The sequence below is a fragment of the Streptomyces sp. NPDC039609 genome, from assembly GCF_055596705.1.
The window spans coordinates 47843-276921 of the sequence record NZ_JBVIUJ010000002.1 but is presented as its reverse complement, the minus strand read 5'-3'; the positions used below and the strand labels follow the sequence as shown (position 1 = coordinate 276921).

The following is a 229079-nucleotide window of genomic DNA, read 5'->3' as shown; positions in this document are numbered from 1 at the left end:
GCGGTGAGCTGCTGATGACGGCGGGCGTGCAGCTCGCCGATCCGGCGCGCTATGTCGAGCGGATGGTGGAGGCGGGCGCCGCGGCGCTCGGCTTCGGGGTCGCGCCGGTGTACGACACGGTCCCGGCGGAGCTCGTCGCGGCCTGCGAGCGCCATGGGCTGCCGCTGCTCGAAGTGCCCCCGCAGACGCCGTTCACGGCGGTGGCCCGGGCGGTGTGGCGGCTGATGGCGGAGGCCCGCCTCCGCGAGCTGCGCCGGGTGACCGAGGCGCAGCAGTCGCTGGCCACGGCGGCCGCCCGGCCGGCACCGGTCCCGGCGGTCCTCGGCGCGCTGGCGTCCCGGCTCGGCGGGCGGGCGGTGCTGTACGCGGCGGACGGCACGGCGTACGCGGCGGCCGGCCGGGCGATCGGTGCGCAGGCGGAGGCCGCGCTGCGCCACCTGGCGGAGGTGGTGGGGCCGCGCCCCGGAGGACCGGCGTCCGCGAGCGGGGACGGCGGCGGGATGGTGCTCGCGGCCTACGCGCTGGGCGGCGGCGACGGGCTCGCGCTGGGTGTGGCGGCCGAGCGGCGGGAGACCGCGGACCACACGATCGCCGGGGTGGCGGTCGTCCTGCTCTCCCTGCTGACCGCCCCGCACCGCGGCGCGGACGTCTCCGCCCGGGACGCGGCCCTGGTCCGCCTGCTGCTCGGCACTCCCCCCGCCGACGCCGCTGCCGCCCTGGGCCCGGGTCCCTGGACGGTGGTCCACGCCCAGGGCGGCGACGGCACCCCGTTCGCCGCGTCGACCCTGGCCTCCGCCCTGGGCACTCCGCTGCTCGACACGGGCGGGCCGGAGGAAGGCGTGGTCCGGCTCCTCCTGCCCGCCTCCTCCCCCGCCACCGCGCAGCCCGGGTGGACCCTCGGGGTCAGCTCCCCCGTCGATGCCCGGGACCTCGCCGTCGGCGACACTCAGGCCGGGCGGGCGCTGCGACGGGCGGAGGCGACCCGCGCGGCGCTCGTACGCCATCGGCCCGCCGGATTCGGCGGGCTGATGGACCCCGCGGAGGCGTCCGCGTACGCCCGGAGCGTGCTCGCGCCGATCGGCGAGCCGCTGACCGAGACACTCCGCACCTGGCTCTCGCTGCACGGCAACTGGGACCGCACGGCCGTCGCCATGGACATCCACCGCAACACCGTCCGCCAGCGCATCGCCCGCTGCGCCACGCTCCTGGACATGGACCTGGACGACGCGGACGTACGGATGGAGCTGTGGTTCGCCCTCGGCCGGGTGTCCCGGCCTCCCGGCGCCGCGGCCACTCCCCCCCGGGTGACCGCGGCGCCGGGCGCTCCGGCCCCGGGTCAGTAGAGCTTGTTGACGGCGGTCTTCGTCGTCGTGCGGAAGGCGGTCAGCGGGGCGTCCTTGAAGTCGCCCATCTGACCCCAGCGGACGAGGGTGACGGTGCGGCCGTCGCGGCCGACGGAGAAGAGGTGGATGTCGGTGACGCCGATCTGCGGGTCGGCGGTGTCCAGGCTGTAGACCCAGGCACCCTCCTCGACGGCGAGCTTGCCGTGGGAGGCGCTGACGGCGTGCAGGCCCGGGTTCTGCCGCTCCAGCAGGGGCCCGCAGCCGGCGAGGGCCTTGCGGAGGGTGTCGACCAGCTTCACGGCGTCGGCCTCGGTGCGGGCGACGGTGGTGATCTGGACGCCGTTGGTGTCGAGCTCGGTGTTGAACTCGCGGTAGCGGGTGTTCTGCGCCGGGATCTTGTACGGGGCGCAGAGGGCGCCGCCGTTCTCCGGGATGCCCGTGAAGACCTGGGTGGCGGTCCACGGCGTCGACGACGGCGGCATCTGGGAGGCGGCGAGGAAGGCGGGCTGGGCAGCGGCCTGCGCCGGGGCCGTGGCGAGGGCCGCGAGGCCCAGGGCGGCAGCGGCGGCGGTGGCGAGTGCGGTACGGAGCTTGTTCATGGTGGTGGATCCCCCGTCGGGTCGTTCGGTCAGTGCTCGACCAGCGTCGGGCCGACGCCCGCCGCCTGCAACGGTGACGCGCCCTCCACCCGTCCCGGAACCATCCCACCCCCGCTGACGTGCAAGGACATGAAGCATGGGACGCAGGGTCGAGGGGGATGGAATGCCGAAGGACGCCGCCGTCGAGGAGTTCGCGCGGCTCGTGCGCGCGCTGAAGGCGCGGGACGGGCGCAGTTACGAGGCGCTGGGCCGGCGCCTGAACGTCAGCGCGTCCACCCTCCACCGCTACTGCTCGGGCGCGACCGTCCCGGAGGAGTTCGCCGTGGTCGAACGCCTCGCCCTGCTGTGCGGGGCGGACGAGGAGGAGCGGCGGGCCCTGGAGGTGGTCTGGAGCCGCGCGGACCGCACCCGTCGCCCTCCGGTGCCGGAGCCCGACACGGAGCCCGAGCCCGGCCCGGAACCGGAGCCGGCGCCGGAGCCCGAGCCGGCCCCGGAGCCTGCGTCCGAGCCCGAGCCCGAGCTGGAACCCGTGCACGCGCGCGTGCCGGGCCTCCGGTCCGAGCGGCGGAGGCTCCGGTGGCGGTGGATGGGCGTGGTCGTCGGGGCGCTGGCGGTCGTGGGGACGGTGACGCTCGGAGCCGTACTCCTGCCCGGGAAGACCCGGGAGCGGGCCGCCGAACCACCGGTGCCGCTGACATGGACGGTCGCCTCGCACATCTGGAAGAACGGGTGCGGGCACACCTACCTCGTGGAGCGGACGCCCTCTCCCCCGCCGGAGGCGGCCGACGCGCGGAGCTGGGCGGCGGCGCAGGGGGCCGTGGACGGCGGGGAGACGCTGGTGCGGGTGTCGGTGCAGGGGAAGGGCGCGGCGGCGGTGGTGCTCCAGGCGCTGCACGTGCGGGTGGTGGAGCGGGGCGCGCCGCTGCCGTGGGCGGCGTACCGGATGGACGACGGGTGCGGCGGGGCGGTGACGCCGCGCCGTTTCGAGGTGGACCTGGACCGGCCGCGGCCGGTGGCGCGGGCGCTGGACGGGTACGACGCCTCCGGGGAGGTGGGCCGGTCGCTCCCGGCGGTCTCCTTCCCGTACGCGGTCAGCGCCGCCGAGCCGGAGGAGCTGCTGGTCTCGGCGGGGGCGGCGGGGTGCGACTGCCGTTGGTACCTGGAGCTGGAGTGGAGCAGCGAGGGCCGCTCCGGCACGGTCCGGATCACCGACGACGGCCGGCCGTTCCGCACCAGCGGCTTCGAGGGACGTCCGGTGTTCGAGTACGACACCCTCGACGGCCGCTGGGTCACCGGCGAGGCGCCTCGGTCCTGACCGGACGTGATATGGGCAACGCCGGGGGTTCAGATCTGGACAGCGGCGCGAACCGATGGGTAACTTGACTGAGCAAGCGCTTAGGCATGCTGCGTCAGGTACCCAGGACTCCGAAGGAGGCGGCTCGTGCGCCGTACGGTATTCAACGAGGACCACGAGGCGTTCCGGGAGACCATCCGGGCCTTCATCGAGGCCGAGGTCGTCCCCGTCTACGACGAGTGGTTCGCCGCGGGCCAGGCGCCGCGCGAGTTCTACGGCAAGCTCGGCGAGCTGGGCATCTTCGGTATCAACGTCCCCGAGGAGTTCGGCGGCGCGGGCCTGGACACCCACAAGTTCGAGGCCGTCCTCTACGAGGAGACCTCGCGCGCGGGCGTCCAGTTCGGCGGCTCCGGCGTGCACGTGCTGCTTGCCCTGCCCTACATCAAGATGCTCGCCACCGACGAGCAGAAGAAGCGCTACCTCCCGAACTTCGTCTCCGGTGACGAGATGTGGGCGCTGGCGATGACCGAGCCGGGCACCGGCTCCGACGTCGCGGGCATGAAGACCACGGCCAAGCTCTCCGAGGACGGCACGCACTACGTCCTCAACGGCGCCAAGACCTTCATCACCGGTGGCGTCCACGCCGACCGCGTGATCGTCTGCGCCCGTACCGCCGCCCCGACGGCCGATGACCGCCGCCACGGCATCTCCCTCTTCGCCGTGGACACCAAGTCCGAGGGCTACTCCATAGGCCGCAAGCTGGACAAGCTCGGCCTGCGCACCTCCGACACCGCCGAGCTGGCGTTCGTCGACGTGAAGGTGCCGGTCGAGGACCTGCTCGGCGAGGAGAACAAGGGCTTCTACTACCTCGGCCACAACCTGGCCTCCGAGCGCTGGGGCATCGCCTTCGGCGCCTACGCGCAGGCCAAGGCCGCCGTCCGCTTCGCCCAGCAGTACGTGCAGGAGCGCACCGTCTTCGGCAAGCCGGTCGCGCACTTCCAGAACACCAAGTTCGAGCTGGCCGCCTGCCAGGCCGAGGTGGACGCCGCCGAGGCGGTCGCCGACCGCGCCCTGGAGGCCCTGGACGCCGGCGAGCTGACCCCGGCCGAGGCCGCGAGCGCCAAGCTCTTCTGCACCGAGGTCGCGCACCGCGTCATCGACCGCTGCCTCCAGCTGCACGGCGGCTACGGCTACATGAACGAGTACCCGATCGCGCGTCTGTACGCCGACAACCGCGTCAACCGCATCTACGGCGGCACCAGCGAGATCATGAAGTCGATCATCGCCAAGTCGATGGGTCTGTAAGTGCCCGAGGCTCTCGACGCCCTGCTCGATCTGCTCGACCTCGAGCAGATCGAGCAGAACATCTTCCGGGGACAGTCCCGCTCCGCCGTCGTCCCCCGCGTCTTCGGCGGCCAGGTGGCCGCCCAGGCGCTGGTGGCGGCGGGCCGGACCGTCCCCGGCGTTCCCCAAGCTCTCGGCTCCGCTCGAGCAGGGGAGGCCCCAAGGCTCGTCCACTCCCTGCACGCGTACTTCCTGCGCGCCGGGGACCCGGGTGCGCCGATCGTCTACACGGTCGACCGCATCCGCGACGGCCGCTCCTTCACCACCCGCCGGGTCGTCGCCGTCCAGCACGGGCAGCCGATCTTCCACTTCTCCGCGTCCTTCCAGACGTACGAGGAGGGGCTGGAGCACCAGTACGACATGCCGGCCGCGCCGGACCCGGAGTCCCTGCCGACGGCGGCCGAGATGCTGCCCCGGCACCTGCCGGGGCACGTCGCGCAGCGGCTGGTCGAGGCACGGGCGGCGGTGGATCTGCGGTACGCCGAGATTCCGCCGTGGGGCTCCGTCGGGGAGCCGCGCGAGCCGCGCTCGCAGGTCTGGTTCCGTACGAACGGCAAGCTGGCCGACGATCCGCTGCTGCACGTCTGCCTGGCGACCTACGTCTCCGACATGACGCTGCTCGACTCGGTGCTGCTCGCCCACGGGCGCGGCGGCTGGGCGGTCGGGGATGTCGTCGGGGCGTCGCTGGACCACGCGATGTGGTTCCACCGGCCGTTCCGTGCCGACGAGTGGCTGCTGTACGACCAGGAGTCGCCGTCCGCGTCGGGCGGGCGGGGCCTCGGCCAGGCGCGGATCTACACGCAGGACGGAAAGCTGGCGATCTCCGTCATCCAGGAGGGCGTCGTCCGCGTCCCGCGCTGAGGCGTCGAACATTCGCGGAATCATCCCCGGCCGGGCATCTGGCCGGGGATGATCTGTTCCGTCCAGATGACCTTGCCCTCGGCGGTGTACCGGGTTCCCCAGCGCTCGGCGAACTGGGCCACGAGGAAGAGACCCCGGCCGCCCTCGTCCGAGTCCGACGCCCGGCGCAGGTGCGGGGCGGTGCTGCTGCCGTCGGAGACCTCGCAGATCAGGACACGGTCGAAGATCAGCCGTACCCGGATCGGGCCGGTGCCGTAACGGATCGCGTTCGTGACCAGCTCGCTCAGGATCAGCTCGGTGACGAACGCCTCCTCGTGCAGGCCCCAGCGCTCCAGCGTCCGGGTGGCCTCGGCGCGCACCGGAGCCACGGCGGAGGGGGCGGAGCGCACCTCCCACGCGGCGGTGCGGTCGGCGTCCAGGACGCGGGTCCTGGCGACCAGCACGGCGACGTCGTCGCGCGGGCGGCCGGGCAGCAGACACTCCAGGGCGGCGCGGCAGGTCTCCTCCGGGGAGCGGCCGGGGTGGGCGACCGCGCGGCGGAGCAGTTCGAGACCCTCGTCGATGTCACGGCCGCGGTCCTCGACGAGGCCGTCGGTGTAGAGCACGAGGGTGCTGCCCTCGGGGAGCTCCAGCTCGACCGTCTCGAAGGGCAGGCCGCCCAGGCCCAGCGGTGGGCCACCCGGGATCTGGAGGAACTCGGCGCTGCCGTCGGGCCGCACGAGGACGGGGCCGAGATGCCCGGCGCGGGCCAGGGTGCAGAGCCGGGAGCCCGGGTCGTAGATCGCGTAGAGGCAGGTGGCGCCGGTGACCTGCGCGACCGCACCGCCGTCGCCGCCGGCCCCGCTCCCGTCCTCGTACTCGCTCCCGTCCTCGCCCTCGCCCTCGTGCTCGCCCTCGTCCTCGTCGATCCGGGCGACCAGCTCGTCCAGGTGCCAGAGCAGCTCGTCCGGGGGCAGATCCAGGTTCGCGAAGTTGTGGACGGCGGTCCGCAGCCGTCCCATGGTGGCGGCGGCGTGCAGGCCGTGCCCGACGACATCCCCCACGACGAGGGCGACCCGGGCGCCCGGCAGAGGGATGACGTCGAACCAGTCCCCGCCGACACCGCCCACCCCGCCGGCCCCGGCCTGTGCCGGCAGATAGCGGTGGGCGACCTCCACCGCGGTCTGCTGGGGAAGTGCCCGGGGCAGCAGGCTGCGCTGCAGGGTCACCGCCATGGTGTGCTCGCGCGTGTAGCGGCGGGCGTTGTCCACGCTCACCGCGGCGCGGGCGACCAGTTCCTCGGCGAGCGACTGGTCGTCCTCCTCGAAGGGCTCGGGCTTCTCGGCACGCCAGAACGTGGCCACGCCCATGACGACGCCCCTGGCCCGCAGCGGGGCCGCGATCATCGAGTGGATCCCGTACGAGAGGAGCCTGCGGGCGTTCGCCGGATCCTGCTGCTGCCAGCCGGAGAGCGCGGCCATGTCCGCCTCCATGACCACCTTCCCCGTTCCGAAGCCGGCCGCCTGGGGCGTGGACGGCACGAAGCTGATCAGGCTGCCGGTCGGGTAGAGCGGGCTGTCGTCCCGGATGCCGCGGAAGGCCACACGGCGCATGTCCGCGCCCCGCCCCGCCGGCTCCTCCCCCAGCACGACCGGGTCGGCGAGGTCGACGGTGACGAAGTCGGCGAACCGGGGGACGGCGAAGTCCGCCAGCTCCTGGGCGGTCCGCGCGACGTCCAGCGTGGTCCCGATGCGCATTCCGGCGTCGTACAACAGCCGCAGCCGCTCCCGCGCGATGTCGACCCTGCCGGTGAGCGCCTGCAGTTCGGTGGTGTCCCGCAGGGTGACGACGGTGCCGGGCGGACCGCCGTCACGGTCGGTGGGCCGCTGGTTGACCGCCAGCAGGCGGTCGCCGGCCACATGCACCTCGTCGGCGGCCGGCCGGCCCGAGTCCAGCAGCCGGGCCATGTCCGGGTCGATCCCGAGGTCCAGCGCCGCGCGGCCCGGTGCGTCGGGGGCGAGATCGAGAAGTCGGCGCGCCTCGTCGTTGGCCAGGACCAGTCGCTGCTCGCCGTCGAGGATGAGCACGCCCTCGCGCACGGAGTGCAGCACCGCGTCGTGGTGGTCGTACATCCGTGTCATCTCGGCGGGCCCCAGACCGTGGGTCTGGCGCATCAGCCGCCTGCTGACCAGCGCGGTTCCACCGGTGGTGAGGGCGAGAGCGCCGGCCGCGGTGCCGAACAGCAGGGGCAGCTGGGCCTCGACGATCCCGCTCACCTGGTCGCTGGTCACTCCGGCGGCCACCAGGGCGATGACCTCGCCGTTCTGTCCGACGACGGGCACGACGGCGCGGATGGAGGGGCCGAGGGTTCCGGTGACGGTCTCCCTGACTATTCCGCCCGCCGCCGCCGGGGCGATGGTGCCGATGTACCGCCGCCCGATCTGATCGGGGTCGGGATGGGTGTAGCGCACCCCGTCGGGTGTCATCACCACGATGAACGCCACCTCGGATCCGGCGCGCGCCCGTTCGGCCCTGGGCTGCAGGATCGCCGAGGGATCGGAGCCGGCGAGGGCCTCTTCGAGGCCGGGCGCACTGGCGAAGGTCTGCGCCACCGCGAGGGACCGGGTGCGGGCCTCCCGCTCGCTGTCGTTACGGGACTGCAGGACGAGCGCCACCATGGCCGCGACGACCAGGAGCACCACGATCGCCACCTGGAGGAGGAAGACCTGACGGGCGACGGTGCGTGCGCTCAGCATCGAGCGCATGTGGCCGATGAAACCAGCCATGCCTCATTTCTAGCACCGTCGTTCAGGAGCGGTGGTGTCGTTCGTCCTCCGCGCCGACGCCCGGACATACCGTCCGGTCCATGGCGGAACAGGGCGAGAGCGTGTTCACGGTGATCGTGGCGGCGGTGGCGAACCTCGGGATCGCCGCAGCCAAGGCGGTGGCGGGGCTGATCAGCGGATCGAGCGCGATGCTCTCCGAGGCGGCCCATTCGGTGGCCGACACGGTCACCGAGGTCATGCTGCTCACCGCGCTCAAGCGGAGCGAGAAGCCCGCGGACGAGGACCATCCGCTCGGGTACGCCGGCGAGCGCTACGTCTGGGCGCTGCTCGCCGCCGTCGCCACGTTCGTCGGCGGCGCGGTCTTCTCCGTCTACGACGGCATCCACACCCTCGTCCACGGCGAGGAGTTGGGCGACCCGCTCGTGTCGTACATCGTGCTCGGCGTCGCCTTCGCGCTCGAGAGCCTCTCCCTGCGGACCGCCGTCCGTCAGGTCAGGGGCGAGGCGGAGCGGATGAAGGCTCCCTTCGGCCGCTATCTGCGGCTCACCCCCGACACCACCGTCAAGGCCGTGGTGATGGAGGACTCGGCCGCCCTGGCCGGCCTGCTCCTGGCGGCGGGCGGCCTGCTCGGCGTCGAGATCAGCGGCTCGGCCGTGTGGGACGGCGTCGCCTCGATCCTCATCGGGGCGCTGCTCGTGTACGTGGCCTGGGTGCTCGGCCGCTCCAACGCGGAGCTGCTGATCGGCCGTCCGCTGCCGCGCCCGATGCGGGAGGCGGTCCGTGAGGAGCTGCTCACGGTTCCGCACATCATCGACGTACTGGAGCTGACGACGCTGATCCAGGGCCCGGACGAGGTCATGATCGCCGCGAAGGTCGACTTCCGTGACGTGTCCTCGGCCGAGCAGGTCGAGTGGGCCTGCGAGGAGGCGGAGGAGCAGCTGCGGGAGCGCTTCCCCGCCGTCCGTCGGGTCTATCTGGACCCGACACCGGCGGTCGCCCCGGGTCAGAGCAGACCGGACGCGTCGAGCACGTAGTCGGTGAGCGGCTCGTAGGAGCGGGGGTCCAGGACGTGGTCGTCAAGGGGGATCGTGACCTGCATGGTGCCCTCGGCCTCGCCGATGAAGAGGGCCGGGTCGTTGCAGTCGGCGTAGCCGACGGAGTCGATGCCCCGCTGGCCCGCGCGCCCGGCCCAGCCGTGGTCGGCGACGACGAGATCCGGTCGGCCGTCCTCGCCGAGGGCGTCCAGGATCGCGTTCATGGGTTCCGGCGAATGGGTGTGCCAGAGGGTGGCGCCACGCTCGAAGACGGCGACGTCGGCGAACTGCACGACGTACCCCTCGTCCGCGATGAGCCCGCCGGGGATCCGTACGATGTCGCAGCCCTTGGCCCGCAGGGCGGCGGCGACCCGGCTGTGGGCGTCGATCAGCGCGCCGGGGTGCCCGGTCGCGAACAGCACCCGCTCCTTGCCCGCGGCGGCCTTGCGCAGCCGGGCGGCCATCCGGTCGAGGCCGTCGACGGTCAGGTCGGGGTCGATGGTGTCCTGCCCGGTGCGGTGGGCGGGGTCGTCGTTGACCCCGCACCGCTCGGCCATGACGGCGAGCACGTCCTGCTCGTCGGTCCACCGGTCGCCGAGCTCGAGGCCGAGCCAGTAGTGCCGGTCGCCGTTGGCGAGCTTGCGGTAGTGGGAGAGGTTGTTGTCGCGCGGGGTGGCGACATCACCTGCGATCCGGGTCCGTACAAGGTGCTCGACGAGGGCGGGGCGACTGAGTATCGGCATGGGCCTCATTCTGCTGGACCGGGCCCTGTTGTGGGCAATCATTCCGCCCTGCGGGACCCGCGAGGGCGGCGCCTACGCGTCGGCCAGGGCCCCGAACGCCCCGTGCGCGAGGCGCCTCAGGAGCGCTTCCATCGACGTCCTGCCCAGCGCGGCGAGGTGCGGCGTCGAGTTCAGGAGCCCGAAGACGGCGTGGACCGCCGCCCGCGCCTCGCTCTCGGAGGACGCCGGGTACAGCTCCCGTACGACCGCCACCCACAGCTCCACGTACTGCCGCTGGAGCTGTCGCACACGCTTGCGGTCCTCGTCCTTCAGCCGGTCCAGCTCCCGGTCGTGGAGGGTGATCAGCGGCCGGTCGTCGAGTGCGAAGTCGATGTGGCTGTCGATGAGTGAGCCGAGCAGCGCCCGCGGGTCGCTCTCCCCCTCGCCCACGCGCAGCCGCCCGCCGTCGAGGAGCCGTTCGCTGATGCCGACGAGCAGCTCGGCCAGCATCGCGTCCTTGCCCGCGAAGTGCCGGTAGAGCCCGGGGCCGCTGATGCCGACGGCGGCTCCTATCTCGTCGACGCCGACGCCGTGGAACCCACGCTCGGCGAAGAGGCGAGCGGCCTCCTTGAGGATCTGCTCGCGGCGCGTGGGGGCGTCGGTCCTGGCGGTGGTGGTCATGGAATCGATTCTAGACAATGGGGTTAGCGGTCGTTAACCTGAAAGCCATACGTTAACGCTCATTAACCGAGCAAGGGAGCTCAGTCGATGCAGCAGGCACCTGTGCTGACGAGCGCGGCGGACCCCGCGTCGCCGGCCTGGCAGGCCAACGAGGCGGCCCATCACGAGCTGGCCGCCACGCTGCGCGCCAAACTCGCCGCGGCCGCGCTCGGCGGTGGCGAGAAGGCCCGCGCCCGGCACACCGCGCGCGGCAAACTGCTGCCGCGCGACCGCGTGGACACCGTCCTGGACCCGGGGTCGCCCTTCCTGGAGCTCGCCCCGCTGGCCGCGAACGGCATGTACGGCGACCAGGCACCGGCCGCCGGAGTCATCGCCGGCATCGGCCGGGTCTCGGGCCGCGAGTGCGTGATCGTCGCCAACGACGCGACCGTCAAGGGCGGCACGTACTACCCGATGACGGTGAAGAAGCATCTGCGGGCCCAGGAGGTGGCGCTGGAGAATCGTCTCCCCTGCCTCTACCTCGTGGACTCCGGCGGCGCGTTCCTGCCCATGCAGGACGAGGTCTTCCCGGACCGCGAGCACTTCGGCCGGATCTTCTACAACCAGGCCCGGATGTCCGGCGCCGGCATCCCGCAGATCGCTGCGGTCCTCGGCTCCTGCACGGCCGGTGGCGCGTACGTCCCGGCGATGAGCGACGAGGCCGTGATCGTACGGAACCAGGGCACGATCTTCCTCGGCGGTCCGCCGCTGGTGAAGGCCGCGACCGGCGAGGTCGTCACGGCGGAGGAGCTGGGCGGCGGCGAGGTCCACTCCCGTACGTCCGGTGTCACCGACCACCTCGCGGAGGACGACGCCCACGCGCTGCGCATCGTCCGCAACATCGTCGCCACCCTCCCCGCGCGCGGCGAGCTGCCCTGGTCGGTCGCGCCGGTCGAGGAGCCGAAGGTGGACCCGGCGGGTCTCTACGGCGCGGTGCCGGTGGACTCCCGTACCCCGTACGACGTCCGCGAGGTCATCGCGCGGATCGTGGACGCCTCCCGCTTCCAGGAGTTCAAGGCGGAGTACGGGCAGACGCTGGTCACCGGCTTCGCCCGGATCCACGGACACCCGGTCGGGATCGTCGCCAACAACGGCATCCTCTTCTCCGAGTCGGCCCAGAAGGGCGCGCACTTCATCGAGCTGTGCGACCAGCGCGGCATCCCGCTGCTCTTCCTGCAGAACATCTCGGGCTTCATGGTCGGCAAGGACTACGAGGCGGGCGGCATCGCCAAGCACGGCGCCAAGATGGTGACGGCCGTGGCGTGCACGCGCGTGCCGAAGCTGACCGTGGTCGTCGGCGGCTCGTACGGCGCGGGCAACTACTCGATGTGCGGCCGGGCGTACTCGCCGCGCTTCCTGTGGATGTGGCCCAACGCCAAGATCTCGGTCATGGGCGGCGAGCAGGCCGCGTCCGTCCTCGCGACGGTCAAGCGGGACCAGCTCGGCGACGAGTGGAGCGCGGAGGAGGAGGACGCCTTCAAGGCCCCGATCCGCGAGCAGTACGAGACCCAGGGCAATGCCTACTACGCGACGGCGCGGCTCTGGGACGACGGGGTCATCGACCCGATGGAGACCCGACAGGTGGTGGGCCTCGCCCTCACGGCCTGCGCCAACGCGCCCCTGGGTGACCCCCAGTTCGGCGTCTTCCGGATGTGAGGGGACCTCAGAAGATGTTCGACACAGTCCTTGTGGCCAACCGGGGCGAGATCGCGGTCCGGGTCATCCGCACCCTGCGGGCGCTCGGCGTCCGCTCGGTGGCGGTGTACAGCGACGCGGACGCCGAGGCCCGTCATGTACGGGAGGCGGACACGGCGGTACGGATCGGTCCGCCGGCGGCCTCCGAGTCGTACCTCTCGGTCGAGGCGCTCCTCGACGCGGCCCGGCGGACGGGCGCGCAGGCGGTCCACCCCGGCTACGGCTTCCTCGCGGAGAACGCCGGGTTCGCGCAGGCGTGCGCGGAGGCGGGCCTGGTCTTCATCGGCCCGCCGGCCTCCGCGATCTCCCTGATGGGCGACAAGATCCGGGCGAAGGATACGGTGAAGGCGGCGGGCGTCCCGGTGGTTCCGGGCGCGGCCGATCCGGAACTGGAGGCGGCTGCGCGCGAGCTGGGCGCCCCCGTACTGCTGAAGCCCTCGGCGGGCGGCGGCGGCAAGGGAATGCGGCTCGTACGCGACCTGTCGACGCTGACCGACGAGATCGCGGCGGCGCGGCGCGAGGCGCGGTCGTCCTTCGGCGACGACACGCTGCTCGTGGAGCGGTGGATCGACCGACCCCGGCACATCGAGATCCAGGTCCTCGCGGACGGGCACGGCAATGTCGTGCACCTCGGTGAGCGCGAGTGCTCGCTGCAGCGGCGCCACCAGAAGATCATCGAGGAGGCGCCGAGCGTCCTGCTGACTCCGGAGATCCGGGAGCAGATGGGCGCGGCGGCGGTCGAGGCAGCCCGCTCGTGCGGCTATGTCGGCGCGGGCACGGTCGAGTTCATCGTGCCGGGCGTGGACCCGTCCTCGTACTACTTCATGGAGATGAACACCCGGCTCCAGGTGGAGCACCCGGTGACGGAACTGATCACCGGGATCGACCTGGTGGAGTGGCAGCTGCGGGTCGCGGCCGGCGAGAAGCTGGCCTTCGCCCAGTCCGACATCCGCCTGGACGGCTGGGCGATCGAGGCTCGCATCTGCGCGGAGGACCCCGCGCGCGGCTTCCTCCCCTCGGGCGGCACGGTCCTCTCGCTCCACGAGCCGCAGGGCGACGGAGTCCGCACGGACTCGGGCCTGAGCGAGGGAACGGAGGTGGGCAGCCTCTACGACCCGATGCTGTCGAAGGTCATCGTCCACGCGCCGGACCGCCCCACCGCCCTCCGCCGCCTCCGCGCGGCCCTGGCGGACACGACGACCCTGGGCGTCCCGACGAACGCGGGCTTCCTCCGCCGTCTGCTGTCCCACCCGGACGTCATGACCGGCGACCTGGACACGGGCCTGGTGGAACGGGACGCGGAGAGCCTGGTCCCGACGGGCGTCCCCGACGAGGTGTACGCGGCGGCGGCGCTGCTGCGTCAGTTCCCCACGGCTCCCCCGGCCGAGGGCTGGACGGACCCGTTCGACGCCCCCACCGGCTGGCGCCTGGGCGGTACGCCCGCCCGGACCCCGCACCACTTCCGCGTCCCGGGCCACGACCCGGTGTCCGTCCGCGTCCGCGGTACGGCGAACTCCGCGGAGCTGCTGCTCGGCGACCCGGAGGTGCCGGCCGACACGGTCACCGCCACGCTCGTCGGCTCCCCGGCGGCCACCGGGGAGCGGGAGCTCACCCTCTCTCTCGACGGCGTCACCCACCGGTTCCGCCTCGCCCGTTCCCCCGAGGGGATCTGGCTCGGGCGGGACGGGGACTCCTGGCACGTCCTGGATCACGACCCCGTCGCCGCCGCCCTCACCGGCGCCCGGCACGGTGGGGCCGACACGCTCGCCGCGCCCATGCCCGGGACCGTCACCGTCGTGAAGGTCGGGGTCGGGGACGAGGTCGAGGCCGGGCAGAGTCTGCTCGTCGTCGAGGCCATGAAGATGGAGCACGTCATCTCCGCCCCGCACGCCGGCACCGTCACCGAGCTGGACGTCACCCCCGGCTCCACCGTCGCCATGGACCAGATCCTCGCCGTGGTGACCCCCAGGGAGGAATCATGACCACGGGCCTGCCCATGACCGTGCCCGCCCAGGGGCTCCCCGCCCGCGTGCGGATCCACGAGGTCGGCCCTCGCGACGGGCTCCAGAACGAGAAGACCGTCGTCCCGACGGCCACGAAGGCCGAGTTCGTCCGGCGCCTCGCCGCCGCCGGGCTCGACACCGTCGAGGCGACCAGCTTCGTCCACCCCAAGTGGGTGCCCCAGCTGGCGGACGCCGAGGAGCTGTTCCCGCTCCTCAAGGACGTTCCGGCCCGGCTCCCGGTCCTCGTGCCCAACGAGCGCGGGCTCGACCGCGCCATGGCCCTCGGCGCCCGCGAGATCGCCGTCTTCGCCTCCGCCACCGAGTCCTTCGCCAAGGCCAACCTCAACCGCACCGTCGACGAGGCCCTGGCCATGTTCGAGCCCGTCGTCACCCGCGCCATAGAGCAGGGCCTCCGTATCCGCGGCTACCTCTCGATGTGCTTCGGCGACCCCTGGGAGGGCGCCGTCCCCGTCGAGCAGGTCGTCCGCGTCACCAAGGCCCTCGCCGAGATGGGCTGCGACGAGCTGAGCCTCGGCGACACCATCGGCGTCGCCACCCCCGGCCATGTGGAGGCCCTGCTCCAGGGACTCAACGAGGCCGGTGTCCCCACGTCCCGTATCGCCGTGCACTTCCACGACACGTACGGGCAGGCCCTCTCCAACACACTCGCCGCACTCCGGCACGGCGTGACCACCGTCGACGCCTCCGCCGGTGGCCTCGGCGGCTGCCCGTACGCGAAGAGCGCCACGGGCAACCTCGCCACCGAGGACCTCGTATGGATGCTCGAGGGCCTCGGTATCGAGACCGGGGTCAATCTGGCCGCCCTCACCAGCACCAGCGTGTGGATGGCCGACCAACTGGGCCGACCGAGCCCTTCCCGAACCGTTCGCGCGCTCTCCCACAAGGAGTCCTAGCCATGTCCCTCGACCACCGGCTCTCCGAAGAGCACGAGGAACTCCGTCGCACTGTGGAGGAGTTCGCCCACGACGTCGTCGCGCCGAAGATCGGCGACTACTACGAGCGTCATGAGTTCCCGTACGAGATCGTCCGCGAGATGGGCCGTATGGGCCTGTTCGGCCTGCCCTTCCCTGAGGAGTACGGCGGGATGGGCGGTGACTACCTCGCCCTCGGCATCGCGCTGGAGGAGCTCGCCCGCGTCGACTCCTCCGTCGCCATCACCCTGGAGGCGGGGGTCTCGCTCGGCGCGATGCCGGTCTACCGCTTCGGCACCGAGGAGCAGAAGCAGGAGTGGCTGCCCCGGATGTGCTCGGGCGAGATCCTGGGCGCCTTCGGCCTGACCGAGCCCGGCGCGGGCAGCGACGCCGGCGGCACCCGCACCACCGCCGTCCGCGACGGCGACGACTGGGTCATCAACGGCTCGAAGTGCTTCATCACCAACTCCGGTACGGACATCACCGGTCTGGTCACGGTCACGGCGGTCACCGGCCGCAAGCCCGACGGCCGCCCGCTGATCTCCTCGATCATCGTCCCGTCCGGCACCCCGGGCTTCACCGTCGCCGCCCCGTACTCCAAGGTCGGCTGGAACGCCTCGGACACCCGTGAGCTGTCCTTCGACAACGTCCGTGTGCCCGCCGCGAATCTGCTCGGCGAAGAGGGCCGCGGCTACGCGCAGTTCCTGCGGATCCTGGACGAGGGCCGGATCGCGATCTCGGCGCTGGCGACCGGGCTCGCGCAAGGCTGTGTCGACGAGTCGGTGAAGTACGCGAAGGAACGTCACGCCTTCGGCCGGCCGATCGGCGACAACCAGGCGATCCAGTTCAAGATCGCGGACATGGAGACGAAGGCGCACATGGCCCGCATCGGCTGGCGGGACGCGGCGTCCCGGCTGGTGCTCGGCGAGTCCTTCAAGAAGGAGGCGGCGATCGCGAAGCTGTACTCCTCGACGGTGGCCGTGGACAACGCCCGCGAGGCGACCCAGATCCACGGCGGCTACGGCTTCATGAACGAGTACCCGGTCGCGCGGATGTGGCGCGACTCCAAGATCCTGGAGATCGGCGAGGGCACCAGCGAGGTCCAGCGGATGCTGATCGCACGGGAGTTGGGCCTCTCCACCTGACGGGGGCCGGCGACAGCCGGCCGACCCTGCGAACGTGCCCGGCCTCCCTCGGATCCCGAGGGAGGCCGGGCACGTTCGGGATGGCCGTAAGAGAGAGTGAGGCCATGACCACCTACGAGACGATGGCGTACCACTTGGAGACCGAGCGGCTGATACTGCGGCCGTGGGCCGAGTCGGACGCCGAGGAGTTCTGCGGCCTGCTCGCCGAGCGCCGCAAGGGCAAGCCCCCTGTGGAGCGCATCCGGTCGTCCATCGCGGAGCTGCTCGCCGCGACGGAGAACACGGGAATCGCCCTGCTGCCCATCCAGCGCCGCGACGAGGGCGACTTCATCGGCTACTGCGGGTTGATCATCGGCCGCACCACCCTGGAGGAGCCCGAGATCGCCTACGAGCTGTTCCAGCGCGTGCACGGGCGTGGCTACGCCACCGAGGCGGCGGCAGCGGTACTCGACGCCGCGATCGCGACGGGACGGGAACGGCTCTGGTCGACCGTCGGCACGTGGAACACGCCGTCGCTCCGTGTCCTCGAGAAGCTCGGGTTCGAGCGGGTTCGCGTCTCCACGGAGGACAGCGGCGAAGTGGCATGGCTCACGCGCGCGTTGCCATGACGCTCACCCCGGGTCCCGGCTGCCCTTACTCCCTTTCCCGGGCAGGGCCCGGCTTCCGGTGACGGGGAAGCAGATGACGCGCAGCGGGATGCCGAGGGGCGGCCGGCTGAAAGCATCCCGATCGCCACTCGTGCCCGCATGGTGGCACCAGGCAGGGGCCACCGGCTGAGCACGGGTAACTATCCCGGTCTGAGTATGGGAAGGGTTGCCCGCCGCGAGCGGGGCAGGAAGGGTGGACGCATGCGCCGACTGCTGCTGCTCGCCCCCGTGTTGCTCCTCACCGCCGGTTGCGGGGTGATGCAGAACTCCGCGAGCGAGGCGACGGACGAGGCACGGGAAGTGGCCAGGAAAGCGGGCGAGCGGCTCTACGGCCAGCGTCCGCGCACGGCGGAGGACGTCGGGCGATCCGCTTCCGGCATCGACGGCGTGGAAGTCCTCCAGCTGACGGGCACCTCGACACACGACGGGGACGGCGTCCACGTGGTCGTCCGCACGTCCGGCTCGGCGTACAACGGATTGTTCGACCCTCAGGAGATCGTCGTACAACGGTGCTTCGAGGTGGGGGTGTCGCCCAAGTCGGAGTGGCGCGAGGAGCCCCGCGACGTGGACTGCCCGGACGTACCCCGGATGATCTTCGCCCCGCCACCCGAACCGCTCCGGCTGCCGCACGGGGAACTCAGCGCGAAGCTTCCCCGGGTGCCGGAGGGCGGCCGGGCGGACGAGGCGGAGGTACGCCGCACACTCGCCGCCCTGGACATGGATCCCGCGATCCGTACCGAGGTGAAGGCGGACGGCGGCCGGGTCGGCGTCCTCCTGTCGGTGAAGGGCAACGGCTTCGACCCGCAGGACTGCCTTTTGGCCCGTGTCGCCCCCGGCTCCACCGAGGTGTGGGTGCCGCCCCGGATCCAGCGGATGCCCGGCGAGGGTGGTTGCTCCGTCGCCAACGCCCTGGACCCGGTGCCGCCACCGCACTGAGTCCGCCGCGGCGGTCAGCCGAGGAGACCCTCGCGGGCCGCCGCCACGAAGGCGGTGAACGCGGCGGGAGTCGCCAGGAAGGCGGGACCTTCGGGGTTCTTGGAATCCCGGACGGCGACGTGGGCGGTGAGATCGGCGACCTCGACGCAGTCGCCGCCGGTGTCGCCGCTGTGGGAGGACTTGCGCCAGGCGGCGGGGCCGAGGGGGGCGCATTCGATGCACTCGCCGCCGTCGGAGCCGCTGTACGACGACTTACGCCAGCGCAGTTCCTGGCTCGTGCGCATACCGTTCCTCCATCACGCGGGCGATCAGCGCTGCCGAGTCCTCCCGGGAGAGGGCAGTGGCCTGGAGCCGAGCGTAACCGACGGAACGTTCCCTGATCAGTTGCGGATTGGCTGTCACATGCCCCCCTCCGTAGACCGGCGCGTAGAAGAGATCCGGGTCGCCCTCGAACCGAAGCAGAGTGAACGATCCCATCATCCCGGCATGCTGTCCGGCCGAGAGCGGCAGCACCTGGACATGGACCCATGGGTGGTTCATGTAACCCAACAACCGCCGGAGTTGCTTTTGCATGACCTCCCGGCCGCCGATCTCCAGAAGCAACGAAGCTTCGTCCAGAACCACGCACATCACGGGCGGATGCTCCCGCTCCAGGATCCGCTGGCGCTCCATCCGGGCCGCCACCATCTCGTCGAGCCTGTCGGGATGGTCCACGCCCAGAACCGCCCGCGCGTACCCCTCCGTCTGCAGCAGGCCGTAGACGAGCTGCGCCTGATACGTCGAGATGTACGTCGCCCGCGCCTCCATCTCCGCGTACGCCTGGAACCACGTCGGCAACTGGCTCTTCAGCACCAGCCCCACCAGCCGGGTGAACAACCCGCCTGTCATCAGCGCCGCGTCGAGCCGTTCCGAGAACTCCCGTGTCGGGACCTTCTTCGTCGTCTCGATCTGGCCGATCAGCGACGCCGTGCAGTAGACGATGTCGCCCAACTGCTGCTGGCCGAGGCCCGCCTGCTCCCTCAGCCGACGGAGTTCCGAGCCGTAGTAATCGAGCGGCGAGGCGCTCGGATCGAGACTGCGGATGTTGACCACGTCGAGGTTCACCCCCCAAACCCACGCGTCACCGCGTTCGTTTCGGTCCGTAGCCGAGCGTAACCAGATCGCCTCACCCTGGTGGCATGAATCACGCAACTGACCTCTATCCGGCGGAACTTCGGAACAGCTACCGCATGGGCTTCACCGTCGGTGAGCACTCCGCCGGTCACATGCGCCGCATCCTGCGCATGTCCCTCGGCCGTTGGGGGCTCGACCGGCTCGCCGACTCCGCCGGGCTCGCGCTCACGGAGCTCGTCGCCAATGTCGTACGGCACGTGCCCGGGCGGCGGTGCACCGTCCTGATCCTGCGGGAACCGCACGGGCTGCGGGTGGAGGTCGCAGACGCACTCTCCGGGCCGCCGCTCCACGCCAAGGCGGCCGAGCCGCTCGCTGAGGCCGGGCGGGGGCTCATGCTCGTCGAGGCCGTGATCGACCGCTGGGGCGTGGAGCCGTCCGCAGACGGCAAGACGGTGTGGTTCGAGTGCGACGCGCAGGAGCCCCGGGAGCAGGGGACATGACGGGCTTTCCGCCCTTCCCGCTCCCACCATGCCTCTGGCATGTGACACAGGCCCCAGCCCCTACTTCTACTGATCCACGTGAGGTTAGGCTAACCTTCCCCCGAATTGCCCAGGCGCCGACTCCGGCACGTACCGAAAGCGACATCGCCATGCCCAGCAACGCCCGAGCCACCCATCTCACCCGCCGCGGTCTGCTCGCAGCGGGCGGCGCCCTCGGGCTCGGCGCCGCGCTCGCCGCCTGTGGCACCAAGACCCAGGACGGCGCCTCCTCCGGGGCCTCCGAGAAGGCCGGCCCGTGGAAGTTCACGGACGACCGCGGCACGGCCGTCGAGACGAAGTCCACCCCGAAGAACATCGTCGCCTTCACCGGTATGGCAGCCGCGCTCAAGGACTTCGGCATCGAGGTCAAGGGCGTCTTCGGCCCGACCTACGTCGAGGACCCGAAGACCAAGGAGAAGAAGCCGGACGTCCAGGCCGGCGACCTCGACATCGCCAAGGTCAAGGTCATCGGCAACGTCTGGGGCGAGTTCAAGATCGAGGAGTACCTCAAGCTCAACCCCGATGTCCTCATCACGGACATGTGGGAGAAGAACGACCTCTGGTACGTCCCGGCGGAGCAGAAGGACAAGATCCTCAAGGTGGCCCCGAGCGTCGCCCTGTGGGCCTCCGACAAGTCCATGCCGACCGTCCTCCAGCGCCACGCCGACCTCGCCGCCTCGCTGGGCGCCGATGTGAAGACCAAGCAGATCCTGGACGACAAGGCCCGCTTCGAGGCCGCCGCCGAGCGCGTCCGCCAGGCAGCCAAGGGCAAGAAGGACATCAAGGTCCTGATCGGCTCCGGCTCCCCCGACCTGTTCTACGTCTCCACCCCGGTCCGGCCGACCGACACGCTCTACTTCCAGGAGCTGGGCCTCAACATCATCGTTCCCGACAAGCTGGACCAGGGCGGCTGGTTCGAGGGTCTGAGCTGGGAGAACGTCGACAAGTACAAGGCCGACGTCATCCTGCTCGACAACCGCACCTCGGCCCTGCAGCCGGAGGCCCTCAAGGCCAAGCCGACCTGGGCCGCGCTGCCCGCCGTCAAGGCCGGCCAGGTCTTCCCGCGCGTGACCGAGCCCATCTACTCCTACGCCAAGTGCGCCCCGCTCCTCGAGGACCTGGCGAAGGCGCTGGAGAACGCGAAGAAGGTGGCCTGACCCCATGACGAGCGCCGAGACCGCCCCGTTCCAGTTCTTCAACCTCCAGGTCGACCGGACGCGGCGGCTCGGCCCGTCCCTGGTCCGGGTCACCTTCACGGGAGAGGACCTCACGTCCTTCGCCTCCGGCGGACGCGACCAGTCGCTCTCCCTCTTCCTGCCGCATCCCGGCCAGCAGGCCCCCGCCCTGCCCCCGCTGGACAACCCCGACATGTACGCGATCCTCGGCGCCTGGCGCGCGATGCCGGACGACGAACGGGCCGTCATGCGCTCGTACACCGTCCGGGAGCAGCGCACGGAGCCGCGGAACGAGGTCGACATCGACTTCGCGCTGCACGAGGACGGCGGCCCCGCCTGTCGCTGGGCACAACGTGCCGAGCCGGGCGACCGGGTGGTCGTCCTCGGTCCCGCGATCGCGGCGAACACCGCCGTCCGTTTCCAACTGCCGGATGACGCCGACTCCGTACTCATCTGGGCGGACGAGACGGCGCTTCCGGCCGCCGCGGCGATCCTGGAGTGGCTGCCGGCCGAAACCCGCGCCCACGTCTATCTCGAAGTCCCCTACTCCGGCGACCGCCTGGAGCTGGCGACACAGGCCGACGCCACCGTCACCTGGCTGATTCGTGAGGAGGGCGCGCCCTCCGGAGTGGACGCGGTGCGCGCCGCCGAGCTGCCGGGCGAGGCTCCGTACGTCTGGATCGCGGGCGAGTCCGGTGCGGTGAAGGCGCTGCGCCGTCACTTCGTGCGGGAGCGTGAACTGGACCGCCGACGTGTGACGTTCGTCGGCTACTGGCGCAAGGGGCTGTCCGAGGATGCCCTGCGCGAGGTGCCGGACGAGACGCAGGACGACGCGTAGCCGGACCGCCGGGCGGCGCCTCGTCACCCCGAACGTTCACCGATAACCCCCCATCCAGCCAAGGGTGGGGGGTTATTTTGCGCCAAACTTAGGTTAGGCTAACCTTACTTCGAATTGATCGCGTCCCCGTCCCCGGGAGGACCCCCCTCATGCGCTCGCACCTGCTCAATGACGCCACGGCGGAGAGCTACCGGCGCTCCGTCACCGAAGGAGTCGAGCGGGTGGCGGCCAAACTCGCCACGACGCGTCGCCCGTTCACCGGCGTGACCCCCGCCGAGCTGGCTCCCACCGTCGACGCCGTCGACCTCGACAAGCCGCTCGGCGACTCGTCCGCCGCTCTGGACGAGCTGGAGAGCGTCTACCTCCGGGACGCCGTCTACTTCCACCACCCGCGCTACCTGGGCCACCTCAACTGCCCGGTCGTGATCCCAGCCGTCCTCGGCGAGGCCGTCCTCTCGGCGGTCAACTCCTCGCTCGACACCTGGGACCAGAGCGCCGGCGGCACCCTCATCGAGCGCAAGCTCATCGACTGGACCTGCGGCCGTATCGGCCTCGGCCCCGCCGCCGACGGCGTGTTCACCAGCGGCGGTACGCAGTCCAACCTCCAGGCGCTCCTGCTCGCCCGCGAGGAGGCCAAGACGAAGGACCTGGCGAAACTCCGCATCTTCTCCTCCGAGTGCAGCCACTTCAGCGTCCAGAAGTCGGCCACCCTCCTCGGTCTCGGCGCCGACGCCGTCATCTCCATCCCGGTCGACCGCACCAAGCGGATGCAGTCCGTCGTCCTCGCCGCCGAGCTGGAGGCCTGCCGCGCCGAGGGGCTGACCCCGATGGCGATCGTCGCCACCGCCGGCACCACCGACTTCGGCTCCATCGACCCGCTGCCCGAGATCGCCGCCCTGGCGGACGAGTACGGCGCCTGGATGCACGTCGACGCCGCCTACGGCTGCGGACTCCTCGCCTCGCCCACCCGCCGCCACCTCCTGGACGGCATCGAGCACGCGGACTCCGTCACCGTCGACTTCCACAAGTCCTTCTTCCAGCCGGTGAGCTCCTCCGCCGTCCTGGTCAGGGACGGAGCGACGCTGCGCCACGCCACGTACCACGCGGACTACCTCAACCCGCTCCCCCAAGCTCTCGGCTCCGCTCGAGCAGGGGGGACCCCCACCACGATCGCGGAGCAGATCCCCAACCAGGTCGACAAGTCCCTGCAGACCACCCGCCGCTTCGACGCGCTCAAGCTGTGGATGACCCTGCGCGTGATGGGCGCCGACGGCATCGGAGAGCTCTTCGACGAGGTCTGCGACCTGGCCGCGGCCGGCTTCGAGCTGCTCGCCGCCGACCCGCGCTACGACGTGGTGGTCCAGCCGCAGCTGTCCACGCTCGTCTACCGCTACATCCCCGAGGCCGTCACCTCGCCCGCGGACATCGACCGCGCCAACCTCTACGCCCGCAAGGCGCTCTTCGCCTCCGGCGAGGCCGTCGTGGCCGGGACCAAGGTCGACGGCCGCCAGTACCTGAAGTTCACCCTGCTCAACCCCGAGACGACCCTGGCGGACATCGCCGCCGTCCTCGATCTGATAGCCGGCCACGCCGAGCAGTACCTGGGAGAGACCCTTGTCCACGCCTGATACCCCCGACACGTACGACTTCATCGGCATCGGGCTCGGTCCGTTCAACCTCGGCCTCGCCTGCCTGACCGAGCCCATCGACGAGCTGAACGGCCTCTTCCTGGAGTCCAAGCCGGACTTCGAGTGGCACTCGGGGATGTTCCTCGAAGGCGCCCACCTCCAGACCCCGTTCATGTCGGACCTGGTCACGATGGCCGACCCCACGTCGCCGTACTCCTTCCTGAACTATCTGAAGGAGAAGGGCCGGCTCTACTCCTTCTACATCCGCGAGAACTTCTACCCGCTGCGCACCGAGTACAACGACTACTGCCGCTGGGCCGCCGCGAAGCTCTCCTCCATCCGCTTCTCCACCACCGTCACCTCCGTCTCGTACGACGAGGCCGGCGAGGAGTACGTGGTGGCGACCGAGGCCGGAGAGACGTTCCGCGCCCGCCGGATCGTGCTCGGCACCGGCACCCCGCCGTACGTCCCCGACTCCTGCCAGGGCCTCGGTGGCGACCTGATCCACAACTCGCGCTACCTCCAGAACAAGGAGGAGCTCCAGAAGAAGAAGTCGATCACCCTGGTCGGCAGCGGCCAGAGCGCGGCGGAGATCTACTACGACCTCCTCTCCGAGATCGACGTCCACGGCTACAAGCTCAACTGGGTGACCCGCTCCCCGCGCTTCTTCCCGCTGGAGTACACCAAGCTCACGCTGGAGATGACCTCGCCGGAGTACGTGGACTACTTCCACGCGCTGCCCGAGCGGACCCGGTACCGCCTGGAGACCCAGCAGAAGAACCTGTTCAAGGGCATCGACGGCGAGCTGATCGACGCGATCTTCGACCTGCTCTACCAGAAGAACCTGGCCGGCCCGGTCCCCACGCGCCTGCTGACCAACTCGGCGCTGCACTCCGCCGCGTACGACGACACCAGCGGCACGTACACGCTCGGCTTCCACCAGGAGGAGCAGGAGAAGGACTTCACGGTCGAGACCGAGGGCCTGATCCTCGCCACCGGCTACAAGTACGCCGTCCCCGCCTTCCTCGAGCCGGTCAAGGACCGCCTCACGTGGGACGGACAGGGCCGCTTCGACGTGGCCCGCAACTACTCGATCGACACGACGGGCCGCGGCGTCTTCCTGCAGAACGCCGCCGTGCACACGCACTCCATCACCTCGCCCGACCTGGGCATGGGGGCGTACCGCAACGCGTACATCATCGGCGCCATGCTGGGCTCCGACTACTACCCCGTCGAGAAGACCATCGCTTTCCAGGAGTTCGCGGTATGACCGTTCGCATCCGTCCCTACGATCCGCTCAGGGACGCCGAGCTGATCCACCCCTGGGTCACCCACCACAAAGCCGCCTTCTGGATGATGCAGGACGCGAAGCTCGAGGACGTCGAGCGTGAGTACATGGCGATAGCCGCCCACCCGCACCACGACGCCTTCATCGGCCTGGTGGACGAGAAGCCCGTCTTCCTCATGGAGCGGTACGACCCCCGGTACGTCGAACTGGTCGGCCTGTACGAGCCGCTCCCGGGCGACGTCGGGATGCACTTCCTCGTCGCGCCCACCGACACCCCCGTGCGCGGCTTCACCCGGACGGTCATCACCGCCGTGATGGCCGAGCTCTTCGCCGACCCGGCGACCGAGCGGGTCGTCGTCGAGCCGGACGTCCGCAACACCGCCGTCCACGCGCTCAACGAGGCCGTCGGCTTCGTGCCGGAGCGGGAGATCCAGAAGCCGGAGAAGCAGGCCCTGCTGAGCTTCTGCACCCGCGCGCAGTTCGAGACCGCCGTGGGAGTCAGCGAATTCCCGGGGGACGATCCCCGGACCCCCGGCGAGAAGGATGACCGGTCGAGCCTGACGAGCTCGCTCGTTGGAGGTGGGTCCGAGTGAACCCCGTGGCCCACCTGACCCCGGCCCGCTGGGCGGACGCCAACCGCGCGCTGATCCGCAAGGGTCTCGCCGAGTTCGCCCACGAGCGTCTGCTCAACCCGCAGGAGCTGGGGGAGAGCCGCTACAAGGTCCTCAGCGACGACGGCGCGATCGAGTACCGCTTCACCGCGGACCGGTTCGCGCTCGACCACTGGCACGTCTACCCGGAGTCCATCAGCCGCCACCGCGGCGAGGAGCAGCTCCCCCTCGACGCCCTGATGTTCATCACCGAGCTGCGTGGCTCGCTGGGCCTGAGCGACGAGATCCTGCCGGTCTACCTGGAGGAGATCTCCTCCACCCTGGCCGGTACGGCGTACAAGTCGACCAAGCCGCAGGTCACCGCCGCCGAGCTGGCGCGCGCGGACTTCCAGGCGATCGAGACCGGGATGACCGAGGGTCACCCCTGCTTCGTCGCCAACAACGGCCGGCTCGGCTTCGGCGTGGACGAGTACCGCGCCTACGCCCCCGAGGCCGCCAGTGAGATCCACCTGATCTGGCTGGCCGCCCGCCGCGACCGCACCACCTTCACGGCCGGCGCGGGCATCGAGTACGACGCGTTCATCCGCGCGGAGCTGGGCGACAGGACCGTCGACGGGTTCGCCGAGATCCTCGCCGAGCGCGGCCTGGACCTGGCGGACTACCTGCTGATGCCGGCCCACCCCTGGCAGTGGTGGAACAAGCTGTCGGTCACCTTCGCCGCCGAGGTCGCGCAGGAGCGCCTCGTCTATCTGGGCGAGGGCGACGACGGCTACCTGGCCCAGCAGTCGATCCGTACCTTCTTCAACTCCTCCGACCCGGCGAAGCACTACGTCAAGACGGCGCTGTCGGTCCTCAACATGGGCTTCATGCGCGGGCTCTCGGCCGCGTACATGGAGGCGACCCCGGCGATCAACGACTGGCTGGCGGGGCTGATCGAGGCCGACTCCGTCCTCCAGGCGGCCCGCTTCTCGATCATCCGCGAGCGGGCGGCCGTCGGCTACCGGCACCTGGAGTACGAGGCCGCCACCGACCGCTACTCGCCGTACCGCAAGATGCTCGCCGCGCTCTGGCGCGAGTCGCCGGTGGCCTCTCTGGCACCGGGCGAGCGGCTCGCGACGATGGCCTCGCTGCTCCACGTCGACCACGCGGGAGCGTCGTTCGCCGGGGCCCTCGTCAAGGACTCGGGCCTGGCGCCGACGGAGTGGCTGCGCGGCTACCTGGACGCGTACCTGCTGCCGGTGCTGCACAGCTTCTACGCGTACGACCTGGTCTACATGCCGCACGGCGAGAACGTGATCCTGGCCCTCGACGAGCGCGGCGCGGTCTCCCGCGCGATCTTCAAGGACATCGCGGAGGAGATCTGCGTGATGGACCCGGCCGCGGTCCTGCCGCCCGCGGTGGAGCGGGTCCGCGCCGAGGTCCCCGAGGACATGAAGCTGCTGTCGCTCTTCACGGACGTCTTCGACTGCTTCTTCCGCTTCCTCGCGTCGACGCTGGCGGCGGAGGGCGTGCTCGACGAGGACGAGTTCTGGCGGACCGTCGCGGAGTGCGTGCGCGGCTACCAGGAGTCGAAGCCGGAGCTGGCGGAGAAGTTCGCGCAGTACGACATGTTCGCGGAGACCTTCGCGCTCTCCGCCCTCAACCGCCTCCAGCTGCGCAACAACAAGCAGATGGTGGACCTGGCGGACCCGTCGGCGGCGCTCCAGCTCGTCGGCGATCTGGTGAACCCGATCGCGCGGTTCGCCCGTTGAGACCGGCGCGGGCCCGGCGGAGTACGGTCCTCCGCCGGGCCCGCGCTTCGTTCTACTCGGCCGCGGGCCAGGGAACCTGCGGCGAGCGGTAGTAGTCGATGCCCAGGGCCTCGAACCGCGGACCCTGCTCCGCGAGCCGCTCCTTGTACTGCTCCCAGTCGTGCGTCGCCGCCGGGGACCAGCCCAGCTCCGCCACGCCCGGCAGGCGCGGGAACGCCATCTGGTCGATGTGGGCGTCGGTGGAGATGGTCTCCGTCCACAGCGGCGCCTCGACGCCCTTCACGGCCGCCTCCGGCGCGCCCGGCAGATAGGCCGCCGGGTTCCAGTCGTAGGACCGCTGCACCTCGACGTAGCCGGCCCAGGCCAGGCCCAGCTTGGTGTCCTTCGTGTACTTCATGTCGAGGTAGACCCGGTCGGCGGGCGAGAGGATCAGCCCGGTGCCGTTCCGCGCCGCCGCCGCGACCTGCTCCTTCTCCGCGGCACTGGTGCGGTCGAGTCCCCAGTACTGCGCGAGCGCGCCCTCGGCCGGCGTGGCGCCGGTCAGCTGATGCCAGCCGATGACGGTCTTGCCGTACCTGGCGACGACCGGCTGGACCCTGTCCATGAAGGCGACGTAGTCCGCGTGGGGCGTGGAGTGCGCCTCGTCGCCCCCGATGTGGAGGTACTTCCCCGGGGTCAGCGCGGCGAGCTCGCGGATCACGTCGTCCACGAAGTCGTACGTGACCTCCTTCGGCACGCACAGGGAGCTGAAGCCCACGTTGGTGCCGGTGTAGAGCGGCGGGGCGACGCCGTTGCAGTTCAGCTCGGCGTACGAGGCGAGTGCGGCGTTGGTGTGTCCGGGCAGGTCGATCTCGGGGACGACCTCCTGGTGGCGGGAGGCCGCGTAGCGGACGATCTCCTTGTAGTCGTCCTTGGTGTAGTAGCCGCCGGAGCCGCCGCCGACCTGGGTGGAGCCGCCGTAGGTGGCGAGCCGGGGCCAGGAGTCGATGGCGATGCGCCAGCCCTGGTCGTCGGAGAGATGCAGATGCAGCTTGTTGATCTTGTAGAGGGCGAGCTGGTCGATGTAACGCTTGACCTGTTCGACCGTGAAGAAGTGACGGGAGACGTCGAGCATCGCGCCCCGGTAGGCGTAGCGCGGGGTGTCGGTGATGGTGCCGCCCGCGACCTGCCAGGGCCCGGGCTGCACCGTGCGCTTCTCCACGGCCGCCGGGAGCTGCTGGCGCAGGGTCTGGACGCCCCGGAAGAGGCCGGTGGGGCGGTGGGCCGTGAGAGTGATGCCGCTGCGGCCCGATTGCAGCCGGTAGCCCTCGTCGCCGAGCGCGGCGTCCTTGGTGAGGCGGAGCCGGATGCCGCCCGCCGCCGCGTTCTCGTCGACGACGGGCAGCGCGTGACCGGTCGAGGGGCGGAGGAGCCCGGCGAGGTAGTCGGCGACGGCGCGGGACTCGCGGGAGCCCTTGTCGACGCGGATTCGGGTGGCGGCGTTGATCGTGTACGGCTGTCCGCCGGGCGCCACGGAGGCGGGGGCCGGGACGACCCTGCCGAGCGGCCGCAGCACGGAATCGGCGGCGGAGTGGGCGGTGGGGGCGGCTCCGACGCAGGAGATGCCGGCCGCCGCAAGGAGCAGCAGGGCGCCGAGCACGCGGGGAAGCGTTCTGCGCTGTCTCACAGACATGGTCCCTTTCGATGGACTTCGAGGCTGTGGATATGCGTATCCGAACAGTCACCATGCGTACCGTGGACCACTTGCGCGGTCAAGGTGTAGACCAATTTGGCCACCCAGGACAGCGATCATGGAGGGCTCTGCCCGATTTCGGGCAGGATTCTTGCGAAGTTGCCGGTGTACCCCTCAGTATTCACGGGTGCTCGAACGCCGCCCGTCGCATGACGACCTCATCGACCACCTGGTGCGCAGCACCGCGCTGCAGCGCGGTGAGGCCGCCCGGGTGGTTCTCGACGTGCTGGCGTACTTCGACGAGTCGACCGAGGACTTCGTCCGCCGCCGCCACCGCGAACTGCAGTCCGGTGGCGCCGTGAACGCCGAGATCTTCGAGCGCATCGCGGCCGAACTGCCGCACCGCGCCGTGGCGCCGCCGGAGCTCTCGCTCCGGCAACTGCGCCGCATCGTCTACGGCTGAGCACGCCCACTACCTTGGAGGGGTTACACCTTTATGTGCGGAATCGTCGGTTACATCGGAAAGCGTGACGTGGCCCCGCTGCTGCTGGAAGGCCTGCAGCGGCTGGAGTACCGGGGGTACGACTCCGCCGGCATCGTGATCACCAGCCCGAAGGCCTCCGGCCTGAAGATGGTGAAGGCCAAGGGTCGCGTCCGCGACCTCGAGGCCCGCGTCCCCAAGCGCTTCACCGGCACCACCGGCATCGCCCACACCCGCTGGGCCACCCACGGCGCGCCGAGCGACATCAACTCGCACCCGCACCTGGACCCCGAGAACAAGGTCGCGGTCGTCCACAACGGCATCGTCGACAACGCGCAGGAGCTGCGCGCCAAGCTCGAGGCGGACGGCGTCGTCTTCGCCTCCGAGACCGACACCGAGGTCATCACCCACCTGATCGCCCGCTCCCAGGCCACCACCCTGGAGGAGAAGGTCCGCGAGGCGCTCAAGGTCATCGAGGGCACCTACGGCATCGCCGTCATGCACGCCGACTTCAACGACCGCATCGTGGTGGCCCGCAACGGCTCCCCGGTCGTCCTCGGCATCGGCGAGAAGGAGATGTTCGTCGCCTCCGACGTCGCCGCCCTGATCGCCCACACCCGCCAGGTCGTCACCCTCGACGACGGCGAGATGGCCACCCTCAAGGCCGACGACTTCCGCACGTACACGACCTCGGGCGCCTCCACGACGGCCACCCCGGAGACCGTGGAGTGGGAGGCCGCCTCCTACGACATGGGCGGCCACGACACGTACATGCACAAGGAGATCTCCGAGCAGCCCGACGCGGTCGACCGCGTGCTGCGCGGCCGGATCGACGACCGCTTCTCCACGGTCCACCTGGGCGGCCTGAACCTCGACGCCCGCGAGGCCCGCTCCATCCGCCGCATCAAGATCCTCGGCTGCGGCACCTCGTACCACGCCGGCCTCATCGGCGCCGGGCTCATCGAGTCCATGGCCCGCATCCCCGCCGACGCCGAGCCGGCCTCGGAGTTCCGCTACCGCAACCCGGTCGTGGACCCCGACACCCTCTACATCGCCGTCTCCCAGTCCGGTGAGACGTACGACGTGCTGGCCGCCGTCCAGGAGCTGAAGCGCAAGGGCGCCCGCGTCCTCGGCGTCGTCAACGTCGTCGGCTCGGCGATCGCCCGCGAGGCCGACGGCGGCGTGTACGTGCACGCCGGCCCGGAGGTCTGTGTCGTCTCCACCAAGTGCTTCACCAACACGGTCACGGCCTTCGCACTGCTCGCCCTGCACCTCGGCCGCATCCGCGACCTGTCGGTGACCGACGGCAAGCGGATCATCGAGGGCCTGCGCAAGCTGCCCGCGCAGATCAGCGAGATCCTCGAGACCGAGGACGAGATCAAGAAGATCGCCGCGGAGTACGCGGGCGCCCAGTCGATGATGTTCATCGGCCGCGTGCGGGGCTACCCGGTCGCCCTGGAGGCCTCCCTGAAGCTCAAGGAGATCTCCTACATCCACGCCGAGGCGTACCCGGCCTCCGAGCTGAAGCACGGCCCGCTCGCCCTGATCGAGCCGGCCCTGCCGACGGTCGCGATCGTCCCCGACGACGACCTGCTGGAGAAGAACCGCGCCGCCCTGGAGGAGATCAAGGCCCGCAGCGGCCGCATCCTCGCGGTCGCGCACCAGCCGCAGGCGAAGGCCGACCACACCATCGTCGTCCCGAAGAACGAGGACGAGCTGGACCCGATCCTGATGGGCATCCCGCTCCAGCTCCTCGCGTACCACACGGCGCTCGCCATGGGCCGCGACATCGACAAGCCGCGCAACCTGGCCAAGTCCGTCACGGTCGAGTAGCAGCGTTCCGGGCCTGTCACCCGGAGCTCTCGACCACGGCCGGGAAAGCCCGTCCGCCCACGTTCCGGACCTGTCCCCGGAGGGCCGGACGCCCGGCCGGACACGCAGCGGTCCCTGTGCACGCCACCTGTGCACAGGGACCGCTGCTTTCATCGAGGGCTCGGTCCGCCTCCGGGGCGCTTGTGCGTCTGTCGACGGTCGACCGTGCTCGGCGGCTCGTTCCTCACCGCCTGCGCGCTCTCCCTTTCGACAGCCGCGCGCCCCTTCGGCTCTCTCGCCCCTGGCCCGCGCCCCACCCCGAGCGGGGCGCGGGCCCCTCGTGGCCACGTCAGCCGGCGGCCGTCACACCCCGGCCCGCGGCACTCTTCAGTGAGGTCGGCCAGTTGGCCACCGCCGCCGTCGCGCCGTACCAGGCCGCGAGTCCGGCGACCGCGGCGACCCAGCCGCCCGCCTTGCCAAGACCACCGTTGTCGGCGAGGGCGCCGATGCCGAGCAGCAGCAGCGCGACGAACAGCAGCCCGTACACGCCCTGTCCGAACAGTCCGCTGCCCGAGGACGCCATGGTCAGAGTGAGCGCGAGCAGCGCCCACAGCAGGAGGAAGAGCCCGGTCGCCTCGGCCGAGGCGTCGCCGCCCACTCCGGTCCCCCAGGTGAACCAGAAGGCGCCGAGCGCCGAATAGGCCGTGCCCGTACCGCCGTCGCCTGCGCGCAGGGCGAGCAGACCGACGAGGAAGAGCGCCACGCCGCCGACCCAGGTGGCGAGGGCTGCGGCGTCGGACGCCGCGACGTTGTCTATGACGCCCGTGCTGCCGATGCCGAAGGCCAGCAAGGTCAGTCCGAGCGCGAGGTGGCCGAGAGTGGAGGTGGTGTTTCCCGCGGCGACTTCGTTGTCCACGGCGGGCTCCCTTCAAGTGGGCAGTTGTGCTGCGTGAGCTGCTTGTTCCGGTGACCTTTAAGTACCCTTCACAAGCGCACAAATCACCTGTCGAAGGCGAAAATTATCGCCGCACCAAGGGAGTTGACGAAGCGTCGAGAAGATGAAGCCGTCGAGATCGAGCCGTCGCGTCGTACGACTCAGGGGATGACGATCACGGGACGCTGCGCGCGCTTCGCGAGGCGTCCGGCCACCGAGCCGAAGATCCGGCCGACGATGCCGTGCGTGGAGCCGACCACGATCGCGTCGGCCGAGTACTCCCGGCCGACCTCCTCCAGTTCGTGGCAGATGTCGCCACCACGCTCGACGAGGATCCACGGGACCTCGGCGAGGTAGTCGGCGCAGGCGAGCTCGAGGCCGAGCACCTCGGTGCGGTGGTCCGGCACGTCGACGAAGACCGGCGGCTCGCAGCCGGCCCAGACGGTCGTGGGCAGCCTGTTGGCGACATGCACGATGATCAGGCCGGAGCCGGAGCGCTTGGCCATGCCGATGGCGTACGCGAGGGCCCGCTCACTTGAGGTCGAGCCGTCGAAGCCGACGACCACTCCGTGCCTGAAGGCGGGATCACAGGAGTGACGTGGCTGTTCGACCGCGAGGGGGTCGACCGTGGAGTCGGCGACGCGCTTGCGGTCCGCGGGTTCGGAGAATTCGTGACCGGCCATCGGTGTCTCGGCGAAGAAGTCCTGTTGGGAGGGGACGATGGAGAACGTCGTACGAACAACGGTTGGCGGCGGAGCTGTGTCCGGGAATCATCTTCCCAAGCCCATACCCCCAAGGGTACGGCGACACTCCTCTCCTGCCCAGAGCCGCCGTGACCACACACAGCGATCGCACGGCGTCCCAGGGAGCATGCACGAGCCCGTCCCGATATGGCAATGCCGGTTGTGTCCTACAGGTGTCCGTACGGGGCACGAACGGCGGCCACGCGCAGTGACCGGAACGTTCCGCTCCTCGTTGCCACAGGTCCAGTCACCGTCGCAGGGAGCCCCGCCCGTGCCCGCACCATCGGCCGCCGCCACCTCCACCGCCACGTCCCCTTTCACCGCCGCCCACTCGCCCACGCCCACCCCCGGGCCGGCACTCCCCCCACCCCCCTCACCGACACCCGGCCGACGCCGGCTCCCGGACCCCTCGGCGAGGAGTGGAAGCGCGGGGAGCGCCGGGAGCACAGGGAGCGCGGAGGGCGGCGCGGGGAGCGCGGCGACCGAGTCGGCGGGCGACGTCGTCCGCTGGGGGGTCTTCTGTTGCGTCCTGGTCCCGGTCGTCCTCGTCGCCTACGGCACCTCGCTCGGCGGTGCGGCCGGGACGGCGCTGGGGCTCGTCGCGGTGACGGCGGTCTGCCGGGTCCTGCTGCGCCGGGCGGAACGCGGTCTGCGCGCCGAGGCCGCGCGGCCGCGATCCCGGCGCTCCCAGGGCGGCCGAAACCCCCGACGGATCTGACGAACCCCCCGTAGAGCTGACAGGTTCGTACACCCACACCCGTATGTTTTCAGCCAACTTCCAGTTGTCGGCGAGTCCTTGCCGGAATGCCCCCTCAACCCCCTGGCCACCAGGCATGAAAGCCCCGCGGTCGGCGCGCACACCCTACGGGGACGGGCCATGCGCGCACGACGCACTTCCCTGCGCGGCCTGCGAGTGGAACGCTTCGTGATCGAATGCTTCGCGCCAAGTTGCCTTGTCGACAATGTGCCGGATGGAGAACTTGTCACGCCGGCGCCACGGAACACAGTAGATTCGATCATGGGTATCGAAGACTGGGGTCTCGTGCAAAACCGAGGGGAAACGTGCAGGAGCGACAGGACCAGGGAGACGCGAACACCGAGGGGGGCTTAGCGTCATGAGCCAGGACTCCGCCGTACCGGAGGCCGCACGGAAGCTTTCCGGGCGCCGCCGTCGCGAAGTCGTCGCGGTGCTGCTGTTCAGCGGCGGCCCCATCTTCGAGAGCTCCATCCCGCTCTCCGTGTTCGGAATCGACCGGCAGGACGCCGGAGTGCCGCGCTACCGGCTGCTCGTGTGCGCCGGCGAGGAAGGCCCGCTGCGGACCACAGGGGGCCTCGAACTGACCGCGCCGTACGGCCTGGACGCGATCAGCCGGGCCGGCACCGTCGTCGTACCGGCCTGGCGGTCGATCACCTCGCCGCCACCGCCGGAGGCGCTCGAAGCGCTGCGCCGGGCACACGAAGAGGGCGCGCGGATCGTCGGGCTGTGCACCGGCGCGTTCGTGCTCGCCGCGGCCGGACTGCTCGACGGCCGGCCGGCGACCACGCACTGGATGTACGCGCCGACGCTCGCCAAGCGCTATCCGTCGGTCCACGTGGATCCGCGGGAGCTCTTCGTCGACGACGGGGACGTACTGACATCGGCCGGCACCGCGGCCGGAATCGACCTGTGTCTGCACATCGTGCGGACCGACCACGGCACGGAGGCCGCGGGCGCCCTGGCGCGCCGCCTGGTCGTCCCGCCGCGGCGCAGCGGCGGCCAGGAGCGCTACCTCGACAGGTCTTTACCAGAGGAGATCGGCGCCGACCCGCTCGCGGAGGTCGTCGCCTGGGCCCTGGAGCACCTCCACGAGCAGTTCGACGTGGAGACGCTCGCGGCCCGCGCGTACATGTCACGGCGGACGTTCGACCGCAGGTTCCGCTCGCTCACCGGCAGCGCTCCCCTGCAGTGGCTGATCACCCAGCGGGTGCTGCAGGCGCAGCGGCTGCTCGAGACCTCCGACTACTCGGTCGACGAGGTCGCGGGTCGCTGCGGCTTCCGCTCCCCGGTGGCGCTGCGCGGTCACTTCCGCCGCCAGCTCGGCTCCTCGCCGGCCGCGTACCGCGCGGCCTACCGGGCCCGGCGCCCGCAGGCCGAGACGGCGACGACGGTGCTGGACCCGATGGTGCCCTCGCAGGTGTCGCCGGTCACCCGGCGTCCCGGCGGACCGCTGGAGCCGGGCAAGCCGCCGTCCGAACTGTACGCGTCGGGCCGCCCGGCACTGCCGGGCCAGCGCAGCGCCCCATAAGGGCGAACCGCACAGCGCGAACCGACGGGCGCCCGGGGACACCTCCCCGCGGCGCCCGTCGTCGCGAGCAGGGAGTACGACGCCGCAAGCAGGGCCCGATCCCCTGGGCACCCCCTAAGGTAGGACGCATGAACGATCGCATGGTGTGGATCGACTGCGAGATGACCGGGCTCTCGCTGACGGACGACGCACTCATCGAGGTGGCCGCGCTGGTCACCGACTCGGAACTGAACGTGCTCGGCGACGGAGTGGACATCGTGATCCGCCCGCCGGACGCGGCGCTGGAGACCATGCCCGAGATCGTGCGCCAGATGCACACGTCCTCCGGCCTCCTCGACGCCCTGCCCGGCGGAACCACCCTCGCCGACGCCGAGGCGCAGGTCCTCGCCTACGTACGCGAGCACGTCAAGGAGCCGGGCAAGGCACCCCTGTGCGGGAACTCGGTCTCCACCGACCGCGGGTTCCTGTCGCGGGACATGCCGGCGCTGGAGAACCACCTGCACTACCGGATCGTCGATGTCTCCTCGGTCAAGGAGCTGGCCCGCCGCTGGTACCCGAGGGCGTACTTCAACAGTCCGGAGAAGAGCGGCAACCACCGCGCGCTGGCCGACATCCGCGAGTCCATCGCGGAGCTGCGCTACTACCGCGAGGCGATCTTCGTCCCGCAGCCCGGACCGGACTCGGACACGGCGAAGCAGATCGCCGCACGCCACGTCCTGCCCGGCGAGTGAGTCCCGGCACCGTGTGAGCCCCTGCTCGCGCCCCCGACGCCCCTGACGTCACCCTGACGCCACCCCGGCGGAATGCGGGCGCGAGCACCCGCTCGGACCCTGTAGACTTCTTCTCGGCCGGTCGGGGAAACCTTCGGGAAAACCGCCGGTCGTGGTGGGTATAGCTCAGCTGGTAGAGCACCTGGTTGTGGTCCAGGATGTCGCGGGTTCGAGTCCCGTTACTCACCCTGAAGGTCGAGGCCCCGGTTCATACGAACCGGGGCCTCGGTCGTTCCCGGGCAACCGATCCCCGCGCGGCGACGACTGTGAGGTACGCAACGGCTCTCTTCCCCCCAGGAGGATTCGTGCAGTACCCGCAGGCATCTCGCTCCCTGCTCGCCACCCTGTGCGCCGGTGTCGTCGCCGTCGCCTCACTCACCCTCACCACCGGGACCGCGTCCGGCGCCACCGCGCGGCAGGCCGAGCGGCTCGACCGGGGCGTGGTCAGCGTCCACACCGGGACCGGCAATCTGGTGAGCTGGCGCTGGCTCGGCACCGACCCGGACAGCGTCGCCTTCAATGTGTACCGGGCCGGAACGAAGGTGAACGCCACCCCCGTCACCGCCTCCACCAACTACTTCCACGCCGGAGCTCCCAGCCACGCCGACTACACCGTCCGCGCGGTCGTCGGCGGCGTGGAGCAGGGCGACTCGGTGCACGCCGTCCAGTTCCGCACCGGCTACAAGGACGTGCCGCTCACTCCCCCCGCGGGCGGCACCACCCCGGACGGGGTGGCGTACACCTACGAGGCCAACGACGCGTCCGTCGGCGACCTCGACGGGGACGGCGCGCTGGACTTCGTACTGAAGTGGCAGCCGACCAACGCCAAGGACAACTCGCAGTCCGGCTACACCGGGAACACGATCGTCGACGGCATCCGGCCCGACGGGACGCGCCTGTGGCGGATCGACCTCGGCCGCAACATCCGCTCCGGGGCGCACTACACGCAGTTCCAGGTGTACGACTACGACGGCGACGGCCGGGCCGAGGTCGCCATGAAGACCGCCGACGGGACCGTCGACGGGCGCGGCACGGTCATCGGGAGCGCGTCCGCCGACCACCGCAACAGCAGCGGATACGTCCTGGCCGGATCCGAGTACCTGACCATGTTCGACGGGCTCACCGGCGCCGCGATGGGCACGACCGGCTACGTGCCGGCCCGCGGCACCGTCTCCTCGTGGGGCGACAGCTACGGCAACCGGGTCGACCGCTTCCTCGCCGGGACCGCGTACCTGGACGGCGCCCGGCCCTCGCTCATCATGGCGCGGGGCTACTACACCCGGTCCGTGATCGTGGCCTGGGACTGGCGCGGTGGGCAGTTCACCCGGCGCTGGACCTTCGACAGCGGTTCCTCCACCAACACCGGCAAGGGGTACGACGGGCAGGGGTCGCACAGCCTCTCCGTCGGCGACGTGGACGGCGACGGCAAGGACGAGATCGTCTACGGGTCGATGGCAGTCGACGACAACGGCCACGGCCTCTGGACGACCAGGACCGGACACGGCGACGCCCAGCACCTCGGCGACCTCGACCCGGGGACGGCGGGCCTGGAGTACTTCAAGGTCTCCGAGTCGTCGTCCCAGCCGTCCGAGCTGTACATCGACCCGGCGAACGGCAGCATCCGCTGGCAGCTCGACGCCTGCTGCGACAACGGGCGCGGGGTCGCCGGCGACATCCACGCCGGGAACGCCGGCGCCGAAGTGTGGTCGGCATCCGACACCTCGATACGGGACGAGGGCGGGGCCGCCAAGGGTCGCGAGCCCTCGTCCGCGAACTTCCTGAGCTGGTGGGACGGTGACACCACCCGCGAGCTCCTGGACGGCACTCGCATCGACAAGTACGGGACGTCCGGCGAGACCCGGCTGCTCACCGGCGCCTCGGTCGCCTCCAACAACGGCACGAAGGCGACCCCGGCGCTCTCCGGTGACATCCTCGGCGACTGGCGCGAGGAGGTGGTGTGGCGCACGGCCGACAACCGCGCGCTGCGGATCTACTCGACCCCGTACGAGACGGGCACGAAGATCACCACGCTGTTGCACGACACGATGTACCGCACGGGTCTCGCCTGGCAGAACACCGCCTACAACCAGCCCCCGCACCCGAGCTTCCACCTGGGCGGTGGCATGGGGACCGCACCGCGGCCCCTCGTCACGACGCCGTAGCGCAGGTCGGGCCGGTCGGGGGCGGATTCGCCCGGACCGCCCCGCGAGCCGAATCGAAGACGCTCGAAAGAGTGAACCCTTTTCTGTAGCGGTCGCTATGAAATCTGATGTACGGTCATTTCATAACGTCCACTACAGATTTGGGGGACCTGCCATGACGACCTCTCGCGCGCTCCTGCTCACCCACGGCTCCGGCGGGGGCATCGAGTCCAACTACGGCCCGATCCGGGGGGCGCTGGCCTCCGGCGGGCGGCGCGTCGTCGGCTTCGACCTGCCGGGTACGGGCGGAGCGCCCCGCGCCACGGATCCGCTCGAACTGGACGCGCTGGCCGACGGATTGGTGGCCAAGGCCGACGCCGCGGGGGTGGAGCGATTCGCCGTCTCCGGGTACTCCCTGGGGACGACGGTCGCGATCCGGGCCGCGACCCGCCACCCGGAGCGGGTGACGGGCCTGGTGCTGACCGCCCCGTTCGCCTACGCGGACCATGCGCTGCGGCAGGCGTCCCTGCTGTGGCGGGACCTCGCGGACAGCGGGCAACACGAGTTGGTGGCGCGCCTTCTGGTGCCGCTGGTCTTCAGCCCCGCGATGCTCGACCCGATGACACCGGAGGTCGTCGAGGGCGTCGTCCGGCTCACCGGCGAGTCGATCCCGGAGGGTACGCCGGAGCACGCGGACCTGGTGGCGCGGGCGGACGTCCGGGAGGACCTGGCCAGGGTGGGCGTGCCGACCCTGGTCATATCGACGACCGAGGACCGACTGGTGGCGCCGGCGCTGCACCGGTCGGTCGCGGCCGGCATCCGCGGTGCGCGGCTCACCGAACTGGCCACGGGACATGCTCCGTTCGCCGAGAACCCGGCCGTGTGGGGGAAGCTGATCACCGAGTTCCTGAGCGAGGTGGGGCAGGCCTGATCCGGGCGGGAGCGCAAGAAAGCGCGCTCCGGCCGGCGGTGGGGGTGGCTCCGGCCGGAGCGCGCGGTGTGGGGGGCTCAGTGGCTCACTTGTAGGCGGCGAACGCCTTGGTGAAGGCCAGCGGCTGCTGGAGGATCGAGGAGCACGTGGCGTCCGCGTGGTTGACCGCGCCCGCCGCGCACTGCTTGTCGCGGGTCGAGGACCACATCGACAGCCAGCCGATGCCCTTGGACTTCGCGAAGTCGACCAGCTGGGTGGCGTCGTCGACCTTGAAGATCTCGGTGGTGACGTCGTTGACGCCGATCATCGGGGTGACGGCGACGGCCTTCCAGGCGGCCGCGTCGCTCAGCCCGAGGACACCCTTGATCTGGGCCTGGGTCGCGGTCGCGGCCTGGATCGCGTACTGGCCCATGTCTCCGCTGTAGGCCGGCCCGTAGTCCATCGCCATGATGTTGACGGCGTCGACGCGGACACCGTTCCTCTTGGCGTCGGCGAGGAGGTCCACACCGGGCTGGGTCAGACCCTCGGGCATGACCGGCAGGGTGAAGGAGACGTTCAGGCCCGGGTGGGACTTCTGGAGCTGGGCGATGGCCTGGGAGCGCCGGGTGTTCGCGGCGGTGTCCGGCAGGGCCGCGCCCTCGATGTCGAAGTCGACCTTGGTGAGCTTGTACTGGTCGACGACCTTGCCGTAGGCGGCCGCGAGGTCGGCGGAGGTGGAGCAGTTGAGGGCCAGTTCGTGGCCGGCGGCGCCGCCGAAGGAGACCCGGACGTCACCGCCCTTGGCCCGCAGGGCCCCTATCTGGGAGGCCACCTTGTCGTTCGCGAGGTCGGTGACACCGCCCCACAGCGGGGCGCAGGAGCCGCCGGAGGTGATGAAGGCGAGGTTGAACTCCTTCACACCGGTGGCATCGGCGGTCGCGAGCATGTCGTACGACGGGTAGAGGGAGGTGTCGATGTAGGGCGCGTACTTCGCGACGGCGCCCGGGGTGCTGGTGGAGGTCGCCGTCGGCGTGGGCGTCGGGGCCGTCGTGGCGGTCTGGCTCGGTGTGGCCGTCGCCGTGGCGGTGGGGGTCGCCGAGGCGGTCGGGGCCACGGTGGCGGTGGGCTGCTCGGTGGGCCGGCCGCTGGGCGTCGGGGTCGCGCCGCCGACGGAGCAGGTGGCCTTGTTGATCAGGCAGTTGGCGGGGTCGCCGGCCTCGCCTGCGGCCGAGGTCACGAAGCCGACGGTGACGGACTGGCCGGGGGCGAGCTCCTTGTTCCAGCTCGCGGGCTTCACGGTGACGTGCTGCCCCGAGACGGTGTGCTCACCGTTCCACAGGGAGCCGATCGTGGTGCCGGCCGGCAGGTCGAACTCCAGCGTCCAGCCCCCCGACTGGACGCTGGAGGTCTGGTTGGTCACGACGTACTGGCCGGTGTAGCCGCCGGTCCAGGTGCTGGTCCTGGTGTACGCGGCGCCGACGGCCGCGGCCTGGGCGGTGCCCGTGAGCGCGAACGCGGCGCCCCCGATCACCGCCGCGGCGACGACCGCGCCGATGACCTTGGTCTTGCCGCTCGCCCTGCGCCGGTGCGAACTGGTGCCCATCGCGTGCCTGCCTCTGTGTGCCGGGGGTGGGGGTGGGGTGCGGGCAGCACGCTAGCGAGTGGGAAACGGACAAATATGTACGAGGGAGCTCGGGTTGAGGATTCTTAGGCTCCGCTTAAGGAAGCCATCGGAACGACGAAAGGTTCAGACGTCCGCGGCACGCCGGGAGCCCTGGCCGCTCCGCTTGCGGCGGCCCACCCGGTTGGCGCGGCGGCCGGCCTCACTGCCGGAGCGACGCCCGTCCAGCCCGATCCAGATGCGGACCTCGGTTCCGCCGAGCACCGAGTGCCCGATGCGGACGTCACCGCCCGTGGCCTCGGCCATCTGGCGCACGATGTCGAGGCCGAGGCCGGTGGAGCCGGCGCGGTGGCCGCTGTTGCCCCGGGTCAGGGCGGCGGCCGGGTCGGCGATGCCGGGACCGGCGTCGGAGACCAGGACGATGACGGCGTCGTCGCCGTTGTGGACGTCGACGGAAAAGGCCGTCCCCTCGGGGGTGTGGCGGAAGACGTTGCCGAGCAGCGCGTCGAGCGCGGCGACGAGCTCGGGCCGGGCGACCGGGATGCGTACGGGGCGGTCGACGCCCGCCACGCGTACCTTGCGGCCCTCGTCCTCGGCGAGCGCGGACCAGAAGTCCATCCTCTCCCGGACGACCTCGGAGGCGTCGCAGCCGGCGCCCGGGCCGGTGGCCTGGGTCTGCGGCTTGGCCTCCCGGGCCGTACGGATGATGGTGTCGACCTCGCGCTCCAGCTGCTCGACCGCGACCCGGGTCTGCTCGGCCGCCGGACCGGAGCCGAGCGAGGCCGTGTTGAGCCGGAGCACGGTCAGCGGGGTCCGGAGCCGGTGGGAGAGGTCGGCGGCCAGCTCACGCTCGTTGGCGAGGAGCTGGACGACCTGGTCGGCCATCGAGTTGAAGGCGATCGCCGCCGACTTGAGCTCCGGCGGGCCCTCTTCGGGGACGCGCGCACCGAGCTTGCCCTCGCCCAGGTCGTGGGCGGCACCTGCAAGCCGCTGGGCGGGCCGGACCATCCGGACGCCGAGCCGGTCGGCGACAGCGACGGAGCCGATGATCAGGGCGATGCCGACGCCGGCCAGGACCAGCCAGGCGGTGGCGACGCCGTTGGTGACCTCACCCTCGGGGACGAAGAGTTCGACGACGGCGACCTGCCCGGAGCTGAGCGCCGTGGGCTGGAGCAGGACGGAGCCGCCCTCCACCTCGGCGATGGTGGCCCGTCCCAACTGCCGGGTGGTCCGCAGATCGTTCTCGCCGGCCCGGCGGGTGCCGATCTCCAGGGCCTTGCCGCCCGCTTCGTCGGCGGCGGGGACATGGACGGCCATCCGCCCGGCGGCCCCGTCCTCGGTGGTGGCGACAGCCCGGTCGAGTTCCTCGCGGTCGGTGGTGATCGCGAGCACGGGTGCGAGTCCGGCGGCGCGGCGCTCGGCGTTGGAGAAGGCCCGGTCGCTCGCCATCTCCTTGACGACGAGGCCGAGCGGTACGGCGAAGGCGACGACGACCATGGCGGTGACGGCCAGCGACACCTTGACGAGTGCCCATCTCACGGCTGCGGCTCCCGCGGCGGCTCCAGCTTCACGCCCACCCCGCGCAGGGTGTGCAGATAGCGGGGACGGGCGGCCGTTTCACCCAACTTCCGCCGTAGCCATGACAAATGTACGTCGATGGTCTGGTCATCCCCGTAGGACTGCTGCCACACCTCGGCGAGCAGCTCCTTGCGCGGCACGACCACCCCCGGTCGCCCGGCGAGGAAGGCCAGCAGGTCGAACTCCCGGCGGGTCAGGTCGAGCCCGGTCCCGTCGAGCTCCGCCTGCCGCCGCAACGGGTCGATCGACAGACCGCCGACCTGGATCACCCGCGACGGAGGCGCCTCGCCCGCCGCGGCCCGTGAGCGGCGCAGCACGGCGGCCATCCGCGCCGAAAGGTGTTCCACGGAGAAGGGCTTGGTGAGGTAGTCGTCCGCGCCGTCGTTGAGGAGCCGGACGATCTCCGTCTCGTCGTCCCGCGCGGTCGCGATGATCACCGGTACGTCGGTGATGCCGCGCAGCATCTTCAGCGCCTCGGACCCGTCCAGATCGGGCAGTCCGAGGTCCAGGATGACCACGTCGAAACGGAAATGGGCGACCTCGCGCAGCGCCTCCAGGGCCGTGCCGACGCTCCGTACGGTGTGGGAGGCCTCGGTCAGATGCCGGATGAGGGCCGAGCGCACGAACTGGTCGTCCTCGACCACGAGCACACTTGCCATGGCCCGCACCGTACGCCATACGGGGGACGACGAGGGAAGGTCCACCCTGCGGGACGCCCGGGGGTGCCGTGGTGCAGGATGGCCCGGATGCGTAGAGGACTTGTTCACGCCATGGCGTGGTCGCTCGCCACGGGCGCGGCGGTCACGCTCTCGTGGTGGGGTGTGCACACGGTGCTGGCCGGCACGGTCTACGACCCGCCGCGCGCCCTGCCCATCCCGGCCGGCACCACCGACGGGCCGGCCGGCGAGATCGGCGATCCGCTGTCGTCCTCCACGCAGCGGCCGAAGGCCCCCTCGTCCACGCCGACCACCGGCCCGGGCGCGAGCGGCGCCCCGACGGCCTCGCCCTCGACGACGCCTCCGCGCAAGCCCTCGGCGACGTCCACGGGGCAGCCGCAGAGCGGGGGCAACGTCAAGAGCTATGGCGTGGACGGCGGCCGGGTCGTGTTCGACCTCGGCGAGACGTCGGCGGAGCTGGTCTCGGCGACGCCGTCCTCGGGCTGGCAGATGCAGGTCTGGAAGCAGCCGACCTGGATCCGGGTCACGTTCACCCAGGACGGCCGGGAGCTGTCGGTCTTCTGCGTCTGGCACGACACCGCGCCCCGGGTCGAGATCGACGACCGCTGACGGGTCCGTGCGCCGGGGCCGTCAGCGGAACACGGACGCCGGCGGTACGGGCGAGGGCTTGGCGCTGGCGTCGGTGACCGGTGCCGCTCCCCCGGTGAAGTCGGCGAGCGCCCGGCCGTGCTCCACCCGCCCGGCGTGCGGGTCGGTCGCCACCCGGCGGGTCAGCTCGGCGACGGGAAGCTCCCGGTCGGAGGCGAGCAGCACGGCGTTGCCGAAGCGGCGGCCGCGCAGCACGGTCGGGTCGGCCGTCAGCGCCAGCTCCGGAAAGACGGTGGCGGCGGTCGCGATCTGGCCGCGGAGATGGGTCAGCGGGGGCCCGTCGGCCAGGTTGGCGGCGTAGAACCCGCCGGGCTTCAGTACGCGGCGGACCTCGGCGAGGAACTCGGTGCTGGTGAGGTGCGCGGGCGTACGGGCCCCGCTGAACACATCGGCGATGATCAGGTCCGCCCAGCCGTCCTGGACCTTGGAGAGTCCGGCGCGGGCGTCGTTGGACCGGACGCGGATGCGGGCGGCCGTGTCGAGGGGCAGCTCGCGGCGGACGAGCTGGACCAGGGACCCGTCGAGTTCCACGATCTGCTGGGTGGAGCGGGGTCGGGTGGCGGCGATGTAGCGGGCCAGCGTGAAGGCTCCGCCGCCGAGATGGACGACCTGGAGGGGCCGGTTCGGCGGGGCGACGAGGTCGGCGATGTGGCCGAGGCGTCGCTGGTACTCGAAGGAGAGATGGCCCGGGTCGTCGAGGTCCACGTGCGACTGCGGGGCGCCGTCGATCAGCAGCGTCCAGCCGCGGGGCCGCTCCCGGTCGGGTATGAGCTCCGCGAGTCCGCCGTCGACGGTCTCGACGACGGCGACGGCTGCTGCCGCCCTCTCACGCGTTCTGTTCCTGGCCACGAGCCCCATTATCGGCGCTCGCGGTGGTGCCCCGCCCGCTCAGCGGCAGCCGTCGGCCGCCTCGATCAGACGGGCCGCCTGACCCAGGGCCTCGCGCAGCACCGCCGGGTCGGTGACCTGCCCGTTGTCGCCGGGCGGCAGGAGCCAGCCGGCGGGGCGGGGCGTGTCACCCGCCGGCTCGGGGAGCTCCGGCAGTTCGGGGATGTGCAGGCCGCGCCCCAGGGTCTGCGTACAGGCGCTGCCCGGCATGTCCCAGCCTTCGGCCGTGCCGGGCGGGACCAGGAAGCCGAGGGTGTCGCAGGCCCCGTCGTGCAGCACGGGGCCGACCGCGGGGGCCCCGCCGCGGCGCAGGATGTCCACGGCCTCCAGGCCCTGGCGGACCGGCACGGTCACCAGGTCGCAGGGGGTCTCGTGCGGGGCGCTGGCGTCCGGGGTGGGTACGTGGCGTGCGGTCGACTGCGATCCGATCTCCAACAAGGGACCCTCCTCGCTCTTGAGAAGACACGTTCCGTCTCTCCGCATGGTTCAACGCCCGTGCGCGTCAACGGCTACGGCGGCACGCCGCCGCAAAGGATGGCAGTTCATGGCAGATCGCGCGCGAGATATCCGATTTGTAGCCAAACTCTGCGTACGTGGCCGGTCACAGCAGGTACGTTCTTGCTCCGCCGGAACACCGGCAGCACCAGGAGAGGGCTCGGCCATGGCGATGTCACGGGCAGTTCCCAATCTCGCCTTCCGCCGGCTCCGCGGACAGCACTCGCCGGCGGAGTTCGCCGCGGCGGTCCGCCGGGCGGCGCGGGAGATCGGCGAGCAGGTCGCCTGCGACGCCCGCTACATCGGACGCGTGGAGGCGGGCGAGATCCGCTGTCCCAACTACGCGTACGAGCGGGTGTTCCTGCACATGTTCCCCGGTCTCGGCCTGGCGGACCTGGGCTTCTCGGCGCGGGAGGCGGTGCGCGGCCGACGGCCGGCCGCCTCGGCCGGGGCACCGCCCCCACCCGCCGTCACGACCCGGAACGATGAGGAGAGCGACGTGCTGCGTCGCGCATTCATGACGAGCGGTACCGCCACTGTGGCGGCCGCCTCGCTGGGACTCGGCGGCACCGCCGCAGCGATCCCGTCCCCTCGGGGAGCCCACAGGATCGGCGAGGACGAGGTCCGGGCCGTCGAGGAAGCCGTACGACAGATCCGGCTGCTCGACGACCGGCACGGCGCCGACGGTCTGTACAAGGTGGCCGCCCAGCCGCTGCGGGCGGCGTACGCGCTGCTCGACGCGGGCACCGCGGCCCGGCGCTCCACCGAGGACCGGCTGCACGCCGGCGCGGGCGAACTCGCCATCTCCGTCGGCTGGCTGGCCCATGACTCCGGCCGCTTCGACGACGCCCGCTCGCACTACGCGGAGGCCCTCGCCACCGCGCGCGTGTCCGGGGACGCGGCCCTGGAGGCGCACGCCTTCTGCAACACGTCGTTCCTGGCCAGGGACGCGGGGCGGTACCGGGAGGCGGTCCGGGCGGCCCAGGCGGGCCTGCGGGCGGCGCAGCCGCTCTCCTCCGCCCGGCTGCTCTCCCTCCTCTCCCTACGGGAGGCGGGGGCCTGGGCCGGGCTCGGCGACCGGGCCGCCTGCGAGCAGTCCCTGGGCCGCGCGCACACCCACTTCGCCCGGGGCCAGGCCGACGGCGATCCGGAGTGGATGTCCTTCTTCGGGGAGCCGGAGTTGGAGGCCCTGGAGGCTCACTGCTGGTCGTCGCTGGGCGACTGGAGCCGCGCGGCCCGCCACGCACACCGTGCGACGGTCCTCCAAAACCCGCATTTCGCCCGCAACCTCGCCCTCTACCGCGCCCAGCTGGCGAGCAACCTGGCTCATGCGGGGCGCCAGGACGAGGCTGCGGCGGAGGCCCGCCGGGTGGTGGACTCGCTGGACGGCGTCCAGTCCTCCCGTATCCGGACCATCCTGACGGAGACCGGCCGGGTCCTCGCGGCAGCCCGCTGATACCCGCCCGGGGCGGCGAGGGCGGGACCGGGACGCCTACTCCAGGTGCCCGGTGTCGTTCCAGCGTGCGAGGGCCGGCTCGCCGTACATCCAGCCCAGCACCGACAGGCTCGTCGGGTCGAGGCCGATGCGGGCGCCGAAGGAGACCTCCTCGCCCAGCCAACGCGCCGCGATCGTCCGCAGGATGTGGCCGTGCGCGAAGACCAGCACGTCACGGTCCGCCGAGCGCGCCCACTCCACGACCTCGTCGGCCCGCGCCGCGACCTGCGCCAGGCTCTCTCCCTCCGGCACGGCGTCGCGCCACAGCAGCCAGCCGGGCTGAAGGGCCTGGATCTGGGGCGGGGTCAGCCCCTCATACGCCCCGTAGTCCCACTCCATCAGCGCGTCCCACTCCTGCGCCCGCTCGCCGAAGCCGGCGAGCTCGCAGGTCTCACGCGCGCGTACCAGCGGGCTGGTGCGGATCTCCAGGTCCGGCAGCCCGTTCCACGGCGCCCGGTGCAGCCGCTCGCCGAGCAGCTTGGCGCCGCGCCGACCCTCGTCCAGCAGCGGGATGTCCGTCCTGCCGGTGTGGCGGCCGAGCAGCGACCATTCGGTCTGACCGTGCCGGGCGAGCAGGATGCGCGGTGGCATGAAGGCTCCCTGTTTCTTCAACGGGGCGACGTTTCGCAGTGCACATCCATCATCGCTCACGTGAATTCGCGGCGACGCCCGGGCAACCCGCGCGCCCCTGCCGACGTCCCTCTCCTCGGCCGAAACGAGAGGGATCCGAGGAATGCGCAGACCACGCTGGTGGGCGGAACTGATACTCATCGGCGTCGTGTACGCCGCGTACTCCTGCGGACGGCTGCTCGCCCGCGGCGATGTGCAGAGCGCCGTCGACCACGGCCTGGCCATCCTCGACCTGGAGAAGGCCCTCCATCTGAACGCCGAGCACCCGCTGAACCGGCTCTTCACCGAGACCCCGGCCCTGGGGATCCCCGCCGACTTCGCGTACGCCTCCCTGCACTACGTCGTCACCCCGGCCGTCCTGATCTGGCTCTTCCGCCGCCGCCCCGGCCACTACCGGGCCGCCCGCACCTGGCTGATGGTCTCCACCCTCCTCGGTCTGATCGGCTTCACCCTGCTGCCCACCTGCCCGCCCCGGCTCCTCGACGCCCACCACGGCTTCGTCGACACGATGGCCCAGTTCAGCTCGTACGGCTGGTGGGGCGCCGAGGCCAGCGCACCGCGCGGGATGGGCGCGATGACGAACCAGTACGCGGCGATGCCGAGCCTGCACGTCGGCTGGGCGCTGTGGTGCGGGGTGATGCTGTGGCGGTACGGCCGTACGCCGCTGCTGAAGGTCCTCGGCGTCGCCTATCCGCTGCTCACCACGGTGATCGTCATGGGCACGGCGAACCACTACTTCCTCGACGCGGTCGCCGGGGCGGCGGTGATGGGGCTCGGGCTCCTGCTCACCGCGCCCGCGCTGCGCCTCGCGGACCGGGTCCGCGGCACCCTCGGGAGCACCGTCGGGCGGGAGGACCGGCCGATTGTCAGTGGCGGATGGGAGACTTCCGCGGGTGAGCGAATCCCTGGGCAGCGGAGCTCCTCGACCTCCGCAGACGACACTCCGGCAGCAGCTCGCTGAGCTGCGCGGACCGGCCGTGGCGCCGCATCCGCTGGACGCGCGGGCGCTGGCGGCGCTGGCCGCCAACCCCGGCTGCCGGCGACGCGCGCTGCTCGACGGCGCCGCGGTGGACAAGGCCGCGCTCGCCTCGAAGCTGGGCTCGCCGGCGGCGTTCGGACAGTCCCAGTTCGCCTTCATGCGGGGCAACGCCTTCGAGGCGAAGGTCAAGGCCGACGGCGGCCGCGAGCTGCTGCGCCTGCTCGGCATCGAGGAGCCCGGGGCGGTACGGCTCCCGGATCTGGCCGCGGTCGGGCCCGAGGGCCGCGCGGCCCGCACGGCCCTCGCGCTGCGCGAGGCCACAGCCGCCGGGGAGTGGGGGCTGCTCGACCATCCGATGCTGGCCCTGGACGTGGCGGGCTCCCCCGCCTTTCTCGAGCCCGACGTGGTGGTCGTGCACCCCGACGGCCGGTGGACTGTCGTGGAGATCAAGTCGTTCCCGATGATCGACGGTTCGGCGGACGCCTCCAAGGTCGGCGCGGCGGCCCGACAGGCGGCGGTGTACGTCCTGGCCCTGGAGCGGCTGGCGGCGCTGACGGAGGGTGCGGCGGTGGCGCACTCGGTGCTCCTCGTCTGCCCGAAGGACTTCTCCAACCTGCCGACGGCCTCGGTCGTCGACGTGCGCAAGCAGCTGTCCGTGACCCGCCGGCAGCTGGCCCGGCTGACCCGGATCGAGGACATCGCGGACGCGCTGCCCGACGGCGTCACCTTCGACGTGGAGACCTGCTCCCCGGAAGAGCTGGCGTCGGCGGTGGAGTCGGTTCCGTACGCGTACGCGCCGGAGTGTCTGGCCGCCTGCGAGCTGGCCTTCCACTGCCGGGAGCGCGCGAGACTCGCCGGTGCGGTGGAGGCGCTCGGTCGTTCGGTACGGGGCGAGCTCGGCGGGCTGACCACGATAGGCGCCGTTCTGGCGGCGGCGCGCGGCGAGGAGGGCGACGCGGAGGACCCGACGGTCGACGCGCTGCGCCGGGCGCGGGCGCTGCGCGAGGAGGCACTGGCGGCCGCGCCCGCGCGGACCCTGAGGGAGATCGTCGAATGTCCTTGCTGAGCACGAGGCGGGCTGACGGGACAGGGCGGGCCCGCATGCCGGGCCGACGCCCCGAGCCGACGCGGCACGACGGCCACCCGGCAGGGGGCGTCCGCACCGGCCACCCCGCGCAGGCCGTCCACACGCGGCACCTGCCGCAGGGGCCGCGCGTTCGGACCGCGGACCGCCCCGGCACGGAACGTCCCCGCGGAGGCTCCTCATGTCGCTGATCTCCACCCTCGCCCGGCTGGAGGCCGTCGAGTCCGGGCGGGCGCAGCCGCTGGCCACGGTGCGGCACCGGCATCTGTCGGACCGGCCGCTCGTCCTCGTACCGCTGACCACGGCCGGCGAGGCGGGCGCGCCGCTCGGCGCGCTGGTCGGTACCGATCCCGAGGAGCCGCGGCTCCTGGTCGTCGCGCAGCCGCGCGACCGGGACCTGCGGTTCGCGTTCCTCGCCGACCTGGCCGAGGAGGTCCTGCCGTACATCGACTCGTTCGCCGACGTGGTCGAGGCGGCGGAGAAGAACGAAACCGACCCGGAGACCGGCAAGAAGGTCAAGGTCGAGGTCGAACTGTGCGCGGACGCCCCGCAGTTGATCACGCCGAGCCGGGCGGGCATCGAGTACGTACGGCTCCTCGGGCGGTCGATGCGGTTCCGCCGGACGGCGGAGCAGGACCCGGAGACGCCGTTCCCGGCGCCGCCGCGCGTGCCGCTGCTCGGCCGGTGGCTGACGCACTTCGGCGAGCGGGCCCGCGTGCCGGGTTCCTCGTTGCTGCTGTCGGCGACCGAGCTGCTGAACCGGCACTGGGCGACGGGCCAGTCCTCCCTGGAGGACCAGCACCTGGGCGCGTTGCTGGCCTGGGTCGATCCCCCGGAGGGGGATTCCGGTGCGGAGGCGGCGCTGCGGGCCGAGCTCGGCCGGGACCGTGACGGGCAGCTGCTGTGCCCGCCCGCCGGTCCCGCGACCGACCCGGCCTTCGACAACCGGCTGCTCGCGCCCGCGATCGAGCGCTTCGACCGGGCCCGGCAGGCCCTGGCCGCGGCCGAGGACGGCGAGAGCGCCGACGAGCGACTCGGCGAACTGCACCGCGCCCAGAGGGAGATCCGCCGGCTGATCGTCTCGCAGCTCAAGCCGACCTGGGACGCGGTGTGGCGCTCCCTCGATCTGCTGCGGGAGCTGCCCGAGGGGGCCAGGGTGACGGACCGCTGGACCCGCGACCGCTGGTCGTTCACCGGCCACCGCGACCGGGTCGTGGCCGGCGAACCGCCGCAGCCGCGCCGCGACGACGCGGTGACGGCCGCCCAGAAGCTGGCTGCGCGGGAGTCCGCGCAAGGCCAGCTCGACGCCCAGGAGGCCCTCGACGATCCGCTGGTGCTCGCGGGGCGGCGGCTCGCCGGAGAGGCGTTCGAGACGGAGGTGGTGGACGTGACGATGGCCTGGTCGGAGTCGAAGCGGCCCTCGCCGCGCCCGCTGCTCACGGTCCGCACCGACGACCGGCCGCACCTGTCCGAGCGGGTGAAGGTGTACCGCTCGCTCGAAGGCAAGCCGCAGACGGCCGAGTTCGTGCGGTACGAGGACGACGGCTCGCTCGTGCTGCGGGTCACCGACCGGATGGGCCGCTCCAAGGAGCCCGCCGAGGGCTCGGTGCCGGAGAAGGGCGAGCGGATCGCCTGGACGCTGTTCGAGCACGACCAGCGCGTGGGTGCCAAGCTGCCGGACCCGGAGGAGACACCCTGGACGCATGGCGGACCTCCGCGCTCCGAGGTCGCCGAACTGCCCGATGCCGTCACCACGGAGGACCTGCTGTGACCGCCGACGACTTCGACCCCTCGGCGGCGGCCGCACGGGCGACGGACGACATCCTGCGGGACACCCTGCGCGGGAGCGCCCGGGGCGTCGTCGTCGACTCCCCGCCGGGCGCGGGCAAGTCGACGCTCGTTGTCCGGGCCGCGCTCGAACTGGCCTCGGCGGGACGGCCCCTGATGGTCGTCGCGCAGACGAACGCACAGGTCGACGACCTGGTGCTGCGACTCGCCGAGAAGGAGCCGGACCTGCCGGTGGGCCGGCTGCACTCCAACGACAGCGATCCGTACGACAAGGCGCTCGACGATCTGGAGAACGTACGGAAGTCCTCGAAGGCGGGGGACCTGGCGGGGCTTCCGGTGACGATCTCGACGGCCGCGAAGTGGGCGCACGTGAAGAACGTAGAGCCGTGGGCGCACGCGATCGTGGACGAGGCGTACCAGATGCGCTCGGACTCGCTGCTCGCCGTGGCCGGGCTCTTCGAGCGGGCGCTCTTCGTGGGCGACCCGGGGCAGTTGGACCCGTTCTCGGTGGTCGGTGCCGAGCAGTGGGCGGGACTCTCGTACGACCCGTCGGCGAGCGCGGTCTCGACGCTGCTCGCCCACAATCCGGATCTGCCGCAGCACCGACTGCCCGTCTCCTGGCGGCTGCCGGCCTCGGCCGCGCCGCTGGTGTCCGACGCGTTCTATCCGTACACCCGCTTCCGCAGCGGCACCGACCACGGTGACCGGCGGCTGGCCTTCGGGGTGCCGTCGGACGGTTCGGGCCCGGATCGCGTCCTGGACGAGGCCGCGGAGTCGGGCTGGGGCCTGCTGGAACTCCCCGCCCGGCACACCCCGCGTACGGATCCCGAGGCGGTCCGGGCGGTGGCTCTGGTGGTGCGCCGGCTCCTGGACCGGGGCGGCGCGGCCGTATCGGAGCGTTCGCCCGACCCGGTCCCGCTGACCCCCGATCGGATCGCGGTCGGCACGGCCCACCGCGACCAGGCGGCGGCGGTCCGCGCGGCGCTCGCGGAACTGGGCGTCTCGGGCGTGACGGTGGACACCGCGAACCGGCTGCAGGGCCGTGAGTACGACGTGACGGTGGTCCTCCACCCCCTCTCGGGCCGCCCGGACGCCACGGCCTTCCACCTGGAGACGGGCCGCCTCTGCGTCCTGACCTCCCGCCACCGCCACGCCTGCATCGTGGTCTGCCGCGCGGGTGTGTCGGACCTCCTGGACGACCACCCGTCGACGGAACCGGTCCAGTTGGGAGTGACGGTCAAGTTCCCGGACGGCTGGGAGGCGATGATGAGCACGTGGGACTTCTGGTCCGGCCATCGCGTCCCGTGGCGTCCGTAGGGCCGTCTGTGGGGCCCGCACCCGCGGGCACCGGGGAAGCGGCTGGGGCAGATCCGCGACGAGCCCTGCGAACCGCCCCCGAGCGGTCGCGTCAGCCTGTCGTCGGGGTGAGGCCGTCCAGTCGGGACGCCGCCGCGTGGGCGAGGAGTTCGTCGACCGGCCATTGGTCGTCGAGGTGTTCGCCGTACTTCGCGGCGACGATGCGGCCATCGGTGCCGATCAGGAAGTCGCCCGGCAGACCGAGCCGGCCGCCCTGCGGGCTGCGTACCGGCGGGCGGGCGCGGCCGCGCAGCATCTCCCAGGTGCCGACGGTCACGGCCCGGACCACCGGCCCCCACGCCCGGGGGCCGAGCAGCGCCCGGGGCGAGGACTCGACGCCGAACGCGGTGTAGAGCCCCTTGCCCGGGTCGGCGACGACCGGGAACGGCAGGCCTTCCAGGTGCGGGGTCAACTCCTCGGCCGGTGAGTGGAAGACGACGACCTCACGGATGCCGGCCGCCTCGATCTCCTCGTGCCGTCGCACCACGGACCGCAGGTGCAGATGGCAGACGGGGCAGCCGGCGAAGCGCCGGAACTGCAGATGGACGAGTCGTCCGGGGTCCGGGACCGCGACCGGGGGGCCGAGGAGCGGTTCAAGGGTGCGGACGGGGACCGTCGAGCCGGGTCGCAGCCGCTTTGCGGGCAGGGCCATGGAACACCTCCACGTAGGCGTACGGTGTACTCCTATTCAGCGTAGGCGTATGCCGTACGCTGTCAACCCATGCCGCGCCCCCGCTCCCTCACCCAGGACCGATTGGCCGCCGCCGCCCTCGCCGTCATCGACCGCGACGGACTCGACGGCCTGTCGATGCGCACCGTCGCCAAGGAACTCGGCATGAGCACGATGGGGCTCTACCGGTACGTGGCCGACCGCGACGAGCTGGAGGGGCTGGTCGTCGAGCGCGTCCTGAGCACCGTCGACCCCACCCCGCCCACCGTCGACACGCCGTGGCGGGACCGGATCGAGGCCATGGTCCGCCGACTCCGCGACAGCGTGGGCGAACACCCCGCCGCCGTCCCGCTCACCGTCACCCACCGGCACCGACTGCCCGGACTGCTGCGCTGGTCGGAGTCGGTGCTCGGGATCCTGGCCGAGGCGGGCATCGAGGGCGAACAGCGGGTCGTCGCCCTGCGCGGCCTGATCGGTTACATCGTCGGGGCGATCCAGCTCGAACACCTCGGGTCCCTCGCCGGCGCGGGCACGGCCACCATCGCCGAGCTGCCGGAGGACCACTTCCCGTACATGACGGAGGCCGCCCGGCACGCCCCCGGCATCGACGCCGAGCGGGAGTTCTTCGGCGGGCTCGCGGTCTATCTGCGCGGACTCGGCGACTGAGGATCGCGGTCCGGCACCCCACCCCCTTGCGCGAGGCGGGACAATGGAAGACGGCGGCCCGGGTGTCCGGGCCGTGTGCGTGCGAGGAGGAGAAGAACGATGGCGGAATCCGCGGAGCGGAACGGGCAGCGGCGACTCCGACCCGCGCCGCTGATCTTCGAGCCTGCCGAAGCGACCGCCGACCCGGAGCACTTCTTCGACCTGGAGTCGATCGAGGATCCCCGCGAGCTGCTGGCCCGCGCGACCGAGCTGACGCTCGCCTTCCGGGCGGCGACCGACCGGGCGATCGAGTTCCAGGCGATCGCGGCGGCCCAGCTCGCCGATCCCCGCCGGTTCGACCGGCTGACGCCCGGGGACGTCGCCGAGCGGGCGGAGTGGACCGAGGACTATGCGCGCCGGATGATCGAGTTCGGCCGCGACCTGATCCGTACGGGCGGCACGTCCCAGGACGACTGAGTCCCGGAGGACCGCCGAGCGCCGGCCCGGAGCAGGGCCGCGCTCACCCCTTCAGCCCTCTCCGCCACCACCATCTGGCATATGCCGGGGCGAAAGATACTCCCCTCGCACCCGCCCTGTCCGGCTTTCCGGCAACCCTCGGAAACAAACCGGTCACTCCCGGTAGATCTTGCTCCATGAGCGCATGGCTGCGAGACGAGACCCCCCTGAGCCCGGCCCAGAGCGACACCGACGAGCGGCGCACGGACCGGCCCGACATCTTCCGGTTCCTGCGGCAGGGGGACGAAGGGCGGCATCACACCGCGCACGTCACCTGCGCCGGTGCCGACTGGCTCGCCTCCGCCGCCGCGTTCCCGCGCTCCACGCTCGCGCTCTGGGAGGCCCGGCCGACCGCCCCCGCCGTACTCCCCTGCGGCACGGTCTTCGACGTCGTGAACGTGGACATGCTGTTCGGGCGCCGGATGCTCGACCGGCTCTGGTCGGAGGGGCCGGGCACCGGGCCCGTCGCCGTGTACCGGGGCCGGATGCTGCTGTTCGCCGCGCCCGGCACCGCCCAGCGGTTACCGGCCCTGCTCCACTGGGAGGAGTGGGGTGACGCCGTCCCGCCGCCGCTCTGCCACGGCACCGGCGACGCCGTGACCATCCCTCCGCTGACACCGCTCGAGCCCGCAGGCCCCCGCTGGGTCGTCGCGCCCGACACCCGGCACCCCTGGTTGCCGGGGCCCGAGGTCATGCTCTGGGCCTGCGTCCGGGCGGTCCGGGCAGCGTCCGCCGCCGACGTGCGGATATCGATTTTTCCTCCCGCCGATCAGGATGCTAAGGTCTACGACGTCAGCAGGCGCCGCTAGCTCAGTTGGTTAGAGCAGCTGACTCTTAATCAGCGGGTCCGGGGTTCGAGTCCCTGGCGGCGCACAGACGGAGGAAGCCCCTCGCGGAAGCGAGGGGCTTCTTCGTGTTCCAGGTCCGGCGCCTCAGGTGTTCTCCGGCAGCGTCACCTTCACCGTCCACGCACCCGCCGGCGTCCGGTCCACCACCTCCACCCGAGCCTCCTCCCCCGGCACCGTGAACGATTCCCCGACCGCCAGCGGCGCGTCCGCCAGCGGCGGATACACCGAGCGGTCCCAGCAGGCCTCGCTCTTCGGATGGGTGTCCACGACCTCGACCGGGCCGTCCCCGGACGCCGCCTCGTTCCGTACGCGGTAGATCAGCACACCCTCCGTGCAGGTGTCCTGGTCGTTGCCGGTCGAGCCGCGCGCCTCGATCGCGAGCGCGCTGCCCATCCCCGTCCGTACGACCGCGAGCCGCTTGCCGACCGTGCCGCCGACCACCGGAGCCGCCGCCAGCGACTCCAGGGTGAGCAGCCGGGTGCCCGGCTGCTGGACGCAGATCACATTGCTCCGGTCCAGCCAGCCCAGCTTCCACTTGTGCCAGCCGAAGAGGTCCGGGGCGAGGCCGAACTGGCTGCCCATGACGTCCCAGTCCCCCACATGGGTGTCCCAGTCGCCCTTGCCGTCCATGGGCCGGTGGTAGAGGTCGGGCAGGTCGAAGACATGGCCCGTCTCGTGGGCCAGCACATTGCGGTCCGGCGGGTGCCGCTCGAAGACGGTGACGACCCGCTTGATCTCCGTGCCGTCCACGGTGAGCGGGGACTCCAGGTTGACGACCTTCGTGGCGTCGGAGTCCACGCCGGGCGCGTCCGGGTCGGCGACCAGATAGACGATGTCGTACCGCGAGAAGTCGACCTGGTCGTCAGCCGCCGCGAGGGCGTCCCGCAGATAGGCCGTGCGTTTCCCCGCCTCCCAGTCGCGCTGTATGGCGTACGCCGTGGACGCCTGCGGCATCGGGGTCCAGTCGCGCCGGGTGTCGGGGTGAAGGGCGAAGCGGCCGTACGAGGCGCGCCGGAAGAAGTCGCCCGTGCTGGGGAAGTGGTCGGCTGCCAGCTCGTCGGTGCTGGTCAGCGGGGTGGAGTCGGGGAAGGACAGGAAGATCATGACCGCGTCCAGGGAGCGGACGGGCTGTGGGTAGGAGCCGTTCCAGGTGTCGAGACCCAGGGAATGGTGGGCGGCGGTACGCGGCAGGGCACAGGGACCGGCCGCGGGCGCGCCCACGGCGGGGCCCGCCACCAGCCCGGTTGCGGCGAGCGCCACGAGAGAGGTGAAGGCCGCCGCGGAGGCACGCAGCCGCGGCCGTTCCACTCCCTCGGGTGTCTGCTGACCCCTCACGTGGACCTCCGGCTCCTCATTGGGGGATACCCCACCCACCTTGTGACGGTTTGAGCCGTTTCGCACTTTTCCGCTGCCCCAGTCGGGTGAGCGCACGACACGGCGTCGACGCGACACGCGCCCTCAACGGCTCACGGAACGTCACAATCGGTCAGGCCCCCGCCGTCCCGCGTCAGACCCGCGCAGAAACGATCGGCCAGGGGTGCGCGGCGACGAGACTCACCCCCCGGTCGGGCGGGACGGGGTCCACGGAGCTGGAATAGCCCCCGGGGCTGCCCCTATGATCGGCACACTTTCCTTGGCCGACCCCATCCCGACCACGCCTGTACGGCCCAACTGCACTACGGGAGCGAGCGGTGAGCGGAACCCCCGAAGGACCGGTGCACACCCAGCTCTCGCCCGCACGAGAGCCCGCGCCCTCGATCACGGAGCGTCATCACGCGCTCCCGGTCGACGCCGAACTCCACGACTACCGAGCCGCCTTCCGGGCGGCCCAGCTCGCGATGGCCGTGGTCGACCAGAACGGCCTCGTCGTTGCCGCCAACGACGCGCTCGGCGCCCTCCTCGGCACCGAGGCCGACACGCTCACCGAGCAGGCCGCCGCCGACCTCGTCGACCTCGCCGCGGACGGCCGCACCTGGCACGCGTACCGCGAGGTGCTGCGCGGCCGCCGCTCCCGCTTCCGCTGCACGCGCCGGCTGAAGCACCCCGACGGACGCTCGCTCTGGGCCGAGGTCACCGTCTCCCCCGTGGCCGACACCCGCCGCGTCCTGCTCTCCATCGCGGACATCAGCGACCGGCGCGAACTGCAGGCGCGGCTGCGCCACCTCCAGATGCACGACCCGGTGACCCGGCTCCCCAACCGCACGCTGTTCTTCGAGCGGCTCTCGGCGGCCCTGGAGGCGGCCTCCCAGGAGGACGAGCTCCCGGACATCCGATCGTCACACCTGTCGCACGAGTCGTACTCGTCGTACGGGCATGGCGGAACAGGGCGGATCGGTCTCATCTACCTCGATCTCGACGGCTTCAAAGCGGTCAACGACACCATGGGGCACCGGATCGGGGACCGGCTGCTCGCCGCCGTCGCCGCCCGCCTGACGGAGTGCGCGGACAACGACGGGTACACCAGGAGCGGTGGCCATCTGGTGGCGCGGCTCGGTGGCGACGAGTTCGCGATCCTCGTCGAGGACTCCACGGGGACCGAACAGCTCGCGGATCTGGCGCAGTCCGTGCTCTGCGCGCTTCAGCAGCCCTTCGATCTGGCCGGACAGCGGCTCTCGGTCTCGGCCTCGATCGGGGTGGTGGAGCGGGGCGCCCGCGGGACGACCGCGACGGGGCTGATGCAGGCCGCGGACACCACGCTGTACTGGGCGAAGGCCGACGGCAAGGCCCGCTGGACCCTCTTCGACCCCGAGCGCAACGCGCACCGGATGACTCGGCAGGCGCTCTCCTCCACTCTCCGACCGGCCGTGGAGCGCGGGGAGTTCGGACTGGAGTACCAGCCACTGGTGGGTCTCGCCGACGGCGCGGTGCACGGGGTGGAGGCGCTGGTGCGCTGGAATCACCCGCAGTTCGGCACGCTTCCGCCGAATCGGTTCGTCGGGATCGCCGAGGAGGACGGCTCGATCGTCGAGCTGGGGCGGTGGGTGCTGCGCACGGCATGCACACAGGCCCGACAGTGGCAGAAGGACCATCCGCGCGAGCGGCCGCTGTTCGTGAGCGTCAACGTCGCCGTCCGCCAGGTCTGGGACTCCGACCTGGTGGCGGACGTGGCGGGGATCCTGGCGGAGACCGGGCTCGCGCCGCATCTGCTCCAGTTGGAGCTGACCGAATCCGCGGTGATGGGGTCGGCGGGGCGGCCGCTCCAGGCGCTGCAGGCGCTGAGCGACATGGGGGTGCGGATCGCGATCGACGACTTCGGCACCGGCTACTCGAACCTGGCGTATCTGAGCCGGCTGCCCGTCTCGGTGCTCAAGCTGGACGGCTCGTTCGTCCGCGGCTTCCAGGACGAGGCGCACGCCAACCCGGCGGACGAGCTGATCGTGGAGGCACTGGTGCAACTCGCCCACCGGCTGGGTCTGACGGTCACCGCCGAGTGCGTGGAGACCTCGGGGCAGGCGACCCGGCTGCGGCGCATCGGCTGTGACACGGGGCAGGGCTGGCTCTATTCGCGCGCGGTGGCCCCGGACCGTATCGCGGAGCTGATCGGATCCACCACGCTGTCGGCCTGAGCGGCCCGCCGTCGGCATGAACCGCCGGCTGCCGGTGCGCTCCGCCGGAGCCGCCCGGGCACGGGCATGGAACTGCCCCCGGCCGGAGGGACATTCCGGGCGGGGGCAGCGGTCATGTGGTGCTCAGCGGGGAGCTAGCAGGCGCCCTGGTCCTTCCAGACGCCCCACTCGCCGGTCGTGCCCGGCGTCTCGTTCTGGGTCCACCACTGGGCCAGCCACTTGCGGCCGTTGTGGGAGACCACGCTGCCGCCGGTGTAGACGGTGCCGGCCACGTAGGCCGGGACGGAGCCGCAGCCGGTCGGAGGCGTCGTCGGCGGGGTCGTGGGCGGAGTGGTCGGAGGCGTCGTGGGCGGGGTCGTGGGCGGAGTGGTCGGCGGGACGGTCGTACCGCCGAGCGCGTCGCTGATCTGGTTCAGCAGGGTGATGTTGTTGTCCAGGCCGAGGAGCGAGTACATCATCGCCCCGGCCAGGCCGCGCTGCTTGCCGTAGTCCACCCGGGCCTGGATGGACCGCTGGTCGAGGCCGGTGAAGAACTCGCCGTCCTTGTAGAAGTACGAGGACTTGGCCTGGTCGTCCCAGAAGCTGGTCGCCGAGTTGTCGACGATGCCGCCGAGCTCCTTGTAGTGGGCGATGCCGGCCTGCTGGCTGAGCGGGCGGGCGTTCGAGCCGCCGGTCGCGCTCTGGGCGAGGCCGTTGGCGGAGCCCGCCGGGACGCCCTTCCAGCCGCGGTAGTAGAACTCGTAGCCGAGCGTCAGCTTGTTGGCCGGGAAGCCGCCGGCGATGCCGTAGGCCGGCTTGCCGTCGATCCAGGAGTCGATCGCGTTGTCGATCGAGTACTTCTCGGTGCCCGGCGCGATGGGGTCGGTCGGGTCGTTCGAGCCGGAGTACAGCGGGGACTGGTGGTACGTCGGCCCGTCGCCGTCCCAGGCGCCGTGCATGTCGTACGTCATGATGTTCGCGTAGTCGAGGTACGCGCCGATCTTGTCCGTCTCGATGTACTTGATCTTGTCCTGGCCGGCCGGGAGTGCCGCGGTCAGCATGTACTTCTTGCCGCCGTTGGCCGTGCCGTACGCGTCGAGCTGCTTACGGAACTCGGCGAGGAGAAGGGTGAAGTTCTGCTTGTCCTCGGGGCCGTAGTGGTTGCCGAGGTGGCCGCCGGAGGAGCCGGGGTACTCCCAGTCGATGTCGATGCCGTCGAAGATGCCGGCCGCGGTGCCGGGGCCGCCGAATCCGCCCTCGACCGGGAGGTTGCCCTTGAGGTACTGGTCGATGCAGGAGGAGACCAGCTTCTTTCGGCTGGCGTCGGTCTTGGCCGCGTCGTGGAAGAACTTGGAGTAGGTCCAGCCGCCGAGCGAGATGTTGATCTTCAGGTGGGGGTACTTCGCCTTCAGCTCCTTGAACTGGTTGAAGACGCCCACGATCGGCTGGTTCCAGGTGTCGGCCACGCCGTCGACGCTGTCGGCCGCGCTGAAGGACTTCTGGTAGTCGGCGTAGGAGTCGCCCGCACCGTCGCCCGCGTTGGGGTTGTTGTCGTCACCCGCGGCCTTGTTGGCCTCGAAACATGTGAGTTCGGTGGGGTGGATGTTGCCGAACGAGTAGTTGATGATGTCCAGCTTGCTCGCGATGCCCCGGGTGTCGAGGTGCTTGGGGTAGAAGGCGTTCCCGTACACGCTCCACTGGTCGTAGTACGCGATGCGGACGTTGCCGTCGGCGGCCGCCGCGGCGGTGGCGGTGCCGGCTGCCGAGGCGGAGCCGATTCCGACGGTCGCGGCGAGCGCGCCTGCGGCGAGGGCCGTGCTCACGAGCGCGGCGATCAAGGGCTTACGGGGGTGCACGTTCGGCCTCCGAGGGGGTGACGCGAGACGGGAGTTGGTGAAGTGATAGCCCCTGGGTGAACAGCACGTCAATGGTCTGAACCAGATTGAGGACTAGACCAATTGACAGGAGAAAGGCCTTGTCAGAGCGGTGCAGCACAGAAAGGAACCGCCCGCCACCACAGGTGACGAGCGGTTTAAGGTTCACTTAGGGGTATCGGAGGCAGCCCTTCCGGACCGAACCAACCTCCACGAATCTCAGCCGAGTTCCGGCATCCCGTACGCGTCCGCGATCAACTCGTAGCTCCGCAGCCGGACATCGCCGCCATGGGCGTTGGCCGTGATCATCAGCTCGTCGGCGCCGGTCCGCTTGCGCAGATCGTCCAGACCTGTGCGCACCTCGTCCGGTGTACCGAAGACGATGTTCGCCAGCCAGCTGTCCACGAAATCCCGCTCCGTCGGACTGAAGGGGTACGCCTCCGCCTCCTCCGGGGTCGGGATCAGACCCGGCCGGCCGGTACGCAGACGCAGCATCGACAGCGCGCCGGTGAGGACCTGGCGGCGGGCCTCCTTCGGGTCCTCGTGGGCGAGGGCGGCGACGCCGATGAGGGCGTAGGGGGCGTCGAGGACCTGCGAGGGGCGGAAGGAGTCCCGGTAGAGGTCGAGCGCGGGAATGGTGTTCTGGGCCGAGAAGTGGTGGGCGAAGGCGAACGGCAGGCCGAGCATCCCGGCGAGGCGGGCGCTGAAGCCGGAGGAGCCGAGCAGCCAGATCGGCGGCCTGCCCGAACTCCCCTGCACCGGACCGGGCACGGCATGGATCCGTGCGTACGGGTGGCCGTCCGGGAAGTCGTCGTCCAGGAAACGGGTCAGCTCCGCGAGCTGCTGCGGGAAGTCGTCCGCGCCCTCGTTCAGGGTCTGGGTCCGGCGCAGGGCGGCGGCCGTGGCGCCGTCCGTGCCGGGCGCGCGGCCGAGCCCGAGGTCGACCCGGCCCGGGGCGAACGCCTCCAGCGTGCCGAACTGCTCGGCGATCACCAGCGGGGCGTGGTTGGGGAGCATGACACCGCCCGAGCCGAGCCGGATGCGGTGGGTGTGGGCGGCGAGATGAGCCAGGATCACGGCCGGCGAGGAGGAGGCGACGCCAGGCATGGAGTGGTGCTCGGCGATCCAGTGGCGGTGGTAGCCGCGCCGCTCGGCGAGCTTGCTGATCTCGACGCTGGTGGCCAGCGCCTGGCTCGCGGTCCGGCCGCTGCCGACGGTCACCAGGTCCAGTACGGACAGCGGTACGGGAGAGTCCCCGTGTGCCGTGCCCCGAATCGCGTCGCTCACCGTTGACGACCCTTCTGCCAGTAGTACGTACGGAGAGAGAACAGGAGGCTGTCTCCGGTTATTCCGCGGGCCGGCAGGAATGACCTGTTCAGCTTCGGGTAGCCGCGCGCCCATGCCTCGAACAACGCAACAGATACGGCGGCGGACGATGCTGTGGGGAACGGCAGCCGCGGCGGCGGTCGGCGCGGCCGGCTGCGTCCGCGTCGCCTCGGGAGACACGCTCGGCCGGCTCAGATCCCAGGACACGGTCCGCCTCGGCATCGCGGGCGAGGTCCCGTACGGCTACGTCGACGAGCAGGGCGCCTTCACCGGCGAGGCGCCCGAGCTCGCCCGGGTGATCTTCGGCAGGCTCGGCATCACCCGCGTCCAGCCGGTGGCCACCGACTTCGCCTCGCTCATACCCGGGCTCAACTCCCAGCAGTTCGACGTCGTCTCGGCCGGGATGTACATCAACAAGGAGCGCTGCGCCCAAGTCCTCTTCGCCGACCCCGAGTACCAGATGCTCGATTCCTTCATCGTCCGCAAGGGCAACCCGAAGAACCTCCGCTCGTACGAGGACGTGGTGCGCGCCAAGGCCCGCTTCGCGACCGGCAGCGGATACGCCGAGATCGGCTACGCCGTGGCCGCCGGGTACCCGGAGAAGGACATCGTGATCCTCCAGGACCAGGTCGCCGGGTTGAACGCGGTCGAGTCCGGCCGCGTCGACGTCTTCGCCGGCACCGCGCTGACCGCCCGCTCGGTCGTCCGCAAGTCCTCGAAGGCCGAGGCCACCGAGCCCTTCGCCGCCGTCGTCGACGGCGAGAAGAAGATCGACGGCGGCGGCTTCGCCTTCCGCCCCACCGACACCGCGCTGCGGGACGCCTTCAACACCGAGCTGCACCGGATGAAGAAGAGCGGCGAGCTCTTCCGGATCCTGCGGCGCTTCGGCTTCACCGAGGCCGAGATGACCACGATGACCGCCGAGGAGCTGTGCCGATGACCGCGGGACTCTGGCAGAACTGGGTCCTGCCCGGCATCTGGATCACCTTCCAGCTCCTGATCGCCTCCGCCGCGCTCGCCGCCGCGGTCGCCTTCACCGTCGGCACCGCCCGTACCCACCGCTCCCGGGCCGTCCGTTTTCTGGCCGGGTTCTACACCGAGGTCTTCCGCGGTACCTCCGCGCTGATCCTGATGTTCTGGCTCTTCTTCGTCCTGCCGCCGCTGGTCGGCTGGCAGCTCGTCCCGATGTGGGCGGCGATCCTCGCGCTCGGCCTGTCCTACGGTGCTTATGGCGCCGAGATCGTGCGCGGCGCCCTGAACGCCGTACCGAAGGCGCAGCGCGAGGCGGGCGTCGCGCTCAGCCTCACGCCCTGGCAGCGACTGCGGCTCGTGCTCCTCCCGCAGGCCGTGCCCGAGATGATCCCGTCCTTCTGCAATCTGCTGGTCGAGCTGCTCAAGGGCACCGCCCTGGTCTCGCTGCTCGGTGTCGGGGACGTCTCCTTCGCCGCGTATCTGGTGCGGCTCGCGACCCAGGAGAGCGGCGGGATCTACACCGTGACCCTGGTCGTGTACTTCGTGATCGCGCTGGTGATCACCCGCTCGATGAAGGCGCTGGAGCGACGCGGCAAGGCGAACCTGGGGGTGATGGCCAAGTGAACTGGGACTGGTCCGCGGTGGCGGACTTCATGCCGCGTTTCTGGGACGGCCTGCTCGTCACGCTTCAGGTGCTGGTGCTCGGCTCGCTGATCTCGTTCTCGCTGGGCCTGGTGTGGGCGCTGGGTTTCCGGGCCCGCAGCCGGCTCGTGCGCTGGCCGGTGCACGCCGTCACCGAGTTCGTCCGCACCACCCCGCTGCTCGTGCAGCTCTTCTTCCTCTTCTTCGTGCTGCCGGAATGGGGCGTGCAGTTCTCCGCCCTGACCACCGGCACGCTCGCGATCGGGCTGCACTACTCGACGTACACCGCACAGGTCTACCGGGCCGGCATCGACGCCGTACCGGCTGGGCAGTGGGAGGCGGCGAAGGCGCTCAGCCTGCCGCGCCACCGGACCTGGCTGACGGTGATCCTGCCGCAGGCCCTGCGCCGGATCGCGCCCGCGCTCGGCAACTACGTCATCGCGATGCTGAAGGACACCCCGCTGCTGGCCGGTATCAGCGTGCTGGAGCTCCTCCAGCAATCCCGGCTGGAATCGGCGGCCACCTTCCAGTACACCGAGCCGCTCACGGTGATCGGTGTGGCCTTTGTCCTGGTCGCGTACCCCGCTTCCCTTCTCGTCCGCACTCTGGAGCGCCGTCTTGTCCACTGATTCCGAGAATGCCCTCATTCGTTTCGAGAACGTCACCAAGCGCTTCGGCGATCAGACGGTCCTCGACGATCTCAATTTCTCCGTCCGCCCCGGCAGGCACGTCACGCTGATCGGACCCTCCGGTTCCGGAAAGACGACGATCCTGCGCCTCCTGATGACCCTGGAGAAACCCGACAAGGGCACCATTCGGGTCAACGGAGGAACGCTGTACCCGGCCGACGAGAAGCACCGCCGCGAGGCGCGGAAGAAGATCGGAATGGTTTTCCAGCACTTCAACCTCTTCCCCCACATGGACGTTCTGCGCAACATCACCGAGGCGCCCGTCCGGGTCCTCGGGAAGAGCCGCGAGGAGGCGGAGGCGCGCGGGCGCGAACTGCTCGACATGGTCGGCCTGACCGACAAGTGCGAGGCCAAGCCCGCGCAGCTGTCCGGCGGCCAGCAGCAGCGGGTCGCCATCGCACGGGCGTTGGCGATGGAGCCGAAGGTGCTGCTGCTCGACGAGGTGACCTCGGCGCTCGATCCGGAGCTGGTGGCGGGAGTGCTGGATCTGCTCCGGGAGATCGCCGAGACGACCGACATCACCATGATCTGTGTGACGCACGAGATGAACTTTGCCCGGGACATCTCGGACGAGGTCCTGATGTTCGACGCGGGAAGGGTGATCGAGTCCGGTTCTCCGGAAAAAATCTTCTCGGAACCTGAGCATCCGCGTACTCGCGAGTTTCTCGGCGCGGTGCTCTGACCTCAGCCTCTGCGATTCAGCTTTGACCCTGGCATATGCCAGGGTGGTGCGCCCCAGCGTATGACGCTGGGGCGCCGCACTTATCTCGCCAACAGCCGCCCCGAAAAGGGGCCTTGGCGGCTATCGTGGTACGGAAGCTTGCGGTCACAACCTGGTAGGGGGAAACCGTGGCGCTGAAGCCCGAGCCCACCGCGCCGTTCCACTCGGTGCAATACGCCCTGCGCGTCCTTGAGACGGTCTCACGGCACGGTGGCGGGGTGACGGACGTCCAGATCGCTCGTGAGACCGGTCTGCCCGTCGCCCATCTGTCCTCCCTGCTGCTGATGCTCCGCCGTGAGGGGTACGTCGAGCAGGTCGCCGACGGCGCCTATGTGATCGGCGATTCGCTGGTCCTCCTCGGCTCCGGTCTCACCCGACGCGAGGCACTGGAGGGCAAGCTCCAGGAGACGCTGACCGAACTCCGCGACTCCGTCGGCGCCGCGGTCTACATCAGCAGGTACATCGACGGCGAGGTGAAGATCACCCAGTTCGCCGCCGGCCCACGCACACCCGCGGTCAACGAGTGGGTGGACTTCCGCTCGGCCGCCCACGCGAGCGCCGTCGGCAAGTGCCTGCTGACCCAGCTGGACCAGAACGGCCGCCGCGACCACCTCTCCCGCCACAAGATCGCCCGGCTCACCTCCCGGACGATCACCAACGAGAAGGTGCTCTTCTCCAAGCTGGACAGCCAGCCGCCGACGGTCCCGGTGCTCGACCTCCAGGAGTACGCCGTCGGCACGGTCTGCGCGGCGGTTCCGCTGACGGCCGGAGCGGCCGTGGGCTGCCTGGCGCTCTCCCTTCCGATCGAGCACGCCCACCGCCTGCGCTCGGCGGCGGACACGCTGAACCGCAGGGCTGCGCCCGTGGTGCTCTCGCTGGCGATCTGAGACACGTGACCTGGTCCTCGGAGGGGTGGTCGGAACCACCCCCGAGGACCAGGTAGTATTTTCTCTGTCAGCAGGCGCCGCTAGCTCAGTTGGTTAGAGCAGCTGACTCTTAATCAGCGGGTCCGGGGTTCGAGTCCCTGGCGGCGCACAGACGGAAGAAGCCCCTCGCGCAAGCGGGGGGCTTCTTCGTGCATGCCGCGGGCTACGCCCGCAGGTAGGTGAGGACGGCGAGCACCCGGCGATGGGTGTCCTCGGCGGGCGGCAGGTCCAGCTTCCCCAGGATGTTGCCGATGTGCTTGCCGACGGCCGCATCGGTGACGACGAGCCGACGGGCGATCTCCCCGTTCGAGTGCCCCTCGGCGACCAGCGCCAGGACCTCGCGCTCGCGCGGGGTCAGCGCCGCCAGCGGGTCGCGGTGGCGGCGCAGCAGCTGCCGTACGACCTCGGGGTCCACGACCGTGCCACCGTCCGCGACCCGGGTGAGGGCGTCCAGGAACTCCTCGACCTGGCCGACCCTGTCCTTCAGGAGGTAGCCGACGCCGGTGCCGTCGCCCGCGTCCAGGAGGTCGGCGGCGTAGGTCCGCTGCACGTACTGGCTCAGGACGAGGACGGGCAGACGGGGGCGGTCGGCCCGCAGGGCGACCGCGGCGCGCAGCCCCTCGTCCTGGAATCCGGGCGGCATCCGGACGTCGGTGACGACGATGTCCGGGTCGTGCTCGGTCACGGCCGCGTGCAGTCCCTCGGCGTCGCCGACCGCGGCGACGACCTCGTGGCCGAAGCGGGCGAGCAGCCCGATCAGCCCTTCGCGGAGGAGGACGCTGTCCTCGGCGAGGACGACACGGAGCGATCGGACAGTGCGGGACAAGGGATCTCCACTCGCAGGAGGGTCGGGCCGCCGGCCGGGCTGATGATCGTCAGTGTGCCATCGAGGACGGCGAGCCGGTCGGCGAGACCGGTGAGGCCGCTCCCCCGATCCGGGTCCGCCCCTCCCCGTCCGTCGTCCTCGATGTCGATACGGAGTTGCCGGGACGCGTGGCGCGCGGTGATCCGGGCCGAGGTGGCGCCGCTGTGCTTGCCGATGTTGGCGAGGGCCTCACAGACGGCGAAGTAGCCGGCGCTCTCCACGGCGGTGGACAGCCGGGGCAGGTCGATGTCGGTGTCGACGGGGACGACGGAGCGGTCGGCCGCGTCGGTGAGGGCCGCGCCGAGGCCGTAGTCGGCGAGCACCTGCGGGTGGATGCCGTGGATGAGTTCGCGCAGTTCGGTGAGGACCCGGCCGGCCTCCGCGTGGGCCTGGGTGAGCTGGTCGGCGAGCGGTCCCGGCGGGGCGTCGAGGCGGGCGAGGCCCAGGGTCATGGTGAGGGCGACCAGGCGTTGCTGCGCGCCGTCGTGGAGATCGCGCTCGATCCGGCGCCGCTCGGCCTCGAAGGCGTCGACGAGCCGGGCCCGGGAGGCGGTGACCTCGCCGATCCGGTCCCTCAGCTCGGCCTCGCGGGGGGCGAGCAGGGCGCGGCTCAGGGCGGCGCGGGCGCCGGCGAGGGCGGCGAGCGGATAGAGGAGGGCGACGAGGAGCACCGCTCCGAGGAGGGCTGCGACGAACGCCTGCGGATAGGAGGTGACCAGGTACGCCTTGACGACCTTGGCCTCCTGGCCGTCGGCGGCGAGCTGGAGGGGGGTGCTGATCAGGGCGGCGGGCAGTCCGAGGGCGACGGCCAGGACGATCAGGTCGAGCGGCCACAGGACGGTGGCGTGCAGGACGGCGTACGCGAGCTCCCGCCAGGTGGCCTGTTCCCGGACCCGTACGCGAAGCCAGGCCGCGAGGCCGGGGGTGTCGGGGATCCGATGCGGATCGGCGGCCGGGTCGAGGTCGACGAGCCGGAGCCGGCGGCGCTCGATGCCGCCGAGGGCGACGCCGGCGAGGAGGAGGAGCGGGAGCCCGACGAGCACGAAGGAGAAGACGACGAGGAGGAGCAGGACCAGGAGGGCGGCCGCGCCGGTGATCACCCCGGTGGCGAGATAGCCGGCTGACCGCCAGGGCCAGTCGCCGCGCGGGAATCGGGGCCGGGTGAGGGCCTGCCAGGGGGTTCGGGGCTCCATGGCCCCCACGGTAGGGGCCGGCCGGCGGGCGGGACCATCGGTCTGGTGGGTGTACGGGGGTAGGCCTGGCCCTACCCCGGGGCGCCGGGGCCACGCGGTGAGCGGCCGTGGGCGGCGTACGCGCTGTGCAGGGCGGTGACCGCCTCCGGCGTGAGGGGCTCGTACGGGCTCCCCGCCTCCGGGCGCCACCAGACCGGGTCCTCGCAGAGGAAGGCCTCCCGGCGCAGGGCCACGCGGTGGATCTTGTTCGTGGCGGTCAGGGGCAGTGCGGGGACGAGGCGTACGAACCGTGGCGGCATCTTGGTGCCCAGGTCCGGCTGGGCGGCGAGGAACTCCTGGAACGCGGTCGGGTCGAAGGCGGCGTCGTCGCACAGGGCGATCGCGGTCATCACCTGGTCCCCCGCGACCGGATCGGGTATCGCGTAGACGGCGACGCCGGCGGCGCGGTCCCAGCGGGAGAGGATCTGCTCGATCACGGCCGCGGCGAGGTTCTCGCTGTCGACCCGCAGCCGGTCGTCCGTCCGCCCCGCGAAGTACAGGAAGCCGTCGGTGTCCCGGTAGAAGAGGTCGCCGGTCCAGTACCAGCCCCCGCGCAGCCGGGCCGACTGCGCCTCGGGGTTGCGCCAGTAGCCCTCGAAGGGGTTCCGGCCGCGGTTGACCAGTTCACCGATCGCCGCGGAGGCGTTGAGGAGCCGGCCCTCGGGCGAGAGGACGGCGGGCTCGCACTCCGCGCCGGTCGCCGCGTCCACCACCGCCAGGTCGTCCCCCGGCGCCGCCCGGCCGATGGCTCCGGTCGGGGTGTCGGGGGTCCGCTGGATCGCCGCGCCGCCCTCGGAGGAGCCGTACCCCTCGACGAGCCGGGCCCCGAACCGCTCCTCGAAGCGGGCCGCGTCCACCGCCCCCGCCTCCGTCCCGAAGCCGAGGCGCAGCCGGTGCTCGCGGTCGTCGGGACGCGGCGGTGTGGCGAGCAGGTACTGCACGGCCCGCCCCACATAGGTGAAGTACGTGGCGCCGAACTCCTGGACGTCCGGCAGGAAGCGGGAGGCCGAGAACCGGGCCCGCAGCGCCACGCCCGCTCCGGCGGCGAGCGCGGGGGCCCAGTCCGCGATGACCGCGTTGCCGTGGAACATCGGCATGCAGATGTAGTGCACGTCCTCGGGCCGCAACCCGAAGTGGGAGACGAGCGCCCCACCCGCGGCCGCGAGGCGGCCCTGGCTGCAGATCGCCGCCTTGGGGGCGCCGGTCGAGCCGGAGGTGAAGTAGAGGAGCAGCCGGCTGTCGGGGCGCACCGGGCGGGCCACGGCCTCGCCCGGCTTGGCGCCCTCGAAGGGGGTGAGGAGTGCGCGGTACGCGTCCGTGTCGGTCACCAGCACCCGTACGCCCGGCAGGGGAAGTCCGTCGAGCAGGGGAAGGTACGCGCGCTGGGTGACCAGGACACGGCAGTCGGTGTGGACGATGTCGCGGGCCAGTTCGGCGCCCCGGCGGGTGGGGTTGATGCCGGCGACGGCGGCCCCGGCGAGGGCCGCCGCGCTGAGCCAGAGCGGGAATTCCGGCGTGTTGTCGAGGAGCACCCCGAGGTGCGGCTCGGCACCTCGGGGCAGCAGATCGACGAGCAGTGCGGCCCGCGCGGCGGCGCCCGCGGCGACCTGGTGATGGGTGAGGACCGCCTCGTGGCTCCTCAGTCCGACCCTGTGATCGCCCCATTGACGCTGCACGAGCTCCGCCACGGTCATACGCCGGACGATAACTGACTACCTGTCAGAACTGAACATCCGAGCAGGCGTAGAAGGCGTTCGCGGTGTCCGCGATCGTCCACACCGCCAGGATCACATGCCTGCCGGTCTTGCCCGCCGGGATGGTCCCGGAGTGCGAGAGCGTGGCCGGGGGCTGCTGGTTGTTGTACGGGACGGTGAGGAAGGGCTGCGGGTCGAGCGCGGCCCGCGTGAGCTTCTGGGTGCCGTTCCAGCCGTTCTTCGTGATGTAGTACTTGAAGTCGGTGGTGCTGTGACGGGCGGTGAACTGCCAGCGGAAGCTGTAGCTCTGACCCGCCGTGACCCTCGTGGTGGGCCAGGCGCCACCACGCGGGTCGTCGAGCTGGGCGAACTGTGTGAGACCGGCGGAACAGATCTTTCCGTCGGCGGGTCCGGCGGCGGGGAAGCCCTTGGGGCCCTCGACGGACTGCGGCTCCCACTGGATGGATCCGCAGTTCGTCACGGTGCCGTTGGCGCAGAGCTTCTGGCGGCTGATCGGGGAGTCGGTGTAGCCGTGGCCACTGGCGCTGCTCGTGGCGAAGAGGGAGGCGCCGGCGACGCCGAGCGCCACCGCCGCCACGCCTATCTTTTTGCGCATGTGTCACTCCAGGTGAACGTGGGGGAGTTCGGTGACCCGTGGTGCACGCGTGCGGTTGCTTCGATGGTGCTGTTCGGGCGGTGCTGTTCGAGTGGTGCGGTGGAAGCTATTCCGGTCTAGACCAAGTACCAAGGTATTGACGGAAGTTGAACATGTCCATACCAATCACGGGCCTTCCACCGGACCGGTACGGCCGGTGTAGAACGCCACCGTCAGGTCCTTGACCAGCGCATTGCGCTCGTAGTCGTCCAGCTCGACCAGACCACGCGTGGTCAGCCGGTGGACCACGTCGTCCACCGCCTCCACGACGGAGGTCAGCACGCTGTCCCGGTGCTTGGCGTCGATCGCCGCGATCCGACGGCGCTGCATCGCGGCCGCGATCTCGGGTGCGTACTCGATACGGGTCGGCTGCGCCGAGAACACGTCGATCCCCACCGGGGCGCACTCGGCGGAGAGCATCCGGGTCAGGGCCTCGCCGACGGCCTCCGCGTCCCGAAGAGTCGGGGCGTCCTCGTGGAAGGCGTCCGCCGGAAGCTGGGACAGGACCCTGGCCATCGCCGCCTCGACCTGCTTGCGCAGGTACTCCTCGTGACCGTCGACCCCGAGGGCGGCGCGGACGGTGTCACGGACGCGCCAGACGACGAGGACGACGACCCGCAGGGCCGTGCCCTTGGCGTCCACCGCGGAGAGCGGCTCACTGCGCCAGTGGCGAAGGCGGACGTCGACGCGGCGGCGCAGGAGGAGGGGACTGACCCAGACGAGACCGGTACGGCGGACGCTGCCCCGATAGTCGCCGAAGAGCGTGAGGACCCAGGCGTAGCCGACGCGGCCGCGGCCGAGACCGCCGAGGGTGAAGAGGACGGCCAGCACCCCGAGGGCGAGCAGGGCCCACTGCCCGAGGTGGATGCCGTGGTACGGACGCGGGGTCACCCGGAGCATCCGGGCCAGCTCCCCGGGCACGGCCCCGGCCGACCACAGGACGGCCGCGCACCCGGCGAGTGCGAGGAGGCCGCCGAAGACCCCGATCCACCCGGGGAGGACGGAGCCGGCGCGCTCGACGAGCTTGGGGTCGGCGGTCGGGGCGGGGCGGGAGGGCTCGGGGCGGGTGGGGGCGGGGATGACGGCCTTGGCCACGACGGGGGGTGCCATGGCGATGGTGGCGGGCCCGCCGTCGTCGTCCGGCTCGGGCTCGTCGCGGAAGAGCAGGTGCACGGGGATCGACCCGGTGGTCTCGGTCCCGATCACGGTCTTCCGCCGCGCCCCGGTCCGGGGCGCCTTGGCCGTCACCGCCGCCGGCGCCTCGGCGGCGACGGGCACGGCGATGACGCCGACTTCGGCCCCGATGATCCGCCGCATGTCGTCCCCGGGCCCGGCTGCGCCACGGCGGCCGCCGGGCGTCACCCCCGGGCCATCCGCCGCGGCCGACGGGACGGTGGGCGAACCGGGCCGGCTGCCCCGGCCCGTACCGGAGGCGCCGGGGTTCGGACGCGGGCCACCCGCCGCGGTCGGCGCGCCCGACTTGGTCGCCGACGCGGCAGGCGAACCGGGCCGGTGGTCCGGGCCCGTCCCGGCCGAGCCGCCGGGTGTCGTCGACAGGCCGGGCCGGTGGGCGCCGGAGGACGCCCGCGGTCCGCCCGACGGGGTCACCGAACCCGCCGAAGGCCACGGCGAACCGGGCCAATCGGTAGGCACGTCGGGCCGGACCTCCGGCCCACCCCGCACATCCGAGCCGGCCGCTCTGGCCGACGCCCCGAGCGCCGAGCCTGCCGAGCCGACGGGAGAACCGGGCCGGTCGTCCGGACCGACCGCGGCCTCACCACCGGCAGCTGCCGATGCGGCAGAGCGCGTACCCGAGCCACCCGCCGTCGCCGGCGCGCCCGAGGGGTTCGCCGAAGCGGCGGGAGAGCCGGGCCGGTTGCCCGGGCCCGCCCCGGCCACACCACCGGCGGCAGCCGGCGCGCTGGAGCTCGCGTCCAAGCCACCCGCCGTCGTCGGCCCCTCGGACGAGGTCGTCGAAGCCGCAGACGGACCCGGCCTCTTGTCCGCGCCGGAGGACGTGTGCGGGGCACCCGCCAGGGCGGCGGGAGCGCCGGGCCGGTTGCCCAGGCCCGCCCCGGCCACACCACCGGCGGCAGCCGGCGCGCTGGAGCTCGCGTCCAAGCCACCCGCCGTAGTCGACGCGCCGGACGAGGTCGGCGAAGCCGCAGACGGACCCGGCCTCTTGTCCGCGCCGGACGACGTAAGCGGGGCACCCGCCAGGGCCTGGGGAGAGCCGGGCCGGTTGCCCGGGCCGACCCCGGGCATACCGCCGGCGTCAACCGACCCGCCGGAACTCGCGTCCAAACCACCCGCCGTCGTCGGCGCCGCAGACGAACCGAGCCCGCTGTCCGCGCCGGACGATGCGCGCGAGGAACCCGCCAGGGCCTGGGGAGCGTCGGACCGGCTGTCCGGGCCGACCCCCGCCACACCACCACCGGCACCCGCCAGGGCGGCGGGAGCGTCGGACCGGCTGTCCGGGCCGACCCCCGCCACACCACCACCGACAGCCGACCCGCCGGAGCTCGCCTCCAAGCCACCCGCCACCGATGGCGCACCAGACGAGGTCGCCGACGACGCAGACGGACCCGACCTCTTGTCCGCGCCGGACGACGTGAGCGGGGCACCCGCCAAGGCGGCGGGAGCGCCGGGCCGGTCGCCCTGGCCGACTCCCGCCACACCACCACCGACAGCCGACCCGCCGGAGCTCGCCTCCAGGCCACCCGCCGTCGTCGGCGCGCCCGAGAGAGCTACCGAAGCCGCACGCGAACCGAGCCGACTGTCCGGGCCGGAGCCCGCCTCCAGACCGCCCGCCGCGTTCGGCCCCCCGGACGAGGTCGCCGAAGACGCAGACGAACCGAGCCGGCCGTCCGCGGCGGAGGACGTGAGCGGGGCACCCGCTGGGGCGGCAGCAGCGCCCGGCCGGTCGCCCTGGCCGACCTCAGCCACACCACCACCGGCAGCCGACCCTCCGGACCTCGCGCCCAAACCACCCGCCGTCGTCGGCCCGCCCGGCGAACCCGGACGGTTGTCCGGGGCCGTCGGCGACACCTTCGGGGCCCCGGCCCCCGCGGTCCCGTTCTCCGAACCCTCGGGGTCACCGATCCGGGTCACGGATGCGGCCGTCGGCACCGGGCCGGCGTTCGTCCGTTCCTCGCCGGCGACGCCGTCCAGGCGCCCCGCCGAGGCCAGGGCGACGGAGCCGCCCCCGCCCGGCGCCGCGGCCGAACCGTCACCGCCCCCGCCCGCCCCCGGCGTCGGGCCGTTGCGGGAGGCGTCCACCGGGCGCCGTCTCGGTGGGCGCGTCTCGTCCGTCAGGCGGATCGCCGACCGGGCCGCGTCGCGGCTCGCCGCCGCGCCCGAGTCGGGGTTTGGGGTCGAACGGGTCATGGGATCCACCTCATGTTCTCGGGGTCATCGAAACAGGCGCCGCCAGGTCTCCGGGCCCGGGTGGCCGTCGGCCGCGCCGCCGCGCCATCCCTGTGCCCGCTGGAACGCCTCGACACTGCGACGGTCCTCCTCGCCCCAGCGCGGACCGGGACCCGACAGGTAGTGCTTGCCGTAGCCCCGCTTCACCAGCTGCTTGCCCAGCTTCTCCACATATGCGTTGGATTGGCCCGGACGGAAGTAGCCACGCCCGGGGAACCCCTGCGCATCTGCGCTCGGACCGCCCGAACCACTCGAACCGCCGATGCTCCGGCCCTGGCCCGACACCAGCAGTCGCCACGTCCGTGGCCCCGGCAGCCCGTCCGTCTCCTCGCCCTTCCAGCCCTGCGCCCGCTGGAACGCCTGGGTCGCCCGGCGGTCCGCCTCGCCCCAGCGCGGTCCGGGACCCTGGCCGTAGTACTGCTTGGCGCCCCGCGTGATCAGCAGCCGTCCGAGCTGGGTGACATACGCGTTGTTCGCTCCGACGCCGAACATCGCCGCGCCCGGATACGGGACCGCGGTCGCGGCGCCGCCGCCGGCCGCCCGGGGCGTCGCGGTCGTGGGCACGCCACCGCCGACGCCCACGCCGCTGGCGCCACCAGGGCTGACGCCACCGACCACGGCCTTGTAGCGGTACGCCACATAGCGGTCCGCGTTGACCCAGTACGCGAGCGGCGTGGCCTGCCGGCGTGTGCGCGGCTTGGTCTGCTCGTACGCGATGTACGACGTGTGGGTGTAGTCCGTCCACCCGCCGAAGAGGGTGACGTGCGAGCCCTTGGTCGGGTCGGCCGGGTTGTGGAAGAGGAGGATGTCGCCGGGCTGGAGGTCCGCACGGTCGACCCGCTCGGCGATGCCGTCCAGGCTGCCGGTCCACTCGTTGGCGCGCAGGTTCCACGCCATTGAGATGTAGCCGGAGCAGTCCTGGCGGTAGCCGTCGGACCAGTACTTCTCCATCGAGTACGGGACCTGCGCGCTCACCCACCGCTTGGCGCGGTTGATGATCTCGGCGCGGGTGACCGTCCGCAGGGACTGGGCGGAGGTCTGATCCGTCGTCGGGGTGGTGCCGGACGGGGGCTGCGGACCGGGGCCGGGGCGGGAGCCAGGACCCGGCCCGTGAGCTCCGCCGTGCAGCGGGCCCGCATCACCCTGGGGCGTGTCGGGCCCCGGCACCGACGCCCTGTCCGCCGCGAGACCCACCCGCCCGTCCGTTGTATCCACCACAAGCCCCACCGCCCCCGCCTCCGTCGCCTGCGCGCCCCCTCCCCCCAGGACCACGCCCGCCGCCGTCATCAGGACCAGCGCGCGGCGCGCCCCGTGCGCCGCCGGGTGGCCGCCTGCCCGTACGGGCAGACCACGGGCACGATCGCGCCGTTGCCGGGCGCAGCCCGCGCAGCCGCAGCCGGCCGCGGGCTCGAACTCCTCGAAGACCGGAAGGCTCATGCGATTCCCCTCCACACTCGTCAAGATCTTTTGGCGCTGATGTTCGGGCGCCGGTTTCTCAACTGTCCGGACAAATCACATTTTGACGGATCGAAGGCCTGATACGACCATCCGACAGGCCGGGAGCGACCGGTAATGGTCGGAAGCACCTCCGGACGTCGGGTAGAGTTACGCAGGTCAGCAGGCGCCGCTAGCTCAGTTGGTTAGAGCAGCTGACTCTTAATCAGCGGGTCCGGGGTTCGAGTCCCTGGCGGCGCACGCAGAATCGAGGCCCCCTCACCATCGGTGAGGGGGCCTCGGTCGTCCCATGAGCCCGCAGCATCCCATTCGTCACAGCAGAACCAGAGCGCCCGGCTTTGGGCGGTAAACAGCTCGTTTCGCCCTTGCGATCAAGAAGCGGGGTCATGGACTCTGGCTTGGTCCCTGGGGGGTTGGGGGCGACGCATGGTCGCGTCGAGTGCGGGGTGGGGGCCCCGCCCGCGGCCGCGCACGGGGGGATGGACTCATGACGTCTGCATGGACGCCCGCCGGGGGTACTCGGCTCCGTTCCGTGACGACACTGCCACGCTACGACTACGAGCACTACAGCCGGCTCGCCGGGCCATTGACCGAGCCCGATCCGGGCGAGCCCTACCGGGTGCGCTACCGCTCCCTGCTCTCCCAGGAGCCGCACCGGCTGCGCGCCGCGCTCCTGCTCGGCGCCGCGCCGCTCGTCTCGCTGGGCCTGTTCGTCTGGCTGATGCAGCCTCAGCACTGGACCGAGCGGGATCCGAACCTCGACAACGACCTGCTCCGCGCCCTCGACATCGTGATGCTGGTCTCGATCGGCCTGATCGAGCTCTTCCGCACCATGAACGTCCTGTCGAACGCGCACGCGACCCTGGTCGCCCGCGACCCGGTCCCGGTGGTCCCGGAGGCGGGCACGCGGGTCGCCTTCCTCACCTCCTTCGTCCCGGGCAAGGAACCGCTCGCCATGGTGACGAAGACCCTCCGGGCGGCCGTGAAGATCCGCCACCGCGGGCCCATGCACGTCTGGCTGCTCGACGAGGGCGACGACCCCGAGGTCAAGGCGGTCTGCGCCCGGCTCGGCGTCCGCCACTTCTCCCGCAAGGGCGTCCCCGCCTGGAACCAGTCCGAGGGGCCGCACCGCGCGAAGACCAAGCACGGCAACTACAACGCCTGGCTGCAGGCGCACGGCGACGACTACGACTTCTTCGCCTCCGTGGACACCGACCACGTCCCGCTCCCCAACTACCTGGAGCGGATGCTGGGCTGGTTCCGCGACCCGGACGTCGGCTTCGTCATCGGACCGCAGGTCTACGGCAACTACGACACCTTCGTCACCAAGGCCGCCGAGTCCCAGCAGTTCCTCTTCCACGCCCTGATCCAGCGCGCGGGCAACCGCTACGGCGCACCGATGTTCGTCGGCACCTCCAACGCCGTACGGATCCGGGCACTCAAGCAGATCGGCGGGCTGTACGACTCGATCACCGAGGACATGGCGACCGGCTTCGAGATGCACCGGCACCGCAACCCCGCCACGGGCCGCAAGTGGCGCTCGGTGTACACGCCCGACGTGCTCGCCGTCGGGGAGGGGCCGACCGCCTGGACCGACTTCTTCACCCAGCAGCTGCGCTGGTCCCGTGGCACGTACGAGACGATCCTCAAGCAGTACTGGAAGGGCTTCGGGACGCTGCCGCCCGGCAAGCTCTTCAACTACACGATGATGATCATCTTCTATCCGATGTCGGCGCTGAACTGGATCCTGGCCGCGCTGAGCTGCGCGCTCTTCCTCGGCATGGGCGCCTCGGGCGTCCAGATCGACCCGGCGATGTGGATGATGCTGTACGGCAACGCCTCCGCGCTCCAGATCGGGCTGTACATCTGGAACCGGCGCCACAACGTCTCACCCCACGAGCCCGAGGGGTCCGGCGGCCTGGCCGGGATGGCGATGTCCGCGCTCTCCGCACCGATCTACGCCCGCTCGCTGATGGACGCGGTGCTGCGGCGCAAGAGTTCGTTCGTCGTGACGCCCAAGGGCGACTCCTCCAGCCCCGACACCCTCTTCGGCACCTTCCGGATCCATCTCTTCTTCATCGTCGTCTTCGGGGGTTCGCTCGCCTCCTCGTTCTTCTTCGGGCACGACCACCCCGCGATGATCACCTGGGCCTCGCTGGCGCTGCTGATCACGGCCGCGCCGATCCTCCTCTGGCGGTACGGCATCCGCGTCGAGCGGCGGCGTCGCGCCGAGGCGCCGGCCGCACCCGTCCACGTACCGGCGCAGCGGCCACGCTGGGCCGAGGCCCCGCAGCAGCCCATGGAGAGTGCGCTGGGAGGGCGTAACGAATGATCGCCAACGCGCGTCGCAACCGGTTCCGGCGGGTCGCGATCGGGGCCGCCGTGGTCGTCGCGGTCGCCGGGATGAACGGACCGGCGCTGTGGCGCTTCGGCTCGGAGCGCTACCACGAGTACGCGATCAACCGGCCCGAGTACAAGGCTTCGAGCGGGCACTGGGCCTTTCTCGACGTGCCCGCCGACTTCCGGGTCAACGCGATCCACGCGGCCCTGCTGCACACCGGGAAAGTGCTGCTGATCGCGGGCTCGGGGAACAACCAGAAGAACTTCGACGCGAAGAAGTTCGAGTCGGTGTTGTGGGATCCGAAGACCGGGAACTTCAAGAAGATCCCGACCCCGAAGGACATGTTCTGCGCCGGGCACACCCAACTCCCGGACGGGAAACTGCTGGTGGCGGGCGGCACCAAGCGGTACGAGAAGCTGGAGGGGGATGTCACCAAGGCCGGCGGCCTGATGATCGTCCACAACGAGGACCCCGACAAGCCGATCACCCTGCCCGCCGGCACCCGCTTCACCGGGAAGGCGAACGGCAAGACCTTCGTCTCCAAGGACCCCGTCCTGGTCGAGCGGGCCACCAAGGTCTTCGACCGGAACACCGGGCGATTCCTCCACAACACCCCCGGCCTCGGCCGGATCTACGTCGAGGCCGAGCGGTCCGGGAAGGCGTACGAGACCGGCACCGAGGACAACTACCGGGTGGCCGGCATGAAGGGCTCCGACGCCCGCAACGTGTACGGCATCGCGCAGAAACTCGCCCTGGACAAGAAGGACTTCCAGGGAATCAGGGAGGCCTACGAGTTCGATCCGGTCGCCGAGAAGTACGTGACCGTCGACCCGATGAACGAGGCCCGCTGGTACCCCACGCTGACCACGCTGAAGGACGGCCGGGTCCTCGCCCTCTCCGGACTCGACGAGATCGGGCAGATCGTGCCCGGCAAGGACGAGATCTACGACCCGAGGACGAAGAAGTGGACGTACACCGGGATCGAGCGGCGCTTCCCGACCTACCCGGCGATCTTCCTGATGTCGAACGGGAAGCTCTTCTACTCGGGTTCGAACGCCGGCTACGGACCCGCCGACGTCGGGCGCGACCCCGGGATCTGGGATCTGGGCACCAACACCTTCACCAAGGTTCCCGGGCTGAGCGACCCCGACCGCATGGAGACCTCCGCGACCGTGATGCTGCCGCCCGCCCAGGACCAGCGGTTCATGGTCATCGGTGGCGGCGGGGTCGGTGAGTCCGACAAGGCCAGTGCGAAGACCCGGCTCGTCGACCTCAAGGCCGCCGACCCGCGCTTCCGTGACGGCGCCGCCCTGGAGAAGGGCACCCGCTACCCCAGCGCCTCTCTGCTCCCGGACGACACCGTGTTCGTCACGGGCGGCTCGGAGGACTACCGGGGGCGCGGCGGCTCCGACATCCTCCAGGCGCGGACGTACGACCCGAGAACCGGTACGTACAAGCGCGTCGCCGACCCAAGGGTGGGCCGCAACTACCACTCGGGCTCGCTGCTGCTCCCCGACGGACGGGTCATGATCTTCGGCTCGGACTCGCTCTTCTCCGACGCGGCGAACACCCGGCCCGGCGTCTTCGAGCAGCGCATCGAGCTCTGGACCCCGCCCTATCTCCACCGGAACGGTGGCAGGCCCGAACTCGGCGAAGGGCCCCGCAGGATCGCCCGCGGGACCACAGGGGTGTTCCGTACGCAGCAGTCCGCGGCGATCACCTCCGCGAAGCTGATCCGGCCGAGCGCCGTCACCCATGTCACCGACGTCGACCAGCGCACGATCGCCCTGACGCTCAAGAAGACGGCCGGCCGGGTCGAGCTCGGCGTGCCGAAGAACCGCTCGCTGGTCCCGTCCGGCTGGTACATGCTCTTCGTGACCGACGCGCGGGGCACCCCCTCCGAAGCCCGCTGGGTGGAAGTGCCCTGACCGGTCCCGACCTGCCCGACCGGTCCTACTCGGCGCCGCGGGCCAGGTCGAGTGCGTACTGCTCGAACCACTCCCCCGCCTTCGGACCGCCCTTGCAGTCACCGTCCGACTCTCCCGGCCGCTTGATCCACAGATACGCCTTGACCAGCGGATCGGCGGTGCGGACGGTCGGAGGCTCACCGAGCGCGCGGCCGGGTGGGTTGCACCAGTTCTCCCGCGGATCGCCCTCGGTGTAGGGGCCGTTGCCGTTGCGGCTGGTGTCGACGACGAAGGGCTTGCCGCCGATCCGGTCCGACAGCTGCTTGCCGTAGGCCGTACTGGCCTCGGTGGTCTGGAAGTTGGAGACGTTGACCGCGAAGCCGTCGGCGTCCGTGACGCCCGCGCGCCGCAGCGGCTCGAAGATCTCCTCCGGCCTGCCCCAGCCGGCGTTGCCCGCGTCCAGGTACACGGTGACGCCGGGTTGGCGCTTCAGCCGCTGGACGGCGCCCTTCAGGAGCTCGTACCGCTCCTCGTGGTACTGCTGCTCGGTGCAGCCGTCGACCATGTGCATCACCGCGTCCGGCTCCAGGACGACGGTGGCGCGCCGCTCCCCGATGCCCCGGGCGACCTTCTCGACCCAGTCGCGGTAGGCACCGGCGTCTGCCGCGCCGCCCGCGGAGTGCTGGCCGCAGTCGCGGTGCGGGATGTTGTAGAGGACGAGCAGTGCCTCCCGGTCGGCCTTGTGGGCGGCCTCGGTCAGCGCCCTGGCCTCGGCCTCGGGCCGCTCCGTGCCGACCCACTCGCCGGCCGGCTGGGAGGCGATCTTCTCGACGAGTTCGGCGTCCGCGGCGCGGCCCGCCTTCGTGTACGCGGCGAGCTGCCTGGCCGCCTTGCCCTGCGGGTTGACCCAGAAGGGGTCCGTCTCCTTCGGCTGCTGGGTGCCTGACGACGGTGCGGCGCCCCTGTCCCCGTCCCCCGAGCCTCCGCCGGACGACGTGCACGCCGACAGCAGCAGAGCCGCGGCCAGCGGCGCGGCGCACGCCAGGCGGGCACGTCCGGTGCGATGTGCGTACATCCACTCCCCCTTGGGTGTACGGAACCGTACGGAACCGGTCAGGACAATCGTGGCACAAAGGAGGTCTGGGCCGGGACCGTAAGCCCGTTCTACAGTTGCGGAACCCGAACCTCCCGCGGCGGCGCCGGGCTTCTCCCGCAGCCCGTGCGCCCGTGGTCGAGGACCGGCCCGGCCGTCGGGCGCGCGGGACGTGGCCCGCCGGCCGGGCCTGGCGGCGGCCGCTCCGCTTCCAGCGGCGTGCCCGGGCGCCGAGCCCCGCCCATGTGCCAGGTCCTGCCCGCGCGTCAGGCCTTGCCCGTGCCGGTGAGGTACGCGGAGACGACGACGTTCGCCGTGTACGCGCCGGCCTTGCGGTCGAAGGTGCCGCCGCAGGTGATCAGACGCAGTTCGGCCCGGTCGGCCTGGCGCTGCCCGTACACCTTCCGGGCGTCGAAGCGCTCCCGGGGGAAGACCTGGATGTCGTCGATGGTGAACTCTGCGACCGTGCCGTCGGTCCGGGTCACGTTGACGGTCTCACCGGGGCGGGCCGAGCTCAGGCCGTAGAAGACGGCGGGCTTGGTCGCGGTGTCGACATGGCCGACGAGGAGCGCCGCGCCCTCGGCGCCCGGCCGGGTGCCGGTGCGGAACCAGCCGACCGAGTGCGGCATCTCGAACGGCGGCGGGTCCACCGCGCCCGTGGCGTCCAGGCCGCGTCCGACGACCGGCGCGGCGATGCCGAGGGAGGGGATCTCGACCCGGCGCGGCTCGGCAGGGCTCAGAGGGCGGTGTGCCGGGGGCAGCGGGGCGCCGAGCGGGCGGCCGACCGCGGCCATGTCACCGGTGGTCGGGGCCGAGGTGCCGCCCGGCCCTTCGGTGATCTCGCGGCCCCAGAGCCAGAGGCCCAGGAGCAGAAGGGCCCAGGCCACGCCGGTCAGCATCCGACCGGTGCCGGCCGGGCGGCTCGCATCGGACACGGTCAGTCCGCGCCCGGCGTCGTGCCCGTGCGGCGGCGGCGCGCACTGCGCAAGGCGACGGCCACGGCGGCGATCGCGGCCATACCGAGGCCGACGAGGGTGTAGGGGGTTCCGAGGCCGCTCTCGGTCGTGGTCTGCGCGACTCCGGGCGCCGCGGGCACCGGAACTGCCAGGGCCGCGCCTCCGCCGCCGGCCCGGACCGGGGCAACGGGGCTCGGGTGGTACGTCGGCCGGTGGATCGGCTCGAGCGTGGCCGTGTGGGTCGGCTCCGGCCGGTGCTTCTCGACGTCGACCACGCCGACGTCACGGTGTTCCCTGCCGTCGCAGGTGACGCTGATCTTGTACGCGCCCTTCTGGAGACCCGACTTGATCGTGGTGTCGCCGAAGAGGGCGTACGCGCCCCCGTCACCGCCGGTGAGCTCGGCGTCGGCGACGAACGCGTGGGACCTCGCGGTGCCGGTGGTGCCCTTGCAGCCCTGGACACGGACGTCGACGTCGGCGCCGGGCTTGGCGGTGGACGGGGTGACGGTGGCCTTGACACCGTCACCGGCGATGGCGGTACCGGCCGTGGGTGCCAGTACCAGGATGGCGGCCGCCCCTGCGGCACGGAGAGCAATAGGACCTGAACGCATCGTGACCTCCTGGTAGAGGAAGGGTCACCCGGTTCCGGCAGTTGCGCATCCGCAGGGGCCCGACCGGGGCACGCCCCGGGGCCGACCGGCGACTACACGCGTTCCACGAGGTCGGCGATCGAGTCGACGATCTTGGAGGGGCGGTAGGGGAAGCGGTCGATCTCCGCGTGCGTCGTCAGACCGGTCAGGACCAGGAAGGTCTGCATCCCCGCCTCCAGTCCGGCCAGGATGTCGGTGTCCATCCGGTCGCCGATCATGGCGCTGGACTCGGAGTGGGCACCGATCGCGTTGAGGCCGGTGCGCATCATGAGCGGGTTGGGCTTGCCCGCGAAGTACGGGTCCTTGCCGGTGGCCTTGGTGATCAGCGCGGCGACCGAGCCGGTGGCGGGCAGCGGGCCTTCGAGCGAGGGGCCGGTCTCGTCGGGGTTGGTGCAGATGAACCGGGCGCCCGCGTTGATGAGCCGGACGGCCTTGGTCATGGCCTCGAAGGAGTACGTCCGGGTCTCGCCGAGGACCACGTAGTCGGGGTCGTGGTCGGTGAGGACGTAGCCGATGTCGTGCAGCGCGGTGGTCAGGCCGGCCTCGCCGATGACGTAGGCGGTGCCGCCGGGGCGCTGGTCGTCGAGGAACCGGGCGGTGGCGAGCGCCGAGGTCCAGATGTTCTCCACGGGCACGTCCAGGCCCATGCGGGCGAGACGGGCGTGCAGGTCGCGGGCGGTGTAGATCGAGTTGTTCGTGAGGACCAGGAAGGGCTTCCCGGTCTCCCGCAGCTTCTTGATGAACGCGTCCGCGCCGGGGATCGGAACGCCCTCGTGAATGAGGACGCCGTCCATGTCCGTGAGCCAGGATTCGATCGGCTTGCGCTCTGCCATGTGCGGGGACTCCTGCCGTACAGAAATCGTGCGGTGTGCTGGGGGCGCCGCGACAGCGCTGTGGCGACGCCCCCAGACTAATCAGGAAGTGGCGATCTTGACCCTGTCGATCACCCAGTACCAGTCGTTGGCACCGGTGTAGCGGAAGCGGAAGCTCACGCTGGACGACCCGGTGGGGACGTTCACGGTGAGCGACTGCGGCTGGGAGATCACGTCGGAGGTGTAGCTCTTGACGACGGTCGGCGTGCCGCCGTTGAAGGAGGCCAGGACCTGCGCGGTCTGGCTGCCCTCCTGGCGGTAGAAGGTGGTGAAGTCCAGCGTGACGCGGCTCGCTCCGGAGACGCTGTACGCGGGGGTGACGAGCGTCGAGTCGTACGTACCGGAGAAGGTCTTGTCCGCCCACTCGTCGGAGTCGGCGACGGCGAAGACACCCCGGGAGCGGACGTTGAGCTCGCGGGACTGGTCGCGCTGGGTGCGGGACCAGAACTCGTCGGTGGCGAAGGCCCAGCCGCGCCACTCGGTCATGCCGCCGGTGCCCATGGCGTTGTTGATGACGGACCAGCCGCTGGGTGCGGCGTGGGTGAAGCCGAGGACGCCGGCGGGGATGCCTGTCTCGTCGACGCGGCCGGTGAGGGAGGAGTGCAGCGCGTCGAAGGGGTCGGTGGAGCGCTGCTGGATCGGCTTGCCGTCCAGGCCCCAGGAGGCGTCGGGCGCGATGCCCAGCTGGTGGAAGACGGTGGCGGCGACGTCGACGAGGCGGGTGTCGATGGGGCGGGCGCCGGCGGCGATGCCGGGCCCTTGCGCGAGGACGAAGGTGCGGCGCTCCTCGACGGAGGAGCCGCCGTGCCCGCCGGCGTCGGTGTGGCCGTGGTCGGTGGTGACGATGACCGTCCAGCGCTCGGTGGCGTACGACGGGCGGGCCTTGATCGCGGCGAGGAGCCGGCCGAGGTAGCCGTCCTGGACGTCGATGGCGTCGAGGTACTTGGCGCTCTTCGCACCGTAGGTGTGGGCGATCTCGTCGGTCTCGCCGAAGTAGACGAAGACGACGTCCGGGTTCTGGTTCCGGAGGATGTCCTCGGTGGTGTCGGTGATCACCTTGTCGTTGACGACGTAGTTGTTGTCGTACACGAGCTTGGCGTCGGCGCCGGGGGTGACCGTGCCGTGGGTGTCGAGCTCGGGCCAGTCGACGGCCGCGAAGAGCGAGAGTTCGGGGCGGACCTGATTCAACCGGGCCAGGAAGCCGGGGTACTTGGCGTAGTTCTTCCCGGCGAAGGTGTTGTCCTTCACGCCGTGCTTGTCGGGCCAGACACCGGTGGAGATGGTCGACCAGCCCGGGCCGGAGGAGGTGGCGGCCATCGGGTTGGCGTAGAGCAGCGACAGGCCGTACGTGCCGTTCGCCATCAGCGACTTGAGGGTCGGGGCCTTGGCCGCGTCGATCCTGTCGTACCGCAGGCCGTCCATGCCGACGACGAGCACCTTGTCCTTGCTGGTGCCGTTCGGGAGCGTGGGGGCGGCGGCGTGGGCGGCGGGCGCGGTGGCCACGCCCGTGGCGGCGACGGCCGCCGTGGCGCCGGCAGCGGCGAGCACGGTACGGCGGGAGACTCCGGTGGACAGGGCCGTGGACATGCCGGTGATCGGCATCTGGATCCTCCGTGGAAGGGGTGAGGAGGGGGCGAGGACACGCCAACGCCCCCGATTCCTCGGGGGCGTTGGTCCGTACCCGTTATCTTTCCGCTACATGCGGAGGGATTCCAGGGGCTGTGCGGTGAACTCTTGGAAGCCCGCGGTTAGCTTCCGGTGGCCGTCTTCCAGGCGTCGACGTAGGCGGTCAGGTTCTTGTCGATGTCGGCCCAGTCGGGCTCGAAGATCTCGACGCCCTCCATCAGCTTCGCGAGCTCGATGGCGTTGGCGTCGGTGGCCTTGACGTCCTTGCGGGCCGGGAAACCACCGCCGATCGCGCTGACCTCGCGCTGGGCCTGCTCGCTCAGCATGAAGTCGAGCAGCTTCTTGCCGTTCTCGCTGTGCGGGGCCTTGCTCACCAGACCCGCGGCGTACGGCAGGGCGAAGCTGGTGGGCCGGCCGCCGTCCTTGGCCGGGAACCAGATGCCGAGGTTCGGCATGGACCTGGACTGGGCGAAGTTCATCTGGACATCGCCGTTGGCGACGAGGATCTCGCCCTTGTCGACCTTCGGGGCCAGCTTGGAGGTCGAGGAGGAGGGGCCGACATTGTTGGTCTGGAGCTTCTTCAGGTACTCCATCGCCGGCTCCCGGCCGCCGAAGTCGTGCATCGCCTTGATGACCACGGCCGTGCCGTCACCGGCGACACCCGGAGTGGAGTACTGCAGCTTGTTCTTGTACTTCGCGTCGAGGAGCTCCTCCCACGTCTTGGGGGCCTCCTTCAGCTGCTGCTTGTTGTGGATGAAGCCGAAGTAGTTGTTGACGACGGAGATCCACGTGCCGTCGGCCGCCTTGTTCCCGCCGTCGACCTGCTCGGCGCCCTTCGGGGTGTACGCCTGGAGCAGCCCCTTGGAGTCGGCCTGCTGGATGAAGGGCGGCAGGGTCACGATGACATCGGCCTGCGTGTTGTTCTTCTCGCGGACGGCACGCTGCACCATCTCGCCGGAACCGCCCTCGACGTACTTGACCCTGATGCCGGTCTGCTTCTCGAAGTCGGCGAAGACCTTGTCGTACCAGCCGTCGCCCTTCTCCCCCTTGAGGCCGTCGGCGCTGTAGACCGTGACGACCTTCTCGTCGGAGGCGGCGGAGGAGCCACCGCAGGCGGTGAGGCCGGCGGCGAGGGCGAGGCTGCCGACGACGGCGGCGATCGGCTTGACGAGCTTGGACGAGGTAAGCATGACGTCGTTCTCTCCTGAGGACGTGGCTGATCTATCGGTAGGACGCTTTGGTACGGATACGGGAGACGGCGAGCAGGACGAGCAGGGTCGCGGCCATGAGGACCACGGCGAGCGCCGAACCGGTGAAGAGGGAGCCGCGGTCGGTGGCCGTGAAGATCAGCACCGGGAGCGGCAGCCAGTCCGGCGGGTAGAGCATCATCGTGGCGCTCAACTCGCCCATGGACAGGGCGAAACAGAGCCCGGCGGCCGCGTTGAGCGACGGCAGCAGGAGCGGCAGCTTCACCCGGAGCAGCACGTAGGACGGGCGGGCGCCGAGGCTGGACGCCGCCTGCTCATACATCGGGTCGAGGCGGAGGATGGCCGCCGATACCGACTGATGGGCGAACGCCGTGACAAGGATGGTGTGCGCGAGGATCACGATCCAGCGCGTGCCGTTCAGGAGCACGGGCGGCTGCGAGAAGGCGACGAGCACGGCGAGGCCGACGACGACCGAGGGCACGGCGACGGGCAGCATGAACAGCGCGTCGAGGAACCGACGGCCGTTCTTCCGCAGGGAGTTGGCCACCAGGGCCGCCCAGGTGCCGATGGTCAGCGCGAGCAGGCTCGCGGTGACGGCGGTGACCAGGCTGGTGGTCAGCGCCTGCAGGGACTCACCGCGCACGGCGGCCGTGTAGTGCTCCGCGGTCGGCCCGGAGGGGAAGGCCCCGGACCAGTGGGTGGAGAACGAGGCGGCGAGGATCACCAGGAGCGGGAGAGCGAAGAGCGGGACGAAGAGGACCGCGAAGACGGCCCAGGTCGTCGCCCTGCCCGTACGGCTATGCACCAACACGACGGCTCACCACCCGGTAGAGGCCGTAGAGGCCAACGGAGATCGCGACGTTGACGACGGCGACGACACAGGCGGCGGCGTAGTCGGACTCGAGGATGGCCTTGCCGTAGACGAGCATCGGGAGGGTCGTGACGCCCTTGGCGCCGGTGAAGAGGACGATCCCGAACTCGTTCAGACACATGACCAGGACAAGGCTCCCGCCGGCGGCGAGCGCGGGCAGCGCCTCGGGCAGGATCACCCGCCTGATGATCCGCAGCGGCCGCGCTCCGAGGGAGGAGGCGACCTCCAGCTGGGCGGTCTCCATCTGCGAGAACGCGGCGAGGAGCGGGCGCATCACGAAGGGCGTGAAGTACGTGATCTCGGCGAGGAGGACACCCCACGGCGTGGTCAGGAACCGGAAGGGCCCCGACGGGGCGCCCGTGACGTCCGTCCACAGGCCGTTGGCCATGCCGACCGTGCCATAGAGGAAGAGGAGCGCGAGGGTGATGAGGAAGGAGGGGAAGGAGAGAAAGACGTCGATGAACTTCGACACCGCCTTCCCCCCGGGAAACGGCACGAACGCGATGACGAGCGCGAGCACGAACCCGAGGGCAAGACACCCGACGGTGGCCCCGACAGCAAGCCACACGGTGGTGACCAGCGCCTCCTGGAAGGCCTCGGACCCGAAGACATCGGCGTAGGCACCGGGGGCGAGGGATTCCTGGACGACGAGGGCGAGGGGGTAGAGGAAGACGAGCGCGAGCGCGAGGACGGGAGGGAGGGCCCAGAGCCACGGCGGGACGCCGCGCGCGCCGCGATGCGGGCCTCGCGGCGAATCGCCGCGCTCCGCGCCGGCGGCTGCCGCGGGCGCCGGATCGCTTCCCACCCGTTGTGGGCGTTCGTCCCGCTGGGGGTCCCCCCGGCGAAGCCAGGGGGAGGGACGGGTGGGCACAACGCCACGTGAGCGCTCAGCCTTCATGACCGGCTCCGCGGGACCAGCCATCGGACACCCCGGCCCCCAGCAGCACCCCGTCCTCGGCCGCGAAGTGGAGGACCACCTCGTCACCGAGGGCGGGAGTCTCGCGGAGTTCCCGAACGTCCGCCTTCACACGGTGCCCGTCGACGTCGACGTACAGGCGATGCGTGGACCCACGCCACTGCACCTCCGCGATCCGCCCCCGCAGCGCGTTCGGTCCCTCCCCGAGGCCGATGAGGTGCGGTCGTACGCACAGCGTCGCGGCCGCGCCCGGGGCGGCGTCGTCCGTCGCGACCTGGAGTTCGGCGCCGCCGAAGGACACTCCGCCCACACCCACCGTCACCGGCAGCAGGTTCGCGTTGCCGACGAACGACGCCGTGAATTCCGTACGCGGACGTCGGTACAGCTCCTGCGGCGTGCCGCAGTCCTGGAGCCGGGCCCGGTCCATGACGGCGATCCGGTCGGCGAGGGTCAGCGCCTCGACCTGGTCGTGGGTGACGTACAGGACCGAGACGTCCGGCAACTCCCGGTGGAGTCGCGCCAGTTCGGCCAGCATCCCGGAGCGCAACTGCGCGTCGAGCGCGGACAGCGGCTCGTCGAGGAGCAGGACGTTCGGCCGGATGGCCAGCGCCCGCGCGATGGCGACGCGCTGCTGCTGTCCGCCGGACAGCTCGCGCGGATAGCGCTTGGCATAGGCCGCCATCCCGGTCATCTCCAGGGCCTCGGCGACCCGCCCGGGGATCTCGGCCTTCGGCACCTTCTGCGCCTTCAGGCCGAAGGCCACGTTGTCCTCGACCCGCATGTGCGGGAAGAGGGCGTACTGCTGGACGACCATCCCGATCCCCCGCCGGTACGGCGGGAGGTCGGTGACGTCGCGGTCGCCGATGAACACCCGCCCGGAGACCGGCCGCACGAACCCGGCGACGGCACGCAGGGCGGTGGTCTTGCCGGAGCCGGAGGGCCCGAGGAGGGCCATGACCTCGCCGGGTTCGACGGTCAGGTCGAGCGAGTCGAGAACGGTGTGGTGCCCGTACGCGACGGAGACGGAGTCGAAGCGGATGCCGCTACGGGCACCGGCCGCGTGGGTCGTCGCGCGCATGGTGTGCGCCACGGCGGTCCCGGCGGTCGCGGCGGTCGCAGCGGTCCCGGCGTTCCCGGCGGTCGCGGGCGCGGTCACCGGTCCGCCTCCGCCCGCGCTGTCGCCCCCGGCAGATCCGCGACCGAGGTCAGTACGTGCGTCGCGCCGTGCTCCTTGAGCGCGCCCGCGTCGTGCGCGCCGGTCAGGACGCCCGCGACGATCCCGGCACCCGAGCGGACCCCGCTGAGCATGTCGTACGAGGTGTCGCCCGCGACCACGATCTGCCGGACGTCGTCGACGACTCCCGTACGGAGGAAGGCCGCGAGGACCATGTCCGGGTACGGGCGCCCCCGACCGCCCGCGTCAGCCGGGCAGAGGGTCAGCTCGACCAGGTCGCGCCAGCCGAGCGCGTCGAGGATGGCGTCCTGGGTGACCCGGGCGAATCCCGTGGTCAGGACCACCGTCCGGCCCTGGCCCTGCAGTTCGGCGATCGCCTCGGCCGCGCCGGGTATCGGGGCGATCCGGCCGCCGGAGACCAGCTCCCCGTACGCCGCCTCAAAGGCGAGGTTGGCCTGCTGGGCACGGGTCTCGTCGCCGCCGAAGAGGTGGCGGAAGACGGAGATCTTGGACTCGCCCATGGTGGCGCGGACGTAGTCGATCATCGTGGCCGGGTCTTCGCCGAGTCGCTCGGCGGCGGCCGTGAAGGCCTGCTCGACGAGGCCGCCGTCGGCGACCGTGGTGCCGGCCATGTCGAGTACGACGAGGTTGTGCTTGCGGTTCTCGGTCACGGTGTTCACCAGCCCAGTTCGTTCGCGGTCGTCTCGGCGATGGCGGGCGAGCAGGTCATGCCGCGTCCGCCGGGTCCGGTCACCAGCCACACGCCTTCGCGGACCTTCTGGCGGTGCACGACCCGGCCGGTGTCGGTGCACTGCGCGTACACGCCCGCCCAACGCCGCCGGATCTTCGGCAGCGGGCGTCCGAGGAAGGACTCCACGACGCGGGTGAGGTGCTCGTAGGGGTCTTCGAGGGTGTCGAAGGCGAACGGGTGCTCGTACTCGTGGGTGTCGCCGATGGTCAGTCCGCCATCGACGCGCTGCACCATCAGGAGCTGCATCTTGTGCGCGGCGGCGGTCGGGTCCTGTGCCTGTCCCGCGTTGAGCGCGTCCAGAGCGTCGGACTTGTACGCCGGGTAGTAGCGGAAGGAGTCGGCGTCGGCGACGGAGGTGGTGAGCGGCTCGCCGAGCGGGTCGGTCTGCATCATCTGCAGCCGGACCCGGCGGACCGGGATGTCGCCGGCGATCTCGCGGACGAGGCCGGTGAGCGCGGCGCCGGTGCAGAGGACGACGACGTCGCCGGTGTGGACCTCACCGCGGTCGTCTCGGACGGCATGCCCACCGACGACGTCCCGCACCTCGCGGTCGGGCAGGAAGGTGTACTTCCCGGTGGCCAGGAGGGCTTCGCGCAGGGCGAGTTGGGCGGTGCGCGGCTCGACCGCGGCGTCCCGCTCGCACCACAGGGCGGCCTCGAACGCTCCGCGCAGGGCGGGGTTGACGGCACGGGCCTCGTCGGCGGTCAGCAGCTTGTAGCCGCGCGCCGCCGCGTCGGGCCGGGCCAGGGCGGCCTCGGCGACGGCCCGTTCCAGCTCGGTGCGCACGGGGGTGAGCGAGCCAATGGCCCGGAAGCCGAGTCCGGGGACGTGGGCACCGATGCCCTCCCACAGTTCGCGGGCGCGCAGCGCGGTCTCCAGCTCCTCGCCGCCCGCGCGGCCGCTCACCCATATCTGGCCGAAGTTGCGGAGGGAGGCCCCGCGCGCCTCGGCCTCGCGCTCGATGTGTACGACCTCATGGCCGCGTTCCACTGCCTGCCAGGCGTGCATGGTTCCCACCACGCCGGCTCCTACGACGATCACCTTCATGCCGTTCACCGTCCTGGCGACGGGTGACCCGGACGGATCCGATGGGCAACGGGACGGTGAACTGCCCGACAAGGTTGGCCTAGACCCGTTATCTTTTTGTTATCGACGTGCGTCGATCGGTACCTCGCGGCATGCGCTCAGCCCTGATGCCCCAGGTGGGCGGTGAAGCTGAAGCGGTCACCGCGGTAGAGGGTCCGGACGCGCTCCAGGGGCCGACCGGAGGTGTCCCGGGAGATCCGGTGGATCAGCAGCATCGGGAGCGCGGGCGGGGTGCCGATCAGCAGGGCCTCGCGCGGCGTGGCGAGGACGGTCTCGATGCGCTCGTCGGCGTCACCGAACGTGATGCCGAGCTTCTCACGGAGATAGGCGTAGAAGGAGGAGTCGGGATCGAAGTCGGTGCCGAGGCGCGGGGCGCGTGCCTCGGAGACGTACGTGCTCTCCAGGCCGACCCGCTCGTCGTCGGCGAGCAGCACGCGCTCCATGTGCCAGACGGGCTCGCCGCGTTGGACGCCGATCTCGGGTGCGAGGGCGTCAGGGCAGGGGAAGCGGTCGAGGGAGATGAGCGTACGGCCGGGGCGGCGCCCTTGCCGTCGTACTCCCTCGGTGTAGCTCGCCAGCGAGAGCGGCTGTTCCAGCTTGGGCCCGGCGACGACGGTCCCCCGCCCCTGGCGGCGCAGCCGCCCTTCGAGGAGCAGCTCGCGCAGGGCCTGACGGACGGTCTCCCGGGAGACCTCGTAACGGAGGGCGAGATCCCGCTCGGTGGGCAGGAGTCCCCCTTCGCCCAACTCATCTATCAGCGAGGCGACTTTGGCCTTCACCGCGTAGTACTTGGGGATACGGCCGTGCTCGGGGATGCCGGAGCGGATGGGGGCGCCAGGTGCCTGGTCGTTCGGGTAGTCCACTGGGGGATGCTCGCAGATGGGAATGAACGGGAGGGTGTACGGAGAGCGACCGGAGGGTTCTACGCCCGGCGGCGACCGCGGCGGGCGGCGGCGACCAGTGCCGCGCCCGAGAGGAGCAACGCGCCGGAAGCGGGAGCGAGGGCGGTGGTCGACTCGGGGCCCGTGAGGGCGAGTTCGGGCCGGAAGGGGGCGGTTGGACTGGTGGTGTCGCCGGCCGAAGCCGAGGGGACGGGGCTCGGGTTTGTGCTCGGGTTTGTGCTCGGGTTTGTGCTCGGGTTTGTGCTCGGGCTCGGGCTCGGGCTCGTCTCCGCCTCCGTCCCTGTCTCCGTGTCCGTGTCCGTGTCCGTGCCGGTCGTCCCCTCCGGCGCGATGGTCAGGCGGTAGTCGTCGGACTCGCCGACCCAGTCCCCGTCGTCCCCCCGACGCTGCACGATCGCCGCGTTGGCGACGACCTCGTTGGGTGCGGTGTCCTCGCGGAACGCGAGGCGGACGCCGACGGTGACCGTGCGGCCCGCGGGGACGGCGAAGCCGGGAAACCCGTTGAACACCCCGATGTTCTCGTCCTCGTCGGTCTCCTCGAACCGCACCGGCAGCCAGCGGCTCATTGCGGAGTCGTAGAAGTCGAGCCGGATCTGGTCGGGCCGGAGAACCCGGTCACGGTCGGCGAGGACCAGGACCGGGTGGATGCTGTGACAGGGCTCGGCGGTGGTGTTGGTGAGCTCGACCTCGAAGGCCCGGAAGGCGCTGCCCGGGACGAAGGTGCCGGGGCCGCCCTTGATCCGGGTGTCGAGGGGGAAGACGGGGTCGGTGGCCTTGCCGCACGTGGGGGGCTTGGTCTGGGCCTCGGTTGCGGGGTCGGGGGTGGGCGCGGGGCGAGGGTTGGGCTCGGCGCGAAGGCCGGGGGCGGAATCGGGGCCTAGGCGCTCGCTTCCGATGCCTGAGCTCTCGGTCCCGAGGCCGCGCTCGGTCCCGACGTCGTGCTCGGTCCCAACGTCGCGCTCGGTCCCACGGCCTGATCCGTGGCTCAAGCCGGCTCCGAGGCCAGGGTGTTCGGTTCCGGGGTCGAGTCGCTCGGCTCGGGAGCCGACGTGCTCGGTTCCGGAGCCGAGGTGCTCGGCTCGGGAGCCGAGGTGCTCGGTTCCCGGGGCGGCGCGCTCGGTTCCGGAGTCCGTGCCGGAGCCGGAGCCCGGGCCGGGGGCGGGTTCTGCCGAGGACGGGGCGACGGCGAGCGCGAGGACGGCGGTTCCGGTCGTCGCCGCGGTCACACCGAGGGCGAGGGCGTTGCGCAGTCGCATGGGCGGGTGCCTTTGCTGCTCGCGGGCGTACGGGACGGCCGCGACGCTGCCACCCGGGCACGGCGGTGCCGGGGAGCGACGCGGCGCGTGCCCCCGGACGGCCCGACCATTCCGCCCGATCAGCCTATTTTCCGAAGATAGGACTGAGGATCAGTTGCGCCGCGCCCTCGGCGACGGCGTACGGCGTGACCGTGCCCGCGACCGGGGTACCCAGGCCCGCCCCGGCAAGGACCGCGCCCACGCCCTGCGCGAAGACCTCCGGCGCCGCGGTCACGGCCCGGCCCCCGAGGACGACGCGGTCGATGTCCAGGAGCCGTACGAGGTTCATGGCGCCGGTGCCGAGGATCCTGGCCGCCTCGGGGAGGTCACCGCGGGCCACGGCCGCGAGGCACAGGACCTCCAGGCACCCGTGCCCGCCGCAGTCGCAGGGCGGGCCGTCGAGCTGGACGGTCTGGTGCCCGAACTCCCCCGCGCCGGTCCGCGCGCCCCGATGGAGCGCGCCGCCCAGGACAAGGCCGGAGCCGAGCCCCGTACCGAGATGGAGGTACGCGAACGAGTCGGCGACCGGGGCGCGGAGGGCGAGCCCCAGGGCAGCGGCGTTGGTGTCCTTGTCGAGCTCGACGGGCAGCGCGAGCCGCCGCGCGAGCTCGTCCCGCAGCGGGACGCCCTCCCACTCCGGGTACCCGGTGACCCGCCCCGGGGTCCCGGTGAGGTGATCGAGCGGCCCGGGCATGGCGACCCCGACACCGAGGAGGGCGGGGGTGTGGGGGGTAACGGGGTCCGGGGCCTCAGAGCCGTGGTGCTCAGGGCCGTGAGCCCCAGAGCCGCGGGCCTCAGAGCCTTGAGCCTCAAAGCCGGGGGCCTCAGAGCCGTGGACCCCAGAGCCGTAGACCCCAGAGCCGCGGGCCTCAGAGCCGCCGGCCCCATGGCCTTGGGCCTCGGAGGAGGCGGGGCCGAGCGCCCCGAGACCCGCCACCTCCCGCTCCACCACCTCGAACACCGCGTCCACGCCCGCACCGAGGTCCAGCGGTGCCCGGCGCTCGGCCACGCGTACCCCGGCAAGGTCCACCAGAACGGCCGTCAGCTCGTCGCGGTCCAGGTGGACCCCGACCGCGTACGCCGCCGAGGGGACCAGCCGCAGGACGGTACGGGGTTTGCCGCCGGTCGAGGCGCGGTGGCCGGCCTCCCGTGCCAGGCCCTCCGTCCGCAGCCGCGCCGTGATCTTGCTGACGGCCTGCGGGGTGAGCCCGGTCCGTTCCGCCAGCTCCAGGCGACTGATCCCGGCCTCTCCCGCCGTACGCAGCAGATCGAGCACCAACGCGGCGTTGTGGCTGCGCAGCGCCGGCAGATTCACGCCCGCCGCGGCAACCGGACCAGCCCCGCCGACCGCACCGACCGCGCCGCCCCTGACACCCCTGACACTCCTGTTCACCACCCCATTCTCCCCCTCGCTTGCACTTTGGCAACAGCGTTGCTTAAGTGGGTTCCATGACTGGCACCGACACCGCCTCCCTCCGCGTCGGACTCGTCGGCTACGGCCTCGCGGGCTCCGTCTTCCACGCCCCGCTGATCGCCGCCACCGAGGGCCTCGTCCTCGACACGGTCACGACCGGCAATCCGGAGCGCCAGGCGCAGGCGCGCGCCGCGCACCCCGGCGTACGGGTCGCGGACTCCCCCGACGAGCTGTGGGCGCGGGCGGACGAGCTCGATCTGATCGTCGTCGCCTCCCCCAACAAGACGCATGTCCCGATCGCCACCGCCGCGCTCGAAGCGGGGCTCCCGGTCGTCGTGGACAAGCCGGTCGCCGGCACCGCCGCCGAGGCGCGCGGGCTCGCCTCGCTCGCCGACGAGCGGGGCCTGCTGCTCTCGGTCTTCCAGAACCGCCGGTGGGACAACGACTTCCTCACCCTGCGCGCGCTCCTCGCCGACGGCGCGCTCGGTGACGTGCTGCGCTTCGAGTCGCGGTTCGAGCGCTGGCGTCCCCAGCTCAAGGGCGGCTGGCGCGAGTCCGGCGCGCCGGAGGAGATCGGCGGGCTGCTGTACGACCTCGGCAGCCATGTCGTCGACCAGGCCCTGGTCCTGTTCGGTCCGGCCGTGCGCGTCTACGCGGAAGCGGATGTCCGTCGTCCGGGCGCCGAGACCGACGACGACACGTTCATCGCGATCACGCACGCGAACGGTGTCCGCTCCCACCTGTACGCGAGCGCCACCACCGCCCAGCTCGGCCCGCGCTTCCGGGTCCTCGGGTCCGGCGCCGGCTTCGTGAAGTACGGACTCGACCCGCAGGAGGCCGCCCTGCGCGAGGGTCTGCTGCCGGCGCCCGGCACTCCGTGGGGCGTGGAGCCGGAGGCGATGTGGGGCACCCTCGGAGCCGGGGAGTCCCCGCTGACCGGCGGCGGCACCCCGGTCGAGACACTGCCGGGCGACTACCCGGCGTACTACGCGGCCGTCGCCGCCGCCCTCCGCGGAACCGGTGCGAACCCGGTCACCGCCCTGGAGGCCGCGGCGACCCTGGACGTCCTGGAGGCGGCGAAGCGCTCCGCCCGCGAGGGAATCGCGGTGACGCTGTGAGCGCCGCCCCGGAGATCCCCGAACTGGAGGCCCAGGAAGCCCGTCTGGCCCTCCCCCACTTCACGTACGACGACGCCTGGGCGCTCGGCTCGCTCCTCGTCGGCCTGGCGCGCGAGCGCCGGGCGCCCGTCGCGATCGACATCCGGCGCGGCGCGCAGCAGCTCTTCCACTGCGCGCTGCCGGGGTCGAGCGCGGACAACGACGCCTGGATCGACCGCAAGAGGCGGGTCGTCGAGCGGTACGGCGAGAGCTCGTTCCTCGTCGGTGCCCGTTTCCGGGCCAAGGGGACGACGTTCGAGCAGTCCTCGCGCCTCGACCCCGACCGGTACGCCGCCCATGGCGGTTCGTTCCCGATCGTGGTCGAGGGCGCGGGGGTGATCGGCTCGGTCACCGTGTCGGGGCTGCCCCAGGCCGAGGACCACGCGATGGTGGTCGAGGCGCTGGGCCGCCTGCTCGACGGCTTCGACGGCTTCGGCGGTTGAGCCCTCGCCGGGGTACGGCCGCTACGCGTCCTTGAGCTCCTGGCGCTGGCGGCCGAGCCCGTCGATCTCCAGCTCCACCACGTCACCGGCCCGCAGGTACGGCTTCGGCTCCGGCTGCCCCATCGCGACGCCCGCCGGGGTGCCGGTGTTGATGATGTCGCCGGGGTACAGGGTCATGAACTGGCTGACGTACCGTACGACCTCCGCGACCGGGAAGATCTGGTCCGAGGTGTTGCCGTCCTGCTTCAGCTCACCGTTGACCCAGAGCTTGAGCGCCAGGGCCTGCGGGTCCGGCACCTCGTCGGCGGTGACCAGCCAGGGGCCGAGCGGGTTGAAGGTCTCGCAGTTCTTGCCCTTGTCCCAGGTGCCGCCGCGCTCGATCTGGAACTCGCGCTCCGAGACGTCGTGGGCCACCGCGTAACCGGCGACGTGCGCGAGTGCCTCCTCGTCGGTCTCCAGGTAGCGGGCGGTACGGCCGACGACGATCGCCAGCTCGACCTCCCAGTCCGTCTTGGTGCTGCGGCGGGGTACGAGCACGGTGTCGTCGGGGCCCACGACCGTGTCGGCGGACTTGAGGAAGACCACCGGCTCGGCGGGGGTCGCCGCGCCGGTCTCCGCCGCGTGCCCGTGGTAGTTCAGCCCGATGCACACGACCTTGCCGATCCGGCCGACCGGCGGCCCGATCCGCAGCCCGGTCGCGTCGAGCGCGGGCAGTACTCCGGCCCCGACGGCCGCCCGGATCCGGTCGAGCGCGGACGCGTCGGCGAGCAGGCTGCCGTCGACGTCGTCGACCAGGGCCGACAGGTCGCGCAGCGTCCCGTCCTGGTCGAGCAGGGCAGGACGCTCGGCACCCGCCGGGCCGACTCGCAGCAGCTTCATGGTCTTCTCCCTGTGGTCGAGGTGGGCCCGGGGTCGGGCCCTACAGATCCCCGGCCGATGGGTTGCGGCCATCGGAGGTTGGTCGATCCTCCAAGAGTTTCGACCACTCGGCAAGACCCCGTTCACGGACTGGACCCTTACGCCTGAGTAGCAAGGGCCTCCGTGGGGCGCTGGTCCCGGAAGAGGACGGCCCGCTCGAAGACGGTCCACGTGGTGCTGGTGACGACGTAGAGCGCGGCGGCGAGCGGGACGACGGCGACGGTGATCAGGGTGGCGAAGGAGAGCAGCGGCATCACCTTGTTGATCGTGTCGGCACCCGGCGTCGCCGGGAGTCCGGTGTCCAGGGGCTGTGCGGCGAGCTGCCGCTTGGTACGGCGGTAGTTGAAGGTCGCCACGGCGGCGACGATCGCGAAGAGCACGAGGTAGACCTGACCGGCCGGGCCGAAGGCGCCGCCGTGGCCGAGGGCGTCGGCCCAGTGGTCGCCGAGCGGGGCGGCGAAGAGGGTGTGGCCGGCCATGCGATCGCCGGAGAACAGGTGGTACATGAGGAGGAACGCGGGCGCCTGGAGGAGGCTCGGCAGACAGCCGGCGAAGGGCGAGACCTTCTCCTTCGCGTGCAGCTCCATGACCGCCTTCTTGAGCCGCTCGGGGTCCTTGGCGTGCTTGGCGCGGAGCTCGGCGAGCTGCGGGGCGATGCGGGTACGGGCCTTCTGTCCGCGGGCGGCCGCCCGCGAGAGGGGGTGGATCGCGAGCCGGACGACCATTGTGAACAGGACGATCGCGGCGGCGGTCGCGGTGGTGGCGAAGAGCGGCTGGAGCAGGTCGGCGAGCTGCTCGACCAGGGAAGCGAAAACGGACATGGGAGCCCTCCGAAGGGTCTCGTCGTGCCGGAAGAAGGACGTCTCGGCATGACGGATCCGCGCAGGGTCTTGCTGTGTTCTGTGCGCCTACGCGGCCGTCGGGAGGGGACGGCCGGGTGCCCGGGGCCTGCGGCGGCCGGAGGCGTCGGGGTCGCGTTGCGGCAGGAACGCGGTGCGCCGCTCACGATCGCGCAGGGCGGTGCGTACCCGGGTCGGGGGTACGGACGCGGGTGCGGGGGCGCCGATGAGGGCGCAGACGACGGTGGTCGCGGCGAGCGCGACGGCGGCGGAGAGGCTCGAACCGTCGGAGAGGAGGAGATCGGCGAGCGCGAGCAGGAAGAAGAGGGGAGCGAGCACGCGCAGGAGCAGGTTACCGATCACCGCACTTCCCTCCCTGGCCGTCGCCCATCGTGTCCTCTGTCAGCCGTTATACACGATCGGCTTCGAGAGGGACGAGGAGTCGTCGCGGCCGGAGCAGGGCACGGTCGACCGGTTCACCGGGCTCCGGATCGAGCTGGTGGGCGCGGCCGTCACCGTACGAGCTTCGCCCAGACGACGAGCCGGTACGCGGAGCTGAACTCGGGCGTGCAGGTGGTCAGCGTGAGGTAGGAGCCGGGGGCGGAGTACCCGTAGGAGGGCTTGACGAGGGAGCGGGGCACGGGCTGGATGACACCGGTGTCGCGGGGAGCGGTCTGCGCGAGCACCTGGTCGACGACGTACTCGTACTCCCGCTCCCGGGTCTGCACCCGGATCCGGTCGCCCGGCCGGAGCCGGTTGATGTAGCGGAAGGGCTCGCCGTGGGTGTTGCGGTGCCCGGCAAGGGCGAAGTTGCCGGGGCGCCCGGGCGAGGCGGTGCCGGGGTACTGCCCGACGTACCCGCGGTCGAGAACGGATCTCTTGCCGACGCCACGGGCGACGGGGGCGGTGAGGCCGATGCGGGGGATACGGAGGATGGCGTAGGCGGAGGAGAGACGAGGGGCGCTGGAGGGAGCGGCCTCGGGCCGGGCCTCCGAGGGCCCCGCGGCGGACTCGACGGGCGCCGGGGTGTCGACCACGGAGGGCGATTCACCGACCGATGGCACCCCCTCCACCGGAGGTGATCCCTCCCACTCCCGCTCGAGCGCGTGGACCTGCTGGGTGGCCTGGGCGCGGGCCTGCTGATTGGTCCACCAGAGCTGGTGGACGACGAGGAGCAGCAGGACAACCCCGCAGGTGACGACGGCCTCGGCGCCGACCCACAGCACGCGGGCGGGTGTGCTCCGCACCCCGCGTGTCTGGACGACGACCGGCACCCTGTCCCGCACGCGGGGCACGATAAGCGCTGACGCGCCAACTCTCCAGGGCCGTACAGCAGTACGGTGGTCGACATGCGCCCCGACACGCCTGCCGCCCACGCCACCGAAGCCGAGCGTCTGCTGCGCACCGCCGCGCGGTACCCCGAGGATCAGGAACCGCTGTTCCTCCAGGCAGCGGCGCATCTGGAACTGGCGGGCGAGCGGCCGCAGGCGACGGCGCTGTACGACACCCTCCTGTCCTCATCACCCGCCTCCCCCCACCTGATCAGGGCGCTGAAGGCGGCGAACCTGTGGGAGTACGGCCACGAGGCGGAGGCGCGCGCGATCATCGAGGGCGTCCGTGCGTCGGCGCCGGCGGACGCGGGGCCGTGGGAGATCGTCGTGGAGACGCTCGAATCCCATGACGAACTGGAGCTGTCGGAGACGCTCGCGACGGAGGCGGCGCGCCTGCTGGTACCGGAGTCGGCGCCGACGGACCTCCCGCACCCCACGCGCTCCCTGCTCGCCACCCGTCACCGGGTCCGCCGGATGCTGGCCCTGCCCCACGACGACTGGGACACTCTGGCGGACACACTGCACACGGGCGACGTCCCCCTGGACGAACTGCACGACCCGAAGCGCCTGTGGTCGCTCGGCTCCTCGGACCCGGCGGAACTCCAGGCCGAGATCATCCGCCTCCGCAGCGAACTGGGCTCCTACCGCACGGCCCTCTCCCGCCCCTTCCCGGTGGCGGTCCTCCACTGGCCGGAAGCGGAACTGGACGAGCTCCTCGCCTCGTACCCGGAACTGGAGGCGGAGTACCCCACCTACCGCGCCCACCTCACGGACATCGAAGCCTCACTCCGAGAACTCGCGGCGGCGGGCACCCCCAACCTGGGCATCGTCCCGGCAACGGTCCCGTCGTACGAGGCCTTCGCCGCCTCGGAATCCACCTCCCCCGCGAACGCGTCGCTGCTACCGCAATACGCCACCACCCTGGCGGCTCGCGGCAGGGCGACGGCGTGGCCGCCGGCGCGGGGCGAGGGGTGCTGGTGCGGGTCGGGGCGGGGGTATGGGGAGTGCCACGCCTCGGAGTGACCACCGGTCCGGCAGCGGACCATTCAGACGTTCCCAACCAACCGGGACCGCTCCCATGGTGGAATTGATGCAGGAGCCGTGGCGCAAACGGCTCGATCGAGCGCGCTGATTATGATCGGCTTTCGCCTGGCGACCCAGTGGCGCGATCGACTCGAGCTGTGACGACTCGGCGATCGACAGAACCGACCGAGCCACGATCGTGAAAAACCACGCCTTGAGCACGATGAAGCCGCTCTCACCTGCTGTCTCGGCACGGATGAGCCGACAGGCCAGCAAGGACACAGCTTGCGAGCTCGCGGTCCGGCGTCTCCTCCACGCAGCTGGGCTGCGCTACCGCGTCGAGTACCCCGTGCCGGGAATGGCCCGACGCCGGATCGACGTGGCCTTCACCTCGGTCAAGGTGGCCATCCTGATCGACGGCTGTTTCTGGCACGGCTGCCCGCAGCACGCTACGCAGCCGAAGTCGAACGCCGAGTGGTGGCGGCAGAAGCTCGACCGCAACATGGCCCGCGATGCGGAGACGACCGAGCACCTGACCTCGGCGGGGTGGGAAGTGCTGCGCTTCTGGGAGCATGAGACGCCGGAGGATGTGGTGCTGCGCGTCACGACTGCAGTCGAACAGCGGAAGGCCCAACGCGGGCGGGGGAGGAATGGTTGAGCAGGCTGACATTTATCGACGTGTTCTCCGGGGCGGGTGGGCTCGCTCTGGGGTTGGAGCGGGCCGGCCTCGAACCGCGCCTGCTGCTGGACGACGACAGGGACGCCGTCACCACTCTCCGGACCAACCGGCCGCAATGGAACGTGCTGCACACCGACCTGCTGGACTTCGACCCGACCGAGCACCCCGTGAGCCACGACGTGGACCTCCTCGCGGCGAGTCCGCCACGGGTGAAGTCCAATGCGACCGTCAAACGGACGGATTCGGGCGCGGAAGAGCGGCTGCTGGAAGCCACTGTCTATCTCGTCCATGCGATCAGACCTCGGGCGGTACTCATCGAGAACGTTCCTGGGCTCGCTCACGCGGACGAGTACCAGCGGTTTCGTGATTTCACCCGAGCCGAACTTGCCCACTTGGGGTACGAGTTCACCTGGTTCGTCATGAACGCAGTCGACTTCGGGGTACCGCAGAACCGTAAGCAGAGCGTCCTGTTGGCAGTCGAACGGCAGTGGGCTGCGGCGTTCCGACCGCCGACCCCCACCGTACAAGCGCCTATGACGGTCGGTGCCGCGCTGCGGTCCTCCATGGCTTCACGAGGTTGGCAGGACGCCGCCCGCTGGGCTGCCCAGGCCGATCAACCGGCTCCGACTCTGGTCGGCGGCTCGAAGAACCGAGGCGGCGCCGACCTCGGCCCAACCGGGGCCAAGCGGAAGTGGGCGACCATGGGCGTCAACGCTCACACCGTGGGCGACCAGGTACCCGGCCCGGACTTCGTATGGGACGCCGAACTCGGCAGGGACCACATGGTGAAGATCACGGTCGAGCAGGCGGCGCTGCTGCAGGGCTTCCCCGAGGCGTGGGAGATCTCCGGGCGCAAGACCGCCCGTTACCGCCAGGTCGGGCACGCGACGCCGCCGCCTGTCGGGGAGGCACTGGGGCGAGCTGTCGCCGAAGCACTGATCGGGGATCCAGCGATCTTCGTTGCCGGCTACAATTCCGCCACATGACCAGCACGGCGTCCTATAAGCCCATCCTCGACAAACCCTTTGTCCTGGACCTCTTCGCCGGGCCCGGAGGGTTGGACGTCGCCGGGCGCGCGCTCGGCATCCCGAGTCTCGGCATCGAGTGGGACAGAAGCGCGTGCCTGACGCGCTACGCGGCCGGGCTGGACACCCTCCACGCCGATGTGAGCGCGGTGCGCAGAGACGCCTTCGAGTCGCTGCCGCCGGAGATCAACGTGCTGGCCGGGGGACCTCCGTGCCAGACGTACTCGGTGGCCGGGAAGGGTGCGGGCCGCAAGGCGCTGGAAGAGGTCAAGGGCTACATCAAACTCCTGATGGCGGGCGAGAAGATCGACAAGGCGCTGCAGTCCCTCAGCGATCCGCGCACGGCGATGGTCCTCGAGCCTCTCCGGTACGCGATTCAGGCGACCAGGAGTCCGAACCGGGAGAATCGCCCGTACGACGTCATCGTCCTGGAACAGGTCCCCGCGGTCGAGGCACTGTGGGACCACTACGCCGAAGTACTGGAGGAGACCGGCCTTCCGGACGGCACCAAGTACAAGGTCGTCGTCGACGTGCTCGACACCGAGACCTACGGGGTGCCGCAGACGCGTTCCCGCGCCGTGCTGATCGCTCGGCGTGAAGGGCTCGGTGAGCCCTCGCTTCCCAAGGCGACCCACCGTGCCTACGACCCCAAGGAATGGAATCGCAGGCAGGACGAGGACGCGGCCCAGCCTCATCAGCCGACCCTCTACGACGAAGCCGGGCCGGAGCCCGAGGCGCACGCGGAAGTGGAGGACGACTTCCAGTCCTGGAGGTCGATGGGTGATGTGCTCGTCTCTCGTGCGGGCACCCACCGAGGTCGCAGCACTCCCTTCCTGGTCCGCTCGAACTATGGCAGCTCCGGACACCCCGGGCGGCGCGGGGTGCGTACCGACCGACAACCCGCCGCCACGGTCACCGGCCGCATCTCCCGTTTCGTGGTCTTCGAGCACCTGGACGAGAACATCGTCTACGAGGGTGACCGGTTCAGCATGAACGAGGCGGGGATGCTGCAGAGCTTCCCGCCGGACTATCCGTGGTCCGGTACGGCGCAGTCCCAGCAGGTGGGCAATGCAGTACCGCCCCTGTTCGGTGCGCACCTGCTGAGCGCCGCGCTCGGTCTTCCCGCGCCGGACCCGGATGCGCTTAGCGAGCCCTGGGTTCCGGCCACCGAGGAAGAGCAGGCCAAGCTCCGGAGCCACGGCTGCGGGGACGCGTACGCCTGCACGGCCCGGTGTCCCCGGCCCGAGGATCAGACGCCGGCCCGCTCCACCTCGTCGCCCAGGAAGAAGTCCGCGAAGTAGTCACCGGGTCAATCGGTGCTCTTCCTGCCCCTGACCGGCGCGGTCTCGAACAGGTCTGCGAAGTAGCTGGTGAGCGCAGCCACGGACTCCTCGGAGACAGGGTCCTCATCTGGCCCTGTGGGAAGTTCGTGCCGGGCTACCGGTGGTGCCGATCCCGTCGCCGCGATCGCGATCCAGTCCCGCAGGCGGGTGGGATCCTTGGGCTCGTCCTGTGCGAGGACGTCGTAGACCAGGGTCGCTCCGGCAGCATTGATTGCGGTGCTGAGCCCGTTGACCTCTCGTCCATTGGAGACGAGGCCGCTCTTCAGGAGGCAGACCACGGCCTGGGCGGTAGGACGGTGGTCGATCAGGTCCATCCGCAGAACGTTGTGGATGATGTCCTGGACTCCGCAAGCAGCCTCGACGGGCTCGTAATCCGGCCCATTCCGAAAAGTCTCAGCCGCCCACCACAGACGTGAGAAGCACTGACGGTCCGCAGGCCCCCTGAACCGCTCCGCGTTGATGCGTCTTTCCGCCCCGTCCGCCTTCGGCTCCGACAGGTGGCGCCAAGCAACGTAGTCGGGAGCCACCGCCAAGGCGATGTGGTTCCACAGACGCTTGTCCGCCGCCTCTCGCCGCGTCAGACGCAGCGTGGCATGGAGGCGTGGCGCGAGCCACGCATCGGCTCGTCGAGGGTTCTCCCGGAACTCGAACATGGCGTCTTCCACCAGGCTCCGGATCGGCTCGACCGACCACCTGGCGTCTTCCTCGGGAAGCTGCTCGGCTACCTTGGCCAGATCGATGCCACCGTGCACCTGTTCGCCTTTGAGCAGTTCCTCGGTGAGGAACGGGTCGACGGCAGATGTAGCGAGCAGCGCCAGGCGCTCCGGTACGTGTTTCGGTGCGGTGATCACGACTCACTCTCCCGGTTCGCCTGTTCCAGACCGCGGATGACATAGGTGAGCGCCCTGGTGGCATCGGTGCGCCGGACCGCCGCGTAGTGGATGCGGGTCTGGAGTTCCACCCAGCCCGACTCTCCTGTGCGTCGGCGATGCACCTGCCGTAGGGCCTCCTCGACATGCACGCCGGGAATCACGTCAGGGAGCATCTCCCGCAGCACCTCGCCCTGCCAGTCGGTCGGAAAGACCGGGCCGCCGTCGGGTTCCACCTCCAGGTCGCCGATGGCGCCGTGGAAGACCGCGGTCCAGACGTCGGTGGCCATCTGGGCGACCAGCAGGTCGCGCACCTTGCTGTCGACACCGGAGCCATTGCTGTCCAGCAGCCCCATGACCCCTTCGGTGTCGGTGTTCACGAACACCGTGGGGACCCGTGCCGAGGCATCCACGATCCAGGGCGCGTCGGCGCAGGCCTGCAACAGGTCCCGAGAGCTCTTCTTGAACGAGGCTTTCTGGACGTCCAGTTGGAGTCCACGGACCGGCTCGTCGGAAACCGTGTCGACGATCCAGCTCCGGTCGGTCTCGGCGATCGACCGTCCTTTCACACCGTCCACCGTTCCGACGGCGTGCACGGCGAGGGAGGCCCGCCCCAGGTGGTCGTCGCGGAACACCACCAGGGAGCCGGACCAGTCCCGTCCGTCCTCCTTGTCGCGCATGAGGTCCACGGAGGTGCGAACGTTCGTCTCGCCGTCCGTCAGCACGGCGAGGACGCGCAGGTCGGACCAGGCCGCGTCCGGCGCGTTCGCCCCCGGCGGAAGCGTCGCGGAGAGACCGATCGTGGCGCTCACCCAGTCGGTGTGACCCGCGATGCCGAGTGCGACGGCCTGATCCTGGGTCGAGTACGCGGCGGTCTCCAACTGGTCGCGGATGCCGTCCGGGAGGCGGAGGGAGACCGAGGTCACCCTGAGCGTGATCGGCCGGTTGACTCGCTTGTACGGGTAGATCTTCACTCGTCACTCCCCCTTGCCGGCACGGAGTTCGACGACGAGGCGAGTGAGCGTGGTCCTGACCGGGTGGCTTGTGACATCGGTGGAGCCTCTGAACATCGCGCGGCGAGCGCCGGGGGTGAAGCGCAGGGTCCCGTCCTCCACCTCACAGCCTTCGACGGCCACGAGTTCCGCCCAGTCCAGCTTCGGGCGGCCTCCGGAGCGGACGTCCAGCTGGGCGACCGGCACCATCGGGACGATCTCGTCGCCGCGCGGGATGCTCACCTCGGCGGTGATCCGCCACTCCCCGCCGTCGCCGATCGTCGCGTCGAGCCCGTCCAGTACCGGAACCACCGGCCCGGAGGGCATCTTGGCCTTCGGTCTCGTCTTCACCGTCAACGCCTTGCGCAGCGCCTCCCCTCCCTCGCGGTTGCCGCGCTTCGGCCGCACCACAAGTTCCCTGACCGCGTTGTTGACTTCGGTGGTGAGCGCGCTGATCCGCCGGTAGGCGGAGGGCGACCAGCGCAGGGTCAGCTCCTCCGTCTGCCCCCAGCGGTCGTGCTCGGGCGGTTCCGCCGCACGCAGGAATTCCTCCGCGTCATTCGCGAAAGGAACGGATTCCCCGGCCGCCTCGCCGACCAGGAGAACGGCCTGGAACGGGTTGGTCCCCAGCGGCAGGTTCGGCACCCGCGACTTCTTGACGGTCATACGGTTGCCGCGCAGGAAGTGAACCTGGTTCTTCACCCCGTCCTTCTTCGCTCTGTCGTCGTCCACGACGTCGGTGACCAGCAGGACCGCCTGATGCGTCCCGAGGGTCCCCCCCGGAGCACCTCCGAGCAGAGGCAGCTTCAGCGGCACGTTGCGGGCCGCCACCTGCCCGGCTTCGGTGAGCCGATCCACGGTGGCACCCTCGTAGTACGCCCGCAGCGCACGGGTCCGGGAGGGCTGCTCGACCGATGGGTCCACCAGTTCTTCCGCTACGACCTCTTCGACCACTTCACCGTCGCTGCGCACAGCGCGGACCGAGATCTCCAGGCGGGGCAGTCTGCCGCCCCCACCGGTCATCGCGGCCCAGAAGTCACGGCCCAGAGCCTTGACCAGACGCCGGTGCATCCTGCGGATGTCACGCGTGTCCTCAGCACCCTCGTCGTCCACATCCGTGGCTTCGTCGTCGGCGTCGGACGACTTCTCGTCGAGGCTGGCCACATCGTGCGCGCCGACGATGAGGAAGGAGGTGCCGGGTTCGCCATTCTCCCGAGTCAGGTACAGACGGGCAGCGGTGTCTTCGTCCGCCCACCAGGAGCGTGCGACCTCGGCGTTGGGCGAATCGGGATCAGGGCGCCCGAACCAGGCGGGACCGGCGAACGACTCACCGTTGACCTCCCGCCATGGCAGTTCGAGACGGCCGATGAGCCGACGCTCCTTACGCCCCTCGTGCGACTCGGACAGAGTGGAGTTGATGAGCACGAGCCCGAGGGCGCTGGTGGCCCACAGCGTCGCCTTGCCCAGACCGTACGAACCGCCCGCGCTGTGCCCGGACTTGAGGCTCTCCAGCTGGCGTCTGACCACGGCGGCGAACTTTCCGTCCGCGTAGTCGTCGCCGATGAGCCCGGAAGCGTTGTAGTCGTCAACGCGCAGCAGGACCAGGCGGCCCTTCTCGTACATGTCGCGCACTCCGGCGTCCACGACCCGACCGACCTTCTGGTTACCGGCGATCTCCGAGACTGCGGAGTAGTGCGGGAAGAGATCGTTCCAGAGAATCGCCTCTCGGAAGTCGTCCAGCGCCTTGCCGGTCAGCTCGTGCAGCGTGTAACGGACCCGGACCGGGCGGCCGTTGTCCAGTCGCTCGTCGAGACTGTTCTGGCAGGTCTCACGCGCGAGGACCTGCACGTCGGCGTCGAAGGCGAAGGCGGCGGCATTGCCCAGGTCACGGCCACGGTCGGGGTAGCCGCGCCGGTGGTACCAGGTGACCGGGAGGCCGGCCTGGGTGTCGGTGGTGCGGGTGTGCACCGTACCGAGGTCCGTGCCCAGCGCCTTGGCGATGTCGATCATGACGGTCGGGCGGGGAGTCGACCTTCCCGTGATCCACGCGGAGACGGCGGCTCGGGTCAGCCCGAGCTCCTTGGCCAGTTCGACCTGCGTCTTCCCTGACAGCTTGAGCTGACGGACCAGCCAAGGTCCGAACTCCTCGCCTGTCTCCACGCGCCACCCGCCCTTCCCTCGGAGTCGCATGCGTATCGCATGCTCCGGACCAGGAGGCTAATTTGACGCACTCGAAGACGTCAACCAAAAGTTGATCGGGGCGAACAGCTTCGGTCACCACTGATCGATGCCCGACTTGTTCGGATCGCACGACTTGCCCCGACTTAACCCCACCCTCCTTAAGCGGAGCACTCATCTCCCCACATTTGAAGGTCAGTTCGGGATTGCATGCTTGAGTGACTGCCGATAGCTTGAGTGACGGTGGTGAATCCCATCTCGCTCGCGAAACCCGAAATCGGGGAGGCTGGGCGGCCGAGGGGAATTATGTCCAAAACCATCTCCAAGCCTCGCACAGAAATATTTCTCCAAAACGACTGGCAATATGAGAGCTTCACCCGGTAGCGTCTTATCGGGACAAGAATCTCACGCAAGATCGGCTGTTTCTTTCACGGGGGACGTGTATCCAAATACCCCCTGCGCAATTTTCAGAAAACGATGTGACAGGGGTGGGTAATTTCATGGATGGACAGGGCTGTGGCGACTTCTTATGGTCGTCGCGGGATTTGAGTACGTTTGAGCTTGAAATTCGGATGACGAAGAGCAAGGTCGAGGTGATGGAGATTCTTTGCGGACACAGCCTGAGTGAAGAGGGTTTCAACGCTGGATTCCCTGACTTGGCCAAGATGATTCAGGACCTGCCGGACGAGACCTCCCCCGCGGCCTGACCGACCGCCGCGAACCACCGAGTCTCTCGTCAAGAGCGCACCGCAAACACGGGCCGGCTGCACGAAGCCAGCAGCCGGCCCGCCCCTCACTTTCGTCCGGACCTTGATACCCCAGGAGCGCAGAAGCAGTGTCGTCTTCGTCCACTCCGGTGATCCAAACCGTCCTCGAACAGTCCTCCCGCGTCCTGCAGACTTACGCCGTGGACCCTGGCCTCGTGGCCGAGCATGCCAATGGCGAGCGCCGTATCACGCAAGGCGGATATGGTGATCGTCAACTCTTCGAGCTCGTACAGAACGCGGCCGACGAAATCGCCGACGAACCGGGCGGACGAGTCCACGTCGTCCTGACGGAGACCCATCTGTACTGCGCGAACGAAGGAAATCCGGTGACTCCGGAGGGCGCCGAGACAATTCTCCGGATGGGCATGTCGAGGAAGCGCGGAGGCCAGATCGGACGATTCGGTGTCGGCGTGAAATCAGTGCTCGTGGTGACCAATGCACCGGAATTCTTCAGTCGCACCGGAAGTTTCGGATTCGACCGCGCCTGGTCCTACAAGCAGATCAAGGCCGTGCCCGGTGTGGCGGCCCGCTACGGCCCGGAGTTCGACGCCCCTGTCCTGCGTATGGCCCGCCCGCTCGACATACAGGCCGAGCACGCTTCGGACTCTGTCCTGAACGAGCTGCTGACCTGGGCGACCACTGTCGTCCGCCTCCCTCTGCTCCCGAAGGCCGACGACCGGCTGGGGCGGGACATGCACGGTGGCCGCGCCAAGGACCACGGCGAGCCTCGTGAGGAGTTCCCGGTCGGCTTCCAGCTCTTCTCGCCGCATGTCGCGAAGGTCGTGCTGGAGGACCGCCGCCCCCGGCCCGTGGCCCGTCGGACGCTGACCACCGAACAGGCCGGCGACCTGCACACCGTGGTGGAGGAGCGGACCGGGAAGGCGGTAGCCACCGACCGGTGGCGGGTGTTCACGACCGCTCACGAGCCCGGTCCCGCGGCCCGCGACGACGCCGGTGAGCTCCACGACCGGCTCTCGCTCGACCTCTCCTGGGGCGTCCCGGCCCTGGAGAAGGATGCGGAGAGCGGCCTGTACGTCAGCCCGCGCTCGCGCGGTCGCGGCAGGTTCTGGTCCTTCTTCCCGACCAAGTACGAGATGTCGCTGAGCGGCATCCTCAACGGAGCCTGGAAGACGAACGAGGACCGGCAGAACCTTCTCGACTCCTCCCCCTTCAACCAGGAGATGATCCGGGTGGCGGCGCAGCTCGTCGTCGACTCCCTCTCCTCCTTGGCGCCCGCCGACGATCCGGCCGCCTATCTCCCCCTGCTGCCCGGTCGCGTCAAGGAAGCAATCAGTTGGGCGGACGAGTTCCTGACCGACGAGATCTGGACGCGCGCCGCGGTCCACCCGTCGCTTCCCGACCAGAACGGCGTGTTGCGCGTTCCGACCGAGCTGCGGGTACACCCTCGCCCCAAGGACCCGAAGACTGAGTCGAAGTCCCTTGCCCGTTGGCTGCGGTTGTGGCACGAGTGCCCGGACCGTCCGTCGAACTGGCTGCACCCGAGCGTCGAAGCGGATTCGCTGCGCTCCGGCAAGGTCGTGCACATCCTTGGTGCGGCCAAGCACCAACGAGCGGATGTCCGCGAATGGTTGGAGGCTCTCGTCGAGAGCGGCACCGCTGAGGCGTCCGCGACAGCGATCCGCATCCTGGCCGACATGATCGAGGTCGACTCCCCGTTCGTCGAGGAGGCCCGCAAGGCCCACATCATCCTCACCGAGGAGCACGGTCTCGTCGCCCCTGTGCACGGCAAGGTGTACCGCCGCGCCGAGGAGGGTGGACTGCGCGAGTCCCTGGTGTACGTGGTCGACAAGCTCGCCCAGGACCCTTCGCTGGCGCACGCGCTCGACGTGCTGGGCATCCGGGAGGCCGACGTCGAGGGCCGGTTCGACAGCGTCCTGGACCAGGGCTTCGACCGATACAGCGAGTCGGACTGGGAGCGGTTCTGGGAGCTGTTCCGCCAGGCCGGTGTACGACGACTCGCCCACAAGGTTCTGCAGCGAGTGCCCGATCCACGCTCGACGCTCCGGGTACGTACCGCAGACCGACGGTTCCGGCCGGTCGAGAACTGCATGCTGCCGGGGGTCGTGGTCGACGCGAGGCGTGACCCGAGCATCGCCGTCGACATGACGTTCCACTCCGACGACATGCCCTTCTTCTCCCAGGTCGGCCTGCGGGAGCGGCCGACCGCCGGCGTGCAGCCCACGACGGACGAGGCCTGGTTCGAGGAGTACCGAGCGGCTATCCACGCCGCCCATCTGCGCACCCTGGACAGCCGTGCTCCCCGACCTTCACTGAACCGGATGAAGATCGAGGGCGCCGCGATCGGTGGCCCACTCCACCTCTTCCGTGCCCTCTCCGAGGAGTCCCGAGCCGCTTTCCTGAAGGTGCTGCCCGACGACGCCGTCGTGGACAACTGGACGCGCCAGGTCGGATCGCAGACCAACACCCGGCAGCCGGTCGCCTCGCCGATCCGGTGGATGCTGAGGAAGTACGGCACGGTCGCCACGTCCCAGGGAATCAAGCCACTGACCGAGGCCGTCGGTCCTCAGCTCGGCGCCTACCGCGACGTCCTGCCGGTCGCCGACATCTCCCCCGAGAAGGCCCGCAAGCTACGGCTCCCGACCACCGTCGACGAGGTTCCCGCCGATCGCTGGGACGCGCTCCACGACGAGGTGTCCCGCAGCGAGGACGACTCCTTCGTCGGCGCCACCTATGTGATGCTGACCCGGCTCGACGCGGAATTCCCCGAGGACTCCCTGACCCGTTGCCGGATCGGCGACGCGTGGGACACCCGCCCCGACGACGAGATCACGCTCGCCGTCGGCGCAGCGGAGTACCGGGCGCTCCGCGCCGAGCAGCTGCCGGCGCTCCTCGTCCCGACCGCCGAGGACGCCGAGTTGATGGTCGAGAAGTGGGGGATGCTCCGCTACGCCGACGTCATCAGCCGGGAGACCCGAGAAGTGCCGGAGGGCGACCCCGTACCGCTGGTCGAGTTGTTCCCCGCCCTGCGGCAGCGCCTGAACAGCGGGAACAGAAGCAGCACGGTGCAGCGGTGCACCGAGCTTGAGGCGGTCACCCGCACGCCCAACGGCACGCACGCCTCTCCCCTGGACGCCGTGCGCCAGGACGGCACCGTCAAGGTCCGTGTGCCTCTGGACCCCGAGCCGATGCTGCGGCTCGTCGACCGCGAACTCGGTCTCGGCCTCGGAGCGGCCGGCTGCCGCGCGGTGCTGGAGCACCAGGACCGCATGACCCGGGACAGCGAGCTGAAGGCGGCGCAGACGGCGGTGCGCGAGGCAGAGGACGTGGTGGCCAAGATCGAGCTGCTGGTCGGTGCGGACGCTCTCAGGGCCGGGCTCCCGGAAGGGCTGATGGAGGCCGAGCTGCAGGCGGCCGACGGTGTGGAGCCGTCCGGGCGTCGGATCGCGCAGATGGCGTTCAACGCGCACGGCGACGGTGTGCTCCAGCAGCACGCCCGGGACATCCAGGCACGCTTCCCCAACGCGCCGGTAGGGTACGGGGGTTCGTCGGCTGCCATCGCATTCGTCTCGGATCTGAGACTGCCCGTCGGGTTCGCCGGTTCGAGGACTCCGTCCCCGCCTCCGTTCGAGACCGTCGAGGGCCCTCGGGACTTCCCGAGCCTCCACGACTACCAGGAGGACCTGGTCCGGAACATCTCCACCATGCTCGACCGGCTGGCCCCCCAACGCGGCATGCTGTCCCTGCCCACCGGCGCCGGCAAGACCCGGGTCACCGCCGAGGCCGTGATCCGCTGGGTCAAGCGCGTCGGCGACCTCAAGGGACCCGTGCTGTGGATCGCGCAGACCGAGGAGCTGTGCGAACAGGCCGTGCAGAGCTGGAAGTTCGTCTGGAGCAAGGTCGGCGCGGAGCGCCCGCTGACCATCAGCCGACTCTGGAGCGGCAACGAGGTCGGGAACGTCGTCGACCACCCCCACCTGGTGGTCGCCACCGACGCCAAGCTGGAGCGGTGCCTGGGCATCGACCAGTACGCCTGGCTGCGGCAGGCCGCACTGGTGATCGTGGACGAGGCGCACACCGCCATCTCCAAGCGGTACACCGAGATCCTGGGCCAGTTGGGGCTCACCCAGTACGAGACCGGTCGGCATCTGCTCGGCCTGACCGCCACCCCGTTCCGCAACACCAACGAGGACGAGACCCGTCGCCTGGCCAACCGCTTCGGCAACAAGCGGCTCGACCAAGGAGTCTTCCCGTCGGGCGACCCGTATCACGACCTCCAGGACTGGGGCATGCTCGCCCAGGTCGAGCACCGCACCCTGGAGGGCGGTAGGATCGAACTGACTCGGGACGAGAAGACACAGGCCGATCGCATGGCGATGCTCTCCCGCTCCGCCGAGCAGCGTCTCGCCGACGACCACGCGCGCAGTCGGCGCATCGTGGACTCGGTGCTCGAACTGTCGGACGACTGGCCGACGTTGCTGTTCGCCACCTCCGTCGACCACGCCAAGTACCTGGCGGCGATGCTCAACGACCAGGGGATTCCGTCCGCCGCCGTGGACTCGACGACCAGCGCACAGGACCGTCGCACCCGCATCGAGAAGTTCCGAAACGGACGCATTCGCGTGCTCACCAACTACGGTGTCCTCACCCAGGGATTCGACGCGCCGGCCACTCGTGCCGTGGTCGTGGCCAGGCCGGTCTACAGCACCAACGTGTACCAGCAGATGATCGGTCGCGGACTGCGCGGGCCGCGGAACGGCGGCAAGGACAGCTGCCTGATCCTCAACGTCAGCGACAACATCGAGAACTTCGACACCCAGCTCGCCTTCACCCAGTTCGAGCACCTCTGGAGCCGTCCGTGACCGATGTCTACCTCGACAGCCCTCCGCTCACTGACGAGCAGCGGGCCGTGGTCGAGCAGCGTTGGGACGCCCGCGTCCTGGTCACGGCCGGTGCCGGGGCAGGCAAGACGCACACGCTGGTGCGCCGACTCGACGCACTCTGCGGTCACGAGGACCCCGACGAGGCCCTGGAGGCCGCCGAGATCCTGGTGCTCACCTTCTCCCGGGCCGCCGCCAGGGAGTTGCGCGATCGCATCGCCCGCCATGGGGAGCGGGCCCGCCGGGTGCGCGCCCAGACCTTCGACGCCTGGGCGTACGGGGTGCTCGTCCAGGCGTACCCGGACGGCGAGTGGGGCGCGGTCGGCTTCGACGAACGGATCCGTGCCGCGGCCGATGCCGTCGAGAAGGGTGCGCTGGAGGCCGGAGATGCCCTCCCGCCCGCCCACGTCGTGATCGACGAAGTACAGGATCTGTTGGGCGGGCGCCGAGAGCTGGTGGAGGCGCTGCTCGACCGGTACCAGGACAGCTGCGGCTTCACGGTCGTCGGCGACGCGGCCCAGTCCGTCTACGGCTTCCAGATCGACGACCCGGCGGAACGTGCCGACGAGACGGGTCGATTCTTCGACTGGCTGCGCTGCTCGTACCCCGACGAGCTGGTGGAGCTGCGTCTCACTCGAAACTTCCGGGCCACCACCGCCGAGGCCCGGATCGCGCTGACGCACGGTCCCCGGCTCCAGCAGCTCGGCGACACGGACGAGGCTGCCACTCTCTACGAGGAGCTGCGCGACCTTCTCCTGGATCCGGCGAACGGGATGGGTGACCTCACCGACCCGTTCACTCTGGACGGCCTGCGGAACCTCGCCGACACCTGTGCGATCCTCACCCGCGACAACGGGCAGGCCCTGGTGGTCTCCGGCCTGCTCCACGAGCACGGTGTCGACCACCGGCTGCGCCGCCCCCTCGAAGAGCGGCCGGTGCCGTACTGGGTGGCCGAGCTGCTGCGCCGCACCGAGGCGACCGGCCTCAGCGAGGACCGGTTCCACTCGCTGCTCGCGGAGATCCCGCTGCCGTACGAGCCCAATGCGAGCGCCCTGTGGACGGTGCTGCGTCGGGCCACGCGCACGACCGGACGCAATGTGCTCGACCTGGAGCGGCTGCGGCGACTGGTCGCCGACGGCAGGTTCCCCGACGAGGCGGCCGACCCGGAGACCATGCGGATCACCGTCTCCACCGTGCACCGGGCGAAGGGGCTCGAGTTCGACCGGGTGATCATCCTGACCCCACCGACCGTCGCGGAGCTCCACAAGCGGTACAAGGACGAGCTGGATCTCCCCGCGGAGGCCCGAGCCTTGTACGTGGCGATGACGCGCGTCCGCCAGGACCTGTACCACGCGACGTGCTCCGAGCTGCCGATTCTCAAGAGGGCGGGCGGACGAAGGAGCGGTCGCCGCTACGTCGGCGGGTGGCGGTCCTACGACAGGTTCGGTGTCGTCGCGGAGGCGGGCGATGTCTGCCGGGACAACCCGCCCGGCACCGCCCCCGACGCTGCGACGATCCAGGCGTACCTCCTGGACCAGGTCGGTCCAGGGCATGAGGTGGTCCTCCGCAAGCGCCATGACCTGCCCATGGGCGAGTACCAGAGCCCGCCGTACGCCCTGATGCACCAGGGGCGGGAGATCGGGGAGGCGTCGGAGCGATTCCGCGAGGAGCTGTTCCACGTGCAGAAGGTGAACCGGACCTGGGAGCCGTGGTGGCCCGACGAGATCCACGGCATTCGCGTCGACACGTTGGAGACCGTGACGGGCAGTACCGCTGCGGGCGCCAATGCAGGCCTCGGCGACCGAGGTGTGTGGATCGTGCCCCGGATCACCAGCATCGGAAAGTTCCGACGGGCTGACAGCAACGAGGAGCAGAGCGCATGACGCAGGGAGCAGGCCGGCACTCCGAGCACTACCGGGTCCGGGACGAGGAACTCCTGGTGGGACTCCGCCGTGAGCTCTTCGGTCCCGCTCCGGACGCCGTGTCGGAGGACCGGGACGAGGTCCTGACCCAGGACGCACCGATCGATCGATACCTGGCCGGCGTCCTCTACCCGCGCGCGGCGAACGCGGCCGCCGAGGAGCAGCTCCGCTCGGACGACGACGAGCACAGGGGTCTGGACATCGCCCCGCAGCGCACCCGTGACAACGTCGAGGAGTCCGGCACCGCACAGGAAGTGGGCGCGGCGGGATCCCGTCGCCCCTCGTCGATGGGCCTGACTTTCGCGGTCGATCCCGCCACAAGCGAGGCGATCGTGGTCTCGGCGCGCGCCGCCGTCTACGAGCCCACCGACGCGGACGGCAAGCCGATCCCCGCGCGTCGGGCCGAGGCCCGCACCACTTCCGACCAGCGGGAGCAGTGGCGACGCAGGGAACTCGTTCTTGCGGAGCAGCGGATCGACGTGACCACGCCCGACCCCAAGTGGCAAGAGGACCTCGCTCCGGGAGTCGCGCTGCGCGCCAACATCCGGCGCCCCGACCTGAACACCGGCACTGTCACGATCACGGTCACGCTGGTCAACACCCACCGTGTCGGCGAGCGGGAACTGCAGGACGCGTTCTCCCTGTTCCAGTGCGGTCTCACGGTCCGCGCCGCCGACGGCTCGACGGCCTTCGTGGAGCGCCCCGCCCCGGCCTCCGCCCATGACCCCGAAGTCGCCACCAGCCGCCTGTTGCACCGCCACGCCCCGACGTTCGCCGTCGGGCACGGCTGCGCCGCCGAGTGGGACTGGACGCCGCCGCCGATCGGCATGACCGACACCCGCTTGGCCGCTGTCACCGAGGTGCGGAGCGAGTTCGTACCCACCGTGGAGGTGCTGCTCACCGACTCCAACCCTGAGATCGACAGCTCCGCCCTGTCCATGCTCGGCCTGGCCACCGGCTCCGACGCCGAGGTCCTCGCCGCCTTGCGAGCGCTCGCCGACGGCTACGAGCGCTGGATCGACCGCAAGGAGATTGAGGCGGACGCTCTGGCCGGCGACATGCACGAAAAGCCCGCGCGGGACCAGGTGAGTGCCTGTGGTGAGGCGCTCGGCCGGATCCGCGCAGGCATCGACCTTCTGGAGTCCAAGCCCGACTTGATGCGGGCGTTCCGACTCGCCAACCGCGCCATGGCCGACCAGCGCGCCCGCAGTGTGTGGGTGAAGAACGGTCGGATCGGCTCCCCCGACCCGGCCGCGGGCCGCTGGCACCCCTTCCAGATCGCGTTCCTGCTTCTCTGCCTGTCCGGCATCGACGACCCCGGCCACCGCGACCGGGGCGTGTCCGATCTCCTGTGGTTCCCCACCGGTGGTGGCAAGACAGAGGCGTACCTCGGTCTGATCGCTCTCACCTCGTTCCTGCGTCGTATCCGGAAGGGCCCGAACGGCGCCGGTGTCACCGTGCTCATGCGCTACACGCTGCGGCTGCTCACGCTCCAGCAGTTCGAGCGGGCGGCGATCCTGATCTGCGCCATGGAGCACATGCGCGAGAACGCACCCGAGTTGGGCGACGAGAAGTTCTCCATCGGCATGTGGGTAGGCCGTTCGGCCACCCCAAACAAGCTGGCGGAGGCCGAGAAGAAGCTGACGGAACTCCGTGGGGACCTCGACAAGCGCCTCGCCACCGAGAACCCGGTCCAGCTGCACGCCTGCCCCTGGTGCGGCACTCGCCTCGACGCCCGTGACTACGAGGTCGACGAGGAAGCCAAGCGGATGCACGTCCGCTGCCCCGGGACCGACTGCGAGTTCGCCGACGGCCTGCCGGTCCACCTGATCGACGAGGCGGTCTACGACGCCCGACCGACACTGGTTATCGCCACGGTCGACAAGTTCGCCTCGATGCCGTGGCGTCCGGACACCGCCGCGCTCTTCAACCGCGACGACCCGAACGACCGCACCCCACCCCCGGAACTGATCGTCCAGGACGAACTCCATCTGATCTCGGGCCCCTTGGGAACTCTCACTGGTCTCTACGAGACCGCGGTGGACGCGCTCGCCGACCGCCCCAAGGTGATCGCCTCCACGGCCACCATCCGCCGCGCCGCAGACCAGGGACTTCATCTCTTCGCCCGTGATGTTCGCCAGTTCCCGCCCGCCGGCCTGGACTCCCGCGACTCCTGGTTCGCCGTGGAGACCCCGCGCGAGGAGAAGGCGAGCCGCCGATACGTCGGGCTCCTGGCCCCAGGGACCAGTCAGTCCACCCTCCTGATCCGTACGTACGCCACTCTGCTGCACCGGGCCAAGCACGCCCGGACCCAGGACGAGGTGCGTGACGCCTACGTGAGTCTCGTCGGCTACTTCAACAGCCTCCGGCTCCTGTCGGCGGCCGAACTCCAGGTCCACGACGATGTGGTGGCGTATCTGGAAATGCTCGCCGAACGTGAAGGCGTGGACGTCCGCTCGGTCGCCAACTACTCGGAGCTGACGAGTCGGATCGACGCCAGCGAGATCCCCACCCGCCTCAAGGGCATCGAGAAGAAGCTCCCGGACGAGGACACCGTGGACGTCCTCCTCGCCACGAACATGATCGCGGTGGGTGTCGACGTGGATCGGCTCGGCCTGATGGCCGTCATGGGCCAGCCGCAGACCACCGCCGAGTACATCCAGGCCACCAGCCGTGTCGGCCGTGCCCACCCCGGACTGGTCGCCGTCATGCTCAACGCGACCCGCCCCCGGGACCGTTCGCACTACGAGAACTTCCTGCACTTCCATTCCGCGCTGTACCGGGAGGTCGAGTCGACCTCGGTCACCCCCTTCTCCGCCCGCGCCCGAGAGCGGGGTCTGCATGCGGTGATCGTGGCCCTGGCCCGCATCCTCATTCCGGCCGCACGCCCCAACGACGCGGCGGGCCGGGTCGAGTCCTACGAGCACCTGCTCCGCGAGGAGATCAGGCCGATCCTCCTCAACCGCGTCCAAGACGTCACTCGTGAGGAGACCGACGCGGTGGCTCGCGCCTTCGACGAGTTCGTCGACTGGTGGTGCGACGAGGCCGACACGCACGGCGGTCTCCTCTTCGAGCCCGTCAGGAACAGCCGCACCCCATCGCTCCTGAAGTCGTACGACGACGAAGCCGAGGACGCGGAGGCATGGCCCACCTTGTGGAGCCTGCGCGACGTAGACGCCGAGTCCGCCCTGTTCATGGAGGCAACCCGATGACCCCGCCCCCCGCACGCCGCCGCCGGACCGGCACGGACGGCGCGGCGCCCGCCCGCAACCTGCCGCGTCGTGGGGCGGTTCGTCGCGCCCAGGCGATCACCACGTACGGTGTCGGCTCGCTCGTGGCCATCGACCAGGAGTCCTTCATCGTCTCCGGCCTGGACGGAGCCGACGAGCACTGGAACGGCGACGAGTCGCCCCGGATCCACGAGCGGCGCCTCGCCAATCTCCTGGACGTCGGCTATTTCCGGTTGCCGCCGGCGTCGGACGACACGAGCAGGGACGGGATCCGGGTCCGCCGCTTCCCTCTCATGCATTCCTGCCCGGAGTGCGACGACCTGCGCCGGCACCGCGACTTCAACCCTCCGGCAGGCCGCAGCATCTGCGGCATGTGCGAAGCCGACCTCGTGCCCTCCCGTTTCGTGATCGCCTGCGAGGCCGGGCACCTCAACGAGTTCCCGTACTGGCAGTGGGTCCATCGAGCCTCCGGCAAGGGCGCCACGCCCGCCGGACAGTGCGGAGGAACGCTCAAGATGCGTACTTCAGGCCGTAGTTCCTCACTCCGTTCGATCGTCGTGTCCTGCACGTGCGGGGTGCCCGAGGTCTCGATGGAGGGCTCCTTCCGCAAGAGTGCTCTCAAGGACCTGGGCCTTCGCTGTCGTGGCACCCGCCCCTGGCTCGGCTCGTCCGCTCCCGCCCAAGCCTGCGGCATGACCCCGCGCACGCTCCAGCGCGGTTCCTCCGCCGTATGGCAGCCGGTGCTGAAGTCGGCGCTCTCCATCCCGCCGTGGAGCGACGGCCGCGCCGATCCGCTGGCCGAGCACTGGGGCAGACTCCGCGGCCTCAACAGCCGCGAGGAGATTGCGGGCGCCCTCAAGTTCCTCTTCGACGGCGAAAGTCCGGTCCCGATCGACGAGGTGATGGCACTCCTCGACGCGGAACGCGAGGAGGACCCTAGCGGCGAGGACGCCCCCACGTTCGACCACCGCTACCGCGCGCTGCGCAACAAGGAGTACGACCGGCTGCGTGCGGGCAACGACGAACGCGAGCGCTCCCGGGACGAACAGTTCATCTGCGAGCCCCCGCTGGGCGACACGAGCGTTCTCCACCCGCTCGGCGTCACGGGCCCGATGCTGGTGAAGAAGCTCCGCGAGGTACGTGCCCTGAAGGCGTTCACAAGGCTCGCCGACCCCGACTCGACGACCGAGCCGAACGAGGTCCCGCTCTCCGACTCCCCTTTGCGCTGGCTCCCCGCGATGGAGGTGCGTGGCGAGGGGGTCTTCCTCCGCCTGGACGAGGACCGACTCGCTTCCTGGGAGGACGCCCTCGCCGTGGCCGCCCGGGTCGAGCGGATGCGTACGGCCCACCAGAGGGTGATGGAGCAGCGGGCGACGGATCCGAGTCGGGTCCCCCCGTCTCCGGCGACGCCCCGCATGGTGCTGCTGCACACGCTGGCCCATGTCCTCATCAATGAATGGAGTCTGGAAGCCGGCTATCCGGCCGCCGCCCTGCGGGAGCGTCTGTACGCGGCTGACGACATGGCGGGTGTGCTCGTCTACACGGCGACGAGCGACTCGGCGGGCAGCCTCGGCGGGCTCGTCGCCCAGGGCGAACCGGAGCTCCTTGACCGGACGATCCGTTCGGCTGTGCGCCGCGCCGAGTGGTGCTCCTCCGATCCGCTCTGCCTCGAGTCCGAGGCGTCCGGCGCAGGTGGAACGAACCTCGCCGCCTGCCACGCCTGTGTGATGCTCCCGGAGACGAGCTGCGAGCACAACAACATCCTGCTCGATCGCGCGCTGCTGATCGGCACTCCGGACGATCCTCGGTTGGGATTCTTCGCGCACGTGCTCGACTGACGCGCGGTCGAGAATGGGCACCGGCGGAAGTCCCTGATGTCAGGTGTCCGTCAAAGCGAATCAAGCCCGACGGTCGTCTGCCCCTCACATGCTTAACTGAGAGACCCTTTATGAGTGAGGGCCTTCCGAGTTCGGTGTGGATTGTGACATCTGCACCGACCAGAAAGGCCCGTCGCCTGGCGTCTCGCATGACTAGGTCAGGGAAGGGTGGGGATTCAGCCCCGGTCTGACTGGGCCGCGTCCTCTTCGCGCTGCAGCGTCTACGCTGCGGAGCATGATTCGTGCGGTGGTGTTCGACGTGGGTGAGTGTCTTGTCGACGAGACCCGGGAGTACGGGACCTGGGCGGACTGGCTGGGGGTGCCGCGGCATACGTTCGCGGCGATGTTCGGCGCGGTCATCGCGCAGGGGCGGGACTACCGTGAGACGTTCCAGGAGTTCCGGCCGGGGTTCGATCTGACCGAAGAGCGCGAGAAGCGCGCGGCGGCCGGGAAGCCGGAATGGTTCGGCGAGGACGACCTCTACTCCGATGTGCGACCCACGCTGGCCGCGCTGCGAGAGGCCGGCCTGTGGGTGGGCATCGCGGGAAACCAGACCGTGCGTGCGGGCGGCCTGCTGCGCGGGCTGGACCTTCCGTCCGACCTGATCGCCACCAGTGATGACTGGGGAGCGTCGAAGCCGGACGTGAAGTTCTTCGAGCACGTCATCGAGGCGACGCCTGCCGAGCCGGGCGAGATCCTGTACGTCGGCGACCGGCTCGACAACGACATCCGCCCGGCCGTGCAGGCCGGGCTTCTGACAGCTCTGATCCGGCGTGGGCCCTGGGGCACGATTCAGCAGCGTGACCCGGATGCGGACTCGATCACCACGATGCGCATCGACTCGCTCGCGGAGCTGCCCGAGAAGATCGCCAAGTTCAACGCTGGAGAGCGCTGACAGTCGTTCCCCAGTCGTAGAGACGATCGTCGAGGTCTCGGACGCACTGCTCGTTCTGCCATGGGGCGAGCGTGCGTCGAACCTCGCGGATACGTTCCATACCCGTGGCGTACCAGGTGATGGCGAGCTGGTCGAGGGCTTGCACGGCGTACTGGCATGCCGCCGCCGGGTGGCCGTCCGCGGCTTCGACCGCGGCGAGATCACCGAGGACGACCGTGCGCTGCTTGTCCGACTCGGGAGGCAGGTCGTCGAGAACCTCCTGAAGAGTCTGGCGGGCTTGTGGCAGATGGCCGGCCTTCACCTGCGTGTTCCCTTTGAACGCGGACAGGCGCACGGGGCTGAACCAGTCCAGCCACTCAGGGGTGGGGTGCTCGGAGCCCGAGGAAAGGGCGTCCTCGGCGTGTCCGATCAGGCGGAGCGCGGCGCGAGGGTCGCCGCATCGGGTCTCGCATTCCGCCTCGACTGCATCCAGCCAGGCCCAGAGCTCCGCGGGGGCGTCTCCGCGTCGAGCGTAGGTGCGGGCGGCCATCATGCGCTCGATCGCCGCTTCTCGGTCATCGGTCCAGCCGGGGATAAACGCCATGTGCGCGAGGATGGCCGATCCCAGGAGGGGGTCGTCGGCTTCGCCCGCCGCTTGCAGGGCACGCAAGAGGGTTTCCGAGGCTTGGTCGGGCTGGCGTATGTCGAAGAACTCGATGCGCCCGGCCAGTAGATAGGACTCGGCAAGGGCGCCAGCCAGGGTCTGGCGAGCAGGGTTCGCCGTCTCCGGCAGGAGAGCGCATCCCAGACGGGCGTGCTCCAGCACGGCGGGGTGCAGCACGGCGGGCGCTACGGACCAGTAGAGGTGCCGGTGAGAACGAGTGACGGCCTCGAAGTCCTTGCCCACTGTGACTGGTTGCGTTGCGGTGCCGGCCTGGGCGGGGACGTTAGCCAGCCGCGCTCCCTTCAGAGGCGGATGCGGGGAGTTGCGGACCGTCGAGCCCGCGTGGCGGCTCTCATTTCCCCAGGGTGGGGTGAATCCCAAGTCCTCCATGCTCTGGCCCAGGAGGTGGGTCAGAACTCGGTGGACGTCAGGCTGTGGCCAGGGCGGTGTGGCGGACTCCCAGCGTCGGATCTGACGCACGCCGACAGCGAGCCCCCTGATGCCCAGCTTGGGTGCCGTCTTGGTGATGGCGTCGGCCAGAGCCTGTTGTGAGTTGTATCCGGCCGCCAGGCGGGCGGACTTGAGTCGGGTGTTGCCTGCGGGACGGGACATGGATCTCCTCCGGGGACGAGTTCTCGTCAGAGAGTGACATGCGATGTCCCCGCCGCGGCGCAAAATCATCCACCGGAGCCCAAAGAAGCCCTATGGAAGTCCTTTTGATGACCTGTCAGAGCCCTCGAATAGGACCTGTAGGGCCAGCAAGATGGCATCCACGGACCGAGGACATCGGCCTCGTCGCCACACACGGCACTTACCGCTCGTCCAGGCGTTCTGCGCCTGCGCTCATCCCCTTCTGTCCACCCTGAACGGGAGTTCGTGATGCTTCGCACGAGCACGACCATCGACAACAGCCACCTGGTCATCGAGACGGGCGGGTCCGCCCCGGACGTCACGACCATCGTGGAGCGCAAGGGCCTCGGCCATCCGGACACCCTCGCCGATCAGCTGGCCGAGCGACTGTCCCGCGCGTACAGCGCCCACACCGTGCAGAACTTCGGCGCGGTCCTGCACCACAACTTCGACAAGCTCGCCCTCTTGGGCGGAGCGAGTGAGGTCCGGTACGGCGCGGGCCGCATGACCGCCCCGGTCCGGGTGCTCGTCAACGGCCGTGCCGCTCCCATGTGCGGCGGCGAGCGGATCCCCGTCGAGGAGATCGTTGAGGCGGAGGTGCAGGCGTTCTTCGCCCGCCGGCTCCCCGAGGTCTCCGACCACCTCGACATCACCTTCAACATCACCAGCAACTCCAGCCCCGGTGCCGTCCTCACGGGCGACGAGGTGCCCGACCGGACGCGATGGTTCAACCCGCGGTCGATCCACGATCTGCGGGAGCGGCGGGTGCGGCTGTCCAACGACACGTCGCTGGGCACGGGCTGGGCGCCGGAGAACGTCTTCGAGTCCTTCGCGCGGGATCTGGTCGACCACTTCTCCGGGGAGAGCGACTTCACCCTCTCCCACGCCTGGTGTGGGTCGGACGTGAAGCTCATGGGCTACTGGGACGGGGAGCGGGCGGATGTCGTGCTCTGTGTGCCGCAGAAGTCGCGGCTCGTCGCGAGCCGTGCGGAGTACGTCCAGAACACCGAGAGCGTCCTGGCCGAGTGCTACCGGCTCGCCGGCCTCCACCTGCCCGGCGCCGAGGCGAGCTTCCGGCTCAACGCGCGCGACGTGCCGGAGAAGGACGAGCTGTACCTCACCTACACCGGGAGCTCGATCGAGTCCGGTGACGAGGGCGTCGTCGGCCGCGGCAACCGTGTCAACGGCCTCATCACGCCCCTGCGGCCGATGAACCTGGAGGGCGCCAACGGCAAGAACCCCGTCTACCACGTGGGCAAGCTCTACAACATCGCCGCACGAAGGCTCGCCCAGCGGCTCCACGAGGCGACGGGAGGGCACGCCGAGGTCCACCTCGTGAGCACCACCGGGCAGCGCCTCGACCAGCCGTGGCGAGTCCTCGTCCGTCTGTCGTCCCCGGACGCCGAGGTGGACAAGGTGCAGGCGCTGGTGGCGGAGGCGCTGGGCGAGTTCCCGGCGCTCACCGACGAGCTGGTCTCCGACGGGATCGTGCTGAGCTGATGAAGAAGCGGACGCTCGGAGAGGTCTCCCCGGAATGTCGGCGCAGGCTGATCACTCACTACGGCCCCGAAGTCTCCGGGTGGCTCGATGCTGTGCCCACCTTGCTGGAGGAGGTTGCGGAGCGCTGGAAGCTCACGCTCGGGGCTTATCACGACGCCGGGCATGCCTCCGTGGTCGTCACGGCTGGAACCCTCGATGGTCGTCCGCTGCTTCTCAAGGCGTGGGCCGATCCCACCCGGTTCCGCAACGAGGTCACCGCTTTACGTCTGTGGGCGGGCGGGCCGACGGCAGGGGTCGTCGAGGCGGCGGACGACCTGGCCGCGGCGGCCCTGGAGATGATCGGGGGCTGCCCGGGTGGCTGCGAGCTGCCGCCTCGGGAGATGCAGACCGTGGCCGCCGCCCTCCAGGGCCTCCACACCATCGGCCGGCGCCAGCGCCGACCGCGTGAGCTTCCTTCCCTGACCTCGTACCTGCATCAGGAGGTACGTCCCAGGGTGCGCCGCCGTCTGGAATCGGTCGATGCCGGCCAGTGGCAGGAGCTCGTCAACGCGGCCGTCCCGGCCCTGGCGGCCCTGGAGGCGGACGGCGGTCGGACGACGGTCCTGCACGCTGATCTCTACCGCGAGAACGTGCTCTTCGACTGGTTGGGCCACCCCCGCCTGATCGACCCCCTCCCGATGGTGGGCGATGCGGCCTTCGACTGGGCCTTCTGGACCGTGTACTACGACCTTGGACACGGCACGGACGCCCGCCTGGCCACTGCCGCACGGAGCTCCCGTATCCCCGTACCCGTCCTGGCGCCGTGGTGTCGAGCCCTGGCCCTGGATGGCCTGCTCTTCTACCTCGAATCCGGTGATCCGCGCGCAGCGAGGATGGCCGACGTCCTCGCGTGGCTATCGGCGCCAACCCCAAGGAACCGATCATGACGACCTACGTCCTCCGTCACGGGCAGACGAATTACAGCCGGCGCTACCTCGTCAACGGCGACCCGACCAAGCCCATCCGCTTGAGCGAGGACGGCCGTCGGTCGCTGAGCAAGGGCTGGAGCAGCGTTCCCCTCCACAGCGTGAAGACGTGGCTGGCCAGCGAGTTTCCCCGCGCCCAGCAGACCGCCAACCTGCTGATGGGAGTCCCCGAACCGGAACTGATCACCGATCCGCGGCTGAACGAACTCGACTACGGGGAATTCGAGGGAAACCCATTCCTGGAATACGCCGTCTGGCTCGACGGGCACGGCGCCCACGAGCGTCCGCCCGGTGGCAGCGAGTCGCAACGCGAGGGCATCCGCAGGATGCTCACCGGGGTGCTCGCCGCCCTGGAGCACCCCGGCCCCCGCGTCCTGGTGGCCCACGGCCTGCTGGTCTCCGTGCTCCTCTGGCACCGCGACCGGGCTCCTGGCGGGGCGATGCCCCTGTTCTTCCCGGAAGCCCCGTACATCGAGCCAGTCGCCATCCCCGATGACGAGCTGCCGGTGTTCATCGAGGCCCTGATCAACGATCTTGAAACTGGCGTTCTCGATCGCGCCGTCGGCTCCGGCGACAGGGAGGTAATGCGGATCGGCGAAGGGGCCTCGGTTGCTACCGTCGATCCCGTATCCCACCACTCGCCGGATCAGAAGGATCTTCCTCATGCATGATGCCCGCGCCCTGATTGAAATGGGTGCCGAAGCGGTTCGTCGGCTCGCTCGTCGCGGTTACTCCCTGGACCTGTCCGAGCTGGAGTCCCTCCAGTCTCGTCGCAACCAGAACATCCGCTCGGCCGACGAGCTGCGGGCCGAGTCCAAGCGGGTGGCGAGTGAGGTACAGCAGACGGCCAAGCAGGGCGGCGACATCAGCAAGCTGAAGGAGCGCGCCCGCGAGATCAAGGAGCAGGTCCGCGACATCGAAGCCGGGCAGGAAGAGATCGAGGCCCAGCTCCGTGACCTGCTCCTGAGCATCCCGAACCTGCCGGACGACTCCGCGCCTGATGGCGACTCCGAGGAGTTCGCCATCGAGATCCGGCGCGTCGGCACGCCTCCCGCGTTCCCGTTCGAGCCGAAGGACCATGTCGATCTCGGAGAGGCTACGGGCATCCTCGACTTCGCCCGCGCGACGAAGCTGTCCGGCCCGCGCTTCGCGGTCTCCCGCGGCGCCGGCGCCGCCCTGGAGCGGGCGCTGGCCACGCTCTTCCTCGACCTCCACACCCGCCGCCACGGGTACACCGAGTACGCGGTCCCCTACCTGGTCAGCCGCAAGACCATGACCGGTACCGGACAGCTCCCGAAGTTCGAGGAGGACCTGTTCAAGACCGGCGTCGCCGACCGCGAGCTCTTCCTCATCCCGACGGCCGAGGTCCCGCTGACCAACCTCTACGCCGACGAGATCATCCCGCCGGCCGAGCTGCCGCTGGCCATGACCGCCCACACCCCGTGCTTCCGCTCGGAGGCCGGCTCGTACGGCCGGGACACCCGCGGTCTCATCCGCCAGCACCAGTTCGCCAAGGTCGAGATGGTCAAGATCGTCGCCCCGGAGACCGCAGACGCCGAGCTGGAGACGATGGTCGGCCACGCCGAGGCGTGCCTCAAGGAGCTCGGCCTCGCCTACCGGGTCATCAAGCTGCCCGCCGGCGACACGGGCTTCTCGGCCCAGCTCACGTACGACATCGAGGTCTGGATCCCGAGCCAGAACACGTACCGCGAGATCTCCTCGGTCTCCAACTTCGGCACCTTCCAGGCCCGTCGGGCGAACATCCGGACCCGAGGTGAGAACGGCAAGCCCAAGCTCGTCGCCACCCTCAACGGTTCCGGTCTGCCCGTCGGCCGCACCCTGGCCGCGCTCCTGGAACAGTGCCAGCAGCAGGACGGCTCGATCGTCCTTCCCGAATCTCTCTTCCCGTACCTCGGCTTCCGCCGTATCTCGGCGGACGGAACACCGGAGGCATAACGTGCTCGTCGGCGTCTGCGACTTCCCTGGTAGCTACGCCTTTCCGCCCGCCGGTTACGGCGGGATCGAACGATGGCTGTGGGCGGTCGCCGTAGGCGCCCGTGCCGCAGGCGCCGACGTACACCTCCTCGGGCCGGGCTGGCTCACGGACCTGGAACACGACTGGGTCCGCAAGCCGGTCCGCCTGGAGGACCTCACCCCCGGCTCGCTCGCCGAGGGCGACCTGCGCGACAGCGGGTACGACCTCCTGGTCGTCGGCCACGAATACCCGTCGCTTCCTGCCTGGACGCGTACCTGGGGCGAGTTGGACTGTGACGTGGCCACCTTCCAGCACTCGCCGGTCTTCAAGCACAGCCCCACCGCCTTCGATGGCCGGCGGTCGCGCCTGTACTGCTACTCGCCCGAGATGATAGAGCGCTACGCCGAGCACCAGCCGATCCCAGAGCTCGCCGTCCACCTCGGCCTCCACGAGGAGGAGCCACCGGCCACCGCGGGCACGGACCTCGTCTGGCTCGGCCGGATCGATGAGGAGAAGGCGCCGCACATCGCCGTACGCGCCGCGCAGATCCTCGGCCGTCGCATCCGGATCGTCGGCCCCGTCTTTGACGAGGAGTACGTGCGCCGGCACGAACGGCTCTTCAGCGCCGACCACGTGAAGTGGATCGGCGAACTCGGTGGCGCCGACAAGTCCGCCGCCATCGCCGATGCCTCAGTGCTCGTCTACACCTACGCCCGTACGTACGTGGAAGCCGGCGCGGCGGTCTTCGGCGAATCCCTCCGCGCAGGCACTCCCATGGCCGCCCTCACTTGGCGGGAGGGAACCTGCGCGCAGGCAGCCCTATGCGAGCAGACGGGGTCGATCGCGGTGGTCTACCCCGGCGAGGATGACGAGACGGCGGCACGACGATTGGCTGTCGCGATCGAGCAGTCTGGGGACCTAGATCACGAGGCAGTTCAAGCGATGGGGGTGCAACGCTTCGATCCTGCACATCACTTCGAAGCGATGGCAGCGCGTCCATGCTGACGAACGGACCAGTGGTCGGCGCCTCGGCTCCGCCAATGGAGGTTGCGGGTCGCCTACCCGGCATTCTCCGGCAAGCGCTTGGCCCTAATTGGGAGTTCACTATCTCCGACGGGCGCCTCGCCATCGCGCATGCACACCGAGGCTCACCTTACCGCCCGCCCCGACGGGCGCCCTCGTGGGCGGAGCTGCTGGACGGCCTGACGGCGGGCTTCGCCGCCCAGGGCGTTCCGCGAGCCGCCTGCCTGCCACTTCGATGGGGCCGCGAGACCGAACTGACGATCTCAGCAGTCCAGGCGCTTGACCCACTTCTGAAGGACGGGCATACCTGTACCTACCGAAGCGGCTTCTTACCGCAGCCGGTCGTCCGCTTCACCGGCAAACGTGATGCCGCGGGCAACCTCCTGGACGGCTTCCTTACGTCCTTCGTCAACGTCTCCCGCGTCCAACCGATCCAACACATCGACGACTACGGCGGGATATTGGACGGCTGGGTCAGCGTCCTGTCGGCACTCGGCTTCCACGCCCGGCACCTCAGCATCCACGGCCAACTGGCGACATGGACCCGCCGCCAAGTCGAAGGCACTACCCTCCGCTTCGATTATTTCGGCTTGCCGCTCGGTGACATCGTTCTTCTCTGGAACGCGGACAACCCAACGCGCATGGCCGTGGACCTCGGCACAGGGCTGGAACGCCTGGCCTGGGCACGCACGCAGATGGACTGGCACGACCTCGTCTTCGGCAGGTTCGCAGCTCTGGCACCACCACAGACCTTGGACGCTCTCCGCACAGCCACCCTGCTTCTTGCTCACGGCATCCACCCAGCCGCGCGCGGAGCAGGAGGATGCACCCGCAGAGTCATCGCAGCGATCGACCCTCTCCGGGCACACCTCGGCGTCAGCTCCCTGGTCCGCGCCTCGTACGACTATTGGCGACTGTTCAGTGAGCCGACTGTCCCGTGGCCCTCCGTCGTTGTGTCGATCGAGAGTGAGTTGGCCGTAGCGCCGTGACTCTCGCGACCAGAGCACGTCTGCCCCGGTGCCTGCCGAGATCGACTGCCCAAGCCCCCGGCAGCCCAGCCACCCTCCGAAGCGAGCTGGCATCCACAGGCCGGCAGAGGGCGTCAGAGGCAGAGAGGGGTGATCTTCACCTGAAGTTCACGAATCCGCCACACCATGCGCTCAGTCGTGGCAGCATCGGTGCCTTCTCCGTAACCGGAATGCCGTGGGGGTTCGTTGTGCGTACGGGAAACATGCGCCGGGGTCGTAGAGCACTGATCGCGTCGGCCGTGGCCGTCGTAGCCCTCGCGGGGTGCGGCGGTGGGGGTGGAGGCAGCCGTGCTGAGGATGCCAAGGAGGTTGAGGCCGTGGCGACGAGTGCTACGCCGAAGCCGGGGGTCACGCTGACGTTGGTCGACGACGAGGAGAGCGCTGAGGCCTCCCCACTCACCATCGCCGTACTCGCCAACGACACGGCGACCGAAGCCACAGGCAGCGGGCAGAAGCCGTTGACCAGCGTCCTGGGCGGGAGCGAGTACGAGCTGACCGTCGACTCGCAGCCGGGTCACGGCACGGCCGTCGTCGATGGCGTCTCCATCACCTACACGCCCGCAGCCGGGTACAGCGGAGAGGACGAGTTCACCTACCGGGTGAAGCCGAACTCCCCTGACGTAACTGGCGGGACCGCCGTCGTCCGCATCACGGTCGACGCCCCCGTGCCGTCCCCGACCCCCACTCCTACACCCAAGCCGAAGCCGACCCGTACACAGAAAGCGGAACCCTCGACGGTCTACTACCGGAACTGTGACGCCGCGCGTGCCGCAGGCGCGGCACCGGTCCGTCGCGGTGACCCCGGGTATGCGAGTCATCTCGATCGAGACGGGGACGGCGTGGGGTGCGAGCCGTACTCCGGAGGGTCTGGAGGTTCCAGCGGGTCGGTCACTGGGGGAAGCAGCAGTGGCGGAAGCGGTGGCAGCACGTACTACGAGAACTGCAGCGCCGCCCGCGCCGCCGGGGCCGCTCCCGTGCGCCGTGGCGATCCCGGGTACGGGCGTCACCTCGACCGGGATGGGGACGGCGTCGGCTGCGAGAGCTGAAGTTAGGCTCGTAGGCCGAGACTGTCACCCGTGAGAGAGGCCTCCGCCATGCCCCGCATCCCCTCCCCCGCCATAGCCGCCGCCGGGCTCGTCGGTGGGTACGCCGTCGCTCGGTGGACCAAGAAGCGGCCCCTCGGAGGCGTTGTGCTTGCCGGTGCCGGGGCCCTTGCCGCGCGGGAGTGGCAGCAGGTGGCGGGTGGGAAGGCCGCTGCCGCGCTGACCGGGGCCTATGTCGCCGCGTTCGCCGGGTCGCATCCGCTGGCCAAGAAGGTCGGGGCCTGGCCCGCCGTGTTCGGAGTGGCCGGGGCCATGGCCGGCGCCTCGTGGGCCGTCACCCGTAGCAAGGGCTGAAGTTCCGGGTCACGCGCTGAACGGCCCCGCCGTTCCGTACGTACTACCCAGTGCCCTCCCCATGAGCGCTGGGCGGGCAGGTTCCCCTACCCCCTTGCCCGCCCAGCGCACCCCTACGAGGCCCAGAAGCCCTGTCCCGGCCCCTGGGCCCAACCACCCGGCCCAATCACCCGACCAGCGCACCCCTACAGAAGCACTGTCCAGGCCCCGCCCAGCCCCCGCCTTCAAGCGCAGCGCCCCGCCCTCATCCCCCCACCGCGTGGCTCACCGTATAGATCAGCAGGCCCGCCAAAGCGCCCACCACCGTGCCGTTGATGCGGATGAACTGAAGGTCCCGGCCGATGTTCGCCTCGATCTTCTTCGACGTCTGGTCCGCGTCCCAGCTCGCCACCGTGTCGCTGATCAGCGACGTGATCTCCGCGCGGTACGTCGTGACCACATAGGCCGCCGCGTCCTCCGCCCAGCCCTCCACCTTCGCCTGCAGGCGGCCGTCCGTCACCAGCCTGCCGCCCAGGGAGATCAGGGACGCCCGCGCGCGCAGGCGCAGCTGGCTGCGGTCGTCCTCCGCCGCCGCGATGATCAGGTTCCGCACCGACGACCAGGCCGAGGCGATGATGTCCTGGACCTCCGGGCGTGCCAGCAGTTCCGCCTTCAGGCGCTCCACGCGCGCCCGGGTGTCGGTGTCCGCCTGGAGGTCCGCCGCGAAGTCCGTCAGGAAGCGGTCGATCGCGCCGCGCGCCGGGTGCTCCGGCATGTCCCGCATCTCCGTGACGAAGCGCAGCAGCTCCTTGTAGACCCGCTCGCCCACACGACGGTCCACGAACCTCGGCGTCCAGCCCGGCGCGCCGCCCTGGACCGCGTCCATCACCGAGTCCCCGTGGAACACCAGCCAGTCGTGGGCCCGCGCGCACACCAGGTCCACGGCCCGCCGGTGCGCCCCGTCGGAGACGATCTTCTCCAGCGTCTTGCCTATCCCCGGCGCGATCTCCGCTGCCTCCGCACGCCGGGTGATCGCCTCGCCGACCACCGCCTGGACGTCCGAGTCCCGCAGGACCGTCAGGGCGCCCCGGAGAGCCGTCGCCAGTTCGCGCGTCACCCTGTCCGCGTGGTCCGGCTCCGCGAGCCACGCCCCGAGGCGGCCGGCGATGCCCAGCGCGTGCAGCCTGCCCCGTACGACATCCGCCGACAGGAAGTTCTCACCGACGAAGGAGCCCAGCGTGGTCCCCAGCTGGTCCTTCTTCGTCGGGATGATCGCCGTGTGCGGGATCGGCAGCCCGAGCGGGCGCCGGAACAGCGCCGTCACCGCGAACCAGTCCGCCAGCGCGCCCACCATGCCGGCCTCCGCCGCGGCCGCCACATAGCCGGCCCAGGCTCCCCATCCCGCGTTCTCCGCCCACGTCGCCAGGGCGTAGATCACCGCCACCACGAGGAGCAGACCCGTGGCCAGGGCCTTCATCCGGCGCACCCCGCGGTGCCGCTCCGCGTCCGCCGCCGTGTACGCGAACGCCACCAACGGCCGCCGCGCCTCGCCCGACGGCCTGCCAGGCGTCTCGCCGAGGCCCTCCCCCCGCGCGCCGCCCCGGGCCCCGCTCCTCGTGTCGCTCATCACCCCACCTCCCTACATCAGGGACTTCCCGGACGCACCTCAAGTTCCCGTTCCCCGTACATCTTCGCGATCACTGCCTCGATGTCCGGTTCCCGCACCGACAGGTCCACCAGCGGATACGCCTCCGCCACCGCCGCCACGAGCGGCGCCGCGGACGCCGAGGCGGGGAAGGCGAGCACCTGCCGCGGGCCCTCCGACCGTACGAATCGCGCCCCCGGCAGCTCGATCGGCGGCAGCTCGCGCTCCAGGTCGACCACCAGCTGACGCTCGCCGGCCCCCACCTCGTGCAGTCCCGCCAGCTCCCCGTCGTACATCAGCCGGCCGTGGTCGATCACCATCACCCGCTTGCAGAGCTGCTCGATGTCCGTCAGGTCGTGCGTGGTGAGCAGGACCGTCGTGCCCTGCGTCGCGTTGAGCTCGCGCAGGAACTCCCGTACCCGCGCCTTCGACACCACGTCGAGGCCGATCGTCGGCTCGTCCAGGTAGAGCACGTCCGGGTCGTGCAGCAGCGCCGCCGCGATGTCGCCGCGCATCCGCTGGCCCAGCGACAGCTGCCGTACGGGTACGTCGAGCAGCTCGCCCAGTTCGAGGAGTTCCACGCAGCGGGCCAGATTGGCGGCGAAGCGCTCGTCCGGGATCCGGTACATCCGGTGCATCAGCCGGTACGAGTCCTTCAGCGGCAGGTCCCACCAGAGCGTCGTCCGCTGCCCGAACACCACCCCGATCCGCTGCGCGAGCCGCGTCCGCTCCCGTGACGGGTCGATGCCCGCGACCCGCAGGCGGCCCCCGCTCGGGGTGAGGATGCCCGTCAGCATCTTGATGGTGGTCGACTTGCCCGCGCCGTTCGGGCCGATGTAGCCGACCATCTCGCCGCGCTCCACGCCGAAGCCGATCCCGTCGACCGCCCGCACCTCACGCTTCTCCCGGCGCAGCAGCCCCGCCCTCCGCCGCACCGTGAAGACCTTCTCCACGTCTTCCAGCTCGATGAAGGCCATGCCTCAGCTCCCTGTGCTTCGGTACGAACGAAGTCCCGCGCGCCACGCCACACCCGCGAGGGCGCAGCACACCAGCGCCACCAGCGGCGACGCGAACGCCATCCAGGACGGCACCCCGGCCGGCGCGGGCCGCCCCAGGATGTACAGCGCCGGCAGCCAGTTCACGAACGCCAGCGGGACGACGTACACCACCCCACGCACCAGATCCTGCGCGAAGATCGCCGGCGGGTACTGCAGCAGCGTGTTCCCGCCGTACGTGAACGAGCTGGTCACCTCGGCCGCGTCCTGCGCCCAGAACAGCACCGACGCGCCCACGACCATCACCGCCGAGAAGATCAGCGTGCCGCAGAGCAGCATCACCGGCAGCAGCAGCACCTTCACCGCCGTCCACTCCACGTCCAGGAGCAGCAGCGCCCAGACGAGTACGAACAGCCCCTGGGCCACCCGGCCGAGCCGCCGAAGCGCGAACTTGTCCGCCGCCACCTGCGCGAGCACCGGCGCGGGCCGCAGCAGGAACATGTCGAACGAGCCGTCCCGGACCCGCTTGCCCATCCGCTGGAGCGAGCCCATCGTCAGGTCCGCGAGGCCGAAGGACGTGCCGGTCGCCCCGTACAGGAACGCGACCTCGGCGAAGGCGAAGCCGCCGAGACCCTCCACCTGACCGAACATCAGCAGGATCACGACGAAGTCGAAGAAGGTGACGGCGAAGGAGGTGACCAGCGTCAGAGCGAAGGACGTGCGGTACGTCATCGTCGAACGGATCCACATGCCGGCGACCATCCGGTACGTCCGCCAGGACTCCGCGAGCCGGGACGACGCGAGGACCACCGCCGCGGGCGCCGTACCACCGGCCGGCCCGGGCGCCACACCGCCCTCAGGCCCGCCCGCCGCACCGCCGTACGCCCCGCACACCGCCCCCGGCTCCCCCAGCACAGGCGTCTCACCCACCCTGCACCACCACCTTCCGCGTCGCCAGCGACTGCGCCAGCCGCCCCGCCACCAGCAGCACGGCCGCCCAACCGATCTGGAAGGCGTAAGCCCCCAGCAGGCCCCAGCCCGTGTACTTCTCCAGGTACACATCCGCCGGGATCTGCAGCATCGACGCCCACGGCAGCACCCGCGCCACCTCGCCCAGCACACCCGGGAAGACGTTCAGCGGCAGCAGCATCCCGGAGAAGAACAACCCGCCCAGCCACGCCACCTGCACCACGCCCTGACCGTCCATCAGCCAGAACGCGCTCATCGCCACCAGGTACCAGATCGCGAAGCTCACCGTCGCGCCCAGCGCGATCGCCAGCAGGAACGCGAGCCAGGTCGACGCCCGCTCGGGCAGCGTGAAGTCGAAGACGAGCGCGCCGACCACCATCGGGGCCACTCCACGCCCGAGCAGCTGATACGCGCTCCGCCCCGCGTTGGCCGCGAACCACCACGCCTGCAGATCGGCCGGCCGGTACAGGTCGACGGCGATGTCGCCCGTCCTGATCCGTTCGATCAGCTCTTCCTCGAACCCGCCGCCCATCAGCCCGCAGACGGTGATCAGCCCCTGGCCGATCCACACATAGGCGAGCGCGTCGGCCATGTCGTACCCGCCGAGCTGCGGTCGCTCGTCCCACAGGGCGATATAGGTGTACGACAGGATGAAGCCGAAGACACTGTTGGTGAACACCCCCGCCGCCGTGGCCATCCGGTACGTGGCATAGCGGCGGAAACCACCCGCGGCCACCGTCGCGTACAGCAGCCGCATCCCGCTTCCTCCCGTGCCGTCTCCTCCGTGCCCCGACGGCACCAAAGCGCACGACCCTAGTACCCCGCGTGCCGCCAACGCGAGCGCTTTTCGAGTCGTATTACTCGGGTTCTGTCCTGGTGCGTGCAGTATGGGGGATCCATCCGCCTTCACCCGGTACGGGAGCTCCACCATGAGCGACGACCAGCCACACCGGCCCGGCTGGGCGCCCAGGGACCCCACTGTCCCCACCCCGCCCCCCAAGCGCCCACGCCGTTCCCTCCCCCGGCGCATCCTGCGGGCGCTCCTGGGCACCTTCCTCTTCACCACACTGCTGCTCCTCGGCGGCCTCGTCGCCGGCTACCTGCTCGTGGACATCCCGCCCGCCAACTCCGCCGCCATCGCGCAGTCCAACGTGTACCTCTACAAGGACGGCACCCAGATCGCCCGCGACGGCGAGGTGAACCGCGAGAACGTACGGCTCATGCACGTCCCGGCGACCGTCCGGCACGCCGTACTCGCCGCGGAGGACCGCGACTTCTACACCGACCGAGCCGTCGTCGACCCGAAGGCCATGGTCCGCGCCGCCTGGAACACTCTCACCGGCAAGGGAAGGCAGTCCGGCTCCACCATCACCCAGCAGTACGTCAAGAACTACTACCTGGGCCAGGAGCAGACCGTCACCCGCAAGGTGAAGGAGTTCTTCATCGCCATCAAGCTCAACCGCGAGAAGAGCAAGGACGAGATCTTCGAGGGCTATCTGAACACCAGTTACTTCGGCCGCAACGCGTACGGCATCCAGGCCGCCGCCCGCGCCTACTACGGCAAGGACGCCGGGCACCTCGACACCGCCGAGGGCGCGTACCTCGCCTCCCTGCTCAAGGCGCCCAGCGCCTACGACCTCACCACCCACCCCGAGAACCGGACCAAGGCGCTCGGCCGTTGGAGCTACGTCCTGGACGGCATGGTCAAGGAGAAGTGGCTCTCCCCCGCGGAACGGACCGACACCGCCTTCCCGTCCCCGCAGACCGCCCGCCCCGCCACCGGCCTCTCCGGGCAGCGCGGCTACCTCGTCCAGGCGGTCGAGGAGTACCTGACCGGCAACGACATCGTCGACGAGAAGACCCTGGCCGGCGGCGGCTTCCGGATCACCACCACCCTGGAGAAGGAGAAGCAGGCCGCCTTCGTCACGGCCGTCGAGGACCAGGTCATGTCCAAGCTCGACCCCGCGCGGAACCCCACCGACCGCTTCGTCCGGGTCGGAGGCGCCGCGATCGACCCGGCGACCGGGCGGGTCCTCGCCCTGTACGGCGGCATCGACTACACCAGGCAGTACGTCAACAACGCCACGCGCCGCGACTACCAGGTCGGCTCCACCTTCAAGCCCTTCGTCCTCACCGCGGCGCTCCAGCACGGATCGCTCACCCAGGAGGGCGAGCGGATCACCCCCAACACGTACTACGACGGCACCGACAAGCGCCCCGTCCAGGGCTGGGACGGCGACTACTACGCCCCGGGCAACGAGGACGACGAGTCGTTCGGCGACATCACCGTACGATCCGCCACCGACAGCTCGGTCAACGCCGTGTACGCGCAGATGGCGGTGGACGTCGGGCCCGCGCGGGTGAGGGAGACGGCCGTCGCCCTCGGCGTGCCGAAGAGCACCCCCGACCTCAAGGCCTCCCCCTCCATCGCGCTGGGCCCCGCCACCGCGAGCGTCCTCGACATGGCGGAGGCGTACGCCACGCTCGCCAACCACGGCCGGCACGGCACGTACAGCCTCGTCGAGCGGGTCACCAAGGACGGCCAGGATCTGGAGCTGCCGGCCACCGGGAGCCGGCAGGCGGTGAGCCGGGAGGCCGCGGACACGACGACCTCGGTGCTCAGGAGCGTGGTCGAGTTCGGTTCGGGAACGGCGGCCCTGGCCGCCGGCCGGCCTGCGGCGGGCAAGACAGGCACGGCGGAGGACGACAAGGCCGCCTGGTTCGCGGGCTACACCCCGGACCTGGCGACCGTGGTCACGATGATGGGCCAGGACCCGGAGACGGGCGAACAGAAGTCGCTGTACGGGGCGCTCGGCCTGCCCCGGATCAACGGGGGCGGGCCGCCCGCGGCGATCTGGGGCCAGTTCACACGGGACGCACTGGCGGGGACGGAGCCGCGGGAGTTCGAGCTCGAGCTCGGGGAGGGCGCGGAGGAGTCGTGGGACCCGACGGAACCGCTGCGGCCGGACGGATCGGACGCGCCGGAGGAGTGGGAGGAGTCGGAGGAGGCGACGGACGGGCCGCAGCGGACGCAGGAACATCCGCAGACACCCCCGGAATCACTGGCGCCCCTCACACCCCAGGCACCTCAGACAGCTCACACACCTCAGCGGCCCGCTCGCCCCGAGCCCCGGCCGGAGCCGGAGCGCCCGGAAACACCGGAAGGGACGGACGGCGGCGGCGATACGGAGACGGACACAGACCGGGGCGGGGACGGGACACCTCCCCTCACCGCTCCCGCGACGCCCCCCGAGGCGGCTCCCGCACCGCCGCCGCTGTCGCCACAGGCCTCGCCGAACTGAAGCCCTGGCCGGGTCAGTGGCCCCGGCGAACCGATGGCGTCGCCCAGCCACTGGCCTCGCAGGCCCTAGTGGCCCGAGGTCGCCTTCAGACCCACCACCGCGACCAGGAGCAGACAGACGAAGAAGATCCGGGCGGCGGTCGCCGGCTCACCGAGCACCACCATGCCGAGCACCGCCGCACCGGCCGCGCCGATGCCGACCCAGACGCCGTACGCCGTACCGATGGGCAGCGTCTTGGCGGCGTGCGACAGCAACAGCATGGAGGCGACGATCCCGGCACCCGTGAAGACACTGGGCCAGAGGCGGGTGAACCCGTCGGTGTACTTCATGCCGATCGACCAGCCGACCTCGAGCAGACCGGCGACGATGAGAAGAACCCAGGCCATGACGACGAACACCTCCGCGAGACGGAACAACAGGGGTGCGTCGTCTTTGCGTACTGCGGTGCAGTGGGCCCGGTACGGCGCGTCTCGTCGGGTGGCTCCACAGTAGCAAAAACCATACGAAAGGCCTGGTGACACCGGTCACCAGGCCCTCGATCCGGAACGTTCCGGATGCCGTTCTACAGATACAGCCCGGTGGTGTCCGTGGACCCCTCGAACCGGTCCGCGGCCACGGCGTGCAGATCGCGCTCCCGCATCAGGACGTACGCGACGCCCCGCACCTCGACCTCGGCGCGGTCCTCGGGGTCGTACAGCACGCGGTCGCCGGTCTCGACCGTACGGACGTTCTGGCCGACCGCGACGACCTCCGCCCAGGCCAGCCTGCGGCCGACGGCGGCGGTGGCCGGGATGAGAATGCCGCCGCCCGAGCGCCGCTCCCCCTCGGGGGAGTCGGTCCGGACCAGCACTCGGTCGTGGAGCATCCGGATGGGCAGCTTGTCGTGGGTGTTGTCGCTCACGACTCGAACCTACCTGTCCGGGCCTGTCGGCCGTACTCGGGAGCGGTCATCCCTTGCGCTTGCGCGTGGAGACCGCGATCAGCCCGACGAGGGCCACGGCGACCAGCGCCACCGGAACCACCCGCTCCAGGCGCGGCGCGCCGTCGTCGTGGGTGAACCGGGCCTTCACGTCGGAGAAGGTCCTGTTGACGGCGACAGCCGCTCGTCCGACGGTGTGGTCGACCGTGGAGACGACCTTCGCCTTCGCGTCGCCGACGATCGTCTTCGGGTGCATCCGAATGCCGATCTCGTCGAGAGTGACGGCGAGCTGCTCGCGCCGGCGGACGATGTCCGCCTCGATCTGCGCAGGGGTCCTGGCCTCCGACACCGCGCTGCCTCCGTAGTCGTAATCGGTCGTTGACGGACAGTCTCTCAGTTTCTCCGTCCGAGGTCTGTCTCAGGCCCCCATTAGGCTCGGTCGTGTACGCCCAGACATACCGAGGAGAGCCATGAGCGAGCGACTTCAGCCCGGCGACACCGCCCCCGCCTTCACCCTTCCCGACGCGGACGGCAACGAGATCTCGCTCGCTGACCACAAGGGCCGCAAGGTCATCGTCTACTTCTACCCGGCGGCGCTGACAACCGGCTGCACGAAGCAGGCCTGCGACTTCACGGACAACCTGGAGCTGCTGGCGGGCGCGGGCTACGACGTCATCGGCGTGTCGCCGGACAAGCCGGAGAAGCTGGCGAAGTTCCGCGAGCAGGAGCACCTGAAGGTGACGCTGGTGAGCGACCCGTCGAAGGAGACCCTGGAGGCGTACGGCGCGTTCGGCGAGAAGAAGCTGTACGGCAAGACGGTGACGGGCGTGATCCGCTCGACGGTGGTCGTCGACGAGGACGGCAAGGTCGAGCGGGCCCTGTACAACGTGAAGGCGACGGGCCATGTCGCCAAGATCATCAAGGATCTCGGCATCTGACGCCTGGCGCCACGGAACGGCCTGCACGCTCCTTGAAGCGGTGCGGGCCGTTCCGCATTTCGGACACCCGATGACGTGACCGTCCGATATTCGGCTCGTTACTCCGTACGAGACCACGAACAGGTGGCCGGGCGGAGGGGAATCGGATGCCGGAAAGTCCGTACACGCGGGAGCGGCTGGCTGATGCGGCAGGGGCGTCGAAGACGCTGTCGGAAGCGCTGGAGCGGTTGGGGGTCGATCCGACGAGCTCGACGCGGGCTTACGTGGCGACAAGGATTCGGAAGCTCGGGGTGGACACCTCCCACTTCGAACGGGAGGGCATCCGCTGGACGCGGGAGGTACTGGAGAAGGCGGTGGCAGACTCCACGAACATGTGGGACGTTCTCCGTCGGCTCGGCGTCGAGCTGGTCGGCGGGCAGCACACGCACATCACCCGCCGTGTCCGTGCATACGGGATCGACACCTCGCACTTCACACCGCCTGCCCGGACCGAGCGGATGAGGTACAACCAGCGCCGCCGGACACCGGACGAGATCCTCGTCGAGGACACCTCTGCCCACCCCAGGCGCGTGCGCAGCAGCCGACTCAAGACCGCGCTCTTGGAGGACGGCGTGGAGGAGCGGTGCGCGATGTGTGGGATCGAGGCCATGTGGCAGGGCGAACCGCTGCCGCTGGAGGTCGACCACGTCAACGGCAACTGGCGCGACAACAGGCGCGAGAACCTGAGGTTGCTGTGCCCCAACTGTCATTCCACGACGGACACGTACCGAGGCCGCGCGAAAAGGCGTCCCGCATGACACGCGGCGTGCGCTTTACGCGCGAGCGGCTGACCAAAGCCGCCAAACACTGCTCTGACATCAACGAGGCCATAGCTTTCCTGGGCGCCGAGCCATATAGCGCCCTTCCGCGTTACCTCTTGAAGCGGTTCACCCACTTCGGCATCGACGTCTCGCACTTCCCGCCGTTCGGTAGACGCGACCGACCGAGCCGATGCGAGTTGCGGGAGGCGGTCGCCGCATCGCTGTCCCTCAGGGAGACCCTGATCCGGCTGAAGCGCGCCGATAACGGGGCGCAGCGCGCCAACCTACGGCGATGGATCACCGACGACGGACTGTCGATCGCGCACTTCCTGGGGCAGGCCCACCAGCGGGGGAAACCGAGCCCGACCGCCAAGCGCCCCGAAGAGGTACTCGTACGGCACGACGGCAAGCACCGGACGGCCGCCACACGGCTCCGTCGCGCCCTGCGCGAGGTAGGCGTACCCGAGCAATGCGCCCGGTGCGGAACCGAGCCAGAGTGGCATGGAAAGCCCATGACACTGGAGGTCGACCACATCAACGGCGACTGGCGCGACAACCGGCAAGAGAATCTGCGGGTGCTGTGCCCCAACTGCCATGCGATCACCAGCACCTGGTGTCGGGGAGGCCGCAGGTAGCGCCCGGGTGGCCGGTAAGGTATACGCGGCGGGCCCGTATCCCAGCTGGTTAGAGGACGCCGTTTTAGAGGCGGTGCGTCGTGGGTTCGAGTCCCACCGGGCCTACACGGAAGGGCGCGCCCCCGACAGGGGGCGCGCCCTTGGTCGTACGAGACTCAGCCCAGCAGCTCCCGCACCACCGGTACCAGCGCCCTGAACGCCTTCCCCCGGTGGCTGATCGCGTTCTTCTCCTCCGGGGTCAGCTGCGCGCACGTCACCTCGTAGCCCTCCGGCTGGAGGATCGGGTCGTAGCCGAAGCCGTTCGTGCCCACCGGGGTGTGGCGGAGGGTGCCCGGCATGCGGCCCTCCACCACGCGTTCGCGGCCGTCCGGGAGGGCGAGCGCCGCCGCGCAGGCGAAGTGGGCGCCCCGGTGGGTGTCGTCGATGTCTCCGAGTTGGGCCAGGAGGAGGTCCAGGTTCGCGCGGTCGTTGCCGTGGGTGCCGGACCAGCGGGCCGAGAAGATGCCGGGGGCGCCGTTCAGGACGTCGACGCAGAGGCCGGAGTCGTCGGCGACGGCCGGCAGGCCGGTGGCCTGGGCCAGGGCGTGTGCCTTGAGGAGGGCGTTCTCGGCGAAGGTGACGCCGGTTTCCTTGACGTCGGGGATCTCCGGGTACGCGTCCGCGCCGACGAGTTCGTGGGTGAGGCCTGCGTCGGCGAGGATCGCGTGGAGTTCGGTGATCTTTCCGGCGTTGCGGGTGGCGAGGATCAGACGGGTCATGGTCCCGATTATCCCGGGGTGCAGACCTTGCCGATCTCGGTGGCCGCGTCGGTGATGGGCTTGATGTCCGGGGTGGTGTCGCCGTTGTTGACGGAGGTCTTGACGGACTCGACGCCCTTGGTGAGGTCGTCGACGGCCTTGGAGAGGTCGGCGTTGTCCGTCGTGTCCTTGAGCTTGCCGAGTTCGGTGGAGATCTCGTTCAGGGACTCGTTGAGCTGTGTCGGGTCGTTGGAGGCGCTGGAGGCCGCCTGCTCGAGCTTGCTGACGCTGGTGGCTATCGCGTCGGCGGTCGCGACACAGTCCATCGCCTTGTCGAGTGCTCCGCAGCCGACGAGGGTGGTGGTGAGTACGGCTGCCGAGGCCACGGTGAGTGCGAGACGGCGCTTCAAGACGGTTCCTCCCCAGGGGATATGGATGTACGGGCGTACGGCGCTTCGGCCGTACGCCCGTGTTCATGGAGACGCGGTGGCGCCTCAGAGAGTTCCTTCGAGCGCCTTGCGCTGGATCTCGGCGAGGTCTGCGCAGCCGCCGGAGGCGAGGTCGAGGAGGGCGTTGAGCTCCTTGCGGTCGAAGGGCTCGGCCTCGGCGGTGCCCTGGACCTCGACGAAGCGGCCGTCGCCGGTGCAGACGACGTTCATGTCGGTCTCGGCGCGTACGTCCTCCTCGTAGCAGAGGTCGAGGAGGGGGGTGCCGTCGACGATGCCGACGGAGACGGCGGCGACGGTGCCGGTGAGGGGCTTGCGGCCGGCCTTGACGAGCTTCTTGCCCTGGGCCCAGGCGATGGCGTCGGCGAGGGCGACGTAGGCGCCGGTGATGGCGGCGGTGCGGGTGCCGCCGTCGGCCTGGAGGACGTCGCAGTCGAGGACGATGGTGTTCTCGCCGAGCGCCTTGTAGTCGATGACGGCGCGCAGGGAGCGGCCGATGAGGCGGGAGATCTCGTGCGTACGGCCGCCGATCTTGCCGCGGACGGATTCGCGGTCGCCGCGGGTGTTGGTGGCGCGCGGCAGCATCGAGTACTCGCCGGTGACCCAGCCCTCGCCGCTGCCCTTGCGCCAGCGCGGGACGCCTTCGGTGACGGAGGCGGTGCAGAAGACCTTGGTGTCGCCGAAGGAGATGAGGACGGAGCCCTCGGCGTGCTTGCTCCAACCGCGTTCGATGGTGACGGGTCGGAGCTGTTCGGGGGTACGGCCGTCGATACGAGACATGGCACGAGCGTAGCCGTACATGACGAGGGGCCCGTTCCCCTGCCGGAACGGGCCCCTCGGCCGATGGGGCTGGTTACATCATGTCTTCGATGTCGGCGGCGATGGGGTCGGCGTCGGTGCCGATGACGACCTGGATCGCGGTGCCCATCTTGACGACGCCGTGGGCGCCGGCGGCCTTGAGGGCGGCTTCGTCGACCTTGGAGGGGTCCACGACCTCGGTGCGGAGGCGGGTGATGCAGCCCTCGACCTCTTCGATGTTGTCGATGCCGCCGAGGCCGGCGACGATCTTCTCAGCCTTGCTGGCCATGTTCTCTCCCTGTCCGTTCCGTCTTAAGAAACGTGAGTCTCGGCGCACCGACGGTCCGCTTTGTCACGGTAACCCACGGTTGGCCCAACTTCGCGAGCGGGTGCCCTCGTTCTGTCGAATGATGACGATCACCGGCAACCTGCCCTCAGCGGGCTCCGGGAGCCTATCGCAACTGGTCTACACCAGTGTGCAACGCGAGTCGGGCCCGGCTTGTTCCGGGTCAGGGAGGACGCCGATGAGCACGGAAAGCGCCGCCGCCCCGCCGAAGAAGTCGAGGTGGGGCGGCCTCTTCCAGGGCCTTCAGAAGATGGGCCGCAGCCTCCAGCTGCCCATCGCCGTACTCCCGGCGGCCGGCATCATCACCCGGCTCGGGCAGCCGGACGTCTTCGGAGCGGACGGACTCGGCTGGGACAACGTCGCGAAGGTGATGGCGGGGGCCGGCGGCGCGCTGCTCGACGGCAGCCTCGGCCTGCCTCTGCTGTTCTGCATCGGTGTCGCGATCGGCATGGCGAAGAAGGCGGACGGCTCGACGGCTCTCGCTGCGGTGGTCGGCTTCCTCGTGTACTACACGGTGCTCCGTCAGTTCCCGAAGGGCTGTCCCGAGGACACGAAGGACATCAGCGGCGGCTGCCTGGGGCCCGACGACACCTTCGCCGGCTACACGTACGAGAACCCCGGCGTCTTCGGCGGCATCGTCATGGGCCTGCTGGCGGCCTGGTTCTGGCAGCGCTACCACCGGAAGAAGCTCGTCGACTGGCTGGGCTTCTTCAACGGCCGCCGCCTGGTGCCGATCATCATGACGTTCGTGGGGATCGCCTTCGCCGCGCTCTGCCTGTGGATCTGGCCGCCGATCGGTGACGGTCTGGAGAACTTCAGCGACTGGCTGGTCGGGCTCGGCGCGTGGGGCTCGGGCATCTTCGGCGTCGCGAACCGGGCCCTGCTGGTCATCGGCCTGCACCAGTTCCTGAACGTGCCCATCTGGTTCCAGTTCGGCACGTACGAGAAGCCGGACGGTACGACGGTCCACGGCGACATCCCCATGTTCCTCGCGGGCGACCCGGACGCCGGCCAGTTCCTGACGGGCTTCTTCCCGATCATGATGTTCGCCCTCCCGGCGGCCGCGCTGGCGATCACCCACTGCGCGAAGCCGCACCGGCGCAAGGAGGTGGGCGGCATGATGCTGTCGGTCGCGCTGACCTCGTTCGTCACCGGCATCACGGAGCCGATCGAGTACTCGTTCCTCTTCATCGCCCCCGCGCTCTACGCGATCCACGCCGTGCTCACGGGTGTGTCGATGACGGTGACCTGGGCGCTCGGGGTGAAGGACGGCTTCAGCTTCTCGGCGGGTCTGATCGACTACGTCATCAACTGGAACCTCGCGACGAAGCCGTGGCTGATCATTCCGATCGGCCTGGGCTTCGCGCTCGTCTACTACGTGATCTTCCGGTTCGCGATCACCAGGTTCGATCTCCCGACGCCGGGGCGGGAGCCGGACGAGCTGGGCGAGGAGATGGATCGGGACGTCACGAAGGCGTAGCCGATCCGGGGCCTTTCGGCCCGGCGCGCGGAGCCCCTCAGGGCCCTCGGACCTCATGGTCCGGGGGCCCTTCGTCGTTCACTCCCCGCTATGGCGCGGCCACACAGAATTCGCAGGTTCCTTATCTAAGTCTCACGTGCTAAAACAGGTCTACACCACTCATTGGTGTAGACCACGCGGTCCAGACCACCGCGTTCCACGAGACGTCGCCGTCCCCCGTAACACCAGTCCCCTGGCGGCGCCTTGCCTACTGGAGGAAGTTGTGTCTACGGCCAGTGCCGCCCCCGCGGCCGAGAAGAAGAAGGGCTCCGGCCCGATGGCTGTCATGCAGCGCATCGGTCGCAGCCTCATGCTGCCGGTCGCGGTACTGCCCGCCGCCGCGCTCCTTGTGCGGTTCGGCCAGCCCGACATGCTCGGCAAGGAGTCGTTCCCGGACTTCATCAACAAGCTCGCCGGCTACATGGCGGCCGGTGGCGGGGCCATCCTCGACAACATGGCCCTGCTGTTCGCCGTGGGTATCGCGATCGGCTTCGCCAAGAAGTCGGACGGCTCCACCGCGCTCGCGGCGGTGACCGGCTACCTGGTCTTCCAGAAGGTGCTCGCGACCTTCACCGACAAGAACCTGCCGCAGGTCGCCTCCGTCGCCGACGGCAAGATCGTCATGAGCGACGCCCCGGTCAACGCCGGTGTCCTCGGCGGTGTCGTGATGGGCATCGTCGTCGCCCTGCTGTACCAGAAGTTCTACCGGACCAAGCTGCCCGACTGGGCCGGCTTCTTCGGTGGCCGCCGCCTGGTCCCGATCCTCTCCGCCTTCGCCGGGCTGGTCGTCGGCATCGTCTTCGGTGTGATCTGGCCGGTCCTCGGCACGGGTCTGCACAACCTCAGCGAGTGGCTCGTCGGCTCCGGTGCCGTCGGCGCGGGCATCTTCGGTGTCGCCAACCGTGCGCTGATCCCGATCGGCATGCACCACCTGCTGAACTCCTTCCCCTGGTTCCAGGCCGGTGAGTTCGAGGGCAAGCACGGTGACATCGCCCGCTTCCTCGCCGGCGACCCGTCCGCCGGACAGTTCATGACCGGCTTCTTCCCGATCATGATGTTCGCCCTCCCGGCGGCCTGCCTCGCGATCGTCCACTGCGCCCGCCCCGAGCGCCGCAAGGTCGTCGGCGGCATGATGTTCTCCCTCGCGCTCACCTCCTTCGTCACCGGTGTGACCGAGCCGATCGAGTTCACCTTCATGTTCATCGCTCCGGTGCTGTACGCGATCCACGCGGTCCTGACCGGTGTCTCGATGGCCCTGACCTGGGCGCTCGGGATGAAGGACGGCTTCGGCTTCTCCGCCGGTGCGGTCGACTTCCTGCTGAACCTCGGTATCGCGAGCAACCCGTGGGGCCTGGCCCTGGTCGGCCTCTGCTTCGCGGCGGTCTACTACGTGATCTTCCGCTTCGCGATCACCAAGTTCAATCTCCCGACGCCGGGCCGCGAGTCCGACGAGGAGCTCGCCGAGCTGCTGAAGGCCGAGGCGAAGTAAGCCCCGAGCCCGTACGCGGTACACGGAAGGGCCCCGGAACCGAAAGGTTCCGGGGCCCTTCCCGTCTGTCTCAGACCTCGTACACCGCGCCCGCGTACGCCAGCTCCGACGGCCCGTCGTACACCGCCCGCGCGTCCTCCAGGTTCTGGGCGCCGTCCGTCCACGGCGGGATGTGGGTCAGCACCAGCCGGCCCACCGAGGAGCGGGCCGCCTCCGCGCCCGCCTCCCGGCCGTTGAGATGGAGCGCCGGGATGTCCTCCTTGCCATGGGTGAAGGACGCCTCGCACAGGAACAGATCCGTGCCGTCCGCCAGTTCGTGCAGCGCCTCGCAGACGCCCGTGTCACCCGAGTACGTGAGCGAGCGGCCGCCGTGCTCGATGCGGATGCCGTACGCCTCCACCGGGTGGCACACCTTCTCCGTACGCACCGAGAACGGGCCGATCTCGAAGGAGCCGGACTTCAGGGTCCGGAAGTCGAAGACCTCGCTCATCGACTTGTCCGAGGGGGTGTCCGCGTAGGCCGTGGTCAGGCGCTGTTCGGCGCCCTCCGGGGCGAAGACCGGGATCGGCTCGCAGCGGCCGCCCTCGTGGCGGTAGTAGCGGGCGACGAAGTACCCGCACATGTCGATGCAGTGATCGGCGTGGAGGTGGCTGAGGAAGATGGCGTCGAGGTCGTACAGACCGATGTGGCGCTGCAGCTCGCCGAGGGCGCCGTTGCCCATGTCGAGGAGCAGCCGGAAGCCGTCGGCCTCTACGAGGTAGCTCGAGCAGGCCGAATCCGCGGACGGGAAGGACCCGGAGCAGCCGACGACGGTGAGCTTCATGGAGCGTGAACCTCCGAGGGCGGAGAGCGGCGGGGGAGGTCGTGCGATGCGTCGAGCGTAAGGCGCGTCAGGGCTCGTCGCTCCTCCGCGGCGTCCCGTTGTGGGCGAACTCACGGGCTCTGTCACCGGTTCGGATGGACCTGGGGCGGGAGAGCGCGGGGTACGGGTCGCCGGTAACGTCTTGGGGTATGGACACGTCCTGGTGGCCGGCGCTCGTCGCGGTCGTGGTGATCGCGCTGGTCGTGGCGGTGGCGGACGGCCTGAAGCGCTCGGGCCGGCGGCCCGGTGGGCGGACGCGGCCTCCTGCGCGCCCCCCGGCACGGCCGCGCGCCCCCGGGGAGGCACCCGCTCGGGTGCCGCGGGCGGGCGAGATCTGGTGGGCGGACGTGCCGTACGAGGACGGGCCGACATCAGAGGGTGCCGCGCGAAGCGCGTCGGGCAGGGCGGTGGCGGGAGACGGGCGGTCCAAGGACCGTCCCTGTCTGGTGCTCGCGCTGCGGGGGGATTCCGCGCTGGTCGCCAAGATCACCAGCAAGTACCACGACGAGCGGCCCGGGGTGATCGCGCTGCCGCCGGGGTCGGTGGGGGACGCGCGGGGGCGGCCCAGTTTCCTGGAGACGGACGAGCTGCGGGAGGTCCCGGTGTGGGAGTTCCGTCGCAGAGTGGGAACGGCGGACCCGGTCGTCTGGGACCAGGTCCGCCATTTGGCGTCGTGAAGGGGCGCTAGGGGGGCTACGCCCAGAGCTGGCCCTGGACCGTCTCGATCGCCTCTTCGGTGGTGGCCGCCGTGTAGAGCCCGGTCGACAGGTACTTCCAGCCGCCGTCCGCGACGACGAAGGCGATGTCCGCGCTCTCGCCCGCCTTGACGGCCTTGTTGCCGACGCCGATGGCCGCGTGCAGCGCCGCGCCCGTGGAGACGCCGGCGAAGATGCCCTCCTGCTGGAGGAGTTCCCGGGTGCGCGTCACCGCGTCGGCCGAGCCGACCGAGAAGCGGGTGGTGAGGACGGAGGCGTCGTACAGCTCGGGCACGAAGCCCTCGTCCAGGTTCCGCAGGCCGTAGACCAGGTCGTCGTAGCGCGGTTCGGCGGCGACGATCTTGACGTCCGGCTTGTGCTCGCGCAGGTAGCGGCCGACGCCCATGAGGGTGCCGGTGGTGCCGAGGCCCGCGACGAAGTGGGTGATGGAGGGCAGGTCGGCGAGGATCTCGGGGCCGGTCGTGGCGTAGTGGGCGCCCGCGTTGTCCGGGTTGCCGTACTGGTAGAGCATCACCCACGTGGGGTTCTCGGCAGCGATCTCCTTGGCGACCCGTACCGCGGTGTTCGACCCGCCCGCCGCGGGGGACGAGATGATCTCGGCGCCCCACATGGCGAGCAGCTGACGGCGCTCCTCGCTGGTGTTCTCCGGCATGACGCAGACGATGCGGTAGCCCTTGAGCTTGGCCGCCATCGCGAGCGAGATGCCGGTGTTGCCGCTGGTCGGTTCCAGGATGGTGCAGCCGGGGGTGAGCCGGCCGTCCTTCTCGGCCTGCTCGATCATGTGGAGCGCGGGGCGGTCCTTGACCGAGCCGGTGGGGTTGCGGTCCTCCAGCTTGGCCCAGATGCGGACGTCGTCCGAGGGTGAGAGCCGGGGCAGCCGGACCAGAGGTGTGTTGCCGACCGCCGCCAGGGGGGAGTCGTAACGCATGTGGATCAGACCATGCCGCCGGCGACGGCCGGCAGGATCGTGACGTTGTCGCCGTCGGTCAGCTTGGTGTTGATGCCGTCCAGGAAGCGGACGTCCTCGTCGTTCAGGTAGACGTTGACGAAGCGGCGCAGTTCGCCGCCCTTGGCCTCGTCGACGATTCGGGCCTGGATGCCCGCGTGACGGGTCTCGAGGTCGGTGAAGAGCTCGGCGAGCGTCGCACCGCTGCCCTCGACGGCCTTGGCGCCGTCGGTGTAGGTACGGAGGATGGTCGGGATGCGGACCTCGATGGCCATGGCGTGGGCTCCTGTCGGAAGTGGCGTGAAAGGCGCGCGGCTCTGATGCCCCCGCGCGGGGGGTCGTGCTCCTGGGTGCGCTCGTGCGCCCCCGCTCACATCGCGCTGGCGAGGCGGCACAGGTCGACGTGCAACCGCGCCACGAGCAGCACGCTGCCCGGCGTCACTTCGCTCACGTCGTGGGAAACCATGCGGCCATCGTATCGATTCCCGGTCCGGGTTTCGGAATGTGATCTCACATGACGGACAGATCGCGCTCAACTGGCGGACCGGGGAGATAGAGGACGGTCGGGGTGCCGGTCCTGGGATGTGGCACGACCTCGGCTTCCACCCCGTACACGGCCGACAGCAACTCCGGAGTGAGGACCTCGGCGGGCGCGCCCTCGGCGACGATCCGGCCCCCGGCGAGGACGTAGAGCCGGTCGCAGTAGAGGGCGGCGAGGTTGAGGTCGTGGAGGGCGAGGAGGTTGGTGGTGCCCAGGTCGCGGACGAGGCGCAGGACCTCCAACTGGTAGCGGATGTCGAGGTGGTTGGTGGGCTCGTCCAGGACGAGGAGCGCCGGTTCCTGGACGAGGGCGCGGGCCACGAGGGCGCGTCGGCGTTCGCCGCCGGAGAGGGTGGGGTACGGGCGGTCGGCGAGCTCCGCGACGCCGACGCGGGCGAGGGCCGCGTCGGTGCGTGCGAGGTCGTCGCCGGTGTCGCCCTCCCAGAAGCGCTTGTGCGGGGAGCGGCCGAGGGCGACCAGCTCGCGGACGGTCAGCTCCCACTCGGCGTCGCCGTCCTGTGGGACGGTGGCGATCCGGCGCGCTCGCGCCTTGGCGCCCAGGCCGTGCACGTCGACGCCGTCGAGGAGGACACGGCCGGAGGTCGGGACGAGGGTGCCGTAGACGCAGCGCAGGAGGGTGGTCTTGCCGCTGCCGTTGGGGCCGACGAGTCCGACGGTCTCGCCGGGCCGGGCGGTGATGTCGACGCCGTGCAGACGTGTCCCGTACGAGAGTTCCCGCGTACGCAGCTCGGTCATACCGGGCTCCCTTCCGCGCGGCGGCGCATCAGCCAGAGGAAGAACGGGCCGCCGGTGAGGGCGGTGAGGACGCCGACGGGGATGTCCTGCGGCGCGGCGACGGTACGGGCGGCCAGGTCGGCCAGGATCAGAGCGGTCGCCCCGCCGAGCGCGGCGACGGGCAGCAGCCGGCGGTGCGGCGCGCCGACGGCCATGCGGGCGGCGTGCGGGACCATCAGGCCGACGAAGCCGACGGCTCCGCTGACGGAGACCATGACGGCGGTGACGAGGGAGGCCAGGACGAAGGCGGCGGCGCGGAAACGGGCGGTGTCCAGGCCGAGGACGGTCGCGCCTTCCTCGCCGACGAGGAGCAGGTCGAGCGGGCGGGAGAGGGTCAGCAGGGCGGCGACTCCGAGGGCGAGGACCGCGGCCGGCAGGGCGAGAGTGTCCCAGCGGGCGCTGCCGAGGCCGCCGAGGGTCCAGAACGCCGCCTCCTGGAAGTGCTCGGGGCGGCCCGCGAGGACCAGGATCAGGGTGGTCAGCGCGGAGAGGATGTACGAGACGGCGACGCCGGCGAGGACGAGCCGGGCGCCGGTCATCGTGGAGCCGCGGCGGGCCAGGGCGTAGACGAGGACGAGGGCGAGCAGGGCGCCGACGAAGGCGGCGGCCGGCATGGCGACGGTGGTCGTGGCCCCGCCGCCGATGCCGAGGACGAGCACGAGGACGGCGCCGGTGGAGGCCCCGGAGGAGATCCCGAGCAGGAAGGGGTCGGCGAGGCGGTTGCGGACGAGGGCCTGCAGGACGGTGCCGACGATGGCGAGTCCGGCGCCGACGATCGCGCCGAGCAGGACGCGGGGCAGCCGGACGTCGAGGACGATCGTGCGGTACGGGGAGGGGGCGGCGCGGCCGGTGAGGCTCTCGGCGACGTCGCCGAGGGGTATCCGTACCGACCCGAGGGCGAGGCCGGCGACGACGGAGAGCGCGAGGGCGGCGACGAGCCCGGCGACGACGAGCAGGTACCGTCCGGGGCCGCCGGCCCCGGAGGGGCGGCCGCGAGCGGCCCGTCCGGACGGGCCGCCGGCCGACGCGGCCGGGTCGACGGCCGCCGATCCGTGCAGCACCGGCCCGGACGAGCCGGGACCGGACAGACCCGGCCCGGCCGAGGCCGGACCGGGCGGACCCGAAGCGGGCAGACTCGAACCAGGCAGACCCGCACCGGACAGCGCCGCACCGGACGGGGCCGGCAGGCCCGGACCGGACGGGGACGGGGCCGGCACGCCCGGACCGGACGGGGACGGGGCCGGCACGCCCGGACCGGACGAGCCGGGACCGGACAGACCCGACGCGCCCGCGCCCCGTTCCGCGCCCGCGTCCGGGAGCGGGGTGGCCGTCATCGCGCCGGGTGGAGCTGGGCCGCGAGCTTCTCGATCGCCGCCGGGACGCGGACGCCGAGGACCGCGTCCGAGAGGGGCATGACGGCGAAGCGCTTGTTCCTGATCGCCGGGACGTCCTTGAGGGCCGGGTCCTCCAGGAGCCGCTTCTTCTTCTGTGCGACGGTCGTGGAGCCGTAGTCGTAGATGACGATCACATCCGGCTTGCGGGCGACGACCTGCTCCCAGGTCGCGTCGCCGAAGGCCTTGTCGAGGTCGGCGAAGACGTTGCGGCCGCCGGCGCGGGTGATCAGCTCGTTGCCGATGCCCTTGCCTCCGGCGGTGAACGCCGTCTTGTCACCGCTGTCGTAGACGAAGACCGACACGGGGGCGAGACCCGCCAGCTTCTTCTCGGTCGCCGCGACGGTCTTCTTCGCCTCGGCCGTCCAGCGCGCGCCGCGGTCGGGGACGCCGAAGGTCCGGCCGACCTCGTCGACCTCCTGGTAGAGGTCGGCGAGGGAGGAGGCGCCCGAGGGGCAGTACTCCATGTTCAGGCGGGTGTTGACGCCCGCCGCCTTCAGGTCGTCCCGGCTGCGGCCGGCCTTGGTGTCGAAGGCGCTGGCGTAGCCGCCGTAGACGAAGTCGGGGTTCGCGGCGAGCAGCGCCTCCTTGGCGGGGTACTCCTTCGCGAGCACCGGCACCGTGTCGTACGCCTTCTTGTACGCGGGCAGGATCCGGTCGTCCAGATAGGCGGTGCCGACGAGGGACTTCTCCAGACCGAGGGCGAGCATGACCTCGGTGACGTGCTGGTTCATGGTGACGGCCCGCTGCGGCGGGGCCTGGTACGTCGTCTTCACACCGCAGTTGGAGACGGTGTACGGGAATCCCGGTGCGGCCTTCGCGGCCGGGTCCTGTTCCGAGGGGGCCGAGCAGCCGGCCAGCAGGGGGACGAGGGCGGCTGCGGGCAGCAGGGTACGGCGCCAGGTCATGGCGGAATGCCTCCTCCGGGGATTTCCACGTCCCCAGTCGGTGGTGAGAAGGCGGCAGGTCAGTTCCTGGCTCCCGGCGCCCGAAGGCGCCGGTCACAGTGGCGGGACCGTGCCGGATTCTCACCGGCTTCCTGGGCCCTGCCGCCCTGGTGTCGGGTCAGTCTCTCAGGCGTCGTACGCCTCGACGACCTTGACGTCCTCCTCGGTCACGACGCCTTCGACGATGGTGAACGAGCGGAACTGGAAGGGGCCGGATCCGTCGCTGTCGGCGGTGGAGACCAGGACGTAGTGGGCGCCGGGCTCGTTCGCGTACGAGATGTCGGTGCGCGACGGGTACGCCTCGGTGGCCGTGTGCGAGTGGTAGATGATCACGGGCTCCTCGTCCCGGTCGTCCATCTCGCGGTACAGCTTCAGCAGGTCGGCGGAGTCGAACTCGTAGAACGTGGGCGAGCGCGCGGCGTTCAGCATCGGGATGAACCGCTCGGGGCGGCCGGCGCCGACCGGGCCCGCGACCACGCCGCAGGCCTCGTCGGGGTGGTCCGCGCGGGAGTGTTCCACGATCTGGTCGTACAGGGCCCGGGTGATGGTCAGCATGTCGGACAGGATAAGCAAAGGAGCCGCCCCGTACCGAGGAGTGGTACAGGGCGGCCCGAATGCTGGACAGGCCGGCGTTATGAGCGCTTGGCGAACGCCGCGCCCTCGGGGTTACGGGCCTTCAGGACCAGGTAGGCGACCGCGAGGATGAGGCCCCACAGCGGCGCGCAGTAGAGCGAGATCCGCGCGTCCTTGTCGATGCCCATCAGCACGATGACCATGCCGATGAAGGCGAGCGCGAAGAGGCTGCACCAGATGCCGCCCGGCGCCTTGAAGGACGACTGGGGCAGCTCGCCGCGGTCGGCCTTGAGGCGGAAGCGGACCTGGCAGATCAGGATCATGATCCAGGCCCACATGCCGGAGATGGTGGCGAAGGAGACGACGTAGTTGAAGGCGTCGCCGGGCCACTGGTAGTTGATCCAGACGCCGACCATCATCAGCGCGGCGGAGAAGGACGTGCCGACCAGCGGCAGTCCGTTCTTGGTGAGCTTGGTGAAGAACTTCGGGCCCTGGCCGTTGAGCGCGAGGTCGCGCAGCATGCGGCCGGTGGAGTACATGCCCGAGTTGCAGGAGGAGAGCGCGGCGGTCAGGACGACGAAGTTCACGATCGCGGCGCCGACGCCGAGGCCCATCTTCTCGAAGGCCGCGACGAACGGGGAGACGCCCGGCTGGAAGTGGGTCCACGGGACGACCGAGAGGATCATGATCAGCGCGCCGACGTAGAAGACGGCGATGCGCCACGGGACGGTGTTGATCGCCTTGGGCAGAACGGTCTTCGGGTCCTTGGACTCACCCGCCGTCACGCCGACCAGCTCGACGGCGAGGAAGGCGAACATGACCATCTGCAAGGTCATCAGGGTGGAGCCGATGCCCTTGGGGAAGAAGCCGCCCTCGGACCACAGCAGGGTCATCGAGGCCGTGTCACCGGCGTCGGAGAAGCCGATGGTGAGGATGCCGGCGCAGATCAGGATCATGCCGACGATCGCGGTGACCTTGACCATCGAGAACCAGAACTCGAGCTCGCCGAAGAGCTTGACGGAGATCAGGTTCGCGAGGAACAGGACGACCGTGAAGATCAGGGCGAAGACCCATTGCGGCTGATTGAGGATGCCGTCGGTGTTCTTGGTCCAGTACTGCATGTACTCGGACGCCGCGGTCACCTCGGTGATGCCGGTGACGACCCAGAAGAGCCAGTACGTCCAACCGGTCACGAAGCCCGCGAAGGGGCCGATGAACTCGCGTGCGTACTCCGAGAAGGAGCCGGACACGGGGCGGTACATGAGGAGTTCGCCGAGCGCCCGCATGATGAAGAAGATGACGAGGCCCGCGATGGCGTACGCGAGGATCAGGCTGGGGCCCGCCTTGGAGATGCCCTTGCCCGCGCCCAGGAAGAGGCCGGTGCCGATGGCGCCGCCGATCGCGATCATCTGGATCTGGCGGGCGCCGAGTGCCCGGTGATAACCCTCGCCGTCGGCGGAGTCCGCGGCCTCACTGCCGTCGTGCTGCTTGTCGACCTGCACTGAGGTCATGGTGGTGCGCCTTTCTCCATGCTGATCCGCGCCGACTGAGTCTGGCTGCGGATCAGGTCCTGATCCCCCCGGATTTGGATGGAGTGCTACCGGCGGTCAGCCGGTCCAAGCGCCCCCGGGAACAGGGGTGGCGTCCCCGGGCGGTCGTGAAGATTTATCACGGGGGAAACACTGATCGGCGTGCGTCGGAGTGACGCACGCCACAGGGAGAACCGGACAAAAGTCACTCAAGAGGGCCAACGAGAAGACTTTGGTGACGTATTCGTTATCCGGATTTGAGCGTCCGCTGAGCGAACATCGCTCGAACGCCCGGCATCAGGCGCCGGACATCAACGTCTCGACGAGCGACTCCTGGAGCGCACCGAGCCAGAGGTACGCCATCACCATCGGCTTGCGCGGATCGGTGTCCGGCAGCCGGTAGAGCTCACCGCTCTCGTCCTCGTCGGTGACCTCGAGACGGGTGCCGATGGTCAGCCGGAGGTCGTTGAGGGCGCCGAGCCAGGACCGGGACTCGTCGGCGGTCAGCTTGAGGATCGCGCCGCCCTCACCGGAGGAGGGGAGCGCGTCCAGGTTGCGGATGACCGCGAGGGCGTCCTCGCGCTTGCGCGCGCGCAGATCGTTCTCGGTGTAGCGGCGGAAGTCCGCCGCCGCCGCCCGCAGCTCCTCGTCCTCGTCGCCGTACGCGTCGGGGAAGAGCCGCTTGAGCGCGGGATCGGACGGGGGCTCGCTCGGGCCCTCGGCGAAGAGCGCGGCCAGCGGGTCCTCGCCCTCCACCGGCTCGTCGCCCGGGCCGATCAGCTCCAGGAGCTGGACGGCGAGGGAGCGCAGGATGGAGATCTCGACCTCGTCGAGCGCGACGGCCGCGCCGCCGCCGGGCAGCGCCTCGAATTGCCCCGCCATCAGCCGCGGTCCTGGGTGAGGGTCGCCCACAGCCCGTAGCCGTGCATCGCCTGCACGTCCCGTTCCATCTCCTCGCGGGTGCCGCTGGAGACCACCGCGCGGCCCTTGTGGTGCACGTCGAGCATCAGCTTGTGCGCCTTGTCCTTGGAGTAACCGAAGTACGCCTGGAAGACGTAGGTCACATAGCTCATCAGGTTGACCGGATCGTTGTGGACGAGGGTCACCCAGGGGACGTCCGGCTCGACGACCGCGTGGGTCTCCTCGGCCGACTCCGTGCGTTCGATCTCAATAGGCGCGACGCTCACTTACCCCATGCTGCCACCTCGGAAGGGGGGTCGCACAAACGGGTCACCTCCTCGCCCGAGAAATCGTCAGTCTGACGATTTCTCGTGTAGCATCGCTGACATGAACGCTGCGGACCTTGGGCTCCCGGTGGACGTGCCGTCGACCGCGCTCTTCACCGACCAGTACGAGCTGACCATGCTGCAGGCCGCCCTCCAGGCCGGCACCGCCGACCGGCGCTCCGTCTTCGAGGTCTTCACCCGACGCCTGCCCGAGGGGCGGCGCTACGGCGTGGTGGCCGGTATCGGACGCGTCCTGGACACCGTCGAGAACTTCCGCTTCGACCCGGGCGTCCTCGGCTTCCTGCGCGACCAGGGCATCGTCGACGAACCGACGCTGAGGTGGCTGGCCGGCTACCGCTTCTCGGGCGACATCTGGGGCTACCCCGAGGGCGAGGTGTACTTCCCCGGCTCCCCGATCCTGCGGGTCGAGGGCTCCTTCGCCGAGTGCGTGCTCCTGGAGACCGTGATCCTCTCGATCCTCAACCACGACTCGGCCATCGCCGCGGCCGCCTCCCGGATGTCGGCCGCAGCCGGCGGCCGGCGGCTGATCGAGATGGGCGCCCGGCGTACCCACGAGCTGGCCGCCGTCGCCTCCGCGCGGGCCGCGTACGTCGGCGGCTTCGACTCCACCTCGGACCTGGCGGCCGGCTTCCGCTACGGCATCCCGACCGTCGGCACCTCCGCGCACGCCTTCACCCTGCTGCACGACAGTGAGCGGGACGCCTTCCAGGCCCAGGTGGAGACGCTGGGCCGCGGTACGACGCTGCTGGTCGACACGTACGACGTGGCCGAGGCCGTGCGCACCGCCGTCGAGGTGGCGGGCAAGGAGCTCGGGGCGGTCCGGATCGACTCCGGGGACCTGCTGCTCGTCGCGCACCGGGTGCGGGCGCAGCTCGACGAGCTGGGCGCGAAGGACACCAAGATCGTGGTCACCTCGGACCTCGACGAGTACGCCATCGCCTCGCTGGCGGCGGCACCGGTCGACGCGTACGGCGTGGGAACGCAGCTGGTCACCGGCAGCGGCCACCCGACCTGCTCGATGGTCTACAAGCTGGTCGCCCGGGCCACGTCGGCCGACCCGAAGGCGCCGCTGATCCCGGTCGCCAAGAAGTCGGTCGGCGGCAAGGTCTCGATCGGTGGCCGCAAGTGGGCGGCGCGCCGAACGGACGCGGAAGGGGTGGCGGAGGCCGAGGTCCTCGGCACGGGTCCGGTCCCCCCGGAGCTCGCCGACCGCCAGTTGCTCGTCGAGCTGGTCAAGGGCGGCGACGTGGTGGCCCGCGAGCCGCTGGAGGCGGCGCGGACGCGGCACTTCGAGGCGCGGGCGGGGCTGCCGATGTCGGCGATCCAGCTGTCGCGGGGCGAGCCGGTACTGCCGACGGAGTACGTGTAACACCCTGCGACGCCCCCTCCCGCGAGAAGGGGGAAGTCTCTAGGCTCGACGTCATTCCTCCTTCCGTGCCCCTCCGCTCCCCCCACCGGCCCACCAAAGGACACCCGCCATGCACCGCGCATTGATCGTCGTGGACGTTCAGAACGACTTCTGCGAGGGCGGCAGCCTCGCGGTGGCGGGGGGAGCGGATGTCGCCGCCGCCATCACCGACCTGGTCGGGGAGACGGCGGGCGCCGCGTACCAGCACGTGGTGGCGACGCGTGACCACCATGTCGACCCGGGCGACCACTTCGCCCCGGCGGGCCAGGAGCCGGACTACGTCACCTCCTGGCCGGTGCACTGCGTCGCCGGCACGGAGGGCGTGGGCTTCCACCCGAACTTCGCGCCGGCGGTCGCCAGCGGGGCGATCGAGGCGGTCTTCGACAAGGGGGCGTACGAGGCGGCGTACAGCGGCTTCGAGGGGCGCGACGAGAACGGTCGCACGCTCGCGGAGTGGCTGCGGGAGCGGGATGTGCGCGAGGTCGACGTGGTGGGGATCGCGACGGACCACTGCGTGCGGGCGACGGCGTTGGACGCGGCGCGGGAGGGGTTCGCGGTCCAGGTTCTCCTCGACCTCACGGCGGGCGTGGCCAAGGAGACGACGGAGCGGGCCCTGGAGGAGCTGCGGGGCGCCGGGGTTCAGCTGACCGGGAAGCCCGTGGTCTGAGGGCTCCCGAGGCGCACGACCAGGTCGGCGGGGTGCGGGTGCAGGTCCGCGAGGCGTGCGCCCGGGTCGACGGGGTGCGGGTCGGCGGATATGCCCCTGCGGTCCGCCTCGGTGGCGGTACATGTACTCGCCACGGGTTCGCGCGGCAGCAGGCGGGCGGAGTGCCAGAGCTCTCCTGCCGTGGATCTCCACAGCAGGCCGTCCGGGTGGTGGAGGACCGCGGTGATCTCGTCCGGCGTCGGGGGTTCCGTGTTGCCGCGGAGGTAGACCGCTCGCAGGCCCAGGTTCCGCAGCCGGGTCAGGGCGCGGGCGCGGTTCGCGGCATGGACCAGGAAGCGGACCGTCACCCCGTCGCCGGCCGGGCTCGGCAGCGCGATCGCGACGACCACGCTGCCGCCTGGCAACTTGCAGAACCCTCCACCGGGCATCCCGAAACCACTCCCCCTGTGAGCTTGCTGTCAATAAGAACTCGGTCAGAGGCACCTAAACACGATCGGCCGCCGCCCGCTAGAGGGCGACGGCCGATCATGGTTTGACCTGCGAAGATGCAGATTACTTCTGAGACGGACCCACCTGGACGGTGATCGTCTGGCCGTCCTTCGGCTCCTTGACGACCGCGATCTTGGTGTTGGTGTCAGTTACCTGGACACCGGCTCGCTCGGTCTGGGTGTACCAGTACGTGCCCCGTCGGTCGTCGAAGACCGGGACGCCGGGCTGCGACTTCACCCACGCCGGCACGCCCGCCTTGTGCAGCCGGATCGCGTCGGTGCGGTAGGTGCCGAACGTCGAGTCGTACGCCTGGACGCGGTTGCGCATCAGGGTGCCGTCGGCGTTCTTCAGCGGCGTCGGGTGCGCGTCGATCGGAAGGATCAGACCCTGGCCGGGGTGGACGGCCGTGTTGTTGTCCTTCTGCGACGTGTCCCACTGCCAGATGAGCAGACCGTTCTGGTACGGGTAGTGCTCGACCCAGCTGGCCTTGTCACCCGTGAACCCGAAGTTGTACGGACCGACCTTGAGGGTCGCGTCGTACGAGACGTACTGGCGGTTCTCCGCGATGTAGTACTGCTCGTACTCCTTCGTGAAGCCCTTGGCGATCCGCGAGAAGCCCTTCGCCGTCCAGCCGTTGTCACCGTTCTCGGCGTTGTCCGAGAAGACGGTGGCGCCGTCGGCGGTCAGCGTGATGGCGTCGGCCGCGAAGCCCTTGCCGCCCGCGCCGCCGTCCGTCTGGTAGCGGAAGCGGAGGTCGAACTTCTTGCCCGCGTAGGCGTCCAGCGGGAAGACGAGCGGCTTGTACGCGCCGGAGACGTCGGTCAGCGCCGGGGCGCCGCTCGCGTCGCGCGGCAGCGGCTTGCCGTCCACCGTGCCGTCCAGGGCGGTCCAGTTGGCGCCGCCGTCCGTCGACACCTCGGTGTAGAGGTAGTCGTAGTCCAGCTCGATGTCGTACCAGCCCTTGAGCTCCAGGGTGGCCTTCGACTTGCCCGTGAGGTCGACGGAGCGGGTCAGGGTGTTCTTGAGGTCGTCACCCATGTCGCTCCACCACTGCGTGGCACCCTCGGCGGGCGCGACGACATCGGTGGTGACCTTCTTCTTCGGCAGCTCGACGACGAGCGCCTGGGGGTTCTTGGTGTTGTACTCGGCCACGCCCAGCTTGTGGGTGGACTTCGTACCGCGCTGCTCGTTGCTCACCTTGGTGTAGTTGAGCCAGCCGAGCTGCAGCTTGTCCCAGGAGTTCATGTCGCCGGGCAGGTCGCCGATGGACTCCTTGCCCCGGCCGAGCCAGGAACCGGAGGACATCAGGGACCAGAAACCGGTCGAGTTCTCGGCGCCGGCCTTGCCCGAGGTGTCGTAAAGGTCGGGCAGACCCAGGTCGTGACCGTACTCGTGGGCGAAGACGCCGAGGCCGCCGTTCTCGGGCTGCATCGTGTAGTCGCCGACCCAGATGCCGGTGTTGCCGACCTGCGTGCCGCCGGACTTGTTGTGCGACGGGCCGGTCTTGCCCGCGTCCGTGCCGTACGCGTACCAGCGGTGGGCCCACAGGGCGTCGGAGGCCTGGGCGCCGCCGCCCGCGGACTCGTCCTCACCGGCATGGACGATCTGGAAGTGGTCGATGTAGCCGTCGGCCTCGTTGAAGTTGCCGTCGGCGTCGAAGTCGTACCGGTCCCACTGGTCGTACTGCGCGATGTCGGCCTTGATCTGGGCGTCGGTACGGCCCTTGGCCTTCTGGTCCGCGGTCCACGCGGTGACACCGTCGCGGACGGCGTCCCAGACATTGGCGCAGTTGCTGTTGCCGCAGTAGTTCGAGCCGTAACGGGCCTCGTTGTACTCGACCTTGACCCAGTCCGAGACGCCTCCCTCGACCGAGTACCGGCCCGAGGAGGTCTTCTCGTAGTAGGTCTTCAGGGACTGCTTCGGCTGGCCCTTCTTGTCCTTGCCGGTGCCGAAGTACAGGTCCTGGAAGTGCTGCTGGTTGTAGTCCTTCTGCCAGGCCGTGGAGTTGTCCTTCGCACGGTCCGGCTCGGCTATCTGGTTGTGCAGCGGGCCGGGCGTGCCGCCGAACTTCGGCTTCGGCTCGGTCGTGTCGTCGTCGGCGCGGTCGACCAGGGTGGTGTTGTCCACCTTGTCGCCGAACTCGACGAGGATCGTGAAGATCTTGTCGGTCTTCTCACGCCCCAGCTCGACGTACTTCTTGCTGTCGAGCTTCACGACCTGGGAGCCACCGCGGCGCTCGACCTTGGTCTCGCCGCTCAGCACCTGCTCCAGGGCAGCCTTGCGCTGCTGCTCCTGCTGCTTGCTGTACGGGCCTTCGAGGTCGTGGTCGACCGCCGTCTTGTCGACGCCTGCACCCGGGGCCGGGTCCTGACGCTCGATGCCGGCCGGTGCGCCCGGGCCCTTGTCGTCGGCCCATGCGGTGGCAAAAGTCGAGGCGCTGGCGGCGGTGGCCGCGAGCGCCACGACGACTGCGGACGCTCTGATCGCCCGTCGTCTGTTGGTCACTTGATGATTCCTCCCCGGCGCCCACGACCGCACGGACCGAAGGTGGGGTGTCCGCGGGCGGGGTCGCGCGTCACAAGTGACGACATTCGACCGGAGTTACGAGAGAAAAGACAGACCTTGACTTGAACAGGCCAACTGCACTATGCAGGAGTTGATTTCCGTTATCCGGACGGCCAGCAGGCGCACCCTGAGGGGCGGTTGGCGGTACCGATGACTCCATGCGCCCCCTGTGCACCCGCACCGTGGGTTAGGTCACGCTTACTACCCGTTTCGCTCGGGCATCCACCGTCGTAGAGTCGCTCGCGAGTGCGACCCGCCGATGCTTCGAGGGACGGTACCCGTCATGCCGCGTCCGAACGCCGCACAGCTCGCCTATGGTTCGGCCACCGTCGTCTTCTCGACCGTCGCCCTGCTGCTGCTGTCCCGCACCACGACCGCGCTGGGGATCGTCGTGATCAGCGCCGCCGGACTGCTTCTCGGGCTGCTGGTCACGGTGACGATGCCCGTGCACCGCAAGGCCGCCCCGGCACCCGCGCCGTCTCTCCCCCGGAACGACGAGATCCGGGTACCGGCCGCGCCGGTGGGCGCGGGGATCGATACCCGGATCGGTTCGTGAGGCTCGTCCGTCGCTACTGCGGCACGGACACCACCACGGTCTTGGCGGCCTTGTCGTGCAGGCCCTGCTTGTAGGGCTTGTCGACCAGGATCATGATCAGCAGGAGCAGCGGCCACAGGCAGGCGCAGCAGATCAGCGCCGGCAGCCACAGCACGAGGGCGCGGATCAGCGAGGCGTTCATCGGCGGTGTGGAGCCGTCGTTGAGCATGGCGACTCGCAGCTTCAGCCACTTCTTGCCGAGGGTCTGGCCGCCTTTCGCCACCATCACCGTGTCGTACGCGACGAACGCCACGATGGTGATGAGCTGGAAGACGAGACCGGTGCCGGTGCTGGTCGCGGTGATGGTGTCACCGAAGTCGTCGCCGTCGGTCGCCCGGTCGTACACGTTGAACGGGATACCGATGATCGCGAGCGGAATGGCGACGATCAGCCAGTCGATGATCCTCGCGAGGATGCGCTTGCCGGAGTCGGCGAGCGGCGGCATCCCGGCGAGCGGGTCCGCACCGCCGTACGCACCACCGCCGCCGTAGGGCTGGGAGCCGTACGGCGGGGGCGGCGGGGGTGCGTTGTCGTACGGGGAGCCGGGCGGCGGGCCCCCCGGCGGCGGACCTCCAGGAGGCGGCCCCTCGGGCGGGGGACCTCCCGGCGGGGGGCCTCCCGGCGGCGGCCCTTCAGGGGGAGGCGGCTGACTCCCGCTCCCGGAGGGAGAGCCCGCCGACGGCGGCGTGGGCTCCTGCGGCTTCTTGAGGAACGGGTCGTCCTCGGGCGGCTGGCCGGGCGTCGGCTGGTCGTTGCTCATGGGGGCAGTGCATCCCGCGAGTCAGTGCCCCGCAAGGAATCGCCGCCCGTTCGAGCGACCGCCGTACGGGCCACCCCGGCCTGGGGGTGGCCGGCGGCCGCCCCCTAGCCCGCCACGAACGTGTGGGCCGCCTTGTCGTGCCAGCACTGGCGCCACGGCCGGTCGAAGAGGCACCACAGGACGTTCAGGACACCGAGGACCAGAAGCCCCAGGACGCTGTAGACGAGCCAGCGGCGCAGGGCCGCGCCGAACGTCGGCGGCTCGTGCGCCTCGATGTCCCGCACCTGGAGACCGCAGAGCTTCTTGCCGAGCGTGCGACCCCACTTGGCGGTGGGCAGCGCCTCGTACAGCACACCGAGGACGAGCAGCGCGGCCAGCGCGATCCCGAAGTTGAGGGAGGTCGTGCCGTCCAGGAGCCAGACCTGGACCGTGGTGCCGGTCTGCTTGGCCGCCTCGATCTTGGCGTCGATGTGGTCGAGCGCCTGCGTGACGAAGGGGAAGGACGCCCCTCCGACGAGCGCCCCGAGGACGAGGGTGTCGACGAGACGTGCGGCCAGGCGCTTGCCGAGACCTGCGGGGCGGGCGGCGGCCTGCGCCCGGGCGGCCTGCAGGAACGGGTCCTCGACAGGCGGCTTCCAGGGCAGGACGGGCGGCTCGGCCTCGGCCCGGGGACTCGCCGCGGCGGGCGAGGGCTGCGCGAGCTGCTGCACCTGCTGCGGCCAGGAGGGGGCGCCGCCGCCGGGGCCGGTGGTGACGGGGGCGGGGGAGGCAGCGGACGCGGGCGTCGGGGCGGGGGCCGGTGCGGGCTGCGGCTGGCCGGGCACATGCGGAAGCGGGGCCTGCGGTGCCCTGAGGGCCTGCGGGCCTTGCGGGCTCTGCGCCCCGGGGGCGTCCGGCGTCCCGTGCAGTCCCTGAGCCGCCTGGGCGCCCTGCGCGCCCTGGGGCGCACGCGCGGCCTGAGCAGCCTGTCCGCCCTTCGGCGCGAGGGCACGGATCGTCATGGTCCCGTCCCCCTGGGACTGCCGTACGCCGGGCAGGGCGCCGCCCGTCGGGTCGGCGGCCGGAGCCGGGGTGACGGGCATCCCGCCGAGCCGCGCCGGAGACGAGGTCGTCGGGCGCGCGGCGGGCGTGGGAGCGGGCTCGGGGGTCCGGGGAGTGGCCACACGGGGGTCCTGCGTGGCCGGCGTCGAGGCCGCGGGCTCCGCCTCCGGCGCGCCCCAGGAGACCCGCTGATCGCGGTCGCCGCCGAAGCCGGTCTGCCGTGAGACGTCCGCCTGCCAGGCCGAGGCCGGCTCGGGCCGCGTCTCGGCGACCGGTTCCTCGTCCAGGAAGACGGGTCCCGTCTCCTCCACGGCGGGCACCGGGGCGGACGGAGCCACGGGCGCGGGCGAGGGGTTCGGGGCCAGGGCGGGCCCCGCGGGCATCACCCCTGCGGGGGCGGCCGGCGGTGCCTCGCCCTCCCTGGGCGCGGGACGGCTCGTCCCGGGCACCCAGGCGCCCCCGTTCCAGTACCGGATGTATCCGGGAATGGACGGGTCCGGGTAGTACCCGGCCTGCGGTACCTCCCCGCCGGCTCCAGGAGGAGTAGCCACTGCCCCGACTCCGTTCCGTGACAACGCTTCTACGACATCGGGCCGCGGGGGCCCAAGGAGGACAGTAACGAAGAACGGTGCCGCGGGAAGAACGTGGCCGTGAGAAACCCGCCTTCGAGCGACATACCCACGGATCCCGCCACTCACCGTCACGCTCGGGCCGACGATCCCGCCGGAACCTCGCGGAAATCTCCTCAAAAAACTTCTCCGAAGTCGCGTAATGGCCCGCCACGACCGCGCTCTCTTCCCGTGCGGGCCCACCCGGGGCCCCGGACCCGAGAGGACGTCACGCCATGCAGAACACCGAGGACACCGTGGTCGAGCGCGAGCTGGAGCTGAAGCTGGTGCTCTCCCCCGAGCGCTCCATCCCCGTGCCCGCCCGGCTCGCGTACCGCACCGACGACCCGTACGCCGTGCACATCACCTTCCATGTCGGCTCGGACCACCCGGTCAACTGGACGTTCGCCCGCGAACTGCTCGTCGAAGGTGCCTTCCGGCCGTGCGGCCACGGGGACGTCCGTATCTGGCCCACGAAGGTCGACGGGCGCAACGTCGTCCTGATGGCGCTCTCCTCCCCCGACGGCGACGCACTGCTCGAAGCGCCCTCCGCGCAGGTGTCCGCGTGGCTGGAGCGGACCCTGCGCGCCGTTCCGCCGGGCACCGAGTCCGAGCAGCTCGGCATCGACGACGGGCTGGCCGAACTCCTGGCCACCACCTCGGTCGCGGACGACCTGTGGCTGCGCGACCCGTGGCCGTCGGACGAGTCCCAGGACGGTGAGGTGTGAGCGGGAGCGCCGCGAGGTCGGAATCCGGGATCGCTTCGGGGGGGGCACGTGACCGCTACCGGGTCGGAACAGCAGCTTCGGAGGCGGGACACGTGACCACTACCGGGTCGGAACAGCAGCTTCGGGGGCGGGACACGTGACCACTACCGGGTCAGAACAGCTTTCCCGGGTTGAGGATCCCCAGCGGGTCGAAGGTCCGCTTGATGCCCTGCTGCATCTCCACGCCCACCGGCCCCAACTCCCGTGCCAGCCACTCCTTCTTCAGCACACCCACACCATGCTCACCGGTGATCGTGCCGCCCAGCTCCAGACCGAGCGCCATGATCTCGTCGAAGGACTCCCGCGCGCGCCGCGACTCGTCCTCGTCCGCCTGGTCGAAGCAGACGACGGGATGCGTGTTGCCGTCGCCCGCGTGCGCGCAGACGCCGATGGTCAGGTCGTACTTCTCCGCGATGGCGGAGGTGCCGTCGAGCATCGCGGCCAGCTTGGTGCGCGGTACGCACACGTCGTCGATCATCGTCGCGGACTTGATCGTCTCCAGGGCGGTCAGCGACAGCCGGCGTGCCTGGAGGAGGAGTTCGGACTCGGCGGCGTCCTCGGCCGGGACGATCTCGGTGGCCCCCGCGGCCGCGCACAGCTCACCGACGGCGGCCAGATCGGCGGCCGGGTCCGGGGTGTCGAAGGCGCACAGCAGCAGGGCCTCGGTGGTGTTCGGGAGCCCCATGTTCGCCATCTTGTTGACGGCGCGGATGGTGGTGCCGTCCATCAGCTCGAGCAGCGAGGGTGTGTGGCCGCGCTCCATGATCGCGCAGACGGCGTCGCATGCGGCGGCCGCGGAGGGGAACTCGGCGGCGAGCGCGAGCTGTACGGGCGGCTGTGGCCTGAGCGCGAGGGTCGCGCCGACAACGATGCCGAGACTGCCTTCCGAGCCGACGAAGAGCCGGGTCAGGTCATATCCGGCGACGCCCTTGGCGGTGCGCCGGCCGGTCGACATCAGCCGCCCGTCGGCGAGGACGACGTCCAGGCCGAGGACGTACTCCGCCGTCACTCCGTACTTCACACAGCACAGGCCGCCGGACGCGGTGCCGATGTTCCCGCCGATCGTGCACATCTCCCAGCTGGAGGGATCCGGCGGGTAGTACAGCCCGTGCTCGTTCACGGCGCGGGACAGGACGGCGTTCACGACGCCCGGCTCGACGACGGCGATCCGGTCGACCGGGCTGATCTCCAGGATCCGGTCCATCTTGACGAGAGACAGCACGATGCAGCCCTCGGAGGCGTTCGCGGCGCCGGACAGACCGGTGCGCGCGCCCTGCGGGACGACCGGGACGCGCAGCGCGGTCGCGGTCCGCATGACGTGTTGGACCTGTTCGACGGTGCGCGGGAGCACGACGGCCGCGGGGGTGCCGGCCGTGCAGAAGCTCGCCATGTCGTTGGCGTAGGAGGCGGTGACGTCCGGGTCGGTGATCAGCGCCTCGGCGGGCAGGCCCGCGCGCAGTTCCGCGTGGAGCCGCGTCAGAAGATCGTCCATGCGTCCAGCGTGGCACCCGGGGCCATCGGTGTGAACCCGCCTGACGTTCGGGTTCGCCGAGCGGAGTGGACGCTTCGTGTGCTCTTCGTACTGGCCCAGAGTGGGCGCCATGAAGACGGAGAACGTGTCGAGGACGGTCCTCGCGGCCGGGGTGGGCGCGGTGCTCGCGGCGACGGCTCTGCTGTACGCCCCCGAAATCGCCCCCGGCCTGTTCGACGACGGGCGACCGCCCGCCCCCGGCCCGGCCGCGCGGGCGGTGATCGCGGCGAAGGCCGGAACGCAGGCCTCGCTGCCCGATCTGGCCGCACTCATCGGAGACCGGGAGAAGTGGCTGGCGGACCATCCGACTGACGACGCGTCATGGGCCGTGCTGGGCACGGCCTATACGGAACGGGGTACGCGGCTCGGCGACACCACGTACTACCCGCGGGCGGAGCGTGCGCTGAAGCGCTCGCTGGACGTACGGCCGGCGCAGCGCGGGAACCTCGACGCGCAACTGGGGCTCGCCGCCCTGGCCAACGCGCGGGGCGACTGGCGCACGGCACGGACCTGGGGCGAGGCGGTCCGCAAGGAGGACCCGAAGCGCTGGTCGGCGTACCCGCTGCTGATCGACGCGTACAACGGGCTCGGCGAGTACAAGTCCGCCCAGAAGGCGCTCTCCACGCTGGAGGAGCTGCGCACCGGCGGGGCGGTCAGCGCGCGGTCGGCGCAGATGTACCGCAACCGCGGCTGGCGGGAGGACGCGGCGGCGGCCGCGCTCGACGCGGTGGGGCAGGCGGAGTCGGGCGCGGAGAAGGCCGCGGCGCTGACCCGGCTCGGGGATCTGGCCTGGGAGCGGGGCGAGCCGGAGGAGGCGCTCACGGAGTACGGGAAGGCGCTGGCGCTCGTCGGGGACCACGGCCCTTCGCTGGCCGGCCGGGCCCGGGCGCTCGCGGCGCTCGGCCGCACGGACGAGGCGGTCGCCGGCTACCGCGCGGCACTGGCACGGCTGCCGCTGCCGGAGTACGTCCTGGAGGCGGGCGAGCTCTACCAGTCGCTGGGCCTGGACGGGGACGCACGGAGCCAGTACGAGCTGCTGCGGACGCGGACGTGGGTCAACGCGGAGGCCGTCCTCGGCCTGTTCGAGGCGGACCATGGCGACCCGGAGGCGGCGGTGCGGCGCCTGAAGGCGGAGTGGGCGCGGGGGCACCGGTCGGTGCAGGTCGCGGACGCGCTGGGGTGGGCGCTGTACCGGTCGGGGGAACCGAAGGAGGCGCTGGAGTACGCGAAGCGGGCCACGGACGAGGGGCTGCGGAGCGCGCTGTTCGCGTACCACCGGGGCGAGATCGAGCACGCGGTGGAGGAGCACGGCCCGGCCCGCCGCCACCTGGCGGAGGCGCTGCGGATCAACCCGCACTTCTCGCCGCTGCTGGCCCCGAAGGCCCGCAAGGCGGTGGCAGCGCTCGGCGACCCGCCGGACGAACTACCGGAGGAACTCCGCGAGGAGCGGCAGGAGCCACCGAAAACGGACGAGCCGGCGTCGGAGTCGGGTTCGGCGCCGGGGGAGAACGCGGCCACCCCGACTCCCCGGGAGACGCCGAAGGCGGGGGAGGCGGGCTAGGAAACCTGCCCACAACCGCGTGAGGGTGGGCACCGCCCTGGGGAACACGTAAGCCGGCCGCGCTGCGGCGCCAACCCCGCGGGCGCCGCAGCGTGCCGGCGCCCCGGGGGTGGCCCGGGTGCTCACGGTGACGGGCCCCGGGGCGGTCGCCCCGGGCCCGTCCGGCCTCGGTGGACTACAGGTTGCCGCGCTTCTCCTGCTCGCGCTCGATCGCCTCGAACAGGGCCTTGAAGTTGCCCTTGCCGAAGCCCATGGAGCCGTGGCGCTCGATCATCTCGAAGAAGACGGTCGGGCGGTCCTGGACCGGCTTGGTGAAGATCTGCAGCAGGTAGCCGTCCTCGTCGCGGTCGACGAGGATCTTCAGCTCACGCAGCGTCTCGACGGGCACCCGGGTCTCGCCGGCCCACTCGCCGAGGGTGTCGTAGTACGAGTCCGGCGTGTCGAGGAACTGGACACCGGCGGCGCGCATGGAGCGCACCGTCGCCACGATGTCGTTCGTGGCCAGCGCGATGTGCTGGACGCCCGCGCCGCCGTAGAACTCCAGGTACTCGTCGATCTGCGACTTCTTCTTCGCGATCGCCGGCTCGTTGATCGGGAACTTGACCTTGAGCGTGCCGTCGGCGACGACCTTCGACATCAGCGCCGAGTACTCGGTCGCGATGTCGTCGCCCACGAACTCCTTCATGTTCGTGAAGCCCATGACCTTGTTGTAGAAGGCCACCCACTCGTTCATCTTCCCGAGCTCGACGTTGCCGACGCAGTGGTCGATCGCCTGGAAGGTGCGCTTGGCCGGCGGCTCCACGATCGGGTTGGCGGCGACGAAGCCCGGCAGGTACGGGCCGTCGTAGCCGGAGCGCTCGACGAGGGTGTGGCGGGTCTTGCCGTACGTGGCGATGGCGGCGAGGACCACGGTGCCGTGCTCGTCCTTCACCTCGTACGGCTCGGTGATGCCGGTGGCGCCGTGCTCGACGGCGTAGGCGTACGCGGCGCGCGCGTCGGGCACCTCGATCGCCAGGTCGACGACACCGTCGCCGTGCTCGGCGACGTGCTCGGCGAGGAAGCGTCCCCAGTCGGTGGCGACCTTGATGACGGAGGTGAACACGAAGCGGGCGGCGCCGTTCGTCAGGACGTAGCTGGCGGTCTCGCGGCTGCCGTTCTCCGGTCCGGAGTACGCGACGAGCTTCATGCCGAAGGCCGTGGAGTAGTAGTGCGCGGCCTGCTTGGCATTGCCGACGGCGAAGACGACCGCGTCCATGCCCTTCACGGGGAAGGGATCGGCCTGCCGCGCCGTGGAAGGGGTGTGATCGATGGTCTCAGTCATAGCGGCAGAGTCCCGCCGATCGGCAAGCTGCGCAATAGTTCGCCGGAGCACTGGGCAATCTGCACAGCAGTGAGCCAGTATGGCGGGGATACTTGTACAGGATGACCACGGGGAGGCCACTGTGGCGATCGATCATCTGGACGGGCGGCTGATCGTGCTCCTCGCCCGGGAGCCGCGGATCGGGGTCCTGGAGGCCTCACGCCGGCTCGGGGTGGCGCGCGGCACGGTCCAGGCGCGTCTGGACCGACTCCAGGCCAACGGCGTGATCCGCGGGTTCGGGCCTCAGGTCGATCCGGCGGCGCTCGGCTATCCCGTGACGGCGTTCGCGACGCTGGAGATCAAGCAGGGACAGGGGCCCGATGTCCGGAGCCATCTGGCGACCGTGCCCGAGGTGCTCGAACTGCACACGACCACCGGCCACGGGGACATGCTCTGCCGGCTGGTCGCCCGCTCCAACGCGGACCTCCAGCGGGTGATCGACCGTGTCGTCGGCTTCGAGGGCATCGTGCGGGCCTCCACGGCGATCGTGATGGAGAACCCCGTACCGCTGCGGATCATCCCGCTGGTGGAGCAGGCGGCGGAGGACGGACCGCTGTAGCCGACCGACCGATCCACCGTCGATCGCCAGAACTCCCCCGGGGTTCCAAAGAAGTACTTGCAAAGAATCCCTTGCAAGCATCTCTTTGCAACTCTAGGCTCGAGCCATGCCCGAGCCCGAGCCTCAGCCCGAGAAGCCCCAGCCCGAGAAGCCCCTGAGCCGCACACTCGATCCGCGCTCGCTGCGCGGCCTCGCCCACCCCCTCCGCATCCAGCTGCTGCGCTCCCTGCGCCACCACGGCCCCGCCACCGCCTCCCAACTGGCCGAGCGGCTCGGCGAGTCCAGCGGGGCGACCAGCTACCATCTGCGGCAGCTCGCCGCGCACGGCTTCGTCGAGGACGACACGACGCGGGGCAAGGGCCGGGAGCGGTGGTGGAAAGCGGCCGTACAGGGCACGACGTTCGACGAGTCGCTGTACAAGAACCCCGACCCCGAGGTCAGGGGCGCCGTGGAGGTCTACCTCCACGAGATCGCGACCATCCACACCCAGGAGCTCAACACCTGGCTCGGCACCCGCCACGAATGGGACGAGAGCTGGCTCGGCACGTCCGACATGAGCGACTTCACGCTTCGCCTGCCGCCCGAGCGGCTACGTCAACTCAACGCGGAGATCCACGAGTTGATCGACGCGTATCGCGACAGCGCCGACCCCGACGCGCCCGGCGCCGCCCGCGTACGGATGCACCTGCACGCGTTCCCCCAGTACGAGAACTGAGAAAGGGATCACGAAGCCATGCACGCCGACATCCACCTTCGCCTGCACCACCTCGACGCGGCCGAACTCCACCGGTCGACCCAACTCCACCGGGCGGCCGCCGACTCCCCGACCAGCACCCCGGTCCACGACCCCGTCCGCGCCCGGATCGGCTGGACGCTGGTCGCCTTAGGGCTGCGGCTCGCCGTCCCGGCCACGGCCCGACCCTCCAACGGCGCCCGACGCCTCCCGCTCGCCGCATGAGCGCTCCCGGGGGACGTGCTCCACTGGCCACCGTCCTGGCCGCCAACGCCATATCCATCACCGGCAACGCGCTCACCCTCATCGGCGTCCCGTGGTTCGCGCTCGACACCACGGGCAGCCCCGGCAAGGCCGGCCTGGTCGCCTTCTGCGCGGCCGTTCCCGTCGTCGTCTCCGCGATCGTCGGCGGCCCGGTCATCGACCGGATCGGGCGCCGCCGGATCAGTGTGGTCTCCGACCTCGTCTGCGCGCTCGCGCTGGCCGCGATCCCGCTCCTGCACCGTGCGGGCGTGCTCGAGTTCTGGATGCTGTGTGCGCTGATGGCCGTGACAGGCCTCTTCCACGCGCCCGGCGAGACCGCCCGCCACGTCCTGATCCCCGACCTGGCGCACCGCGCCGGGACCCCGCTCCCCCGCGCCGCCAGCCTCTACGACGCCGTCTCACGGGGCGCCCGGATGACCGGCGCCGCCCTCGCCGGCGTCCTCGTCGCCCTCATCGGCGCGGACACCGTGCTGATCCTCGACGCCGCCACCTTCGGGCTCTCCGCCCTGCTCGTCCTCTTCGGCCTGCGGGGCGTGCCGTCCGCCGCGCCCCAGCGCGACCCGGCCCCTTTCTCCCTCTCCGGCTACCGCACCGAGCTGCGCGAGGGATACGCCTTCGTGCTCCGCTCCCGGCTGCTGCTCGGCATCGTCCTCATGGTGATGGTGACCAACGGCCTCGCGCAGGGCTGGAGTTCGGTCCTGCTGCCCGTCCACGCCCGGGAGAACCTCGGCGGCTCCGCCGCCCTCGGACTGCTCGTCGCCGTCTTCGGCGGCTCCGCGCTGCTCGCCGCGGTGCTGTACGGGGCGATCGGCCACCGCTTCCCGCGCCGGGTGGTCTTCACCGCCGGGTTCATGCTGTGCGGGGCCCCGCCGCACGCGGTGGCCGCGCTCACCGACACCACGCTGCCGCTGCTCGTCACGATGGCGGCCGGCGGGTTCGGGGCCGGGCTCCTCAACCCGATCCTGGCCACCGTGATGTACGAACGCGTCCCCGACGACCTGCGCAGCCGGGTGTCCGGGGTCACGATGGCCGGGGTGCTCCTCGCCACCCCGCTCGGCGGCCTCGTCGCCGGGCAGCTCGTCGAAGGGACCGGCCTGACGACAGCCCTGCTCACGCTCGGCGGCGCCTACTTCCTGGCCACCCTCGCCCCGATGGTCTTCCCGGCCTGGCGCGGGATGGACACCGCCCCGAAGGACGTCAGCAGCTCGGAATCTTCGCTTCCTGTCCCTGCTCCAGCGCCCGGAGCGACGACACCGCGTCGCTGAGCGTGGAGACCGGGATCAGTCGCATCCCCTTCGGCAGCTCCGCCTGCGCGTCGGAGCACTCCGCCTCCGGTACGAGGAAGACGCTCGCCCCGTCCCGGCCCGCGGCCTGGGTCTTCAGGGAGACCCCGCCGACGGCGCCGACCGTGCCGTTCGGCTCGATCGTTCCCGTACCGGCGATGGTCCGGCCGCCGGTGAGGTCGCCGCCCGAGCCGTCGCCGGCGAGCTTGTCGACGATCCCGAGGGAGAACATGAATCCCGCGCTCGGCCCGCCGATGTCGGCGAGGTGAAGCGTGACGTCGACGTCGTTCGGGTCGAGCTTCAGGTAGCCGAGGGCCGCCATGGTGGCGGCGTCCTGCGACTCCTTCATCTCGCCGAGGTTGTGCTTCTCGACCTCGGCGTCCGACTTCCCGGGAGGGTAGACGGAGTCCCGCGGCAGCACGGCCCGGTCGGTACGGAACCAGGCGTCGACGACATCGCCGAAGTCGTTGTCGACGCTGGGCCCGGTGGCGGAGATGGTCGTCATCAGCAGCTCGCCCTCCGTCGGGAGGACCGGCTTTCCGCTGATGGTGATGACCTCGCGCCCCTTGTCCTTGCCGAGCACGTCGGCGGTCGTGCCGGGCTGTGCGATGGCGTACGGCAGCGGCGCCAGGCCGACGACCGCGAAGAGCGCGGCGACGGGCAGGGCGCAGAGCGCGAGGGCACGGTTACGCGTGAGACTGGAGAGCACGCACCCAATCTACTGGGCGCCCCAGAGAGGCACGGCCGGGTCCATGGGAGCCTCGCAGCGTGACGCCCCGGGTGCCGTCGGCGCCGGTGAGCGGGACGCTCCGGCGCTATCGGGCCGCCTGTGGGACGGTCCGGTGCTGTCGGCCCCGCGAGCGAGACGCTCCGGTGCTATCGCGCACCCCCGGGCGGGACGGTCCGGGTGAAGAACGCGCGGACCAGGTGGCGCACCGTCGGCACGGACGTCCTGGGTTCGATCGCGCCGACGAGTCGGACCCTGTCCTCCGTGGTCACGAGGCCCGCGGCATGCAGCTGCGGCACGAGGGCCGCGTAGTCGGTGAACACCCCGTGCCCCGCCCGGTCGAGCTGCCGCCGACACGTACGGCCCGTGGGATGGGCGAGCATCGCGGACCAGGAGCGGTCGAGCCGCGCGTCGCGGAACCCGTCGGTGCCGAGCAGGAGCAGCGGGCGGTCGACGCCGTACCGGGCCACCGGGAAGAGCTCGCCGTCCGCCCGGTCCAGGTAGCCCTCCAGGTTCACCGCGGCGGCGATCCGCCGGTCGTCGTAGAGCGTCTGGGCGGCCGTGGTCCCACCGGCCGAGTGCCCGTAGATCCCGACCCTTCCCAGGTCGAGAGTGCGGCCGAGGGGGCCTTCCAGGGCTTCGAGCCGGTCGAGGACGAAGCGGACGTCGGCGAGACGGGTGTCGATCATGGTGCGGAACTGCTCGGCGTCGGGCGGGCCGAGGAAGACGGTCGGGCGCACCTTGTCGCGGCCCGGCCGCTCAGTGGGGAACTCCACCTGGCTCGCGTCCCCCGGGTGGTCGACGGTGACGACGGCCCAGCCGTGACTCGCCAGCTCCTCGGCCAGGGACGTACCCATGGTGCGGGCGTCGCCGCCGCCCGGGCTGTACAGCAGCACAGGCCATCGGCCGGGCAGGACGGGTGCGCCAGAGTGGGAGTGCGTGAGGGTGGCCGCCCAGTCGACACCGGCCGGGGGAAGCCCCGGGTGGATGGCGGGGGCGAGCTCGGCGAAGAGCTCGGCGGCGCCCGCCGTCAGCTGGGGTGCGCGCGGACGGCCGCGGACGGTGCGGGCCGGGTGGAGGACGGTCACCATGACCTCCCGTACCCCGATCGCGGGATCCCACGGGTCGTTACGGGAGGGGTCGACCAGGTGGAGGGTGGTTGCGCCGACCTTGAACGGGCCGGTGGGCGCGGGCAGCCGGAGCGGGGTGGAAGCGGCGGCTCGGGCGGCCGTCGGGGCGAGGGCGAGGGCGGCGGCGAGGACGCCCGCCCGGGTGACGGTACGTCGGGTCGGCCCGGTCGGCCGGGTCGATGCGGTCGGCCGGGTCGATGCGGTCGGTCGGGTCTCGCGGGGAGTCGTCATGCGGACAGGCTGGCGCCGGGCAGGGGCTTCGGACGAAGGTTGAGGCTGTGATCGAAAGGCTTGCGGGGGAGAGCGGAATGAGGCGGCGGCGTTGATCCGGATCCGGTTCACGGCGGAGGACTTCGCCCAGGTACGGTTCGCCGCCCGGCCGGCTCCGGTGCCGGAGCTGAACGCGGCCTTCATGATGATGTTCGGCGGCGGCGACGAGCTGCTCCACGGCCGCTGGCGACGACGGGTGCTGCGGTCCCTGCCGGACGCCGTGGCACCGCTCGCGGACCTGGTCCCGGCGGGCGATCCCCCGCTCTTCCTCGACGTGCTCGGCGAGACGCTGACGGAGGGCCTCGACCTGGTGGCGGCTACCCCCGCCGAGCTGGTGCGGTCGGAACTGGAGCGGGTGTACGCGGGGCGTCCCTCCCCGCGGTGGATCCGCGAGCTCCACGCGGGCGAGGCGGGCGCCCGGCACATGCTGCGCCGCACCCAGCGGGCGGCGTTCGAGACGGTGGTGGCGCCGGTGTGGCCGCTCGTGCAGGACCTGCACCGGGCGGAGTTCACCCGCCATGCGGTGACGGTCGCCGAGCACGGCGTCGGCGCGGCCCTGCCGGCTCTGGTCCCGGGCACGCGGCTGCGGGACGGCGTCTGGGAGTGGGCGGCGCCGGACACGCGGGAGATACGGCTCGCCGGACGCGGTCTCGTCCTCCTGCCGACCTTCCACTGGACCGGCCGTCCGCTCGTCCAGGACCTGCCGGACCGGCCGGTGGTCGTGACCTACGCGGCAGGCCCGGGTCTGCCGCTCACCCCGGACGCGGCACCCGGCACGGACGAGTCCCTGGCCGCGGTCCTGGGCCGGACCCGCCTGGAACTCCTCCGTGCACTGGCCGCCCCGCACACGACCACGACCCTGGCCCGCCACCTGCGCATCAGCAACGCCACGGCCTCGTCCCACACATCGGCCCTGCGCGGCGCGGGCCTGATCACGACAACCCGAACAGGCCGATCGGTGGAACACCGCAGAACGGCCTTGGGGGACCTGCTGGTGGCCCCCGCTGTCGGCCCCGTCAGGGGCACACGTTCCACAGGGTGACGGGGCTCCCCCGAGCGAAGTCCGGGAGACGGGCGGGCACAACCTCAGGATCGGTCCGCCCAGGGCCCAGGCCCCCACACGGGCTCGGCTCCCTGACCGGGGCGCAGCTCCCGGGCCGGAGCCCAGACAGGCCGTCCACCCTCGGCTCAGGGCCCGCACACGGGCTCGGCTCCTCGACCGGGGCACAACCCCCGGGCCGGAGCCCATGACAGGCCGTCCACCCTCGGCTCAGGGCCCGCACACGGGCTCGGCTCCTTGACCGGGGCAGAGCGCCCCAGGACCGGCCCGCCCCCGCGGCAGGCTTGGCCCGGCGCGGGGTCCCAGACCTGCCGGCACCGGACCGCCCTGCGCCCCTCGTAACCGCCGCGCGCCCTAGCGCAACGCGTCGGCGACCTCCCGCGCCGCGTCCACGACCCGAGGCCCCACCCGCTCCGGCACCGCGTCCGCGAGCATCACGACGCCCACGCTGCCCTCGATGCCCGTGACCCCGACCAGCGGAGCCGCCGCGCCGCTCGCGCCCGCCTCCAGTTCGCCGTGGGTGAGCGTGAAGCCGGGTTCGATCAGGCTGCCCTGGCGGGCCGCGAGGATCGCGCGGCCCGCCGCGCCCCGGTCCAGCGGGTGCCGGAAACCGGCGCGGTAGGCCACGTGGTAGTCGGTCCAGGTCGGTTCGACGACGGCGACCGCCAGCGCGTCCGCCCCGTCCACGAGGGTGAGGTGGGCGGTCGCGCCTATGTCCTCGGCGAGCGAGCGCAGCGCGGGCAGCGCGGCCTCGCGGACCAGCGGATGGACCTGGCGGCCCAGCCGCAGCACACCGAGGCCGACCCGGGCGCGACCGCCCAGATCGCGTCGTACGAGCGCGTGCTGTTCGAGTGTGGCGAGCAGACGGTAGACGACGGTCCTGTTCACTCCGAGTTTGTTGGACAACTCGGTGACGGTCAGGCCGTGGTCGGTGTCGGCGAGCAGTTTCAGGACCCTGAGGCCCCGGTCGAGCGTCTGGGAGGTTTCCGCGGTCACGACGCCCTCTCCTTCGGAGTGAGTGACGGCGGACCTTCAAACGAGAGCAGCGGCGCCGGTCCCGCGGCGACGCACGTCAGAGGCCGCCGGCAGGCCATGCGCACCGGCTGCGCTCCGCGGCGGCGCTGCCACGGGGCGTTTGCATTGCGGGGGACAGTAGCGATCCACTCCGCTCAGCGGAAGACCTCGTCCAGAATCCGGGCGCGAGCGACCGGATACGGTCGGTTCGAGGCGGAAGTCAGCCGGTCAAGGAGATTCACCGGACAAAGTCGACGATACGAGCGACATACACGGTGTCCGGACAACCCCGACGGACAGCGCATGGAACGCGAAAGGCCCGTACGCCCCCGCGTACGGGCCGCCCCCACACCCCTCGTCGCTCACCGCGTGCGGGCGCCACACCCGTACGCACTCACCGCATCCGGGTGGCCCACTCCTGCACCTTCTTGATCCGTTCGCGGATCTGACCGGCCGTCGCCTCGGCGCTCGGCGGACCGCCGCACACCCGCCGCAGCTCGGTGTGGATGACGCCGTGCGGCTTCCCGCTCTGGTGGACGTACGCGCCGACCATCGTGTTGAGCTGCTTCCTCAGCTCGAGCAGCTCCTTGTGCGAAACGACGGGGCGCCGCTCGGCCGGAAGCTCCAACAGATCGGCCTCGGAGTCCGGCCTTTTGCGGCTGTGCGCGATCTGCCGGGCCTGTCGCTTCTGGAGGAGCAGCTGCACCTGGTCGGGCTCGAGGAGCCCGGGGATGCCGAGGTAGTCCTGCTCCTCCTCGCTGCCCGGGTGGGCCTGCATGCCGAACTCGGCGCCGTCGTAGAGGACCCGGTCGAAGACGGCGTCGGACTCCAGCGCCTCGAAGGGCAGCATGTCCTGCTCGCCGGTGTCCTCGTCCTGCTGCTTCTCGGCCTCCGCCATCTCCTTCTCGGACTCGGCGTACGGGTCCTCCTCGCCGTCCTTCTTCGGCTTGTCGAGCACGTGGTCGCGCTCGACCTCCATCTCGTTGGCGAAGCCGAGGAGGTTGGGGATGGTGGGAAGGAACACGGAGGCGGTCTCGCCGCGCCTGCGCGAACGTACGAAACGTCCGACGGCCTGGGCGAAGAACAGCGGGGTCGAGATGGTCGTCGCGTACACGCCGACCGCGAGACGAGGAACGTCGACGCCTTCGGACACCATGCGGACGGCGACCATCCAGCGCTCGTTGTTCTCGCTGAACTCGTCGATCCGCTTGGAGGCGGCGGCCTCGTCGGAGAGGACGACCGTGGCCTTGGTGCCGGTGATCTCGCGGATCAGCTTGGCGTAGGCGCGCGCGGAGTCCTGGTCGGAGGCGATGACGAGCCCGCCGGCGTCGGGGATGCCCTTCCTGACCTCGGTGAGGCGCTGGTCGGCGGCGCGCAGGACGTTCGGCATCCAGTCGCCGCGGGGGTCGAGGGCGGTGCGCCAGGCCTGGGAGATCGCGTCCTTGGTCATCGGCTCGCCGAGGCGGGCGGCGATCTCGTCACCGGCCTTGGTGCGCCAGCGCATGTTGCCGCTGTAGCTGAGGAAGATGACGGGCCGCACGACGCCGTCGCCGAGGGCGTTGCCGTAGCCGTACGTATAGTCCGCCGACGACCGCCGGATGCCGTCGTTCCCCTCTTCGTACGTGACGAAGGGGATGGGGTTGGTGTCGGAACGGAACGGCGTACCGGTCAGGGCGAGCCGGCGGGTCGCCGGGTCGAACGCCTCGAGGCAGGCCTCGCCCCAGGACTTGGAGTCACCGGCGTGGTGGATCTCGTCGAGGATGACAAGGGTCTTGCGCTGCTCGCAGCGGTTGCGGTGGAGCATGGGCCGCACGCCGACACCGGCGTAGGTGATGGCGACGCCGTGGTACTCCTTGCTGAGCGGCCCGGCGCTGTAGTCGGGGTCGAGCTTGATGCCTATCCGCGCGGCGGCGGCGGCCCACTGCTTCTTCAGGTGCTCGGTGGGCGCGACGACCGTCACCTGCTGCACGACGTGGTGGTGCAGCAGCCAGGACGCGAGCGTCAGCGCGAAGGTGGTCTTTCCGGCGCCGGGCGTCGCGACCGCGAGGAAGTCACGGGGCTGCTCCTGGATGTACTTCTCCATGGCGCCCTGCTGCCAGGCTCGCAGCTTGTTGGCGGTACCCCAGGGGGCCCGGCCGGGGAAGGCGGGAGAGAGGTGATGGGAGGAGGTGGCGGTGGTAGTCACGGTCTCCGGTTCGACGCTCGTCCAGGTATGACAACCGGGCCACCTTACCGGCGACCCGGCCGGATCCTCGTGCGAACGCCCCGGGGGCGGCGGGGGTGCGACTCAGCTCACGTCGCCTCGTGCAGGCCGCGCAGTCGCCGCGCGATGAGCGTGACGTCCTCCAGATCGCCGGTGGCCACGTCGATGACCAGCTTGTACGCCTCGTCCTGGTCGACGTCGACCATCTCGGTACCGTTGAAGTCGAGGAAGACGACCGTGCACATCCACGCCATGCGCTTGTTGCCGTCCACCAGCGGATGGTTCACGGCCAACGACTGGAGCAGCCCCGCGGCCTTCTCGAAGAGGTCGGTGTACGCCTCGATGCCGAACATCTGTGACTGCGGCCGGTGCACCGCGGAGCTGAGCAGGCCCAGATCCCGGACGGCGATCTGCTGGCCGGCGCAGGCGAGCTCCGCCAGGTCCAGGACTTCCTGGACCGTCAGGTACTTCACCTACTCCCCCAGTCGCTTGAGGAGATCGGCGTGGCGCACCGCGTACTTGGCGCCGAGCTTGCGGACCGCCTCCCGGTCGGCCTCCTGCTCCAGATAGCGGTCGATCGCCTGAAGCACGATGGCGTGCATGCTGCGGCCCTCCTCCTCAGCACGGAGCTTGAGGGCCTCTTGCTGGTCGTCGCGGAGACGCAGGTTCATTGCCATACCATGACGGTACCACCCATGGGGCCACCGTGGTACCGAACGGCTTCGCCATCGCGACCGGGACGGGGTCGTAGGTGGGGGCCGTTCGGACGTGAAACACCGGAAATCGCGCGGAACGCGGCGAGGACCTGGTCCGAACACCCCGCACCGGAGGCCCCCAAGAGCCCAGGGCCCACGAGACCCAGGTCAGCCACCCGCCCGAGGGCCCAGCCTCGTCGCCACCCAGGCACCCGTCAGCGCCACCCCGGCCATCGGAAGGAAGACCGCCGCGAAGGCCACCGGGTGCGCGCCCGCGCCCGAGGCCACGCCGTGCCCCACCGCTCCCCCGCCCAGGGCCACGAACGCCGCGCCGCCCGCCGCCAGCAGCAGCACGTTCGACAGGCCGTCCGAGATCTGCAGGGCCGCCGAGTTCGCGCCCGCCTCCTCCGGCGCGGAGAGCTTCAGGAGCAGCACGCTCGTCGAGGAGATCACCAGACCCATGCCCAGGCAGCCCCACGCCCAGGCCAGGGCCACCGTCCACGCGGGCACCCAGGGGACCAGCACCGCCGGCGCGGTCGCGATCGCCGCCGCGACGAGAAGCATCCCGATCACCACGAGCCGCTCCCGGTACGGCTCCGTCCACGGCCGGGACTGGATCCAGGAGCCGAGCGCCCACGTCGCGCCGCCGACCGCGAGCGACATGCCTGCGAGCGTGGGGCTCAGGCCGCGCTGGGTGACCAGCATGAGCGGCACGAAGGACTCGGCCGCGATGAACGACCCGGCCGCGATCCCCCGCAGCAGCACCACGGACGGCAGCCCGCGCGCCGCACGGTACGTCCCGCGCGGCAGCAGCCCCCGCGCTGCCGGTACCAGCAGCGCCGCGCCCACCGCAGCGGGCAGCAGAGAGAGCCAGCGCAGCTCCTGGCCCGCGTACTGCAGCAGCCCCGCCCCGGCCGAGATCCCGAGCGCGAGCCGGATCCGCCGCCGGTCGTACGGCGGGAGCGGCGCGGCCGGGTCGGCGGGCCCGGAGGCGGTACGGCGGATGGCGGGAAGGGCGAGGGCGAGCGGCAGGAACACCAGCACGGGGATTCCGACGAAGACCCACCGCCAGCCCAGATGCTCGGTGATCGTCCCGGCGGCGAGCGGCCCGACGACGGAAGGGACGACCCAACTGGCCGCGAAGGCGGCCATGATCGCGGGCCGCAGCGTCTCGGAGTACGCCCGGCTGACGACCACGTACAGCGCCACGATCACCAGCCCACCGCCCAGCCCCTGCACGGCCCGCCCGAGGATGAACAGCCACATCGCGCCGGCGGTCCCGGAGAGCAGCAGCCCGGCCGCGAAGGCGGAGATGCCGGCGGCGAGCGGGGCGAGCGGCCCGGCGCGGTCGGACCACTGCCCGGAGAGGACCATGGCGAAGAGGCTGGTGGTGAAGTACGCGGAGAAGGCGAACGCGTACAGCGGGATCCCGTTCAGCTCGCGTGCCGCGACCGGCATCGCGGTCCCGACGGCTGTCGCCTCGAAGGCGATGAGGAGGACGACGGAGACGATGCCGATGCTGAGCGCCCGATGGTCCCGGTCGAGCACGGTGCCGCCGCCCGGGGAGGGGACGGCGGCGAGGGGCGCGACGTCGGCGTCGCGGGGTTCGAGGGCGCTCATATCATCAGAGTAAGGGGCATAACACTGAATGGACCCTGTCGGGAGTCGGGTCCGGCCTGGTCCCTTGGTCGTAAGCCGACGGACCGACGGCCCCACCGGCCGCCCCACAGAGGGCCCTCAGACGGACCGCAGACGGACCGAATACGGGCCGCAGCCGGGCCGCGGACGGGCCGACCGTGAACGCCACATGGCAGTCGTGTTGCACGCCGCCCGGAACCCTTGAGCCCATCCCCCACCCGCCCTACGGTCGTACTCGTGCACAACACGACCGTGTGCCCGAGTGGTTGAGGGGCTCGCCTGCAAAGCGAGTTACGCGGGTTCAATTCCCGCCACGGTCTCTGACTGGACCCCGGATCCTGTCGCGCGTCGTCCATGATCGGCGCGAAGCGTCCGGTCGACGACCCGGTGGCGGACTGACGGGGGTCACCGCCCCGCGCCCCCTGCCCCCAGTTGAGTAGGCTCCTGTTGCTTCAGCAACCGCTGGGGCGGCATGGGCGTACGACAGGGGGGTTCGCACGTGGAACGGCCGCGCCCGAACGAGGATTCCGCGCGACGGATCGGCCCGTACCGTCTGATCACCCGCCTGGACCCATCCCCCGAACTCGTCCCCTGCCGCCGTTTCGTCGCCCGCAGCGCGGAGGGCGACCGTACGGTGCTGCTCTCCGCGCCCCTGCCCGGCGCCGACCCCGCGCGCTTCCTGACGGAGGCCCGGGCGGCGCAGCGGCTCCTGGGCCCGTGGACCGCACCGGTGACGGAGGTGGCGGATCCGGCCTCCGCCCCGTTCCACTCGACCCCGTACGTTCCCGCGCTTCCGCTCCCCGTCGCCCTCGCCGTACACGGTGGCCCGTTGCCGGAGGAAACGGTTCGGGCGATCGGCGTCGCCCTGGCCGAGACGCTGGCCGCCGCACACGCACAGGGCGTCACGCACGCGGGCGTGTCTCCCGCCGCCGTACTGCTCACCTCCGACGGCCCGCGCCTGACGTGCTTCGGCGCGGTACGGGCGGCGGCGCCGGACGGGGAGCAGCGAGACGAGCTCCCGGGCCTCGACCCCGGTGCACTGGCGCCCGAGCAGGCGTCGGGCGGACGGCCGCGCCCGCCGGGTGACGTGTACGCGCTCGGTGCCGTCCTCGCCTACGCGTCCACCGGGCACACCGTCCCGGAGCGCTCCGAACTCCCGTCGGCCCTGCGCGCGTCGACAGCTTCCTGCCTCACCCGCGACCCCGCGAACCGACCCACCGCGGCCGACGTCCTGACCGCGCTCGCGCCGCCGACCCCGCACGGGACGGTGCTGGGCTCGGCGGGTTCGCTGCTGCCCCCCGGCTGGCTGCCCGGCCGGGTCGTGGCGGCGCTCGCCCGCCAGTCGTCCGAGATCCTCGCCGCCGAACTGCCCTGGAACTGACGCGATGCTGTCACCACTCACCCACGCCGACCCGGCGGCCATCGCCACGTACCGTCTGCTCGCCCGGCTGGGCTCGGGCGGCATGGGCACGGTCTATCTGGCCCGTACGCCCGGGGGCCGTACGGTCGCCCTGAAGACGATGCACGCCCGGCTGGCCTCCGAGGCCGACTTCCGTACCCGCTTCCGGCTGGAGACGGACGCGGCGCGGATCATCGGCGGCCGGCACGGAGCGGCCGTCGTGGACGCGGACCCGCTGGCCGAAACCCCGTGGCTGGCCACCGAGTACGTCCTCGGCCCACCGCTCGACGACGCGGTGTCGCTGTGCGGCGGGCTTCCCGAGCCGACGGTCCGCGCACTCGGCGCGGCCCTCGCGGGGGCCCTGGCGCAACTGCACTCCTCGGGCGTCGTCCACCGCGACCTCAAGCCCTCCAACGTCCTGGTCACCGCCTACGGGCCGAAGATCATCGACTTCGGCATCGCCCGCGCGGCCGGCGACGACCGCCTGACGAGCACGGGCGCGGCGACGGGCACCCCGGCGTTCATGTCCCCCGAACAGGCGGGCGGCCAGGAACACACCCCGGCCGGCGACGTCTTCGCCCTCGCCGGCGTCCTCGTCTTCGCGGCCACGGGTCACGGCCCCTTCGGCACGGGCGCCCCGGCGGACCTCCTCTACCGCGTCCGCTACGCCACCCCCGACCTCACGGGCGTCCCGGAGCCCCTGCTCCCCCTCCTGACGGCCTGCCTCGCCAAGGACCCGGCGTCCCGCCCGACGACCACGGACCTGGCGGCCCACCTCCACGACGGCCGGGGCGAGTTCGCGGACCACCTCCCCGCCCTCCTCCTCACCGACATCGCCCGCCGCGCCACGGACGTCTGGCTCCCCCACCCCCAGCGCCTCCCGGCGCCGGCGGACGACCCGTACGCGGAAACAGCGTCGACCTGTGCGGCGATCTCCCGCCGCAGGCTCCTCTCGGCGGGCGGTTTCCTCCTGGGTGCGGGCGCAATCGGCGCGGGCGCGTGGACATGGCTGTCCTCTCTCGACACCCAACCGACAAGCGGCACGGCGAAGACCCCGGCTCCTTCCTCCTCTCACACCGAGTCCGCCGGTCCCAACGACGGCACTCCGAAACCGCTGTGGCAGGTCCAATCGGACGACCTCCCGGAGGAAACGACGCAGCTGTTGGCCGGTGACGTCGTCGCGTTCTGCGAGACCGCGAGGCTGCGCGTTCGGGACCTGCGCGACGGGCACGAGCTGTGGTCCGGTCCCGTGGTGAGGGACCCTCAGCTGATCACGACCGACGGCTCCCGCTTCTTCCACGCTCTCGACACCGACGCCGGTCGGAACGCCCTGCTGATCCGGACCTTGACACCACGCAGCGGTCAGGAGACGCAACCCCAGATCGAGCTCGCGGGGTTCGACGGATCAAGCACCGGAACCCGACTGCTCACCGTCGCGAACGGTCTGCTCTACGCCGCCTCCCGCATCGGCCACAGGGACGACTCGGAGGAGAAACAGAAAACCGGACGGCACCTCATGGCAGTCGACCTCCGTACAGGGAAGGAGGCATGGCGTCACGCGTACGAGTGGGACGGGGAGTTCCGCTTCCTCACCCACATCGTCGGCAGCCGGTTGATCCTCGCCAAGTTCGGCGAGGACTCCCGCTCCTTCCATCTGGAAGCACGGGAGACCCTCACGGGCAGGCAGCTCTGGCGGCGCAGCCTCACGCTACCGCTGGCCGAACGAAACCTCCGCCCCGGTGAACTCGCCGTGGACGACGAGCACATCTACGTGGGCGGTGATCGACTCAGAGCTGTAAGCGTCTCCGACGGCGCCATCGCGTGGGAGTACACCACGGGCGAGAACCACTACGGCTTTCCCGCCGCGGCGGATGGCCTGGTCTATGCGACCGAACGGGGGCGTGGTCTCATCGCCGTCAGCGCGGACAAGGGCGCGCGACGCTGGGAAGAGCTCCCGCCCTCACGGGACCTCACTCCGAACCTCACGGTCAGGCCCGTCATCGGCAAGAAGTACGTCTACGCGCCCGTCCGCGGTGGTCTGAGCTGCATCGACCTGGCCACCCGTCGCTCAGCGTGGGTCTACCCGACCGATGCCAGCCGCTATGTGACGGACCGGAGCGGCACGAGGATCATCGGCGCCGGTCCCACCACCTCCGTAGCGTTCCCGCTCGCCTGACAGACCCGTTGCCGTTTCCCCGCACACACCGGAAGGCAGACACGTGATGATGCCCCTCGTCCCCGGCGATCCGCTGCGCCTCGGCCCGTACCGGCTCCTCGGTATTCTCGGCGAGGGCGGCATGGGCAAGGTCTACTTCGGCCAGGACGGCTCTGCCCGGCCAGCCGCAGTCAAGGTACTGCGCCCCGAGCTCGCCCACGACCACCACCTCGCCCAACGCTTCGTGCGCGAGGCCGATGTGGCCCAGGCCGTCACCAGCAAGGGCGTGGCGCGGATCCTGGGCACGCAGACCGAGGGCGGACGACCGTGGATCGCCGCCGAGTTCCTCGCCGGACCGACGTTGGACGAAGCCATCCGAACGTACGGGCCCATGGACGAGCCCACCGTCCGTGCACTGGGCCACTTCCTCTCCCGCACCCTGCACGACATCCACGCAGCGGGCCTCGTCCACCGCGACCTCAAGCCCGCCAACATCGTGCTGACCTCGTCGGGCCCGCGGGTCATCGACTTCGGCATCGCCCGCCCCGAGCACGGCCTGACGCTGACGACGACGGGCCAGATCCCGGTGACTCCCGGGTACGGGGCGCCGGAACAGGTCCTCGGCCAGCGGGTGGGCCCGCCGTCGGACGTCTTCTCACTGGGTGCCGTCCTCGCGTACGCGGCGAGCGGCCGGCGCGCCTTCGACGCGACGCACGTGGCGGGGGTGCAGTACGAGGTGGTGCATGGCGCCCCGGAGCTGAGCCAGGTCCCCTCGGCCCTCCAGGCACTGATCGGTCCTTGTCTGGCCAAGGATCCGGCGCTGCGTCCCGTACCTGCGCAGATCACCGCGGCCTTCGTCCCGCCGAAGGGCGCCGACCGCGCTTGGCGCATGGGTCCCCTCGCCGACGACATCCAGCGCCGCGAGGCGAGCACGGCCCTTCTCACGGCGCCTGCCGTCGCTGGATCCCGTACTCCGCCCCGGCGCCGTTTCCTGACAGCCGCCGTCGGGGTGGGCATCCTCGCGGCCGCCGGTGGCGCCGGGACCTACTGGTGGAACCGCGCTGGCGAGCCGAAGCCAGAACTGAAGAACATGTCGGCGAGCGTCCCTCCTGCCGCCGAGACGCCGGCGGCGGCCTTCGCCTCGGTCGTCGATACCGTGCAGGGCGAAGTACCCAAGGCCCTGTGGGGTCCCTTCGACGTCTCCGCACCGCAGGCAGGGAGACCACTTCCCGTCCGCGATGTCGTGATCGTCCACGCGAAGAGCGGCGGTCTGCTCGCTCTCGGCGTCACGAACGGCCGCGAGCGCTGGCGCGCGACCGGCATGCGAGCTCAGTCGGGCTACGTCTCCGTCGCCGACCGACTCGTCGTGGCAGCTGACGGCTCAGGTGTGCTCCACGCTGTCGTCGCCTCCACAGGCAAGCCCGTCTGGTCGTCGGACATCGGCGTCGCCCATGTGGTGGCTGCCGATGACACCCATGTCTTCGTGGTGACCAAGGACAACCGGCTGTGCTCCGTCGACGCCTGGACCCTCGCCATGGGCTGGACGCGCCCCGTGGAAACGCCCGACGCGTCGAGAAGCCCCGTCACCGCGGCGGTGAACGCGCGCCGCCTGGTCGTCCACGATCGCAACGGCCACGTGGTCTGCCTGGACACCAAGACCGGTGAGACCGCCTGGGACGTCAAGGACCAGGGCACGAACGGCGCCGTACCCGCCATCGCCGGCAAGAGGGTGTACCTCGGCGGCGATTCTCTGTCCGCCCATGAGTTGGATTCGGGCGCCGTCGTGTGGTCCACGAGGTCGAAGAACCTCAGCACCGCGGGACTCCGCTGGGGCAGCCCAGCCGCCGAGAACGACATCGTGTTCGCCTTGGACGGCGCCACCGCCCACGGCTACCGCACCCAGGTTCGGTTCTCCTCCGTGCCGGAGCCGGGGTTGCACCGCTTCCTGGAGGGCGTCGGAGCCACCACGGTGCCGCCCGTCATCGCAGGTGCCACGGTCTGGTTCCCAGCTCCCGACAGCAGCTACGTCCAGGTCTTCCACAAGAGGACCGCCAACCCCCTCTTCACAGTGACGATGCAGCGCACGGGAGGGCACCGTTTCGCGAGCGGAGGCAATCGCGTCTTCATCTCCCGGGGTGGGCGGGTGGGCGCGTTGCCCGTATACGGAACGTGACGGCACTCCCCAAAGGAGTGCGTGGGTTAGTGAGTTGGCGGCGAGGCCCGGTCAGAGGCGGGACAGCACTCCGCGCCAGATCCACCCCGCGCCGAGGACCGCTTCCCGTAGGGGATTCCTCATGTCTCGCGAGTCGAAGCGGAGCGTCTCGACCTTCTGCCGACGACCATCGGGCCCCCGCTCGTACGTCCACTGCCGGGCGACGTGGGGGGCCGGTCCACGGCCGTACCTCTTGCCAAGAGAATCGGGCGTCGACGCCTCCCACCGCTCGTCGAGCGTGCGCACCTCGCGGCTCTCCGGGACCAGCCGCATCCGGGTCCTGAGGGTCAGCTTCAGTTCGCGGACCTGCCATTCCGCCACCAGGTCGGCCTTCTCCGCGGGGAGGGCATTGCGCACGCGGAACGGTACGCCCGGCCCGTTGACCGAGAGCAGCGCGGTCCGGACCTCCGCCGCGGACAGCGGCGCGACACCACTGTCCGGGTACGTGGTGCCGGTGAACTTGTTCCAAAGGCGGCCCATCGCTACGCCCCCGACCCGGTGTCGGGGCGCACCGTGCGTACGAAGTCCCGGAAGTCCGGCACGAGGGCGTCGTACGGGGCCGCGGTCGTGGTCAGGGTCGGCTGGATCACCACCCGCTTGTGCGGGTCCTGAACGTCCGACAGGGACAGGAACACCTGCGACTGGACGAGAGCGCGGCGCATGCCTCCCGCGACGGTCGAGAACGTCGGCCGCTGGACCAGAGCGGGCGCGTCCGCGGAGCCGACCTCGCGGCGGCGTGTCACCGCCACCGACTCGGCGACATCGCGCAGGTGTGCAACCGGATCGTCGGCGACCTCGGCAGGCGTTGCCGCGTTCGGCAGGAGCCCGCCGCCGATGGCGATGTCGGCGGTGAACCCGGCGTCCGGCTGAGGATGCACGGCGGCGTTGGCCTCGTCCGGAGCGGGGGCGGGAAGCCAACCGTCCGGCGGGCGGAGTTCGATCCGCACTGGCAATGTCCTGGAGATCTCGGGCCCTCCTTCCCCGGTTGGGCGCGCTCATGGTTCTGATCAGTCTCGGTGAGGCGGCGGCCCTCAAGGCTCGATGCCTCCACCGCCCACGCCGACCCTTGGCCATTCAGACGTGGTCAGGAACGTTCCTCGGCCGGAACTCCGTCGACCAGCTTGGTGTCCCCGCAGCCCAGCGCCGCCGCGACACTGCGGGCAGCCGCATTGAGAACCGTGACCTGGAGAGCAGGAATGTTCGCCGTGCTCGCGCCACTCTCACCCGGCCGTTCCAGTTCGGCGGAGACAATGATGTCCTTCGCCGGCTCGCCCATACGACAGGGAAACATGATCTGGGCGTACCGGTCCGACGAGAGCGCGTCCGCACCGGTCGAGAAATAGTGAAAGGTGGCGCGGTCACGGGTGCCCGGGACCACAAGCGCCTCACGGAAGCTGATGTCCAGGACGGATTTCCCCGTCGCCGGCATTCCGCAATCTGCAGAACGGACTGCCGCTCCCGAGCTCCTTCGTGGTGAGCTCGCCGTCGGCCTCCCTGAGGACCTTGAGCGTCTCGTCCGGCTTGGACCGTTCATCCGTGAGGCCCCCGTCGCCGACAAGCGCCTTCAGCGCCGTGAGTACGGGGGCACTCTTCGCGAATCCGCCGCAGACCTCCACTGCCGTCCCGCCCTTGGCCACGTCTTCATTCCCACCAGAGGAACAGGCGGTCACCGAGACGAGAGCAATGACCAGAGCCGACACCACACGCCGTATCAGGTCTGTCCTCATGTCACCCTCTCCCCTCGGGGTGACGACGCGGCGGGTGCGGGCACCCCCGGAGCAAGCCGGTCGCCCTCACAGCTGAGCGCCGCGGAGACGTGCCGGGCGGCAGCGTTGGCAAGGGTGATCAGCCGAGTCCGATGGCCCTTTCCGGCTTCCTGAAAACCGGCGGGGCCGCGCACGGTGGCGTCCACGATGATCTCGTGGCCGGGCTCCCCGAGACGGCATGTGAAGTACACCTTGCCCTGGTTGCCGGAAGCGAAGGCCCGCTCCCCGGACGTGAAGGAGCTGACCTGGCCCCCGAGTCGGGCGTCCGGCTCCGGCGCCTCCGCCGCTGCGCGCAGTTCTACCCGGAGGTCTTGCTTCCCGCCCTCGACGGGAAGCAGCCAGCAGTACGGAATGGCCTGCGTCCTGCCCATGTCACCCTGCTCTGTACGGGCCGCCGACCGGAGCGCATCGAGGGCCTTCTCCGGTTCCGAGAGGTCGCCGGTGAAGCGCTCGGTGCCCATGACGGTCTTGAGGGCAGCCTCGGAGGGGGCGTCCTTCGCGAATCCGCCGCAGACCTCCGACGCGGTCAACCCCTTCACAGCGTCTCCGCCATCGCCGGAGGAACAGGCCGCCGCCGACAGAGAAAGAAGCATCAGCGCGGCCATGGCGGGCAGTCGTGACGGCGCCCTCATGTCACCTTTCCATGCTTCTTCTCGTCCAGCGTTGCCGCGTTCGGCAGGAACCCTCCGCCGATGGTGATGTTGGCGGTGAACCCGGCGTCCGGCTGAGGATGCACGGCGGCGAAGGCCACGTCAAAGGCGTTGGACTCGTCCGGAGCGGGGGCGGGAAGCCAACCGTCCGGCAGGCGGAATTCGATCGGCAGCGGCAATGTCGTGGGCATCTCGGGCCCTCCTTCCTCGGAAAGATACATCAGGAGAACCATCCGCCGACGGTGTCCTTGACCGAGCCGGCGATGTAGCGCACAGGAGCACATCGTTTCGCAGGCGGGCGCAACCGCCTCTTCATCTTCCGGGGTGGGCCCGTTGCCCGTGTACGGGACGTAAGGGGCGGCGCCGTCCACCCCGGGCGCTGAGCCGGAGTCCCAGGACCGCGACAGGCGGTTCAGAGCAGGTGATCCGCCTTGCCGGCCTTGATGTCACGGATCAGGTTCAGAAGGGCCTCGCGGCTGTCGACAAGGTACCCGTCCTCATCGCCGAGTATGGCGATGTATCCGTTGCCGTCCTCGTCCGTGCCGAGGCGGAAGCAGTTGGCGCCCTCACCGCAGAAGGGTTCCTCCCAGTGGATGGTCCGCACGACATCTACTCCTATAGGTCGTTCGCGATGGCGCGGATGAACTCCCTCGACGCGTCGGGAGCAAGCGCCACGGACTGCATCTCGTCAAGCTGTGCGCGGTACTTCTGAAGCTGCGAATCCTCATCAATGAACTCTGGACCATGCGTGCTGTCGAGCTCGACGACGTCCAGTTGTGGGACGGCGTTCTCCGCGTAGATGACGGACTGCCCAGCGCCCGGGAAACCACCCGCCTTGAACGGAATGACACGTAGGGTCACTCCATCCCTCTCGGACATGCCCAACAGATAGCCCAGTTGGCCCCTGGCAACGTCCGACCCCCCGAACTCCATGCGGAGGGCGGCTTCATGGAGGATCAAGTCGAGCAATGGCGGGTCCGGCTTTTCCAGGACCTGCCGGCGGTCGATCCGCTGGGCCACGCGCGCCTCAATCTCAGCCCTGGGCAGTCGAGGGATGACCTGCTCGAAGACCGCACGAGCGTGCTCCTCGGTCTGCAGTATCCCGGGCAGGTGGACAGTGAGGCCGATCCGGAGGCGCCGGGCGTGCCACTCCATCTCCGCGATGTCCAGGAAGCTGGGAGCAAGCAGGTCCCCGTACCTCTCCCACCACCCCTTCTCGCGGCCTGTCGCCATGGTAGCCAAGGCGTCCACCAGGACTTGGTCCGTGCAGCCGTAGTTGCCGGCCAAGGTGCGTACACGCTCGGCGCTGATCCCTGAACGGCCGGACTCCATGTTCGGCACGTTGGTGCGAGGGACGCCGAGCAGCCCCGCCGCGGCCTCCGTCGTCATACCTGCCGCGATACGCATCTTGCGCAGCTCCGCACCGAGACGCCGCTGGCGTTCGGTGGGTGTACTCCTCGGAGGCATGCACCCCTCCTGTCCGGCGTGAGATGGGGCCAGTCTGCCTTTGGCATGGTTGATGGGTCCACCCGGTGAAGGCCGGACGCCGGAAGGTAGTACACGTACTCCACTCATGCTCTACATTACGTAACGCACCGCTCACGCAAATGAGTTGGAAGTGCATCACGCGTTGCTGCCCGCAATCTCCTCCCCTGGGAGGGGCAGCCTCGCGTCAGGGAGACAAGCCACCGCTCATCACACACCGCCGCCAATAGCAGCAGGTGAGCCACTCGTGCGCGCCAACGCGGAGACGCAGAGAGAAAGAACGCATCGACCCCAATCCACACTCCACGCAAGGGAGTCCGTCATGGCATCGCCCCTCAGCAACGCACTCTGCCCCGCCACCCCAATCACGCGGCAGCCCGACCCCGGACTCGCGCTCAGCCTCACTCTCCCCGGGGAGCCTCGCAGCGCCCGGATCACCCGCGTCGCCATCACATCAGCGCTGCTTGCCCACCGCCTCGGTCAGTACACGCTGCCTGCCGTCCACACGGCGAACGAACTCATCACCATGGCGGCAAGGATGACCCCGCGCGAAGACGTGTATCTGTCCCTCCGGCAACGTGACGACACACTCCGCCTCGTCGTCTGGGACCAGCATCTGCAGCATGGAAACCCCGATGCCGTGGCGCTGTGCAGGGAGCGCCGGTCGTGCGCTTTGGTTGCTTGCCGTCGTCGTCGACGACTGGGGAGGCGAGTGGGGAATCTGCGAGGCAAACCCGCCCCACCGGGGCACCAAGTGCTGGGTCGTCCTACCCCGACAGCCAAAAGGCACCTGCCCGCGAGGGCGCTCCCTCCGTTCAGACCCGAGCCGCCGTCGCGGGCGCCAGCAGCACATGCTCCCGCGACAGCGGCTGAGGCAGATCCACGCGCCAGCGGCTGAATCCGACAAGACTGCGTCGCCGCTTCCCTGCTTTCAGGGAGACAAGACTGCTGGTATTGCAAGAGCGAGCACGGGAGCAGCCGTTGCTGCCCACCGCCCACGAGCGACACCCCGCTTCAGCTCACGCGGTTCGCCTTTCTATTTCTGCGCGCCGCAACTGCGGCAACCTTAAATTGCCTCATCCCAGCGGTAGCGCCTTCATGTCCGAGGCCTCTGGAAGTCGGATACTGTTCCCGCACCCCAAGTCGCCCTCGAGCTTTCCAACGGCGGAAAAGAGCACCCGAAAACGCGTTTCCTCTTCGAGTTCAGCTTTGCCTCGAATCTCTCCGGCAATCCATTTCTGCTTTCCATCGGCAGAACACGGGAAACGGACGGCCGCCCGGCGGATCTCCCCCACGGCCTGTATCCCCGCTCCGAGGTCGTAGGCCTTATATCCGCTCGTACTGCGGTGCTCCGCCTCCGGGTATAGTGGATCACCCCCAGTAGTGAACCGGATCTCGACCGCGATGGCTGCGGAGTCCGCGTCGGCACCGATCTCGATCCGGCATGAGTCCGCTGGAGATTCCCCCTTTCGCAAAGCGTCAGCAACCGCTGCGAAGGATTCCCCTCCTGCCTCGCGCAGCCCTTCGGCGCCGGGAACCCGGCTCAGCTCTTCAATCGCCCGCCTGTCGAAGACTCCCCCACACGCCGCTTCCAGCGCACCGAGCCCCTGATTCGAACCGTCCCCACTACAAGCTGCCACAACAACCAAGGCGCCGATCACGAGGGCCGCAGGCACAGAAAAACGTGCGAGAGGCGCGGACTTCACCTACGCCCCCCGTCGGTACGGTCGGTATTGTTCGCGCCCCGGTCGTAGGCGTTGAGTACGCCTTCGGTGTAGTCCTGGCCGGGATGGTGCTGCTGCTGATACAGGAGCGCAGGACTGTTTGCGCGGAGCTGGCCCAGCTCCGCAAACCGGCTCTCCGACATCCTCGACTCGTTGGAGAGATCCTTCTCCTGTTCCTTCGTCTCCCTGTCGATCTCGATTCCCCACTGAGTCTCGACAGCTCCGGCGGCGCCCTCGACAAGAGTCGGAACTACGAACATCGCGGCAGCGGAGACAGCCGGACCACCCAGAGGCAGCAGGGCAACTCCCGTAGCCAGGCCAATACCCTGACTGACGCCGAACTTCTTCCACTCGGCTGCCTCTGCCAGCTTTTGGTTGATCTTGTCTTCCTTGTCACCGAACTCTTTGTCGAGCGCGGAAATCCTCGCTTCGTCGAGCAAACCGTGAATGTATCCACCATTGTTGAGGATCTTCTCCGCCTTGCCGTGATCCCCCGGGTTGGCATCCAACGCTCCCATGGTCATGGCGTGCTGAGCCGAAGAAAGAATCTCGTAACTACCCTCGTGTTGACCCACGTTGTAAAGGAAGTTCCGGGCGGTCTCCTGCGTGAGACTAATGTGCCCTTCTCCCTTGTGGCGATAGAGCTCGTCTCGCCCCATGGAGTCGCCACGACCGCCTTCGTTGATCGTGGACCAGTTCAGGTCATCCATGTAGCCGGCCCCCATCCGGGCGAGGCTGTCGCCGACGCCAGGCCGATCGCCAACGTACTCGATGTCACTTCCGGCAATCTCAGCAACCTGGGTCATCACGTTCGCTGTACGACCGTCTCGATGGATCACGCCCTCAGTCGAGTCGTACGGCACACCGAGGGTCGCGGCCTCCAACGCGTGCCCGAGTTCGTCATAGCCGTAACCCTCGTCCTTATGCTTCAACGATGTCGAGTCCAGAGGCCACTTGCGGTCCTCCATGAGGTACTGCAGGTCGGGATCAAGCTCACCGGACTTACTGGAATAGAACAGATCCTTGGCTGCCTCAGGATTTCGCCCCAGGGCTTCCATGTAACCCGCCATGGGATCCATACCGGCATCGGTGAGCCCCACGTTAAGGGCGACGACATCTCCCAGGGGGTGCCAAAGCTCTGCTGGCGTCATCCGGGTGCTGTCCTTGGCGTCCCGCTCGAACTTCAGCAATTCCTTGCCGTAGTCATTGAGGAACTGGGTGTCATACTCGCCGTTCCGCATCAGGCTGCTCATCACCTGGAAGCCAAGCGGCGGGCTGTCGTACGGGTCGTGGGGGCGCCCAGACCCGATCCGCTGATCACCAAGATCAACCATCTCGGCCTTCCAGTCCTTCATAGCCCTGCTGTCGGACTGGGTAGCCGAGGCGATGGTGACGCCCAGGTTCTGTTGGAGCTCCGCCAACTCGGCAAGACGCTTCTTCGACAGGTCCTGCCCCGGGTCATTCTGCGCCTCGGCGAGCGACTGCCAAAGTTCGAGCGTTCCCTTAGGACCCACCTGGGTGGCAAACTCTTCAGTGAACCGCGGATCTCCCTCGTGCTTGCGCATCAGATCGTTCATGCGCGCCAGTTCGGCATCTGTCATCTCATTGCGGCGCTCAGCGATCTCCGTGAGCTCGGACAGATCCCTTTCAGCCTGCTCCATGCCTCGCTTGGCATCGGCCACCGTGCCGAACCCACCTGCGTCGAACCCCTTGTTGCGCCCGTTGTAGTCCTGGCCAAGTGCCCAGTTCAGGGCGTCATCGGCCTCCTGCGCGGCCGTGACCTGATTCTGGATGCTCGTGCGGTAAGCCTGGATGGATTCCTGGTACCCCTTGTTCAGCGTGGCCAGATGCTCCTGGGGGGTGTCCTCCGGCGGGTCGAAGTAGATCTCACCGTTAGCTTTGATCGAGAGATACTTGTCTTTCTCGATGTCCGCGCTGAGGATCTTCAGCTTCGACTGGGACTGCGTGAAAATCTCATGCGCGTCACTGAGCAAGCGATGGACGTCGGATGACTCCTCGCCGGCCGCGTCCATCTGCTTCTCGACGAAATCCAGCTTCTCGCACGCGGCGATGGCCGTCTCGCCCTCCCAGTCAGAGGCCCACAGCCCCTTTTTGACCGTATTCCCATACTGGGTGCTGACCTTCTTGAACTGCTCAGGCAGCTTCGCCCACTTGGTGACCGCCTGCTCAAGCTCTGAGAAGTTGGTGCCCATCAGGGTCTGGTAGTCGAGCATGTGTGCGCCTCCGAAGGGGGTCAGCTACCGCTGGACTTCTTGTACTTGTCGGTCTCCGCCTTCTCTCGAGCATCGAAGTCGTTTGCGCTCGCCCGAAGCGCGCCAGCGACATCGCTCTTCAATAGACCCTCGACGTAGGTCATCTGCGCCTTCCAGCGCTTGGCAAACACACCAAAAGTGGACGCCGACTTGAACCCGGACAGGCTCGCGGCCACCTGCTCCGTCTCCGTCAGAGTCGCGTCGTCCACCTTCATGAAGTCGTCACGGACGATGTCCGCCTTAGCGGCCCGGCCACGCAGTTCCTTGGAATCGACATGCAGCCTCTGTCCGGGAAGGCCACGACCACCGTTCCCGTCATCAACCCCATTCAGCCTGGTGCTCACGTTAGTCGAGGCCTCGCTGCGTGCCGCGGCCCACTCTGCTGCGAACGACATAGGTCCCCCTGCGGTTCTTCATGGGTTTCGATTCCTGCCAGCCACTGAGGCGCAAACGCCTTCAGCGTCGCTGGGTCACGCGGTGCCCCCACGGTTCCGAGATCGGATGACCGGGACTGCGACGGCAACACCGATGAGGACGGCTGCACCGATGCCGAGGCCGATCCAGAGGCCGGTGTTGCTGCCGCTGTCCTCCTGGGCGGCGGGGCCGGGGGCCGGTGCGGCCGACTGCTCGCCGGCCTTGGACGGTGCGGCGGAGGGCGACGCGGACGCTGCGACGGCAAGGTCCGGGATGGGACGGACATCGGCGGGGCCGGGGTCGCCGGGCGTGTTCAGGGCGCGGAGGGGACGAATGGCGCCGTAGCCCATGTAGTCGTTGCGCTTCTCGCCGTCCTTGGGCGCGGCGATGGTGTTGAGCATGACCTTGAGGACCTGGTTGTTCGTCCAGTCGGGATGCTCGGACCAGATGAGCGCCGCGGCGGCGGAGGCGATGGCAGTGGCATCACTGGTGCCACCTGTCTCACACAGGCCAGTCTTTCCGCCGCAGGCGTGAACCATCTTGTCGCCCGGGGCTGTCATGTCAACCTGGGGCCCATACTGGGAGTCCTTGACCCGTGTCAGATTCTTGTCGATGGACCCGACTCCTACCACCCCAGGGGTAGCACCCGGATACTCGACCGCGTTCCCCTCGTCAGCGCTGTTGCCCACCGACGCAAAGACCAAGGCCCCCTTGTCCAAGGCGTACTTCACAGCATCGGTGAGCTGCTGCGAACCTGCCTCTGCCCCCTGGGAGATGTTGATGACCTTGGCGCCAGAGTCAGCAGCAAAGCGGATGCCCTGAGAAGCGGTCCTATTGAGCTGGTCGTCAGAGTCCTTGGCGCTTTTGTTCTGGTCCGGGTTCGGCAACCGGATCGGGAGGATCTTGACTCCGGGGGCGAGGCCGAACGCGCCGTCTCCCCCGTTGCTCTTGCCGGTACCGGCAATGAGTCCAGCCATGCCGGTACCGTGCCCCGTGGTGTCGGTGTGCTCGTCTCCCGAATCACCGGGGGAGAGGTCTTTCCCGTCAAGCACCTGACCAGCGAGATCTGGATTCTTCTTATCCACACCGCTGTCGATCACGGCGACCGTGACACCCTCGCCCGTGCTGATCTTCCAGATCTTCTCGGCACCCATGGTGTCCAGGTGCCACTGCCGGGACCGGATCGTCTCCGCATGAGCGGGAACCGACGCGATGCCCACCAGCAGCATCCCCAGAGCGGCCGAAGCGACTGCCCGACCACGGCTCGAACGAATACTGCTGGTACGCATCTACTTCCTCTGGCTACTCAGTCGATGACAGGCGGCGCGACACGACGGCCACCCTGCTGCCAGGTCTCCTCGTCCTCGACGAGGTAGTCCGGCCGCTCTCCATTGCTGTCCTCGCGGCGCGATCCCGCACCGTTGGTGCCGGCGGGCATGACGCCACGGCCCATCGGGCCCGTACCGGTGCCTGCACCGCCCTGGGCGCCGCCGGCTCGTACGAGCCCCGAGCCTCCCGGGGTGAACGGACGGGCGCTCGTCGCGCCGGGCTGCGTCGGACGGCCGCCGACGACGCCACCGGTTTCGACGGCGAGGCGTCGACCACCGCTGATGCCGTTCTGGCCGCCCGGGTGGGTACCACCCAGCTGACCGCCCCCACCGCCCATGGGCATACGGCCAGTGCCCTGGCCGTGCTCAGTGCCGATGACCGTGCTGCGGGGGAAGCCGGTCGTCGGCCGACCCGTGGTGGGAGACACCTGACGGCCGCCGGAGATGCCGTCGCGAGGCATGCCGGTGCCGCCCAGCGGGCCGGGGTTCGCGAGACCCGTCCGGCCCGTGGGACCTACGGGTCCACGCGTCCCGGGGGGCGGCGTGTGGCCGGTACCACCGCTCACGGGGGGCGTGCCCAGCGTGGGCGGGACCACGAGCGGAGGCGTCAGGCCGGGCTCCGGCCTGCCGACAACCGGCGGCGTACCCGTCGGCGGCGGCGTCGTGGCCGTCGGCGGAGGCAGCGTGCCCACGGTGTCGATGCCGAGGTCCACGGGGACTTCGGGCCGCACCACCTTGGCAGGGACAGTCCTGTCGCCAGTCGGAGAAACCACGTTGGTGTCCGCTGTCGACCTGGTGTCCTGGGAACGGGACGTGGTGCTGGAGTCGGCAGCAACGCGGCCGTCACTGCCAGTCGACGACGAGATGTCCCGCCCGTAGTCACCACGCGCGGTCTGCTCGGCCGGCGGCTTGTACTCCGAAGGCGGCGGCGGGAACGTCGGAAGCTTGGCGCCGTTCTCCATCTGGTACTGCGACCACGAGTACGACTGCGACAGCTTCTCCATCTCGGCCGCAGCGGCCTGCCGGTTCTCCTCCTCCTTCGCCGCGATCAGGTCCGACCTCTCCTTCGGCGTCAGAGTGGCCTTGTCGACGTCAGCCATCTGGGAACGAGCGTTGCTCGCCACCGTCTTCGAGTCAGGGTCGTTGCGGTACTTCTTCGCGGCCTCAAGGTTTTCCTTGGCCTGAGCATGCGACGTGTAGCGCGGAATCGCGCTCTGCGCCACCGAGATCGCCGTGGACGCCTCGCTCATCCACTTCGACGCGTTGTCGCTGTAGTCGGCAAGGCTGAACGTGGAACTGGAAAGAGCAGCGCCCCACTCCACGAGCGCGTCAGGGGTCTCGCCCTTCCAGTTCACGCGCTCCGGACGGAACTTGAGCTGCTGGGCGATCTCACGCATCTCTGCGGCGGCGCTGGACAGCCTGTCGGCCGCCTGCTGCACGTAGAAGCTGCTGGCCTGGTCGACCCACGCCAGCATGTCCTGGTGAGCCATCGAGCGGAAGTTGGTGCCGCTGCCGCCGCCGTTGTCGTTGATCTCCATCTGCTGCCTCTTCCCCGTATCCCCGTAGTCCCTAAGTCCTCGTCCCCGACTGCTACTGGAGGTCGTTCGCTTCGGACGACTGGCTCGACTGATCCTGGCCCGGCGTCAGGCCGGCCTTCTTGTCGGCCTCTGCCTTGGCATCCGTCGTGCGCTGGTAGATGCCTGCCAGACGTCGCCGGTTGTCCTCGTCCACCTGCGAGAAGCCGTCGCTCGCGGCTACCACGGCGATCCCCATGCCCTGCAGGCAGTCCCCCAGCAGACCCGAGAGCTTCTTCAGCTCCGCGATCACGGTTCCATAGGACTTGAAGATCCCCGAGGCCTCGATCCAGGCACCGCCCCCACCGCCGAACTGCGTACGCTCCACCGACTCCGTCGCCACGTTCTTCGACCCGGCGGGCGACTCGTTCAGCTTGGTGATCAGCTCGTCGATCCTGATCTTGAAGTCCGAGATGGATTCGTAGTCGTACAGAGCAGACGCCATCGCCGGATTGACCGCCCTCAGCGAGCGCTCGCTCGCCGACATCGGTTCCTTGGCAGTCGTCATCCGTATCGTCCCTCCCCCGTTGAAGCAACAGACCTGGTTAAGTCTAGGAGTTCACTGTACCGAGGAGGACCGACAACGCGCACCTCCCGGTTGCAGAAGCAACGCGAATCACATGGTTACGAATTGGGCACGCCCACCGCCGCCTGTGCCCTGATCGGCAGTCTGTTGACGGGGCGTCCGGTTGCTGCGCGTACCGCTGAAGCCACTGCCGCCGGGGCCGTGACGACCGGGACCGCGCTTGCGGGCTTGGCGCCGAAGGGGGCCACCACGTCGCGTTCTTCGACGAGTTTCACGATGCGAATGTCCGGGGCGTCCAGGGATGTCGGGAGTGCGTAGCCCGTCAGGTCCGGGTGGCGGATCAGGCCTCGCGCCGTGCGGAGGTTCTCCGTGAGGGCCGCGCCGACGCCCTGGGTCACGCCGGCCTCGATGCGGGTTGCGAGCTGGGCCGGGTTGAGGATGCGGCCGACGTCCTGGGCCACGGCCATCTCCACCACGCGGATCGCGCCCAGTTCGATGTCCACGTCCACCACCGCGCGGATCGCGCAGAACGCCAGGCCCACGAAGGCGTCGCCCTGGCCCGACTCGTCCAGGGGCTCCGTGGGGTGGGGACGGCACTGGGCGGTGGCCCAGAGTTCCTTGCCGTCCATGGCCTCCGTGACCGTGGTCGACAGGACGCCGTCGTACGACGTGATCTTGCCGTCCGTGATCTGCAGCAGCTCGGTCGACATCCCGAACTTGTGGGCCAGGGGCTGCAGGAGTTGCGTACGGACCATCTTCGCCGCGCGCTCCACCGCACCGCCCGACACCCACGTGTGGCGGCCGTGCGTCGCCGGGCCCGCCGGGGGCTGGTCCGTGTCGACCGAGGCGACGTGGACCTCCTCCAGGCCCAAGGTCTCCTGGACGATCTGGCGCGCCAGCGTGCTGAAGCCCGAACCCGTGTCCACGGCCGCGCAGATGACCGTCGCCACGCCGTCCTGGACCCGTACCGTCGCCGTCGAGACCTCGTCCGCACCCTCGGCGCCGAGCATGTGCACCATGCCGAGCGCGTAGCCGACGCCCCGCCGCACCGCGCCCGGCTCGCCCGCGCCCTCCAGGCCGCCCGGGAGCAGCCAGTCCTCCTCCGGGGAGTCCAGGGGGAGCGCGGGGAGGGGGAAGTCCCTGACAGCCGACAGGAGTTCGGCCACCGGTGCCGGGCAGGTCACCGTCTGGCCCGTCGGCAGGATGTCGCCCGTCGCGAGGACGTTGCGCAGGCGCAGCTCCGCCGGGTCCATGCCCAGCTTGAGAGCCAGCTTGTCCATCTGCGCCTCGTACGCCGCGCACACCTGCATCGCGCCCTCGCCCCGCACGTGGCCGGAGGGCGGGTTGTTCGTACGGACCGCCCAGCCCTCGATGAAGGCGTGCGGGACGACGTACGGGCCACAGGCGAAGGCCACGGCCGCGGCCAGCGACTCCGAGGAGGCGTCCGCGTAGGCGCCGGCGTCGAGGAGGATCTGGGCCTCCACCTTCACCAGCCGGCCCTCCGCGTCCGCGTGGTGGCGGTAGCGCAGCAGGGTCGGGTGGCGGTGGGCGTGGCCGAGGAAGGACTCCTCGCGCGTAGCGGCCAGTTTGACCGGGCAGCCGGTACGGAGTGCGAGGAGGCCCAGGGGGATCTGGAAGCCCGGGTCCTCGCGGTCGCCGGTGGCGCCCGGGACGCCCGTCACCACGACCTTCACCTGGTCGGGCGAGAGGCCGAAGCAGGCGGCCGCCAGGTCCCGGTCCGTGTGCGGGTCGGTCGAGGCCGTGTAGATCTCGACCCCGCCGTCCGGGCGGGGCACGGCCAGGCCGGCCTCCGCGCCGATGGGGGCCGGGTCCTGCCTGCCGATCCGGTACAGGCCCTCGACCACGATCTCGCCCGCCGCCTCCGCGTCGCCGAAGCGCAGCGGGATGTGGCGGATCAGGTTGCCGTCCGGGTGCAGCGGCTCGGCCGCGAAGGCCTTCTCCGGGTCCGTGACCGGCTCCAGGATCTCGTACTCGACGGCGATCGCCGCCGCCGCGAGCCGGGCCGTGTCCGGGTGGTCGGCGGCCACGGCCGCGATCGCCTCACCGTGGTGGCGGACCAGCTCGGAGGCGAAGACCGGACGGTCGGCGACCGTACGGCCGTACGTCGCCTCCCCCGGCACGTCGGCGTGCGTCACCACGGCCCGTACGCCGGGCATGTCGGCCGCGGCCGTCGTGTCGATGGAGACGATCCGGGCGTGCGGGTGCGGCGAGCGCAGCAGGGCGGCCCACAGCAGGCCCTCGGCCCACAGGTCGGAGGCGTACGGGAACGTGCCCTCGGTCTTGGCCCGTGCGTCGGCCGGCGGGAGGGACGAGCCCAGGCCGTGGGCGACCGGCTCCTCCTCGACGGCGTCGAGCGCCGTCGGCGAGGGAGCAGGGGTGGCGGTGGTCGCGTCGCTGCTCACGCCATGCCTCCGTCGTGCGGGTGGGGGATCTGGTGCGGGATGCGCGCCTCGTCGGCGTGGTCCGAGGCCGCGCTCGCCTCGCGCTCGGCGACGACCTCCCGTACGGCGTCGAGGACGCCCCGGTAGCCCGAGCACCGGCACAGGTTGCCGCAGAGCGCCCGGCGGGTCTCCAGCTCGGTCGGGGCGTGGTTGCCCTCGAGCAGGTCGTGCACGGTCATGGCCATGCCCGGGACGCAGAAGCCGCACTGGACGGCTCCGCAGCGGGCCAGGGCGCGCTGGACGTCCGAGGGTTCGCCGTCGGTCGCGAGGCCCTCGACCGTACGCACCTCGCTCCCGGCGGCCGTCGCCGCGGGCACCAGGCAGGAGGCGACGAGCCGGCCGTCGACCTGGACGTTGCACGCGCCGCATTCGCCCTGCGAGCAGCCGTCCTTGGCGCCGGCGAGACCGAGCCTCTCGCGCAGCACGTAGAGCAGCGACTCGCCGATCCAGGAATCCGTGACGGGGCGGTCGGCACCGTTCACACGAAGGACGTACGAGGTGTGCGGGTGCTCGTCGCTGTCCGCGCTGTTGCCCGTGGAGTGCGCCGGAGAGGGCTCCGGGTCGTCCGCCGGGAGGGACGACGGGTCGGAGGCCCCGTCCACGGCTGCCTCTGTGGCCGTCTCGGTGGGCTCGGTGGCCTCCGATGCGGCCTCACCGGCGCTCTCGGCCGCCTCGGCGGTCTCGACGGCTTCCACCGTCGGGACGGCCTCCGGCTCCTGCACCGCCCACGGCGCCGGCGCGCCGCCCGGCAGCGTCGCCGGTGCGCTGCTCGCGTACTGCGCCAGCATCGACGTCGTGAACTCGCCCGATTCCTCCGACGCGTCCACGCCATCCGAAACGACCGGAATCGTCCACTGGCCCGTGGCGGCCGGGTCCGGGTCCGACGCCGCCTCGAAGCTCCACTGGCCCGTCGCGTGGGGATCCGGCTCCGACAGGAACTCGGGCTCCGGCTCCACGGCCTCCGCCGCCGTCGGCGTCTGCACCACCCACGAACCGGTCGCCGCCGGATCCGTCGCCGCCTCGGGCGTCATCGGTGCCAGCGGGGTGAGCGGAGTGATCATCGGCGGTACGTAGCCGTGCCCGGGCGCCTCCAGCGGGACGCCGTCCAGCATGAACTCGGGCGGCAGCTGGACGAAGGCGGTGGCGTCGCCGTCGTAGCCCTCGCTCTGCGGGATCGGCTCCCAGCCGCCCCCCTGCCCGTGGCCATGGTTCTCGTTGCTCACGACAGCGCCCTCCCCAGTGCCCGTCGGGCCAGCGCGGCGACCGTGCGCCGCAGGTGCAGTACGGCCGGCGGCAGCTGCTCGTCGCCCGGCGGGTCCGGGATACAGGCGGCGGCCACGTACTCGCCGAACGCCGTCAGCGCCTCCGGCGCGAGGCCCCGCTCCCCGTCCCAGTCCACCAGCGAGGCGATCCAGTGCTCCGCCTCCAGCGGGCGCAGCGGCATCGGCGCGATGGCGCCCACCGCACAGCGCACACCGCGCCTGGCAGGGTCGAGGACGACGGCGACGGAGGCCGAGGCGCGGGCCGGGCCCGTACGGCCCGTGGCCTTGAGGAAGACCTGGGGGGCGTGCAGGAGGGGGACCCGGACGAACGCGACCAGCTCGCCGGGCGCCAGCAGGTCGCGACCCGCCAGCAGGTGGGAGACGGGGATCTCGCGGGTGCCGAGCGGGCCCATGACGACCAGGTCGGCCTCCAGGGCCGCCAGGACGGGCAGGGAGTCACCTGTGGGCGCCGCGGTGACGATGTTGCCGCCGAGCGTGCCCGCGTTGCGGATCTGGGGCGGCCCGGCGGCGCGGGCGGCGGCGGCGAGGGCGGGGATGAGGGCCGCGAAGTCGGGGCGGCCCATCCGGGAGTGGGTGAGGCCGGCGCCGAGGAGCGCGTGGCCGTCCTGGTACTGCCAGCCGCGGATCTCGTTGATCCGGCCGAGGCCGACCAGCGCGGCGGGCCTGAGCTGGCCCTTGTTGACGGCGGCCATCAGGTCGGTGCCGCCGGCGACGGGCACGGCGGCGGGCATGGCGCTGAGCGCCGCCACGGCCTCGTCGAGCGAGGCGGGCAGCGTCACGGACTGCGCCGTCTGTGGTGCGTGCGTGGTCAACCCGCTGCCCCTTCCCGGTGTCCCCGGCGGTCCCCGACTGTCCCCGGCTGTGACGCCTGTGTGGCCGTACCGTACGTGCTCACAGCCCGGACGTGGCAACTCTGGCACATCTTCCGAGCCGTCCGACGCGAGGGTCCGCGAAGGACGGTTCCGTCCAGGACATCCCACCGGTGACGGTAACTTCCGGTTTGCCGCTCTTGGGTGACACGGGGGCGCGAGGTTACTCACACGTTCGGGGGCAGTCCCTCGATGGGCCGTCCCAGGCTGCACTCGATTCCTTCCGGGGCCGGGCGCTGCTGCCACGGCAGCGGTCCGGTCGGCGGCCGGTAGCCGACGCCGAGGGCGTCCAGACGCCGGTAATGGGCCGCCATCCGGCGCTCGAACTCCACGAAGTCCCGCTCCGCGGACACGGGAAGGGCCGACCAGGCGACCTCCGCGAAGGCCGCGAGGCGCGGGAAGACCTGGTAGTCGACCCGGGCGCGGTTCTCCATGACCTCGGTCCAGACATTGGCCTGGGTGCCGATGACGTGGGCGGCGGCTTCCGGGGACAGGCCCGGTGGCACGGGTTCGAAGCGGTAGACGTCCTCCAGGGTCCGTACGTAGCCGATGGGCATCGGCTCGTCCTCGCCCGGCGCCTGACGGTGGTCCAGATACACCTGCTGCTCCGGGCACATGACGACGTCGTGGCCGGCCTCGGCCGCGGTGATCCCGCCCGCGTACCCCCGCCAGGAGGAGACGGCGGCGCCGGGCCCGAGGCCCAACTCGGTCGTCTCGCCTCCGCGCGCTCGTACCCGCCGTCGACTCCCCCGGCTACCGCTGGGAGGTGCCCCCACCTCGTCGAGCGGTCGCTCGTCCCTCGCTCCCTCCTCCTCGTCACTCTCGACAGCGGCGCGCCCTTCGGCTCGACTCCCGCCCTCCAGGATCTCGTCCCAGCCGATCAGCCGGCGTCCGCGGTCGGCGAGCCAGCGGTCGAAATGGCGGATGAACCAGGACTGCAGCTCGTTCTCGTCGGCGAGCCCCAGCTCCTTGATGCGGGCCTGGGCCGTCGCGGACTCCTTCCACTGGCCCTTGGGACACTCGTCGCCGCCGACGTGCACGAAGGTGGACGGGAAGAGGTCCAGGACCTCCTCGAAGACTCCCTCGTAGAAGCGGAGGGTGGCGTCGGTGGGAGCGAGGACGTTCGGGTTGACGCCCCAGGTGTCCCAGACGGTGAGGGCGGCGGTGTCGACGACGTCGATGTTGCCGAGCTCGGGGTACGCGGCGATGGCGGCCTGCGAGTGGCCCGGGATGTCGATCTCGGGGACGACGGTGATGTGCCGTTCGGCGGCGTACGCGACGATCTCGCGGATGTCGTCCTGGGTGTAGAACCCGCCGTGCGGCGTCTCGTTCCAGAGCGGCGAGGCCCGGTGCCCCCATTTGGTGCGGACGCGCCAGGCGCCGACTTCGGTGAGCCGGGGATGGCGCTTGATCTCGATGCGCCAGCCCTGGTCGTCGGTGAGGTGGAAGTGGAAGACGTTGAGCTTGTGAGCGGCCATCAGGTCCAGCTGGCGCAGGACGTCGTCCTTGGGCATGAAGTGCCGCGAGACATCGAGCATGAGCCCGCGCCAGCGGAAGCGGGGGCTGTCGGTGACCGTGAGCGGGGGGAGGTCCCAGGCACGGTCGTCCCGGCCGACGGGCGCCTTCCGGTACGCATCGGGGCCCAGCAGCTGACGGAGCGTCTGGGCGCCCCAGAAGACGCCCGCCGCGCTGCCGCCCTCGATGAGGACGGCGGCGTCGTCGACGGAGCCGTCGGTCGAGAGACGGTAGCCCTCAGGGCCGTACGCCTCCTCGATCGCGGGGCTGATACGCAGCCGGATCCCGCGCGGATCGCCTTCGGCCGGCGCGAACGGCAGCCCGGTGGCGGCGCCGAGCGCAGCCCGCAGCCAGCCCGCCACGCCCTCCGTGCCGGGCCCGGCGTCGAGGGTGGTGTCCACGCCCAGCGAGAACCCGGGAGCGTCACCTCGCGCCTCGACCCTGCCGGGCGCGGGAATCAGCGACTCGTGACGGTCGAGGTCGTCATGCATGGCATCGGCCTTTCGAAGCGGAGGTCGTCGGACACGGGCGGCAACGGCACTCGGGGGCACGGGGGGCGGGCACAGGCACGGGCACGGCGGGCGCGCGGGGGCAGCCCCTTCAGTCCTTCACCGCCCCGCCCAGTCCCGAGACCAGGCGGCGCTGTACGAGTACGAAGAAGACGAGCACCGGGATCGTCATCACGGTCGACCCCGCCATGATCCCTCCCCAGTCGTTCTCGTCCGGCTTGAAGAAGACCAGCAGTGCCATCGGAAGCGTCGACTGCGAGGTGTCGCTGATGAGGAACGACTTCGCGAAGAGGAAGTCGTTCCAGGTCGAGATGAACGAGAAGACGCTGGTCGCCACGAGCCCGGGGAAGACCAGCGGGAACAGGATCTGCCACAGGAATCGCGTACGGCTCGCGCCGTCGATCTGGGCCTGTTCCTCCAGCGCCTCCGGGACCGCCTTCACGAATCCGCGCAGCATCCAGATCGCGAACGGGAGCGAGAAGGCGATGTGCGGCAGGATCAGCGAGCCCAGCGTGTTGAGCTGACCGAAGTCCCGCATCAGGAAGAAGAGCGGGATCGTCAGCGCCTCGATCGGCACCATCTGGGCGACCAGGAACATGATGAGCAGCGTCGTCCGGAAGCGGAACCGGAACCGGGTCACCGCTGTCGCCGCGAGGAAGGCGATCAGCGCGGAGGCGAGGACGACCGTGCCGGCCACGATCAGCGAGTTGAGGAAGTACCGGCCGAACTCCTGCTGTTCGAAGACGCGCCGGAAGGAGTCCAGGGACGGGGACAGCGTCCACGGCCGCGGGTCGGTCGACTGGATCTCGCCGGCCGGTTTGAAGGCGGAGAGGACCATCCAGTACAGCGGGAAGGCGACGACGGCCGCGACGAGCAGGACGGCGGCCTCCGCCGCGAGACGCCCGGGGCGCCGGATGCGGAAAGCGCTCACAGTTCTTCTCCCTGGCGGCGCAGCAGACGGAGGTACACCAGCGTGACCGCCAGCAGGATCAGCAGCATGACGACACCGATCGCCGAGCCCAGGCTGTACTCGGACGAGGCGAACGCCTTCTGGTAGGCGTACACGTTGAGGACGAGGTTCTGGCCGGCGATGCCGCCGCCGTTCGTCATCACATAGATCTGGGTGAAGACCTTGAAGTCCCAGATGATCGACTGGATCGTGACGACGACCAGGATGGGCCGCAGCATCGGCGCCGTGACCGAGCGCCAGATCCGCCACTGCGAGGCGCCGTCGAGGGACGCCGCCTCCAGAACCTCCGACGGGATGGCCTTGATGCCCGCGTACACCGTCACCATCACGAACGGGAACGAGCACCAGACGACCTCGAAGAGGACGAGCGCGAAGGCGCTGAGGCGGCCGTACGTCCATGAGTGGTCACCGAGGCCGAGCAGCCGGTTCACCGGGCCGAAGTCGGGGTCGAAGAGGAAGACCCAGACGGTGGAGCCGGTGACGGCGGGGGTGGCCCAGGCACCGAGCGCGGCGAGCATGAGCGCCAGGCGCGGCAGGGCCCGTACGCGGGTCAGCAGGACCGCGAGCGCGCAGCCCACCGCGAGGGTGGTGACGACGCAGGCGGCGGCGAACAGGACCGTGGCGAGGAGAACCTGCCAGAACTGCGGGTCGGAGAAGAGCGCGGTGTAGTTGCCGAAGCCCCGGAAGGAGGTCGGCTCGCCGCCGCTGACCTGGGCCTGGGTGTACTCCAGGAAGGAGATGAGCCCGAGCTGGTAGATGGGGTAGAGCAGAAGCCCGCCGAGGACGACGAGCGCGGGCAGGAGGTAGAGCCAGGGCGTCCACCCGGAGCGGCCGGGCCCCTTGCGGGACCGGGCCGCCGGGCCACCGGGGGCCCGGCGGGGACCGGGGACCCGGCGCCGGGTCGCGAGGTCGCCCGCGACGGTGTGCGTGCCGTCCGCCTCCGTACCACTGGAATCCGTACGGGCCGTCATCGTCATCGGCCCGCGGACGCGAACGCCTCGTCCATCTTCCTTGCGGCGTCGTCCGAGGCGGCGTTCACGTCCTTACGGCCGCTGACGACCTCCTGGAACATCGTCGGCAGCACCAGAGAGGAGTCGATCCTGCCCCAGCCCGGGGAGGCGGGCACGAACTTGGCGCCGGCGCCGAGGGAGTCGATGAAGGGCTTCACGAAGGGCTCCTTCCGCGCCGCCTCGGCCCGCACGTCGGTGTAGGTCGGCAGGAAGCCCATCGCGTCGAAGAGCTTGCCCTGGGTCTCCTTCCCGGCCAGGGACTTCATCAGGTCGACGGAGAGGGTGCGGTGTGAACTGCTCTTCATCACACCGATGTTGTTGCCGCCGGCGAAGGCGGGCGCGATCGAGCCGGCGGTGACGCCCGGGAGCGGCACGACGGCGTACTTGCCCTTCACCGAGCCCGCCTCGACGGCCGCGTGGCTGAAGTCCCCGCCGATGGCCATGGCGGCCTTGCCGGAGGCGAAGGCGGTGACGGTCGCGTTGCCGCCCATCTGCGCGCACTTGGCGGCCGGGCAGTTGTCGTCACCGAAGAGGGAGGTGTAGGAGGCGATGCCCTTGCGCGCGGCCTCACTGTTGACGGCGGCCTTGTACGATCCGCCTTCCTCCGTGGCGAGTTCGCCGCCGTTGGCCCAGATGAACGGCATCGCGCCGTAGGTGTAGGCGCCTCCCACGGCGATGCCGTAGAGGTCCGGCTTGGCCTTGTGGATCTTCTTGGCGGTGGAGACGAGCTCATCCTGCGTCTTGGGCGTGGAGAGGCCGAGGTCCTTGAAGACGTCGGTGCGGTAGTAGAGCGCGCGTACGCCGACGAAGAGCGGGGCGCCGTAGATCTTGCCGTCCACGGTGACGGAGGCCTTGGCTGTGGGGTCGGTGTCCTTGGCGTCCGCCCAGGCGCCGAACTCGGCGCTGATGTCGGCGAGTCCGCCGTCCTTCACGTAGCCGGCGGTGTCGGTGTTGCCGTACTCGATGAGGTCGGGGGCGGACTTCGGGTCGTTGAAGGCGGCCTTGATGCGCTGGGCTCGGGTGTCGACGGGGATGTACTCGACCTCGACCTTCGCCCCCTTGTGCTGCTGCTCGAAGGCGGCGACGGCCGCGTCGACGACCTGCTTCTTGGGAGCGTTACCGACCTCCTGGAAGAGCCAGACGCGCAGGGTCCCGCTCTTGTCGTCCGTCGCGGCCTTGCCGTCGGAGGTCTGCGGGGCGCAGGCGGTGGCGGTGAGGCCGGCGAGCACAAGTGCGGTGACCGGGGCGGCGATACGGGCAGAAAGCTTCATACGGGGGCTCCCACCAATCGGCGTTGCAGCATGCGCAACGGGCGTTTCGTGCTGCACAACACGCGAGAGGTTAGGGCCGGACCAACGCCCCGACAAGTGGTCTCAACCACTCTGTGACCGGTGGAAGCACCCTCTGCAACGCGAGACGGCCCCTGGTGCGCGTACCGAAGTACGCGCACCAGGGGCCGTCCCCGCGGCGAGAGAGCGGGCTACTTCTTGTCGCCGCCCTTGCCGTCCTTGCCCTTGTCCCCACCGGGACCCATGGACTCGTAGATCTCCTTGCACATCGGGCAGACCGGGTACTTCTTGGGGTCGCGCCCCGGTACCCAGACCTTGCCGCACAGTGCCACCACGGGAGTGCCGTCGAGGGCACTCGCCATGATCTTGTCCTTCTGGACGTAGTGGGCATAGCGCTCGTGGTCGCCGTCACCGTGGGACACCTGCGGCGTCGGCTCCACGAGGGTTCCCGTACCTGCCCCGCGCTCGGGCTCGAGAGTGCTCATGGGAGCCAAGGGTAATCAACCGCCCGCCGTTGCGGCGACAGGGCTTGCATGAGGGGCGTCAACGAGCGTGACACTCCGTACGCGTCCAGCCACCCTCGGGATCGAGGAGGCAGGGGCCGCTGACGGGCCCGCACCGCCACAACTTCCACGCACGTGCGCTCGAAGGGCGTCGCGTCAGTTGAGCGAGGGATCGTCCGGGTACGTGGCCACCATCGCGAGGTCGCTCCGCTGGCGGCGCAGGACCTCTCGCCACAGGGTCTCCGGGCGGGGGGAGGACACGTCGCCCGGTTCGGATTCGACCACGTACCACGCGCCCTCGCCGAGCTCCGACTCCAGTTGGCCCGGGCCCCAGCCCGCGTAGCCGGCGAAGATCCGGAGGGAACCCAGCGCCGGGCCGAGGAGTTCGGGCGGGGTCTCCAGGTCGACCAGGCCGATCGCTCCGAACACCCGGCGCCAGCCCAGCGGGCCCTCGTCGCCGGGGATCACCGCGACGCCGAGCGCCGCGTCCAGGGAGACCGGGCCGCCCTGGAAGACCACGCCCGGCTCGCCGGTGAGGTCGGCCCAGGGCGCGAGGATGTCACCGACCGTCACGGGCGTCGGCCGGTTGAGAACCACGCCGAGCGAGCCCTCGTCGTCGTGGTCGAGGAGCAGCACCACCGCGCGGTCGAAATTGGGGTCGGCCAGGGCGGGGGTGGCGACGAGCAGCCGTCCTGTGAGCGAGGACACCTCGGTCATGCGACACATGATCCCGCATCTTCGGCGATTAGGAAGGTCGTCCGATGGAGTGGACACACGCGGGACGCCTACGCAGTTCAGGGCGGATCCGCGTGGCGCTCTCCGGACACAAACGGACCGTGACGCTCCGCAAGTTTGGGTGAACAGAGAGTGTTGTGCCGAATTCATTACATCTGACAGGCCCCCCAAGGCTTCCTAGGGGGGTGCCCCCGCCCCTTACCCTTTTCCCTGGCCCCCTGCCCGACCCCCACCGGAACGCGAGATTCATGACCGGCACAGACGATGTACTGCTTGTCCACGGCGGAACCCCGCTGGAGGGCGAGATCCGTGTCCGCGGCGCGAAGAACCTCGTGCCCAAGGCGATGGTCGCCGCTCTCCTCGGCAGCGGGCCGAGCCGACTGCGCAACGTGCCCGACATCCGTGACGTCCGTGTGGTCCGCGGGCTGCTGCAGCTGCACGGAGTGACGGTCCGTCCCGGTGAGGAGCCGGGCGAGCTGGTTCTCGACCCGACGCACGTCGAATCCGCCAACGTGGCCGACATCGATGCCCACGCCGGTTCGTCGCGCATTCCGATCCTCTTCTGCGGGCCGCTGCTGCACCGCCTCGGCCACGCCTTCATCCCGGGTCTGGGCGGCTGCGACATCGGTGGCCGGCCGATCGACTTCCACTTCGACGTGCTGCGTCAGTTCGGCGCGACGATCGAGAAGCGGGCGGACGGTCAGTACCTGGAGGCCCCGCAGCGACTGCGCGGCACCAAGATCCGGCTGCCGTACCCCTCGGTCGGCTCGACCGAGCAGGTGCTGCTCACGGCCGTGCTGGCGGAGGGCGTCACCGAGCTCTCCAACGCCGCCGTGGAGCCGGAGATCGAGGACCTGATCTGCGTCCTGCAGAAAATGGGCGCGATCATCTCCATGGACACCGACCGCACCATCCGCATCACCGGTGTCGACAAGCTCGACGGTTACACGCACCGCGCGCTCCCGGACCGCCTGGAGGCGGCGTCCTGGGCGTCGGCGGCGCTGGCGACCGAGGGCAACATCTACGTCCGCGGCGCCCAGCAGCGCTCGATGATGACGTTCCTCAACACCTACCGGAAGGTGGGTGGCGCCTTCGAGATCGACGACGAGGGCATCCGCTTCTGGCACCCGGGCGGCTCGCTCAACGCGATCGCCCTGGAGACGGACGTGCACCCCGGTTTCCAGACCGACTGGCAGCAGCCGCTGGTGGTGGCCCTGACGCAGGCGGCGGGCCTCTCCATCGTCCACGAGACGGTGTACGAGTCGCGGCTCGGTTTCACCTCCGCGCTGAACCAGATGGGTGCCCACATCCAGCTGTACCGCGAGTGCCTGGGCGGTTCGGACTGCCGCTTCGGTCAGCGGAACTTCCTCCACTCGGCGGTCGTGTCCGGCCCCACGAAGCTCCAGGGCGCCGACCTGGTCATCCCGGACCTCCGGGGCGGCTTCTCCTACCTGATCGCAGCGCTGGCGGCGCAGGGCACGTCCCGCGTCCACGGCATCGACCTGATCAACCGCGGCTACGAGAACTTCATGGAGAAGCTCGTCGAGCTGGGCGCGAAGGTCGAGCTCCCGGGCAGCGCGCTCGTGTAGGGCGCCACAAGGCGACCGCACGGGGCACGACAGCCTCGGGCACCCACACGGGCCCCTCGGGCCTCAGGCAGCCGTCTGAGGCCCGAGGGGCCCTCTTGCGGGCAGACGAAAGGGCGGCCACCCCCTGACAGGGTGGCCGCCCTTTCGTTCGCCTACAGGCCCCCGTGGGCGCCTTCGGCGGTGTGCCTACAGGCTTACTTGCCCTTGGCGGCTTCCTTGAGCTTGGAGCCCGCGGAGACCTTCACGCTGTAGCCGGCCGGGATGTTGATCGGGTCGCCGGTCTGCGGGTTACGAGCGGTGCGAGCGGCACGGTGGGTGCGCTCGAAGGTCAGGAAGCCGGGGATGGTGACCTTCTCGTCGCCCTTGGCGACGACCTCGCCGACGGTCTCGGCGAGAGCGGCCAGCACGGCGTCGGCGTCCTTGCGGGTCACCTCGGCGCGGTCGGCCAGGGCGGCCACCAGCTCACTGCGGTTCATGTTGTTACTCCCGTGTTCTTCTTGCCTGTGAGGCGTGCCACGCGGCGGAGCCGCATGTATGGGCACAGCGAAGCCGATGCTGCCAGGGCCCTCGGACAGTCCCCGGACCCGGGTCTGGTGACAGACCCTCGCGCCCGAATAGGCATCCTGCCCCCACCAGCGGCGGGAACGCCAATCCGGCACCCTCTGGGGTCACACGAAAAGCGCCACGGGCTCTGGCGTGGTGACGTTCCGTCGACTCCGCCGAAACTCTTTGGAGCCGAAGCGCCACCCTACGGCGGATCTACGGCGCGGCGCCCGGCGACGCGCCGTTCCGACGGCGGGCCCGGGGCCTTTCACAGCCCCGTTCCGGCCCGCCGTACGTCATGGACGAACTCTCTCAGAGCCCGTTCGTCCCGTTGTCGGCACCCGCGCCCGCCGCCTTCGCGGCGGTGCGGACGGCGCCCGCGACGGCGCCGGCGACCTTGTCGTTGAAGACCGACGGGATGATGTAGTTCGGGTTCAGCTCGTCCTCGGTGACGACGTCGGCGAGGGCCGAGGCGGCCGCCAGCATCATCTCCGTGTTGACCGTGCGGGACTGAGCGTCCAGCAGACCGCGGAAGACGCCCGGGAAGACCAGCACGTTGTTGATCTGGTTCGGGAAGTCCGAGCGGCCGGTGGCCACAACGGCCGCGGTCTGACGGGCGATTGCCGGGTCGACCTCGGGGTCCGGGTTCGCGAGCGCGAACACGATCGCGCCGTCCGCCATCGCGGCGACGTCGTCCGCGCCGAGCAGGTTCGGGGCCGAGACGCCGATGAACACGTCCGCGCCGACGACGGCCTGCTTGAGGGTGCCGGTGACGCCCTCGGGGTTGGTGTTGTCGGCGATCCAGCGCAGCGGCGAGTCCTTCTCGGCCTCGAGGAGGTCCTCGCGGCCGGCGTGCACGACACCGTGGATGTCGGCGACGACGGCGTGCTTGACGCCCGCCGCGATGAGCAGCTTGAGGATGGCCGTACCGGCCGCGCCCGCGCCGGACATGACGACCCGTACGTCGCCGATTCCCTTGCCCACCACGCGCAATGCGTTGGTGAGGGCGGCGAGGACGACGATGGCGGTGCCGTGCTGGTCGTCGTGGAAGACGGGGATGTCGAGGGCCTCGCGCAGGCGGGCCTCGATCTCGAAGCAGCGGGGGGCGGAGATGTCCTCGAGGTTGATGCCCGCGAAGCCGGGGGCGATCGCCTTGACGATCTCGACGATGGCGTCGGTGTCCTGGGTGTCCAGGCAGAGGGGCCAGGCGTCGATGCCGGCGAAGCGCTTGAAGAGGGCCGCCTTGCCCTCCATGACGGGCAGGGCGGCCTTGGGGCCGATGTTGCCGAGGCCGAGGACGGCGGAGCCGTCCGTCACGACTGCGACGGAGTTGCGCTTGATGGTGAGGCGGCGGGCGTCCTCGGGGTTCTCGGCGATCGCCATGCAGACCCGGGCCACGCCGGGGGTGTAGATCATGGAGAGGTCGTCACGGTTGCGGATGGGGTGCTTGGACGCCATCTCGATCTTGCCGCCGAGGTGCATCAGGAACGTACGGTCGGAGACCTTGCCGAGGACGACACCCTCGATGGTGCGCAGCTGCTCGACGATCTCGTCGGCGTGCGCGGTCGAGGTGGCCGCGATGGTCACGTCGATCCGCAGCTTCTCGTGGCCGGAGGCGGTCACGTCGAGGCCGGTGACGGAACCGCCGTGGGACTCCACCGCCGTGGTGAGCTGGGAGACCGCGGTTCCGCTGGCGGGAACCTCCAGCCTGACCGTCATCGAGTACGAGACGCTGGGCGCCGTTGCCATGGCCGAGTTCCTCTGCTTTCCCTGAGCTTCGTTGCTACGCCGCCTTGGCTGGTTGCCCGGCGGCGCCCTCCGATCGTCGCACCTACCAGCCGGTAGCAGGTAATGCGGTCATTTTGTTTTCGGAAAGTAGTTTCCACCATACGAGAAGCTCTGGAGAAACAGAAGAGGTCCCTGTCACCAGGGGTGACAGGGACCTCAACTTCGTAGCTATGCACTAAGTGGCACCGACCCGCCATGCTCGCCTCGCGGCAAGAGGTCCCTCTGAGGGACGAAGGTTGGGCCCGGGGGCTTGGATCGAGCCGGTGCCATAGACAGGCTAACAAACCACTCTGGTAAGTGATTCCTGCGACGCATGTTGACCGGAAATCAGTCCCTGAGCAGGTCGGGGACGCCCTCCGCGTCCGGCACGTCCCGGGCGCCCGAGACCACGGTGAGCTGCTGCGTCGCGCGCGTCAGCGCCACGTACAGCACTCGCAGACCGGCCGGGGACTCGTCCGCGATCTCCGCGGGCGAGACCACCACCGTGGCGTCGTACTCGAGCCCCTTGGCCTCCAGCGAGCCCAGCGCCACGACCCGGTCGCCGAGGTCGGCCAGCCAGCGGGCGGCCTGCTCGCGCCGGTTCATGGCGACCACGACACCGACCGTGCCGTCCACCCGTTCGAGCAGACGGCGCGCCTCGCTCCGTACGATTTCGGCCAACCGCTCCGTCCCCGCCTTCTCTCCCGCCGCAGGCTCCCCCAGGGCCACGAAGCGCGGTTCCACGCCCGTGGAGCGCACCGCGCGCGGCGAGGTGCTGCCGGGCATGGCGAGGGCGAGCACCTTGGCGGCAAGCTCGGCGATCTCGGCGGGGTTGCGGTAGTTCACGGTCAGCTCGAAGCGGCGGCGCGGGCGGCTGCCGAGCGCCTCGTCGCGGGCCTCGGCGGCCTCGTCCGGGGTCGACCAGGACGACTGCGCCGGGTCGCCGACGACGGTCCAGGTCGCGTGCCGGCCGCGCCGTCCGACCATCCGCCACTGCATGGGCGTGAGGTCCTGGGCCTCGTCGACGATGACGTGGGCGTACTCGACGCGCTCGGCGGCGAGCCGTTCGGCCCGCTCCCACTGCGTCTCCTCCCGTACGGGCATCAGCTCCTCCAGCCCCGTCAGCTGGTCCAGCGGGTCGTACTCCCGCTTCTTGCGGGGCCGGGCCGGGGCGCCGAGGAGGGTGTTCAGCTCGTCGAGGAGCGCCACGTCGTGCACGGACAGCCCGTCGCGGCGCAGCGAGCGGGCGAGGCGGCGGACCTCGCCCGGGTTGAGGATGCGCCGGGCCCAGCGGCCGAGGCGCTTCTCGTCGGCCATCGCGTCGAGGACCTGGCGGGGGGTGATCTCGGGCCACCAGGCGTCGAGGAAGTGGAGGAAGGAGTCCTCGGTGGAGACGTCCTCGTCGAAGGAGGAGCGCAGCTCGGCGGCGAGTTCGGGGTCGCTGTGCCGGCCGGCGGCGCCGGACTTGGCGTACAGCGCGTCGAGCAGCAGTTTGCGGGCGCGGGGGCGCAGCAGGTTGACGGGCGCGGAGCCGCCCAGGACGTTGTGCCGGATGCGCTGGAGGTCGTCGGCCTCCAGCTCGAGACGGCGGCCGAAGGCGACGACCCGCAGGCGCGTGGGTGTGCCGGCGGGGGCCGGCGCGTCGTCCTCCTCTCCGAAGGAGAGCTGGTCGCCGGGGGCGGACCTCGGTGCCGGGGTCTCCAGGGCGCCGCGGGCCGCCTTGCGCAGGACGGCGAGCATGCGGGAGGAGCCCTTGATCCGGGCGACGGCCGGTTCGTCGTACGTGGTGGCCTCGACGCCGTCCACCAGCGAGCCGAGCGCGCGGATCGCGACCTGGCCCTCCTCGCCCAGCGAGGGCAGCACGCCCTCGGTGTACGAGACGAGCAGCGGGGTCGGGGAGACGATCAGGATGCCGCCCGCGTACCGTCGCCGGTCCTGGTAGAGCAGATAGGCCGCCCGGTGCAGGGCCACCGCCGTCTTCCCGGTGCCCGGGCCGCCCTCGACGTAGGTGACGGAGGCTGCGGGCGCGCGGATGACCAGGTCCTGCTCGGCCTGGATGGAGGAGACGATGTCGCGCATGGTGTGGCTGCGGGCCTGGCCGAGCGCGGCCATCAGGGCGCCGTCGCCGATGACGGGCAGCTCGCGCCCCTCCAGGGTCGCCTTCAGCTCGGGGCGCATCAGGTCGTCCTCGACGCCGAGGACCTTGCGGCCCTTGGAGCGGATGACGCGGCGCCGCACCACGCGGCCGGGGTCGACCGGGGTGGAGCGGTAGAAGGGTGCGGCGGCGGGTGCGCGCCAGTCGATGACGAGCGGCGCGTAGTCGGAGTCGAGGACGCCGATCCGGCCGATGTGGAGGGTCTCGCCGATGTCGGCGGTGTTGTCGGCGCGTACGGCGTCCTCGGCGGGCTCGACGGAGGTGTACGCGCCGTCGGGGCCCTTCTTGCCGTCCTTGCCGTAGAGCAGGTCGATCCGGCCGAAGAGGAAGTCCTCGAACTCGTTGTTGAGCCGGTTGAGGTGGATACCGGCCCGGAACACCTGGGCGTCGCGCTCGGCGAGCGCGCCGGGCGTGCCGACCTGACCGCGCTTGGCGGCGTCGTTCATCAGGAACTCCGCCTCGCGGATCTTCTCCTCGAGGCGGCGGTAGACCTGATCCAGATGTTCCTGCTCGACACCGATCTCACGGTCCCGGACCGTGTCCACGGCTTCCTGCGCGGCCACTAAGGCCCCCTTCTGACGTGCACTGGGCAGCCGTCGAGCGTACGCCACAGGGGGCCAAAATGTCAGGCCTCTACCTCCACGAGGCGTTCGCCGTCGAAGGTCCGGACCTCGAAGTGGTCGATGTCGTTGCGGTCCATGGCCGCCCCGCCGTGCACGTACAGCGGGTTCTTGGCGCTCTCCTGGGTGGCGCCGGGGATGCCGTATCCCCATTTCGGCACGGCCCAGGAGGTGACGACCTCCTCGTCGCCGCTCTTGGAGACGGCGACGAGCCGGCACTTGAGCGGGCCCTTGACGTTCTTGAGTTCGAGGACGGTGTGGGTGCCCCAGCCCTTCTTCTCCATGCCGACGGTGGCGCTGATCCTGGTCGTCGGGTCGGTGGCCTGGATCTTCTCCTCCATGTGGTTGAAGAAGGCATCCTCGGCGGGGCTGGTGGGGTGGGGTTCGATCGCCCGGTTCTCCTTGCCTCCCTCGGAGGTGGCGACCACGGCGACGGCGGGGCCGCCGACGACGAGGATCGCGGCGGCCGCGACGAGGTAGAAGGCGCGGCGGCGGGAGCGGGCCCGCTTGGCGCCCACCTCGTCCATGAGCCGGCCGAGGAGCTGCGGCCCGGGCGTGGCGTCGAGGGAGACGGCGGCGGAGGGAATGCGCCGTGGACCGGGAGGGGCCGGCGGCCGGGGCGCGAAGTCGTCGAAGGCCGCGTCGGCGTACGGATCGGTCGCGCGGCCCACGGGCCCCATGGAACCGACCGGGCCGGCGTACGGGTCGGGGGCGGCGTACGGGCGGCCGGTGTACGGGTCCGTGGCGGCGGGGGCGGTGTCGCCGTCGGCCAGCATGGCCAGCATGGGCTCCATGCCGGCGAACTCCTCCACGTGCGCGGCGCAGAGGTCGCAGTCCACCAGGTGCGCCTCGAAGGCGGCGGCGTCGACGTCGTCCAGGATGCCGAGTACGTACGCACCCGCGGCGTCGTGCGGCGGTGTCATGCCGATACCCCCCTCTCCTCCAGCGCGAGCTTCATCGAACGGAGTGCGTAGAACACCCGGGAACGCACGGTCCCGGCGGGTATGCCGAGGGTCTCGGCCGCCTCGTTGACCGTACGCCCCTTGAAGTAGGTCTCGACCAACACTTCCCGGTGGGCGGGCGTCAAATCTTCGAGCGCATCAGAGAGCGTCATCAGCCACAGCGCCTTGTCGATCTCGTCCTCCGCGGGCAGGACCTCGAGCGGTGACGGATCGACCTCCTGAGGCCGGGCCTGCCGGCTGCGGTGGCCGTCGATGACGATGCGCCGGGCAACCGTCACCAGCCAAGGTCTGACGGAGCCGGTAGCCCTGTTGAGCTGGCCGGCGTTCTTCCAGGCACGGATGAGCGTCTCCTGCACGACGTCCTCGGCACGCTGGCGATCGCCGGCGACGAGGCGTAGTACATAGGCGAGCAGGGGTCCGGCATGTTCGCGGTAGAGAGCACGCATCAACTCCTCGTCAGGGACGTCGGGTCGAAAGCGTGGGACCTCACTGCGATGCCGGGCCCGATGCGGACGGTCATCGGCCACGGCCGCATCCTTGCGCACCTGAACCTCCCGGTCGAGACCCTGTTGTCGTCGAGAGGTACGGAGCCGGAGTGGGTTCGACTCAACGTCGCTCAAGATTTTTTCACACGGCCACGATTCCCCTTCGGGCTGCCCGATGCCGGGCAACTCGCTCGCGGTTACCGCAGGTCTCACTGGAGCACCAGCGCCGACGGCGTCCTCGCGAAGTATCGAGGTAGCAGCGGCGGCAGTTGTCGCCTTCGCACCGTCGGAGCAGGGCGCGGGCGGCCGGGTCGGTGAGCAGATCGACGGCGTCCCGGGCGACGGCGGCGAGCAGGGCGCGGCAGTCGGGTTCGTCGCTCAACGCCCGTACGAGCCCACCGGCTTCCGTACGGACGGCGCGGGGCGCGGGCGGGGCGGAGGCGGCGGCGAACTCGTTGAGCCGGTCCAGTGCGGGATCGTCGCGCCGCCCGTCGAGCTGGGCGCCCACCAGTTCGCGTACACAGTCACGCAGTTCGCGAAAGCGTACGACCCAATGGGCGTCGAGCGCGCTCAGCGGGGTGGCGGCCGGGACGAGTTCGGTGGTGCGCAGGAACTCGTCGAGCGCGTCGGCGCGGTCGAGTTCCTGGGCGGCCAGATCCAGACAGATCCGCCCGGAGTCGAACCGTACGGTCATGACCCTGTCACCACCTCGCGGTCGTGGAGCCGGCGGGAACCGGCGGGGCGCTGCGACCAGAGTGCCCACCCCGGGCGGACCCCGCTAGGGGGCACGTCGGTGTTCGTCCTCGACGGGTGTCGCGGCGCGCGCCCGCACCTGCTAACTTGAACGCGTTCAAATGAACACGTTCAAATAACGCGATGGGGGCGGTCATGGGGGCGGGTACGGAGATCGGACGGGACACCTACGAAGGCACCCACCGGGCACAGCGGGCACTCGCGGTCTGCGCGGTCGTCGCCGCCGCTCCGGTCCTGGTGTGGGGGCTGGACACGCCTTTCGCCGTGCTGTTCGTCCTGACCGGGGCGTCCACGGCGTTCCCGCTCTCCCTCGCGTACAGCCGCGTGGCCTTCCGGGGCGCCTGCGTGACGGTCGGACTGCTGCTCCTCGTCTGGGGGGCGCTGGGCGCCCTCCTCGGGATGTTCTGGTTCTGGCCGTCGGCGCTGCTCCTCCTCCTGGCCGTGCTCGCGGACCCGCGCAGACGACCGGTCGTCGCGAAGGTGACCTGCGGCGTCGGCGCCCTGGTGACGACCGCGATGCTCACGGTCGCCGGCGTCTACCTCTGGCACTTCACGATCGGTCCCGCCCTGGCGGAGCCGCACACGTTCCGTGCCGTCGTCGAATCCGGGGCGCTGCAAGGCCTCGGAGACATCGAGGCGCGGCTCGAGCCGTTCGGAGCGACCCTGGTGACCGGATCGCAGTCGGACGCGGGCGACTACCTGGAGGTCCGCTTCTCCGACGAACTGCCCGACGCACGGCGCGAGGAACTGAGGAAGGAGATCGGGCTGCTGCCCGGATTCGGTGAGGCCGAGCTGTGCCCGGTGAGCGAATGCGGTTGACCGGAGCGGCGTCCCGCAGACGGATCCGGCCTCGCTCTCAGCTCCCGGGCGGCGGATCGTCGTGGAGGATCCGCTGGTAGAGGTGGTGGTCGCGCCAGGCTCCGTCGATGTGGAGGTAGCGGGGCGCGGTGCCGATGTGCTCGAACCCGCTCTTGGCGAGGACGCGTTGGGAGGCGTGGTTGGCGAGGACGGTGCCGGCCTCGATCCGGTGCAGGCCGAGTTCCTCGCGGGCGGCCCGGCAGACCTCCTCGACGAGCCGGGTGGCCAGGCCACGCCCGGTGTGGTCGGCGTCGACCCAGTAGCCGAGCGAAGCGCTGCGGAAGGGCCCGAGGGCGATCCCGGAGAGCGTGGCCGACGCGACGATCTCCGCGCCGTCGACCGCGAACCACCGCCGCCCACCGTCCGCGAGCCGCACCCCCTGGCCCTCGGCGGTGTAGTACGCCTCCGCCCGGTGCGGCTCCCAGGGGCGCATGTGCTCCCGGTTCCGCAGCAACGCGGCGGCGAGAGCGGGGGCGTCGGCGGGCGTGGCGAGGCGGATGGGGATCACCCCGCCACCGTAGACGCCCGCGTATGGAACGTGGACGCACATCCATGGTTCCGCCCGCCCCCCGGCCGCTTGACTCGGGCCATGACGGACAACAGGGGTGGGACGGCGGCCGGCGCGGTGCTGGGCGCGGCGACGGTGGCGACGGGACTGATCGCCGGAGTGTGGTTCGCGTACGTGTGCTCGGTGATGCCGGCGCTGGCACGCAGCGACGACCGGGTCTTCGCCGAGGTGATGCGGAACATCAACGACGTGATCCAGAACCCGGTCTTCTTCACGGGCGCTGATCCTGACGGCGGTCGCCGCATGGCAGCTGCGGGGCACCCCGGCGAAGGTCTGGGCGCTCACGGCGCTGGTCCTGTACGGGGCCGTCTTCGTGGTCACCTCGGCGGTGAACGTCCCGCTCAACGACGCCCTCGCGGCGGCGACGGACCCGGTACGGGCCCGCGCGGACTTCGAGACCCCCTGGGTGGCCTGGAACGTCGTCCGCGCGGTCCTGACGGCAGTGGGCTTCGCCTGCCTGCTGCGGGCGCTGTCGGTACGCCGAGGGCGGTGACGGCGTCGGGGGCCGGGCGACCATCCCGCACCCCGTCGGGGGGCGGGGGCCGGGCCTCCCGCACCCCGTCGGAGGCCGGGCACGAGCCCGCACCCCGACGAGAGCCCGTACCCCCTACTCGTCGTACTTGGTCTCCGCCACCGGGTCGAGCGCAAGCCGGTACCCCCGCTTGACCACGGTCTGGATGAGCTTCGGCGTCCCGAGCGCCGTCCGCAGCCGGGCCATCGCCGTCTCCACGGCGTGCTCGTCGCGACCCGCTCCCGGCAGGGCGCGCAGCAGGTCGGCGCGGGAGACGACCCAGCCGGGTCGCCGGGCCAGCGTGTCGAGCAGCGCCATCCCGGCCGGCGGCACCGGGCGCAGACAGCCGTCGACGAGGACCGCGTGCCCCCGGATCTCGATGCGGCGGCCCGCCACCGGAAGCGTGCGGGCCCGGGCGGGGAGTTCCTGGCAGAGCAGCTGCACCAGCGGTCCGAGCCGGAAGCGCTCCGGCTGGAGCGTCTCGATGCCGTGCGCCTGCAGCGGCAGCGCCGTCACCGGCCCCACGCACACCACGAGCACCTCGTTCCGCAGCGCCGCCAGGAACTCCGGCAGCACGCCCCGGTCCTCCGCCCGCGTCAGCAGCGAGGCGGCGGCCGGCGCGCTCGTGAAGGTGACGGCGTCCAGGGACCCGCTCAGCACCCCGTCCAGAAGCCGGTCCAGCGGGCCGATGTCCTCCGGCGGCATCCACCGGTACACCGGTACGCCGACGACCTCGGCGCCGCCCGCCTCCAGCGCCTCCACGAACCCCGGCAGCGGCTCCCCGTGCAGCTGGAGCGCGATCCTCCGCCCGGCCACCCCCTCGGCGAGGAGCCGGTCGAGCACCTCGGCCATGGACTCGGACGACGGCGACCACGACTCCGTGAGCCCCGCCGCCCGTACCGCTCCCTTGACCTTGGGCCCGCGGGCGAGGAGTTCGACGCCCCGCAGGCAGTCGAGGAGTTCGTCGCCGTAGCCCCAGCCGTCCGCCGCCTCGACCCAGCCACGGAAGCCGATCGCCGTGGTGGCGACGACGACGTCCGGGGCGTGGTCGATGAGTTCCTTGGTGGCGGCGAGCAGTTCCGTGTCGTCCGCGAGCGGCACGATCCTCAGCGCCGGGCCGTGGACCACGGCCGCGCCCCGGCGGCGAAGGAGCGCGCCCAGCTCGTCCGCGCGCCGTGCCGCCGTGACTCCGACGGTGAACCCCGCGAGGGGACCCTGCTCTTGCTCGTACATACCGACCGAGCCTGACGGCGATTCGTCACAGACTCGGTTCGCCGGTATTTCCTGGCCGTTACGGACCACTCCGGATCACACCTCGGCGTAACCGCGCTGCGGCGACGTCTGGCCCGAGGCACCTGCCGCGCCCTCCGCCGTGTCCGGCACGGCGGCCGGGCGGCGAAGGTATACCGCCCAGGTCACGACCATGCAGGCCGCGTAGAAGACGAGGAAGGCGACGAAGGCCGAGGTGCCGGTGCCGGCCGTCTGGAAAGACTGCCGGAAGGCGAGGTTGATGCCGAGCCCGCCGAGCGCGCCGACTGCGCCGATCAGCCCCATGGAGGCCCCGGAGAGCCTGCGGCCGTACGACTCCGCCTCCTCGCCGGACAGGCCCTTGCGGTGGCCCTGTGCGAGGAAGATCGCGGGGATCATCTTGTACGTGGAGCCGTTGCCGAGGCCGCTGAGGACGAAGAGTCCGATGAAGCCGACGAGGAAGACGGCGAGGGACTCGATGACGGAGGCGTAGACGACGACCGCCGTCGCGAGCGCCATGGCCGCGAAGGTCCACAGGGTGATGCGGGCGCCGCCGTACTTGTCGGCGAGCGAGCCGCCGATGGGCCGGATCAGCGAGCCGAGCAGCGGGCCGATGAAGGTGAGCGAGGCGGCCTGGAGCGGGGTGCGGCCGAACTGGGTCTGGAGGACCAGGCCGAAGGCGAAGCTGTAGCCGATGAAGGAACCGAAGGTGCCGATGTAGAGGAACGCCATGATCCAGGTGTGCTTGGCCCCCACGGCCTCCTTGACGGCGCCGGTGTCGTTCTTCACCGGTGCGAGGTTGTCCATGAAGAGCGCGGAGCACACCGTCGCGATCAGGATGAGCGGGATGTAGACGCCGAGGACGATCCGCGGGTGCATGGCGCCGGCGGTGCCGATGACGAGCAGGCCGACGAGCTGGACGACAGGGACGCCGATGTTGCCGCCGCCCGCGTTGAGGCCGAGCGCCCAGCCCTTCTTCCGCAGCGGGAAGAAGGCGTTGATGTTGGTCATGGAGGAGGCGAAGTTGCCGCCGCCGACGCCGGTCAGCGCCGCCACCAGGAGGAAGGTGTTGTACGAGGTGCCCGGCTCCATCACCGCGTAGGCGACGCCCGTCGGCAGGAGGAGCAGCAGCGCGCTGAAGATGGTCCAGTTCCGACCGCCGAAACGAGCGACGGCGAAGGTGTACGGGATCCGGATGAGCGCGCCGACGAAGGTCGCCGTCGCGATCAGGAAGAACTTCCCCGCCGGGTCGATGCCGTACTGCGGTCCCATGAAGAGGACCATCACCGACCACAGGCTCCAGATGGAGAATCCGATGTGCTCGGAGAGCACGGAAAAGGCCAGATTTCGCCGGGCGATCCGCTCTCCTTGTTCACGCCAGAAGGTCTCGTCCTCCGGCTCCCACCGTTCGATCCATCGGCCGCCCATCACGTACCTCCACGGTGTCGGGTCCCGAGCGTCCAGACGCCCTGGATCTCTTGGATCAGACCCTAGGGAAGCCGCGTTTCGTGCCGGTGGCGGAAAGTGACGGGTACGGAACCTTGCTCTCACCCGGCGCGCACAGGTGATGTGAGTACGGGGGTACGGGGGCGCGAGGGGGCTCCCCGAGCCGCCACGGCCCCGGCTCAGAACCCCGGCACCCCCGGCTCCCCGTCCGGGATCCAGGAGTCCGCGGGGCGGTCCAGCCAGCCCTCCCGCCGGCCGATCTCGGCCGCGGCGGCGCGCAGCGCGTCCAGGCCGGGGTGACGCAGCCCCTTGCGCCACACCAGGCTCACCGGGGAGAGCGGTACGGGGTCGACGAGGGGCCGCATTACGCAGCCCGGCATCGGCGGGAAGTCGACGACCGCGAGGACGGGTGTGCGGAGTTTGGCCATGATCCGCTGGAACTCCTCCTTCCCCACCGCCATCGGCGCGGGCGGCGCGACGGCGATGCCGCGCCCCGCGAAGAGCCGGGCGGCCAGGTCGGTCCACTCCGGGGTGCGGTCGTTCCCGGCGCCCGCGTAGACGCTCTCGCCCTCCAGCGCGGCCAGCGGCACCGCCGCCAGCCCCGCGAGCGGGTGGTCGTCGGGCAGCACCACCGCCATCGGCTCGTACCGGACGAACTGCGAGGCGAGCCGCCCGCGCGTGGACGCGTCGAGCCCGCCGTACCGTCCGAAGGAGACGTCGAGGCGCCCGGCGAGGATCTCGGCGGCGGCCCCGGCCAGCCCGTTCTCGTAGCGGGCCATGAGCTCCTGCTCCGGGGCGAGTTCGCGGGCCCGCTCCAGGACGCGGCCCTGGGCGGGGAGACCGGTGCTGTTGAGGTCGACCAGCAGGGGCCTGGCGGCCGCCCTGAAGGCGTCGGCGAGTTCGTCGCAGGCGGCCAGCACCCTGCGGGCGTACGGCAGGAGTCGCACACCGTCCGGGGTGAGCGTCACCTGACGGGTGGTCCGGACGAACAGGTCCGTGCCCAGGTCCCGTTCCAGCCGCCGGATGTCGCGGCTGAGGGCCTGCTGGGCGACGTACAGGCGGGCGGCGGCACGGGTGAAGTGCAGCTCGTCGGCGACTGCGGTGAAGGCGCGCAGGAGCCGCGGTTCGATCTCGTACGAAGTGACCACCCGGCATTTAACAACATGGGTGCGTGAATGGCCACGGATCAGGTGTTGGACCGCGCCCCAGGGCTCCCCGGAGGCTTGGCCCATGCCGCACCACGACCTCACGCTCACTCCGGCGGGCCCGGCGTTCGCCCCCCGCTACCGCGAACCGCACGCCCCCACCCACACCCGCACCCGCACCCGCACCCGCACCCGCACCCGCACCACCGTCTCCACCAACCCCTACCGGCGGCTCTTCGCCACCCCCGGCGCCCGCGCCTTCACCCTCGGCAATCTGATCGCCCGGCTGCCCATGGGCATGTTCGGCGTCAGCGCGGTGATCATGATCGCCGGTGCGTACGGCTCGTACGCGCTCGCCGGCGCCGTCACGGCGACGGGCATGGCCGCCACCGCCGTGCTCGCGCCCTGGACCGCGCGGCTCGTCGACCGGCACGGGCAGGCCCGGGTCGCCGTCCCCGCCACGGCGCTGGCCGTGCTCGGCTCGCTGGCCCTGCTGCTGTGCGTGCACCACCGGGCGCCGGTCTGGACGCTCTTCGCCGCGTACGCCGCGACGGCGACCTGCCCCAACACCGGCGGCATGTCCCGCGCCCGCTGGGCCCATCTGTACCGGGGCGACCCTGCCGCGCTGCACACGGCCAACGCCTTCGAGCAGGCCGTCGACGAGCTGTGCTTCGTGCTGGGCCCGGTCCTGGCGGCGTTCCTGTGCGCGGCGCTGTTCCCGGAGGCGGGCACGCTGACCGGCGCGGTCCTGCTGCTCACCGGCGTCGTGGTCTTCGCGGCCCAGCGCTCCACCGAACCCCCGGTCACCCCCCGCTCCGCCACCGCGCCCGGCTCTCTCCTGCGCGTGTCCGGCACGGCACCTCTGCTCGGCGTCTTCCTGGCGACGGGCGCGGTCTTCGGCGCGATGGAGGTCGTGACGCTGGCACACGTGGACGGCCCGCTCGCCGGTCCGATCCTGGCCCTGCAGGCCGCGGGCTCCTGCGTGGCCGGTCTGGTCCACGGCCGTACGGGCCGCGCGGTCCGGCTGCGCACCTGCCTGGTCGCGATGACCTGCCTGATGACGCTGCCGTTCCTGGGCGCCTCGACCGGCTCCCTGCTCGCCCTGGCGGCCGGTCTGCTGGTGGCCGGCATGGCGACCGCGCCGACGATGGTCACGGGCATGGCCCTGGTCCAGCGCCTGACCCCGCAGGGCCGGCTCAACGAGGGCATGACCCTCGCCGTGACCGCCCTCCTCGCCGGCATCGCGGTCGGCGCGGCCACCGGCGGCTGGACGGCCGAGAACGCCCCGTCGACGGTGTACGCCTTCCTGGTCCCGGTGGCCGCGGCGGCTCTGGCCCTCGTACAGGCGACGGCTCCGAAGGCCCGGGAGACGCGGAGGTCGGCGCCGGCGCCGACCCGGAAGACGGCCCGGGAAATGACAGAGGCCCGGCGGTCGTCGTGACGACTGCCGGGCCTGTGCCCACATGGGATGAGTGGAGATGGCGGGAATCGAACCCGCGTCCAACGGTGCAGAATCAGGGCTTCTCCGTGTGCAGTCCGCTAGGAGTTTCTCAGCCCCGGAGATCACGCGGACAAGTCTCCGACGGGCTCAGTCACTGTTTGATTTCCCTCAGGCCCCCGTGACCGGGGCTAGAGGTTTAGATCCCTTAATGACGCCAGGATCCGGGTCGGGACCATCCCCGGGCTGACGCTCCTCACAGAGGCTTCTACTCGTTACCTAAAATTAGGCAGCGAGGGCGAAGCGGGAGTTATCGCTCTTGGAGTTGGCGATTATTGGTTGCGACATATGGTTTACGAGATCATTGCCGCTTCCTCGACACGCTTCCCCTGCTTCGACATCCGCTGTCGAAACCGATCATCCCCATGTTGATTTTTCAAAGCACGCACCCGCTGTGAGGTGCAGGCCCCATCGTACGTGACGACCGCGCACGGTTGCCAGCGTATTAAGGGGAGGCGGCCCGCGGGGAACCTAGACGCCCGCGGCCCGCTGGCGGCGCTTCGCCGCCGCGATCGCGCGGTTCGTCTCGCGCGTGTCCTGCTTCTCCCGCAGGGTCTGCCGCTTGTCGTACTCCTTCTTGCCCTTGGCGAGCGCGATCTCGACCTTGACGCGGCCCTTCAGGAAGTACAGGGCGAGGGGCACGATCGTGTGACCCGTCTCCTGGGACTTCGCCTCCAGCTTGTCGATCTCGGCCCGGTGCAGGAGCAGCTTGCGCTTCCGCTTCGCCGAGTGGTTGGTCCAGCTGCCCTGCATGTACTCGGGCACATGGATGTTGTGCAGCCATGCCTCGTGCCCGTCGATCTGCACGAAGCCGTCGACCAGCGACGCCCGGCCCATCCGGAGCGACTTCACCTCGGTGCCCATGAGCACCACACCGCACTCGTAGGTGTCGATGATGTGGTAGTCGTGGCGCGCCTTCTTGTTCTGCGCGATGATCTTGCGCTCAGGACCCTTCTCCGGGTCCTTCTTCTTGGCAGGCTTGCCCTGCACGTTCACGAGTCCCTTTGCCATAGTGCGGCCATTTTCGCACTACGAGCCCCCTCCGAGGCCACTCAATACCGTTCTGGCCCGCTCCTCGGCCCGCTTGCCGGTGGCATCGCCGACGATCAGGTCGGGGGTGATGCCCCGACCGTCGACTCCGTGCCCGGCGGGGGTGCGGTAGTGGCCGACGGTGAGCTCGGCGACGGAGCCGTCGGGCAGGGTGCTCGGCATCTGCACCGAGCCCTTGCCGAAGGTGCGCGCGCCGACGGTGATCGCCCGGCCGCGGTCCTGCAGGGCGCCGGTGAGGAGTTCGGCGGCGCTCATGGTGCCGCCGTCGACCAGCGCCACCACGGGCCGGGCGGTGTCCCCGCCGCTCTGGGCGTACAGCGCGCGCTGCTCGCCGTCGACGTCGTACGTGGCGACCAGACCGCCGTCGAGGAAGGCGGAGGCGGCGACGGCGGCCTCGGCGACCAGGCCGCCCGCGTTGCCGCGCAGGTCCAGGAGGACTCCGGCGCCGGCGGGGGCGTCCCGTACCGCGTCCCGCACCCGCTCGCCGGCGCCCTTGGTGAAGGCGGCCACCTTGATCAGCACCGCACCGTCGTCCAGGCGGCGCACGGTGACGTCCTCGGTGGCCAGCCGGGCCCGGCGCAGGATCTCGGTCCAGGCCGAGCCGCCGCGCTCGACGCGGAGGGCGACCTTGGAGCCCGAGACGCCGGCGCCGCGCAGCAGGGCGACGGCCTCGGAGACGGAGAGGGCACCGATGTCGCGCCCGTCGACGGCGACGAGGCGGTCGCCGGCCCGTAGCCCGGCGTTGGCGGCGGGCCCGCCGGACTGGACGCGGGAGATCTCGATACGACCCGGCGCCGCCTTCCGCGCGGAGATGCCGACACCGGTGTACGAGCCGTCCAGGGCCTGCTCGAACTCCTCGAACTCCGCCCGGTCGTACACCGCGCCCCAGCGGTCGCCACTGCGGCTGACGAACTCCTCGGCGGCCTTCTTGCCCGACTTGCCGTCGGCCATGGCGTCGGCGGCGGCGCGGGCGAGAGCGGCCCGGTCGACGGTGTCGCGCGGCGGCGCCGACTGCTCGCGCTTCACGGAGGCGGTCTCCTGCCGGGGCAGGGCTCCGGTGGCCGCGGCGGTGGCGAGGACCCCGGCGAAGACCAACGTCAAAGCGGCCCCACGGAGGACTCCGCGGGGCCGGAGACAGAGGTCGGGTCGGGACCCGGGGCCCACCGGCATGGCGCCCACTCTAGGACAAGCGAAAGGCGCCGTACGGTGGTTGACCGTACGGCGCCCGGGGTGCCCAAGGGGCGCTTCTCACACCTTGAGGTACTTGCGCAGCGCCACGAAGGCGGCCAGGGAGGGCATCAGCAGACCGATGACGAGGACGAGCGGCAGCACCGAGAAGACGGCGTCCCAGCCGATGAAGTTGACGAGCTGCATCTTCTCGGCCAGCGCGATGCCGTGGTCGATCAGGAAGTACCGGCCGACCAGCAGCATGATGCAGGCGACCGCGCCGCCCAGGAGGCCGGCGAAGGCGGCCTCCATGATGAACGGCATCTGGATGTAGAAGCTGGAGGCGCCGACCAGCCGCATGATGCCGGTCTCACGCCGTCGGCTGAACGCGGAGACGCGCACCGTGTTGACGATCAGCATCAGCGCGATGATCAGCATCAGCCCCATGACGCCGAGGGCGGCGACGTTCATGCCGTTCATCAGGTCGAAGAGGTTCTGCAGGATGCCGCGCTGGTCCTGGATGGACTCCACCCCGTCCCGCCCGGCGAAGGCGGTGGCGACGACCTTGTACTTCTCCGGGTCGTCCAGCTTGACCCGGAACGACTCCTGCATCTGGTCGGGCGTGATGACCGAGGCGATGGCGGTGTCGCTGTACTGCTCCTTGTAGTGCTTGTAGGCCTCGTCGGTCGACTCGTGGATGACCTTTTCCACAATGTCCATCTTGTTCAGATCGGCCTCGATCTGTTCCTTCTGCTGGGAGGTCACCGCACCCTTGGCGCACTTGGGAGAGGTGGCCGCGTCGTTCTTGTTGCAGAGGAAGATGGAGACGTTGACCTTGTCGTACCAGTAGTCCTTCATCGTGCTGACCTGCTCGCGCATGAGCAGCGCGCCGCCGAAAAGGGCGAGCGAGAGGGCCACGGAGACGATGACGGCGAAGGTCATCGTGAGATTGCGCCGGAGACCGACGCCGATCTCGGAGAGCACGAACTGAGCGCGCATGGTGATCTATCCCCTACCTGCTCAGTGCTGGTATCCGTAGACGCCGCGCGCCTGGTCGCGGACGAGACGGCCCTTTTCGAGCTCGATGACGCGCTTGCGCATCTGGTCGACGATGTTCTGGTCGTGGGTCGCCATGACGACGGTGGTCCCTGTCCTGTTGATACGGTCGAGCAGCTTCATGATGCCGACGGAGGTCTGCGGGTCGAGGTTGCCCGTGGGCTCGTCGGCGATCAGCAGCATGGGCCGGTTGACGAAGGCCCGGGCGATGGCGACGCGCTGCTGCTCACCACCGGAGAGCTCGCCGGGCATCCGGTCCTCCTTGCCGCCGAGGCCGACGAGGTCGAGGACCTGGGGCACGGCCTTGCGGATCTCGCCGCGCGGCTTGCCGATGACCTCCTGGGCGAAGGCGACGTTCTCGGCGACGGTCTTGTTGGGCAGCAGCCGGAAGTCCTGGAAGACGGTTCCGAGCTGGCGCCGCATCTGGGGCACCTTCCAGTTGGACAGCCGGGCGAGGTCCTTGCCGAGGACGTGCACCTGGCCATGGCTGCAGCGCTCCTCGCGCAGGATCAGCCGGAGAAAAGTCGACTTTCCGGAGCCGGAGGAACCGACGAGGAAGACGAACTCCCCCTTCTCGATCTCCAGGGACACATCCCGGAGCGCGGGGCGGTTCTGCTTCGGATAGGACTTGGAGACGTTGTCGAATCGGATCACGGATGCACCACGGTCGGCCGGGAATAGGTGTGCGCGACCTTACGCGACCGGCGATGGCCTGCGCAGTCGCGGTCCCGGCTTGCGTGCTTTATCCTTTTCGCCCTTCGGGACGGAAGCGATGCGATCCGGGTGCAATCCGACGGGGCGCGCCGAAACGCCGTGGAGCTGGCACAGTGGTAGGAGGAACGCTCGGGTACCGCCGAGCGTTGTGCTGGGTGTGGACCCCGCGTGGACCCCTGTGCGGGAGGAGGAGAGCGCATGACCTACGACCGACTGGTGTGCGCCAACTGCGCGGCCCCCGTCGCAGAGGGCCGCTGCCCCGTCTGCCGCGCGAACCGGGAGCGTCTGGACCCGTCGACGGGCCTGACTCCGGCGATGCTGCTGACACTGGTGATCGCCCTGGTGGCGATGGTGGCGCTGCTCGCGGCGCTGCAGACCGCGTAGCACTTCCGCATACGAGCCGGACACGAGAGAGGGCCGGGGGTACCCCCCCGGCCCTCTTCGTCATGCTTGTGGCCTCACGGCCTCACTGCGTCGGCGATCCGCTCAGACGGCGGCGCGCCCACCGCCGACCAGACGCGGCAGCATCCGGAAGCCGATGCCGCCGGCGATCATGGTGGCCGCACCGATGATCAGGAACGAGGTCTCGGCGGCGCCGGTCTCGGCCAGCTCCTCCTTGGCCTTGCCCTGCTCGACGGGCTGCGAGCCGGCGTTGTTGGTGTCGGGGTTGTTCTCGACGCACTCGGCACCGTCGAGGTCCACGGTGCAGGTGTTGCCGCCACCGTTGGTGGAGGAACCGCCGTCGGTGGAACCACCGGTCACGGTGGAGCCGCCGGTGGTCTGGTTGCCGCCGGTGTTGCCACCGGTCGTCTGGTTGCCACCGGTCGTCGGGTTGCCACCGTCCTGGCCACCGGTCGTCGGGTTGCCACCGTCCTGGCCACCGGTCGTCGGGTTGCCACCGTCCTGACCGCCGGTCGTCGGGTTGCCACCGTCCTGACCGCCGGTCGTCGGGTTGCCACCGTCCTGGCCACCGGTCGTCGGGTTGCCACCGTCCTGGCCACCGGTCGTCGGGTTGCCACCGTCCTGGCCACCGGTCGTCGGGTTGCCACCGTCCTGACCGC

The 229079-nt window shown here is 70.6% G+C and carries 207 protein-coding genes, 6 tRNA genes, 1 other RNA gene, 1 pseudogene and 2 riboswitches (1 of these 217 cut by a window edge); of the genes and pseudogenes, 93 read left to right on the top strand and 122 right to left on the bottom strand.

Features of this window, described 5'->3' with window-relative positions:
* Positions 1 to 1343: the 3' portion of a PucR family transcriptional regulator gene (locus ACZ561_RS06750; RefSeq protein WP_470990499.1), read on the top strand. Its footprint begins 175 nt before the window's first position; the window shows 1343 of its 1518 coding nt (coding positions 176-1518); the start codon falls outside the window, past its left edge; the stop codon is at positions 1341 to 1343.
* Here the strand turns inward: ACZ561_RS06750 and ACZ561_RS06745 are convergent.
* Positions 1337 to 1942, bottom strand: a complete 606-nt coding sequence (locus tag ACZ561_RS06745; RefSeq protein WP_470990497.1) for a hypothetical protein — start codon at positions 1940 to 1942, stop codon at positions 1337 to 1339. The two genes, ACZ561_RS06750 and ACZ561_RS06745, sit on opposite strands and share 7 nt — an antisense overlap.
* 136 nt (positions 1943 to 2078) lie before the next feature.
* Between ACZ561_RS06745 and ACZ561_RS06740 the strand changes: the two genes are divergently transcribed.
* From ACZ561_RS06740 to ACZ561_RS06730, 3 genes are all read left to right on the top strand, one after another.
* Complete coding sequence (locus ACZ561_RS06740; RefSeq protein WP_470990495.1) at positions 2079 to 3257, top strand: helix-turn-helix domain-containing protein; 1179 nt, start codon at positions 2079 to 2081, stop codon at positions 3255 to 3257.
* A 126-nt stretch (positions 3258 to 3383) separates the two neighbouring features.
* Positions 3384 to 4541, top strand: coding sequence for an acyl-CoA dehydrogenase family protein (locus tag ACZ561_RS06735; RefSeq protein ID WP_470990493.1), 1158 nt, complete (start codon positions 3384 to 3386; stop codon positions 4539 to 4541).
* On the top strand, positions 4542 to 5441 hold the full coding sequence (locus tag ACZ561_RS06730) for an acyl-CoA thioesterase (protein WP_470990491.1): 900 nt from the start codon (positions 4542 to 4544) through the stop codon (positions 5439 to 5441).
* A 20-nt stretch (positions 5442 to 5461) separates the two neighbouring features.
* On the opposite strand, the gene ACZ561_RS06725 is transcribed toward ACZ561_RS06730, so the two are convergent.
* Entirely contained in the window at positions 5462 to 8206 is a 2745-nt protein-coding gene (locus tag ACZ561_RS06725) for a SpoIIE family protein phosphatase (protein WP_470990489.1), read from the bottom strand.
* Positions 8207 to 8286: 80 nt separating this feature from the next.
* Between ACZ561_RS06725 and ACZ561_RS06720 the strand changes: the two genes are divergently transcribed.
* Positions 8287 to 9240 carry a cation diffusion facilitator family transporter gene (locus tag ACZ561_RS06720; protein WP_470990487.1) on the top strand — a complete coding sequence of 318 codons (954 nt, stop codon included), beginning with the start codon at positions 8287 to 8289 and terminating at the stop codon, positions 9238 to 9240.
* Here ACZ561_RS06720 and ACZ561_RS06715 read toward each other — a convergent pair.
* Together ACZ561_RS06715 and ACZ561_RS06710 are read right to left on the bottom strand one after the other, a co-directional pair.
* Positions 9210 to 9983, bottom strand: a complete 774-nt coding sequence (locus ACZ561_RS06715) for a phosphatase (RefSeq protein ID WP_376444923.1) — start codon at positions 9981 to 9983, stop codon at positions 9210 to 9212. The genes ACZ561_RS06720 and ACZ561_RS06715 overlap by 31 nt on opposite strands.
* A gap of 72 nt (positions 9984 to 10055) precedes the next feature.
* On the bottom strand, positions 10056 to 10643 hold the full coding sequence (locus ACZ561_RS06710; protein WP_362357574.1) for an SACE_7040 family transcriptional regulator: 588 nt from the start codon (positions 10641 to 10643) through the stop codon (positions 10056 to 10058).
* Positions 10644 to 10730: 87 nt separating this feature from the next.
* Here ACZ561_RS06710 and ACZ561_RS06705 point away from each other — a divergent pair, with 87 nt between their 5' ends.
* The 6 genes from ACZ561_RS06705 to ACZ561_RS06680 all read left to right on the top strand — a co-directional run bounded on the left by ACZ561_RS06705 (position 10731) and on the right by ACZ561_RS06680 (position 18040).
* Entirely contained in the window at positions 10731 to 12338 is a 1608-nt protein-coding gene (locus ACZ561_RS06705; RefSeq protein ID WP_470990484.1) for a carboxyl transferase domain-containing protein, read from the top strand.
* A gap of 14 nt (positions 12339 to 12352) precedes the next feature.
* Positions 12353 to 14359, top strand: coding sequence for an acetyl/propionyl/methylcrotonyl-CoA carboxylase subunit alpha (locus tag ACZ561_RS06700; RefSeq protein WP_470990482.1), 2007 nt, complete (start codon positions 12353 to 12355; stop codon positions 14357 to 14359).
* On the top strand, positions 14356 to 15294 hold the full coding sequence (locus ACZ561_RS06695) for a hydroxymethylglutaryl-CoA lyase (protein WP_470990480.1): 939 nt from the start codon (positions 14356 to 14358) through the stop codon (positions 15292 to 15294). The genes ACZ561_RS06700 and ACZ561_RS06695 overlap by 4 nt, the downstream gene beginning before the upstream one ends.
* A 2-nt stretch (positions 15295 to 15296) precedes the next feature.
* On the top strand, positions 15297 to 16457 hold the full coding sequence (locus ACZ561_RS06690; RefSeq protein WP_470990478.1) for an acyl-CoA dehydrogenase family protein: 1161 nt from the start codon (positions 15297 to 15299) through the stop codon (positions 16455 to 16457).
* Positions 16458 to 16561: 104 nt separating this feature from the next.
* Positions 16562 to 17065, top strand: coding sequence for a GNAT family N-acetyltransferase (locus tag ACZ561_RS06685; RefSeq protein WP_470990476.1), 504 nt, complete (start codon positions 16562 to 16564; stop codon positions 17063 to 17065).
* Between the two features lie 240 nt (positions 17066 to 17305).
* Positions 17306 to 18040 carry a translation initiation factor IF-2 gene (locus ACZ561_RS06680; RefSeq protein WP_470990474.1) on the top strand — a complete coding sequence of 245 codons (735 nt, stop codon included), beginning with the start codon at positions 17306 to 17308 and terminating at the stop codon, positions 18038 to 18040.
* 14 nt (positions 18041 to 18054) lie between these two features.
* On the opposite strand, the gene ACZ561_RS06675 is transcribed toward ACZ561_RS06680, so the two are convergent.
* Both ACZ561_RS06675 and ACZ561_RS06670 read right to left on the bottom strand, forming a co-directional pair.
* Positions 18055 to 18324 carry a DUF397 domain-containing protein gene (locus ACZ561_RS06675; protein WP_470990472.1) on the bottom strand — a complete coding sequence of 90 codons (270 nt, stop codon included), beginning with the start codon at positions 18322 to 18324 and terminating at the stop codon, positions 18055 to 18057.
* On the bottom strand, positions 18293 to 19132 hold the full coding sequence (locus ACZ561_RS06670) for a helix-turn-helix domain-containing protein (protein ID WP_470991302.1): 840 nt from the start codon (positions 19130 to 19132) through the stop codon (positions 18293 to 18295). The genes ACZ561_RS06675 and ACZ561_RS06670 overlap by 32 nt, the downstream gene beginning before the upstream one ends.
* Before the next feature lie 86 nt (positions 19133 to 19218).
* On the opposite strand from ACZ561_RS06670, the gene ACZ561_RS06665 reads away from it, so the two are divergent.
* From ACZ561_RS06665 to ACZ561_RS06635, 7 genes are all read left to right on the top strand, one after another.
* Positions 19219 to 19653: an ATP-binding protein gene (locus ACZ561_RS06665; protein ID WP_470990470.1), complete on the top strand. Its 435-nt coding sequence runs from the start codon at positions 19219 to 19221 to the stop codon at positions 19651 to 19653.
* Between the two features lie 149 nt (positions 19654 to 19802).
* The gene (locus ACZ561_RS06660; protein ID WP_470990468.1) at positions 19803 to 20849 is read left to right on the top strand and encodes an ABC transporter substrate-binding protein; all 1047 of its coding nucleotides are present in this window, start codon (positions 19803 to 19805) and stop codon (positions 20847 to 20849) included.
* A gap of 4 nt (positions 20850 to 20853) precedes the next feature.
* Complete coding sequence (locus ACZ561_RS06655) at positions 20854 to 21705, top strand: siderophore-interacting protein (RefSeq protein WP_470990466.1); 852 nt, start codon at positions 20854 to 20856, stop codon at positions 21703 to 21705.
* Positions 21706 to 21854: 149 nt separating this feature from the next.
* Complete coding sequence (locus ACZ561_RS06650) at positions 21855 to 23333, top strand: pyridoxal phosphate-dependent decarboxylase family protein (RefSeq protein ID WP_470990464.1); 1479 nt, start codon at positions 21855 to 21857, stop codon at positions 23331 to 23333.
* On the top strand, positions 23320 to 24603 hold the full coding sequence (locus ACZ561_RS06645) for a lysine N(6)-hydroxylase/L-ornithine N(5)-oxygenase family protein (protein ID WP_470990462.1): 1284 nt from the start codon (positions 23320 to 23322) through the stop codon (positions 24601 to 24603). The genes ACZ561_RS06650 and ACZ561_RS06645 overlap by 14 nt, the downstream gene beginning before the upstream one ends.
* Complete coding sequence (locus ACZ561_RS06640) at positions 24600 to 25214, top strand: GNAT family N-acetyltransferase (RefSeq protein WP_470990460.1); 615 nt, start codon at positions 24600 to 24602, stop codon at positions 25212 to 25214. Before ACZ561_RS06645 ends, ACZ561_RS06640 begins: the two co-directional genes overlap by 4 nt.
* Positions 25211 to 26983 carry an IucA/IucC family protein gene (locus ACZ561_RS06635; protein WP_470990458.1) on the top strand — a complete coding sequence of 591 codons (1773 nt, stop codon included), beginning with the start codon at positions 25211 to 25213 and terminating at the stop codon, positions 26981 to 26983. Before ACZ561_RS06640 ends, ACZ561_RS06635 begins: the two co-directional genes overlap by 4 nt.
* A gap of 52 nt (positions 26984 to 27035) precedes the next feature.
* Here ACZ561_RS06635 and ACZ561_RS06630 read toward each other — a convergent pair whose 3' ends face one another.
* On the bottom strand, positions 27036 to 28655 hold the full coding sequence (locus ACZ561_RS06630) for a beta-N-acetylhexosaminidase (protein WP_470990456.1): 1620 nt from the start codon (positions 28653 to 28655) through the stop codon (positions 27036 to 27038).
* Positions 28656 to 28842: 187 nt separating this feature from the next.
* Here ACZ561_RS06630 and ACZ561_RS06625 point away from each other — a divergent pair, with 187 nt between their 5' ends.
* Positions 28843 to 29118, top strand: a complete 276-nt coding sequence (locus ACZ561_RS06625; RefSeq protein WP_041662420.1) for a hypothetical protein — start codon at positions 28843 to 28845, stop codon at positions 29116 to 29118.
* A 33-nt stretch (positions 29119 to 29151) separates the two neighbouring features.
* Positions 29152 to 30969 carry a glutamine--fructose-6-phosphate transaminase (isomerizing) gene (glmS, locus tag ACZ561_RS06620; protein ID WP_376430886.1) on the top strand — a complete coding sequence of 606 codons (1818 nt, stop codon included), beginning with the start codon at positions 29152 to 29154 and terminating at the stop codon, positions 30967 to 30969.
* A 328-nt stretch (positions 30970 to 31297) separates the two neighbouring features.
* Here the strand turns inward: glmS and ACZ561_RS06615 are convergent, their stop codons facing one another.
* Together ACZ561_RS06615 and ACZ561_RS06610 are read right to left on the bottom strand one after the other, a co-directional pair.
* Positions 31298 to 31864 (bottom strand): GPR1/FUN34/YaaH family transporter, encoded by a 567-nt coding sequence (locus tag ACZ561_RS06615; protein WP_470990455.1) that lies wholly within the window; start codon positions 31862 to 31864, stop codon positions 31298 to 31300.
* 179 nt (positions 31865 to 32043) lie between these two features.
* A complete protein-coding gene (locus ACZ561_RS06610; protein WP_470990453.1) occupies positions 32044 to 32565 on the bottom strand; it encodes a universal stress protein in 522 nt (173 codons plus the stop codon).
* A gap of 331 nt (positions 32566 to 32896) precedes the next feature.
* Here ACZ561_RS06610 and ACZ561_RS06605 point away from each other — a divergent pair, with 331 nt between their 5' ends.
* From ACZ561_RS06605 to ACZ561_RS06580, 6 genes are all read left to right on the top strand, one after another.
* On the top strand, positions 32897 to 33343 hold the full coding sequence (locus ACZ561_RS06605) for a hypothetical protein (protein WP_470990451.1): 447 nt from the start codon (positions 32897 to 32899) through the stop codon (positions 33341 to 33343).
* 397 nt (positions 33344 to 33740) lie between these two features.
* A complete protein-coding gene (locus tag ACZ561_RS06600; protein WP_470990449.1) occupies positions 33741 to 34910 on the top strand; it encodes a helix-turn-helix domain-containing protein in 1170 nt (389 codons plus the stop codon).
* Positions 34911 to 35038: 128 nt separating this feature from the next.
* A complete protein-coding gene (orn, locus tag ACZ561_RS06595) occupies positions 35039 to 35641 on the top strand; it encodes an oligoribonuclease (protein ID WP_376430890.1) in 603 nt (200 codons plus the stop codon).
* A gap of 154 nt (positions 35642 to 35795) precedes the next feature.
* Positions 35796 to 35868 (top strand) — tRNA-His (locus ACZ561_RS06590).
* A gap of 117 nt (positions 35869 to 35985) precedes the next feature.
* Positions 35986 to 37842, top strand: a complete 1857-nt coding sequence (locus ACZ561_RS06585; protein WP_470990447.1) for a rhamnogalacturonan lyase — start codon at positions 35986 to 35988, stop codon at positions 37840 to 37842.
* Positions 37843 to 37996: 154 nt separating this feature from the next.
* Entirely contained in the window at positions 37997 to 38752 is a 756-nt protein-coding gene (locus ACZ561_RS06580) for an alpha/beta fold hydrolase (RefSeq protein ID WP_470990445.1), read from the top strand.
* 85 nt (positions 38753 to 38837) lie between these two features.
* On the opposite strand, the gene ACZ561_RS06575 is transcribed toward ACZ561_RS06580, so the two are convergent.
* The 3 genes from ACZ561_RS06575 to ACZ561_RS06565 all read right to left on the bottom strand — a co-directional run bounded on the left by ACZ561_RS06575 (position 38838) and on the right by ACZ561_RS06565 (position 42589).
* A complete protein-coding gene (locus ACZ561_RS06575; protein WP_470990443.1) occupies positions 38838 to 40334 on the bottom strand; it encodes a glycoside hydrolase family 18 protein in 1497 nt (498 codons plus the stop codon).
* A 144-nt stretch (positions 40335 to 40478) separates the two neighbouring features.
* On the bottom strand, positions 40479 to 41891 hold the full coding sequence (locus tag ACZ561_RS06570; protein WP_470990441.1) for a sensor histidine kinase: 1413 nt from the start codon (positions 41889 to 41891) through the stop codon (positions 40479 to 40481).
* Positions 41888 to 42589: a response regulator transcription factor gene (locus tag ACZ561_RS06565; RefSeq protein ID WP_329120252.1), complete on the bottom strand. Its 702-nt coding sequence runs from the start codon at positions 42587 to 42589 to the stop codon at positions 41888 to 41890. The genes ACZ561_RS06570 and ACZ561_RS06565 overlap by 4 nt, the downstream gene beginning before the upstream one ends.
* Before the next feature lie 78 nt (positions 42590 to 42667).
* Between ACZ561_RS06565 and ACZ561_RS06560 the strand changes: the two genes are divergently transcribed.
* Positions 42668 to 43216: a hypothetical protein gene (locus ACZ561_RS06560; protein ID WP_470990439.1), complete on the top strand. Its 549-nt coding sequence runs from the start codon at positions 42668 to 42670 to the stop codon at positions 43214 to 43216.
* Between the two features lie 21 nt (positions 43217 to 43237).
* On the opposite strand, the gene ACZ561_RS06555 is transcribed toward ACZ561_RS06560, so the two are convergent.
* Positions 43238 to 44113, bottom strand: a complete 876-nt coding sequence (locus ACZ561_RS06555; protein ID WP_470990437.1) for a spermidine synthase — start codon at positions 44111 to 44113, stop codon at positions 43238 to 43240.
* A gap of 30 nt (positions 44114 to 44143) precedes the next feature.
* Positions 44144 to 44626: a hypothetical protein gene (locus tag ACZ561_RS06550; RefSeq protein ID WP_470990435.1), complete on the bottom strand. Its 483-nt coding sequence runs from the start codon at positions 44624 to 44626 to the stop codon at positions 44144 to 44146.
* A 178-nt stretch (positions 44627 to 44804) separates the two neighbouring features.
* Between ACZ561_RS06550 and ACZ561_RS06545 the strand changes: the two genes are divergently transcribed.
* Complete coding sequence (locus tag ACZ561_RS06545; RefSeq protein WP_470990433.1) at positions 44805 to 46094, top strand: tetratricopeptide repeat protein; 1290 nt, start codon at positions 44805 to 44807, stop codon at positions 46092 to 46094.
* A 36-nt stretch (positions 46095 to 46130) separates the two neighbouring features.
* Here the strand turns inward: ACZ561_RS06545 and ACZ561_RS06540 are convergent, their stop codons facing one another.
* Entirely contained in the window at positions 46131 to 46724 is a 594-nt protein-coding gene (locus ACZ561_RS06540; protein ID WP_470990431.1) for a histidine phosphatase family protein, read from the bottom strand.
* A gap of 142 nt (positions 46725 to 46866) precedes the next feature.
* Here ACZ561_RS06540 and ACZ561_RS06535 point away from each other — a divergent pair, with 142 nt between their 5' ends.
* From ACZ561_RS06535 to ACZ561_RS06520, 4 genes are all read left to right on the top strand, one after another.
* Complete coding sequence (locus ACZ561_RS06535) at positions 46867 to 47724, top strand: phosphatase PAP2 family protein (protein ID WP_470990429.1); 858 nt, start codon at positions 46867 to 46869, stop codon at positions 47722 to 47724.
* Positions 47657 to 48808, top strand: coding sequence for a hypothetical protein (locus ACZ561_RS06530; protein ID WP_470990427.1), 1152 nt, complete (start codon positions 47657 to 47659; stop codon positions 48806 to 48808). The genes ACZ561_RS06535 and ACZ561_RS06530 overlap by 68 nt, the downstream gene beginning before the upstream one ends.
* A gap of 199 nt (positions 48809 to 49007) precedes the next feature.
* The gene (locus ACZ561_RS06525; protein WP_470990425.1) at positions 49008 to 50597 is read left to right on the top strand and encodes a hypothetical protein; all 1590 of its coding nucleotides are present in this window, start codon (positions 49008 to 49010) and stop codon (positions 50595 to 50597) included.
* Positions 50594 to 51931, top strand: coding sequence for an AAA domain-containing protein (locus tag ACZ561_RS06520; protein WP_470990423.1), 1338 nt, complete (start codon positions 50594 to 50596; stop codon positions 51929 to 51931). The genes ACZ561_RS06525 and ACZ561_RS06520 overlap by 4 nt, the downstream gene beginning before the upstream one ends.
* Before the next feature lie 91 nt (positions 51932 to 52022).
* Here the strand turns inward: ACZ561_RS06520 and ACZ561_RS06515 are convergent, their stop codons facing one another.
* A complete protein-coding gene (locus ACZ561_RS06515) occupies positions 52023 to 52622 on the bottom strand; it encodes a peroxiredoxin-like family protein (protein WP_470990421.1) in 600 nt (199 codons plus the stop codon).
* A 69-nt stretch (positions 52623 to 52691) separates the two neighbouring features.
* On the opposite strand from ACZ561_RS06515, the gene ACZ561_RS06510 reads away from it, so the two are divergent.
* From ACZ561_RS06510 to ACZ561_RS06495, 4 genes are all read left to right on the top strand, one after another.
* Positions 52692 to 53306 (top strand): TetR/AcrR family transcriptional regulator, encoded by a 615-nt coding sequence (locus ACZ561_RS06510; protein WP_470990419.1) that lies wholly within the window; start codon positions 52692 to 52694, stop codon positions 53304 to 53306.
* 99 nt (positions 53307 to 53405) lie between these two features.
* Positions 53406 to 53762, top strand: coding sequence for a hypothetical protein (locus tag ACZ561_RS06505; protein ID WP_470990417.1), 357 nt, complete (start codon positions 53406 to 53408; stop codon positions 53760 to 53762).
* Between the two features lie 176 nt (positions 53763 to 53938).
* Positions 53939 to 54610: a bifunctional DNA primase/polymerase gene (locus ACZ561_RS06500; protein ID WP_376430906.1), complete on the top strand. Its 672-nt coding sequence runs from the start codon at positions 53939 to 53941 to the stop codon at positions 54608 to 54610.
* Positions 54601 to 54674, top strand: a tRNA-Lys gene (locus ACZ561_RS06495). Before ACZ561_RS06500 ends, ACZ561_RS06495 begins: the two co-directional genes overlap by 10 nt.
* A gap of 59 nt (positions 54675 to 54733) precedes the next feature.
* Here the strand turns inward: ACZ561_RS06495 and ACZ561_RS06490 are convergent.
* Complete coding sequence (locus ACZ561_RS06490; protein ID WP_470990415.1) at positions 54734 to 55984, bottom strand: M6 family metalloprotease domain-containing protein; 1251 nt, start codon at positions 55982 to 55984, stop codon at positions 54734 to 54736.
* A 356-nt stretch (positions 55985 to 56340) separates the two neighbouring features.
* On the opposite strand from ACZ561_RS06490, the gene ACZ561_RS06485 reads away from it, so the two are divergent.
* A complete protein-coding gene (locus ACZ561_RS06485) occupies positions 56341 to 58215 on the top strand; it encodes a putative bifunctional diguanylate cyclase/phosphodiesterase (RefSeq protein ID WP_470990413.1) in 1875 nt (624 codons plus the stop codon).
* A 134-nt stretch (positions 58216 to 58349) separates the two neighbouring features.
* Here the strand turns inward: ACZ561_RS06485 and ACZ561_RS06480 are convergent, their stop codons facing one another.
* Together ACZ561_RS06480 and ACZ561_RS06475 are read right to left on the bottom strand one after the other, a co-directional pair.
* The gene (locus ACZ561_RS06480; RefSeq protein WP_470990411.1) at positions 58350 to 60050 is read right to left on the bottom strand and encodes a glycosyl hydrolase family 18 protein; all 1701 of its coding nucleotides are present in this window, start codon (positions 60048 to 60050) and stop codon (positions 58350 to 58352) included.
* Between the two features lie 237 nt (positions 60051 to 60287).
* Positions 60288 to 61355 carry an LLM class flavin-dependent oxidoreductase gene (locus ACZ561_RS06475; RefSeq protein WP_470990409.1) on the bottom strand — a complete coding sequence of 356 codons (1068 nt, stop codon included), beginning with the start codon at positions 61353 to 61355 and terminating at the stop codon, positions 60288 to 60290.
* A gap of 112 nt (positions 61356 to 61467) precedes the next feature.
* On the opposite strand from ACZ561_RS06475, the gene ehuB reads away from it, so the two are divergent.
* The 6 genes from ehuB (at position 61468) to ACZ561_RS06445 (ending at position 65453) form a co-directional block, all read left to right on the top strand.
* Entirely contained in the window at positions 61468 to 62334 is an 867-nt protein-coding gene (gene ehuB, locus ACZ561_RS06470; protein ID WP_470990407.1) for an ectoine/hydroxyectoine ABC transporter substrate-binding protein EhuB, read from the top strand.
* A complete protein-coding gene (ehuC, locus tag ACZ561_RS06465; RefSeq protein ID WP_470990405.1) occupies positions 62331 to 62990 on the top strand; it encodes an ectoine/hydroxyectoine ABC transporter permease subunit EhuC in 660 nt (219 codons plus the stop codon). The genes ehuB and ehuC overlap by 4 nt, the downstream gene beginning before the upstream one ends.
* On the top strand, positions 62987 to 63637 hold the full coding sequence (ehuD, locus tag ACZ561_RS06460) for an ectoine/hydroxyectoine ABC transporter permease subunit EhuD (protein ID WP_470990403.1): 651 nt from the start codon (positions 62987 to 62989) through the stop codon (positions 63635 to 63637). Before ehuC ends, ehuD begins: the two co-directional genes overlap by 4 nt.
* Entirely contained in the window at positions 63627 to 64379 is a 753-nt protein-coding gene (gene ehuA, locus ACZ561_RS06455; protein ID WP_470990401.1) for an ectoine/hydroxyectoine ABC transporter ATP-binding protein EhuA, read from the top strand. Before ehuD ends, ehuA begins: the two co-directional genes overlap by 11 nt.
* 167 nt (positions 64380 to 64546) lie before the next feature.
* Positions 64547 to 65305, top strand: coding sequence for an IclR family transcriptional regulator (locus ACZ561_RS06450; protein WP_260229692.1), 759 nt, complete (start codon positions 64547 to 64549; stop codon positions 65303 to 65305).
* A gap of 74 nt (positions 65306 to 65379) precedes the next feature.
* Positions 65380 to 65453: transfer RNA gene (locus ACZ561_RS06445), tRNA-Lys, on the top strand.
* Between the two features lie 54 nt (positions 65454 to 65507).
* Here the strand turns inward: ACZ561_RS06445 and ACZ561_RS06440 are convergent.
* The 6 genes from ACZ561_RS06440 to ACZ561_RS06415 form a co-directional block, all read right to left on the bottom strand.
* The gene (locus ACZ561_RS06440; RefSeq protein ID WP_470990399.1) at positions 65508 to 66170 is read right to left on the bottom strand and encodes a response regulator; all 663 of its coding nucleotides are present in this window, start codon (positions 66168 to 66170) and stop codon (positions 65508 to 65510) included.
* On the bottom strand, positions 66101 to 67402 hold the full coding sequence (locus ACZ561_RS06435; protein ID WP_470990397.1) for a sensor histidine kinase: 1302 nt from the start codon (positions 67400 to 67402) through the stop codon (positions 66101 to 66103). Before ACZ561_RS06435 ends, ACZ561_RS06440 begins: the two co-directional genes overlap by 70 nt.
* Before the next feature lie 71 nt (positions 67403 to 67473).
* Positions 67474 to 69135 carry an AMP-binding protein gene (locus ACZ561_RS06430; RefSeq protein ID WP_470990395.1) on the bottom strand — a complete coding sequence of 554 codons (1662 nt, stop codon included), beginning with the start codon at positions 69133 to 69135 and terminating at the stop codon, positions 67474 to 67476.
* Positions 69136 to 69160: 25 nt separating this feature from the next.
* Entirely contained in the window at positions 69161 to 69751 is a 591-nt protein-coding gene (locus tag ACZ561_RS06425) for a lytic polysaccharide monooxygenase auxiliary activity family 9 protein (protein ID WP_470990393.1), read from the bottom strand.
* 165 nt (positions 69752 to 69916) lie between these two features.
* Positions 69917 to 71443, bottom strand: coding sequence for an SPFH domain-containing protein (locus tag ACZ561_RS06420; RefSeq protein WP_470990391.1), 1527 nt, complete (start codon positions 71441 to 71443; stop codon positions 69917 to 69919).
* Positions 71444 to 73201: 1758 nt separating this feature from the next.
* Entirely contained in the window at positions 73202 to 74653 is a 1452-nt protein-coding gene (locus ACZ561_RS06415) for a peptidoglycan-binding protein (RefSeq protein WP_470990389.1), read from the bottom strand.
* Between the two features lie 184 nt (positions 74654 to 74837).
* On the opposite strand from ACZ561_RS06415, the gene ACZ561_RS06410 reads away from it, so the two are divergent.
* From ACZ561_RS06410 to glxA, 3 genes are all read left to right on the top strand, one after another.
* A tRNA-Lys gene (locus ACZ561_RS06410) sits at positions 74838 to 74911 on the top strand.
* A gap of 247 nt (positions 74912 to 75158) precedes the next feature.
* Complete coding sequence (locus tag ACZ561_RS06405) at positions 75159 to 77003, top strand: glycosyltransferase family 2 protein (RefSeq protein ID WP_376430921.1); 1845 nt, start codon at positions 75159 to 75161, stop codon at positions 77001 to 77003.
* Positions 77000 to 78940: a radical copper oxidase GlxA gene (glxA, locus tag ACZ561_RS06400; protein WP_470990386.1), complete on the top strand. Its 1941-nt coding sequence runs from the start codon at positions 77000 to 77002 to the stop codon at positions 78938 to 78940. Before ACZ561_RS06405 ends, glxA begins: the two co-directional genes overlap by 4 nt.
* Positions 78941 to 78965: 25 nt before the next feature.
* On the opposite strand, the gene ACZ561_RS06395 is transcribed toward glxA, so the two are convergent.
* The 14 genes from ACZ561_RS06395 to ACZ561_RS06330 all read right to left on the bottom strand — a co-directional run bounded on the left by ACZ561_RS06395 (position 78966) and on the right by ACZ561_RS06330 (position 93712).
* Positions 78966 to 79994: a glycoside hydrolase family 6 protein gene (locus ACZ561_RS06395; RefSeq protein ID WP_470990384.1), complete on the bottom strand. Its 1029-nt coding sequence runs from the start codon at positions 79992 to 79994 to the stop codon at positions 78966 to 78968.
* Positions 79995 to 80278: 284 nt separating this feature from the next.
* Complete coding sequence (locus tag ACZ561_RS06390; protein WP_470990383.1) at positions 80279 to 80947, bottom strand: class F sortase; 669 nt, start codon at positions 80945 to 80947, stop codon at positions 80279 to 80281.
* A gap of 2 nt (positions 80948 to 80949) precedes the next feature.
* On the bottom strand, positions 80950 to 81579 hold the full coding sequence (locus ACZ561_RS06385) for a hypothetical protein (protein ID WP_470990381.1): 630 nt from the start codon (positions 81577 to 81579) through the stop codon (positions 80950 to 80952).
* Between the two features lie 92 nt (positions 81580 to 81671).
* Positions 81672 to 82451: an HAD-IIA family hydrolase gene (locus ACZ561_RS06380; protein ID WP_376430925.1), complete on the bottom strand. Its 780-nt coding sequence runs from the start codon at positions 82449 to 82451 to the stop codon at positions 81672 to 81674.
* Positions 82452 to 82532: 81 nt separating this feature from the next.
* Positions 82533 to 84092 (bottom strand): alkaline phosphatase family protein, encoded by a 1560-nt coding sequence (locus ACZ561_RS06375; RefSeq protein WP_470990379.1) that lies wholly within the window; start codon positions 84090 to 84092, stop codon positions 82533 to 82535.
* A gap of 146 nt (positions 84093 to 84238) precedes the next feature.
* Positions 84239 to 85306, bottom strand: a complete 1068-nt coding sequence (locus ACZ561_RS06370) for a 2-aminoethylphosphonate ABC transporter substrate-binding protein (protein WP_470990377.1) — start codon at positions 85304 to 85306, stop codon at positions 84239 to 84241.
* A gap of 31 nt (positions 85307 to 85337) precedes the next feature.
* On the bottom strand, positions 85338 to 86135 hold the full coding sequence (locus tag ACZ561_RS06365; RefSeq protein ID WP_470990375.1) for an ABC transporter permease: 798 nt from the start codon (positions 86133 to 86135) through the stop codon (positions 85338 to 85340).
* The gene (locus tag ACZ561_RS06360; RefSeq protein WP_470990373.1) at positions 86122 to 87000 is read right to left on the bottom strand and encodes a 2-aminoethylphosphonate ABC transporter permease subunit; all 879 of its coding nucleotides are present in this window, start codon (positions 86998 to 87000) and stop codon (positions 86122 to 86124) included. Before ACZ561_RS06360 ends, ACZ561_RS06365 begins: the two co-directional genes overlap by 14 nt.
* Before the next feature lie 82 nt (positions 87001 to 87082).
* Positions 87083 to 88189: an ABC transporter ATP-binding protein gene (locus ACZ561_RS06355; protein WP_470991300.1), complete on the bottom strand. Its 1107-nt coding sequence runs from the start codon at positions 88187 to 88189 to the stop codon at positions 87083 to 87085.
* A gap of 74 nt (positions 88190 to 88263) precedes the next feature.
* Positions 88264 to 88965 carry a phosphonatase-like hydrolase gene (locus ACZ561_RS06350; protein WP_470990371.1) on the bottom strand — a complete coding sequence of 234 codons (702 nt, stop codon included), beginning with the start codon at positions 88963 to 88965 and terminating at the stop codon, positions 88264 to 88266.
* Positions 88962 to 90083: a TIGR03364 family FAD-dependent oxidoreductase gene (locus ACZ561_RS06345; RefSeq protein ID WP_470990369.1), complete on the bottom strand. Its 1122-nt coding sequence runs from the start codon at positions 90081 to 90083 to the stop codon at positions 88962 to 88964. The genes ACZ561_RS06350 and ACZ561_RS06345 overlap by 4 nt, the downstream gene beginning before the upstream one ends.
* Before the next feature lie 137 nt (positions 90084 to 90220).
* Complete coding sequence (locus tag ACZ561_RS06340; RefSeq protein ID WP_470990367.1) at positions 90221 to 90985, bottom strand: GntR family transcriptional regulator; 765 nt, start codon at positions 90983 to 90985, stop codon at positions 90221 to 90223.
* Between the two features lie 59 nt (positions 90986 to 91044).
* The gene (locus ACZ561_RS06335; protein ID WP_470990365.1) at positions 91045 to 92280 is read right to left on the bottom strand and encodes an LPXTG cell wall anchor domain-containing protein; all 1236 of its coding nucleotides are present in this window, start codon (positions 92278 to 92280) and stop codon (positions 91045 to 91047) included.
* 124 nt (positions 92281 to 92404) lie between these two features.
* Positions 92405 to 93712 (bottom strand): ROK family protein, encoded by a 1308-nt coding sequence (locus ACZ561_RS06330; RefSeq protein WP_470990363.1) that lies wholly within the window; start codon positions 93710 to 93712, stop codon positions 92405 to 92407.
* A 56-nt stretch (positions 93713 to 93768) separates the two neighbouring features.
* Here ACZ561_RS06330 and ACZ561_RS06325 point away from each other — a divergent pair, with 56 nt between their 5' ends.
* Both ACZ561_RS06325 and ACZ561_RS06320 read left to right on the top strand, forming a co-directional pair.
* On the top strand, positions 93769 to 94851 hold the full coding sequence (locus ACZ561_RS06325; protein ID WP_470990361.1) for a Gfo/Idh/MocA family protein: 1083 nt from the start codon (positions 93769 to 93771) through the stop codon (positions 94849 to 94851).
* Positions 94848 to 95333, top strand: a complete 486-nt coding sequence (locus ACZ561_RS06320) for a heme-degrading domain-containing protein (RefSeq protein WP_470990359.1) — start codon at positions 94848 to 94850, stop codon at positions 95331 to 95333. Before ACZ561_RS06325 ends, ACZ561_RS06320 begins: the two co-directional genes overlap by 4 nt.
* A 21-nt stretch (positions 95334 to 95354) precedes the next feature.
* Here the strand turns inward: ACZ561_RS06320 and ACZ561_RS06315 are convergent, their stop codons facing one another.
* The 4 genes from ACZ561_RS06315 to ACZ561_RS06300 form a co-directional block, all read right to left on the bottom strand.
* The gene (locus ACZ561_RS06315) at positions 95355 to 96212 is read right to left on the bottom strand and encodes a fumarylacetoacetate hydrolase family protein (RefSeq protein ID WP_470990357.1); all 858 of its coding nucleotides are present in this window, start codon (positions 96210 to 96212) and stop codon (positions 95355 to 95357) included.
* Positions 96213 to 96349: 137 nt separating this feature from the next.
* Positions 96350 to 97072, bottom strand: a complete 723-nt coding sequence (locus ACZ561_RS06310) for a YidC/Oxa1 family membrane protein insertase (RefSeq protein ID WP_470990355.1) — start codon at positions 97070 to 97072, stop codon at positions 96350 to 96352.
* 87 nt (positions 97073 to 97159) lie between these two features.
* Positions 97160 to 97453, bottom strand: coding sequence for a DUF6412 domain-containing protein (locus tag ACZ561_RS06305; protein ID WP_470990353.1), 294 nt, complete (start codon positions 97451 to 97453; stop codon positions 97160 to 97162).
* A 149-nt stretch (positions 97454 to 97602) separates the two neighbouring features.
* Positions 97603 to 98376: a class E sortase gene (locus ACZ561_RS06300; RefSeq protein ID WP_470990351.1), complete on the bottom strand. Its 774-nt coding sequence runs from the start codon at positions 98374 to 98376 to the stop codon at positions 97603 to 97605.
* Between the two features lie 63 nt (positions 98377 to 98439).
* Here ACZ561_RS06300 and ACZ561_RS06295 point away from each other — a divergent pair, with 63 nt between their 5' ends.
* From ACZ561_RS06295 to ACZ561_RS06280, 4 genes are all read left to right on the top strand, one after another.
* Entirely contained in the window at positions 98440 to 99444 is a 1005-nt protein-coding gene (locus tag ACZ561_RS06295) for an SEC-C metal-binding domain-containing protein (RefSeq protein ID WP_470990349.1), read from the top strand.
* Positions 99445 to 99700: 256 nt separating this feature from the next.
* Entirely contained in the window at positions 99701 to 100102 is a 402-nt protein-coding gene (locus tag ACZ561_RS06290) for a very short patch repair endonuclease (RefSeq protein ID WP_470991298.1), read from the top strand.
* The gene (locus ACZ561_RS06285; protein ID WP_470990347.1) at positions 100099 to 101109 is read left to right on the top strand and encodes a DNA cytosine methyltransferase; all 1011 of its coding nucleotides are present in this window, start codon (positions 100099 to 100101) and stop codon (positions 101107 to 101109) included. The genes ACZ561_RS06290 and ACZ561_RS06285 overlap by 4 nt, the downstream gene beginning before the upstream one ends.
* Positions 101106 to 102449, top strand: a complete 1344-nt coding sequence (locus tag ACZ561_RS06280) for a DNA cytosine methyltransferase (RefSeq protein WP_470990345.1) — start codon at positions 101106 to 101108, stop codon at positions 102447 to 102449. The genes ACZ561_RS06285 and ACZ561_RS06280 overlap by 4 nt, the downstream gene beginning before the upstream one ends.
* 8 nt (positions 102450 to 102457) lie before the next feature.
* On the opposite strand, the gene ACZ561_RS06275 is transcribed toward ACZ561_RS06280, so the two are convergent.
* Genes ACZ561_RS06275 through ACZ561_RS06265 form a run of 3 tightly spaced genes read right to left on the bottom strand, consistent with a single transcriptional unit; the run spans position 102458 to position 106512 of the window.
* Positions 102458 to 103342 (bottom strand): DUF6339 family protein, encoded by an 885-nt coding sequence (locus tag ACZ561_RS06275; protein WP_470990343.1) that lies wholly within the window; start codon positions 103340 to 103342, stop codon positions 102458 to 102460.
* Complete coding sequence (locus ACZ561_RS06270; RefSeq protein WP_470990341.1) at positions 103339 to 104334, bottom strand: hypothetical protein; 996 nt, start codon at positions 104332 to 104334, stop codon at positions 103339 to 103341. The genes ACZ561_RS06275 and ACZ561_RS06270 overlap by 4 nt, the downstream gene beginning before the upstream one ends.
* A gap of 3 nt (positions 104335 to 104337) precedes the next feature.
* Positions 104338 to 106512, bottom strand: coding sequence for a helix-turn-helix domain-containing protein (locus ACZ561_RS06265; RefSeq protein WP_470990339.1), 2175 nt, complete (start codon positions 106510 to 106512; stop codon positions 104338 to 104340).
* 518 nt (positions 106513 to 107030) lie between these two features.
* Between ACZ561_RS06265 and ACZ561_RS06260 the strand changes: the two genes are divergently transcribed.
* From ACZ561_RS06260 to ACZ561_RS06235, 6 genes are all read left to right on the top strand, one after another.
* A complete protein-coding gene (locus ACZ561_RS06260) occupies positions 107031 to 107237 on the top strand; it encodes a hypothetical protein (protein ID WP_470990337.1) in 207 nt (68 codons plus the stop codon).
* A 128-nt stretch (positions 107238 to 107365) separates the two neighbouring features.
* A complete protein-coding gene (locus ACZ561_RS06255; protein WP_470990335.1) occupies positions 107366 to 112138 on the top strand; it encodes a DEAD/DEAH box helicase family protein in 4773 nt (1590 codons plus the stop codon).
* Positions 112135 to 114039 (top strand): UvrD-helicase domain-containing protein, encoded by a 1905-nt coding sequence (locus tag ACZ561_RS06250; RefSeq protein WP_470990334.1) that lies wholly within the window; start codon positions 112135 to 112137, stop codon positions 114037 to 114039. The genes ACZ561_RS06255 and ACZ561_RS06250 overlap by 4 nt, the downstream gene beginning before the upstream one ends.
* Positions 114036 to 117290 (top strand): helicase-related protein, encoded by a 3255-nt coding sequence (locus ACZ561_RS06245; RefSeq protein WP_470990332.1) that lies wholly within the window; start codon positions 114036 to 114038, stop codon positions 117288 to 117290. Before ACZ561_RS06250 ends, ACZ561_RS06245 begins: the two co-directional genes overlap by 4 nt.
* A complete protein-coding gene (drmB, locus tag ACZ561_RS06240) occupies positions 117287 to 119146 on the top strand; it encodes a DrmB family protein (protein WP_470990330.1) in 1860 nt (619 codons plus the stop codon). Before ACZ561_RS06245 ends, drmB begins: the two co-directional genes overlap by 4 nt.
* Before the next feature lie 274 nt (positions 119147 to 119420).
* Complete coding sequence (locus ACZ561_RS06235; protein WP_381349237.1) at positions 119421 to 120080, top strand: HAD family hydrolase; 660 nt, start codon at positions 119421 to 119423, stop codon at positions 120078 to 120080.
* Here ACZ561_RS06235 and ACZ561_RS06230 read toward each other — a convergent pair.
* Complete coding sequence (locus ACZ561_RS06230; RefSeq protein ID WP_470990328.1) at positions 120061 to 121335, bottom strand: transcriptional regulator; 1275 nt, start codon at positions 121333 to 121335, stop codon at positions 120061 to 120063. The two genes, ACZ561_RS06235 and ACZ561_RS06230, sit on opposite strands and share 20 nt — an antisense overlap.
* Positions 121336 to 121602: 267 nt before the next feature.
* Between ACZ561_RS06230 and ACZ561_RS06225 the strand changes: the two genes are divergently transcribed.
* The 8 genes from ACZ561_RS06225 (at position 121603) to ACZ561_RS06190 (ending at position 129241) form a co-directional block, all read left to right on the top strand.
* A complete protein-coding gene (locus ACZ561_RS06225; protein ID WP_470990326.1) occupies positions 121603 to 122853 on the top strand; it encodes a methionine adenosyltransferase in 1251 nt (416 codons plus the stop codon).
* 92 nt (positions 122854 to 122945) lie between these two features.
* Entirely contained in the window at positions 122946 to 123779 is an 834-nt protein-coding gene (locus ACZ561_RS06220) for an aminoglycoside phosphotransferase family protein (RefSeq protein WP_470990324.1), read from the top strand.
* Positions 123776 to 124489 (top strand): histidine phosphatase family protein, encoded by a 714-nt coding sequence (locus ACZ561_RS06215; RefSeq protein WP_470990322.1) that lies wholly within the window; start codon positions 123776 to 123778, stop codon positions 124487 to 124489. Before ACZ561_RS06220 ends, ACZ561_RS06215 begins: the two co-directional genes overlap by 4 nt.
* Positions 124482 to 125774 (top strand): serine--tRNA ligase, encoded by a 1293-nt coding sequence (gene serS / locus ACZ561_RS06210; protein ID WP_470990320.1) that lies wholly within the window; start codon positions 124482 to 124484, stop codon positions 125772 to 125774. Before ACZ561_RS06215 ends, serS begins: the two co-directional genes overlap by 8 nt.
* 1 nt (position 125775) lies before the next feature.
* Entirely contained in the window at positions 125776 to 126798 is a 1023-nt protein-coding gene (locus ACZ561_RS06205) for a glycosyltransferase (protein WP_470990318.1), read from the top strand.
* Complete coding sequence (locus tag ACZ561_RS06200; RefSeq protein ID WP_470990316.1) at positions 126792 to 127805, top strand: hypothetical protein; 1014 nt, start codon at positions 126792 to 126794, stop codon at positions 127803 to 127805. The genes ACZ561_RS06205 and ACZ561_RS06200 overlap by 7 nt, the downstream gene beginning before the upstream one ends.
* 356 nt (positions 127806 to 128161) lie before the next feature.
* Positions 128162 to 128890 (top strand): excalibur calcium-binding domain-containing protein, encoded by a 729-nt coding sequence (locus ACZ561_RS06195; RefSeq protein ID WP_470990314.1) that lies wholly within the window; start codon positions 128162 to 128164, stop codon positions 128888 to 128890.
* 48 nt (positions 128891 to 128938) lie between these two features.
* Positions 128939 to 129241, top strand: a complete 303-nt coding sequence (locus tag ACZ561_RS06190; RefSeq protein ID WP_470991296.1) for a hypothetical protein — start codon at positions 128939 to 128941, stop codon at positions 129239 to 129241.
* A 244-nt stretch (positions 129242 to 129485) separates the two neighbouring features.
* Here ACZ561_RS06190 and ACZ561_RS06185 read toward each other — a convergent pair whose 3' ends face one another.
* The 4 genes from ACZ561_RS06185 to ACZ561_RS06170 are packed head-to-tail and all read right to left on the bottom strand — an operon-like array spanning position 129486 to position 133586.
* Positions 129486 to 130847: a DUF445 domain-containing protein gene (locus tag ACZ561_RS06185; protein ID WP_470990312.1), complete on the bottom strand. Its 1362-nt coding sequence runs from the start codon at positions 130845 to 130847 to the stop codon at positions 129486 to 129488.
* A 17-nt stretch (positions 130848 to 130864) separates the two neighbouring features.
* Positions 130865 to 131842, bottom strand: a complete 978-nt coding sequence (locus tag ACZ561_RS06180) for an ABC transporter ATP-binding protein (protein ID WP_376430953.1) — start codon at positions 131840 to 131842, stop codon at positions 130865 to 130867.
* Between the two features lie 3 nt (positions 131843 to 131845).
* Complete coding sequence (locus tag ACZ561_RS06175) at positions 131846 to 132790, bottom strand: ABC transporter permease (RefSeq protein ID WP_470990310.1); 945 nt, start codon at positions 132788 to 132790, stop codon at positions 131846 to 131848.
* Positions 132783 to 133586, bottom strand: coding sequence for an ABC transporter permease (locus ACZ561_RS06170; protein ID WP_470990308.1), 804 nt, complete (start codon positions 133584 to 133586; stop codon positions 132783 to 132785). The genes ACZ561_RS06175 and ACZ561_RS06170 overlap by 8 nt, the downstream gene beginning before the upstream one ends.
* Before the next feature lie 172 nt (positions 133587 to 133758).
* Here ACZ561_RS06170 and ACZ561_RS06165 point away from each other — a divergent pair, with 172 nt between their 5' ends.
* Positions 133759 to 136131 (top strand): transglycosylase domain-containing protein, encoded by a 2373-nt coding sequence (locus ACZ561_RS06165; protein ID WP_470990306.1) that lies wholly within the window; start codon positions 133759 to 133761, stop codon positions 136129 to 136131.
* Positions 136132 to 136196: 65 nt separating this feature from the next.
* On the opposite strand, the gene ACZ561_RS06160 is transcribed toward ACZ561_RS06165, so the two are convergent.
* The 3 genes from ACZ561_RS06160 to ACZ561_RS06150 all read right to left on the bottom strand — a co-directional run bounded on the left by ACZ561_RS06160 (position 136197) and on the right by ACZ561_RS06150 (position 137399).
* Positions 136197 to 136517 (bottom strand): DMT family transporter, encoded by a 321-nt coding sequence (locus tag ACZ561_RS06160; RefSeq protein ID WP_260229655.1) that lies wholly within the window; start codon positions 136515 to 136517, stop codon positions 136197 to 136199.
* Positions 136518 to 136551: 34 nt separating this feature from the next.
* Positions 136552 to 136629, bottom strand: a riboswitch (guanidine-III (ykkC-III) riboswitch).
* Between the two features lie 64 nt (positions 136630 to 136693).
* Positions 136694 to 137032, bottom strand: a complete 339-nt coding sequence (locus tag ACZ561_RS06155) for a GroES family chaperonin (protein ID WP_329120126.1) — start codon at positions 137030 to 137032, stop codon at positions 136694 to 136696.
* A gap of 46 nt (positions 137033 to 137078) precedes the next feature.
* Positions 137079 to 137399, bottom strand: a complete 321-nt coding sequence (locus tag ACZ561_RS06150) for a DUF3618 domain-containing protein (RefSeq protein WP_470990304.1) — start codon at positions 137397 to 137399, stop codon at positions 137079 to 137081.
* 121 nt (positions 137400 to 137520) lie between these two features.
* Between ACZ561_RS06150 and bcp the strand changes: the two genes are divergently transcribed.
* From bcp to ACZ561_RS06130, 4 genes are all read left to right on the top strand, one after another.
* Positions 137521 to 137988, top strand: a complete 468-nt coding sequence (gene bcp, locus ACZ561_RS06145) for a thioredoxin-dependent thiol peroxidase (RefSeq protein WP_470990302.1) — start codon at positions 137521 to 137523, stop codon at positions 137986 to 137988.
* A gap of 146 nt (positions 137989 to 138134) precedes the next feature.
* Complete coding sequence (locus ACZ561_RS06140) at positions 138135 to 138785, top strand: HNH endonuclease (RefSeq protein ID WP_470990300.1); 651 nt, start codon at positions 138135 to 138137, stop codon at positions 138783 to 138785.
* The gene (locus ACZ561_RS06135; protein WP_470990298.1) at positions 138782 to 139423 is read left to right on the top strand and encodes an HNH endonuclease signature motif containing protein; all 642 of its coding nucleotides are present in this window, start codon (positions 138782 to 138784) and stop codon (positions 139421 to 139423) included. The genes ACZ561_RS06140 and ACZ561_RS06135 overlap by 4 nt, the downstream gene beginning before the upstream one ends.
* 30 nt (positions 139424 to 139453) lie before the next feature.
* Positions 139454 to 139528 (top strand) — tRNA-Leu (locus ACZ561_RS06130).
* 50 nt (positions 139529 to 139578) lie between these two features.
* Here ACZ561_RS06130 and rdgB read toward each other — a convergent pair.
* The 4 genes from rdgB to ACZ561_RS06110 all read right to left on the bottom strand — a co-directional run bounded on the left by rdgB (position 139579) and on the right by ACZ561_RS06110 (position 141741).
* Complete coding sequence (gene rdgB / locus ACZ561_RS06125; protein WP_470990296.1) at positions 139579 to 140181, bottom strand: RdgB/HAM1 family non-canonical purine NTP pyrophosphatase; 603 nt, start codon at positions 140179 to 140181, stop codon at positions 139579 to 139581.
* An 8-nt stretch (positions 140182 to 140189) separates the two neighbouring features.
* Positions 140190 to 140570: a hypothetical protein gene (locus ACZ561_RS06120; RefSeq protein ID WP_384519500.1), complete on the bottom strand. Its 381-nt coding sequence runs from the start codon at positions 140568 to 140570 to the stop codon at positions 140190 to 140192.
* An 84-nt stretch (positions 140571 to 140654) separates the two neighbouring features.
* Positions 140655 to 141386: a ribonuclease PH gene (gene rph, locus ACZ561_RS06115; RefSeq protein ID WP_470990294.1), complete on the bottom strand. Its 732-nt coding sequence runs from the start codon at positions 141384 to 141386 to the stop codon at positions 140655 to 140657.
* Between the two features lie 73 nt (positions 141387 to 141459).
* Positions 141460 to 141741, bottom strand: a complete 282-nt coding sequence (locus ACZ561_RS06110; RefSeq protein WP_376430962.1) for a PTS sugar transporter subunit IIB — start codon at positions 141739 to 141741, stop codon at positions 141460 to 141462.
* Positions 141742 to 141928: 187 nt separating this feature from the next.
* Between ACZ561_RS06110 and ACZ561_RS06105 the strand changes: the two genes are divergently transcribed.
* Both ACZ561_RS06105 and ACZ561_RS06100 read left to right on the top strand, forming a co-directional pair.
* Positions 141929 to 143230, top strand: a complete 1302-nt coding sequence (locus ACZ561_RS06105) for a PTS transporter subunit EIIC (RefSeq protein WP_470990292.1) — start codon at positions 141929 to 141931, stop codon at positions 143228 to 143230.
* 262 nt (positions 143231 to 143492) lie between these two features.
* Positions 143493 to 144758, top strand: a complete 1266-nt coding sequence (locus ACZ561_RS06100; protein ID WP_376430964.1) for a PTS transporter subunit EIIC — start codon at positions 143493 to 143495, stop codon at positions 144756 to 144758.
* 70 nt (positions 144759 to 144828) lie between these two features.
* Here the strand turns inward: ACZ561_RS06100 and ACZ561_RS06095 are convergent, their stop codons facing one another.
* A complete protein-coding gene (locus ACZ561_RS06095; protein WP_470990290.1) occupies positions 144829 to 145581 on the bottom strand; it encodes an MBL fold metallo-hydrolase in 753 nt (250 codons plus the stop codon).
* Positions 145582 to 145769: 188 nt separating this feature from the next.
* On the opposite strand from ACZ561_RS06095, the gene ACZ561_RS06090 reads away from it, so the two are divergent.
* Positions 145770 to 146297: a type II toxin-antitoxin system PemK/MazF family toxin gene (locus ACZ561_RS06090; protein WP_470990288.1), complete on the top strand. Its 528-nt coding sequence runs from the start codon at positions 145770 to 145772 to the stop codon at positions 146295 to 146297.
* 16 nt (positions 146298 to 146313) lie between these two features.
* Here ACZ561_RS06090 and ACZ561_RS06085 read toward each other — a convergent pair whose 3' ends face one another.
* From ACZ561_RS06085 to clpS, 10 genes are all read right to left on the bottom strand, one after another.
* Positions 146314 to 147264 (bottom strand): PLP-dependent cysteine synthase family protein, encoded by a 951-nt coding sequence (locus ACZ561_RS06085; RefSeq protein WP_376430967.1) that lies wholly within the window; start codon positions 147262 to 147264, stop codon positions 146314 to 146316.
* A 5-nt stretch (positions 147265 to 147269) separates the two neighbouring features.
* Positions 147270 to 147557, bottom strand: a complete 288-nt coding sequence (locus ACZ561_RS06080; RefSeq protein ID WP_329120102.1) for a MoaD/ThiS family protein — start codon at positions 147555 to 147557, stop codon at positions 147270 to 147272.
* Between the two features lie 95 nt (positions 147558 to 147652).
* Positions 147653 to 147748 (bottom strand): putative leader peptide, encoded by a 96-nt coding sequence (locus ACZ561_RS06075; protein ID WP_329120100.1) that lies wholly within the window; start codon positions 147746 to 147748, stop codon positions 147653 to 147655.
* Between the two features lie 44 nt (positions 147749 to 147792).
* A complete protein-coding gene (locus ACZ561_RS06070) occupies positions 147793 to 148578 on the bottom strand; it encodes an ABC transporter ATP-binding protein (protein ID WP_470990286.1) in 786 nt (261 codons plus the stop codon).
* The gene (locus ACZ561_RS06065) at positions 148575 to 149573 is read right to left on the bottom strand and encodes a FecCD family ABC transporter permease (RefSeq protein ID WP_470991294.1); all 999 of its coding nucleotides are present in this window, start codon (positions 149571 to 149573) and stop codon (positions 148575 to 148577) included. Before ACZ561_RS06065 ends, ACZ561_RS06070 begins: the two co-directional genes overlap by 4 nt.
* A gap of 374 nt (positions 149574 to 149947) precedes the next feature.
* Entirely contained in the window at positions 149948 to 150916 is a 969-nt protein-coding gene (locus ACZ561_RS06060) for an ABC transporter substrate-binding protein (RefSeq protein WP_470990284.1), read from the bottom strand.
* A gap of 40 nt (positions 150917 to 150956) precedes the next feature.
* Positions 150957 to 151073: riboswitch (cobalamin riboswitch) on the bottom strand.
* Positions 151074 to 151081: 8 nt separating this feature from the next.
* Positions 151082 to 151510 carry a M67 family metallopeptidase gene (locus ACZ561_RS06055; RefSeq protein WP_329120093.1) on the bottom strand — a complete coding sequence of 143 codons (429 nt, stop codon included), beginning with the start codon at positions 151508 to 151510 and terminating at the stop codon, positions 151082 to 151084.
* Positions 151511 to 151587: 77 nt separating this feature from the next.
* The gene (locus ACZ561_RS06050) at positions 151588 to 153039 is read right to left on the bottom strand and encodes an amino acid permease (protein WP_470990282.1); all 1452 of its coding nucleotides are present in this window, start codon (positions 153037 to 153039) and stop codon (positions 151588 to 151590) included.
* A gap of 315 nt (positions 153040 to 153354) precedes the next feature.
* Positions 153355 to 153939, bottom strand: a complete 585-nt coding sequence (locus ACZ561_RS06045) for a DUF2017 domain-containing protein (protein ID WP_470990280.1) — start codon at positions 153937 to 153939, stop codon at positions 153355 to 153357.
* Positions 153939 to 154244, bottom strand: coding sequence for an ATP-dependent Clp protease adapter ClpS (clpS, locus tag ACZ561_RS06040; RefSeq protein ID WP_329120087.1), 306 nt, complete (start codon positions 154242 to 154244; stop codon positions 153939 to 153941). The genes ACZ561_RS06045 and clpS overlap by 1 nt, the downstream gene beginning before the upstream one ends.
* A gap of 100 nt (positions 154245 to 154344) precedes the next feature.
* Here clpS and ACZ561_RS06035 point away from each other — a divergent pair, with 100 nt between their 5' ends.
* Both ACZ561_RS06035 and ACZ561_RS06030 read left to right on the top strand, forming a co-directional pair.
* Positions 154345 to 155673, top strand: coding sequence for a nicotinate phosphoribosyltransferase (locus tag ACZ561_RS06035; protein WP_470990278.1), 1329 nt, complete (start codon positions 154345 to 154347; stop codon positions 155671 to 155673).
* 109 nt (positions 155674 to 155782) lie between these two features.
* Positions 155783 to 156379 (top strand): isochorismatase family protein, encoded by a 597-nt coding sequence (locus tag ACZ561_RS06030; RefSeq protein WP_376430973.1) that lies wholly within the window; start codon positions 155783 to 155785, stop codon positions 156377 to 156379.
* A 128-nt stretch (positions 156380 to 156507) separates the two neighbouring features.
* Here the strand turns inward: ACZ561_RS06030 and ACZ561_RS06025 are convergent.
* Positions 156508 to 156807: pseudogene (locus ACZ561_RS06025) on the bottom strand (hypothetical protein); the annotation flags it as partial.
* Between the two features lie 124 nt (positions 156808 to 156931).
* A complete protein-coding gene (locus tag ACZ561_RS06020) occupies positions 156932 to 159373 on the bottom strand; it encodes an immune inhibitor A domain-containing protein (RefSeq protein ID WP_470990276.1) in 2442 nt (813 codons plus the stop codon).
* A 343-nt stretch (positions 159374 to 159716) separates the two neighbouring features.
* Here ACZ561_RS06020 and ACZ561_RS06015 point away from each other — a divergent pair, with 343 nt between their 5' ends.
* Complete coding sequence (locus ACZ561_RS06015) at positions 159717 to 159989, top strand: hypothetical protein (protein WP_470990274.1); 273 nt, start codon at positions 159717 to 159719, stop codon at positions 159987 to 159989.
* A 13-nt stretch (positions 159990 to 160002) separates the two neighbouring features.
* On the opposite strand, the gene ACZ561_RS06010 is transcribed toward ACZ561_RS06015, so the two are convergent.
* Both ACZ561_RS06010 and ACZ561_RS06005 read right to left on the bottom strand, forming a co-directional pair.
* On the bottom strand, positions 160003 to 160788 hold the full coding sequence (locus ACZ561_RS06010) for an RDD family protein (protein ID WP_470990272.1): 786 nt from the start codon (positions 160786 to 160788) through the stop codon (positions 160003 to 160005).
* A 104-nt stretch (positions 160789 to 160892) separates the two neighbouring features.
* Positions 160893 to 162380 carry an RDD family protein gene (locus ACZ561_RS06005; RefSeq protein ID WP_470990270.1) on the bottom strand — a complete coding sequence of 496 codons (1488 nt, stop codon included), beginning with the start codon at positions 162378 to 162380 and terminating at the stop codon, positions 160893 to 160895.
* A gap of 293 nt (positions 162381 to 162673) precedes the next feature.
* Here ACZ561_RS06005 and ACZ561_RS06000 point away from each other — a divergent pair, with 293 nt between their 5' ends.
* On the top strand, positions 162674 to 163165 hold the full coding sequence (locus ACZ561_RS06000; RefSeq protein ID WP_470990268.1) for an SsgA family sporulation/cell division regulator: 492 nt from the start codon (positions 162674 to 162676) through the stop codon (positions 163163 to 163165).
* A 151-nt stretch (positions 163166 to 163316) separates the two neighbouring features.
* On the opposite strand, the gene ACZ561_RS05995 is transcribed toward ACZ561_RS06000, so the two are convergent.
* A complete protein-coding gene (locus ACZ561_RS05995) occupies positions 163317 to 164696 on the bottom strand; it encodes an FAD-binding oxidoreductase (RefSeq protein ID WP_470990266.1) in 1380 nt (459 codons plus the stop codon).
* A gap of 109 nt (positions 164697 to 164805) precedes the next feature.
* Between ACZ561_RS05995 and ACZ561_RS05990 the strand changes: the two genes are divergently transcribed.
* The gene (locus ACZ561_RS05990; protein WP_470990264.1) at positions 164806 to 166296 is read left to right on the top strand and encodes a tetratricopeptide repeat protein; all 1491 of its coding nucleotides are present in this window, start codon (positions 164806 to 164808) and stop codon (positions 166294 to 166296) included.
* Between the two features lie 175 nt (positions 166297 to 166471).
* On the opposite strand, the gene hppD is transcribed toward ACZ561_RS05990, so the two are convergent.
* Positions 166472 to 167617, bottom strand: coding sequence for a 4-hydroxyphenylpyruvate dioxygenase (gene hppD, locus ACZ561_RS05985; protein WP_470990262.1), 1146 nt, complete (start codon positions 167615 to 167617; stop codon positions 166472 to 166474).
* A 121-nt stretch (positions 167618 to 167738) separates the two neighbouring features.
* Here hppD and ACZ561_RS05980 point away from each other — a divergent pair, with 121 nt between their 5' ends.
* From ACZ561_RS05980 to ACZ561_RS05965, 4 genes are all read left to right on the top strand, one after another.
* Entirely contained in the window at positions 167739 to 168215 is a 477-nt protein-coding gene (locus tag ACZ561_RS05980; RefSeq protein ID WP_470990260.1) for an Lrp/AsnC family transcriptional regulator, read from the top strand.
* Positions 168216 to 168321: 106 nt separating this feature from the next.
* Positions 168322 to 168930: an ArsR/SmtB family transcription factor gene (locus ACZ561_RS05975; protein WP_470990259.1), complete on the top strand. Its 609-nt coding sequence runs from the start codon at positions 168322 to 168324 to the stop codon at positions 168928 to 168930.
* Between the two features lie 18 nt (positions 168931 to 168948).
* Positions 168949 to 169173: a hypothetical protein gene (locus ACZ561_RS05970; RefSeq protein WP_470990258.1), complete on the top strand. Its 225-nt coding sequence runs from the start codon at positions 168949 to 168951 to the stop codon at positions 169171 to 169173.
* Positions 169170 to 170477, top strand: coding sequence for an MFS transporter (locus ACZ561_RS05965; RefSeq protein WP_470990257.1), 1308 nt, complete (start codon positions 169170 to 169172; stop codon positions 170475 to 170477). The genes ACZ561_RS05970 and ACZ561_RS05965 overlap by 4 nt, the downstream gene beginning before the upstream one ends.
* On the opposite strand, the gene ACZ561_RS05960 is transcribed toward ACZ561_RS05965, so the two are convergent.
* Together ACZ561_RS05960 and ACZ561_RS05955 are read right to left on the bottom strand one after the other, a co-directional pair.
* Complete coding sequence (locus ACZ561_RS05960; protein ID WP_470990256.1) at positions 170410 to 171204, bottom strand: YlbL family protein; 795 nt, start codon at positions 171202 to 171204, stop codon at positions 170410 to 170412. The genes ACZ561_RS05965 and ACZ561_RS05960 overlap by 68 nt on opposite strands.
* A 167-nt stretch (positions 171205 to 171371) precedes the next feature.
* Positions 171372 to 172583 carry an alpha/beta hydrolase family protein gene (locus ACZ561_RS05955; protein ID WP_470990255.1) on the bottom strand — a complete coding sequence of 404 codons (1212 nt, stop codon included), beginning with the start codon at positions 172581 to 172583 and terminating at the stop codon, positions 171372 to 171374.
* A 91-nt stretch (positions 172584 to 172674) separates the two neighbouring features.
* On the opposite strand from ACZ561_RS05955, the gene ACZ561_RS05950 reads away from it, so the two are divergent.
* Positions 172675 to 173664, top strand: coding sequence for an ArsR/SmtB family transcription factor (locus ACZ561_RS05950; protein ID WP_470990253.1), 990 nt, complete (start codon positions 172675 to 172677; stop codon positions 173662 to 173664).
* A gap of 372 nt (positions 173665 to 174036) precedes the next feature.
* Here ACZ561_RS05950 and ACZ561_RS05945 read toward each other — a convergent pair whose 3' ends face one another.
* The 5 genes from ACZ561_RS05945 to ACZ561_RS05925 form a co-directional block, all read right to left on the bottom strand.
* Positions 174037 to 174678, bottom strand: coding sequence for an IclR family transcriptional regulator (locus ACZ561_RS05945; RefSeq protein WP_376430988.1), 642 nt, complete (start codon positions 174676 to 174678; stop codon positions 174037 to 174039).
* Positions 174679 to 175090: 412 nt separating this feature from the next.
* Complete coding sequence (locus ACZ561_RS05940; protein WP_470990251.1) at positions 175091 to 176881, bottom strand: DEAD/DEAH box helicase; 1791 nt, start codon at positions 176879 to 176881, stop codon at positions 175091 to 175093.
* A gap of 107 nt (positions 176882 to 176988) precedes the next feature.
* Positions 176989 to 177372, bottom strand: a complete 384-nt coding sequence (locus ACZ561_RS05935) for a type II toxin-antitoxin system death-on-curing family toxin (protein WP_391797096.1) — start codon at positions 177370 to 177372, stop codon at positions 176989 to 176991.
* Positions 177373 to 177570, bottom strand: a complete 198-nt coding sequence (locus ACZ561_RS05930; RefSeq protein ID WP_351576789.1) for an Arc family DNA-binding protein — start codon at positions 177568 to 177570, stop codon at positions 177373 to 177375.
* Between the two features lie 192 nt (positions 177571 to 177762).
* The gene (locus ACZ561_RS05925) at positions 177763 to 179214 is read right to left on the bottom strand and encodes an MFS transporter (protein WP_470990249.1); all 1452 of its coding nucleotides are present in this window, start codon (positions 179212 to 179214) and stop codon (positions 177763 to 177765) included.
* A 266-nt stretch (positions 179215 to 179480) separates the two neighbouring features.
* Between ACZ561_RS05925 and ACZ561_RS05920 the strand changes: the two genes are divergently transcribed.
* From ACZ561_RS05920 to ACZ561_RS05905, 4 genes are all read left to right on the top strand, one after another.
* Positions 179481 to 179552: transfer RNA gene (locus ACZ561_RS05920), tRNA-Cys, on the top strand.
* Positions 179553 to 179704: 152 nt separating this feature from the next.
* Positions 179705 to 180613: a protein kinase family protein gene (locus ACZ561_RS05915; protein ID WP_470990247.1), complete on the top strand. Its 909-nt coding sequence runs from the start codon at positions 179705 to 179707 to the stop codon at positions 180611 to 180613.
* A 4-nt stretch (positions 180614 to 180617) separates the two neighbouring features.
* A complete protein-coding gene (locus tag ACZ561_RS05910) occupies positions 180618 to 182807 on the top strand; it encodes a serine/threonine-protein kinase (protein WP_470990245.1) in 2190 nt (729 codons plus the stop codon).
* Positions 182808 to 182853: 46 nt separating this feature from the next.
* Entirely contained in the window at positions 182854 to 184959 is a 2106-nt protein-coding gene (locus ACZ561_RS05905; protein ID WP_470991291.1) for a serine/threonine-protein kinase, read from the top strand.
* A gap of 51 nt (positions 184960 to 185010) precedes the next feature.
* Here the strand turns inward: ACZ561_RS05905 and ACZ561_RS05900 are convergent, their stop codons facing one another.
* From ACZ561_RS05900 to ACZ561_RS05790, 23 genes are all read right to left on the bottom strand, one after another.
* The gene (locus tag ACZ561_RS05900; protein WP_470990243.1) at positions 185011 to 185478 is read right to left on the bottom strand and encodes a hypothetical protein; all 468 of its coding nucleotides are present in this window, start codon (positions 185476 to 185478) and stop codon (positions 185011 to 185013) included.
* Between the two features lie 2 nt (positions 185479 to 185480).
* The gene (locus ACZ561_RS05895; RefSeq protein WP_470990241.1) at positions 185481 to 185945 is read right to left on the bottom strand and encodes a hypothetical protein; all 465 of its coding nucleotides are present in this window, start codon (positions 185943 to 185945) and stop codon (positions 185481 to 185483) included.
* Positions 185946 to 186082: 137 nt separating this feature from the next.
* Positions 186083 to 186427: a hypothetical protein gene (locus ACZ561_RS05890; protein WP_470990239.1), complete on the bottom strand. Its 345-nt coding sequence runs from the start codon at positions 186425 to 186427 to the stop codon at positions 186083 to 186085.
* Entirely contained in the window at positions 186384 to 186725 is a 342-nt protein-coding gene (locus ACZ561_RS05885) for a hypothetical protein (protein WP_470990237.1), read from the bottom strand. The genes ACZ561_RS05890 and ACZ561_RS05885 overlap by 44 nt, the downstream gene beginning before the upstream one ends.
* Positions 186722 to 187303: a hypothetical protein gene (locus ACZ561_RS05880; RefSeq protein ID WP_470990235.1), complete on the bottom strand. Its 582-nt coding sequence runs from the start codon at positions 187301 to 187303 to the stop codon at positions 186722 to 186724. The genes ACZ561_RS05885 and ACZ561_RS05880 overlap by 4 nt, the downstream gene beginning before the upstream one ends.
* Positions 187304 to 187392: 89 nt before the next feature.
* Entirely contained in the window at positions 187393 to 187647 is a 255-nt protein-coding gene (locus ACZ561_RS05875) for a hypothetical protein (RefSeq protein WP_470990233.1), read from the bottom strand.
* Positions 187648 to 187826: 179 nt separating this feature from the next.
* Positions 187827 to 188018: a hypothetical protein gene (locus tag ACZ561_RS05870; RefSeq protein WP_470990231.1), complete on the bottom strand. Its 192-nt coding sequence runs from the start codon at positions 188016 to 188018 to the stop codon at positions 187827 to 187829.
* A gap of 11 nt (positions 188019 to 188029) precedes the next feature.
* The gene (locus ACZ561_RS05865; protein WP_470990229.1) at positions 188030 to 188803 is read right to left on the bottom strand and encodes a helix-turn-helix domain-containing protein; all 774 of its coding nucleotides are present in this window, start codon (positions 188801 to 188803) and stop codon (positions 188030 to 188032) included.
* 1172 nt (positions 188804 to 189975) lie between these two features.
* Positions 189976 to 190605: a hypothetical protein gene (locus ACZ561_RS05860; protein WP_470990227.1), complete on the bottom strand. Its 630-nt coding sequence runs from the start codon at positions 190603 to 190605 to the stop codon at positions 189976 to 189978.
* Entirely contained in the window at positions 190602 to 192857 is a 2256-nt protein-coding gene (locus tag ACZ561_RS05855; protein ID WP_470990225.1) for a DUF6571 family protein, read from the bottom strand. The genes ACZ561_RS05860 and ACZ561_RS05855 overlap by 4 nt, the downstream gene beginning before the upstream one ends.
* Positions 192858 to 192877: 20 nt before the next feature.
* On the bottom strand, positions 192878 to 193291 hold the full coding sequence (locus tag ACZ561_RS05850; RefSeq protein ID WP_470990223.1) for a hypothetical protein: 414 nt from the start codon (positions 193289 to 193291) through the stop codon (positions 192878 to 192880).
* 75 nt (positions 193292 to 193366) lie between these two features.
* Positions 193367 to 194599: a type VII secretion-associated serine protease mycosin gene (mycP, locus tag ACZ561_RS05845; RefSeq protein ID WP_470990221.1), complete on the bottom strand. Its 1233-nt coding sequence runs from the start codon at positions 194597 to 194599 to the stop codon at positions 193367 to 193369.
* Between the two features lie 17 nt (positions 194600 to 194616).
* Positions 194617 to 196176, bottom strand: a complete 1560-nt coding sequence (locus tag ACZ561_RS05840) for a hypothetical protein (RefSeq protein WP_470990219.1) — start codon at positions 196174 to 196176, stop codon at positions 194617 to 194619.
* 52 nt (positions 196177 to 196228) lie between these two features.
* Positions 196229 to 196720, bottom strand: a complete 492-nt coding sequence (locus ACZ561_RS05835; protein WP_470990217.1) for a hypothetical protein — start codon at positions 196718 to 196720, stop codon at positions 196229 to 196231.
* Positions 196721 to 196836: 116 nt separating this feature from the next.
* Entirely contained in the window at positions 196837 to 199161 is a 2325-nt protein-coding gene (locus ACZ561_RS05830) for a xanthine dehydrogenase family protein molybdopterin-binding subunit (protein WP_470990215.1), read from the bottom strand.
* Entirely contained in the window at positions 199158 to 200423 is a 1266-nt protein-coding gene (locus tag ACZ561_RS05825; protein WP_470990213.1) for a (2Fe-2S)-binding protein, read from the bottom strand. Before ACZ561_RS05825 ends, ACZ561_RS05830 begins: the two co-directional genes overlap by 4 nt.
* On the bottom strand, positions 200420 to 201295 hold the full coding sequence (locus ACZ561_RS05820) for an FAD binding domain-containing protein (protein WP_470990211.1): 876 nt from the start codon (positions 201293 to 201295) through the stop codon (positions 200420 to 200422). The genes ACZ561_RS05825 and ACZ561_RS05820 overlap by 4 nt, the downstream gene beginning before the upstream one ends.
* 224 nt (positions 201296 to 201519) lie before the next feature.
* Complete coding sequence (locus tag ACZ561_RS05815) at positions 201520 to 203358, bottom strand: beta-N-acetylhexosaminidase (protein WP_470990209.1); 1839 nt, start codon at positions 203356 to 203358, stop codon at positions 201520 to 201522.
* A 109-nt stretch (positions 203359 to 203467) separates the two neighbouring features.
* Positions 203468 to 204307 (bottom strand): carbohydrate ABC transporter permease, encoded by an 840-nt coding sequence (locus tag ACZ561_RS05810; RefSeq protein WP_470990207.1) that lies wholly within the window; start codon positions 204305 to 204307, stop codon positions 203468 to 203470.
* Positions 204304 to 205323, bottom strand: coding sequence for a carbohydrate ABC transporter permease (locus tag ACZ561_RS05805; protein ID WP_470990205.1), 1020 nt, complete (start codon positions 205321 to 205323; stop codon positions 204304 to 204306). The genes ACZ561_RS05810 and ACZ561_RS05805 overlap by 4 nt, the downstream gene beginning before the upstream one ends.
* Positions 205320 to 206627: an extracellular solute-binding protein gene (locus ACZ561_RS05800; RefSeq protein WP_470990203.1), complete on the bottom strand. Its 1308-nt coding sequence runs from the start codon at positions 206625 to 206627 to the stop codon at positions 205320 to 205322. The genes ACZ561_RS05805 and ACZ561_RS05800 overlap by 4 nt, the downstream gene beginning before the upstream one ends.
* Positions 206628 to 206836: 209 nt before the next feature.
* A complete protein-coding gene (locus ACZ561_RS05795) occupies positions 206837 to 207130 on the bottom strand; it encodes a DUF3039 domain-containing protein (RefSeq protein WP_329120009.1) in 294 nt (97 codons plus the stop codon).
* Between the two features lie 174 nt (positions 207131 to 207304).
* Positions 207305 to 207865 (bottom strand): YqgE/AlgH family protein, encoded by a 561-nt coding sequence (locus tag ACZ561_RS05790; protein WP_470990201.1) that lies wholly within the window; start codon positions 207863 to 207865, stop codon positions 207305 to 207307.
* Positions 207866 to 208131: 266 nt separating this feature from the next.
* On the opposite strand from ACZ561_RS05790, the gene murA reads away from it, so the two are divergent.
* A complete protein-coding gene (gene murA, locus ACZ561_RS05785) occupies positions 208132 to 209472 on the top strand; it encodes a UDP-N-acetylglucosamine 1-carboxyvinyltransferase (protein WP_352187417.1) in 1341 nt (446 codons plus the stop codon).
* 194 nt (positions 209473 to 209666) lie between these two features.
* Here murA and ACZ561_RS05780 read toward each other — a convergent pair whose 3' ends face one another.
* The 6 genes from ACZ561_RS05780 to ACZ561_RS05755 all read right to left on the bottom strand — a co-directional run bounded on the left by ACZ561_RS05780 (position 209667) and on the right by ACZ561_RS05755 (position 216698).
* A complete protein-coding gene (locus tag ACZ561_RS05780) occupies positions 209667 to 209948 on the bottom strand; it encodes an HU family DNA-binding protein (RefSeq protein ID WP_017237029.1) in 282 nt (93 codons plus the stop codon).
* A gap of 379 nt (positions 209949 to 210327) precedes the next feature.
* The gene (locus tag ACZ561_RS05775) at positions 210328 to 211764 is read right to left on the bottom strand and encodes an NAD-dependent malic enzyme (RefSeq protein WP_470990199.1); all 1437 of its coding nucleotides are present in this window, start codon (positions 211762 to 211764) and stop codon (positions 210328 to 210330) included.
* Between the two features lie 366 nt (positions 211765 to 212130).
* Complete coding sequence (locus tag ACZ561_RS05770) at positions 212131 to 214500, bottom strand: HelD family protein (protein ID WP_470990197.1); 2370 nt, start codon at positions 214498 to 214500, stop codon at positions 212131 to 212133.
* 62 nt (positions 214501 to 214562) lie between these two features.
* Entirely contained in the window at positions 214563 to 215480 is a 918-nt protein-coding gene (locus ACZ561_RS05765; RefSeq protein WP_470990195.1) for an anti-sigma factor family protein, read from the bottom strand.
* Positions 215477 to 216064 carry a sigma-70 family RNA polymerase sigma factor gene (locus ACZ561_RS05760; protein WP_361862862.1) on the bottom strand — a complete coding sequence of 196 codons (588 nt, stop codon included), beginning with the start codon at positions 216062 to 216064 and terminating at the stop codon, positions 215477 to 215479. Before ACZ561_RS05760 ends, ACZ561_RS05765 begins: the two co-directional genes overlap by 4 nt.
* 82 nt (positions 216065 to 216146) lie before the next feature.
* Positions 216147 to 216698: a CGNR zinc finger domain-containing protein gene (locus ACZ561_RS05755; protein ID WP_470990193.1), complete on the bottom strand. Its 552-nt coding sequence runs from the start codon at positions 216696 to 216698 to the stop codon at positions 216147 to 216149.
* A 194-nt stretch (positions 216699 to 216892) separates the two neighbouring features.
* Here ACZ561_RS05755 and ACZ561_RS05750 point away from each other — a divergent pair, with 194 nt between their 5' ends.
* Positions 216893 to 217576: a hypothetical protein gene (locus ACZ561_RS05750; protein ID WP_470990191.1), complete on the top strand. Its 684-nt coding sequence runs from the start codon at positions 216893 to 216895 to the stop codon at positions 217574 to 217576.
* Positions 217577 to 217613: 37 nt separating this feature from the next.
* Here ACZ561_RS05750 and ACZ561_RS05745 read toward each other — a convergent pair whose 3' ends face one another.
* Complete coding sequence (locus ACZ561_RS05745) at positions 217614 to 218165, bottom strand: GNAT family N-acetyltransferase (RefSeq protein WP_470990189.1); 552 nt, start codon at positions 218163 to 218165, stop codon at positions 217614 to 217616.
* Positions 218120 to 218398, bottom strand: a complete 279-nt coding sequence (locus tag ACZ561_RS05740) for a hypothetical protein (protein ID WP_470991358.1) — start codon at positions 218396 to 218398, stop codon at positions 218120 to 218122. Before ACZ561_RS05740 ends, ACZ561_RS05745 begins: the two co-directional genes overlap by 46 nt.
* 5 nt (positions 218399 to 218403) lie before the next feature.
* Between ACZ561_RS05740 and ACZ561_RS05735 the strand changes: the two genes are divergently transcribed.
* Positions 218404 to 218676: an anthrone oxygenase family protein gene (locus ACZ561_RS05735; protein ID WP_470991289.1), complete on the top strand. Its 273-nt coding sequence runs from the start codon at positions 218404 to 218406 to the stop codon at positions 218674 to 218676.
* A 114-nt stretch (positions 218677 to 218790) separates the two neighbouring features.
* Here the strand turns inward: ACZ561_RS05735 and ACZ561_RS05730 are convergent, their stop codons facing one another.
* The 3 genes from ACZ561_RS05730 to ACZ561_RS05720 all read right to left on the bottom strand — a co-directional run bounded on the left by ACZ561_RS05730 (position 218791) and on the right by ACZ561_RS05720 (position 222620).
* Positions 218791 to 219927 (bottom strand): uroporphyrinogen-III synthase, encoded by a 1137-nt coding sequence (locus ACZ561_RS05730; protein ID WP_470990187.1) that lies wholly within the window; start codon positions 219925 to 219927, stop codon positions 218791 to 218793.
* A 75-nt stretch (positions 219928 to 220002) separates the two neighbouring features.
* The gene (locus ACZ561_RS05725; RefSeq protein WP_470990185.1) at positions 220003 to 221370 is read right to left on the bottom strand and encodes a nitrate/nitrite transporter; all 1368 of its coding nucleotides are present in this window, start codon (positions 221368 to 221370) and stop codon (positions 220003 to 220005) included.
* Between the two features lie 197 nt (positions 221371 to 221567).
* Positions 221568 to 222620 (bottom strand): LysR family transcriptional regulator, encoded by a 1053-nt coding sequence (locus ACZ561_RS05720; protein WP_470990183.1) that lies wholly within the window; start codon positions 222618 to 222620, stop codon positions 221568 to 221570.
* Between ACZ561_RS05720 and ACZ561_RS05715 the strand changes: the two genes are divergently transcribed.
* Complete coding sequence (locus tag ACZ561_RS05715) at positions 222619 to 223974, top strand: MFS transporter (protein ID WP_470990181.1); 1356 nt, start codon at positions 222619 to 222621, stop codon at positions 223972 to 223974. The two genes, ACZ561_RS05720 and ACZ561_RS05715, sit on opposite strands and share 2 nt — an antisense overlap.
* Before the next feature lie 29 nt (positions 223975 to 224003).
* Here the strand turns inward: ACZ561_RS05715 and ssrA are convergent.
* The 5 genes from ssrA to ftsE all read right to left on the bottom strand — a co-directional run bounded on the left by ssrA (position 224004) and on the right by ftsE (position 227958).
* Positions 224004 to 224396: a transfer-messenger RNA gene (gene ssrA / locus ACZ561_RS05710) on the bottom strand.
* 106 nt (positions 224397 to 224502) lie between these two features.
* Complete coding sequence (gene smpB / locus ACZ561_RS05705; RefSeq protein ID WP_376445204.1) at positions 224503 to 225042, bottom strand: SsrA-binding protein SmpB; 540 nt, start codon at positions 225040 to 225042, stop codon at positions 224503 to 224505.
* An 18-nt stretch (positions 225043 to 225060) separates the two neighbouring features.
* On the bottom strand, positions 225061 to 226251 hold the full coding sequence (locus ACZ561_RS05700) for a S41 family peptidase (RefSeq protein ID WP_470990179.1): 1191 nt from the start codon (positions 226249 to 226251) through the stop codon (positions 225061 to 225063).
* Positions 226252 to 226329: 78 nt separating this feature from the next.
* On the bottom strand, positions 226330 to 227247 hold the full coding sequence (ftsX, locus tag ACZ561_RS05695) for a permease-like cell division protein FtsX (RefSeq protein ID WP_470990177.1): 918 nt from the start codon (positions 227245 to 227247) through the stop codon (positions 226330 to 226332).
* 21 nt (positions 227248 to 227268) lie between these two features.
* A complete protein-coding gene (gene ftsE, locus ACZ561_RS05690; RefSeq protein ID WP_260229593.1) occupies positions 227269 to 227958 on the bottom strand; it encodes a cell division ATP-binding protein FtsE in 690 nt (229 codons plus the stop codon).
* Positions 227959 to 228216: 258 nt separating this feature from the next.
* On the opposite strand from ftsE, the gene ACZ561_RS05685 reads away from it, so the two are divergent.
* The gene (locus ACZ561_RS05685; RefSeq protein WP_329119977.1) at positions 228217 to 228402 is read left to right on the top strand and encodes a hypothetical protein; all 186 of its coding nucleotides are present in this window, start codon (positions 228217 to 228219) and stop codon (positions 228400 to 228402) included.
* Between the two features lie 102 nt (positions 228403 to 228504).
* On the opposite strand, the gene ACZ561_RS05680 is transcribed toward ACZ561_RS05685, so the two are convergent.
* Positions 228505 to 229079, bottom strand: a 575-nt coding sequence (locus ACZ561_RS05680; RefSeq protein WP_470990175.1) for an LPXTG cell wall anchor domain-containing protein, incomplete at its 5' end; no start/stop codon positions are given.

Coding starts and splice junctions, on each gene's coding strand:
- ACZ561_RS06745 (WP_470990497.1), bottom strand. CDS start 1,942: ATGAACAAGCTCCGTACCGCACTCGCCACCGCCGCCGCTGCCGCCCTG.
- ACZ561_RS06740 (WP_470990495.1), top strand. CDS start 2,079: ATGGGACGCAGGGTCGAGGGGGATGGAATGCCGAAGGACGCCGCCGTC.
- ACZ561_RS06725 (WP_470990489.1), bottom strand. CDS start 8,206: ATGGCTGGTTTCATCGGCCACATGCGCTCGATGCTGAGCGCACGCACC.
- ACZ561_RS06720 (WP_470990487.1), top strand. CDS start 8,287: ATGGCGGAACAGGGCGAGAGCGTGTTCACGGTGATCGTGGCGGCGGTG.
- ACZ561_RS06715 (WP_376444923.1), bottom strand. CDS start 9,983: ATGCCGATACTCAGTCGCCCCGCCCTCGTCGAGCACCTTGTACGGACC.
- ACZ561_RS06710 (WP_362357574.1), bottom strand. CDS start 10,643: ATGACCACCACCGCCAGGACCGACGCCCCCACGCGCCGCGAGCAGATC.
- ACZ561_RS06705 (WP_470990484.1), top strand. CDS start 10,731: ATGCAGCAGGCACCTGTGCTGACGAGCGCGGCGGACCCCGCGTCGCCG.
- ACZ561_RS06700 (WP_470990482.1), top strand. CDS start 12,353: ATGTTCGACACAGTCCTTGTGGCCAACCGGGGCGAGATCGCGGTCCGG.
- ACZ561_RS06695 (WP_470990480.1), top strand. CDS start 14,356: ATGACCACGGGCCTGCCCATGACCGTGCCCGCCCAGGGGCTCCCCGCC.
- ACZ561_RS06690 (WP_470990478.1), top strand. CDS start 15,297: ATGTCCCTCGACCACCGGCTCTCCGAAGAGCACGAGGAACTCCGTCGC.
- ACZ561_RS06685 (WP_470990476.1), top strand. CDS start 16,562: ATGACCACCTACGAGACGATGGCGTACCACTTGGAGACCGAGCGGCTG.
- ACZ561_RS06680 (WP_470990474.1), top strand. CDS start 17,306: ATGCGCCGACTGCTGCTGCTCGCCCCCGTGTTGCTCCTCACCGCCGGT.
- ACZ561_RS06675 (WP_470990472.1), bottom strand. CDS start 18,324: ATGCGCACGAGCCAGGAACTGCGCTGGCGTAAGTCGTCGTACAGCGGC.
- ACZ561_RS06665 (WP_470990470.1), top strand. CDS start 19,219: ATGAATCACGCAACTGACCTCTATCCGGCGGAACTTCGGAACAGCTAC.
- ACZ561_RS06660 (WP_470990468.1), top strand. CDS start 19,803: ATGCCCAGCAACGCCCGAGCCACCCATCTCACCCGCCGCGGTCTGCTC.
- ACZ561_RS06655 (WP_470990466.1), top strand. CDS start 20,854: ATGACGAGCGCCGAGACCGCCCCGTTCCAGTTCTTCAACCTCCAGGTC.
- ACZ561_RS06650 (WP_470990464.1), top strand. CDS start 21,855: ATGCGCTCGCACCTGCTCAATGACGCCACGGCGGAGAGCTACCGGCGC.
- ACZ561_RS06640 (WP_470990460.1), top strand. CDS start 24,600: ATGACCGTTCGCATCCGTCCCTACGATCCGCTCAGGGACGCCGAGCTG.
- ACZ561_RS06630 (WP_470990456.1), bottom strand. CDS start 28,655: ATGTCTGTGAGACAGCGCAGAACGCTTCCCCGCGTGCTCGGCGCCCTG.
- glmS (WP_376430886.1), top strand. CDS start 29,152: ATGTGCGGAATCGTCGGTTACATCGGAAAGCGTGACGTGGCCCCGCTG.
- ACZ561_RS06610 (WP_470990453.1), bottom strand. CDS start 32,565: ATGGCCGGTCACGAATTCTCCGAACCCGCGGACCGCAAGCGCGTCGCC.
- ACZ561_RS06600 (WP_470990449.1), top strand. CDS start 33,741: ATGAGCCAGGACTCCGCCGTACCGGAGGCCGCACGGAAGCTTTCCGGG.
- orn (WP_376430890.1), top strand. CDS start 35,039: ATGAACGATCGCATGGTGTGGATCGACTGCGAGATGACCGGGCTCTCG.
- ACZ561_RS06580 (WP_470990445.1), top strand. CDS start 37,997: ATGACGACCTCTCGCGCGCTCCTGCTCACCCACGGCTCCGGCGGGGGC.
- ACZ561_RS06575 (WP_470990443.1), bottom strand. CDS start 40,334: ATGGGCACCAGTTCGCACCGGCGCAGGGCGAGCGGCAAGACCAAGGTC.
- ACZ561_RS06565 (WP_329120252.1), bottom strand. CDS start 42,589: ATGGCAAGTGTGCTCGTGGTCGAGGACGACCAGTTCGTGCGCTCGGCC.
- ACZ561_RS06560 (WP_470990439.1), top strand. CDS start 42,668: ATGGCCCGGATGCGTAGAGGACTTGTTCACGCCATGGCGTGGTCGCTC.
- ACZ561_RS06555 (WP_470990437.1), bottom strand. CDS start 44,113: ATGGGGCTCGTGGCCAGGAACAGAACGCGTGAGAGGGCGGCAGCAGCC.
- ACZ561_RS06550 (WP_470990435.1), bottom strand. CDS start 44,626: ATGCGGAGAGACGGAACGTGTCTTCTCAAGAGCGAGGAGGGTCCCTTG.
- ACZ561_RS06545 (WP_470990433.1), top strand. CDS start 44,805: ATGGCGATGTCACGGGCAGTTCCCAATCTCGCCTTCCGCCGGCTCCGC.
- ACZ561_RS06540 (WP_470990431.1), bottom strand. CDS start 46,724: ATGCCACCGCGCATCCTGCTCGCCCGGCACGGTCAGACCGAATGGTCG.
- ACZ561_RS06535 (WP_470990429.1), top strand. CDS start 46,867: ATGCGCAGACCACGCTGGTGGGCGGAACTGATACTCATCGGCGTCGTG.
- ACZ561_RS06525 (WP_470990425.1), top strand. CDS start 49,008: ATGTCGCTGATCTCCACCCTCGCCCGGCTGGAGGCCGTCGAGTCCGGG.
- ACZ561_RS06515 (WP_470990421.1), bottom strand. CDS start 52,622: ATGGCCCTGCCCGCAAAGCGGCTGCGACCCGGCTCGACGGTCCCCGTC.
- ACZ561_RS06510 (WP_470990419.1), top strand. CDS start 52,692: ATGCCGCGCCCCCGCTCCCTCACCCAGGACCGATTGGCCGCCGCCGCC.
- ACZ561_RS06505 (WP_470990417.1), top strand. CDS start 53,406: ATGGCGGAATCCGCGGAGCGGAACGGGCAGCGGCGACTCCGACCCGCG.
- ACZ561_RS06500 (WP_376430906.1), top strand. CDS start 53,939: ATGAGCGCATGGCTGCGAGACGAGACCCCCCTGAGCCCGGCCCAGAGC.
- ehuB (WP_470990407.1), top strand. CDS start 61,468: ATGCCTCGAACAACGCAACAGATACGGCGGCGGACGATGCTGTGGGGA.
- ehuC (WP_470990405.1), top strand. CDS start 62,331: ATGACCGCGGGACTCTGGCAGAACTGGGTCCTGCCCGGCATCTGGATC.
- ACZ561_RS06435 (WP_470990397.1), bottom strand. CDS start 67,402: ATGGAGCCCCGAACCCCCTGGCAGGCCCTCACCCGGCCCCGATTCCCG.
- ACZ561_RS06430 (WP_470990395.1), bottom strand. CDS start 69,135: ATGACCGTGGCGGAGCTCGTGCAGCGTCAATGGGGCGATCACAGGGTC.
- ACZ561_RS06425 (WP_470990393.1), bottom strand. CDS start 69,751: ATGCGCAAAAAGATAGGCGTGGCGGCGGTGGCGCTCGGCGTCGCCGGC.
- ACZ561_RS06415 (WP_470990389.1), bottom strand. CDS start 74,653: ATGAGCCTTCCGGTCTTCGAGGAGTTCGAGCCCGCGGCCGGCTGCGGC.
- ACZ561_RS06405 (WP_376430921.1), top strand. CDS start 75,159: ATGACGTCTGCATGGACGCCCGCCGGGGGTACTCGGCTCCGTTCCGTG.
- glxA (WP_470990386.1), top strand. CDS start 77,000: ATGATCGCCAACGCGCGTCGCAACCGGTTCCGGCGGGTCGCGATCGGG.
- ACZ561_RS06395 (WP_470990384.1), bottom strand. CDS start 79,994: ATGTACGCACATCGCACCGGACGTGCCCGCCTGGCGTGCGCCGCGCCG.
- ACZ561_RS06385 (WP_470990381.1), bottom strand. CDS start 81,579: ATGCGTTCAGGTCCTATTGCTCTCCGTGCCGCAGGGGCGGCCGCCATC.
- ACZ561_RS06380 (WP_376430925.1), bottom strand. CDS start 82,451: ATGGCAGAGCGCAAGCCGATCGAATCCTGGCTCACGGACATGGACGGC.
- ACZ561_RS06375 (WP_470990379.1), bottom strand. CDS start 84,092: ATGCCGATCACCGGCATGTCCACGGCCCTGTCCACCGGAGTCTCCCGC.
- ACZ561_RS06370 (WP_470990377.1), bottom strand. CDS start 85,306: ATGCTTACCTCGTCCAAGCTCGTCAAGCCGATCGCCGCCGTCGTCGGC.
- ACZ561_RS06355 (WP_470991300.1), bottom strand. CDS start 88,189: ATGCGCGCGACGACCCACGCGGCCGGTGCCCGTAGCGGCATCCGCTTC.
- ACZ561_RS06345 (WP_470990369.1), bottom strand. CDS start 90,083: ATGAAGGTGATCGTCGTAGGAGCCGGCGTGGTGGGAACCATGCACGCC.
- ACZ561_RS06335 (WP_470990365.1), bottom strand. CDS start 92,280: ATGCGACTGCGCAACGCCCTCGCCCTCGGTGTGACCGCGGCGACGACC.
- ACZ561_RS06325 (WP_470990361.1), top strand. CDS start 93,769: ATGACTGGCACCGACACCGCCTCCCTCCGCGTCGGACTCGTCGGCTAC.
- ACZ561_RS06315 (WP_470990357.1), bottom strand. CDS start 96,212: ATGAAGCTGCTGCGAGTCGGCCCGGCGGGTGCCGAGCGTCCTGCCCTG.
- ACZ561_RS06310 (WP_470990355.1), bottom strand. CDS start 97,072: ATGTCCGTTTTCGCTTCCCTGGTCGAGCAGCTCGCCGACCTGCTCCAG.
- ACZ561_RS06295 (WP_470990349.1), top strand. CDS start 98,440: ATGCGCCCCGACACGCCTGCCGCCCACGCCACCGAAGCCGAGCGTCTG.
- ACZ561_RS06290 (WP_470991298.1), top strand. CDS start 99,701: ATGAGCCGACAGGCCAGCAAGGACACAGCTTGCGAGCTCGCGGTCCGG.
- ACZ561_RS06280 (WP_470990345.1), top strand. CDS start 101,106: ATGACCAGCACGGCGTCCTATAAGCCCATCCTCGACAAACCCTTTGTC.
- ACZ561_RS06260 (WP_470990337.1), top strand. CDS start 107,031: ATGGATGGACAGGGCTGTGGCGACTTCTTATGGTCGTCGCGGGATTTG.
- ACZ561_RS06245 (WP_470990332.1), top strand. CDS start 114,036: ATGACGCAGGGAGCAGGCCGGCACTCCGAGCACTACCGGGTCCGGGAC.
- drmB (WP_470990330.1), top strand. CDS start 117,287: ATGACCCCGCCCCCCGCACGCCGCCGCCGGACCGGCACGGACGGCGCG.
- ACZ561_RS06235 (WP_381349237.1), top strand. CDS start 119,421: ATGATTCGTGCGGTGGTGTTCGACGTGGGTGAGTGTCTTGTCGACGAG.
- ACZ561_RS06230 (WP_470990328.1), bottom strand. CDS start 121,335: ATGTCCCGTCCCGCAGGCAACACCCGACTCAAGTCCGCCCGCCTGGCG.
- ACZ561_RS06225 (WP_470990326.1), top strand. CDS start 121,603: ATGCTTCGCACGAGCACGACCATCGACAACAGCCACCTGGTCATCGAG.
- ACZ561_RS06215 (WP_470990322.1), top strand. CDS start 123,776: ATGACGACCTACGTCCTCCGTCACGGGCAGACGAATTACAGCCGGCGC.
- serS (WP_470990320.1), top strand. CDS start 124,482: ATGCATGATGCCCGCGCCCTGATTGAAATGGGTGCCGAAGCGGTTCGT.
- ACZ561_RS06200 (WP_470990316.1), top strand. CDS start 126,792: ATGCTGACGAACGGACCAGTGGTCGGCGCCTCGGCTCCGCCAATGGAG.
- ACZ561_RS06190 (WP_470991296.1), top strand. CDS start 128,939: ATGCCCCGCATCCCCTCCCCCGCCATAGCCGCCGCCGGGCTCGTCGGT.
- ACZ561_RS06185 (WP_470990312.1), bottom strand. CDS start 130,847: ATGAGCGACACGAGGAGCGGGGCCCGGGGCGGCGCGCGGGGGGAGGGC.
- ACZ561_RS06180 (WP_376430953.1), bottom strand. CDS start 131,842: ATGGCCTTCATCGAGCTGGAAGACGTGGAGAAGGTCTTCACGGTGCGG.
- ACZ561_RS06170 (WP_470990308.1), bottom strand. CDS start 133,586: ATGCGGCTGCTGTACGCGACGGTGGCCGCGGGTGGTTTCCGCCGCTAT.
- ACZ561_RS06165 (WP_470990306.1), top strand. CDS start 133,759: ATGAGCGACGACCAGCCACACCGGCCCGGCTGGGCGCCCAGGGACCCC.
- ACZ561_RS06160 (WP_260229655.1), bottom strand. CDS start 136,517: ATGGCCTGGGTTCTTCTCATCGTCGCCGGTCTGCTCGAGGTCGGCTGG.
- bcp (WP_470990302.1), top strand. CDS start 137,521: ATGAGCGAGCGACTTCAGCCCGGCGACACCGCCCCCGCCTTCACCCTT.
- ACZ561_RS06140 (WP_470990300.1), top strand. CDS start 138,135: ATGCCGGAAAGTCCGTACACGCGGGAGCGGCTGGCTGATGCGGCAGGG.
- ACZ561_RS06135 (WP_470990298.1), top strand. CDS start 138,782: ATGACACGCGGCGTGCGCTTTACGCGCGAGCGGCTGACCAAAGCCGCC.
- rdgB (WP_470990296.1), bottom strand. CDS start 140,181: ATGACCCGTCTGATCCTCGCCACCCGCAACGCCGGAAAGATCACCGAA.
- rph (WP_470990294.1), bottom strand. CDS start 141,386: ATGTCTCGTATCGACGGCCGTACCCCCGAACAGCTCCGACCCGTCACC.
- ACZ561_RS06105 (WP_470990292.1), top strand. CDS start 141,929: ATGAGCACGGAAAGCGCCGCCGCCCCGCCGAAGAAGTCGAGGTGGGGC.
- ACZ561_RS06095 (WP_470990290.1), bottom strand. CDS start 145,581: ATGAAGCTCACCGTCGTCGGCTGCTCCGGGTCCTTCCCGTCCGCGGAT.
- ACZ561_RS06090 (WP_470990288.1), top strand. CDS start 145,770: ATGGACACGTCCTGGTGGCCGGCGCTCGTCGCGGTCGTGGTGATCGCG.
- ACZ561_RS06085 (WP_376430967.1), bottom strand. CDS start 147,264: ATGCGTTACGACTCCCCCCTGGCGGCGGTCGGCAACACACCTCTGGTC.
- ACZ561_RS06080 (WP_329120102.1), bottom strand. CDS start 147,557: ATGGCCATCGAGGTCCGCATCCCGACCATCCTCCGTACCTACACCGAC.
- ACZ561_RS06075 (WP_329120100.1), bottom strand. CDS start 147,748: ATGGTTTCCCACGACGTGAGCGAAGTGACGCCGGGCAGCGTGCTGCTC.
- ACZ561_RS06070 (WP_470990286.1), bottom strand. CDS start 148,578: ATGACCGAGCTGCGTACGCGGGAACTCTCGTACGGGACACGTCTGCAC.
- ACZ561_RS06060 (WP_470990284.1), bottom strand. CDS start 150,916: ATGACCTGGCGCCGTACCCTGCTGCCCGCAGCCGCCCTCGTCCCCCTG.
- ACZ561_RS06055 (WP_329120093.1), bottom strand. CDS start 151,510: ATGCTGACCATCACCCGGGCCCTGTACGACCAGATCGTGGAACACTCC.
- ACZ561_RS06050 (WP_470990282.1), bottom strand. CDS start 153,039: ATGACCTCAGTGCAGGTCGACAAGCAGCACGACGGCAGTGAGGCCGCG.
- ACZ561_RS06045 (WP_470990280.1), bottom strand. CDS start 153,939: ATGGCGGGGCAATTCGAGGCGCTGCCCGGCGGCGGCGCGGCCGTCGCG.
- ACZ561_RS06035 (WP_470990278.1), top strand. CDS start 154,345: ATGAACGCTGCGGACCTTGGGCTCCCGGTGGACGTGCCGTCGACCGCG.
- ACZ561_RS06030 (WP_376430973.1), top strand. CDS start 155,783: ATGCACCGCGCATTGATCGTCGTGGACGTTCAGAACGACTTCTGCGAG.
- ACZ561_RS06015 (WP_470990274.1), top strand. CDS start 159,717: ATGCCGCGTCCGAACGCCGCACAGCTCGCCTATGGTTCGGCCACCGTC.
- ACZ561_RS06010 (WP_470990272.1), bottom strand. CDS start 160,788: ATGAGCAACGACCAGCCGACGCCCGGCCAGCCGCCCGAGGACGACCCG.
- ACZ561_RS06000 (WP_470990268.1), top strand. CDS start 162,674: ATGCAGAACACCGAGGACACCGTGGTCGAGCGCGAGCTGGAGCTGAAG.
- ACZ561_RS05995 (WP_470990266.1), bottom strand. CDS start 164,696: ATGGACGATCTTCTGACGCGGCTCCACGCGGAACTGCGCGCGGGCCTG.
- ACZ561_RS05990 (WP_470990264.1), top strand. CDS start 164,806: ATGAAGACGGAGAACGTGTCGAGGACGGTCCTCGCGGCCGGGGTGGGC.
- hppD (WP_470990262.1), bottom strand. CDS start 167,617: ATGACTGAGACCATCGATCACACCCCTTCCACGGCGCGGCAGGCCGAT.
- ACZ561_RS05975 (WP_470990259.1), top strand. CDS start 168,322: ATGCCCGAGCCCGAGCCTCAGCCCGAGAAGCCCCAGCCCGAGAAGCCC.
- ACZ561_RS05970 (WP_470990258.1), top strand. CDS start 168,949: ATGCACGCCGACATCCACCTTCGCCTGCACCACCTCGACGCGGCCGAA.
- ACZ561_RS05965 (WP_470990257.1), top strand. CDS start 169,170: ATGAGCGCTCCCGGGGGACGTGCTCCACTGGCCACCGTCCTGGCCGCC.
- ACZ561_RS05955 (WP_470990255.1), bottom strand. CDS start 172,583: ATGACGACTCCCCGCGAGACCCGACCGACCGCATCGACCCGGCCGACC.
- ACZ561_RS05930 (WP_351576789.1), bottom strand. CDS start 177,570: ATGAACCTGCGTCTCCGCGACGACCAGCAAGAGGCCCTCAAGCTCCGT.
- ACZ561_RS05925 (WP_470990249.1), bottom strand. CDS start 179,214: ATGAGCGCCCTCGAACCCCGCGACGCCGACGTCGCGCCCCTCGCCGCC.
- ACZ561_RS05915 (WP_470990247.1), top strand. CDS start 179,705: ATGGGCGTACGACAGGGGGGTTCGCACGTGGAACGGCCGCGCCCGAAC.
- ACZ561_RS05910 (WP_470990245.1), top strand. CDS start 180,618: ATGCTGTCACCACTCACCCACGCCGACCCGGCGGCCATCGCCACGTAC.
- ACZ561_RS05905 (WP_470991291.1), top strand. CDS start 182,854: ATGATGCCCCTCGTCCCCGGCGATCCGCTGCGCCTCGGCCCGTACCGG.
- ACZ561_RS05900 (WP_470990243.1), bottom strand. CDS start 185,478: ATGGGCCGCCTTTGGAACAAGTTCACCGGCACCACGTACCCGGACAGT.
- ACZ561_RS05890 (WP_470990239.1), bottom strand. CDS start 186,427: ATGCCGGCGACGGGGAAATCCGTCCTGGACATCAGCTTCCGTGAGGCG.
- ACZ561_RS05885 (WP_470990237.1), bottom strand. CDS start 186,725: ATGAGGACAGACCTGATACGGCGTGTGGTGTCGGCTCTGGTCATTGCT.
- ACZ561_RS05875 (WP_470990233.1), bottom strand. CDS start 187,647: ATGGTTCTCCTGATGTATCTTTCCGAGGAAGGAGGGCCCGAGATGCCC.
- ACZ561_RS05865 (WP_470990229.1), bottom strand. CDS start 188,803: ATGACGACGGAGGCCGCGGCGGGGCTGCTCGGCGTCCCTCGCACCAAC.
- ACZ561_RS05855 (WP_470990225.1), bottom strand. CDS start 192,857: ATGCTCGACTACCAGACCCTGATGGGCACCAACTTCTCAGAGCTTGAG.
- ACZ561_RS05850 (WP_470990223.1), bottom strand. CDS start 193,291: ATGTCGTTCGCAGCAGAGTGGGCCGCGGCACGCAGCGAGGCCTCGACT.
- mycP (WP_470990221.1), bottom strand. CDS start 194,599: ATGCGTACCAGCAGTATTCGTTCGAGCCGTGGTCGGGCAGTCGCTTCG.
- ACZ561_RS05840 (WP_470990219.1), bottom strand. CDS start 196,176: ATGGAGATCAACGACAACGGCGGCGGCAGCGGCACCAACTTCCGCTCG.
- ACZ561_RS05835 (WP_470990217.1), bottom strand. CDS start 196,720: ATGACGACTGCCAAGGAACCGATGTCGGCGAGCGAGCGCTCGCTGAGG.
- ACZ561_RS05815 (WP_470990209.1), bottom strand. CDS start 203,358: ATGCATGACGACCTCGACCGTCACGAGTCGCTGATTCCCGCGCCCGGC.
- ACZ561_RS05805 (WP_470990205.1), bottom strand. CDS start 205,323: ATGACGATGACGGCCCGTACGGATTCCAGTGGTACGGAGGCGGACGGC.
- ACZ561_RS05800 (WP_470990203.1), bottom strand. CDS start 206,627: ATGAAGCTTTCTGCCCGTATCGCCGCCCCGGTCACCGCACTTGTGCTC.
- ACZ561_RS05795 (WP_329120009.1), bottom strand. CDS start 207,130: ATGAGCACTCTCGAGCCCGAGCGCGGGGCAGGTACGGGAACCCTCGTG.
- ACZ561_RS05790 (WP_470990201.1), bottom strand. CDS start 207,865: ATGACCGAGGTGTCCTCGCTCACAGGACGGCTGCTCGTCGCCACCCCC.
- murA (WP_352187417.1), top strand. CDS start 208,132: ATGACCGGCACAGACGATGTACTGCTTGTCCACGGCGGAACCCCGCTG.
- ACZ561_RS05780 (WP_017237029.1), bottom strand. CDS start 209,948: ATGAACCGCAGTGAGCTGGTGGCCGCCCTGGCCGACCGCGCCGAGGTG.
- ACZ561_RS05775 (WP_470990199.1), bottom strand. CDS start 211,764: ATGGCAACGGCGCCCAGCGTCTCGTACTCGATGACGGTCAGGCTGGAG.
- ACZ561_RS05765 (WP_470990195.1), bottom strand. CDS start 215,480: ATGACACCGCCGCACGACGCCGCGGGTGCGTACGTACTCGGCATCCTG.
- ACZ561_RS05755 (WP_470990193.1), bottom strand. CDS start 216,698: ATGACCGTACGGTTCGACTCCGGGCGGATCTGTCTGGATCTGGCCGCC.
- ACZ561_RS05750 (WP_470990191.1), top strand. CDS start 216,893: ATGGGGGCGGGTACGGAGATCGGACGGGACACCTACGAAGGCACCCAC.
- ACZ561_RS05745 (WP_470990189.1), bottom strand. CDS start 218,165: ATGTGCGTCCACGTTCCATACGCGGGCGTCTACGGTGGCGGGGTGATC.
- ACZ561_RS05730 (WP_470990187.1), bottom strand. CDS start 219,927: ATGTACGAGCAAGAGCAGGGTCCCCTCGCGGGGTTCACCGTCGGAGTC.
- ACZ561_RS05725 (WP_470990185.1), bottom strand. CDS start 221,370: ATGGGCGGCCGATGGATCGAACGGTGGGAGCCGGAGGACGAGACCTTC.
- ACZ561_RS05715 (WP_470990181.1), top strand. CDS start 222,619: ATGCCGCACCACGACCTCACGCTCACTCCGGCGGGCCCGGCGTTCGCC.
- ACZ561_RS05720 (WP_470990183.1), bottom strand. CDS start 222,620: ATGGGCCAAGCCTCCGGGGAGCCCTGGGGCGCGGTCCAACACCTGATC.
- smpB (WP_376445204.1), bottom strand. CDS start 225,042: ATGGCAAAGGGACTCGTGAACGTGCAGGGCAAGCCTGCCAAGAAGAAG.
- ACZ561_RS05700 (WP_470990179.1), bottom strand. CDS start 226,251: ATGCCGGTGGGCCCCGGGTCCCGACCCGACCTCTGTCTCCGGCCCCGC.
- ftsX (WP_470990177.1), bottom strand. CDS start 227,247: ATGCGCGCTCAGTTCGTGCTCTCCGAGATCGGCGTCGGTCTCCGGCGC.
- ACZ561_RS05685 (WP_329119977.1), top strand. CDS start 228,217: ATGACCTACGACCGACTGGTGTGCGCCAACTGCGCGGCCCCCGTCGCA.